Here is a 229,100-nt window from a genome sequence, read left to right on the forward strand (position 1 = left end):
GCTTCGTTGAGTTCGACCTGGCGGGTCTTCTCGTCGATGCTGAAGTGACCTTCTTTGGTCACCACGCCTTCCACTTCCTCGATGTGCTGCTCCAGGCGCGGAATCAACTTGTTGATTTCGGTGTACAGGCGCGAGCTGTCTTCGGCCTGGCCGGAGATGATCAGCGGGGTACGGGCTTCGTCGATGAGGATGGAGTCGACTTCGTCGATCACGGCAAAGTTGAGTTCGCGCTGGAATTTTTCATCCATGCTGAACGCCATGTTGTCGCGCAGGTAGTCGAAACCGAATTCGTTGTTGGTGCCGTAGGTAATGTCGCAAGCGTAGGCAGCGCGCTTCTCTTCCGGCGGCTGGAACGGCGTAACCACGCCGACGGTCAGGCCGAGGAATTCATACAGCGGGCGCATCCAGTTGGCGTCCCGGCGGGCCAGGTAGTCGTTCACCGTCACAACGTGCACGCCCTTGCCGGACAGTGCGTTGAGGTAAACGCCCAGGGTTGCCACCAGGGTCTTGCCTTCACCGGTACGCATTTCGGCAATCATGCCTTCATGCAAGGTCATGCCGCCGATCAACTGGACGTCGAAGTGGCGCATGCCCATGACACGCTTACCGGCTTCACGGGCGACCGCAAAGGCTTCGGGCAGCAGCTTGTCGAGGGTTTCACCTTTAGCTATGCGGGCCTTGAACTCTTGGGTCTTGGCGCGCAATTGCTCGTCCGAAAGGGCAACCATCTGCTCTTCGAAGGCATTGACCAGCTGCACCGTCTTGAGCATGCGTTTGACTTCGCGCTCATTCTTGCTTCCAAAAAGTTTCTTTAACAAAGGCGCAAACATATCGGCAGGTTCTTCCACACATAGGGATGGAGGGCGCACCGTGAGTGGCCCGAGCAGCCCTCACGGCCGCATGCGAACGCGCATTCTACCCGGATTCGTGGGTGAGGAAAGTGGCGTTGTTCCCCGATGCTGGCATGGTGCTGTGAGAGGGCTTGTTTAAAATAAGGGCTTTTGCCGGAACTTCAACCCATGGAGCGAAGAAGTTACCAATTGATTTCACGAACAAAACCCTACGAATGCATTGGCTGGGGGCGTTCAGGCGCGTTCTGCTAAGATGGCGCCTCTGTTACTTAAGGTGTCCAATAATGGCGTTTCGCCCCTTATCAGCCCGCGCTCCCGCCGTGTTGCTTCGCGATGCCAAGCCGCTGAAAGCCATCTTTGGCCATGCGCAACGCCTGGGCCGCCTGCAACGACTGCTCGAAACCCAGTTGCAACCGGCCGCACGCGAACATTGCCGCGTGGCGTCCTGGCGTGAAGGCAACCTGCTGCTGATTGTCACAGATGGCCACTGGGCGACACGCTTGCGCTATCAGCAAAAACGCCTGCAGCGCCAATTGATGGCCTTTGATGAATTCGCTGGCTTGACGCGCATCCAGTTCAAGGTGCAACCGCCCACCACCCAACCTGGCGTGGCGGAACACATTCATGATTTGTCGACCCATGCGGCCGAAGCCATTCAGGCAACGGCCGACGGGATCAGCAACCCAGGCTTGCGCGCGGCGCTTGAACGGCTGGCGGCCCACGCCAAAGCCAAGCCCTGAATCGCTACTTGCGTTTGCTGCCGCCCAACAACGACCCCAACAAACCACGGACCAATTGTCGCCCCATCTGATTGGCGGCTTGCTGCATTGCGGACTTCAGCGCCTTACCTGCGGTTGTGCCGAGAAACGCCCCGGCCCTGTCGGTGAAGCTAGGCTCCTCGGCGGCCGGCTTGGCCTCTTCGGTTGGCCCAAGCTCTTTGCGTGCCATCAGCACTTCATAAGCGGAGTCCCGATCAATCGGCTTGTCATACCGACCCTGCAACGGTGAACTGGCCACCAATGCAGCGCGTTCGGCTTCGCTGAGCGGCCCGATCCGCGACTGCGGCGGTGCAACCAATACACGCTGGACGACTTCCGGCGTGCCTTTTTCCTGCAGCGTGCCCACCAACGCCTCGCCCGTGCCCAACTCGGTCAATACCGAAAGGGCATCAAAGGCCGGGTTCGGCCGAAAACCGTCGGCTACGGCGCGTAGGGATTTCTGCTCTTTCGTCGTGAACGCCCGCAGGCCATGCTGGATGCGCAGGCCGAGTTGCGCCAGCACGCTGTCCGGCAGGTCGCCTGGCGACTGGGTGACAAAATACACGCCAACGCCTTTTGAACGGATCAGCCGCACCACTTGCTCCAGTCGCTCCTGCAACGCCTTGGGCGTGTCGGCGAACAGCAAGTGCGCCTCATCAAAGAACAGTGCGAGTAACGGCTTGTCGGCATCACCGCGCTCGGGCAGTTGCTCGAACAGCTCCGCCAGCAGCCACAGCAGGAAGGTCGCGTACACCTTCGGCGCTTCGTGAACCAGACGGCTCGCGTCCAGTAGATGGATGCGACCAAGCCCGTCACTGGTGGGCTGCAGGATATCTTCCAACTGCAGGGCCGGCTCGCCGAACAAAGCTTCGGCGCCCTGCTGCTCCAGCACCGCCAGGCGTCGCAACAACGCCTGGCTGGAACCGGTGGTCATCAGCGCCGCGTCTTCGCCCAACAGTTCGGGGTGGTAGCGCAGATGATTGAGGAGCGCCTTGAGGTCCTTGAGGTCCAGCAACAACAAGCCTTCGCGGTCTGCGACCTTGAACGCCGCGTAAAGCGCCGATTGCTGGCTGTCGGTGAGTTCCAACAGGCTACCGAGCAGCAATGGGCCCATTTCGCTGATCGTAGTGCGCAACGGATGACCGGATTGCCCGTGGATATCCCACAGCGTGACCGGATAAGCCTTGGCCGTGTAATTGAGGAACGGCATGCCGGCGATGCGCTCGGCCACCTTGCCCTGCGGGTTCGCCGCAGCGCCCAGGCCGCACAAGTCACCCTTGATATCCGCCGCAAACACCGCCACGCCGGCATCACTGAAGGCTTCGGCCAGGCGTTGCAGCGTGACAGTCTTGCCCGTGCCGGTGGCACCGGCGATCAACCCGTGACGGTTGGCCAGGCGCATGGCCTGGGCGATGGGCTGGCCGTCGAGGCCGGCGCCGATTAGCAGTTGCGTGGAGTCAGGCATTTCGTCACCCATGGTTAATCTTTAGTGCGGCCAGGTCGATACAAAGAAGTGTGAGACCCACAAAGTCTAAAAATAGGTCAGATAGTTCCCACAGGGACCACCGGAACCATCACAAGAAGTATCACACCTTTTTTGACGCTGCCATTTGCGCCTCCCATAAGGACGCGCTTCGGATATTAAGACCTTAGCGGACCCTACAAGCCATGAATAAAAATCTGCGCTTCAGCCACAAAATCCTGCTTGCAGCCTCCCTTATCGTCATTGCCGCATTCGCGCTGTTTACCCTCTACAACGACTACCTGCAACGCAACGCGATACGCGACGATCTCAACAACTACCTGCATGAAATGGGCGATGTTACCGCCAGCAACATTCAAACTTGGCTTACCGGGCGCATTGCCCTGGTGGAAAACGCCGCGCAAAACATCGCCATCAACCCCGAGCCTTCGGTTGTTGCCAGCCTGCTGGAACAGAAAACCCTGACGTCCTCCTTCATGGCGACCTACGTCGGTGACAGCAAAGGCGCTTTCACCATCCGCCCCGACACCAAGATGCCGGACGGTTTCGACCCGCGTGTCCGCCCTTGGTACAAGGGCGCCCAGAGCAGCAACGGTTCAACCCTGACCGAGCCCTATATCGATGCGGCCACCGGCAAGTTGATCATTTCCGTTGCCACTCCCAGCAACCAAGGCACCCAAAGCATCGGCGTGGTCGGCGGTGACCTGAGCCTGCAAACCCTGGTGGATAACATCGGCGCGCTTAATTTCGGCGGTATGGGCTATGCGTTCCTGGTCAGCGCCGACGGCAAGGTACTGGTACACCCGGACAAAAACCTGGTGATGAAGACCCTGGCCGACGTGTATCCGAAAAATACGCCGAAGATCAGCGCAGACTTCAGCGAAGTCGAGGCCAACGGCAAAGACAACATCGTGACCTTCACTCCGATCAAGGGCCTGCCCTCGGTAAACTGGTACCTCGGCATTTCAGTCGATAAAGACAAATCCTTCGCCATGCTCAGCGAATTCCGCACCTCAGCGGTCATCGCCACGCTCATTGCGGTGGTGATCATCATCGCCCTGCTCGGCATGCTGATCCGTATCCTGTTGCAACCACTGCACGTGATGACCCGCGCCATGCAGGACATCGCCGATGGCGAGGGCGACCTGACCCGCCGCCTGACCATCCAGAACCACGATGAATTCGGCACGCTGGGTAACGCCTTCAACCGCTTCGTGGAGCGTATTCATACGTCGATCCGCGAAGTGTCTTCGGCCACCGAACAGGTAAATGAAGTGGCACTGCGGGTGGTCAGCGCCTCCAACTCGTCGATGGTCAATTCCGATGAGCAGGCCAATCGCACCAACAGCGTCGCCGCCGCCATCAATGAACTGGGCGCTGCGACCCAGGAAATCGCGCGCAATGCAGCGCAGGCCTCCCATCAGGCCAGCGATGCACGGCATCTGGCTGAGGATGGCCAGCAAGTGGTGGAACGCAACATCAAGGCGATGAACCAGTTGTCGTCGATGATCAGCGCCTCCAGCAGCAACATCGAAGCGCTCAATAGCAAGACCGTGAATATCGGGCAGATCCTTGAAGTGATCACCAGTATTTCCCAGCAAACCAACCTGCTGGCATTGAACGCTGCCATCGAAGCGGCGCGTGCTGGGGAAGCCGGGCGTGGGTTTGCGGTGGTCGCGGATGAAGTGCGCAACCTGGCGCATCGCACTCAGGAATCGGCGCAACAGGTGCAGAAGATGATTGAAGAACTGCAAGTCGGCGCGCGAGACTCGGTCAGCACCATGGGTGAAAGCCAGCGCCACAGTCTTGAAAGTGTCGATATCGCCAACCTGGCCGGCGAACGCCTGAACAGCGTGACCCAACGCATCGGCGAAATTGATGGCATGAACCAGTCCGTCGCCACCGCCACAGAGGAACAGACCTCGGTAGTGGAGTCGATCAACATGGACATTACCGAGATCAACACCCTCAACCAGGAAGGTGTGGAAAACCTGCAATCCACGTTGCGTGCTTGTGCCGACCTGGAACAACAGGCTGCACGGTTGAAACAATTGGTTGGCAGTTTCCGGATCTGATCAGGCGTCCTTGATCTCGGACCTGGCCTGCTCCTGCTCCCACAGTTCGGCGGCGCCGGGAAACTCGGTGCCGTCCTCGCTGCTCAGGTCATCCGGGTCGTATCGACTCAAACAGCCCTCCCCTAATGTGGCGGGGGCTGTTGAAGTAGCTTTGTCCAGCGGATCACTCATGATTCAATCCTCGGCAGCGTACAAAGAAAAAGGGCCTGGATCGATTTAACGCCCAGGCCCTTCATTCTTCAATCACAACAGGTCGATCAGAACACGACCGTCTTGTTGCCATGCACCAGCACGCGGTCTTCCAAGTGGTAACGCAGGCCACGGGCCAGCACCATCTTCTCGACGTCACGGCCGAAACGCACCATGTCTTCAATGCTGTCGCTGTGGCTGACACGCACCACGTCCTGCTCGATGATCGGGCCGGCGTCCAGTTCTTCGGTGACGTAGTGGCAAGTAGCGCCGATCAACTTCACACCCCGCAGCGACGCCTGGTGGTACGGCTTGGCGCCGACGAACGACGGCAGGAAGCTGTGGTGAATGTTGATCACCTTGCCAGCGTATTCGCGGCAGAGTTCCGGTGGCAGGATCTGCATGTAGCGCGCCAGCACCACCACGTCGGCTTCGTGTTGCTTGACCAGACGCGAGACCTCGGCGAACGCCGGCTCTTTGTCCTGCGGATTGACCGGCACGTGGTAGTACGGGATGCCATGCCACTCGACCATGCTGCGCAGGTCATCATGGTTGGAAATCACACACGCGATCTCGCAGTCCAGCTCATCGCTGTGCCAGCGATGCAGCAAGTCGGCCAGGCAGTGGGATTCACGGCTGGCCATCAACACCACGCGTTTTTTCTGCTCGGTGTCGGTGATATGCCAGGTCATCGAAAACTCTTCGGCGATGGGCGCAAACGCGTCGCGGAAGGCATCAAGACCAAAAGGCAGCGAATCGGCACGAATCTCGTGACGCATGAAGAACCAACCGCTGAGATTGTCCGAGTGATGACTCGCCTCGGTGATCCAACCGTTGTGGGAGGCCAGAAAGTTACTGACCTTGGCAACGATGCCAACCCGGTCCGGGCAAGCAATCACCAGCCGAAAAGTGCGCATTAGGGGGAAACTCCAGAACTTCGCAAAGGCCGCCATTCTAGCGATTGCGCAGGAAAACTGCAGTATTCGTTGACGCTTATTCTGATCGCTGGCCGACGGCTTGCCCCTTAATAGCCTATGGTTTTACCACCTTTATATGAATCTACTCCCTCAACCTACGGCTGTTCCCCGTATTTCAACGAGATTATCTTAAGGCCTACGCCCTAGTAATTAACTCGAATGCATAGCAACGCTACAAACATTCAAAGTAATTCACATAAATGCGAGCTTAAATGTTTACTTGGGCAAACTGCCTGACTATTATTGGGCCACTCTCCCTGTCAATCAGCGCTCTACATAAGGTAGTCCACATGTCTCTGATCAACGAATACCGTGCCACCGAAGAAGCTATCAAAGAGCTGCAAGCCCGTTTGAAGAACCTGTCCCAAGACGACAAACTGCAAACCGAGCTGGAATTCGAAGGCAAACTGCGCGCCCTGATGGGTGAGTACTCCAAATCCCTGCGTGACATCATCGCGCTGCTGGATCCAGAATCGAAAGTTAAAGCACCGCGTGGCGCTGTGAAAACTACCGGCACCAAGCGTGCTCGCAAAGTCAAACAGTACAAAAACCCACACAACGGCGAAGTGATTGAAACCAAAGGTGGCAACCACAAAACCCTGAAAGAGTGGAAAGCCAAGTGGGGCGGTGACGTGGTTGAAGGCTGGGCTACCCTGCTGGGCTAAGCCTCGCCAGGCCTGCGCCTGATACGCGATACATTAAAAACGCCAGCTTGCTGGCGTTTTTTATTGCCTGTGTATTGTATGAGAGCCGACTACAGATTCACCTTATGGGCCAGCGCGTCGGCATATTCCTGCCACTGCTCAAGCACCTCCGCCTGAAAAGGCGTCGCACTAACGGCAAATTCCTGTTTAGCCTGCTTAAATGCTGCAAGGGTATTTGGCGCCCCCCACTCTGGGTCCGACAAACGTTGCTGACAGAAAAGCTGCCAGCGTTGTTGCTCCTCACTGTTCAAGGTATCGGGGAAGTTACGCGCTCGGTAGCGAAACAGTAATTCAGGTAAACGATGATCATCAAAAGGCCATTGCTGGCGAGCTAATTGCGCAGGCTCGGCCATCCGGACTTGTTCACATAAGCGCCGATCACGATCTCCGATAAAGCCATCGTAAAGCTGTTGCTCCGGGTCTGAACTCGGCACGAAATCTTCCTCGGCATAAATGGCCGCCAATTTATCGCGCCAAAGTTCCTGTGCGTCAGTTAGCCGCAGGGCGCGCGCCTGAAAAAGATCCATGTCCAAGTGCAGACGCTCACGATCTTCTGCCCGAAGCACATTCAAGGGAGCAACCACAGGGCAGCGATTGATGTGCACCAACTTAAGCGGCACCGGCAACTCGCCCTCGGCAAGATCGTCACGACGGGTATAGAGACGCTGACGCAAGGTATCGGCATCCAGGTCCAACAACCCTTGAGGATCGAGCCCAAGGTCGCAGACGATCAGTGCATTGCGATTGCGCGGGTGCCACGCCAATGGCAATACCACGCCCAGGTAATGACGCTCGGCGGAAAAACGCCCGGAGATATGCACCATGGGCTGCAGCAATCGCACCTGGTCCATCACCGCCTGCTTGCTGCGCAGTTGAAACAGCCATTTATACAGCTTGGGCTGTTTCTCACGAACCAATCGGGCCAGGGCAATCGTGGCTCGCACGTCAGACAGAGCATCGTGCGCCTGGCCATGATCGATACCGTTGGCTTCGGTCAGGCGCTCCAGCTTGAGCGTGACGCGCCCATCCTGTTGCGGCCATGCAATACCCTCCGGGCGCAGGGCGTAGGCGGTGCGGATCACGTCGATGAGATCCCAACGACTGTTACCGCCCTGCCACTCACGTGCGTAAGGGTCGAAAAAGTTGCGGTACAGGCTGTAGCGCGTCATTTCATCGTCAAAGCGCAAGGTGTTGTACCCGGCGCCACACGTACCCGGAGCCGCCAGCTCGGCATGCACCCGAGTCATGAAATCGGCCTCGGCCAGGCCTTTTTCCGCGAGGATTGCTGGGGTGATACCGGTAATGGCGCAAGCGACGGGATGGGGCAGGATATCGTCGCTGGGCTGGCAATAAAGATTGACCGGCTCGCCGATCTCATTGAGTTCGTGGTCCGTTCGAATGCCCGCTACCTGGAGCGGGCGATCACTGCGCGGATTGATGCCGGTGGTTTCATAGTCGTACCAGAAAATGGAGGTCACGGGCTATTCCTGTACTGAAGATCGACAAAGTCTAGGCGCTGGACGGCGTCCGCGACCAGCACCAAATCAACTGTACAAACATCCAGCAAAACCTTGAATGGTTGCTTCCATCGCCGACACTGCTAGCATCCGTGTCTCCCAGCCATTCTGCACTGCCAAGGATCGCGATGCCGTCAGCCCCATTGGACACCCGCTACCAGATCGAAACCCCGGAGGGCATCGACCTGCCGCTGCGCCCCGCTGGCCTGATGCCACGTGCGCTGGCCTTTGCCTTCGACCTGGGGTTGCGCGGGGTGGTGATGGGCGTTCTGCTGGTGCCATTGGCCTTGCTTGGCAATGTCGGCATCGGCCTGGGTTCGCTGCTGCTGTTCCTGATCAGTTGGTGGTACATGGTGCTGTTCGAGGTGCTCAACCAGGGTTGTTCGCCCGGCAAGCAAGTCATGGGTTTGCGGGTAGTCCACGATGACGGCACCCCGGTCGGCTGGTCCGCGTCACTGATCCGTAATCTGCTGCGGTTTGTCGACATGCTGCCCTTCGGTTACTTCCTGGGCGCGATCAGTTGCCTGCAGCATCCTCATTTCAAGCGCCTGGGCGACCTGGCCGCCGGTACACTGGTGATCTACCGGGAACAACCGCTGGTACGTCCAAAGATTCCTCAAGCTGCCGCCCTACGCCTGCCCTTCGCCCTGGAGCTGAGTGAACAACGGGCCATCCTTGGCTTCGCGGAACGCCAAGGTGAACTGTCCACCGAACGCGTTCACGAGTTGGCCTCAATTCTCGCCACCCCGTTGCAGGTATCCACGGCCCGCGCCGTGGAACAACTCAACGGCGTGGCCCGTGGCCTGTTGGGGCCAACATGAAGCAGAGTCTTTTCGAAAGCCGTCACCAGCCTCAATGGCAGGCGTTTGCCCAACACCTGCAACAGTTGGAACAAGGCAAGGTTAAAACCAGTGACATGGCCGATTTCCCCCATCAGTACCGACGCTTGTGCCAGCACCTGGCCCTGGCCCAGGAACGCGGCTATAGCAGCTATTTAGTAGACCCCTTGCAACAACTGGCCTTGCGCGGCCATCAACAACTCTACCGCCATCGCAGCCAATTGACGGCAAATGTGCTGAGTTTCGTACTTGCCGATTTTCCTCGGTTGGTGCGGGAACAGTGGCGTTTCGTGCTGGTAGCCAGCCTGCTGTTCTTTGGCAGCCTGGTGGGTATCGCGTTGCTGGTCTACCTGTTTCCCGACCTGATCTACAGCATCGTCAGTCCCCAGCAGGTTGCCGAGATGCAGGGCATGTATGACCCTGATGCCAGCCGCCTGGGCCGCACCGCTGAGCGTGCCTCGAGCGAAGACTGGATGATGTTCGGCTACTACGTGATGCACAACATCGGTATCGCGTTCCAGACCTTTGCTGCCGGATTACTGTTCGGGCTGGGCAGCGTGTTCTTCCTGATTTTCAACGGCCTGGTCATCGGTGCGGTCTCCGGGCATCTGACCGAAATCGGCTACGGGCAGACCTTCTGGTCATTCGTGATCGGGCATGGGGCCTTCGAGCTGACGGCCATCGCCCTCGCCGGTGCCGCGGGTTTGCAACTGGGCTGGGCGCTGATCGCTCCCGGGCAGTTGACCCGCGGCGAATCACTGCGGCTGGCGGCGCGCAAGAGCGTGCAAATGTTATGCGGCGTCATGCTCTTCCTGTTGATCGCAGCCTTCATTGAGGCGTACTGGTCATCCACCACCCTGATAGCGCCCTGGGTCAAGTACCTGGTTGGCGCGGCGCTGTGGCTGCTGGTAGTCGCTTACTTGAGCCTTGCCGGAAGGACTCGCCATGCGCCTCAGTGATGCCAGCGTGGCAATCCGCCCACGTACTGCCTGGGAGGCGATGGATCTTGGCGTATTGATGGCCCGTGAGCATCGCCTGCTGTTGATGGGCAGTTGGGCGTTGGTGACGCTGCCAGTGTTCGCCGTGCTCACGGCACTGCTGTGGAAGTACCCGTCCACCGCAATGTTCCTGTTCTGGTGGCTCAAGCCGGCCTTTGATCGCCTCCCCCTGTATATCTTGTCCAAGGCCCTGTTTGGCGAAACACCCAGCATCAAGCAGGCCGTTCGTCAGTGGCCGCGCCTGCTCAAGGGTCAACTGTTGGCCAGCCTGACCTGGCGCCGGTTCAGTCTGAGCCGCAGCTTTGCGATGCCGGTCAGCCAGCTCGAAGGCCTGGATGGGCCCGCACGCCAAAAACGACTGGGTGTACTGCAGCAACGTAATGCCGGGGCCGCACGCTGGTTGACCACCATTGGGGTGCACCTGGAGATCGGCTTGTGGTTCGGTTGCATGGCGCTCTTCTACCTATTCATTCCCCAAAACGTCGAGATGGATTGGGATTGGCAGCGCCTGGTACTGGCGACAAGCTCGGAAGGGTTATGGCTGGAACATTTGGGCAACGCCTTCTACGCCTTGATCCTGGTGTTTTGGGAACCCATCTATGTAGCCTGCGGTTTCAGCCTCTACCTCAACCGCCGCACCGTATTGGAGGCCTGGGATCTGGAGTTGGTCTTCCGCCGCCTCCGTCAACGTCTGAGCAATGTGGCGCCGCTGCTGTTGCTGATGATCGGGCTGACGCTGCTGCCATTCAGCGCGCCCGTCATGGCAGAAGCGTCCAGCCCCTCAAAACCACTGAGCACTCAGAGCGCAAGCCAATCTGTCCAGTCCCTACTGGACAAGCCTCCCTTCAAGAACCCGGAAACCGTCACGCGTTATCGCTTTGGCGAAGAAAATCCGTCGGTTAAAAGCAAAGCTCACAGCGACGGCAAGCTTCCGGACTGGCTGAAGGCGCTGTTGGATAATTTCAACAGCAATACTTTCAAGTCGATCGCGCTGGGCTTGGAGGTGCTGTTGTGGGGGCTTCTGATCGGCGCCCTGTTCCTGCTGGCGTGGCGTTATCGTGAGTGGTTGCGCACCTTTGTCAATCGGCGCAGGCCTCACACGATCAAGGTTGGCGGCCCCGTTCCCAAGCAACTGTTCGGCCTTGAACTGGACACGCAGACGTTGCCCGACGATGTGGCCAGTGCCGCCGAGCATTTGTGGGCCACCCATCCCAGGGAAGCCCTTGGCCTACTGTATCGAGGCCTGCTCAGTCGGCTGTTGCATGATTTCAATGTGCCGCTGAAAAGCGCTGATACCGAAGGCCAGGTCCTGGAGCGGGTTCAACGGTTGCAACAACCGCAGCTCCTGGCTTTCAGCGATGAGTTGACCCAACACTGGCAGAACCTTGCCTACGGTCATCACCTGCCTCCCCCCTCAGCCCAGCAAAAACTGTGCAGTGATTGGCGCACCCTGTTCAACCCGGGGAGCAACCAATGAACCGGCCGTTACTGTGGGTCGGGCTATTGTTGGCATGCGTGTTTGGAGCCGGTGCCTTCTATGCGTGGACCAAGGCAATTCCCTACGACGAGGTGGTGGATCGTGGCCCTTCTCCAGAAGCCTTGGCCAACCCCTACTTGGCAGCCGAACACTTTCTACGCCAACAAGGCGTGACCGTTGAGCACGCCAACAGCCTGGAGCGACTGACTACCCTACCGGGCAAGGGCAACAGCCTGTTGCTGCTCGGCGAGCGCAGCAACATGTCACCCCGCCAGGTAGAGCAACTGCTGAGCTGGGCCAAATCCGGCGGTCATCTGTTGCTTGTAGCCGAGGCGTTGTGGGATGAGGAAACCGGCAAAAGTGGCGACCTGCTGCTCGATCGCTTGCATATCCACCAAACCTTGAGTGACGAACCTGAGGAACCTGCGCCTTCCAGTAAAAAGCCCCTTAAAAACAAAAGCCAGGACCTCACCAAACTCTACGTCGACAATGAAACCGCCTCGGCGCACTTCAGTTTCGACACGGATTTCAATCTCACCGACCCTAGGCACCAGGCCCAATTTTCCGCCAACAGCTCAAGGTCGAGCCACCTGATGCAACTCGACCTCGGGGAAGGCAGCGTCACAGTGATCACCGACAGTGACTTGTGGAAAACCCCGAACATCGGCAAGCACGACAATGCCTGGCTACTGTGGTACCTGAATCAGGGCACGGCCGTGACCCTGTTGTTCAACAGTGACTTCGACGACCTGTTCACGTTACTGATGCGGTATTTTCCCCAGGCCCTGATCGCACTTATTTCGCTGATAGCCCTGGCACTGTGGCGGGCCGGTATGCGTCAAGGCCCGACTCGATCTCCAACCTCCAATGCTCGCCGCCAATTGCAGGAACACCTTAAAGCCAGCGCCGACTTCCTGCTGCGCCGCAGCGGCCAGGGCACGCTGCTGCATGCTTTGCAGCGCGATATCCTGCGCGCGGCCCGGCACCGTCACCCCGGTTTTGAACACCTCGACAGTGCAGCTCAGTGCCGGGTGCTTGAACACCTGACGCGCCAACCCCTTCATGTCATCAGCCAGGTCCTTGACCCACTCCCGCAGAAACGGCTTTCCAGTGCCGATTTCAGCCGGCAGGTCGCGTGCCTGCAAACCCTCAGGAATGCCCTATGAGCGAACTTCCAAGCGCCACTGCCCTGACCAGCGAAACCTTGCAACGTGCCAGCAGGCAAGCCCAGGACCTGCGTACGGAATTGCGCAAGGCGGTGATTGGCCAGGATCCGGTGATCGACGATGTCCTGACCGCGCTGATCGCCGGCGGCCATGTGCTGCTCGAAGGCGTGCCGGGGCTGGGGAAAACTCTGCTGGTGCGTGCCCTGGCACGTTGCTTTGAGGGGGATTTCGCGCGTATTCAATTCACCCCGGACCTGATGCCGAGCGATGTCACCGGCCACGCCGTGTATGACCTGCACACTGAACAGTTCAAGTTGCGCAAAGGGCCGGTGTTCACCCATTTGTTGCTGGCCGACGAAATCAACCGTGCCCCGGCCAAGACCCAGGCAGCCTTGCTCGAAGCCATGCAGGAGCGGCAAGTCACCCTCGAAGGCGAGGCGTTGCCCATCGGTCAACCGTTCATGGTGCTGGCGACCCAGAACCCTATTGAACAGGAAGGTACTTACCCGCTGCCGGAAGCGGAGCTGGATCGCTTCATGCTCAAGGTGCGCATGGATTACCCCGACGCGCAGCAAGAACTGGACATGGTGCGTGAAGTCACCCGCTCGTCTCGCGCCGACATGCTGGATGTACAACCCTTGCGTACGGTACTGCTGGCCGAAGATGTGCTGCGGCTTCAGCAGATAGCCAGTGAACTGGCACTCGACGAACAAGTGCTCGACTATGCCGTACGGCTGGCGCGCGCCACCCGTAGCTGGCCAGGGTTGGCCATCGGCGCTGGCCCACGCGCTTCCATCGACCTGGTACGTGGCGCACGTGCCCGTGCCCTGTTGCGCGGTGGTGAGTTCGTCACCCCGGACGATATCAAGGGTTGCGCGCTGGCAGTGCTGCGCCATCGGGTACGCATCGCGCCAGAGTTGGATATCGACGGGCTGGAGGTCGACCAGGTGCTCAAGCAAATGCTCGATCAGATCCCGGCGCCTCGGCAATGACTCGCCCATGAAACCGACCCGTCTGCTGTTGAACTGGCTTGGCGTATTGCTGGGCTTGGACATCCTGCTGGGGATTGTGGCAGCGTTGCAGTTCAAGGTGCCAGACACCTTGCACTCCATCGCGTGGGGCCTGCTACTGGCGCTGTTACTGCTCGCGCTGCTGGATGCGATGCGTCTGAGTAGCCGCCCTTCGCCCCGTGTGCAACGGCAAATGCCCGGAAGCCTGGCACTGGGCCGCTGGGGGGAAATACGCCTGGTTCTCGAGCATGACTTCCCGCAGACACTGAGCGTGCAGGTGTTCGATCATGTCCCTGACGGGCTGTCGGTGGAGCACATGCCCCAATCCATAGACCTGCGCCCCGGTGAACGCAGTGAGCTGGGTTATCGCCTTCGCCCTTTGAGGCGTGGTCATTTCAGTTTCAACCGCTGTGAAATTCTCCTGCCCAGCCCCATGGGCCTGTGGTCAGCACGGCGACTGATCGACGTGAGCGATACCACCCGCGTCTATCCGGACTTCGCCCGTCTCTACGGCGCCCAACTGCAGGGTGTGGATAACTGGCTGAGCCAACTGGGTGTACGCCAACGGCAGCGCCGCGGCTTGGGACTGGAGTTTCACCAGTTACGCGAGTTTCGCGAGGGTGACAGCCTGCGGCAAATGGACTGGAAAGCCACGGCCCGGCAACGCACACCCATCGCCCGTGAGTACCAGGATGAGCGTGACCAACAGATCGTGTTCATGCTCGATTGCGGCCGCCGCATGCGCAGCCAGGATGACGAACTGTCCCACTTTGACCATGCCCTGAATGCCTGCCTGCTGCTCAGCTACGTCGCGTTGCGCCAGGGGGATGCGGTTGGGCTGTGCACCTTCGCCGGTGACCAGCCACGCTACCTGGCGCCGGTCAAAGGCAGTAGCCAGTTGAACCGGTTGCTCAACGCGGTATACGACCTTGATACCACTCGCCGGGCTGCCGATTATCAGGCTGCAGCAAGCCAACTGCTGGCTCGACAGAAACGGCGCGCTTTGGTGATCGTGATATCCAACCTGCGGGATGAGGATGATGAAACACTGCTGACGGCCGTCAATCGCATCAGCCGCCATCACAGGGTGCTGGTGGCCAGTTTGCGCGAGGAAGCCCTTGATCAACTGCGCCAAGCCCCCGTACAAACCCTGCCCGAAGCCTTGGCCTACAGCGGCACCATCGACTACCTGAATACCCGCAACGAACTGCACGACCGGCTCTGCGCCCAGGGCCTGTCCCTACTGGACACTTTACCGTCTGAACTGGGACCGGCCTTGGTCACACGTTACCTGGGGTGGAAGAAAGCCGGCGTGCTCTGATAAGGGCGCGCCAACGTTATTCATCTACGCCGAAGCCTGCAACGGATCAAAGCTGAAGTAATTCAACAAGACGTTGATCAACTGCCCATATTCTTCGGGTGCGTGGAGCACCCTGAACCCGGAATCGTAGTGTTGCGGGTTGATGTCCTCATGACTCCACAGACAGGTCACCGTGAGATCGATGGGGTGGAAAGTGTCGTCAGCGCCTGGAATCTTCAAGCGCAGTTCGAAGTCCACGTCGACCATCATGGGCAATTGGCTGATTAACATCAGCCCGTCTTCCGAGACATTGCCCAAAAACCCGATGGGCTTGTCGGTGAGACGATTAAACACTTGCAGGAAATAAGGAAGCTGATGCCGCTCGATCCGTCGGTCGGTAAACATGGTGAGATCGCCATCCAGTGGCCATAACTGCGGCCGTGCCAGTGATTCGGAACGGGCGACGTCGCCCACTCTCCCTGGATCTGGGGGCGACAACAGGCAATTGCCTGCCGCTAGACAGCCACCCAGTCCGGGCCCAACATCCGTTTGCAAAGAAACTTATACAAACGAACATTCAAAGAATAGCCCAAGACTGGCGACGGGCCAGTTATTGAATGACGAATATCATCACAAGGACGCCGGACGCGGTTGCGCGACGCTTGCACCGGGGTAATGCCCCAGTTGTTGCAGGGTGTCGAGCCTCGCGCGGGCACGGTAGGCGTACTCACTCGACGGGTATTGATTGATGATGAATTGATAAGTCTGTACCGCGTCGACGAACAGTTTCTGCCGTTCCAGGCACTGGCCGCGCAACATCGAGACTTCCGGCTGTACATAACGTCGGGTGCGACTTTCACGGTCGACCTGGGACAATTCCAGGGTAACGCGCTCGCAGTCACCGACCTTGTAGGCGCGGTAGGCATTGTTCAGGTGATGGTCCATCGACCAGCGGGTGCAGCCGACAACACTGACGGCCAGGGCAGCAATGAGCAAAATTCGCATGAGGGTTCTCCTGTCTTGTGCAGTGTATCGACCCCCCGTCGAAAATCTTCAGGGATGTTCGTATTCCGCCACAACGAAAACAAGTCAATCGTCGATAAGTAGTGCAAACGAACAATGACTACAACGAAAGAGCATAGTAGCCTTCCTCAGCGCTTGAACTCAGGAGTCTGTGCATGTCCGTCCGTCGTACCAAAATCGTCGCCACCCTTGGCCCGGCCAGCAACTCGCCGGAAGTCCTCGAACAGCTGATTCTGGCTGGTTTGGACGTTGCCCGTCTGAACTTCTCCCACGGCACCCCGGACGAGCACAAGGCTCGCGCCAAGCTGGTGCGTGACCTGGCCGCCAAGCACGGCCGCTTCGTCGCACTGCTGGGTGACCTGCAAGGCCCGAAAATCCGTATCGCCAAATTCGCCAACAAGCGGATCGAGCTGAAGATCGGTGATCAATTCACCTTCTCCACCAGCCACCCGTTGACCGAAGGCAACCAGCAAGTCGTGGGTATCGACTACCCGGACCTGGTCAAGGACTGCGGCGTCGGCGACGAGCTGTTGCTGGACGATGGCCGTGTGGTCATGCGCGTCGAAACCGCGACCCCGACTGAACTGCACTGCGTCGTGCTGATCGGTGGTCCGCTGTCCGACCACAAAGGCATCAACCGTCGTGGCGGTGGCTTGACCGCACCGGCCCTGACCGAAAAAGACAAGGCCGACATCAAGCTCGCCGCCGAAATGGAAGTGGACTACCTCGCCGTGTCCTTCCCGCGCGACGCCGCCGACATGGAATACGCTCGTAAACTGCGCGACGAAGCCGGTGGTACTGCCTGGCTGGTGGCGAAGATCGAACGCGCCGAAGCCGTGGCCGATGACGAAACCCTCGACGGCCTGATCAAGGCTTCCGACGCGGTGATGGTTGCCCGTGGCGACCTGGGCGTGGAAATCGGTGACGCCGAGCTGATCGGTATCCAAAAGAAGATCATCCTGCACGCACGCCGTCACAACAAAGCGGTGATCGTGGCGACCCAGATGATGGAGTCGATGATCCAGAACCCGATGCCGACCCGCGCCGAAGTGTCCGACGTGGCCAACGCCGTGCTCGACTACACCGACGCCGTGATGCTCTCAGCCGAAAGCGCCGCTGGCCCGTACCCGCTGGAAGCCGTGCAAGCCATGGCACGTATCTGCCTCGGCGCTGAAAAGCACCCGACCAGCAAGACCTCCAGCCACCGCATCGGCAAAGAGTTCGAAAGCTGCGACCAGAGCATCGCCCTGGCGGCCATGTACACCGCGAACCACTTCCCGGGCGTGAAGGCGATCATCGCGCTGACCGAAAGTGGCTACACGCCGTTGATCATGTCGCGCATCCGTTCCTCGGTGCCGATCTACGCGTTCACCCCGCACCGCGAAGCCCAGGCGCGCACCGCGCTGTTCCGTGGTGTGTACACCGTTCCGTTCGATCCGGCTTCGCTGGCACCGAACGAAGTCAGCCAGAAAGCTATCGACGAGCTGGTCAAGCGTGGCGTCGTAGAGAAAGGCGACTGGGTCATCCTGACCAAGGGCGACAGCTACCACACCACCGGTGGCACCAATGGCATGAAGATCCTGCACGTGGGCGACCCACAGGTCTGAGTGACACGCTGAAAAACAAAAGCCCCGCCCTGTGAATGGCGGGGCTTTTTGCTTTCTCAGGACCGGTTGATAAACCCCGACAACGCCGCAATCGCTTCCGGCGACTTCAACCGCTGGACAAACAAAGCGCCCTCTTCCTCAATCACCTGGCGCAATTGCTCACGGTCAACGCTCTTCATCAATTGCTTGGTCACCTGCACAGCCCCCGGCGCCAAGGTCTCAAAGCGCTGGGCCATTTCCCGCGCCTTGGCCAACGCCGCCTCCCCGCTGCCCAGCGCCTCGGTAGCAATCCCCCAGGCTGCCGCCTGCTCGCCGGTAAAGCCTTCGCCCAGCAGCAATAATTCCGCAGCCTTCGCGTGCCCCAACAACCTCGGCAGGATCAGACTTGAACCAAACTCCGGGCACAGCCCCAGGTTGACGAATGGCATGCGCAGCCGCGCATCACGGCTGATGTAAACCAGGTCACAATGCAGCAGCAGGGTCGTGCCAATGCCCACCGCAGCGCCCGCCACGGCGGCAATCACCGGTTTTCGGCAGTTGAGCAGGCTTTTCATGAAGTAAAACGGTGGGCTGTCGAGATCACTGGGCGGCTGTTCAAGAAAATCGCCAATGTCGTTGCCGGCGGTGAAACAGTCACTGCTGCCCTGGATCAGCACGCAGCGGATGGCCTCATCCGCATCGGGCCTGCTCCAGGGCCTCGGCCAGTTGCGTGTACATGGCGCGGGTCAGGGCGTTTTTCTTGTCGGGGCGATTGAGCTGCAAGGTCAGCAACCCGCGCTCGCGGTGTTGCAGGATGGCATCGGTCATGGCGAATCTCGCGGCTGTAGAATTCAGCGCTCAACCACGGGGCAGGAACACATCGGCCAGCAGTTGATTGCGCGGCAGGCCCGCCAGGAACAGACGCTTGGAAAACGCCTCGACACTGGCCGGGTGCCCGCAGAGTAAAGCCAGAGTTTGCCGCGAAACAAGCCGCAGTTGCGCCAATGCCTGAGTCGCCTGCGCCGCCGTCCACAATTCCACCGTCACGTTGGGATGCTGTGCCGCCAGCTGCGCTAGGGGTTCAGCCAGGTAATGCCCCTGCGCATCATGGGCCAGGTGAATCACGCGAATGTCGCCCTGATGATCCTGGCGCAAGGCCTCACGCAACACCCCCCAAAGAGGGCCAAGGCCGGTGCCGGATGCCAGCAGCCACAACGGCCGGCTTTGCCAGTCAGGATCGTATTGCAGCGCACCACCGCGCAATTCGCCCAGACGCAGACGGTCGCCCAGCTGCAACTGGCGAGCAAGATCACTGAACTCGCCAGGCAGACGGCAATCGAGGTGAAATTCCAGGAATGGGTCTTCCTGAGGCAAGCTCGCCAGGGAATAGGGCCGTGCCACTTGTCCCGCCCACAACACCAGATGCTGCCCGGCCCGATAGCGCAAGCCACGCTCGGGTTGCAGACGCAAGCGCAGCACGCTCGGGCTCAACCAATCCACACCCAGCACCTGGGCCGGCAACCCGTCACGCGTCGGGTCAAAGGTTTCAACGCGCAGGTCCCCGCTGACCTGGCACTGGCAAGCCAAGCGCCAGCCGTCCTGGCGTTGCGCAGGGCTCAAGGCCTCGGGTTGTTTGTCCTCGACCTCCCCCAGGCATCGCACCAGGCACGCATGGCAACTGCCGGCGCGGCAACTGTAGGGCACGGCCACACCGGCCTGGTTCAAGGCATCCAGCAGGTTGCTGCCGTAAGATACCGACCAATGGCGTTCGCCGACGTAGAGTTCAGGCATATAAGGGCTCAATCACAAGGGGCGCGCACAGGGAATCATGCCTGCGACAGTTTGACCATAGTCGGGTGTATCGGCCACCGAGCCGGGTTATACTGCCGCGCCTTTTTAGCGTCGCGCCTGCACCATTTTGGCGTGCCTTGGAAAGGTGAGCTCAGCCGACCGATGCAACACTGAGCCCACCTTTATTGAATGTTCCCTTATAGAGGAGCGCGACTCATGACCGTGATCAAGCAAGACGACCTGATTCAGAGCGTTGCCGACGCCCTGCAATTCATTTCCTACTACCACCCCGTTGATTTCATCCAGGCCATGCACGAAGCCTACCTGCGCGAAGAATCGCCAGCGGCCCGTGACTCCATCGCCCAGATCCTGATCAACTCGCGCATGTGCGCCACCGGCCATCGCCCGATCTGCCAGGACACCGGTATCGTTACCGTGTTCGTGCGCGTGGGCATGGACGTGCGTTGGGATGGCGCCACCATGGGCCTGGACGACATGATCAACGAAGGCGTGCGTCGCGCCTACAACCTGCCGGAAAACGTCCTGCGTGCTTCTATCCTGGCCGACCCTGCAGGCGCGCGCAAAAACACCAAGGACAACACCCCGGCGGTCATCCACTACTCCATCGTCCCGGGCAACACCGTGGAAGTGGACGTGGCGGCCAAGGGCGGCGGTTCCGAGAACAAGTCGAAAATGGCCATGCTCAACCCGTCCGACTCGATCGTTGACTGGGTATTGAAGACCGTTCCGACCATGGGCGCCGGCTGGTGCCCACCGGGCATGCTCGGCATCGGCATCGGCGGCACCGCCGAGAAAGCCGCGGTAATGGCCAAGGAAGTGTTGATGGAATCCATCGACATCCACGAGCTGAAAAAGCGCGGCCCGCAGAACCGTATCGAAGAGATGCGCCTGGAGCTGTTCGAGAAGGTCAACCAACTGGGCATCGGCGCCCAGGGTCTGGGTGGCCTGACCACCGTGCTCGACGTGAAGATCATGGACTACCCGACCCACGCCGCATCCTTACCGGTGTGCATGATCCCCAACTGCGCCGCCACCCGTCACGCGCACTTCGTGCTCGACGGTTCGGGCCCGGCATCGCTGGAAGCCCCACCGCTGGACGCCTACCCGGAAATCGTCTGGGAAGCCGGCCCATCGGCCCGTCGCGTCAACCTCGACACCCTGACCCCGGAAGAAGTGCAGAGCTGGCAGCCGGGCGAAACCGTATTGCTCAACGGCAAGATGCTCACCGGTCGCGACGCCGCGCACAAGCGCATGGTCGAGATGCTGAACAAGGGCGAAACCCTGCCGGTTGATCTGAAAGGTCGCTTCATCTACTACGTCGGCCCGGTTGATCCGGTGCGCGAAGAAGTGGTTGGCCCAGCCGGCCCGACCACCGCGACGCGGATGGACAAGTTCACCCGTCAGATCCTCGAGCAAACCGGCCTGCTGGGCATGATCGGCAAATCCGAGCGCGGCCCGACTGCGATCGAAGCGATCAAGGACCACAAGGCCGTGTACCTGATGGCCGTGGGCGGCGCCGCCTACCTGGTGGCGCAAGCCATCAAGAAGTCGCGCGTGGTGGCCTTCGCCGAGCTGGGTATGGAAGCGATCTACGAGTTCGACGTGAAGGACATGCCGGTCACCGTTGCTGTCGACAGCAAAGGCGAATCCGTGCACATCACCGGTCCTGCCATCTGGCAGAAAAAGATCAGTGAAAGCCTGGCGGTAGAAGTGCAGTAAGCGCTTCCCCTGCAAACATAAAGGCGACTGTGGCCATGGCCCAGTCGCCTTTTTTATGGCTCATGGTATGGTGCACTCCCTTACCGTGCCTGCCCCTCACCGTATGATCGTGATCCCTCGCCCCCTGCGCCTGACCTTCTATTCCCTGCTGATAATCGCCGGCGCGCTACTGGCCGCAGCCTGGGCCACGCGCCATGCCGAACGCCAGGCGCTGGTGGACGACGCCGCCCGTGCCAATCAGCAGCTCGCGCTGTACGCAAACTCGCTGCATACCCTGATCGAACGCTACCGCGCCCTGCCTGCGGTGCTGGCGCTGGACTCGGAGATGATCAATGCCTTGAAGGGCCCGCTGGATACCGCGACCCAGGACCTGCTCAACCGCAAACTGGAGCGCATCAACGGCGCGGCGCAGTCGTCCACCTTGGAATTGATGGACCGCACCGGCCTGGCCGTGGCCGCCAGCAACTGGAACCTGCCGAGCAGTTATGTGGGGCACAACTACGCGTTTCGCCCCTACTTCAGCCAGACCTTGAGCCAGGGCACCGGGCGCTTCTATGCGGTGGGCGTAACGACCGGCATCCCCGGTTACTTCCTCTCCAGCGCGGTGGTCGACGAACACGAACAGTTCCTCGGTGCGATGGTTGTGAAACTGGAGTTCCCCGAACTTGAGCGCGAATGGGCCCAGGGCAATGACCTGCTGCTAGTCAGCGATGCGCGTGGCATCGTGTTCATCGCCAATCAACCCGGCTGGCGTTACCGCAACCTGCGACCGTTGACGGCCAGCGACCTGGCCGAGCTCAAGGCCACTCGCCAGTACGACAAAAAACAACTGCAGGCACTCGAAACCAGCACTCTGCAACGCTTCGACGAAAACAGCCATTTGATGCGCGTCAACGGTCCGGATGGCAGTGCCAATTACATCTGGGAATCCCTGCCGCTGAAGGCCGAAGGCTGGACCCTGCACCTGCTGCGCAAGCCGCAGGTCGCCTTTGAAGATCAGCGCAACGCCGGGTTGGCCGCCGCCGGTTCCTGGCTGGCGCTGGTGTTCCTGGTGCTGTTCCTGACCCAACGTTGGCGCCTGGCCCGCTTGCGCCAGCGCAGTCGCGAAGAGCTTGAGCAACTGGTGGAAGAACGCACCCAGGCGCTACGCACGGCCCAGGATGGCCTGGTGCAATCTGCCAAACTGGCGGCGCTGGGACAGATGTCCGCCGCCCTCGCCCACGAAATCAATCAGCCACTCACCGCCCAACGCATGCAATTGGCCACTTTGCGCCTGCTTCTGGATCACGGCCGTGTCGATGATGCTTACAAAGCACTCACGCCACTGGACGACATGCTCACGCGCATGGCCGCCCTCACCGGCCACCTCAAGACCTTCGCGCGCAAAAGCCCGAGCGGCCTGCGTGAACGCCTGGACCTGGCCACCGTGGTCGACCAGTCGCTGCACCTGCTCGATGCGCGCCTGCGCGATGAATCCATCGGCGTGGTGCTGGACCTGACCCGCCCCGCCTGGGTGCGCGGCGATGCGATCCGCCTGGAACAGGTTCTGATCAACTTGCTGCGCAACGCCCTCGATGCCATGGCCGACAAGCCGCGTAAACGCCTGGAAATCCGCCTGCATGCCGACCAACAGCTGTGGCGACTGACCGTCAGCGACAGCGGCGGCGGGATTGCCGACGAGCACCTGAACAGTGTGTTCGACCCGTTCTTCACCACCAAGCCTGTGGGCGATGGCCTCGGCTTGGGGCTGGCGGTGTCCTACGCTATCGTGCACGAATTGGGTGGGCGCCTGATCGCCGGCAATCGTGGCGACGGCGCGGTGTTCACCCTGACGCTGCCTATCGCGCTGGAGACGCCCGACCTATGTTGAACGCGGTGATTGTGGTCGATGACGAAGCAAGCATCCGCACGGCCGTCGAGCAATGGCTGAGCCTCTCGGGGTTCGAGGTGCAGCTATTCAGCCGCGCCGAGGAATGCCTGGCGCAATTGCCCAAGGATTTCCCCGGTGTGATCCTCAGCGATGTGCGCATGCCCGGACTCAGCGGCCTCGAACTGCTGGCCGAAGTGCAACGTCGCGATGCCGATTTACCGGTCATCCTGCTCACCGGCCACGGCGATGTGCCGATGGCGGTTGAGGCCATGCGCGACGGTGCCTACGACTTTTTGGAGAAACCCTTCAGCCCCGACGCCCTGCTCAACAGCCTGCGCCGAGCCTTGGACAAACGCGGGCTGATCCTGGAAAACCGACGCCTGCACCAACAGGCCGATCATCGGGCGCAGTTGGAAACGACCCTGCTGGGTGTGTCGCGAGGTTTGCAAACCTTGCGCCGCCAGGTGCTGGACCTGGCCAGCCTGCCGGTCAACGTACTGATCCGTGGCGAGACCGGCAGCGGCAAGGAAATGGTCGCCCGTTGCCTGCATGATTTTGGCCCTCGGTCGAAGAAACCCTTTGTCGCGCTCAACTGCGCCGCCATCCCCGAGCAGTTGTTTGAAGCCGAGCTGTTCGGCCACGAAAGCGGCGCGTTTACCGGCGCCCAGGGCAAGCGCATCGGCAAACTGGAATATGCCCACGGTGGCACGCTGTTCCTCGACGAAATCGAAAGCATGCCACTGGCCCAACAGGTGAAACTGCTGCGTGTGTTGCAGGAACAGAAACTGGAGCGACTGGGCTCCAACCAAAGTATCCACGTCGACCTGCGCATCATCGCCGCGACCAAGCCGGACCTTCTGGAAGAGGCCCGCGCCGGGCGCTTTCGCGAAGACCTGGCCTATCGCTTGAACGTCGCACAATTGCGCCTGCCACCCTTGCGTGAACGCCGCGAAGATATCCCGTTGCTGTTCGACCACTTTGCACAGAGTGCCGCCGAGCGCCTGGGCCGCAACGTCGAGCCCCTGAGCGGCGCGCAACTGGGGCGCCTGCTCAGCCACGACTGGCCGGGCAATGTGCGCGAACTGGCCAACGTCGCCGAACGCCAGGTACTCGGCCTTGGCGAGCCGGAACCGGAAGGCATCGAGGCCGGGCAATCCCTGGCCGCTCAGCAGGAGGCCTTCGAAGCCCACTGCCTGAAAGCCGCGCTGACCCGGCACAAGGGTGATATCAAGGCCGTGCTGGCCGAGCTGCAACTGCCACGCCGTACCTTCAATGAAAAGATGCAGCGCCACGGGCTCGCCCGCGACATGTTCCTGAAGGACGAATGAGCGGATTTCCGCTCATCACCTGAAAATCATCAGCGGCTTTCCGCTCAATAAAAACCTGCAACCCTTCTATTCCGGGCCTTCATCCATCTGGCACAGCTCCTGCTATAGCTCGAGTCAGGCTGCGCACGCGCCGCTCCATAAAAACAACTAGATGAAGGATCCTTCAATGGATAACTCCAACGCCCTGCCTCTGGGGTCGGCGGCCGCGCCGACGAAAGAGCGCACTACCTCCAGCCGCATCAAATCGATTTTCAGTGGTTCCGTCGGCAACATGGTCGAGTGGTACGACTGGTACGTCTACGCCGCGTTCTCGCTGTACTTCGCCAAAGCCTTCTTCCCGAAAGGCGACACCACCGCCCAACTGCTCAACACCGCCGCAATCTTCGCCGTGGGCTTCCTGATGCGCCCGATCGGTGGCTGGCTGATGGGCCTGTATGCCGACAAGGTCGGGCGTAAAAAGGCCTTGATGGCCTCGGTCTACCTGATGTGCTTCGGCTCGCTGCTGATTGCCCTGAGCCCAGGCTATGAAATGATTGGTATCGGTGCGCCGATCCTGCTGGTGTTCGCCCGTTTGCTGCAGGGGCTGTCGGTCGGCGGCGAATACGGCACCTCCGCCACTTACCTCAGCGAGATGGCGACCAAGGAACGCCGTGGTTTCTACTCCAGCTTCCAGTACGTAACCCTGATCTCCGGCCAGCTCATCGCCCTGGCCGTGCTGATCGTGCTGCAACAACTGCTGACCACCGAGCAACTGTACGCGTGGGGCTGGCGTATCCCGTTCGCCATCGGCGCACTGTGCGCAGTCGTCGCGCTGTACCTGCGTCGTGGCATGGAAGAAACCGAATCGTTCACCAAGAAGGAAAAAGCCAAGGAAAGCGCAATGCGCACCTTGATGCGCCATCCCAAGGAGCTACTGACCGTGGTCGGCCTGACCATGGGCGGCACCCTGGCGTTCTACACCTACACCACCTACATGCAGAAATACCTGGTGAACACGGTCGGCATGAGCATTTCCGACTCCACCACCATCTCGGCGGCGACGCTATTCCTGTTCATGTGCCTGCAACCCATCGTCGGCGGGCTGTCGGACAAAGTCGGCCGTCGGCCGATCCTGATCGCCTTCGGCATCCTTGGCACGCTGTTCACCGTGCCGATCCTCACCACCCTGCACACCATCCAGAGCTGGTGGGGCGCGTTCTTCCTGATCATGGCGGCGCTGATCATCGTCAGCGGCTACACCTCGATCAACGCCGTGGTGAAGGCCGAGCTGTTCCCTACCGAAATCCGCGCCCTCGGCGTAGGCCTGCCGTACGCCCTGACCGTCTCGATCTTCGGCGGCACCGCTGAATACATCGCGCTGTGGTTCAAGAGCATCGGCATGGAAACCGGTTACTACTGGTATGTGACCGCGTGTATCGCGGTGTCGCTGGTGGTCTATGTGACCATGAAGGACACGCGCAAGCACTCGCGCATTACCACGGACTGACGTTTCACCTGCAATGCAAAAGGGGCTGTGTCAGCAGATGACACAGCCCTTTTTTTGTTTTGAAAACCACCAACTGTGCAGTGCACTATGACCGCCTCCCAGAACTGCGCACCAGGAACCCCGGCCATGTCCGACGATATCCATTTCTACGAACCCGCCAACGGCCACGGCCTGCCTCATGACCCGTTCAATGCCATCGTCGGCCCCCGGCCCATTGGCTGGATTTCGTCCCACGACAGCCAAGGCCGCCTGAACCTGGCGCCCTACAGTTTTTTCAACGCGTTCAACTACATTCCGCCGATCATCGGGTTTTCCAGTGTCGGGCGCAAAGACAGCCTGAACAACATCGAACAGACCGGCGAGTTTGTTTGGAACCTGGCGACCCGCCCGCTGGCCGAGCAGATGAACCAGAGTTGCGCCCCGGTATCACCCGAGGTGAATGAGTTCGAATTGTCCGGCCTGACGCCGGTCGCTTCCAAGATCGTGGGCGTGCCACGGGTGGGCGAGAGCCCGGTGTCGTTCGAGTGCAAGGTGACGCAGATCATCCAGCTTCAGCGCGCCGACAAAGCATTGGTGCCTAGCTGGCTGGTGCTCGGCGAAGTGGTCGCGGTGCACATTGCCAAATGGCTGCTCAAGGACGGCATCTACGACACCGCCGCCGCCGAGCCGATTTTGCGCGGTGGCGGCCCGGCGGATTACTTCCAGTTGGGCCCTGAGGCCCTGTTCAAGATGCATCGACCCAAGGCTTAGGATTCAGCCGCCCACGCCAACTGACCTTCTTCGTCGACATCGACCAACCGCTCCAATTGCAGGGTGGCCGCATCATCGGCGTCGGAGGCGGTCTTGAACGTCTGGCCATCAAGGATCTTGTGAAAGCGCGGTGCGCCCATGCCATCCAGTGCCTTGACGGCGACGGCGGCGCTGTAGCCACCCTCCCCTGGTACTACGGCGGAAACGGCTTCGTGGTGGGCAAATTGTTTACGTGCCATGTTGCAGGTCCTGGCCAATGGAAAGTCGGCCATTCTAGACCTTCAGCCGGCGAGTTGCAGGTACTCGCCATAGGCGTGTGCAGCGGATGCGTCAGTAAAGGTCTGGAAGTCCATGCTGCGGACCACCATGTCGTTCAACAACTCGGTCAGGATCATCAGGGCTGGTGAGTTGAAGTAGGCGCTCATCGCCTCCTCACTGCTCCAGAAACCGGAGATCAACCAGACATCTGGATCGACCTGGGAATGCTGCAACGAGAATTGCAGGCAACCCTGAGCCTGACGGCCCGGTTCGATCAAACTGCTCAAGCGTGCACCGAGTTCGGTGCTGCACCCGGTGCGGGCGCGGATAAAGGCCATATGGCTCGCGGGAATGGGGGTGGACATGTTCGACTCTCCCGTTGAGAAGTGATGCTCGGCAAGCACTGTGAGGGCGTGTTGCCACAGGATCAAAGATAACGGCGCGAGTGCGGGCGCGGTTAGTCAATTCCTGTCGGCTTATTGCACAATCCTGCGAGAAGCGTAGAGAGGACGTCTGGCGCAGCTGTTTTATTCCATGGGCCAACGCCTTGTTTCAGGGAGATGACAGGTGTTGCGATTGCCTGATTCACGATGCGCCGCAGGATCAGGCAAGGATTGTGCAGAATCGACGTAACACTTTTTGAAAAGCCGCCGCTAAGCTGAACCCATCGAAGTAGCCAGTAGAGGACGCTCCATGTCGTCGCCCGAACATAAAGCCATCCCCCTCGATGCCGAGATGGAAAAGCAGCGCGCCGAACTGGCCAGCATCGTGCACCGGCATACCTGGGAGGACGGCTCCTACGGTACCGCCATCACCACCTTGTTCCTGAACCGCCACAACACGCCGCGTGACTTCATGCCGGTGTTGGTGGAGCCCGCTCTGTGCATCCTGGCCAGCGGCAGCAAGGAAGTGCGCCTGGCTGACGAGATCTTTGCCTACGACCCACTCAATTACCTGGTGTTCTCGGTGGCGATGCCGGTGGCTGGGCGGATCATCGAGGCCACCCCGGAAGACCCGAACCTGTCGGTGCGCATCAATATCGACCCGGCGCAGCTAACGGCCTTGATCGCAGAGGCAGGCCCGATGGGGGTGCCGTCGCGCCCGACCTCCCGTGGCATGTATGTCGACCGCATCGACGGCCAACTGCTCGACGCCGTGCTGCGCCTGGCGCGCCTGCTGGACTCGCCCAAAGACATCGCCATGCTGGCGCCGCTGATCAACCGCGAGATTCTTTATCGCCTGTTGCGGGGTCCCCAGGGTTATCGCCTGTATGAAATCGCCGTGGCCAACAGTCAGAGCCATCGGGTCAGCCAGGCGATCAAATGGTTGAACGGCAACTACGAGCAACCGCTGCGCATCGACGACCTGGCCAAGGAAGTGAACCTCAGCGTCTCGACCTTGCACCACCGCTTCAAGGCGATCACCGCCATGAGCCCGTTGCAGTACCAGAAGCAACTGCGCTTGCAGGAAGCGCGGCGGTTGATGATCGCCGAAGGGTTGGAAGCGTCGGCGGCCGGGTATCGCGTGGGGTATGAAAGCCCGTCGCAGTTCAGCCGCGAGTACAGTCGGTTGTTTGGGGCGCCGCCCCTCAGAGATTTGGCCCGGCTGCGCCAGAGCATTTAGTCGAGAGTGCGCGGCAGTTGCAGGGTCACCCGCAACCCACCCTCACGCAAATTCTGCAGACTCACTTCCCCGCCATGGCTATGGGCAATGTTGCGCGCAATCCCCAGCCCCAGCCCGTAGCCCTGTTGCTGCCCGGCCAGGCGGAAGTGCGGTTCGAAGACTTGCTCCAGGCGTTGCTCGGGCACACCGGGGCCTTCGTCATCCACATGCAGGATAAATTCCACGCCATCGTCTTCGATGCGCAGATGGGCGTTCTGCCCGTACTTCAATGCGTTGTCGATCAGGTTGCCGATGCAACGCTTGAGCGCCAGCGGCTTGCCCGGATACGTCGTCAACGCCCGGCCATGCTGGGTCACGCGACCATTGCCGTTCGGCGCCAGGTACGGTTCCACCAGGCAGTCGAGCACATGGTTCAGGTCGACCGGCTCGATATTTTCGTGGATATCCGTGTCTTTCACGCATTGCAGCGCGCCCTTCACCAACAACTCCAGCTCATCCAGGTCGCGGCCAAACTTGGTTTGCAGGTTCTCGTCTTCCAGCAATTCCACGCGCAGGCGCAGTCGGGTGATCGGTGTGCGCAAGTCGTGGGAAATCGCGCTGAACAACTGGCTGCGCTCGGTCAGGTAACGGCTGATGCGCTCGCGCATGGCATTGAACGCACGGCCCACTTCCACCACTTCGCTGCCGCCACCTTCGGCCACCGGCTCTACGTCGGCGCCCAGCGACATGTCCCGCGCGGCCCGTGCCAAGCGCTTGAGAGGGCGACTTTGCCAGTGCACCAGCAGGCCGATGAACAGCAACAGGAAACCGCTGGTCAGCACGATAAACCACACCTGCTGGGACGGCAGGCCTTGTTCTTCCAGACTGGTGTAGGGCTCGGGCAATAGCGAGGCGATGTACAGCCATTCACCGGGCGCGAGCTGGATCTGAGTGACCAGCACCGGCGGGTTTACCGGCTCCAGGGTCAGTGCGTAGTGGGCCCAGGAACGCGGCAGTTCATCAAGTTTGAGGCCGGCATTGAAGATACGCAGGTCCTCGGCGCTGACGAACTCCACCGAGATATGCACATCGGCGCCGAGGGTTTGTTTCAGCACTTCATCGACCGCCTCAAGCACCGCCTGCTTACGCGGGGTCTGCGGCAGGATGGCCATGTCCAAGGGGCGATCATTGAGGGTCACGACAAAACGCGTGCCGCCCATGCTGCGCAATTGATCGAGGACCAACGGACGGTAGGCCACCGGCAACGAACGGAAATAACTCACGCTGGCGGTCATCGAATGCGCCAGGCTGCGGGCGCTGGTGACCAGGCCTTCGAGCTGGGTGGCGCGCAACTGCGAGACCCAGATCACGCTGGACAGCGCCTGGGCAAACAACACTGCCAGCAGCGTCAGCAACAGCATGCGCCCCAGCAAAGAACGGGGCACCGGGAAGCGGCGGCGGCGCTCAGTCAGATGTTCAGTGGGCATTGCCGGCAACCACGCTGGCTGCCAGTTGATAACCGCTGCCGCGCACGGTACGGATCAGCCTCGGGGGTTTTTCAGTGTCGCGCAGGCGTTGGCGCAAGCGGCTGACGGCCATGTCGACGATACGGTCCAGCGGCATCAGGTCACGGCCACGGGTAGCGTTGCCGATGGTGTCGCGGTCGAGGATCTGTTGCGGGTGGTCGAGAAACAATTTGAGCAGGGCGAAATCGGCCCCGGAAAGGATCACTTCCTCGCCATCCACATGGAACAGGCGGTGGCTGATCATATCCAGGCGCCATTCATCGAACACCAACACTTCGCCACCACTGCTGCGTTCCTGGCCAAACTGGCAGCGACGCAACAGGGCTTTGATCCGCGCCTGCAACTCGCGGGGGCTGAAAGGCTTGCCGATGTAGTCGTCGGCGCCCAGCTCCAGGCCGATCACGCGGTCGGCCTCGTCGGAACTGGCGGTGAGCATGATGATCGGCACCTGCGCCTGGCGTGGGTGCTGGCGGATCCAGCGGCAAAGGCTGAAGCCGTCTTCGTCCGGCAACATCACATCGAGGATGACCAGGTCGCATGGCGCCTCGTTCATCGCCTGGCGGAACCCCGCACCATCCGGCACGCCACGCACCTGGAAACCGGCGCGACTGAGGTAGGTCTGCAGCAATTCGCGGATTTCCTGGTCGTCGTCGACGAGGAGAATCGATTTACTGATTACGCTCACGGGGTCCTCCTTGTTGTTATAAGTGTTGCAGGTCAGGCAAACGCCTGTTCCAACGCGACGCCGGCCCCGGTCAACCCGGAATACGGCGCGGTTACCAACCACACCGGAATGCCCTTGAAGTAGTCGCTCATGCAGCCCTTGTCGGCGAAACTCTTGGCAAAGCCGCTGTTGATAAAGAAGTCGGCAAACCTCGGTATCACCCCACCCACGATGTACACGCCACCGCGTCCACCGGTGGTCAGCACATTGTTGCCGGCGACGCGGCCCAGCCAGATGCTGAACTGGTCCAATACTTCCATCGCCACCGGGTCGCCGGCCAAGCCTGCGGCCGTGATGGCCTCGGGGGTTTCCAGTACCGGCGTGTGGCCGTCGACCGCGCAAATGGCACGGTACAGACGCGGCAACCCGCCACCGCTCAAGGCGGTTTCGGCGCTGACGTGGCCGATCTCAGTGTAGATGTGCTGCCACAGCTGGGTTTCACGCGGGCTGCTCAGGGGCAGGTCGACATGCCCGCCCTCCCCCGGCAACGCCGCAAAACGACCTGCGCCGAGGTCCAGCAGCGTCCCGACTCCCAGGCCTGTGCCAGGGCCAATCACTACCGCCGGGCGCAACGGCTCCGGCGTACCCTCGCAAACCACACGGAATTCGTCGGGCTTGAGGCGGGTCATGCCCAGGGCCATGGCCGAGAAGTCATTGACCAGCAGCAGTTCATCGACCTGCAACGTCTTGCAAAACGCAGTCTTGCTCAGGCGCCAGTGGTTGTTGGTGAATTTAAATTCATCGCCGCTCACCGGTCCGGCGACCGACAGGCACACCGCACCGATTTCGCCGATTTGCAGGCCTTCCTCGTTGAGGTAAACCTTGATCGCGTCTTCAGGGCTGGAGTGATCCGCCGTGGCATGCACGCGGATCGAATGCAGTTCCTGATCGCGCCACAACGCGAAACGGGCGTTGGTGCCCCCGATATCACCGACCAGCGCAAGCTTCACTTAAGCGTCTCCAAGGCAGAGGTAAAGGCGCTGGCGCCCTGCTCTGCGGAGCTTGCGGCCAAGCGCATAAATGCAAACAGCTCGCGACCGGCCCCCACGTTATTGCCCAACAGGCCCGTGGCAGGCGCGCGCGCTGCAAATTCGTCGGCGTCCACCTTAAGCTCCAAGGTGCCCTTCACGCCATCCACGCGAATGATATCGCCATCGCGTACCCGCGCCAGTGGCCCGCCGCTCTGGGCTTCGGGGTTGACGTGAATCGCGGCGGGGATCTTACCCGACGCGCCGGACATGCGCCCGTCTGTTACCAGTGCGACTTTGAAGCCACGGTCTTGCAACACGCCGAGGAACGGCGTCATCTTGTGCAATTCGGGCATGCCATTGGAGCGCGGGCCCTGGAAGCGCATGACGGCCACGAAGTCTTTTTCCAACTGGCCGGCCTTGAACGCGTCGGCCAGGTCTTGCTGGTCCTGGAACACCACCGCCGGTGCTTCAACAATCTGATGCTCCGGCGCCACGGCCGACACTTTCATCACGCCGCGACCGAGGTTGCCTTCCATCACACGCAAGCCGCCTTCCGGCGAAAACGCTCGGGCCACGGGACGCAGGATGCTTTCATCGAGGCTTTCGATCGGGCCATCGCGCCAGATCAGTTCGCCGTCGACCAGGAAGGGCTCCTGGGTGTAGCGGCTCAGGCCCTTACCGGCCACGGTGTTGACGTCTTCGTGGAGCAGGCCAGCTTCGAGCAGTTCGCGGATCAGGAACGACATGCCGCCCGCCGCCTGGAAGTGGTTGATGTCGGCCTTGCCGTTTGGATACACGTGGGACAGGGTCGGCACCACCTCGGAGAGGTCGGCCATGTCGTCCCAAGTGAGGATGATGCCCGCCGACATGGCGATGGCTGGCATGTGCAGGGTGTGGTTGGTCGAACCGCCGGTGGCGTTGAGGGCGATGATGGAGTTGACGATGGATTTCTCGTCGACGATCTCGCCGATCGGCATGAAGCTGCCGTTGGCTTTGGTCAGGCGCGTGACCTGGTGCGCGGCCTCGCGGGTCAGCGCATCGCGCAGCGGCGTGTACGGGTTGACGAACGAGGCGCCCGGCAGGTGCAGGCCCATCACTTCCATCAGCAGCTGGTTGGTGTTGGCGGTGCCGTAGAAGGTGCAGGTGCCGGGGCTGTGATAGGACTTCATCTCCGATTCCAGCAGCTCTTCGCGAGTGGCCTTACCTTCGGCATAACGCTGGCGCACGTCGGCTTTCTGCTTGTTGGAGATGCCCGACGGCATCGGGCCGCCCGGCACGAAGATCATCGGCAGGTGGCCGTAGCGCAACGCGCCCATCATCAGGCCGGGGACGATCTTGTCGCAAATGCCCAGCATCAGCGCGGCATCGAACATGTTGTGGGACAGCGCTACCGCCGTGGACATGGCAATGACTTCACGGCTGAGCAGGCTCAACTCCATGCCCGGCTCGCCCTGGGTCACGCCATCGCACATCGCGGGGGTGCCGCCGGCGAACTGGCCGACCGAGCCGACTTCGCGCAAGGCTTTCTTGATTTGTTCAGGGAAATGCTCGTACGGCTGGTGAGCCGAGAGCATGTCGTTATATGACGAAACAATTGCCACGTTGGCGGCATTCATCATGCGCAGACTATTTTTATCTTCAGTGCCGCAACCGGCCACGCCGTGGGCGAAGTTGGCGCATTGCAGCTTGCCGCGCATCGGACCGTCGGTGGCTGCACCGCGAATGAGCGCAAGGTAGGCCTCGCGGGTGGCGCGGCTACGGGCGATAAGCCGTTCGGTGACCTCAAGAACGCGGGGATGCATGTGTAGAACTCCAGGCTAACGGATGTGGCGACCTGAGTGTCTATGCTGATCAAACGCCCGCAGCGCATGGGATGGCAGGGAGTCGTTTGGATCATCGGACCAGTTGATTCAGGTCACTCGTTGTAGATTGAACAAAATATTGCCACTAAAAAGGCTTGTTTTCTATTTTTATGCGAATAATCTTGTAATTCTTACAACAAATCGACGACAGGCACTTTCCAATGACTCTTCGTATCGCAATCAATGGTTTTGGCCGTATCGGCCGTAATGTCCTGCGCGCACTGTATACCCAAGGCTACCGCCAGGATTTGCAGATCGTCGCCATCAACGATCTGGGCGACAGTTCGATCAACGCCCACCTGCTCAAATACGACACCGTGCATGGCACTTTCGACGCAGAGGTCGCCCACGATCAGGAAAGCCTGACCGTCAATGGTGACCGGATTGCCGTCAGTGCCATTCGCAACCCCGCCGACCTGCCGTGGGCTGCGCACAAGATCGACGTGGTGTTCGAATGCACCGGTCTGTTCACCGACCGTGACAAGGCTGCCGCCCATATTACCGCCGGCGCGCGCAAGGTGATCATCTCGGCACCGGCCAAGGGCGCGGACGCCACCGTGGTCTACGGTGTGAACCACGACATTCTGCGCCAATCCCACCAGATCATCTCCAACGCGTCGTGCACCACCAACTGCCTGGCGCCTGTGGCCCAGGTGCTGCACCGCGAGTTGGGCATCGAAAGTGGCCTGATGACCACGATTCACGCCTACACCAATGACCAGAACCTGACCGACGTCTACCACACCGACCCGTACCGTGCGCGTTCGGCCACCCAGAACATGATCCCGAGCAAGACCGGCGCAGCTGAAGCCGTCGGCCTGGTGCTGCCGGAACTGGCGGGCAAGTTGACCGGCATGGCGGTGCGTGTACCGGTGATCAACGTGTCGCTGGTGGACCTCACCGTGCAGTTGAAGAAAGAAGCCACTGCCGAACAGGTCAATGCGTTGCTCAAGGATGCCAGCCAGCATTCCAAGATCCTTGGTTACAACACCTTGCCGCTGGTTTCCAGCGACTTCAATCACAACCCGTTGTCGTCGATCTTCGATGCCAATCACACCAAAGTCAGTGGCAAATTGCTGAAAGTGTTGGCTTGGTATGACAACGAGTGGGGCTTCTCCAACCGTATGTTGGATAACTGCCTGGCGCTGTGTAACGCCGAATAACCCTCACGGGAAAAGGCTCACAGAAATAGCTACTTGCCATTTGCGTTGATGATAAGCATTATCATTCACTGCAAATCGGTCTGGTATCACTGTGAGCCAATCTCGCTTCAACCACGTTTTTCTCACCCAACGGGTGGTTCTGCTTCGCACCTTGCAGCGGATGGTGAATAACCACAGCACCGCCGAGGACCTGTTGCAGGAAACCTACCTGCGCGTGACTCGGGCCCTGAGCGAGCGGCCGATCGATCACCTTGAACCTTTTGTCTATCAGACGGCGCGCAACCTGGCGCTGGATCATCTGCGCGCGCGCAGGATCCAGGCCCGCACGCTGCAGGAAGATGTCCCGCTGGATGTCCTGCAAAGCGTCGCTGCCCCCATCAGCACACCCGAAGATGCCACCCAGGCCGAGCAAATGCTTGAAGCCTTGAGCGTCAGCCTGGGCCAGTTGAGCGCCCGCCAACAGCAGATCTTCATCCTCAGCCGCCTGCATGGTTGCAGCTACCAAGAGATTGCCGATCAGTTGGAAGTGTCCTTGAGCACCGTGCAAAAGGAACTCAAATTGATCATGGCCATCTGTGTAGGTGTGGCCGAACGGCTGGATCGGCCTTAAGCTTCACCCGAAAGAAGCGTCGACCCAGGCTGTAGGAAAGTTGAATAGAACGTGGCGAAGACCCGAGGAACACCGTGACGGACCCGAATAAACTGCAGCCCCATGAGCTGGCTCATGAGGTGTTGCAAGACACGGCTATGGATCAAGCCCTCGACTGGCTGATCGCCTTGCAGTGCCCGCAACCCGGGCAGCAAGCCGAATTCGAAGCCTGGCTGGCCAGCGATCCCGCCCACGTTCATGCTTTCGCCAAGGCCCAGGCCGCCTGGGGTGGCGCGCCGGTGCACAGTGCCGCCGTCGCACTGGCCGTACCGCGCAAGCCCAGCGCCTGGCGCCGCATCAAACCGCATTGGAAACCACTGGCTACCGCCGCCGTGCTGCTGATCGGCCTGTTCAGCTTCAGCAACCTGCCGGTACGCCTGCAAGCCGACCACCTCACCGTGGTGGGCGAACGCCAGCGCCTGCAACTGGACGACGGCTCCAAGGTGCTGCTGAACACCAACTCGGCGTTTTCCAGCAGCATCAAGGACCACCAGCGCATCGCCCGCCTGTACCAGGGCGAGGCGTTTTTCGAAATCGTGCCCAGCCACGGCCTGCCCCTGGAAATCGACGCCGGCCCTGTCCGTGCCAGCGTGCGCGATACGGCTTTTGCCGTGCGTTACCTGAATGGCGAAGCCCAGGTGCAAGTGCAACGCGGCGATGTCGACCTGAGCAACACCTTCGATGATGCCCGCGTGCGCCTGAGCGCCGGTGAAAGCATCCGCATCGGGCCCAAGGGCTTCGGCCAGCCGGCCAAGCTGGACGCCAACAAGGACCTGGCCTGGGTGCAAGGACGGCTGATTTTCGAAAACTGCCCGATGAGCGAAGTGCTCGCCGAGTTGCGTCGCTATTACCCGGGTTGGATCGTCAACACCAATGACCAACTGGCCAGTGTCGCCGTCACCGGCAATTATCGCCTCGACCAGCCTCTGGATGTGGTGCGATCCCTGGCCCACATCACCTCGGCCAAGCTGTCGGAATACCCGGCGCTGGTGATCTTGAACTAAATGAGAATTATTTTTACTCGATAGCTGAGGGTGGTACGTCTCGTCTTAGCCAATGCAACTGATTCCTATTTGTTTCAGTTCGCAACTATAAGATTCGTACCCCGGAGCGCTCTCGATGTCCTCTTGTTTCAACCGCCGGTCCTCTTCGCCCGTCCTGTCCTTGCTGACGGCCGCCATTCTGCTGGCCGGTGCGCCAGTGATGAGCGCCACCGCCGCCGAACCTGCTGCGCGCAGTCACGGCAACTACAACTTCAGCATCGAGCAGCAATCGCTGGTCTCGGCCCTCAACGCCTTTACCGCCGTGACCGGCTGGCAAGTCGGCCTGCCCGCTGAGTTGGGCCAGGGTGTGTCGTCCCCTGGCGTGCGCGGCCCGCTGCCGCCGGAAAAAGCCTTGGACCGGCTGTTGGTGGGGACCAACCTGAGCTATCGCAAATTGGGCAGCAACAACATCGTTCTGGAAAAACGCGCAGCGGGCAGCACCCTCAACCTGCAACAGGTGACCATCAGCGCCACCCGCAATGAGCAGGACGTGAGCAGCGTACCGAGCACCGTCAGCGTGCATGACCGCGAAGAGCTGGACCGCCAGAACGTCAATACCATCCGCGAGCTGGTGCGCTATGAGCCCGGCGTTTCGGTCGGTGGCGCCGGCACCCGTGCCGGTAACGCCGGTTTCAACATTCGCGGCATCGACGGCGACCGCATCCTCACTCAGGTCGATGGCGTGGAAGTGCCGGATAACTTCTTCAACGGCCCCTACGCCAAGACCCGTCGCAACTACGTCGACCCGGAAATCGTCAAGCGCGTCGAGATCCTGCGGGGTCCGGCCTCGGCCCTGTACGGCAGCAGCGCCATTGGCGGCGCAGTGAGTTACTTCACCCTCGACCCGGACGACATCATCAAGCCCGGCAAGGACGTCGGCGCCCGTCTCAAGACCGGCTACAGCTCCGCCGATGAAAGCTGGCTGACCTCCGGCACCTTCGCTGGTCGCGTGCAGGACTTCGACGGCTTGCTGCACCTGAGCCAACGCAACGGTCATGAAATGGAGTCCTACGACGGCAATAACGCCACCGGCCTGGCCCGCACCGGCGCCAACCCGGAGGACGCGCGCACCACCAACATCCTGGCCAAGCTGGGTTGGAATTATGGTGAAGACAATCGCCTCGGCCTGACCTACGAGAAGTACAAGGACGATCGCGACACTAACCAGAAGAACGCCATAGGCGGGCCGTTCAACACTGGCGCCCCCGTCTCCCCCAACCTGTACCGCGCACGCTCGGGCAACGACACCATCACCCGTGAGCGCTTCGGCCTGGAAAACAGCTTCGCGCTCGAATCGCCGATTGCCGACCGCATCAAGACCAGCCTCAACTATCAGATTGCCAAGACCGACCAGACCACCGCCGAGATCTACCAGGCAGGCCGTCGCGTGCTGCGGACCCGCGATACGCTCTACCAGGAAAAACAATGGGTATTCGATGCCCAACTGGACAAGGCCTTCAGCATCGGTGACACCGATCACCAAGTGACCTACGGCACCACCCTCAAGCAGCAGAAAGTCACCGGGTCCCGTGAAGGTGCCGCCACCTGCCTGGCCGTCGGCAGCGGTTGTACCGCCATCGGCGCCCCCAGCCCGTCCGCCACAGACAGCGTGAGAAAGGCCAGCGACTTCCCGGACCCGACCATCAACACCTATTCGCTGTTTGCCCAGGATCAGATCGCCTGGAACAACTGGACCTTCCTGCCCAGCGTTCGCTATGACTACACCCAGCTCAAACCCAAGCTGACCGAGGACTTCCTCAACGCCACCGACCCGAACCGGATCTACCCACACGACGACGACACCAAGACCTGGCACCGTGTTTCGCCGAAATTCGGCCTGACCTACGCGCTGACTGACCACTACACCTGGTTCGGCCAATACGCCGAAGGCTTCCGCACGCCGTCAGCCAAGGCCCTGTACGGCCGCTTTGAGAATATCCAGCAAGGGTACGTGGTCGAGCCAAACCCGAGCCTCAAGCCGGAAACCAGCAAAGGCATCGAGACCGGGATTCGCGGTAACTTCGACGCGGGTAACTTCGATGTCGCAGTGTTCTACAACAAGTACAAAGACTTCATCGACGAGGACAACACCTCTGTCGCCCCCACCGGGACGATCTTCCAGCCGTTCAACATCAAGCGCGCCACCATCAAGGGCATCGAAGCCAAGGGCCGCATGAACCTGGACGCGTTTGGCGCGCCCCAAGGCCTGTACACCCAAGGTGCGGTGGCGTACGCCTATGGCCGCAACGACGAGACCGGCGAGCCCCTCAACAGCGTCAACCCGCTCAAGGGCGTGTTCGGTCTGGGTTACGACCAGGAACAATACGGCGCGCTGGTCAGCTGGACACTGGTCAAGAAACAGAACCGCGTCGACAGCACCACCTTCTTCTCGCCAGACGGCGACAAGTCCAAGGGCCCGTTCAAGACCCCAGGCTTTGGCATCGTCGACCTGACCGGCTTCTACAAGGTCACCAACGACGTGACCCTCAACGGCGGCCTCTACAACCTCACCGACAAGAAGTACTGGAACTGGGACGACGTACGCAGCTACGACGGCGTCGGCGAAGCCGGCGTGACCTCCCCGGCCAACCTCGACCGCCTGACCCAGCCGGGTCGCAACTTTGCGATCAACGTGATCTGGGACATCTGATCCACCCCACTCACCTCGTCGAAATTTCATCGACGAGGTGAGGATTTTTTACTGTGCCGCGTCTTCTTGTTCGTCTAGTTGATAACAGCTCTCTTTAGGGCACCCAGGCGCTCCCCTTCTCAAGGACTTTTTCATGACCGCTTCTCCAACCGCAGAACGCCCAAACCTTCGCTCCCAGCGCCTGAACCAGATCACCAACGAGCCACACACCAAGCTCGACGCCCTGGTCAAAGCCCACGCGCCGTTTGAAACCCAGGCCAATTTCGCGCGTTTCGTGGTCGCGCAGTACCTGTTCCAGTCGGAACTGGTGGCGCTGTACAACGATGCCGAGCTGATCAAGATCGTGCCGGACCTGGCCGAGCGTTGCCGCGCCGAAGCCGCCAAGCTGGACCTGGGCGACCTCGACACCGAAGTGCCTGCACCGGTCGCCGGCGCCGTGAAGAACCCGAGCAAGGCCGAAGCCCTGGGCTGGCTGTTCGTGTCCGAAGGCTCCAAGCTGGGCGCTGCGTTCCTGATCAAGCGCGCCGTGGGCCTGGGCCTGAGCGAAACCTTCGGTGCCCGTCACCTGGGCGAACCGGCCGGTGGTCGTGCCGAAGGCTGGAAGCGCTTCACCCGTACGCTCGATGCCCTGGAATTCAGCGCCGAGGAAGAGGCTGCGGTGGAAAAAGGCGCAATCGACGCGTTTGTACGCTTCACCGTCTTGCTGGAACAAGCGTACGCTAGCGCCCCTGAACTGGCCTGATACCCTGTAGGAGCGGCTTCATCCGCTCCTGCTTCCTCGACTCTGTAAATCGCTCCCATGACCGGCAAAACCCAATCCACCTCGAAAATCGCCCGGATCCTCTTCGGCCTGCTGGCCTACGTCAGCCTGGGCATCGGGTTGGTGGCGATTGTCGTGCCGGGGTTGCCCACCACCGAATTCATCCTGCTCGCCGCCTGGGCCGCCACCAAAAGCTCACCGCGCCTCAGCGCCTGGCTGGAAAACCACCGGCTGTTCGGGCCCATCCTGTTCAACTGGCGCAACGGCAAGATCATCGCCCGCCGGGCCAAAGTCAGTGCCACGGTGAGCATGCTGCTGTGCGCCATCCTGATGCTGGTGATGCTCGATCATGGCTGGCCGATCTACCTCGCAATCGCCGGAATGAGCCTGGGCAACCTGTGGATATGGTCACGCCCGGAACGGCTTGCAACGCCCATATAACGGCGCGTGTAGGGTTTTTCCTACCGCTCATCGCCTCTCTCTCATGAATTGATTCATGACGCCGATGTTTCAGACATAGCGCTGAATGGACTTGGCCTGCACTGCGTGCTTTCCAACAAGTCCATTCGTGAGTGAACCTATGTTCGACACCCTCTCCATTCGCTTGAAAATCGTGCTGCTGTCGGGCCTTTGCCTGTTGGGGGTGATCGCGCTGGTCGTCGGCATCAACATCTACAACACCAACCAGAACGATCAACTGGTCAGCGACTCCAGTTCGCGCATGCTCACCGCCAGCGTTGAGCAATTGCTGCAGGCCAAGGCTGCCGAGCAAGCGGTGCAGTTGCAGAAAACCTTCGGCGATAGCCTGGTGGCCGTGACCGCACTGGCCGACCAGATCAAGGACTTGCGCAAGCTGGCCACCCAGCGCGGGCTTGAAGCTGGGGCGTTGCGCGAGGCGCTCAACCAGAGCCTGAAAACCGCCTTTGACCGTAACAATAAGGTGTTGGGCATCTGGCTTTCATTCGAACCCAATGGCCTGGACGGCAGGGACAGCGAGTTCATCGACGACAAAGCCCGCGTCTCCAACGAAAAAGGCCGCCTCTCCAGTTACTGGAGCCGCGCCGCAGGCGAAGGCCTGAACACCATCATGGTCGAGGACGACTTGACCAAGACCACCCTCAACCTCAGCGGCACGCCCTACAACATTTGGTACACCTGCCCACGCGACACGCGTAACACTTGCCTGCTGGACCCGTACGAAGACACCGTGGCCGGCAAACCCGTGTTGATGACGACCATCTCGCTGCCGCTGATCGTGGACGGCAAGGTTATCGGCGTGGTGGGCGTCGACATCGCCCTGAATGCGTTGCAAGCCACCACTGATATCGCACAGAAAGACCTGTTCAATGGCGCCGCACACCTGGAAATCCTCTCAAGCACCGGCCTGATCGCGGCCTACAGCGGTGAGCCGGCCAAGGTCGGCAAGAACCTGATCGACACGCTTGGCGCCGAAGGCAAGGAAATCGTGCAGTTGCTGGCCAGTGACAACCGCATGATCCGCGAACAGGACGGCACCATTCGTGCCGTGTACCCGGTCAAGCCGATTGCCGACGCCAAAGCCTGGGGCGTGGTGATCAAGCTGCCCAAAGACGTGATGCTCGCCGATAACGCGAAACTGCAAGGCGTACTCGACGACGCCCAGGCCGCCGGCACCCTCAAGGCGCTGCTGGTGGCCGCCGCGGCCGGCTTGCTGGGCCTGCTGCTGATCTGGCTGACCGCCACCGGCGTAACTCGCCCAATCAACAGCGTGGCCGCCATGCTCAAAGACATCGCCAGCGGCGACGGCGACCTGACTCAACGCCTGGCTTACGCCAAGAAGGACGAGTTGGGTGAACTGGTCAACTGGTTCAACCGCTTCCTCGACAAGCTGCAACCGACCATCGCCCAGATCAAGCAAAGCATCACCGAAGCCCGTGGCACCGCCGATCAGTCCTCCGCCATCGCGCGCCAGACCAGCGAAGGCATGCAGGTGCAGTTCCGCGAGATCGACCAGGTGGCCACGGCCTCCAACGAAATGAGCGCGACTGCCCACGATGTCGCCAACAGCGCCTCCAATGCCGCCAGCGCGGCACGCGGGGCCGATCAGTCGGCGCGCGAAGGCATGTCGATCATCGAGCAGAGCACTCGCGACATCACCACCCTGGCCGAAGAAGTCAGCAAGGCCGTGGGCGAAGTCGAAGCCTTGGCGGTCAACAGCGAGCAGATTGGTTCGGTGCTGGAAGTGATCCGCAGCATCGCCGAGCAGACCAATTTGCTGGCGCTGAACGCCGCCATCGAAGCGGCACGCGCTGGGGAGAGCGGCCGTGGCTTTGCGGTGGTGGCCGACGAAGTACGCAACCTGGCCAAGCGCACCCAGGACTCCGTGGAGGAAATCCGCCTGGTGATCGAACGCATCCAAAGCGGCACCCGTGGCGTGGTGGCGACCATGCATTCAAGCCAGAGCCAGGCCCAGAGCAATGCCGGGCAGATCCATCAAGCGGTGCAGGCCTTGGGTAAGATCAGCGATGCGGTGACCGTAATCAGCGACATGAACCTGCAAATCGCCAGCGCCGCCGAACAACAGAGCGCCGTGGCCGAAGAGGTCAACCGCAATGTCTCGGCGATCCGCACTGTGACCGAAACCCTCACCGGCCAGGCCACCGAGTCGGCGGCCATCAGCAGCCAACTCAATGCGTTGGCCAGCCAGCAGATGAAGCTGATGGATCAGTTCAGGGTTTAAACGCCGGTCCAGGCACTGACAAACGCCGCCACATCTTCCTTGGGCGCTGTGCGCGGTGGATTCTGCGGCGTGCCCAGGTAAAGGAAGCCAATCACTTCCTCGTCTGCCGTCAGCCCCAGGCCTTTGGCGACATGGGCCGAATAGGACAGTTCACCCGTGCGCCAAACGGCGCCAATTCCCTGGGCATACGCCGCCAGCAGGATGCCGTGGGCCGCACAGGCGGCTGCCAGCAATTGCTCGGATTTCGGCACCTTGAAGTGTTCCTGCAAACGGGCAATCACCACCACCACCAACGGCGCACGCAACGGGCCGTTCTGGGCCTTGTCGATGGCGGCTTGTGGCGCGTCGGCGTCTTGCAGGCGCGCAGCCTCGGCCAGCAGCGTGCCCATTTGCTCACGGGCGGCACCTTCAACGGTGAGGAAGCGCCAAGGGCGCAATTGACCGTGGTCGGGGGCGCGCATCGCGGCGGCGAACAGCACGTCGCGCTGCTCCTGGGTCGGTGCCGGTTCCAGCAGACGCGGCACGGAAACACGGTTGAGCAAAGCGTCGAGAGCCTGCATTGGCCACCTCCAGAGAAAAATGTGCGGCCATTCTAGCGGGAATGAATCGGATTCGACCAAACGATAATTGCTCTTATTCATTGCGCCCCGCCCTGTTAGACTTTGCGACCTTATTTTTCGCCATCGTCCGGGAAACTCGATGCTCCGTTCGCTTTTTCGCCTGTCCGCAGCCGTGCTGGCCTTTAGCCTGGCAGCCTGCGATGACGCGCCCAGGTTTACCAAGGCCGAGCCGGGTGAATCACGGGCGGGCGGTGCTGCAACGGTGAACAAGCGCGACCAGAATGCGTTTTCCCTGCCCTCGGCCAACCTGTCGCCTACCCGCCGCCTGGATTTCAGCGTGGGTAACAGCTTCTTTCGCAGCCCCTGGGTGATCGCGCCGTCCACCACCACCGCGCGTGATGGCCTGGGACCGCTGTTCAACACCAATGCCTGCCAGAACTGCCATATCAAGGATGGCCGTGGGCACCCGCCGCTGCCCGACGCACCGAATGCAGTGTCGATGCTGGTGCGCCTGTCGATTCCGGATGCGGCGCCCTATGCCAAGCTCATCGAACAGGTCGGCGTGGTGCCCGAGCCGGTCTACGGCGGGCAATTGCAGGACATGGCCGTGCCGGGCGTGCAGCCTGAAGGCAAGGTGCGGGTCGACTACACACCGGTCAACGTGACGTTCAAGGACGGCACGGTGGTCGAGCTGCGTAAGCCGGACCTGCAGATCACCCAGCTCGGCTACGGCCCGATGCATCCGGATACACGCTTCTCCGCACGCATCGCCCCGCCCATGATCGGCCTGGGCCTGCTCGAAGCCATCAGCGACGCCGATATCCTGCGCAATACCGACCCGAAGACCGCCGACAAAGAAGCCATCGTCGGCCGCGCCAATTGGGTCTGGGACGACGCCCAGCAAAAAACCGTACTCGGGCGTTTTGGCTGGAAAGCCGGGCAACCCAACCTCAATCAACAAAATGTTCACGCGTTTTCTGGTGATATGGGCCTCACCACCTCTTTGAGACCCTTCGATGACTGCACCGATGCCCAAGTCGCCTGCAAGCAGGCCCCCAACGGCAATGGCCCCGATGGCGAGCCGGAAGTCAGCGACAACATCCTGCGCCTGGTGCTGTTCTACACCCGCAACCTCGCCGTGCCGGCGCGCCGTGGCGTCAACACGCCGCAGGTGCTGGCCGGCAAGAACCTGTTCTACCAGGCCGGTTGCCAGGGTTGCCACAAACCCGCGTTCACCACGGCGGCCAATGCCGCTGAACCTGAGCTGGCCAACCAAGTGATTCGTCCGTACAGCGACCTGTTGTTGCACGACATGGGCGAAGGCCTGGCCGACAACCGCAGCGAATTCAAGGCCGGTGGCCGCGACTGGCGTACGCCGCCGTTGTGGGGCATTGGCCTGACACAAACCGTGAGTGGCCACACCCAGTTCTTGCATGACGGCCGCGCCCGCAACCTGCTGGAGGCCGTGCTGTGGCACGGCGGTGAAGCACAAGCGGCGCAGCAGCATGTGTTGTCCTTTAATGCCGAGCAGCGCGCTGCGTTGCTGGCGTTCCTGAATTCTTTATAAGCTTCGCCCCAATTACAGAAGGGAGCTCGACATGTTCCGTCCCAAGTTGTTGTTCACCAGCCTGGCCGCCCTCGCCCTCGGCGCCTGCTCGCCGCAAGACCCGCAAGCGGTGACCTCGGCGGCCATCGCCAAGCAAGTGATCCTGCCGACCTACAGCCGTTGGGTCGAAGCCGACCGCCAACTGGCCGTCAGCGCCCTGGCCTACTGCCAAGGCAAAGAGAGCCTGGACACTGCCCGTGCCGACTTCCTGCACGCGCAAAAGGCCTGGGCCGAGCTGCAACCGCTGCTGATCGGCCCGCTGGCCGAGGGCAACCGTTCGTGGCAGGTGCAGTTCTGGCCGGACAAGAAGAACCTGGTCGGCCGCCAGGTCGAGCAACTGGTCGCCAGCCAGCCGCAGATCGATGGCGCCGCCCTGGCCAAATCCAGTGTGGTGGTGCAAGGCCTGTCGGCCTATGAATACATCCTCTACGACGCCAAGACCGACATCGCCGACGACGCGCAAAAAGCCCGTTACTGCCCGCTGCTGGTGGCCATCGGCGACCGTCAGAAGGCCCTGGCCGAAGAGATCCTGGCCAGCTGGAACAGCACCGACGGCATGCTGGCACAGATGACCAAGTTTCCGAACCAGCGCTACGCCGATTCCCACGAAGCCATTGCCGATCTGCTGCGCGTCCAAGTGACCGCACTGGACACCCTGAAGAAAAAACTCGGCACGCCAATGGGCCGCCAGACCAAGGGCATCCCGCAGCCCTTCCAGGCCGATGCATGGCGCAGCCAGTCGTCCCTGCAAAGCCTCGAAGCCAGCCTCGCCGCCGCTCAGACCGTATGGGTCGGCGTCGACAACAAAGGCCTGCGTGGCCTGCTGCCGTCCGAGCAGAAGCCGTTGGCCGACAAGATCGACGCCGCCTACGCCGCGTCGCTGAAACTGTTCTCCAGCAACCAGCGCACCCTCAATGAACTGCTGGCCGACGACGCCGGGCGCCAGCAGCTCAACGATCTCTACGACAGCCTCAACGTCGTCCACCGCCTGCACGAAGGCGAGCTGGCCAAGGCGCTGGGTATCCAACTGGGCTTTAACGCCAACGACGGTGACTGATGATGCTCAGGCGACAGGCTTTGGCGGTTGGCAGCGTGCTGCTCAGTGCGCTCACGTTGGGCGGCTGGACGCTGTTCAAAGGGAAAGACAAGGGCCCGCTGCTGCTCTCGGCGCGGGATGATGCAGACGGCAGGCACTACGCCGTGGGCTATCGCCTGGACGGCAAGCAGGTGTTTGCCACCCAGGTCGGCCAGCGCTGCCACGACATCATCAACCACCCGACGCTGCCGATTGCACTGTTTGTCGCCCGTCGCCCAGGCACCGAGAGTTACCTGATCGACCTGCGCGATGGCACGCTGCTGCAAACCATCACCTCCAAGGCGAATCGCCATTTCTATGGCCACGCGGTCATTCACAAGAGTGGCGACTGGCTGTACGCCACCGAGAACGACACGACCGACCCCGGCCGTGGCCTGCTCGGTGTGTATAAGTTCGAAGGCGAGCGGCTGGTGCATACCGGCGAGATGTCCACCCACGGCATCGGCCCGCATCAGGTGTCGTGGATGCCCGACGGCGAAACCCTGGTGGTGGCCAACGGCGGCATTCGCACCGAAGCCGAAAGCCGCGTGGAAATGAACCTCAACGCCATGGAACCAAGCCTGGTGCTGATGCACCGCGACGGCAGCCTGATCAGCAAGGAAACCCTGGACCAGCAGATGAACAGCGTGCGCCATATGGGGATCGCCAGCGATGGCACCATCCTCACCGGGCAGCAGTTCATGGGCGCGTCACAGGAGCGTTCCGAGTTGCTGGCAATCAAGCGGCCGGGCCAACCCTTCGTGGCGTTCCCGGTGGCGGATGAGCAGTTGCAGGCCATGGGGCACTACACCGCCAGCGTCGCGGTGCACAGCGATTTGCGCCTGGTGGCGTTGACGGCTCCACGGGGCAACCGCTTCTTTATCTGGGACATGGACAGTGGCGAGCTGCGCCTGGATGGACCACTGCCCGACTGTGCCGGTGTCGGCGCCGTCGAGGATGGCTTTGTCGTGACCTCGGGCCAAGGTCGTTGCCGGTTCTACGATTGTCGTCAGAAACCGTTGGTGGCAAAGCCGTTGGAATTGCCCGCCGGGCTCTGGGATAACCACCTGCATCTGATCTGAGCTGGCGCACAGCAAAAAAAAGGGCCTCGCATCGCAAGGCCCTTTCGTGGGGGTTTGAATCGTTTCAACTCTGTGGCCTCATCCCTTGAGACATGCCAAACATGAACAGCAACAACTCATGATCAGGCTTGGCTGCGGTGCTCGCCTTGGCGACGCGCGGCAACAGGCATTGCGCGCCACCCTGCGTTGCACTGAGCACCTGTGTGCGAGGCTGTTCCCAGGCCGCCAGCGCCAAGGCTGCAACGCCCAACGCCCCGACCAGGAACAAACCTCGTGCTATTTCTAGCTTCATCTGGTTAAACCCTTGATAGCGCTGCCAAACGCCGTCTCGTAAAAGTAGCTGAGTTTCTTCCAGTCCGTGTCGTTCCACGACGAATGGCGGCGCAGTTGCAGCATGTCATGGGAAGCGGCCCGATAAGCGGTCAAGCGTTGGCGGCATTTCTCGAAATCCAGCAGCGCCACTTCGACGTTGGCCGAGTCGCCCTGGCCGGTCACTCTTACAAAAATGTGCTTGATGTACAGGCAGCCATGCTGCCAGCGCCCACGGTGCATACGCGCCAAGGTGCCAGCAAGCTCCTTGAGCACGCGCTCATGCACCAGCTCGCCGTACTGTTCACGACCACCGGCGGCATACCAGTTTTCGATTTCGTCGAAGCCATCGAGGGCCGCAGTCACCAACAGTGCCTGCCAGTGGTGCTCAGGGTCGCGGCGCGCCTCGCAAAAAACCATCTCGGGTACGCGTACATCCAACAGGCGCAGGCCCTTGATGGCATCCCGCTCACGCAACACAGTGGGACGGCCAAACGGGTGCAACCAACTGCGGTAGATGTGCCCGGTCTGGCGCTTGCTGTAGAGCAAGCGTCCATTGGCACTCATCACGCGTTGCACACCACTTTCACCACCACGGCGACGGTTGGGTTCTTCGACCCACTCGCCTTGCTGGCGCCAGAAATAATCAAAGCGTTCTTCGGGCGCTACATGACTGCCTGCTACGCACTCAACTGCCATCCTGTTACCTCTTGCGCAATACATACACTCGCCACATGGCGTAGAGCGGAATGAAGTCCAGGGACTCCTGAACACGGAAACCGGCTTCTTCGAATTCTGCTTCAACAGTAGCAGCCGGTAACACAAATCTGTTTTGGTAACCTTCCTGCTCACCTTTTTTGCGACGCTGCTCTTCGAGACGCTTGCGTTTCCAGGCTTTGAAATTGCCATCGACCCACAGCGAAACGATCACGCTGTCACGGGTAACGCGCTGAAACTCCCGCAATATCGCCAGTCGGTGCGCCGGATCACCAATGTGGTGCAACAGGCGCATGCAAAAAATGCTGTCGACCGAGTTATCCGGCAGATCGATATCAAACGCAGATGTCTGCAAGGGTCGTACCCGTTTCACCACATCGGCGGGCTGGGCAGCCGTTGCGACCTTCAACATCGACGCCGAGTTGTCGGCGCCAATGATGACGCGATTGGGCTTTTCGGCCAGCAGCGGCCAGAAACGCCCGGCGCCGCACGGCAAGTCGAGCACCAGGCCAGGCTCACCGGCCATCGCCAGCGCACCACGGGCCAATTGCTCGTCGCGTTTGTGGGACAACCGGCGGGCCAGATTGTCCTGATGCTTGAGCAAATACTCTTGGGCGTGTTCGTCGTCGTACTTTTCGGAAAATTCGAGTTTGGTCGGGGTAGACATCGACGGATCTCCAGTTGCTGATGCCTACAACCTTAAGCAGCAGTCTGTGATCAACAGGTCAACCCGTTGTGAAAAACTTGTCCTGTCCAATCCCCATACATTTCAAGACTTTACAGACACAAGCAATGGCATGGGGCCATCTTCGCCGAATGACGGTGATCTCTGGCAGGATAGCGGCAGAGGGTGGAGTCAGGCGTTGACCTGACTCAGTTGCACATGAAAGCGGCAGCCATTGGGCTCCATGGTGCTGAGGCTCACGGTCCAGCCCTGGTTCTCGCAGATGCGCTGGACCAGCGACAACCCCAGGCCCAGGCCTTCTCCGCGCTTCTCGCTGCCGCGTACAAACGGCTCGAACATCGCCTCACGTTTGTCTTCGGGAATACCGACCCCGCTGTCTTCCACCACAAAGCCCGTGGGTTCCAGGGTCAGGCGGATAAACCCGTGTTCGGTGTAGTGCAGGGCGTTGCGCAGCAGGTTGCCCATGACGGCGTGCAGGAAGGTGGTGTTATAGCGCGTGTCCAGGGGGTGACCGGGGTTGTAGATCAGCTCCAGGCCTTTTTGCTCGATGGGCTCGCGCCAGATACCGAGCAGATCATCGGCCACCTGCGCGAGGCTGACCTGCGGCGACATGGCCGACTCATCATGCTGGGCACGGGCCAGCATCAGGAAGGTCTGTACCAGTTCGCGCATCTCTTCGCAGGCCCGGGCGATACGCAGCACCTGGTTGCGCCCACGCTGGTCGATGGCCGGGTTTTCCAGCAGCAGCTCGCAGGAGCTGGCCAATACCATTAACGGTGTGCGCAATTCGTGGCTGACATCACTGGTGAACAACTGCTCACGGGACAGCGCCTGACGCAGGCGTCCCAGGGTGGCATCGAAGGCCACGGCCAGTTCACCCACTTCATCCGCCGCGTAATCCGGTGCCAACGGCGGAGCCAGGCCCAGCAGTTGGTCACGGTGACGCACCTGACGGGCCAGCCGCACGACCGGCGCCATCACTTTGCGCGCCAGCACCCAACCGAGGAACACCGCCAGCGCCAGGCTGAGGACGAAACCCACCAGCACCACGGCAAACAGCACGCGCTCGCGCTCTTCAAAATCGCTTTGATCCTGCAGCAACACGTAGCGCCGGCCGTCGACCACTTCGACCATGGCGTGGTACGACAGCGCTTCGCGGAACACTTCATGGAAGCCGGGCTCAAGGTGGCGCAAATCCTTGGGCAACTCAAAATCCCCAGGGCCACCGCTGAAGTAAAACAGCTGATCCGGCTCGGGCCGGTGCCGCCAGTCTTCGACCGTGTCCATCAGCAGCAAGCGCTGCAGGTCACCGCCCAGGCCCGCCGAGATCAACTTCTCTTCCACCAGGTGCACCGTCGCGACGATGCCCATGGCGAAGGCCCCCGCCACCAACGCACTCATCAACGCAAAGGCGATGATGATCCGTTGGGCAAGGCTTTGCTTAAACTCCATCACGACCCTCGGCCAGGCGATAACCGACACCGTGCACCGTTTGCAGCAACGGCTTGGCGAACGGTTTGTCGATCACTTGGCGCAATTGGTGGACGTGGCTGCGCAGGCTGTCGCTGTCCGGGCAGTCGTCGCCCCACAAGGCTTCTTCAAGGATTTCGCGGCGCAACACGTGCGGGCTCTTTTGCATCAGCACCGCCAGCAGTTTCAGGCCAACTGGGTTGAGCTTGAGCAAGCGGCCTTCGCGGGTCACTTCCAGGGTGTCGAGGTCGTAGCTCAGGTCACCCACTTGCAGGGCGCGGCGCCCGCCACCCTGGGCACGGCGCAGCACCGCTTCAATACGCGCGGCCAGTTCCGACAGGGCAAACGGTTTGAGCAGGTAATCATCGGCGCCAGACTTGAAGCCCTGCAACCGGTCATCCAATTGGTCGCGGGCGGTGAGCATGATCACCGGCGTGTCGCGGCGCGCATCTTCACGCAGGCGTTTGCACAGGGTGTAGCCATCGATGCCGGGCAGCATGATGTCGAGCACGATGAGGTCGTAATGCTCGGTGGCGGCCAGGTGCAGGCCCGACAAACCGTCCTGCGCACAGTCCACGGTATAGCCTTTTAGCCCCAGGTAATCGGCCAGGTTGGCCAGAATATCGCGGTTGTCTTCAACCAATAGAATTCGCATGGGCAGTGTCTCCGTACGCGGTAACGGCCGTGTTGGCTCGCGCAGCTTAAGGCCAACTGTGACTCAGGGATAGACCTGGAAGGCCCGTCGATTAAGGTTTTCAACCGATATTTTAGTTGAACGAGATTTTCACTATAGCTTCACAAGTTGACTACAGTGTCAGAGCGAAGATCGCCACCCATTGATATAAGGAACATAGACATGGGGTTTCTCAAAACAGCGCCTATGCGCTATTTGCTGTTGGTAACCGGTGCCTGGCTGGTTGTTTTCCTGCTCACGCGCAGCGTGTTGCTCATCACTCACCTGGATGAAGTCGGTGGCAACCTGTTGCCAGTGTTTGGCGTGGGCCTGCTCTACGACTTGGGTTTTCTGGCCTACGCGGCGCTGCCGTTGGGTCTGTACCTGCTGCTCTGCCCACCTGCGCTGTGGCGTCGTCGTGGGCACCGCTGGTTTTTGCAGGCGGTGCTGACGGTCAGCCTGTTCGCCATGTTGTTCACGTCGGTTGCCGAATGGCTGTTCTGGGATGAGTTCGGCGTGCGCTTCAACTTTATCGCCGTCGACTACCTGGTGTATTCCGATGAAGTGCTGAACAACGTGCTGGAGTCCTACCCGATCGGCAAGCTGCTGAGCCTGTTGGCGATGCTCGCGATTGTGTTGAGCCTGGCCCTGCGCAAACCGTTCAATGCCGCGATGAATGCGCCTTTGCCACCGCTGCGTGGCCGCCTGGTCAACGCCCTGGGCCTGTTGGTGGTGGCGGGCCTCAGCCTGCAACTGATCAGCCAGGACAGCCCGCGCACCCTAGGCGGTAACGCCTACAAGAACGAGCTGGCAAGCAATGGCCCGTACCAGTTTTTTGCTGCGTTCCGTAACAACGAACTGGACTACACCCAGTTCTATAAAAGCCTGCCGGCGGACGTGGTTGCCAAACAGTTGCGCGCCGAGCTCAGTGAGCCCAACGCCCGCTTCATCGACAAAGACCCGCTGGATATCCGCCGTGCTATCACCAACCCCGGCACGTTGCGCAAACCCAATATCGTGCTGGTGACCATCGAAAGCTTCAGTGCCAAGTACATGGGCAGCAACGGCGACGAGCGCAACCTGACGCCCAACCTGGATGCCCTGCGCAAACAAAGCCTGTACTTCAATAACTTCTATGCCACCGGCACTCGCACCGACCGAGGCCTGGAGGCGATCACCCTGGCGATCCCACCGACGCCGGGCCGTTCGATCGTCAAGCGCATCGGCCGCGAAAGCGGCTTCGCCAGCCTCGGCCAGCAGCTCAGCGCCATCGGCTACGACAGTGTATTCGTCTACGGCGGGCGCGGTTATTTCGACAACATGAATGCATTCTTCAGCGGCAACGGTTATCGGGTCGTCGACCAGAGCAGCGTGCCCGAGTCAGAAATATCGTTTAAAAACGCCTGGGGCATGGCCGACGAAGACCTCTATAAACAAAGCCTGAAACTGGCCGATGCGGACTACGCCAAGCAGCAACCCTTCCTGCTGCAACTGATGACCACGTCCAACCATCGCCCCTACACCTATCCCGATGGGCGCATCGATATCAAATCCGGCAACGGCCGCGACGGTGCGGTGAAATACACCGACCATGCCATCGGCGAATTCCTGGAGGCTGCACGCCAGAAGCCGTGGTTCGACAACACGATCTTCGTGTTCGTCGCCGACCACACCGCCGGCAGCGCCGGCAAGGAAGACCTGCCGATCACCAACTACCAGATTCCGCTGTTCATCTATGCCCCCAAGCTGGTCGAGGCACGGGAGACCGCGCAACTGGCCAGTCAGATCGACTTGGCGCCGACCTTGCTGGGGCTGATCAACCTGAGCTACGAATCGACGTTCTTCGGTCGCAACCTGTTGCAAGACAACCCGCTGCCACCGCGTGTTGTGGTCGGCAACTACCAGCACCTGGGACTGTTTGACGGCAAAGACCTGGCGATCCTCAGCCCACGCCAGGGCCTGCGTCGCCATGACCAGGCGCTGGGGGAAAGCCAGGAGTTGCGGGTGGGCAGCGATGACCCGCTGATCCTGCGCGCCATCACTTACTACCAGGCCGCGAGCTATGGATTCAAACAGCAATTGCTGAGCTGGAAAGCGCCGAAGGACGTGACGCCGGCAATCAGCGCCCGCTGATCGTCACCCCGAGCCCTTGCCTACGCAGGGGCAAGGGCGTAACACTTGCGCCCATTCTCCGGCGACGACGCCCTTTCATGTCCGACACCCTGCTGCTGATCGAAGATGACCGCCCTCTGGCCGCACTGACCGCCGAGTTCCTGCGCGCCGAAGGGTTTACCGTGTCGGTGGAGCATCGCGGCGATCGCGCGGCCCAGCGTATCCGTGATGAGCAGCCGGCGTTGCTGATTCTGGATGTGATGTTGCCGGGCATCGACGGTTTTACCCTGTGCAGACAGATCCGCGACCACTACCCCGGTTTGATCCTGATGATGACGGCGCTGGACGAAAACGCCGAGCAACTGACCGGCTTCAACGTTGGCGCGGATGACTATGTGGTTAAACCCGTCGACCCACTGCTGTTGCTGGCCCGGATCCGTTCGCTGCTGCGTCGCCATCCGCAAGCCCCGCGTGCTTATTACCAGTGGGGCACGTTTCGATTGGATCTCAACCACCACTTCGCCTGGCTCGATGAGGTGCCCTTGCAGTTTTCGGTAGCCGAGTTCGAGTTGCTCACGATTTTCGCCCGCCATTGCGGGGTGCTGCTGACCCGCGAAAAGCTCCTGCAAAACCTGCGTGGCCTGGAGTACGACGGGCTCAATCGTTCCGTGGACATGCGCGTGTCGCGTCTGCGCAAGAAGTTGATGAGCCTGGACTGCCCGGTGACCATCCAGACCATCACGGCCCAGGGCTACCTGTTTGTCGAAATCCCGCAAGGCGCCCAGCATGCGCTCTAACGTACGGCCATGGATGGCAATCGTGGCGGGCACCAGTTGGGGCGCATTGACGCTTTATCTGTTGTGGCTGTGCGCGAATGCCTCGGTGTTTGTCGGTGAATACAGCTTTTTGCGCTTGATGGCCGGGCCTGGCTACCTGGTGGCGGAGCAGCTCAAGCCGTTGCCGGCCGAGCAGCGTGAAGCGCGCATGGACGCGCTGCGTGCACGCTTCCAGTACCCGATCAGCCTGGTCAAGCTGGACGCGATCGAACTGCCGCCCGAAGCCCTGATCATGCTCAAACACCAACAACCGGCGCAGAGCAGCGATGAAGACATCACCTACTTTCCGCTCGACGACACCACCCTGATCCAGTTCGGCCCGATGTGGGGAACGGCTGAGGTCAAGGACCTGCTGCAATTCCCGGTCTATGGCATCACCGCGTGCGTGGCTGGCCTGCCGTTGGTGCTGTGGATGTGGCTGGGTCTGCGCGCTCGCCGCCAGCGTCGCGCCGATGTGGAAGCACTCAATGCCTGCCTGGGCACCCTGGCTCGCACGCCCAACGCCATGCTGCCGGCCATGGGCAAGGAATGGACGCCGCTGCTGCAAACCGTGCAACAACATGCGCAGGACATTACGGCCATGAGCGAGCGTCACCGGGAGGTGTCCCAGGCCGTTTCCCACGAACTGCGCACACCCTTGGCACGGATGCGTTTCGCCTTGACCTTGCTGAGCAAAAGCGACGATTCACTCACCCGTACCCGCTTGCAGGAACGCCTGCAAACCGATGTGGAAGAACTCGAAGCCCTGGTCCGCGCCAGCCTGGCCTTTGCCCGGATGGCCGGTGCGCCCACCGACCTGCAACATGAACCCATCCCTATCCGCGACTGGCTGCATCAGGAGTTTGCCTTGCTCGACGGGCACCAACGCCGCCTGAGCCTGGACACCGAGCCGGCGGACCTGCAATTGATCGGCGACCGCGCCTTATTGCACTTGATCGTACGCAACCTGTTGAGCAATGCCGTCACCTACGCCCGCGAACAGGTGTGCGTCAGCGCGGCCTGCCAGGATGAGCACCATCTTGTGCTGCACGTGGACGACGACGGCCCTGGCATCCTTGCCGAAAACCGCGAAAAGGTATTCGAACCCTTTGTACGGCTGGCCATGGGCGGCGATGAGCCCGGTGGCTTCGGCCTCGGCCTGGCGCTGGCCAGGCGTGCGACCCAATGGCATAGCGGCAAGCTGTCCGTTACGCGCAGCCCTTTGGGCGGTGCACGCCTGACCCTGATCCTGCCCCTACGCCCACGCTAACCCGCGTGTTACAGCCTGTGACAGTGAACCGCTGGCATTCTCCGTAACCTCGCCACCTGATCCAGGATTAGCCCTGTGCCCTGGGTCCTGTCCTTTGGATCAGGTTGGAGAGCCCGTTCATGCGTCCCCCCAAGAAGCATTTGCTTACGTTGATGCTATCGCTGTGTATCGCCGCCAGTTCACTGCTGGCCTGCCACTGGGGGAGGCCCATACCCCGCACAAGCGCATATGTGCCTGCCGAAGAGCCTCTCGACAGTACGACTGCATCGTGGTCCGCTGCACGTGTGCTCTTTATCGGCCAACCCACCCTGGCCCGCGGGATGACATTCAAGAAGCTGTTGCGTCGACGCGGGATTGGTTGAGTAACAGTCGTCCATAAAAAAGCCCCGCCTGCATCACTGCAGGCGGGGCTTTTCAGTTAGCCGGGTAAGGCTGGCTTACATCATGCCGCCCATGCCACCCATGCCGCCCATGTCTGGCATACCGCCGCCAGCCGAGCCTTCAGCCTTCGGCTTGTCAGCGATGGCCACTTCAGTGGTCAGCAGCAGACCAGCGATCGAAGCAGCTGCCTGCAACGCGGAACGGGTCACTTTGGTTGGGTCCAGGATACCCATCTCAACCATGTCGCCGTATTCGCTGGTGGCAGCGTTGTAACCGTAGTTACCTTTGCCGTTCTTCACTTCGTTGACCACAACACTTGGCTCATCGCCGCTGTTGGAAGCGATCTGGCGCAGTGGGGATTCAACGGCGCGACGCAGAACTGCGATACCGACGTTCTGGTCAGCATTGTCGCCTTTGAGGTCAACCAGAGCTTCCAGAGCACGGATCAGCGCAACGCCACCGCCAGGTACCACGCCTTCTTCAACGGCTGCACGGGTAGCGTGCAGGGCGTCTTCAACGCGGGCTTTCTTCTCTTTCATTTCAACTTCGGAACCCGCGCCAACCTTGATCACTGCTACGCCGCCGGACAGTTTGGCCAGGCGCTCTTGCAGTTTTTCACGGTCGTAGTCGGACGAAGTCTCGGCAACCTGGGCGCGGATCTGGGTGATGCGAGCCTGGATGTCCTGCTCTACGCCAGCACCGTCAACGATGATGGTGTTTTCTTTGGAGATGGTCACGCGCTTGGCACTGCCCAGGTTTTCCAGGGTGGCGCTTTCCAGGCTCAGGCCGATCTCTTCGGAGATAACGGTACCGCCAGTCAGAACAGCGATGTCCTGCAGCATAGCCTTGCGACGGTCGCCGAAGCCTGGCGCCTTGACGGCTGCAACCTTCACGATGCCACGCATGTTGTTCACTACCAGCGTCGCCAGGGCTTCGCCTTCAACGTCTTCGGAAACGATCAGCAGTGGGCGGCCGGCTTTGGCAACGGCTTCCAGTACTGGCAGCATTTCGCGGATGTTGGAGATCTTTTTGTCGACCAGCAGGATCAGCGGGCTTTCCAGCTCGGCAACCATGGTTTCTGGCTTGTTGACGAAGTACGGGGACAGGTAGCCACGGTCGAACTGCATGCCTTCTACAACCGACAGTTCGTTTTCCAGGCCAGTGCCTTCTTCAACAGTGATCACGCCTTCTTTGCCGACTTTTTCCATGGCTTCGGCAATGATGTCGCCGATGGAGCTGTCGGAGTTGGCGGAGATGGTGCCTACCTGAGCGATAGCCTTGGTGTCAGCGCAAGGCTTGGACAGGTTTTTCAGCTCGGCAACAACAGCGATGGTCGCCTTGTCGATGCCGCGCTTCAGGTCCATCGGGTTCATGCCGGCAGCGACGGCTTTCAGGCCTTCGTTGACGATCGACTGAGCCAGAACGGTAGCGGTGGTAGTACCGTCGCCTGCATCATCGTTGGCACGGGAGGCAACGTCTTTGACCAGCTGTGCGCCCATGTTTTCGAAACGGTCTTCCAGTTCGATTTCTTTGGCTACGGAAACGCCGTCCTTGGTGATGGTCGGAGCGCCGAAGCTCTTCTCGATGATCACGTTACGGCCTTTCGGGCCCAAGGTCGCTTTTACTGCGTCAGCCAGGATGTTGACACCGGTGAGCATTTTCTTGCGGGCGGAATCGCCGAATTTAACTTCTTTAGCAGCCATGATCGATAATCCTTAAATACTTTGGAGTAACGGGAAAATGAGCGGGAAAATTACGCTTCCAGTACGGCGAGAATCTCGTTCTCAGCCATGACCAGCAGGTCTTCGCCGTCAACTTTCACAGTGTTGCTGCCGGAGTAAGGGCCGAATACAACCTTGTCACCGACTTTAACGGCCAGAGCACGCACTTCACCGTTTTCCAGGGTTTTGCCTGGACCCGCAGCGACGATCACACCGTGGTTGGCTTTTTCAGCAGCCGAACCTGGCAGAACGATACCGCCAGCGGTTTTCTTTTCTTCTTCGCTACGACGGATTACGACGCGGTCGTGCAGAGGACGAAGCTTGCTCATTGTCGATCTCTCCTAATTGTGTTTTTCATCGGCCGGTGTCAATACCGGCGGGTTGTATTCCGGCTGAGCCGGTCGCGCCTCGCCAAGCAAGACGCGGAAGTCTGTCTGGTGTCGCCACCAGAAACCTTGCGGTGACCGTTACATAAGGGCGCATAAGCTTATTACAAGGGGCCTCGGCGTAATTTTTTTGCGTGTGCCGACGGCTCAAAGCAACACGGCACCCAGAGGTGCCGTGCCAGTGAAGCGGTTATTTACTGTCGCGGTGTTCGAACTCGCCTTCGATCACATCGCCTTCACGCCCCAGCGGCTGGCGCGGAGCCGGACCGCCACGGGGTTGCAGGTCGTCGGCGAACGCACGCTGGCGAACCGCAGCCTCTTCGGCGCGCTGGCGCATCTTGCCGGCCAGCAGTTTGCGGGTGAACGGCAGCAACATCACCAGGCCCACCACGTCGCTGATGAAACCCGGCAGGATCAACAGGCCACCGGCCAGGGCCATCATCAGGCCTTCGAGCATGGTCTGGGCGGGCAGTTCGCCGCGATTCAGGCTTTCACGGGCACGCAGCGCCGTGGCCAGGCCGGCGACGCGCAGCACCAGGACGCCGAGCATCGAGCCGAGAATGATCAGCAACAGGGCCGGGAAAAAGCCGATCGCACTGCTGACTTGAACGAATACGAACAGCTCCAACACCGGGAACAGCAGAAAGAGCAACAAAAAAGGGCGCATCAAATGGTTCCTCAACGCAAGAATGCCTTGCCAGTCCACCTTAGATGACGTCGCCGTTTCGTGAATTCAAGCGTCAGCGGCTTCTTTTTTCGGCCAGACCTGGGCGTGAGCCAATGAAACCAGGGCTTCGCGTACTTGTGTCGGCGTGTTGCAAGACTCCGCAAACGGCAACCAATATAAGGATTGGCCTATACGCAAGTGCATGCCTTCGCTGTCGATGCCGGCCAACTGGGCAGGCTCGGACGTCGGCAGGCCGGTGAGGTCGACGTAATGGGCAATGGCCTTGGTGTGATCGCTGTTCATGTGTTCGATCATGCTGCGCTCGGCCTTGCCCGCGAACGGGTTGGCCAATGTCAGTTGGTCGACCCAATGAATCGCGCCAAAGCCGCCGATGTAACGGTGACGCACCGGCTTGAGTACCCAGAAGTCAAAATCGTGGGCCTTGTGATAGTTGGCTGAATCGGGGAAATAGCGGTAGTAACGCTCGGCAGCCGCCTCGATGGCAGCGCCCTCCTCCAGTTTTTCGGCTTCGGCCAGGTAGGTCAGGCGCCCGACGGCCTGCACGTCATCCGCCTCGCGCTCACCCACCAGCAGCGAGCACTTGGGGTCTTTCTGCAGGTTGTGGGTGTGCTGGGCAATGCGGCTGATCAGGATCAGCGGGCGGCCCTGCTCATCCAGGCAATACGGCACGACCGAACCGAAGGGGAAGCCAGGCATGGCTTTGGACAGTGTGGAGAGAGCCCCACGGTATTCCTTGAGCAACAGCTCTCGGGCGTTCTTGGCAACCTGTGCGCTCAACGTATGACTCCTCGGATAATCAGTCGCCCATGGCCTATGGGGCCTATGGGAATGAATCTCAACGCAAGGTAATCATTATCGGCAAAGGTTGCCAAGCAGGTTTTGTTCGCCCGTGTTACCAGGCTACGCCGAAGCCTGCGGTGTAACGGGTCTTGCTCAAGCTGCTGTCGGAGTCGCCACTGATGATATCGCGCTCGGCCTTGAGGTTGAGCGAAGCCCACTCGGTGACTTTGTAGCGCAGGCCCATTTCTGCATCCAGCGAGTATTCGGCCGGGCCGCCGATAGGCTTGCCCACTTCGCCGTTGGTGAAGAACTCGACGGTCTTGCCCACCAGGTAGCGGTTGTAGTTCCACTTCATGGCCAGGGAATAGAAGTTGTCCTTGCCGCCGTCGGCGTATTCATAGTCGGTGCGGTTGACCAGCGAGCCCAGGGAGAACGCGCCGAGTTCATCGTCCCAGAACTGATAGCCGGGGCCGGTGCCGACGGTGCGTTGGCGGGACAGGTCTTCAACCTTGTCGCGCTTGTAGGTCAAGCGGCCCTGCCAGAACCAATGCTCGGTCAGGAAGCGGTCGAGGTCGTATTCCAGGGCCCAGTTGTCGGTGGTGGTGACATCATCCTGGAACTCACGGTTGTACTCGCCCTGTCCGGTGTGACGCCATTGGCCATGGCGGGCGGTGGTCTTGAAGTCGATGTCGTAGTCGTTGGTGTCTTTGTCGGCGCGTTTATAGTCCAGCGCCATGTCCACGTTGCCTTTCCACACCAGGTCTTCGATCACCGGCTTGGGCTTGATGATCTGTTGGATGCTTGCCAAATCGACAGTCTTGGGCGCTTCACCGTTGGCCAGCACCACCTTGCCGTCATCCGCTGCTTTCAGCGACTTGGCCTTCTCGCCGGTGTAGGCGTCCTGCTTGACCAGCAGCTCCTGGTCGCTCTCCAGGGTTTTCACCTGCTTCCAGTCCACCGGGATGGCGCCGGCGTAATCGGTCTGGATCAGCAGCTTGCCACCGTCGAAGACCTTGATCTTGCCGGTCAGGCGGTCACCGTTCTTCAACCAGACGGTATCGGCGAGCAAGGGCGTGGAGGCGCTGAAAACAGCGAGGCACAGCAGGGTTCTGGACAACATAAGCGGATCGGGAGCTCAAGGTTGGCGAAAAGGGGCGATTATCGTGTTAGATAGCTAGGACTGACTCAAGGATTTAAGTTGAGTTCAATTCTCATCAACACACTTACAGACCTTTCCTACAATTGTGCCGTCGGTATCAATGGATATGCCCACCGTGAATCAGCCCCCCGAAACGCCACAAAGCCCCGCCGAAATGCGCCGCACCGTGCTCTACCTGACCCTGGCCCAAGTGCCCGCAGGCTGCGTGGTGAGCTACGGCGAGCTGGCTCACTTGGCGGGCCTCGGCCGTGCGGCGCGTTGGGTGGGACGCACCCTCAGCCAACTCCCCGAAGACACCAAGCTGCCCTGGCACCGCGTGCTGGGTGCCGGTGGTCGGATAAGTCTGCCGGTGGGCAGTGCTTCGGGTGACGAGCAGCGGGCGCGTTTGCGCGATGAAGGTGTCAATATCCTGAACAATCGCGTTGATATTCAGCGCCATGGCTGGCGCCCGGTAGAGCACAGCGGTTAGAGTGCGCGCTTTGTTTCCGCAAATCTGAGGCAGACTCCAGCCCATGCCCCGTAAAACCTGGCGCGCCGCGCTCGCCGCCTATGCCAGCCCCTCGACGTTAGTCCTGTTGTTGCTCGGCTTTGCCGCCGGCCTGCCTTACATGTTGGTGTTCTCGACGCTTTCAGTGTGGTTGCGTGAAGCCGGTGTGGCCCGCGAGACCATCGGCTATGCGAGCCTGATCGGTTTGGCGTATGCCTTTAAATGGGTGTGGTCGCCGCTGCTCGACCAGTGGCGCCTGCCGCTGCTCGGCAAACTCGGACGCCGTCGTTCCTGGCTGGTGCTGGCCCAGTCGCTGGTGATCCTCGGATTGATCGGCATGGGTTTTTGCGACCCGCAGAAACACTTGTCCTGGCTGATCGCTATCGCTGTCATCGTCGCCTTTGCGTCCGCCACCCAGGACATCGCCGTCGACGCCTATCGACTGGAAATCGCCGACGACAGCCGCCAAGCTGCGTTGGCCGCCAGTTACATGTCCGGTTATCGCATCGCCGCCCTGCTCGCCACAGCGGGTGCACTGTTTTTTGCAGAAGGTTTCGGCTCTACCGGTTTCAACTATAAACACTCGGCTTGGACCGGCACCTATGTGCTGTTCGGCTTATTGATGATCCCGGCGCTGCTGACCACCCTGTTCATGCGCGAACCCAATGTGCCACTGCGTACCCAGTTGCAGGCCGGACGTTACAGCTTCGTGCATCAGCTGGCATCGGTGTTCGTACTGATCGTGTTGCTGGTGTCAGTGCCGGCGATGTTTACCCAGCTGTTCAACACCGATTTCGAAAGCGTGCTGTTCCACGGCATGAGCCTGTGGGACTTGCTCATGGAAGACCGCGCGTTCCTGCGCGCCATCCTCTATATCACCCTGACCTCCCTGTGCCTCTCGGCCATGGGTCGGCGTGGCCTGGCGCCGGTGCTGACGCCGGTCAACGACTTCATCCTGCGCTACCGCTGGCAGGCGTTGTTGCTGCTGGGACTGATCGCCACCTACCGCATGTCCGACACTGTAATGGGCGTGATGGCCAACGTGTTCTACATCGACCAGGGCTTTACCAAGGACCAGATCGCCGGGGTCAGCAAGATCTTCGGCCTGATCATGACCCTGGTCGGCGCCGGCATGGGCGGCCTGCTGATCGTGCGTTTCGGCATCCTGCCGATCCTGTTCATTGGCGGCGTAGCCTCGGCCGGCACCAACCTGTTGTTCGTGATGCTCGCCGACATGGGCCCGGACCTGCAGATGCTGATCTTCACCATTTCCCTGGATAACTTCAGCTCAGGGCTGGCGACCTCGGCATTCGTGGCCTACCTTTCGAGCCTGACCAACCTGAAGTTCTCCGCCACCCAATATGCGTTGCTCAGCTCGATCATGCTGCTGTTGCCGCGCCTGATCGGTGGGTATTCGGGGGTGATGGTGGAGAAGTTCGGCTATCACAACTTCTTCCTGATCACCTGCATGCTGGGTGTGCCGACGCTGGTGCTGATTGCGCTGCATTGGTTTCAGGAGAATCGGCGGGCGAAGTTGGCTCCCCAGGCAGAAGACTGACCTGTGGGAGCGGGCTTGCTCGCGAATGCGGTGTGTCAGTCGCTGGAGATGTTGACTGATCCTACGCATTCGCGAGCAAGCCCGCTCCCACAGACCCCTCTGCATTCTGATGCCTGTACTCCAGCAGCCGGCGCCCGTACAATCCAGAGTCATTTCAAGTCCAAGCAACCGACAACGGCCTACCATGCGTACCAGTCAATATTTGCTCGCCACACAGAAAGAAACGCCTTCCGACGCGGTCGTGATCAGCCATCAGCTGATGCTGCGCGCCGGCATGATCCGCAAACTGGCCTCCGGCCTGTACACCTGGCTGCCCATGGGCTTGAAGGTGATGCGCAAGGTCGAAGCCATCGTTCGTGAAGAAATGAACGCTGCCGGCTCTCTGGAAGTGTTGATGCCGAGCACCCAACCGGCTGAACTGTGGCAGGAATCCGGGCGCTGGGAAGAGTACGGCCCTGAGTTGCTGCGCTTCAAGGATCGTCATGGCCGCGATTTCTGCGCCGGCCCGACCCACGAAGAAGTGATCACCGACCTGATGCGCAACGAGCTGAGCAGCTACAAGCAGCTGCCGCTGAACCTGTATCAGATCCAGACCAAATTCCGTGACGAAATCCGCCCACGCTTCGGTTTGATGCGCGGCCGTGAATTCATCATGAAGGACGCGTATTCGTTCCACGCCGACCAGGCATCGCTGCAGGTCACCTACGACCGCATGCACCAGGCCTATTGCAACGTGTTCACGCGCCTGGGCCTGAAATTCCGCCCGGTTGAAGCGGACAACGGCTCCATCGGCGGCGCCGGCTCCCACGAATTCCACGTGCTGGCCGAGTCCGGCGAAGACGACATCGTGTTCAGCAACGGCTCCGACTACGCGGCAAACATCGAGAAAGCCGAAGCCGTGCCACGGGAAACCTCCCGCCCAGCACCGGCTGAAGAGCTGCGCCTGGTGGATACGCCAGAGACCAAGACCATCGCGGCCCTGGTGGAAAAATTCAATCTGCCGATTGAAAAAACCATCAAGACCCTGATCGTGCGCGCCGAAGAAGAAGGCAAGCTGATCGCCCTGGTGATCCGTGGCGATCACGAACTCAACGAAATCAAGGCCGCCCAGCAACCTGGCGTGGCCAGCCCGCTGGTCATGGCTACCGACGCCGAACTGCGTGACGCCATTGGCGCCGGCGCGGGTTCGCTCGGTCCGCTGAACCTGCCGCTGCCAATCATCATCGACCGTTCGGTCGAGCTGATGAGCGACTTCGGCATCGGCGCGAACATCGATGACAAGCACTACTTCGGCGTGAACTGGGAGCGTGACCTGCCGGTTCCGACCGTGGCCGACCTGCGTAACGTCGTGGCCGGTGACCCAAGCCCGGATGGCAAGGGCACCCTGGAAATCAAGCGCGGTATCGAAGTCGGGCACATCTTCCAGCTGGGTAACAAGTACAGCCAGGCGATGAACTGCAAAGTGCTGGGCGAGAACGGCAAGCCAGTGATCCTGGAAATGGGTTGCTACGGTATTGGCGTTTCCCGCGTGGTGGCCGCTGCCATCGAGCAGAACAACGACGCGAACGGCATCATCTGGAGTGACACTCTGGCGCCGTTCCAGATCGCCCTGGTACCGCTGCGTTATGAAACCGAGCAAGTACGCGAAGCCACCGACAAACTGTATGCCGAACTGACGGCCGCCGGTTTTGAAGTGCTGCTGGATGACCGGGACAAGAAAACCAGCCCAGGCATCAAGTTCGCCGACATGGAACTGATTGGCATCCCGCACCGGATCGTGGTCAGTGACCGCGGCCTGGCCGATGGCAATCTGGAATACAAGAGCCGGACCGAAGCCGAAGCCCAACCGTTGCCGGTGGCTGACGTGCTGTCTTTCCTTCAGGCGCGTATTCGTCGCTGAAAACCAGATCAAGAGAAGTCATGTTCAAGCGAAACACCAGAGCCCTGGGGGGCGCCGCCTTGTGCGGTGCCCTGCTGGTCAGCGGCTGCGCCAACCAGATGTCGCAACGCAGTGAGCACGAGGAGCGGGTCGAGCGTAAGTTGCTCGACCACAGCCTGCAGATCGATGTAGGCGAACCCAAAGTGCTGGAGCTGCCGCAACGCCGGGTCCGTATTCACGAGCAGAAGACCTTTGAGGTCACCGAGTTCGAAGTCACCCGTCGTTACGACCGCTACACGCCCTACCAGCCCTGGCGCAAACTCTATGAGATGCCGTTGGGTGCCGTAGCCCTGGTGGCCGGCGCGGGCGCCAATGTGGTGAACGTCTTCGCCCTTGGCAACCTGCCGACCAGCGTGACGCGTGACTGGCTGACTTACGGCGTGGACGGCCTCAACCCGTTCATGAACGTGCAGTCCCACGGCCGTGCGCAACAGAACCTGGCGGGGATCGATGAAGTCCAGCGCGACAAGCGTGTGGAGTATTCGAGCCTGCCCTGGAGCGAACGCCCGGTGCAAGTCACCGCCGGCAAGCAGGTCCATGAGCTGACCACTGACCGTAACGGCGTACTGCGCCTGAACCTGTTGGACAGCCCGTTTGCCGAGCAGGACCTGAACCGCGTCACGACCTTGAAGATCAGCGTGGAAGATGGCCAGGACGACGTGCATTCGGACTCCACGCTGGCGGTCAGCAGCACCTTGCGCAACAAGCTGCTGGAAGCCCACGGCCTGATCTACGACGACCTGGAAGACGACGAAGTCAGCCAGTGGGTGCACCGCGTCAAGCGCCTGTCTGAGCTGGGCCTGGAAGAAGAAGCCAGCGAGCTGGAACAAAGCCTGATCGAACTGACCCGCAATGATCCCGAGTTGCAGCAGGAATTCCTGCAAGCGCTGACCAAGGATGCGGGGCGGTTGGTGGCGGATCCCGGGGCTCGCTGAAAATGATTAGTGGCTGAACAGCTCCAGCTGTTCATTGCCACCACTCAGGTCCAGCAACCGTACCCCAATCCCCAGCAACCGCACCGGCTTCCCGCCGCGATTGAACGCCTGCGTCAGCAGCTGTTGATAACTCTCCAGATCCCGCCCTGCCCCCGCCTGCTCCAAGGTGGTCTGGGTAAAGTCATGAAACTTCACCTTAACGAACGGCTTGCCCGCGCGATAACTGCTGTCGATGCGCGCCATGCGTCCGGCCAGGGTTTCCATCAGTTCAGGGAGCTTGGCCAGGCAGCTTGAGAGGTCCGGTAAATCCACGTCGTAGGTATTTTCCACACTGATCGACTGGCGGCGACTGTCGTTCTGCACCACGCGGTCATCGATCCCACGGGCCAGGCTCCACAGCCGCTCGCCAAAACTGCCGAATTCGCGCACCAGCGCCAGCTTGTTCCACTCGCGCAACTGCAGGCAGTCTTCGATCCCCAGGCGCGCCAGCTTGTCCGCCGTGACCTTGCCTACGCCGTGCAACTTGCTCACGCGCAATTGCGAGACGAAGTCTTCGACCTGGTCGGGGGTGATCACAAAGAGTCCGTTGGGCTTCTTCCAGTCGCTGGCGATCTTGGCCAGGAACTTGTTCGGCGCCACGCCGGCGGACACGGTAATGTGCAACTGGTTGGAGACACGCCGGCGAATATCCTGGGCGATGCGCGTGGCACTGCCGCCGAAATGTGGGCTGTCGGACACGTCCAGATAGGCTTCATCCAGCGACAACGGCTCGATCAGGTCGGTGTAGTCGCGAAAGATCGTCTGGATTTCCTTCGACGCTTCTTTATAAGCATCCATACGCGGCTTGACGATGGTCAGGTCCGGGCACAGCTTCAAGGCGTGGCGTGACGACATGGCCGAGCGCACGCCATAGGCCCGCGCCTCGTAGTTGCAAGTGGCGATCACCCCCCGTCGGTCGGCCGAGCCACCTACCGCCAGCGGTTTTTGCGCCAGGCTCGGGTCATCGCGCATCTCGATGGCGGCGTAGAAGCAATCACAGTCGACGTGGATGATTTTGCGCTGCGTCATATAAACGGGGTGTGTACCTACGGGTGGCCAGTATCGCATTCACACCTGTATATAGCACCAGTAGTTTGATTCTTCCGCTTGAGCGGTAGGAAAAATCCCAGATGAATTTATTTTCTCAATCGAATTTGGCTTGCTGATAGAGCTGAAACCCTCGGCCAGACTGGGCTGGCGGGGTATCAAGAGGCCTTGTTGGAGAGCTAACCGATTGAACCACAAGCGCTTTTCTTCGATTCACGGGTTGACACACCCGCGTTCCTCTGTAGAATGCCGACACACAGACGCGGGATGGAGCAGTCTGGTAGCTCGTCGGGCTCATAACCCGAAGGTCGTCGGTTCAAATCCGGCTCCCGCAACCAAACATCAAAAAAGGCTACTCGAAAGAGTGGCCTTTTTTGTGTCTGCTCGTTTTTCCTTCCTGTACGAAAATTGTAAGACAAAAAAATCTTTACTCGTCGCGCACTTACCGTCCTTGGTCAACGTGTAACGACAAATTCACACTTATTTGACCCATGAGCCCATTAACGGTTGACACCCCGCCGTTGGGCTGTAGAATGCCGCCCACAGACGCGGGATGGAGCAGTCTGGTAGCTCGTCGGGCTCATAACCCGAAGGTCGTCGGTTCAAATCCGGCTCCCGCAACCAAACATCAAAAAAGGCTACTCGAAAGAGTGGCCTTTTTTGTATCCGGTGAAAAAGTTCTTCTGAAACAATGGCATGGCATCTTTCATGAAACCGCACGCGGTTTGTAGAGTCCATCTCATTGCAAGCTATGCTCAATGCTCAAGCGCTACCCTCTACGACCAATGGCCGCAGTCGCCGCACCCGGTGATACGCGTTAATATTTGTAATTATTTTGTCCATAGGGATTGGTAACTTGGCTGGATACCTCCATCCTGTCGCGCACAATCCACGAGGTGATTGATGCGCGCCAACTCGTCTGAACCACAAGACACTGTCACAGCAGAACAACCGATCACACCCACCCGTTTGCGTTGGCTGGATCTGGTGAGCAAGTACCGGCAACCCATCGGGCTGGCCGTCACTCTATTGTTGTTCGCCATCGCCCTGATCGCCTGCCGCCACCTGCTGCTGGAACTGGACCTCTACGCCCTCCACGATTCGATCCTGGAAGTGCCCAAGCCCGCCCTGCTCGGCGCGTTTGCGGCGGCCGTGGCCGGTTTCGTCATTCTATTGGGCTACGAATTTTCCGGTGCGCGCTACGCGGGCGTGAACCTGCCCGCCAAAACCCTGGCCTTGGGTGGCTTTACCGCGTTTGCCATCGGCAATGCGATTGGCCTGTCGATGCTCTCCGGCGGTTCGGTGCGTTACCGTTTATATGCACGCCATGGCATCGGGGCTTCGGAAGTCGCCCACATGACAGTGTTCGCCAGCCTGGCGCTCGGCACTGCACTGCCGCCGCTGGCTGCATTGGCGACATTGAGCAACCTGCCCGCCGCATCGACCTACCTGCATTTGCCACAGGCCGTACTGGGCGGTATTGCTGGCGCGGTGCTGTTGTTGTCGGCAGTGTTGTGCATCGGCATTTATCGCCGTCGCCTGCCGGAACAACCCTACCCGGATAACCTGTTGGTAAAAGCCGGTCGTCGTACCTTGCGCCTGCCGGGTCGCCGCCTGACCTTCCTGCAACTGATCATTACCGCGCTGGACGTGGCCGCTGCCGCCACTGTTCTTTATATGCTGCTGCCGGAAGCGCCACCGTTCGGTCCTTTCCTGCTTGTTTACCTGTTGGCCTTGGCTGCCGGTGTACTCAGCCATGTCCCGGGCGGCGTGGGCGTATTCGAAGCGATCCTGCTGGCGGCCTTCGCCGACAAACTGGGTGCCGCGCCATTGGCCGCCGCCCTGCTGCTGTATCGCATGATCTATGTGGTGCTGCCGCTGTTGATTGCCTGCGTGTTCCTGTTGGTCAACGAAGCGCAGCGACTGTTCCAGACCCAGCAAAGCCTGCGGGTTGCCTCTGGGCTGGCCGCGCCAGTGCTGGCCGTACTGGTTTTTTTGTCCGGCGTGGTCCTGCTGTTCTCTGGCGCCACGCCCGAAATCGACTCACGCCTGGAAAACATCGGCTTCCTGATTCCCCACCGCCTGATTGACGCCTCGCACTTTGGCGCCAGCCTGATCGGCGTGCTGTGCCTGTTGCTGGCCCAGGGCCTGCGCCGACGCTTATCGGCCGCCTGGATGCTGACCATGGTGCTGCTGTTGGTCGGCGCCCTGCTCTCGCTGCTCAAGGGTTTCGACTGGGAAGAAGCCAGCCTGATGACCATGACCGCGATCCTGCTGGCGATCTTCCGACGCTCGTTTTATCGCGCCAGCCGCCTGACCGAACTGCCCTTCTCGCCGCTGTACCTGGTGGCCAGTGTCTGCGTGCTGGGCGCTTCGATCTGGCTGTTGCTGTTCGCCTATCAAGACGTGCCTTACAGCCATCAGCTGTGGTGGCAGTTCACCCTCGACGCCAACGCCCCACGCGGCCTGCGTTCGCTGTTGGGTGCCGCTGTGGTGCTGGTGGTTGTGTCGCTGACCTGGCTGCTGCGCACCGCCCGCCCGGTGATCCACCTGCCGACACCCGACGAACTGGAGCGCGCCAGTAAGATCCTGATGGCCTCGTCCCAGCCCGACGGTGGCCTGGCGCTTACCGGTGACAAGGCGCTGCTGTTCCACCCCAATGATGAAGCGTTCCTGATGTATGCCCGTCGCGGCCGTAGCCTGGTAGCGTTGTACGACCCGATCGGCCCGACCCAGCCGCGGGCCGAGATGATCTGGCAGTTCCGTGACCTGTGCGACATCCACCACGCGCGCCCGGTGTTCTACCAGGTCCGCGCCGAGAACCTGCCGTACTACATGGACATCGGCCTCACCGCCATCAAGCTGGGCGAAGAAGCCCGTGTCGACCTGAAACGCTTTGACCTGGAAGCCAAGGGCAAAGAGATGAAGGACCTGCGCTACACCTGGAACCGTGGCTCGCGAGACGGCCTGTCCCTGGAGATCTGCGAGCCGGGCACCGCGCCGATGGACGAGCTCAAGGTGATCTCCGATGCCTGGCTGACCGGCAAAAACGTGCGGGAAAAAGGCTTTTCCCTGGGACGTTTCAGCGACGACTACCTCAAGCACTTTCGTATTGCGATCATTCGCTTCGAAGGGCGCCCGGTGGCCTTCGCCAACCTGCTCGAGACCTACAACCACGACCTGGCCAGTCTCGACCTGATGCGCGCCCACCCGGATGCGCCCAAGCTGACCATGGAGTTCATGATGGTCGGCCTGATTCAACACTATAAGAGTCACGGCTACGCCCGCTTCAGCCTCGGCATGGTGCCGTTGTCGGGCCTGCAACCGCGACGCGGCGCCCCGTTGACCCAACGCCTGGGTTCGATGGTGTTCCGTCGTGGCGAGCAACTGTATAACTTCCAAGGTTTGCGCCGCTTCAAAGACAAGTTCCAGCCTGACTGGGAACCCCGTTACATGGCCGTGCCCGCAGGACTTGATCCGCTGGTGGCACTGGCCGATACCGCCGCCCTGATCGCGGGCGGCTTGACTGGATTGGTGAAACGCTGATGATTCGACGCTCCTGGCGGTATGTATTGGCCTTTGTAGTGCTGCTCACCCTGGTCCTGGGTGGCGGCTATTGGTACTGGAACCGCCCTGCCCCGCAGCCGACCCTGGAGCAATTGCCCCAGGCCGATGGCTCGGTGATGACCCGCGTCACCCCGTACGGCACGCCGAAAGCCCGCGTGGCCGTGGCCGTGATGGCTGCCGATGTGCTGACCGACAGCCAACTGATTGCCTTGAGCCAAGGCGGCAAGGCGCAGATTGTCCAGGTGATCCTGCCCAAGGACGACTGCAAGCTGCAGGAACAAGCGCTGCAAAGCGCCCTGGGTCAGCTCAAGGGCCCCGCGACGCTGGTCAGCGGTATCGGCCCTGGTGCAAGCCTGGCATGGCGCTGGCTGGCCGCTCAGATCGACGACAAGGCCAACGCCATCTCCGTCGGTTTCGCCATGACCCAGGAAGGTTGCAAGGACCCGCTGCCGAAAACGGCCGCCCACGGCAATTGGCTGGTGGCCTGGAACGACAACCCTGAGGATGATGCTGCCAGTTTCGTACGCGACACTCCGCGTGCCACCACCAGCATCAGCGACTATGACATTCACTACCCGCAAGTGCTGAATAACGAGTTGCGCAAGCAACTGGTGGGTTCGGACAACGGCGGCCTGGCGATTCCGGTGGTTGAAGTCCCGGCCGGCCAAGCGAAAGATACCGTCACCCTGTTCCTCTCCGGTGATGGCGGCTGGCGTGACCTGGACCGTGACGTGGCCGGTGAGATGGCCAAGATCGGCTACCCGGTGGTGGGTATCGACACCCTGCGCTACTACTGGCAGCACAAGACCCCGGAACAAAGCGCCAAGGACCTCACCGAACTGATGCAGCACTACCGTCAGAAATGGGGCACCAAGCGCTTCGTATTGACCGGTTATTCGTTCGGCGCCGATGTGTTGCCGGCCATCTACAACCGTATGCCGGAAAACGAGCAGCAGCGTGTGGACGCAATCATCCTTCTGGCGTTTGCGCGCACGGGCAGCTTCGAGATTGAAGTGGAAGGCTGGTTGGGCAACGCCGGTAAAGAAGCCGCCACTGGTCCAGAAATGGCCAAGCTGCCACCTGAGAAAGTGGTGTGCATCTACGGTGCGGAAGAGGTCGACGAGAGCGGTTGCACGGATAAGACGGCCGTGGGTGAAGCGCTGAAGTTGCCAGGCGGGCATCACTTCGATGAGAACTACCCGGCGCTGGCCAAGCGGTTGGTGGATATCATCGTCAAACACCAGGCCAAAGCCGAATAGCCTCCCCCAATGTAGTTAGCGGGCTTGCCCCGCGCTGGGCTGCGCAGCGGCCCTAAAACCAAACGCCGCATTCTGCCTGACAGAATGCGGCGTTTTTATCAGGGCGGCTTCGCCACCCAACGCGGGGCAAGCCCGCTCACCACAACAAGCCCGCTCACCACAAAAAAACCGCTGAGATTTAGCGAGGTTCGATGTGGGCAATCATCAGCTGCACAGTCTCATTCCCACGAAACTCGTTCACATCCAGCTTGTACGCCAATTCCACCCAACGCACGGTCGGGTTCGGCCAGACCTCACGGTCCACCCCAAAGGCAATGCCATCGAGTTTCACTGACCCGCATTCAGTCTTGAGCACCACCTTCAGGTGCCGCTCACCCACCACACGCTGCTCCACCAACTGGAATACACCGTGAAAGACCGGCTCGGGAAAGTGCTGCCCCCACGGCCCGGCATGTCGCAACGCGCGGGCCAGTTCCAGGTGAAATTCTTCCACCGCCAGGGTGCCGTCCGACAGCAGCCGACCGGTCAGGTCTTCTTCACGCAATTGGCGACGCACTTCAGCATCAAAGGCTTCGGCAAACAGCGGGAAGTTTTCTTCGGGCAACGTCAGCCCCGCCGCCATGGCGTGGCCGCCGTACTTGGCGATCAGGTTGGGATGCTGGCTCGCAACCACCGCCAGCGCATCACGGATATGAAACCCCTGCACAGAGCGCCCTGAGCCCTTGAGCAAGCCATCACCGGCGTCGGCGAAGGCGATGGTCGGGCGAAAGTAACGTTCTTTCATACGCGACGCGAGAATCCCGATCACGCCTTGGTGCCATTCCGGGTCGAACAGGCACAAGCCGTAAGGCATCGACTCCACCGGCAAGTCCTTGAGCTGGGCCAGGGCCTCGCGCTGCATGCCTTGCTCGATGGATTTGCGGTCCTGGTTCATGCCGTCCAGTTGCGCGGCCATTTCCCGCGCCGCGGCAACGTCGGTGGTGAGCAGGCATTCGATACCCAGGCTCATGTCATCCAGGCGACCGGCAGCGTTCAGGCGTGGCCCGAGGATAAATCCTAGATCGGTGGAGGTGATACGCGTGGCATCGCGCTTGGCCACTTCCAGGATCGCCTTGATCCCCGGCCGCGCACGACCGGCGCGGATACGCTCAAGGCCTTGATGCACCAGGATGCGGTTGTTGGCGTCCAGGGGCACCACGTCGGCGACGCTGCCCAGGGCAACCAGGTCGAGCAATTCACCAATGTTGGGCTGAGGCTTATTCTCGTACCAGCCCAAGCTGCGCAGGCGCGCGCGCAGGGCCATCAGCACATAAAAGATCACGCCGACACCGGCCAGTGCTTTGCTCGGGAATTCGCAGCCAGGCTGGTTCGGGTTGACGATGGCATCCGCCGCCGGCAACTCATCGCCGGGCAAGTGGTGGTCCGTCACCAGCACCTGCAACCCCGCCGCTTTCGCCGCCGCCACGCCTTCGACGCTGGAAATGCCGTTGTCCACAGTGATCAGCAATTGCGGCTCACGCTGCAGGGCGACTGCAACGATTTCCGGGGTCAGGCCATAGCCGTACTCGAAACGATTGGGCACCAGGTAGTCAACATGGGCCGCACCGAGCAAACGCAGGCCCAGGGTGCCCACGGTGCTGGCCGTGGCGCCATCGGCGTCAAAGTCACCCACGATAAGGATGCGCTGGCGCTGCTCCAGCGCGGTCACCAGCAAGTCCACCGCCGCGTCGATTCCCTTTAGCTGCTGGTAGGGAATCAACCGCGCCAGGCTTTTATCCAGCTCAGCCTCGGACTGCACCCCGCGCGCGGCGTAGAGACGGGTCAACAGCGGTGGCAATTCACCGAGAAACGGCAGGACGGCGGGTAACGGGCGAGGATCGATACGCATGGGAAGCTGGGGAGTTCTCTATTAAAGGAATTGTTGGCTTCAAGCTTCAAGCTTCAAGCTTCAAGCTTGCAGCTAAATGCTTGCCGCTTGACGCTGCCACTCTTCAACCGCGTTCGCCGACCAACCACTGCAACTGCACTTCATGCTGGCCACGGTCGTCGGTGACGAACATCGTGCCTTCGCTGATCATCACGTCCCACTTGATGACGCGTGGCATGTCCTTGGCCAGGGTCTCGAGGACTTCCTGGGGCACGGCGGCGATGTGTACGTTTTTCAGGTTGTTCGCCACCGGCACGACCTTGCCTTCCCACACGCGCAAGCTGCCGTAGGCCAGCAGGCTGGTGCGCTCGGTGCGACGCGAGCACCAGGTGAGGCGGTCGGCATCGGGCTGGCCGACTTCGATCCAGTGCAGAACCCGATCATCCAGGCTTTTTTCCCACAGGGCTGGCTCGTCTACATCTGACAGTCCGCGCCCGAACGACAGCTGCTCGTTGTACCAGAGGGCGTAGGCCAGCAGGCGCACAGTCATGCGCTCTTCCGTTTCCGACGGATGGCGGGCGATGGTCTGTTTGACACTCTCGTACACCGAGCGATCAAGGTCGGTGAGGTTGAGTTCGAATTTGTAGGTCGTGGACGGCTGGGCCATGAACGGGCTTCTAGAGACAGGGAAAGGCGGCCAGTCTAACCGATGGCGGGGTCATTCAACGAATCGTGCGCTGCATCATCCTTATCCCTGGCCTGCCCGCCTATGTTAAAAGGCATCACATTACCGCTCTTGCGCAGACAAGGATCCTCATGCCGTTCAACGCCAAACCGCTTGCCGGACTGAAAGTCATCGAACTCGGCACCCTGATCGCCGGCCCATTTGCCTCACGTATCTGCGCGGAATTCGGCGCTGAGGTGATCAAGGTCGAATCGCCCGACGGCGGCGACCCCCTGCGCAAATGGCGCAAGCTGTACGAGGGCACGTCGCTGTGGTGGTTCGTGCAGGCGCGCAACAAGCAGTCGCTGACGCTGAACCTCAAGCACCCGGACGGCCTGGTCATCCTCAAGCAGTTGCTGGCCGACGCCGACATCCTGATCGAGAATTTCCGCCCCGGCGTGCTGGAGAAACTCGGCCTGAGCTGGGAAACCCTGCACGCCCTCAACCCCAAGCTGGTGATGGTGCGCCTCTCCGGCTTTGGCCAGACCGGGCCGATGAAAGACCAGCCAGGGTTTGGCGCCGTGGGCGAATCCATGGGCGGCCTGCGCTACATCACCGGCTTTGAAGACCGCCCGCCGGTCCGCACCGGCATTTCCATCGGTGACTCGATCGCCGCGCTGTGGGCGGTGATTGGTGCGCTGATGGCGCTGCGTCATCGCGAAGTCAACGGCGGCCTGGGACAAGTGGTGGATGTGGCGCTGTACGAAGCCATCTTCGCCATGATGGAAAGCATGATCCCGGAGTTCGACGTGTTTGGCTTCATCCGTGAACGCACCGGCAACATCATGCCCGGTATCACGCCCTCCTCGATCCACACCAGCGCCGATGGCAAGCATGTGCAGATTGGCGCCAACGGCGATGCGATTTTCAAGCGCTTCATGTCCGCCATTGGCCGTGAGGATTTGGCCAACGACCCTGCACTTGCCAGCAATGACGGGCGCGATAGCCGCCGTGATGAACTGTACGGCGTGATTGATCGCTGGGTGAATTCGCTACCGCTGGATCAGGTGGTAGAGATCCTGAATAAGGCCGAAGTACCCGCCAGCCGCATCTACAGCGCCGAGGACATGCTCGGCGACCCGCAATTCCTGGCCAGGGAGATGTTCCTCAAGGCCAAGTTGCCTGGCGGCAAGGACTTCAAGATGCCCGGCATCGTGCCCAAGCTGTCGGACACGCCGGGCAGCTGCGAGTGGGTTGGGCCGCAGTTGGGTGAACATAACAGTGTGGTGCTGGGCGGGCTGGGTTACGACGCTGCCGCGATTGCGCGTTTACGTGAGGCAGGCGCGATCTGATGGTCCGCAGGCTTGCCCAGCTTTTCCTCAGCGTCATGCTCGCCTGGGGCCCGACCGCCAGCGCCGAAGACACGCTGATCTGGTTATTGCGCGACTTGCCACCACTGACCATTTTCGAAGGCCCAAGCAAAGGCCAGGGCGCGCTGGATCAGTTGCTGCCGATACTCATCCAACGCCTGCCGGAATATCGGCACCAGGTGCTGCACGTCAATCGCGCGCGGGGCATGCAAATGCTGCGTGAGCCCACGTTCACCTGTGACCCCTCATTGCTGTGGACGGCCGAGCGGGCCAGATACGTCGTCTTTTCCAGCCAGGCATTTGTGGTCGCCAGCAATGGCGTCACGGTGCGGCGTAACCAGCAAGAAGCCATGGCGCCCTACATCACGCAAGGCCAGTTTGACCTGCAGGCGTTCCTTGATGCCCACAAAACCCGGGTGGGTGCCATCGCAGAGCGCAGCTACGGGCCTGTCATCGATGAACGGCTCAAGCACGCCGATGCGCACAAGCTCGCACTGCATTACGGTAACGACGCCCTGGGTAGCCTGTTGCAGATGCAGCGCCTGGGCAGGCTTGAGGCGGTGTTGGGTTATTGGCCGGAAATCCGCTATCACGCGATGCAACAGGGTATCGCCTCGGACGACCTGATCTTTTACCCCATCCAAGGCTCGGCACCTTACCAACACACGCACATCGGCTGTTCGGACACGCCTCAGGGACGCCAGGCCATCGAGCGGATCAACCAGGTATTGCACGAGATCCCACAGGAGCAGGTACAGCAGTCCTACGCCTCATGGCTGGACCCGGTCATGCGCGAACAGTATCTGCGCGATAACCCAAGCTTTTTCCAGGATTCGAAGGAGCCGTGACAAATCGCGGGCAAAAAGAAACCCCGAAGCGTGGGGAGACACTTCGGGGTTAAACGTGGCCTACAAAGACCAGTACAACAAGGCACAAACACCGGAGCACAATGTTTGCTCTTGCTGTTACGAAATCTGACCGGCCACGTTGTAGGAAGTTTCCACAGTTAAACAATTCTTCATGCGGCGGTGGCGCTGCGGGTCTGGGCTGCGTTGCGCAAGGCCGCGATGACCGAGGGCTCCAGGCGCCCCTCAGCGATTTTAATGTCGCGTAGCAGACAGTCCACCACATCCACCAGCACGCGCTTGTCCATCAATTGGGCGCGGTCGACTTCACGTTCGACCACGATGGCGCCAGCAGGATTCTTCACGGTTACCAGGCACTCGTCCTGCACACCAGAGGTGGTCAGCGTAACCTGATAAGGGCTCAGTGCTTCTTCGAGCAATAGGCTGATACTTTCCATCTCGATCACCACTCAATAGTTCGGGAACAATCGTTTCAACGGGAGCTGCATCTATCCTAAGTGACTGTTTGTGACGTAGGAAAGTTCGCTTTATCGTCTTTATGGGGCCGTCAGGGGGTGACGGATTCCAGCATGCGCTTGCAACATGACAGGGAAAAAACGGCGGCACATAACTGCTTACGCAATGGGCGGCTGTTTTGGGGTTGGCCGAGGGCTGAGACCCGAAGTGAATCCTATACTCGGTGAGCGCTGGTAATGCTGCTACGCAGATAAAAGCGCATGTCAAAAGGCCCTTATTGCGAAGGATGAAGACAATGTTGGAACACAACAGAGAACAGGCTGCGCTAGAGAAGATTCACGCTGATATTTCACGCATCTATGCCGAGCAACGCAAACTCAATGCCGAAGCTCACAAGATAACCCGTGAGAACTTCTGGTACCCGTTGGCTGTGGTCATGGCCATGTTCACGGTATTCGGCACGGTATTAGCCATCGTACAAAAAATAATCACATTAGTGGTTTGAGCCAACCGGGCCTGCCAGATACAAAAAAACGCCGCTGACCCAAGGAAGGGAAAGCGGCGTTTTTGTCTGCGCGGTGCGCCTTACAACGGCTTGCCCCGGTTGCCATGCTGGCTCACAAACGCCTGCACAGCCTTCAAGTCATTGGCCAGCACAGTGCAACGCTCTTCACGCTCAAACAAATCGGTCAGGTGCACTGGCAATTCCAGCGCCTTGCCCACACCCGCCTTCTCCACCGCTTCCGGGAATTTGACCGGATGGGCAGTGCCCAGGATCACCATCGGGATGTCCAGGCTGCGACGGCATTCGCGGGCGGCCTTCACACCGATGGCAGTGTGCGGGTCGAGCAACTCACCGGTCTGGGCGTAGACTTCAGCGATGGTTTCGCAGGTCTGTGCATCGTCAACGGCCAGGGAATCGAACAGCTTGCGGGTTTCGGTCCAGCGCTCTTCGTCAACGCTGAAACCGCCACCGCTTTTGAAGGTGTCCATCAAGCCAGCAATGGCTGCGCCGTTGCGACCGTGCATGTCGAACAGCAGGCGCTCGAAGTTCGACGAGACCATGATGTCCATGGACGGCGACAGCGTGGCGTGCAGGGTTTCCTTGACGTACTGGTTGCCGCTCATGAAGCGGTGCAGGATGTCGTTGCGGTTGGTGGCGACGATCAACTGGTTGATCGGCAGGCCCATGTTGCGCGCCAGGTAACCGGCGAAGATGTCGCCGAAGTTGCCGGTCGGCACCGAGAACGATACCGAACGCGCCGGGCCGCCCAACTGCAGGGACGCGTGGAAGTAGTAGACGATCTGGGCCATGATCCGCGCCCAGTTGATCGAGTTCACCGCTACGAGGCGCGTGCCCTTCAGGAAGCTCTGGTCAGCGAAGCTGTTCTTGACCATTTCCTGGCAGTCATCGAAGTTGCCTTCTATGGCGATGTTGTGGATGTTCTCACCAAAGATGGTGGTCATCTGGCGACGCTGCACTTCCGATACGCGCTTGTGCGGGTGCAGGATGAAGATGTCCACGTTTTCGCAGTGCTTGCACCCTTCGATGGCGGCCGAACCGGTGTCACCGGAGGTGGCGCCGATGATCACCACGCGCTCGCCGCGCTTCTCCAGCACGTAATCGAGCAGGCGACCCAGCAGTTGCAGGGCGAAATCCTTGAACGCCAGGGTTGGGCCGTGGAACAGTTCCAGTACCCATTCGTTACCGTTCAGTTGGCGCAGCGGTGCGATGGCGTTGTGGGAAAACACGCCATAGGTCTCTTCCAGAATCTTCTTGAAATCCGCATCCGGAATGCTGCCGGTGACGAACGGGCGCATCACGCGGAACGCCAGCTCGTGGTACGGCAGGCCGGCCCAGGAAGCGATTTCTTCCTGGGTGAAGCGTGGCAGGTTTTCCGGCACGTACAGGCCGCCGTCAGTGGCAAGGCCTGCCAGCAAAACGTCTTCGAAATTCAGGGCCGGTGCCTGGCCGCGGGTGCTGATATAACGCATAGGGGCAAACCTTCGGTTTGGGCTTCAAGCTTCAAGCTTCAAGCTGCAAGTCGAAGCGGTTCTGCTTTCACTTGCAGCTTGCAGCTTGGCGCTTGCAGCTGAATTAATTCAAATGTTCGACGCGAATCCGGACGACCGGCCCAACCACGCCCTGGAGAGCTTCCAGTGCCTGGATGGCATCATTGATGTGCTGTTCGAGCACGCGGTGAGTCAGCAGGATCATCGGCACCTGGCCGTTTTGCTCCTCGACTTCCTTCTGCATGATCGACTCGATGTTGATACCACGCTCCGACAGGATGCTCGCAACCTGGGCCAACACGCCTGGATGGTCCTGGGCCTGGATGCGCAGGTAGTAGGCACTTTCGCAGGCTTCGATCGGCAGGATCGGGTGCGCCGACAGCGAGTCCGGCTGGAAGGCCAGGTGCGGCACGCGGTTTTCCGGGTCGCTGGTCATGGCGCGGACCACGTCCACCAGGTCGGCGATCACCGACGAGGCGGTCGGCTCCATGCCGGCGCCGGCGCCGTAGAACAGGGTCGAACCCGCCGCATCACCGTTGACCATCACGGCGTTCATCACGCCATTGACGTTGGCGATCAGGCGGTCGGCCGGGATCAGCGTCGGGTGCACACGCAACTCGATACCGGCCGGTGTGCTACGCGCCACACCCAGGTGCTTGATGCGATAGCCCAAGGCTTCGGCATAGTTCACGTCGGCAGTGGTCAGCTTGGTGATGCCTTCGGTGTAGGCCTTGTCGAACTGCAGCGGAATACCAAAGGCAATGGAGGCCAGGATGGTCAGCTTGTGCGCCGCATCGATGCCTTCTACGTCGAAGGTCGGGTCGGCTTCGGCGTAACCCAGGGCTTGGGCTTCGGCCAGCACGTCTTCGAAGGTACGGCCCTTCTCGCGCATTTCGGTAAGGATGAAGTTACCGGTGCCGTTGATGATGCCGGCCACCCAGTTGATGCGGTTGGCGGACAGGCCTTCACGGATCGCCTTGATTACCGGGATGCCACCGGCCACGGCGGCTTCGAACGCGACAATCACACCCTTCTCACGCGCCTTGGCGAAGATCTCGTTGCCGTGCACGGCGATCAGCGCCTTGTTGGCAGTGACCACGTGCTTGCCGTTCTCGATGGCCTTGAGCACCAGCTCACGGGCCACGGTGTAGCCGCCGACCAGCTCGATGACGATATCGATTTCAGGGTTGGTGGCAACGGCGAAGACATCGTTGGTAATCGCAATACCGGTCGTTTCGAACTGAGGCTTTGGCGAACGCGTGGCAATTTGCGCCACTTCAATCCCGCGACCTGCACGGCGGGAAATTTCCTCAGCGTTACGCTGAAGTACGTTAAAGGTGCCGCCACCGACGGTCCCCAACCCACAGATGCCTACTTTGACCGGTTTCACTGAAGAACTCCCCATGAAACGGCCGACGCTAGGTCGGCCGTGGAAAACAGCCGCACGACTGCGGCTTGCAATTAACGACCCGCCGACGTGTCAGCGAGCCTTGATCGTCGACGTTTCGACGATACTGATTTATTTGGCACTGAGCGCCAGTTTGGCAACTTGTGGTGCCGGCTGGTAGCCCGGAATCACTTGGCCGTCAGCCAAAACGATGGCCGGTGTACCGTTCACGCCGATGGACTGCCCCAGGGCGAACTGCTTGGAAACCGGGTTGGCACATTTGGCCGCCTTGATTTCCTTGCCATCGACCATCTTGTCCATGGCGGCTTTCTTGTCGGCCGAGCACCACACCGCTTGCAGCTGCTCGTCACCCGGCGAACCCAGGCCCTGGCGCGGGAAGGCGACGTAGCGTACTTCCACACCCAGCTTGTTCAACGCCGGCACTTCGGCGTGCAGCTTGTGGCAGTACGGGCAGGTGGTGTCGGTGAACACGGTGATGTGGGTCTTGGTCTCGCCGATGGCCGGGTAAACCACGGTTTCCGCTACCGGGATGCCGTTGATCAGCTTGGACACGCCCAGGCGCTCGGCTTTCTCGGTGAGGTTGACCGGCTTGCCGTCCTTCAGCTGGAACAGGTAGCCCTGGACGATGTACTGGCCGTCGGCACTGGCGTACAGCACGCGGCTGCCCTTGAGCTTGACTTCATACAGGCCGGCCATAGGGCTGGCGCTGATGCTTTCGATCGGGGTATCGAGTTGCAGGTTGGCCAGGCTCTTGCGGATGGTCTGCTCGGCAGCGTCATCGGCGAAGGCAAAGGTGGAAACCAACGCAATGGCTGCGGCGGCAATAATCTGGGTCAAGCGCATGGGAACTCCTGAAGGCAGATGCAGGGACGGGAGCAGTAGCGCCGATGTGAAAACTCGGGCATGGGCCGTCCCCTTTGCTAACCGGCAAAGCCTACCACAGTTGGGCCGCAGGGCAGCCCGTGGCGGGATAAATTGGCGGTTTTCAGCCGCGTGGGTGATGCTTGGCGTGCATATCCTGCAAACGTGCGCGCGCGACATGGGTGTAGATCTGGGTTGTGGATAAGTCGCTGTGGCCGAGCAGCATCTGCACCACGCGCAAATCCGCACCGTGGTTGAGCAAATGCGTGGCGAAGGCATGGCGCAAGGTGTGCGGCGACAGGGTCTTGCCAATCCCGGCAACCTTCGCCTGGTGCTTGATGCGATGCCAAAACGTTTGCCGGGTCATCTGCTCGCCGCGCAGGCTGGGAAACAATACGTCGCTGGGCCGTCCGCCCAGCAGCTCACTGCGCGCATCACGCATATAGCGCTCGACCCACACAATCGCCTCCTCGCCCATGGGCACCAGCCTTTCCTTGCTGCCCTTGCCCATCACCCGCAGCACGCCCTGGCGCAGGTTGACTTGCTCCAGGGTCAGGCTGATCAACTCGGTCACCCGCAGGCCACAGGCGTATAGAACCTCCAGCATGGCGCGGTCGCGCTGGCCGATGGCTTCGCTGAGGTCGGGGGCGGCCAGTAAGGCCTCCACGTCAGTTTCTGACAGAGACTTAGGAAGAGGCCTACCTAATTGTGGCATGTCGACTTGTAGAGTCGGATCCACCGTTATCAACTTTTCACGCAACAGATAGCGATAAAAGCCACGCACTCCGGAGAGAAATCTCGCCGTGGAACGTGGCTTGTAGTTTTGCTCAAGGCGCCAGGCCAGGTGGTCGAGAATCAGCTCGCGCCCAGCATTGATCAGCTCGAGGTTTTTCTCCTGCAGCCAACCGTTGAACAGGGCCAGGTCACTGCGGTAGGCCTGGCGCGTATTGTCCGACAGGCCTTTTTCCAGCCAGAGGGCGTCGAGAAAACGGTCGATAAGCAGGTGATCAATGGCAGGCATGGGCACTCAAGCGACGCGGCACGGGGCTTTGCGGCAATTAATTAGTGAACTGTGATTAGGGTCACTAGTCTTTCATAGCCCGCTACTTCAAGGAACAGGAAGCTTTAATGAACGAACAACAGATTTTGCTGGCCTTTGGCGGCATTGGCGTGGCGGCACTCGGCTGCCAATGGCTGGCCTGGCGCCTGAAACTGCCGGCCATTCTGTTCCTGTTACTGAGCGGGATTCTGGCAGGACCGGTACTGGGCTGGCTCGACCCGCAGGAAATGTTCGGCCCTCTGCTGATGCCGCTGGTGTCGCTGGCGGTGGCGCTGATTCTGTTTGAAGGCAGCCTGACCCTGCACCTGTCGGAATGGAAGGAAATCGGCAGCGTGGTGCATCGCCTGGTCACGCTTGGCGCGCTGTCGACCTGGGCGGTGATCACCTTGGCGACCCACTGGCTGCTGGGTTTCGACTGGATGCTCGCACTGCTGTTCGGCACGCTGACCTTGGTCACAGGCCCGACCGTCATCGTTCCCATGTTGCGCGTGGTGCGCCCCAAGGCCTCCATCGCCAACATCCTGCGCTGGGAAGGCATTGTCATTGACCCTATCGGCGCCCTGCTGGCGGTCGTGGTGTACAGCTTCATCATCAGCCGTGCTTCCGGCGATGGCTTGAGCCATAGCCTGCTGACCTTCGGCGGGGTGATCGTCTGCGGTAGCCTGTTCGGGATAGCTGGCGGCTGGGTATTGGGGCAGATCATGCGGCGGCAGTGGTTGCCGGAATACCTGCATAACCTGGCGACGCTGGCCGGGGTGCTGGGGGTATTTATCGCCTCTAACGAAGTCATGCATGAATCCGGCTTGCTGGCGGTGACCCTGATGGGCATGTGGATGGCCAACATGAAGGGCGTGGATGTGCGGCACATTCTGCACTTCAAGGAGAACCTCAGCGTGTTGCTGATTTCCGGCCTGTTTATCCTGCTGGCGGCACGCCTGGATCTGAACGCCTTGATTGCGCTGGGACCGTTCGTACTGATCCTGTTGCTGATCATTCAATTCATCGCCCGCCCTTTGAATGTCGCGCTGTCGACCGTCGGCTCGAAACTGAATTGGCGGGAGCGCGCACTGCTGGCATGGATCGCCCCGCGCGGGATTGTGGCGGCTGCGGTGTCGGCAATCTTTGCGATTCGCCTGGATGAAGCCGGGCACGCCGGTGCGCTGCTGTTGGTGCCACTGACCTTTGCGGTGATCATCGGCACCGTGGTGCTGCAAAGTGCGACCGCACGACCCTTGGCCCGCCTGCTGAAAGTTGCTGAGCCCGCCCCCAGTGGCTTCCTGATCGTCGGCGCGAACGGCCCGGCACGCATGCTGGGCAAGGCATTGCAGCAACTCGGCAGCCGCGTGCTGCTGACGGACTCAAGCTGGGAGAATATCCGCGCCAGTCGGATGGAAGGGCTTCCCACCTATTTCGGCAACCCGGCCTCCCAGCATGCCGAATCGCACCTGGACCTGGTTGGGCTTGGGCATTTACTGGCGCTCTCCCCGTCCGGCGAACTGAATACCCTGGCCGCGATGCGTTTTCGTCACGACTTCGGCCACCGCCTGTTCACCCTGAGCAGCAGCCAGGAGAGCCGCCGCACCGATAAACACCGAGCCAGCCATGAACACCGTGGCCAGTTGCTGGGCAGTCAACCCTTGAGTTACACCAAGCTCGCCAGCCTATTGGGCCAAGGCGCCGAGCTGTATAGCACGCATCTCACAGAGGGCTTCGGCTGGGAGCAATACCAAACGCTCCATGGGGAACGCGCCACGCTGCTGTTTGCCCGAGATGTCAGCGGGTGGGTGCATGTGGTCACCCCGGACAGCAGTGTGAAGCCCGTAGCCGGTTGGACCTTGCTAGCCGTGATCCAACCCGAGAACCACACAACCGGCTGATCAGTCGGCAAACCCAGGCAATACCGGTACAGGGCGTTTGTCGGCGTCAATCGCGACAAAGCTGAACACGCCCTGGATCGCCTTCTCGCGACCATCGGCGCTCATGCTCTCGACGAACACTTCCACTTCAACCTTGAGGCTGGTGTTGCCGACCTTGATCACGCGGCCGATCAGCTCAACGATGGAGCCGGCCGGGATCGCGTGGTTGAAGTCGATGCGGTCGGTGGAGACTGTCACCAGCGGCAGGCGACAGAAACGGGTGGCCGTGATGAACGACACTTCATCCATCCAGGCCAGGGCGGTGCCACCGAACAAAGTGTTGTGGTGGTTGGTGGTCGGCGGGAACACGGCCTTGGTCACGTGGGTCACGGACAGGTCGGTGCGGCGCTGGATTTCTTCGAGGCGGGTGGTCATGGACAAATACCGGCAGATAGACAAATTTCAGGCACAAAAAAGCAGCCCGTAGGCTGCTTTTTTCTGCATCGGGAAGCTGGACTTAAGCCAGTTTTTCCTTGATGCGAGCTGCTTTACCGGACAGGTCGCGCAGGTAGTACAGCTTGGCTTTACGTACGTCACCGCGACGCTTGACGGCCATGCTGTCGATTTGCGGGCTGTAGGTCTGGAAAGTACGCTCTACGCCAACACCGTTGGAGATTTTACGAACAGTGAAAGCACTGTTCACACCACGGTTACGCTTGGCAATTACCACGCCTTCGAACGCTTGCAGACGCGAACGGTCGCCTTCCTTCACTTTCACCTGAACGACAATGGTGTCGCCCGGGGCAAAGGTAGGGATCTCTTTGGTCATCTGCTCTGCTTCGAGTGCAAGGATGATTTTGTTAGTCATGCTGTGCTCCTAAGGTAAGTCAATGGACCTACCATCGATACGTTGTTAACTATCGTCCCGCGCGAGGATGTATTCCTCGAGCAGCTTCTTCTCTTCTCCAGAAAGCGAGCGGCTTTCCAGAAGATCGGCGCGTCGTTCATAGGTCCGACCAAGGGACTGCTGTAAACGCCAACGCCGGATGTGTGCGTGATTGCCACTTAGCAATACGTCGGGAACACGCTGATCCGCATACACCTCCGGTCGGGTGTAGTGCGGGCAATCCAGCAAACCATCCGTGAAGGAATCTTCCTCCGCGGAGTCCGCATGCCCTAAAGCTCCAGGCAGCAGTCGTGTAACCGCATCTATCAGGACCATCGCCGGCAGCTCGCCGCCAGACAGGACATAGTCCCCAATCGACCACTCTTCATCGACATGAGCTTCAATAAACCGCTCGTCAATGCCTTCATAGCGACCGGCAATCAGGATCAGTGCTTCCTCATTCGCCAGTTCGCGGACCCCAGCCTGTTTCAGCTGACGGCCTTGAGGGGACAGGTAAATTACCTTCGCCTTCTCCCCGGCGGCAGCCTTGGCCTGAACCAACGCGTCTTCCAGGGGCTTGATCTTCATCACCATGCCCGGACCACCGCCAAATGGGCGATCGTCTACAGTGTGATGTCGATCCGTCGTGTAGTCTCGCGGGTTCCAACAGGTGAGCTGCAACAGCCCCTGTTTCACCGCCCGACTGGTGATGCCGTACTCGCTGATGGCGGAAAACATCTCGGGAAACAAACTGATCACTTCAATGCGCAAATTAGCCACGCTTAGAAGTCCGCGTCCCATTCCACCTTCATCTCGCCCGCGACCAGGTCGACGGCCAACACGCATTGCGCCGTATAGGGCAACAGGCGTTCGCGATCATCCAGGCTGCCAGCGCAAGGCCTGACCACCATTACATCATTGGCGCCGGTTTCCAGAAGATGATCGATTTTCCCGAACAATTGCCCGAGTTGATCAATAACCTTCAGACCTTCCAGTTGGTACCAGTAGTACTCGCCGTCGGTCAATTCAGGGAACAGGTCTCGCGGCACGCAGATCTCATAACCGGCCAGAAGACGAGCTTCTTCACGGTCATCAAGACCCTTGAGCTTTGCGACCAGGAACTTATCGCTCCCGCGTCCACTGACCAGCTCAACCTGCTTCACACTACCTTCGCGCTTGAGCGTCCAGGTCTTGTACTGCAACAGGTTTTCAGTCGGATCAGTAAAGGAATACACCTTCACTTCGCCGCGAACGCCATGAACAGAGTAAATCTTGCCGATAACGATCAAATCATCAGCAACAGCTGGCGTCGCGTTCATATTGCTCAGGCTGCGGCCTTAGCCGAGTCCTTCAACAGTTTTGCAACGCGCTCGGATGGCTGTGCACCCACGCTCAGCCAGTAGGCTACGCGCTCTTGGTTCACGGACAGACGAACTTCTTGACCACGAGCAACAGGGTTGAAGAAACCAACCTGTTCCTTGTGCGAACCGTCACGCGGGTTGCGGCTGTCGGTTACGGTCAAGTGGTAAAACGGGCGCTTTTTGGAGCCGCCAAGGGCAAGACGGATTGTTAGCATGTGAACATCGTTCCTGTAGTCGGTGCTGCAAATCTAAATGCACAGCGGGCATAGGTGCCCGAAAGGCCGCATATTCTAAGGAATATCCGGACTTTTGCAAATGTCTTTTTCTGGCGCCTATCAGCGTGCCACTCAGATCTGCTATAGAGCCGTCGGTTAAAACGGCGAGTCAGCGCCCGCCAACGGCGGGTTTGCTGGAGATCCCACGTCCCTGTGGGTCGGAGCAAAAGCGGGCTTTTGCTCGAATTCTTTACATTTTGGGCATACCGCCGCCGGGCAACATACCGCCCATGCCGCGCATCATCTTGGCCATTCCGCCTTTGGCGGAGAATTTCTTCATCATCTTCTGCATCTGCTTGTGCTGCTTGATCAAGCGACCGATGTCCTGCACCTGGGTGCCGGAACCCATGGCGATCCGACGTTTGCGCGAACCGCTGATCAGCTCAGGGTCGCGGCGCTCGGCCGGGGTCATGGAATTGATGATGGCTTCCATCTGCTTGAACTGCTTCTCTGCCGCACCCTGGGCATTGCCCATCTGCGCCAGGTTCACACCGCCGATGTTCGGCAGCTTGTCCATCAGGCCGCCGAGGCCGCCCATGTTCTTCATCTGTTGCAGCTGGTCGCGGAAATCTTCGAGGTCGAAGCCCTTGCCCTTCTTCAGTTTCTTGGCCAGTTTATCGGCCTTGTCCTTGTCGAGGGTGGCTTCGGCCTGTTCGATCAGGCTGAGCACGTCGCCCATGCCGAGGATGCGCGAGGCGATACGCTCAGGATGGAAGGGTTCGAGCGCTTCGCTCTTCTCGCCCATACCGATGAACTTGATCGGCTTGCCGGTGATGGCACGTACCGACAGCGCGGCACCGCCACGGGCGTCACCGTCGACCTTGGTCAGGATCACGCCGGTCAGTGGCAGTGCATCACCAAAGGCCTTGGCGGTGTTGGCCGCATCCTGACCGGTCATGGCGTCGACCACGAACAGCGTCTCGACCGGGTTGATCGCGGCATGCAGCGCCTTGATCTCGCCCATCATCTCTTCGTCGATGTGCAGGCGACCGGCGGTATCGACGATGACCACGTCGATGAATTTGAGCTTGGCTTCTTTAATAGCCGCGTTGGCGATGTCGACCGGCTTCTGGCTCAGGTCGGACGGGAAGAAGGTCACGCCCACTTCGCCCGCGAGCATTTCCAGCTGCTTGATAGCGGCCGGACGGTAGACGTCAGCCGACACCACCATCACGGACTTCTTCTTGCGCTCTTTAAGGAAGCGCGCCAGCTTGCCAGCGGTGGTGGTCTTACCCGCACCCTGCAGACCGGCCATCAGCACCACGGCCGGTGGCACGGCGCTGAGGTTCAAATCTTCGTTGGCCGCGCCCATCAGGCTTTCGAGCTCAGCCTGGACGATCTTCACGAACGCCTGGCCCGGTGTCAGGCTGCGGGACACTTCGGTGCCTACCGCGCGCTCTTTGACCGAGTTGACGAAGTCCTTCACCACCGGCAAGGCGACGTCGGCTTCCAGCAACGCCATGCGCACTTCGCGCAGGGTGTCTTTAATATTGTCCTCGGTCAGCTTGGCCTTGCCGGTGACGTGGCGCAGCGTCTGCGAGAGACGGTCAGTCAGATTTTCAAACATGCGCGATCCTTTCAGGCCCTATTCATAGACCGAGGTAATGGCGGCCCAGGCTGTGGTAAATCGCTATTAAAAACAGCGCTCGGCGAGCCTGCGGCGTGGGCAGGTCGCGGATTATAGCGAAGACTGCCGCCATGCACACCCGCTGTCTGGCTTGAGAGTCTTTCGTGTTACGCGGGGGTATGCCAAACTCAGCGCCTTTCGGGCTTGCCTAACAGGATTTATGCTCCCTTTGTCACCCAGTTTGCTACCCAGCCTCGCCGCCGCCATTTTGTATGCCGCTGCGACTCTCTACCAGGGCACTCGTCTGGCCCAAGGCGCCAAGGCGGACAAACGCCTGCTCGTCGGCTTGGGTGTGCTCGCCCTGCTGGCCCATGCTGCCAGCCTGTTTACCCATTTGATGACCCCCGTAGGCCTGGGCCTGGATTTTTTCAGTGCCGCCAGCCTGATCGCAGCCGCCGTCATCGCATTGACCCTGCTGGCCTGCTACCGGATTCCCGTCGAGAACCTGCTGGTGCTGCTATTCCCGCTGGGCATGCTGACGGTGCTAATGGCGCAATTCGCCCCGACCGGCACGGTGCAGGTGATTGATGAAGAACCGGGCATCCTGGCGCATATCCTGCTGTCGATCCTGGCCTATGGCATGTTCACCATCGCGGTGTTCCAGGCCCTGCTCCTGCTGTTGCAAGACCACCAGCTCAAGCACAAGCACCCCTCGGGGCTGATCAAGAACTTCCCGCCGCTGCAAACCATGGAAAGCCTGCTGTTCGGCTTCCTGTGGGCCGGTTGGACGCTGCTGTCGCTTTCGCTGATCTCCGGCTGGCTGTTCGTCGAAAACCTGTTCGCCCAGCACTTGGTGCACAAAACCCTGCTGGCGTGCCTGGCCTGGGTGGTGTTCAGCGTGTTGCTGTGGGGCCGCAACCGCCTCGGCTGGCGCGGGCACAAGGCGATCCGCTGGACCCTGGCCGGTTTCTGCCTGCTGATGCTGGCCTATTTCGGCAGCAAGCTGGTCCGCGAATACATCCTGCATATCTGACGGGCAGCCATCATGGACAACTTGCCCCTGGAGCCGATGCTCGCGGTAATCGCCCTGCTGGTCTTATGGGCCGCACTGTTCACCGCCATCGAAGCCGCGCAACAACACCTGCTGGCCCTGCGCCCCGGCACACGCCAGGGTGACAAGGCCGCCGCCCGCCTGAGCTTCCCGCGTAACAGCCTGATCTTGTGCAACAGCCTGTGTCGCGCCGCCGTGGTGATCCTCTGCACGCTGCTGGCTATCTACGCCTGGGCGCAGAATGGGCCTTGGCTGGGCTGGATGATTTCCTGCGCGACCCTGCTGATTCTGGCCGACTACCTACCCCGCGCCCTCGCCGTCCGCCATCCGCAGGCCGTGCTGGGCTTTGGCAATACGCTGTTGGGCGTGCCGTTGAAAATTCTTTACCCGCTGGCCTGGCTGCTCAATGGCATCAGCCTGTTGCTGCTGCGCCCGTTCGCACGTAAATCCGGCATCGTGAAAAAGAGCGACGAGCCGCTGCCCGATCATGACGACGAGCCGGAAGCCGAATCCGACGAAGGCCGCACCCCCGGTATGCCGGGCATCCACGCCCTGGACAACATCACCGTCAACGACATCCTGGTACCGCGCAGCGAAGTGGACGGTATCAACCTGGATGACTCGATCGAAGCAATCATCGAGCAACTGCGCACCTCCCAGCGCACGCGCCTGCCGGTGTTCCACAGTGACATCAACCAGGTCCAGGCGGTGCTCAATACCCGGCAGATCCAACACCTGCTGCACGACGCCAGCCTGACCAAAGAGGCCTTGCTCGCCGCCTGCCACGAACCCTACTTCGTCCCGGAAAGCACGCCCCTGCAACTGCAACTGCTGAACTTCCACAAGCAGCAGCGGCGCCTGGGCATGGTGGTGGATGAATACGGCGAAGTGCTGGGTATCGTGACCCTGGAAGATATCCTCGAAGAAATCGTCGGCGAATTCGAAAGCGAACAGAGCGCCGACAACCCGCACATCGAGCCCCAGCCGGACGGCCGCTACATCATCGATGGCGCCGCCTCGATCCGCGAGCTGAACAAAAGCCTGAACTGGCACCTGCCCAGCGACGGCCCCAAGACCCTCAATGGCCTGGTCACCGAAGCGCTGGAGACCATTCCCGATTGCGCGGTGTGCCTGAAAATCGGGCGCTACCGCCTGGAAATCCTCGAGACCGAGGACAACCGCGTGAGCAAGGTGCTGATCTGGCACACCAGCCGGATGCCGGTCGCCGTTTAACCCCCTTGTTGGATCCGCAAACCCCTTCCTATAATCGGGGCGGCTTACCAGAGCCGCGCCCGACCGCGTGCTACCCGCACCCAGCGTGTCCAGGCACCGCTTTATCGTGTCTGACCGGTGTTCGCTCCCATCCCGAGCCTTCCCGCGCACAACCCTGATCCATGGGTGTTCGACCAATAATAATCCGCGTCCAAACGCGCAATGACCATCAGGGACACCACCATGAGCACCACGTATAACGAGGCCGCGCCCGCCGCCGCCCCGACCAACTCGACCGCACGGGTCGCCACGGCGAGCATCGTCGGCACCGCCATCGAGTTCTACGACTTCTATATCTACGCCACGGCCGCTGCGCTGGTGATCGGCCCGGTGTTCTTCCCGCAGACCTCCGGCACCGCACAGATGCTGGCGTCGTTCCTGACCTTCGGTATCGCCTTTATCGCCCGCCCGCTGGGTTCGGCGCTGTTCGGCCACTTCGGTGACCGCATCGGGCGTAAATCCACACTGGTGGCGTCACTGCTGCTGATGGGCGTATGTACCACGCTGATTGGTTTGCTACCTGGCTATGACAGCATCGGGGCCTGGGCGCCGATCCTGTTGTGTGTGCTGCGCTTCGGCCAGGGCCTGGGCTTGGGCGGTGAATGGGGCGGCGCGGCGTTGCTGGCGACCGAGAATGCGCCCAAGGGCAAACGCGCCTGGTTCGGCATGTTCCCGCAGTTGGGCCCTTCGATCGGCTTCCTGGCCGCCAACGGCTTGTTCCTGATCCTGGCCATGAGCCTGAACGACGAACAATTCCGCAGCTGGGGCTGGCGCATCCCGTTCATCCTCAGCGCTGCGCTGGTGATGGTTGGCCTGTATGCACGGCTGAAGCTGCATGAGACGCCAGTGTTCGCCAACGCCGTCGCCAAGGAAGCGCCGGTCAAGGTGCCGCTGGTGGAACTGTTCAGCCAACATTGGCTGCCGGTGTTGCTGGGCGCTGCGTCGATGGTGGTGTGTTATGCGCTGTTCTACATCACCACCGCATTCTCCCTGAGTTACGGCGTTTCAACCTTGGGTTACAGCCGCGAGACCTTCCTCGGCCTGCTGTGCTTTGCGGTGCTGTTCATGGGACTAGCGACGCCATTGGCGGCCTTGGCCAGCGACCGCTACGGGCGCAAGCCGGTGCTGATTGTCGGCGCGATCCTGGCGATCCTGTCGGGCTTCACCATGGAGCCGCTGCTGACCCACGGTTCTACTTGGGCCGTGGCGCTGTTCCTGGCGCTGGAGCTGTTCCTGATGGGCGTGACCTTCGCACCGATGGGCGCCATGTTGCCGGAGCTGTTCCCGACCCGCGTGCGTTATACCGGTGCTTCGGCGGCGTATAACCTGGGCGGGATTGTGGGCGCGTCGGCCGCACCGTTCTTCGCGACCAAGCTGGTGGCGATGGGGGGGCTGAGTTATGTCGGTGGGTATGTGTCGGCGGCAGCGTTGCTCAGCTTGATTGCTGTGCTGTGCCTGAAAGAGACGCGGGATAACGATTTGAACAAGGTCGCCTGATAGACCGCTTTCGCGAGCAAGCCCGCTCCCACATTGTTCGGTGCCAGACCTGGCAACTCGGTCAAGTGTGGGAGCGGCGGTGCGACGATTCGACTTGCTCGCGAACGGCGCGACGCGGTTTACAGCTCTACAACAACAGCCTTCGAAGCACGGGTCGCTTTAGCCCGAGCCGCTTCAATCGACTCATCCCGCGCCAACGCCACACCCATCCGACGCTGGCCATTCACTTCCGGCTTACCAAACAGACGCAACGCAGTGTCCGGCTCGCTCAGCGCAGCGCCGAGGTTGGCGAACGCGGTCTGGGTCGACTGCCCTTCCACCAAAATCACCGCCGAAGCCGAAGGCCCGAACTGACGGATCAATGGGATCGGCAAGCCCAGGATGGCGCGCGCGTGCAGCGCAAACTGCGACAGGTCCTGAGAAATCAGGGTTACCAAACCGGTGTCATGCGGGCGCGGCGAGACTTCGCTGAACCACACCTGATCACCCTTGATGAACAGCTCAACGCCAAACAGACCACGACCGCCCAGGGCCTCGGTCACCGCTTTGGCGACGCGCTCGGATTCGGCCAGGGCAATCGGGCTCATGGCCTGCGGCTGCCAGGATTCCTGGTAGTCGCCCTTCTCCTGACGGTGGCCAACCGGTGCACAGAACGTGGTGCCGCCGATGTGACGCACGGTCAGCAGGGTGATTTCGTAGTCGAAATCGATAAAGCCTTCGATGATCACGCGGCCTTTACCGGCACGGCCGCCTTCTTGGGCGTAGTCCCAGGCTTTCTGCACGTCATCAGCGCTGCGCAAGAGGCTCTGGCCCTTGCCCGACGAACTCATCACCGGCTTGACCACGCACGGAAAGCCCAGGTCTTGCACGGCCTTGCTGTAGTCTTCGAACGTATCGGCGAAGTGGTACGGCGAGGTCGGCAGGTCCAGCTCTTCAGCGGCCAGGCGGCGGATGCCTTCACGGTTCATGGTCAGCGAAGTGGCGCGCGCGGTCGGGATCACGGTGAAGCCTTCGGCTTCCAGTTCTACCAGGGTGGCGGTGGCGATGGCTTCGATTTCCGGCACGATGAAGTGCGGTTTCTCGGCCTCGATCACCGCACGCAGCGCGGCGCCGTCGAGCATGTTAATCACATGGCTACGGTGCGCCACCTGCATGGCCGGCGCATTGGCGTAGCGATCCACGGCAATCACTTCAACGCCCAGGCGTTGCAGTTCGATTACCACTTCCTTGCCCAGCTCACCGCAGCCACACAGCAAAACGCGGGTCGCGGTTGGCGACAATGGAGTTCCGATTCGGGTCATCTCAGGTCCTCAGGGGAGCGGATCATTGGGAGAAAGGCGGGCATTTTACATGAACTGCAGCAATTGGCCTCAGTTGGCGACGGCGCGCTTGCGGATGCGCCAGGCCATGATCAGCCACACCACCGTGACCCCGGCGAATTTCGACACCAGCGCGGTGCCCGCTACCGCTGGAGTGAGCGCGCCGATCAAGCCGAAGAAGATGAAGGTATCGAGAGGAATACTCAGCGCCGAACTTATCCACAGGCGGTCGTGCAACGGGCGCTTGGTGATGCTGAACACCAGCCAGTCGATGCACTCGGACACCGCAAACGCCGTGGCACTGGCCAGGGCAATGGCCGGGTCGGACGTGACGTACGACAGCACCAGCGCGGCCAGCATGGCGATGATCGCGCCGTGGCCGAAGCGGGTTTGCACCATGTCGCGCAGGATAAAGACCAGGCCGCCCCAGGCGGACCAGATGACGTCCAGGTGCGGGGCGGTGGAGAAGGCGAAGTTGATCAGCACGACGCTGCTGATATAGGCGATCAGGAAGAGCATGGGTGATGGACCTGTGGGCAATGCCGCACAGGGTAATGCACCGCAACCTTTGTGGCGAGCGGGCTTGCCCCGCGCTGGGCTGCGCAGCAGCCCTACAACCTGCCACCGGGACATATCAGGCACACTGCGGTGGGCTTATTGGGGCGGCTACGCCACCCAACGCGGGGCAAGCCCGCTCGCCACAAAAAAACACTTGTCACAGAAAGCCTACAGTCAGACGCTGCTTTTTCCGGGCATCATCCACACCAACCCACTCGCCTTCGCCCGCTCATGGCACAACCCCAACACCACCCTACGCTCAGCATTGTCCATGCGGCTCCAACGCGTAATCTCATCCACGGTCCGCTGGCAGCCGGTGCAAATATCGTCATCGTCCAGCGCACAAATGCTCACGCACGGCGAGGCGACGGGGCGTTCAGTCGGGTTCATTCTTCCTGCTCGACCAGGTCACGCGCATAACGCTGCGAGTTGTGCACATAGTGCGCGGCGCTGGCTTCGAGCATGCGTTTCTGCGCGTCGGTCAATTCACGCACCACCTTGCCCGGCGAGCCCATCACCAGCGAACCATCGGGAATTTCCTTGCCTTCGCCGATCAGCGAATTGGCGCCGATGATGCAATGCTTGCCAATCTTGGCGCCATTGAGGATCACCGCGTTGATGCCGATCAGGCTGTAATCATCCACCGTGCAACCATGCAACATCGCGTTGTGGCCAATGGTCACGCCGGTGCCCAGGGTCAGCGGGTAGCCCATGTCGGTGTGCATCACGCTACCGTCCTGCACGTTGCTGTTCTTGCCAATCAGGATCAGTTCGTTGTCGCCACGCAACACCGCGTTGAACCAGACATTGGCGCCCTCCTCCAGCTTGACCTTGCCCACCAGCGTGGCATTCGGCGCCACCCAGCTATGTGGATGCGTCTCGACGCGGGCGTCGCCCAGGCGGTATTTCATGGTGTTTCCTCACGGCGTTGCCATTCAAGCGATGGCTTAGATATTGATGAAACTCTTGGGTGGTTGGTGCAGGCTGATCTGGGCGTCGTCATAGAGCAGATTGATCAACTCGACGATCATGATCGCCGTCAGCCCCCAGATCTTGTATTCGCCGAATCGATAGCTGGGCACGTACCAACTACGGCCCTGGTAATCGATCCTGTGGGTATGTTCGCGCGGGTCCTGTCGGAAGAAGTCCAAAGGCACACTGAAGACGGCAGCAATTTCGGCATCGTTGGCCAGGTATTCGACGTAATCGGGGATGACGCCGACATACGGCGTAACCCGAATGCCATGCAGGGAGATCAACGGGCTGAGCGGGCCGATGACTTCCACCAGGCCGGGCGGCAGGCCAATCTCCTCTTCAGCCTCGCGCAGCGCGGTGAAGATCAGGTCCGGGTCTTCGGGGTCACGGCGCCCGCCGGGAAAGGCCACTTCGCCACCATGGGTCGACAGGCCACTGGCGCGCAGGGTCAGGATCAGCTCAGGTTCGTCACTACGGGTAATCGGCACCAGCACCGCGGCCTCGGGGAAACGCCCGTCGGTTTCAAGCGTGTGGGGAGTGTGATTGCTTACCCGGCGAAGTAGCTCGTCCAGCATGAGTCATCTCGGTCTGTTGGCTACCTTGCATCATGCACCAAAGCTCGCGGGTGCCCAACCCCAAAACCCGCGCCGTGTCGCTAAACGACAACTTGTTGCAGCGCCCTGCCCGTCACGCCAAGATAGACGCACTTTCCAGGAACCCCAGCATGAATTTCTGCAGCCAGTGCGGTAAACCGGTTACCCAGCGCATCCCCGAAGGCGACGGCCGCCTGCGCTTTGTGTGTGATCACTGCTCGACCATCCACTACCAGAACCCCAATATCGTCGCCGGCACCGTGCCCGTGTGGGGCGATAAAGTGCTGCTGTGCCGCCGTGCCATCGAACCGCGCCTGGGCTACTGGACCCTGCCCGCCGGCTTCATGGAAAACGGCGAGACCGTGGAACAGGCCGCGATGCGCGAAACCCTGGAAGAAGCCTGCGCCCGCGTGCACAACTTGAATATCTATACGCTGATCGACGTGCCGCACATCAACCAGGTGCATATTTTCTACCGCGCCGACCTGCTCGACCTGGACTTCGCCGCCGGCCCCGAAAGCCTGGAAGTGCAGCTGTTCGACGAAGCCGACATCCCTTGGTCAGAGCTGGCGTTCCGCACGGTCGGGCGTACTTTGGAATACTTTTTCGCTGACCGCAGGCAACAGTCGTTCCCGGTGCGCAGCGAGGCCGTGCCACCCTTGGGCAAGCCCGCGCCATGACACGAGGGATACCGTCTTTGATGCGTTGGGTGCTTGCCCTGCTCTGCCTGTCGTTCACCACGCTGTCGCCAGCCTCCACGGTGCAAACCCTGGGCGGCAAGCCTGTGGAAAAAGTCCTGGTGCTCAAGTCCGCCCATCAGTTGCAGTTGATCAACGACGGCAAACCGTTCAAGACCTACCGCATTTCCCTGGGCAAGAACCCCAAGGGCCACAAGCTGATCGAGGGCGACCGCCGCACGCCAGAGGGCCTGTACTGGATCGACTGGCGCAAGACCAGCGACCGCTTCAATCTGGCCATGCACATCTCCTACCCGAACATCAGCGACGCCGCCCGCGCTCGCCGCGAAGGAGTGAAGCCCGGCAGCATGATCATGATCCACGGCACCCCCGACACCGAGGATTACCCGGAACAGTGGTTCCACACCCTGGACTGGACCGACGGCTGCATCGGCATGCGCAACGTGGACATGCGCGAAGTGTGGAACCTGGTCAAAGACGGCACCCTCATCGAGATTCGTCCGTAATCCCGTACGTTCGTAAAATAATTCGAAAAAAATTCCTGCCCTGCCCCGCGTCCGCCGGTGAATACCAGTTCACCCCCGCGGCTGCGCAGTTCTGCGCGTGATAAAGACCTCTCTAATACCACTTGATACCAGGCTCCATTTCAGGGCCCTGAAACCAATGCTTGCACCGTCTTGGCTGCATTGACATGGTATTTAAGTGGTATTAATTTCCGACCCATACCGGGCGACAACACTCCAATAACCGCATCGGAAACCTGAACGATGAATCCCATCCTGGCCCTGCGCCCCGACGACAAACAATCCACGCCGCTGTACCTGCAATTGGCGCGCAAACTGGAAGCGGCGATCCACGCCGGCCAGTGGACGTCCGAGCAGGCACTGCCGTCAGAACGCGTACTCAGCGAGCAATTGAGCATTTCGCGCGTCACCGCTCGCAAAGCGTTGGAAGTGTTGTTTGCCCAAGGACTGATCCGCCGTAACCAAGGGTCCGGCACCTATATTTCTCCACGCCTGGAACAGCCACTGTCGCGCCTGTCGGGGTTCAGCGAGATGCTGCGGCTCAAGGGTTTTGTGCCCAGCTCCCAATGGCTGGAGCGTGAGCTGACCCAGCCGACCCACGAAGAGATGATCCGCCTGGGCCTGTCGCCCGCCGACAAAGTGGCGCGCCTCAAGCGCTTGCGTAAGGCGGATGACACGGTGATGGCGATTGAAATGACCACCATGCCCGCCTCGGTGCTGCCACAGCCACAAGCCATCGGCCACTCGCTGTACGAATACCTGGAAGGTATCGGCAAACCGGTGGTGCGCGCCCTGCAGCATATCCAGGCGATCAACGCCTCGGACGAGTTCGCCAAGCTGGTCGGCATCGCCCCCGGCACCGCCATGCTGCTGATGACCCGGGTCGGCTACACCGCCGACAACACCCCGATCGAAATCACCGACACCTATTGCCGCAACGACTACTACGACTTCGTCGCAGAACTGCGTCGCCACGACTATTCCGCTGAACTGCGAATTTAGAGAACTGCCCATGTCCGAAGACAACATCCTCACGCCAAGCGGCTGGATTCGTGGCCGCCTGGTGCACGAACACGGCAAGGTGACCGCCATTGAAGGCGTGCCCTGCGACCCGACGGAAAACGACTTGCCCTACCTGCTGCCGGGGTTTATCGACCTGCACGTGCACGGCGGTGGAGGCGCGGACATCATGGAAGGCCGCGATGCCTTCGAGACCATCACCCGCACCCATGTGCGCTTTGGTACCACCTCGTTGCTGGCCACCACCATGACCGCTCCGGTGGAGGAAATCTCCCGCGTACTCGGCCAGCTCGGCACCTTCTGCGAGCAACGTCCTACCGGCAGCGCCCGTGTACTCGGTGTGCATCTGGAAGGGCCCTACATCAATCCCGGAAAACTCGGCGCCCAGCCCAACTTCGCCCACACCGCGTTGATGGCCGAAGTGGAAGCCTACCTGCGCCTGGCGCCGATCCGCGTGATCACCATCGCCCCGGAAATCGCCGGCCACGATGCCCTCATCCGCGCCCTCAGCGAACGCGGCGTGCGCATGCAGATCGGCCACACCCTGGGCAGCTACGAAGAAGGCGTCGCCGCCCTCGCCGCTGGCGCCACCAGCTTTACCCATTTGTACAACGCGATGAGCCCGTTGCATCACCGCGAACCGGGCATCGTCGGCGCCGCGTTGGCCCACGCCCAATACGCCGAATTGATCCCGGATCTGCTCCACGTGCACCCCGGCGCCATGCGCGTGGCGTTGCGCTCGATCCCGTGCCTGTACTGCGTCACCGATTCCACCGCCGCCGCCGGCATGCCCGACGGTGAATACAAGCTGGGCAGCCACACCGTGACCAAATGCCTGGGTGGCGTGCGCCTGGCCGACGGCACCCTGGCCGGCAGCACGCTGACCATGGACCAGGCGCTGCGCAACCTGGTGAAGATCGGCCTGCCCATCAGCGAAGCCTCACAACGCCTGTCGCAATTTCCTGCGGACTACCTGGGCCTGGAAGAACGCGGCCGCCTGCAACCCGGCAGCTTTGCCGACTGCGTGCGCCTGGACCGCTCCCTGACACTCACCGACGTAATAGTCGAAGGAGAAACCATTGACTTCAAAAATGCTTGAAGAGGCCCTGGCCTCCTGCGACGCCGTCGCCGCCCAACTGCAACGCCTGGACCCGGCGCTGGGAGAAATCGCTGGTCGCTTGCGTCGCCAGCCGCCGCAAGTGGCGATGACCATCGCCCGTGGCAGCTCGGACCATGCCGCCAGCTATTTCGCCTACCTGACCATGCAGCACGTCGGCATTCCGGTGGCGTCGTTGCCGATGTCAGTGGTGACCTTGTTGCAGGCGCCGATGAAAGTCAGCGGCCAAGTCGCGTTTGGGTTTTCCCAGTCGGGCCAAAGCCCGGACCTAGTCAACAGCCTGCGCTTGTTGCGCAAGCGCGGGGCCCTGAGTATTTCGCTGGTCAACGCCGAAGACTCGCCCTTGGAAGCCGCCTGCGAATTCCATGTGCCGCTGTGCGCCGGGCCGGAACACAGCGTGGCCGCGACCAAAAGTTTTATCGCCACCCTCAGCGCCAGCGCGCAGTTGATCGGCCACTGGAATCAGGAAACCGAGTTGCTGCAAGCCTGCCGCGCTCTGCCCGATGACCTGCGTGCCGCCGCCCAGCAAGATTGGACGGTTGCCATCGACGCACTGCGCGACTGCCAGCAATTGATGGTCATCGGCCGTGGCGCCGGTTTCGCCATCGCCCAGGAAGCTGCACTCAAGCTCAAGGAAACCTCGGCGATCCAGGCCGAAGCCTTCAGCAGTGCCGAAGTGCGCCACGGCCCGATGGCCCTGATTGGCGACAACTACCCCTTGCTGGTGTTCGCCCCACGCGGCGCCGAGCAGGCCGGCCTGCTGAGCCTGGCCGCCGACATGCGCCAACGCGGCGCTCGCGTATTGCTGGCTGCGCCGGACGATATCGTCGAGCGCGACCTGACCCTGAGCCGCGCCGAACACCCGACCCTGGACCCGATCCTGGCGATCCAGAGTTTCTACGTGATGGCGGCAGGTTTGGCAGAGGCCCGGGGCATGGACCCGGACCAGCCGCGTCACCTGAGCAAAGTTACCCGCACTCACTGAGTCGCGCTTTCCTGATGAGTACCGTGCCCATGTCCTACAACAATAATCAATTGACCCTCAGCGCCCCGCTAAGCGGGCCCGTGTTGACCCTGGGCAACGTTCCCGACGAAGTGTTCGCAAGCCACGCCATGGGCGATGGTATTGCCATCGACCCCTTGAACGATTGCCTGCATGCACCCTGTGACGGCGTGATCATCCATGTCGCGCGCACCGGGCACGCCCTGACGATTCGCGCCGAGAACGGTGCCGAGGTGTTGATGCATGTGGGCATCGATACGGTGGAACTGAACGGCGAAGGCTTTGCGTTGCTGGTGAAGGAAGGCGCGAAGGTGAGCAAGGGCCAGGCGTTGGTGCAGTTTGACCTGGACCGCATTGCGCGCCAGTGCAAAAGCCTGGTCAGCCTGATCATCCTGACCAATGGCGAGCGCTTTGAATTGCGTTCGGTGGCCGGGCAATCGGTCAAGGTGGGTGAGCCGTTGTTGCAGGTCGTGGCGCGTTCGACGGCAGCGGTTCAAACCGCTGTGGATAACTCGGACGCTGAAGTCAGCGCCAGCGTGCGCATCACCCATCGCGGCGGTTTGCATGCGCGCCCGGCGGCGTTGATCCGCAAGACGGCCCAGGGTTTCAGCAGCCAGGCGCAGCTGCATTTCGGTGACAAATCCGCTTCGTGTGACAGCCTGATTGGCTTGATGGGCCTGGGTATTGGCGAAGGGGATGAAGTGCGTGTGAGCTGTCGCGGCAAAGATGCCGACGCCGCGTTGCAGGCCTTGGTCGCGGCGTTGTCCGCCGCCATCAAGGAAGAACACCACGCGCCTGTTATTGCTGCACCTCGTCGGGCAAATACCGAAGCTGGCGTGTTGCATGGTGTGTGTGCTGCGCCGGGCCTGGTCTGCGGGCCGTTGTTCCGCCTGACCGGTATCGAGCTGCCGGCAGACACTGGCAACCACGCCGCCGACGAACAACTGCAACGCCTGGACACCGCCCTGGAGCAAGTACGCGGCGAAATCCGCATGACTCTGGATCAAGCGCGCCAGCGCAAGAACGTCGAAGAAGAAGACATCTTCGCCGCCCACCTCGCGCTGATGGAAGACCCTAACCTGCTGGAAGCCGCGACCGGTTCCATTGAACAAGGCAGCGCAGCCACTCACGCCTGGCGCGATGCAATCCAGGCGCAATGCGCGGTACTGCTGGCCCTAGGCAAACCGCTGTTTGCCGAACGCGCCAACGATCTGCGGGATTTGCAACAACGGGTACTGCGTGCGTTGCTGGGTGAAGCCTGGCATTTCGAATTGCCCGCCGGGTCGATTGCCAGCGCCCATGAACTGACCCCGTCTGACTTACTGCAACTGAGTGCGCAACAGGCCGTCGGCATTTGCATGGCCGAAGGCGGCGCCACCTCCCACGTGGCGATCCTGGCGCGCGGCAAAGGCTTGCCCTGCGTGGTTGCGTTGGGCGCCGAAGTCCTCGACGTGCCGCAAGGCCAACGTGTGGTGCTGGACGCCGCCAACGGCCGCCTGGAACTGGCGCCCAGCGACGCACGCCACGCCGAAGTCCACCAGATTCGCGACGCACAGAAACTGCGTCGCCAGCAGCAACAGGCCCAGGCCCAACAGCCGGCGCGCACCACTGATGGCGTGACCATCGAAGTCGCCGCCAACGTCGCCTCCAGTGCTGAAGCCCAAGTAGCCTTTGAAAACGGCGCAGATGGCGTCGGCCTGCTTCGCACTGAGTTTCTCTTCGTCGACCGCCGCACTGCACCGGATGAACAGGAACAACGCCACGCCTATCAGGCAGTGCTCGATGCGATGGGCGACAAGTCGGTGATCATCCGCACCATCGACGTGGGCGGCGACAAGCAACTCGATTACCTGCCGCTGCCAGTCGAAGCGAATCCGGTGCTGGGCCTGCGCGGCATTCGCCTGGCCCAGGTGCGCCCGGAAGTGCTCGACCAGCAACTGCGTGCGCTGCTGCAGGTCTCCCCACTGGAGCGCTGCCGCATCCTGCTGCCGATGGTCAGTGAAGTGGATGAGCTGCTGCAGATCCGCCAGCGCCTGGATGAGTTGTGCGTAGAGCTGGAACTGACCCAACGCCCCGAACTGGGCGTGATGATCGAAGTGCCCGCCGCCGCGCTGATGGCCGAGCAGTTGGCCAAGCACGCGGACTTCCTGTCCATCGGCACCAATGACCTGTCCCAATACACCCTGGCCATGGACCGCGACCACGCCGGCCTCGCCGCGCGCGTCGATGCGCTGCACCCGGCGCTGCTGCGGCTGATCGCCCAGACCTGTTCAGGCGCTGCGAAACACGGCCGTTGGGTCGGCGTATGCGGCGCCCTCGCCTCCGACCCGCTGGCCACGCCGGTACTGGTCGGCCTGGGGGTCAGCGAGCTGTCGGTGAGCCCGCCGCAGATCGGAGAGATCAAGGACCGCGTCCGCCACCTGGACGCGGCGCAATGCCGGCAACTGAGCCAAGGGCTGCTCGACCTGAGCAGCGCCAAGGCCGTTCGCCAAGCCTGTCAACACCACTGGCCGCTGAGCTGACAACAACAAGAAAAAAGGAGACTCGCCATGTACCAACATTTCATCGAAGGCCTGCAACGCCTGGGCCGTGCACTGATGCTGCCGATCGCGATCCTGCCGATCGCCGGCCTCTTGCTGCGCCTGGGTGACACCGATCTTTTGAACATCGCGGTGATGCACGACGCCGGGCAGGCGATCTTCGCCAACCTGGCGCTGATCTTTGCCATCGGCATCGCCGTGGGGTTTGCCCGCGACAACAACGGCACGGCAGGTTTGGCCGGTGCGATTGGTTACCTGGTGATGGTCTCCACGCTCAAGGTGATGGATACGAGCATCAACATGGGCATGCTTGCCGGCATCGCCAGCGGCCTGATGGCGGGCGGGCTGTATAACCGCTTCAAGGACATCAAGCTGCCGGAGTACCTGGCGTTCTTTGGTGGGCGACGGTTTGTGCCGATTGTCACCGGGTTCAGTGCGGTCGGATTGGGCGTGATCTTTGGTTTGATCTGGCCGCCGATCCAGCACGGCATCAACAGCTTTGGCGTGCTGCTGATGGAAAGCGGCAGCCTGGGTGCGTTTGTGTTTGGCGTATTCAACCGCCTGCTGATCGTCACCGGCCTGCACCACATCCTCAACAATATGGCCTGGTTTGTATTCGGCACCTTCACCGACCCGGTGACCGGCGCGGTAGTCACCGGCGACCTAACCCGTTATTTTGCCGGCGACCCGAAAGGCGGCCAGTTCATGACCGGCATGTTCCCGGTGATGCTGTTCGGCCTGCCGGCTGCGTGTTTGGCGATGTACCGCAATGCATTGCCGGAGCGCCGTAAAGTGATGGGCGGGATTTTCCTCTCCATGGCGTTGACCTCGTTTCTGACCGGGGTGACCGAGCCGATTGAGTTCGCCTTCATGTTCCTGGCGCCGTTCCTGTACCTGATCCATGCCGTGCTGACCGGCCTGTCGATGGCGGTCACCAATATGCTGAATATCCACCTCGGATTTACCTTCTCCGGTGGGTTTATAGACATGGTGCTGGGTTGGGGCAAGTCCACCAATGGCTGGCTGGTGTTCCCGGTTGGCTTGGCGTACGCGGTGGTCTATTACAGCGTGTTCAACTATTGCATTCGCCGCTTCAACCTGAAAACGCCGGGGCGTGAAGATATCCAGGTGGTGCAGGCTGAGGTGATGACGGATAACCAGCGCGCCACGGCCTACATCCAGGCCTTGGGCGGCGCAGAGAACCTGCTGAGCGTCGGCGCCTGCACCACGCGTCTGCGGTTGGACATGGTTGATCGCAACAAGGCCGTGGATGCGGAGTTGAAAGCGCTGGGCGCCATGGCGGTGGTGCGGCCGGGGAATGGCGGGAGTTTGCAGGTGGTGGTGGGGCCAATGGCCGATAGCATTGCTGATGAGATTCGCTTGGCCATGCCTTCGTTTGTTGCCAATGCGCCGGCGACGGTTGCGCCTGTGGATAAGCCGGTGGCGGTGAATGTGCAGGAAGCCGAGAAATGGCTGAATGCCTTGGGTGGCCGGGCAAATGTTCGCCAGTTGGAAGCGGTGGCGATGACGCGGTTGCGGGTGGAGTTGGGGGATGATTCGGTGTTGTCCGAGGCTGACCTGACTGCGCTGGGTTGCCAAGGCGTTAGCCAACTGGATAGCGGTGTTTGGCACTTGTTGATTGGTGACAAGGCTTCGGGGTTGGGGGAAGCGCTGGAGCGGTTGGTCGCCCGCCCGATCAACGCCTGATCACCCTGTGGCGAGGGAGCTTGCTCCCTCGCCACAGGCACACAGCAAAAACCCGGCCTAAGCCGGGTTCTTTAATCGCAATCAGCGCCTAGGCAGACGCCCCACGTTGCTCCGCTTCGTAATGGCGGGTCTGAAAAGGCATCAGCGCTTGAACCTTCAAACCCAACCCCTCACTCAGCCCCCAGGACACCGCCAGTTCATCACGGCGGCTGCGCAGTGCAACAACGCCCAAAGGCTTCACATCCTGTTTGGAAGCGGTCGCCGAAAACAGCTCAATAGCGTGCAACGCTTCTAAAATCCGACTATCCGTTACACACGAAAAGCGTGTGAAGCGCTCCAGCAGATACCCCGCACGACGAAGTTCCAATTCGCTGGAGTGAGCATCTAAAAAGTTTTTCACTTCACCGACAAGGTTCGCGTCCGAGTACCAGACAGCCTTCGCGGCACACACCAGCGCCTCATCATCGGCCTGATTCAAAGGACTTTTAACCAGCGTATCCAACGCGGACGAGAGGACGGGAGCGTTAAAAGTCTTCGCCATCTGCTGTCTCCAGATAATCGTGCAAAATAGTGTTCAGAATGGATCTGGGTGGCTCTTTGTTGCCAACATACATATCAATCGCCTGCAACGCCAGCCGACGGAGCTCAGCGGTCACGATGAAGCCCGCCCTGAGCAGTGCCTTGATATCGCTTACATCCTGATCGGTAGCTCTAGCCAATTTGGAGATAGCAATGTCGATAGGAGCTGCTATATGCAAGTGCAATGCGGATTGTGCAGGAAACTCGTCCAGGGGAAGACTTCGTTCCCAATAATCTTCGTGCAGCGGGCCAAAGCTAGTGTTGTATTGGAGGTCGTAGTTCAGTTCCATGACGCGCCCAGATCGCTCATCAAAAAACTGCTCTGGAAATTCCGCCAACAGTGTCTGAAGGCGCAGCTTATTTCGAAAACTCGCGCAATAAATCTCCGCATCAACATCCGTGGAAATACGGTGGTGCGTGTATAAATGAACAGCGCAACCGCCGAAGACAATGACCTTGACCGAGCCAGGTCCAGCCCCTTCCAGCATCAATTCCACTTCGATGGATTTGAACATTGAAACCAGGGCTTTCCCTAGTGCAGTACTGGTGTTTAGGCGCGGAGCGACGGTATCAGGCAATTCCATCATTGAATATCAGACCCGAGAGCAATATTGCTGGACGGGCCTTGAAATCAGATCCCGATCACTGAGCCGACAGCGACCGAAGAAGGCTATTGAGCCAGGTTCCGAGGGACAACCTGAAAGATCTGTCGGAAAGGTCCGAGGCACCTGTACGCAAGTAATCTCCGGCACGCCGACGATGGACTTCACCGCCAACAAAAACCCCGCTGACCAAACTGGCCCAGCGGGTTTCCTGTTTCTACAGCCTGCGAATCAAAAATCCGCCAACTGCCACACCTCATACGCCGGTGTCTCATACGGGTGACTGAGTTTGAGCGCAGCCACAACAGCCACAATCAATTCATCCGTCACCACCAGTTCCACCTTCCATTCTTCAACCACTTCAACCTGGCCCACCTGCCCGAGAAACGGCTGGCTGCCGTCCAACGCGCGGAATTGGCCCTGGCCCAGCACTTGCCAGGCGCAGTTGTCGTAGTTGCCGATACGCCCGCCGCCGGCTGCGAAGACGGCGGTTTTCACCGTCTCCACATGGCTGCCAGGCACAAAGAAGGCGAGCTTGTACACCGTCTTAGTTCACCCACACGCGAGCGTTACGGAACATGCGCATCCACGCGCCGTCTTCGTTCCACTCTTCCGGGCGCCACGAGTTCTGCACGGCGCGGAATACACGCTCCGGGTGCGGCATCATGATGGTCACGCGGCCGTCGCGGCTGGTGAGGCCGGTGATCCCGCGCGGCGAGCCGTTCGGGTTGGCCGGGTAGCTCTCGGTGACCTTGCCGTGGTTGTCGACGAAACGCATGGCCACGCAACCGGACAGATCGGCTTCCAGCAACGCTTCTTCGCTTTCGAACTCGGCATGGCCTTCACCGTGGGCGATGGCGATTGGCATGCGCGAACCGGCCATGCCTTGCAGGAAGATCGAGTTGGACTCTTGCACCTGCACCATGGCGACACGGGCTTCGAACTGCTCGGAACGGTTACGCACAAAGTGCGGCCAGAACTCGCTGCCCGGAATCAGTTCGCTGAGGTTGGACATCATCTGGCAACCGTTGCACACACCCAGGGTGAAGCTGTCGTTGCGCTCGAAGAAGCCTTGGAACGCATCGCGGGCACGGCTGTTGAACAGGGCCGACTTGGCCCAGCCTTCACCGGCACCCAGCACGTCGCCGTAGGAGAAACCGCCGCAGGCTACCAGGCCTTTGAACTCGTTGAGGTCAACGCGACCGGCGAGGATGTCGCTCATGTGCACGTCGATTGCATTGAAGCCAGCGCGGTCAAACGCGGCCGCCATTTCCACCTGGCCGTTGACGCCCTGCTCACGCAGTACGGCAACCTGTGGGCGGATGCCTTTCTTGATGTAAGGCGCGGTGATGTCCTGGTTGACGTCGAAGCTGAGCTTGGTGCTCAGGCCCGGATTGTCTTCTTCCAGGATCACGTCGAATTCCTGCTCGGCGCAGTCGGCGTTGTCACGCAGGCGTTGGATCTGGTAGCTGGTCTCAGCCCACTGGCGTTGCAGCAAGCGGCGCTGACCGGCAAACACCGTGTCACCGTTGAACGAGATGTTGATCTCGCCGTTGTTGATCGGTTGGCCGATCACAGCTACGCAGTCGTCCAGGCCAGCAGCGCTGAATTGGGCGAGTACGTCCGGGGTAGCGTCCTGGCGAACCTGGATCACCGCACCCAACTCTTCGTTGAACAGGATGCCGTTGATTTCGGATGCATCCTCGGCAACGCTGTCGAGCACGATGTTCAGGCCGCAGTGACCGGCGAAGGCCATCTCGACAACGCTGGTCAGCAAACCACCGTCAGAACGGTCGTGGTAGGACAGCAGGTGACCGTCGGCGTTGAGGCCCTGGATCACGGCGAAGAAGGCTTTCAGGTCTTCGGCGTCATCGACGTCCGGTGCCTGGCTGCCGAGCTTGCCATGGGTTTGCGCCAAGATGGACGCGCCCATGCGGTTCTGGCCACGGCCCAGGTCGATCAGGATCAGATCGGTGGTGCCTTTGTCCATGCGCAGTTGCGGGGTCAGGGTCTGGCGGATGTCGGTGACCGGTGCGAAACCGGTGACGATCAGCGACAGCGGCGAGGTGACCGTCTTGTCGACGCCGTCTTCGTTCCAACGAGTGGCCATGGACATGGAGTCCTTGCCCACCGGAATGGTGATGCCCAGCTCAGGGCACAGCTCCATACCGACTGCTTTAACAGTGTCATACAGACGTGCGTCTTCACCGGGGTGACCGGCAGCGGACATCCAGTTGGCCGACAGTTTGATGTCAGACAATTTACCGATACGCGACGCAGCGATGTTGGTGAGAGTTTCACCAATGGCCATGCGGCCCGACGCCGGAGCATCGAGCAGGGCCAGCGGTGTGCGCTCGCCCATGGCCATGGCTTCACCGGTGTAGACGTCGAAGCTGGTGGCGGTGACGGCAACGTCGGCCACTGGAACCTGCCACGGGCCGACCATTTGGTCACGGGCAACCAGGCCAGTGATGGTGCGGTCGCCGATGGTGATCAGGAAGCTTTTGCTCGCCACGGCCGGGTGGTGCAGCACGCGTTCGATGCTGTCGGCCAGTTCCAGTTGGCTTGGGTCGAAGTCATCGCCCAGCTCGGTTTCGCGCACGGCCGAACGGTGCATGCGCGGCGCTTTGCCCAGCAGCACTTCGAGCGGCATGTCCACCGGGCTGTTGCCGAAGTGGCTGTCGGTAACCGTCAGTTGTGGCTCGGCAGTGGCTTCGCCGACTACCGCAAACGGGCAGCGCTCGCGCTCGCAGATGGCCTGGAAGCGCGCGAAGTCTTCAGCGCCAACGGCCAGCACATAGCGTTCCTGCGATTCGTTGCTCCAGATTTCGTGCGGGGCCATGCCCGGCTCGTCGTTTGGAATGTTGCGCAGTTCGAAACGGCCACCACGGTCGCCATCGTTGACCAGTTCCGGGAAGGCGTTGGACAAACCACCAGCGCCGACGTCGTGGATGAAGCTGATCGGGTTCTTGTCACCCAACTGCCAGCAACGGTCGATGACTTCCTGGCAGCGACGCTCCATCTCTGGGTTTTCGCGCTGTACGGAAGCGAAGTCTAGGTCTGCCGAGCTGGTGCCGGTGGCCATGGAGGAAGCCGCGCCGCCGCCCAGGCCGATCAACATCGCCGGGCCGCCGAGCACGATCAGCTTGGAGCCGACCAGGATCTCGCCTTTCTTGACGTGTTCTTCACGGATGTTGCCCATGCCGCCGGCCAACATGATCGGCTTGTGGTAACCACGCACTTCATCGCCACGCGGGGTGGTGATGGATTGTTCGAAGGTACGGAAGTAACCGGTGAGGGCAGGACGGCCGAATTCGTTGTTGAACGCGGCGCCGCCCAGCGGGCCTTCGATCATGATGTCCAGCGCGGTGACGATGCGCTCAGGCTTGCCGTACGGCACTTCCCATGGCTGTTCGAAGCCTGGGATCTGCAGGTTGGACACGGTGAAACCGGTCAGGCCTGCCTTTGGCTTGGCGCCACGGCCGGTCGCACCTTCGTCACGGATTTCGCCGCCGGAACCGGTGGCTGCGCCTGGGAACGGGGCAATCGCGGTCGGGTGGTTGTGGGTCTCGACCTTCATCAGGATGTGCACCGGCTCCTGCACCGCGCCGTACTGGCGGGTCTCAGGGTCCGGGAAGAAACGACCGGCGACGGAGCCGACGATCACCGAGGCGTTGTCCTTATAAGCCGACAGAACGCCTTCGCTGTGCATCACGTAGGTGTTCTTGATCATGCCGAACAGGCTTTTTTCCTGGCTTTCGCCGTCGATGTCCCAACTGGCGTTGAAGATCTTGTGACGGCAGTGCTCGGAGTTGGCCTGGGCAAACATCATCAGTTCGATGTCGTGCGGGTTGCGCTTCAAGCCGTTGAAGGCGTTGACCAGGTAGTCGATCTCGTCTTCGGCCAGGGCCAGGCCCAGTTCGGTGTTGGCCTTCTCGAGGGCGGCGCGGCCACCGCCAAGCACGTCAATCGCGGTGAGCGGCTTGGGTTCGGCGTGGCTGAACAGGCCGGCAGCCTGTTCCAGCTGGCTGACGATGATCTGGGTCATGCGGTCGTGCAGGCTGCTGGCGATCAGCTCGGCTTCGGCATCGCTGAACTGGCCGGCGACGTAGAACGCGATACCACGCTCCAGGCGCTGGATTTTTTCCAGGCCGCAGTTGCGGGCGATATCGCTGGCCTTGCTCGACCAGGGCGAGATGGTGCCGAACCGCGGCAGAACCAGGAACAAGCGGCCATTAGGCTCTTGAACCGGAACGCTTGGGCCGTACTTCAGAAGGCGTGCCAGCACTTGCTGTTCGTCGGCGGTCAACACGCCGGTAACGTCGGCGAAGTGAGCAAATTCAGCGTACAGGCCTGTAACAGCTGGAACCTTTTGGCTCAGTTGCTCAAGGAGTTTGCTGTGGCGAAAGGCAGAAAGGGCAGGAGCGCCGCGCAGGATCAACATCTTCGGGACAGCCTCGGGAAGGGGGTGTGCTTTGAGGCCGTGCATTCTAGCGTAAACCGCCGCCAACGGCACCCGAAACGCTACCGGTGGCTGCTGCCGGACGTCAGTTGGCCGGATTACACCCCTTTCGAGGGGGTATACCCGGCATTCGGCGCAGTTATTTTAACCGTCACAATCGCGCGCCAAGCCCCGTTTCTGCGGGCTGCAGCACAGTTTTGCCGGTGCTAGCAGACAAGACCCGCGCTGTCGAGATATGGCGCCGTGGGCCGTTTGCGTATACTGCGCAGATGTTCTCCCCAACTGCTTTGCGCCCGCGATGCGCCAAATGGCTCATCGCCACCGGACTCTTCCTGATGCTCAGCGCCTGTGTTGATAAACCCAGCACGCTCGAGCGAATCAAGGAGGATGGCGTATTGCGGGTGGTCACCCGGAACAGTCCGGCGACCTATTTCCAGGACCGCAACGGCGAAACCGGTTTCGAATACGAACTGGTCAAGCGCTTTGCCGATGACCTGGGCGTGAAGCTTGAGATCGAGACCGCCGACAATCTCGACGACCTGTTCGGCCAACTGGGCAAACCCAATGGCCCGGTTCTCGCAGCCGCCGGCCTGGTCAGCAGCGAGCAGCGCCAGACGCAAGTGCGTTTCTCCCACCCTTATCTAGAAGTTACCCCGCAGATCATCTACCGCAACGGCCAGTCGCGGCCGACCAACGCGGCCGATCTGGTGGGCAAGAAGATCATGGTGCTCAAGGGCAGCACCCACGCCGAGCAACTGGCAGAGCTTAAAAAGCAGAACCCTGCGATTGAATACGAAGAATCCGACGCCGTTGAGGTGGTCGACCTGCTGCGCATGGTGGACGAAGGGCAAATCGACCTGACCCTGGTGGACTCCAACGAAGTGGCGATGAACCAGGTGTACTTCCCCAACGTGCGCGTGGCGTTCGACCTGGGCAACGCCAGCAACCAGAGCTGGGCCGTGGCCGCCGGTGAAGACAACAGCCTCCTCAACGAGATCAACAGTTACCTGGATAAAGTCGAGAAGAACGGCACGTTGCAGCGTCTGAAAGACCGCTACTACGGGCATGTCGATGTCCTCGGCTATGTGGGCGCCTACACCTTCGCCCAGCACCTGCAGCAGCGTTTGCCCAAATACGAAAAACACTTCCGCGCCTATGCCAAGGAAGAAAAGGTCGATTGGCGCCTGCTGGCTGCCATCGGCTATCAGGAATCGCTGTGGCAACCGGCCGTCACTTCCAAGACCGGCGTACGCGGCCTGATGATGCTGACCCAGAACACCGCCCAGGCGATGGGCGTGTCCAACCGCCTGGACCCCAAGCAAAGCATCATGGGCGGCGCCAAATACCTGGCCAAGATCAAGGATGAGCTGGACGACAGCATCGCCGAGCCGGATCGCACCTGGTTTGCCCTGGCGGCCTACAACGTCGGCACCGGTCACCTGGAAGATGCGCGCACCTTGGCCAAGCGCGAAGGTCTGAACCCGAACAAGTGGCTGGACGTGAAGAAGATGCTGCCGCGTCTGTCACAGAAGCAGTGGTACAGCAAGACGCGCTACGGTTACGCCCGTGGCGGTGAGCCGGTGCACTTCGTGGCGAACATCCGGCGTTACTACGACATTCTCACCTGGGTGACCCAGCCGCAGCTGGAAGGCAACCAGGTGGTCGAAGGCAATCTGCATGTGCCGGGTGTGGATAAGACCAAGCCGCCGGAAGACAACCCGAAACTGTAAGAACATTACCGAACCCGTTCACCACATAAAGCCCCTTCACATCTTGATCTTCAGCTGGCTTAGAGGCCGGTCAGCAGATGCACCACGCCGTCTGACAACACCATCACGCCCCCCACGCCAGCCAGATTTAACGCCGTAGCATCCACCTTAGCCGCATCCTGCAACTGCACCCTCACCCGCGTCAGCGCCACACGCTGCTGCGACTTGAGGTTATCCGCCCCACCCAACGCATTCAGCACCTCGGCCGACAGCAGGTTCTGCGTTGGCGCAACGACCGTCTCGGCAATCAAATCCGGCGTCAGGGCTTTCCAGAACGCCCGCTGTAATTTCTCGAACATACTCAGTGCTCCACGACAGGTGAGGTTTCAACGGTAGCCGCGTGATACTGGCGCAAGGCTTCACGCACCTGGGCGGCTTCTTCCAGGCCCAGGACCTGGCGGGCGATGATCTGGCAGTCGGCCAGGTCCAGCTCGCGCACGGTGGCCTTGATGGTGGGGATCAACGGCACGCTGACCGACAACTCGTCCACACCCAGCCCGATCAATACGGGTACGGCCAGCGCTTCGGACGCCAACGCGCCGCACACGCCTACCCACTTGCCATGGGCGTGGGCTGCCTTGACCGTGGTGGCAATCAGGCGCAGCACCGCCGGGTGGAAACTGTCGGCCTGGCTGGCCAGGCGCGGGTGGTCGCGGTCCATCGCCAGCGTGTACTGGGTCAGGTCGTTGGTGCCGATGGAGAAGAAATCCACATAGGGCGCGAACACATCCGCCATCAGCGCGGCGGACGGCACTTCAATCATGATGCCCAGCTTCGGCAACTCGGTGAGCCCCAGCGCCAGCGCTTCCTCTTCAAGGATTTTGCGCGCCAGGTGCAGCTCCGAGAGCAGGCTGACCATCGGCAACATGATATGCAACCGCGCAAAACCAGCGCTGGCGAGGATCGCGCGGAATTGTTCGCGCAACAGCTCCGGACGCTCCAAGCACAAACGAATGCCGCGCAGACCGAGGAAGGGGTTGGTCTCGGCGTCCATCGGCACATAGGCCAAGGGTTTGTCGCCACCGACGTCGAGGGTGCGCACCACCAGGTTACGCTCGGTGCCCAGGGCACGGGCGATCGCGCTGTAGGTCGCTGCCTGTTCGTCAGGACTTGGGGCACGGTTGCGATCCAGGTAGAGGAACTCCGAGCGCAACAGGCCGACGCCTTCTCCACCGAGGGTCAGGGATTGCTCGACTTCCTGCAACGACGCCACGTTGGCAGTGACTTCAACGTGGTGGCCGTCACGGGTCGTGGCGGGTAACGACGCCTGCGCCACATCGCGCTGATGGCGCAGCACCTGTTGTTTACGCGCAGCGTCCAGTTGCTCGATTTCGGCCAGGTTCGGCTCCAGGTGCAGCTCGCCTTTATCGGCGTCGAGCAGCACCTGCTTGCCATTGGCCACCGCCAACACCTGGGCCGGAACACCACAAATAGCCGGCAGGCCCAGGGCGCGGGCGAGGATTGCGACGTGGCTGGTCGCGCCGCCCCCGACAGTGACAAACCCCAGCACCTTGCGGGTATCCAGGCTGGCCGTCTGCGACGGCGTGAGTTGCTCGGCGATGAGGATCGCGCGCTCCGGCAAGTCCCAGGCGCTGTCCTGAAGACCCAGGATCAGTTTCAGCACACGCTGGCCGACGTCGGCCAGGTCTGCCGCACGCTCGGCGATCAGTGCGTTGCCCATGCCCTGGAAGAGCGTGACGGTCGCAAGCGTTGCACTGTTCCAGGCAAAGGCCGCGCTCTTGCCTTCCGCCAGCAGGCGGTGGGCGTGTTCCAGCAAGGTCGGGTCTTCGAGCAGTTCCTGATGGGCGCGGAAAATCTCGGCCTGGGCGCTGCCAGCTGCTTTGTCCTGCAACACCTGCAACGCTTCAGTGGCGGCGAGCAGGCCACGGTTCAAAGCAGCACGTTCGGCAGCTTCGCCCGTGCCTTGCTGCGTGATGACCAGCTCGGGCTCGGTCACTTGAACGACCTGACCAAACGCCGAGCCCGGCGATGCACACACGCCCCGCAGCAAGGTCGCCGACGACTGCGTTGCGGCTGGCTCGGCAACACTCGCTACCACCTCGCCACAGCCTTCAGCCAACAAGACCACCAGCGCCTTGATCGCCGCCTCGGCGTCCTCGCCCGCCGCGCTCACTTGCAAGGTATCGCCCTGCACGGTTTGCAACGCCATGATCGCCACCAGCGATTTGGCGTTGGCGCTCTGGGTTTGCTTGTGCAGGTAGATGCTGGCGTTGAAACCTTTCGCCGCCTGGGCGAATACCGCGGCTGGGCGCGCGTGCAGGCCGTTGGCGTTGGGCAAGGTCAGCGGCTTGGAGAACAGTGCATCGCCCTCCTCTTCGTCCGCTGCTTGCACGGCCTCAGTTGGGGATAACTGCAACAGCGGCTGGCCCGTTTCCACCAGGCCGTCCGCCAACAGGCTGAAGGGCTCGCCGCTGACCACCAGCATCAAGGTCAGCAAACTGCGTGCGTTGAGCGCCACGTAGTCGGCATCGAATTCGATCAACGGCTGCCCGGCCTCCACCCGCTGGCCTTCCTGCACCAGCCGGGTGAAGCCCTGGCCTGCCAGGTTCACGGTGTCCAGGCCGATATGCATCAGCACCTGAACGCCGTTGTCAGCGGTGACACTGACCGCATGCCCACTGTCCTGGATGTTGCTGATCACCCCCGCCAGCGGCGCGCACAGCGTCTGCGACGTGGGGTCGATGCACAGGCCATCGCCGATCAGGCGGCTGGAGAACACCGGGTCCGGCACCTTGTCCAGCGCCAGCAGCACACCCGATAAGGGCGCCAGCAATTCCAGGGGTTGAGTTGTGGTCATGACTTCACCTGCTGTTTTGTTCTGTAGATATCATTGAGCGGAGGAAGGATTACTTCCACCAGTACTCAACCTGCACACCAACGTTCGACCCATGCCGCGCCGTGCCATAGGAGCCGGTATCGGACAACGCCGACCCTGCCGCCAATTCATTCGCCGCACGCTTGGCCGCTTCGTTCCAGGTTGCATAGGTGTAGTACAAGCGCACTTCCGGCCGCGCCCAAAAATCCGGGCCTTTGGGCGACCATGTGGGAGCGAAGGTAAATTTGCTCAGCTTGCGGGTGCCGCCCGTGGCATCGACCTGGTCATGCCCAAGCTCGGTGACCAGTTTGAATTGCTCGCTGATGGCATACGCCGGGCGCACGCCGATGGACATCCAGGTCTGGTCCTGGCTGCCAGGACGGATGTCCTTCTGGTACACCGCTTCGACCTGACCACCAAAACGCGGGGTCACCTGCCAATCGAAAAACTCCACGGCGCGGTAACTTTTGCTGCTGTTGTCGAGGAAGGTATTGCCGGTGTAGCCCAGGCCCGTGCCGGGGCCTTCGCCGTACTGCAAGGCGAACTTGTTCTTGCCGCCGAGGAAAGGTTTTTGCACGTGCTGCGCGGTGATCGCCCAACCGCTGTTGGTGTCGCGCCCGCCGGCTTTTTCGATATAGCTCAAGCCCAGTTCCAGCTCGCCGCCGGGGTTGGTCTTGAAGCCCGCGACGTTGAAGTCGTGACGGGTGGCGTATTCCTTCTGGTACAGGTTGTCCTTGCGGGAAATCGCGTAGCTGTACTTGAGGTCGCCGATCAGCACGTCCTCGATACCGCCGCCCGTGGCACTCTGGTTCCAGTAGTAGAAGTCGGAGATATGGATGTCGTTTCGTTTGTAGTAACGCCGGCCGGCCCACAGCGAACCGCCATTGAGGCTGGGCAGGTTGGACCACTGCGCATACATCTGCGGCATGCGCGCCGAGCCGTTGTTCTCGCCCTGGAACTTCAGCTCGCGGTCGTACTTGTTGTAGAGCGACGCCATGGCATCGACGCTGAGTACCGAACCGTCATCGAGGGTGAGCAAGTCCTGGCGCAGTTCCAGCTCGGCGTATTGCTCGCATTCGTTACCCAGGCGGTATTTGGATTGCGCCCCCGGCAGTTGGAAACATTGCTGTGGACCGCTGCCCGTCGAGGTGCCCGCGCCGCTGCGCAGGTAACCGGCAAATTCCAGGGCTTGAGCGCCAAACGGCAGGCTCAGACAAGACGCAACGAGGCCCAGCTTTATTGTTGTTTTCATGAAGCACTCCGATATTTTTATTATGGTTTTTGAAGCGCCCCGTGCTCCCACACGGGGTTGCAGCAGGTCTCAGTCCTTGAGGTGCAGCACAAACGATTCGTAGGGGCGCAGCGTTACCGTGGCGGTGCGTTGCGGGCAGTCGGGGTAGTTGCTGATCAGCAGGCGCTGTTCGCTGGCCGGGTTGATCAGGTTGTCCGGCAGCTGGATTTCGCAGGGCGTGCCGTAGAAGTTGTTCAGCACCAGCAGGCGCTCGCCATGGCCCTCGCGCAGGTAGGCCCAGACTTGCAAATGGTCTTGCAGCAGTTGGCGGTACACGCCTTCCTGGATCAGCGGTTCGTGACGACGCAAGGCGATCAGCGCGCGGTAGTGATGCAGCACTGAATCCGGGTCATCCAATTGGCTTTCGACGTTGATCTGCGCCGCGTTGGCCGGAATACCGATCCACGGCTCACCGCTGCTGAAACCGGCGTGTTCCCCGGCACTCCACTGCATCGGCGTACGGCCGTTGTCGCGGGACTTCTGCATGATCGCCGCCATGCTCGACGCCTCGGACTCCCCCGCATCGCGCTTGAGGCGGAAGATGTTCAAGGTCTCCACATCGCGGTACTGCGAGATGCTGTCGAAGCCCGGATTGGTCATGCCCAGCTCTTCGCCCTGGTACACATACGGTGTGCCTTGGAGGAAGTGCAGCGCCGTCGCCAGCATCTTGGCCGAGACCACACGATGCTCGCCGTCATTGCCGAAACGCGAGACCACCCGTGGCTGGTCGTGGTTACACCAGAACAGCGCGTTCCAACCGCCACCGGCCTGCATGCCCATTTGCCAGTCAGAGAAGATCTGCTTGAGCTGCAGAAAGTCGAAATCGGCTTTCACCCACTTCTGCAGGTTCGGGTAATCGACTTTCAGGTGATGAAAGTTGAAGGTCATCGACAGCTCTTTTGACTCCGGCCGCGAGTAGCGGATGCAGTGTTCCAGGCTGGTGGACGACATCTCGCCGACATTGATCAGGTCATGCCCTTCGAAGACTTCACGGTGCATTTCCTGCAGGTATTGGTGCACGTTCGGGCCGTCGGTGTAGAAACGGCGGCCGTCGGTGTTGTCTTCGGGGAAGTCGGCGGGTTTGGAGATCAGGTTGATCACATCCAGGCGGAAACCGCCCACGCCCTTGTCGCGCCAGAAGCGCATCAGCTTGAACACTTCGGCGCGCACCTTGGGGTTGTCCCAATTGAGGTCGGCCTGGGTGTGGTCGAACAGGTGCAGGAAGTACTGACCGGTTTGCGCCTCGTACTCCCAGGCCGAACCGCCGAACTTGGATTCCCAGTTGTTGGGCTGGTCGCGCCAGATGTAGAAGTCGCGGTACGGGTTGTCGAGGCTGCTGCGTGCCTGTTGGAACCATTCGTGCTCGATGGAGGTGTGGTTGACCACGATATCCAGCATCAACTTGATGCCGCGCTTGCCGGCTTCGCTGATCAGCAGGTCGCAATCGGCCATGGTGCCGTAGCTGGGATCGATGGCGTAGTAGTCGCTGATGTCGTAGCCGTTGTCCCGTTGCGGCGAGCGCAGGAACGGGGTGATCCACAGGCAGTCGACGCCCAGCCATTTGAGGTAGTCGAGTTTGTCCACGATGCCCAGCAGGTCACCGGTGGCGTTACCCGCGTGGCTGTGGAAGCTTTTCGGGTAGATCTGGTAAATCACCGAGTGTTGCCAGTCTTGCATGGTGGACTCCTTCAATGTGAAAGCGCTGGTTCAGGCGACGCGATAACCAGGGCGCACGATCTTCATGCTCAACGCACAGGTCAGAACAAACGGCACCACGATTGCGATGACCATCCCGATCACAAAACTCGGGATGTACTGCGGAATGATCGAGATGAAGCCAGGCAAGCCACCGACGCCAATGGCCGAGGCCTGCACCTTGTTCAGCGAGAGGAAAATGCTGCCCAGTGCCGAGCCCAGCAGCGCGGCATAGAACGGGAACTTGAAGCGCAGGTTCACGCCGAACATCGCCGGCTCGGTGATGCCGAAGTACGCAGAAATCGCAGAAGTGGACGCCATGCTTTTGTCCCGCGCGTTGCGGGTCATGTAGAACACGCCGAGCGCTGCGCTGCCTTGGGCCAGGTTGGACATAACGATCATCGGCCAGATGAAAGTGCCGCCCTGAGTAGAAATAAGCTGCAGGTCCACGGCGAGGAACATGTGGTGCATGCCGGTGATCACCAACGGCGCATACAGCAGACCGAAAATCGCGCCGCCGACCATCGGTGCCAGGTCGAACAAGGTGACCACGCCTTCGGTGATCAGGATGCCCAGGTGACGGGTCACCGGGCCGATAATGGCCAGGGCGAGCACGCCGGTAACGACGATGGTGGTGATCGGCACGACCAGCAATTGAATCGCGTTGGGCACTCGCGCCCGCAGCCATTTCTCGATCACGCTCATCACATAGGCGGCCATCAGGATCGGCAGGATCTGCCCCTGGTAGCCCACTTTCTCAATCTTGAACCAACCGAAAATATCGAAGTACGGCAGGCTCTGGCCGTCGAGACCGGCGACCGCCTTGCCGTAGTTCCAGGCGTTGAGCAGGTCTGGATGCACCAGCATCAGGCCAAGCACGATGCCGAGGATTTCACTGCCGCCAAAGCGCTTGGCCGCCGACCAGCCCACCAGCGCTGGCAGGAACACGAACGAGGTGTTGGCCATCAGGTTGATCAGGCTCCACAGGCCATCCAGGTTCGGATAGGCCTCGAGCAGCGTCTGGCCCTCGATGAACATGCCCTTGGCGCCCATCAGGTTGTTCACGCCCATCAACAGGCCGGCAATGATCAGCGCGGGCAGGATCGGCATGAACACGTCGGAGAACACCCGCACCAGACGCTGCATGGCGTTGGTCTTGTCGGCGCCCTTCTTCTTCACGTCGGCGATGGTGGCGGCGGCGAGGCCGGTCTGCTCGCGCAGGGCGGCGTAGACCTTCTCCACTTCACCGGGGCCGATTACCACCTGGAACAGCCCGCCGGTGAAGAACGAACCCTTGACCAGATCCACCTGGTTCAGCGCACTGCCGTTGACCAGGCTCGGGTCCTTGAGCGCCAGGCGCAGGCGGGTGACGCAGTGGGCAGCTTGCTCAAGGTTGTCTGGGCCCCCGAGGTTCTCGAGAATCTCGCGGGCGATAGTCGAATAGTCGTGGCTCATGCTTGGTTTCCACTTTGATTTTTTTATTTGGGGGGCAGTCATTGGCAGCACGCCGAGGGCAAAAGTACTCGTCTGTACGAGTTAAAGCAACAACTCGTACAGACGAGTTTGAAAAAGTTTATTCCGTGTAGGACTTGGCTGACTGTAGGTCGAATGGACAAACCCCAGCCATGCCACTAAGGTTCCTGCCTGAACGCAAAGGCACAGAGCCATCCCCATGAGCAAATACAACCAGATCTACACGGATCTGCTTGCCAGCATCACCACCGAACGCCTGCAGCGCGGCACACGCCTTCCCTCCGAAACCGAACTGATGGACAGCTACCAGGCCAGCCGAGGCACCGTGCGTCGGGCCATCGAGCAGTTGCAGGAGCGTGGGTTTGCGCAAAAGATCCACGGCAAGGGCACCTTCGTGTTGTCGCCCAACCCGATCGAGTTCCAACTGGGCGGCATCGTCAGCTTCCACGAAACCCACGCCGACCTGGGTGATGACGTACGCACCGAAGTGGTCGAATTCACGCAGTTCCCGCTGGAAGGTTCGCTGCTGCAACACATCGAAGCCGAACCCGGCACCCTGATCACCCGCATCAAACGGGTACGGCGCATCGGCGGTAAACGCGTGATCCTCGACATCAACCACTTCGTCGCCGAGGTGATCCCGGGGTTGGACCGCTCGATTGCCGAACAGTCGATCTACGCATTTATCGAACAGACGTTGCAGCTGCAAATCGCCTACGCCCAACGCACCATCGAGGCTCTGCCGCGCGGCAAGGACGACCAGACACACCTCGACCTCGAAGGTCAGAGCCATGTGATCGTGGTGAGTAACCAGACATTCTTGCAGGATGGGCGGCAGTTCGAGTACACCGAGTCGCGGCATACGTTGGATAAGTTTTACTTCTCGGATATTGCGCGACGGTAAGCATCCGTCGGGAAGATCATTGCACTGCGATGCTTTTCGCCAGCCCTGCCGACCAGGCTGCGGTCATCTTCTCCCCAACCACCTCGAACTCTGGATGAGTGCTTCGGTATTCTGAAAGCTCCGTCATCGCGCGGGTCATTCCGTCCTGCACTCTGGCCAGCAGTTCGTTGCAGCGGGCTTCGGTCAAACTGCACGCACTGCGTCCGAACTGGACCAGCATCTTGCGCTTCGGCCAGGCCTTCGAACCGCCGAGCAGCAAGCCCATTATGTCATTGCTGCTGTACACGGTAGTGGTCACCAGATCGTAAGCAGGTGCCAGCCAAACGTCCGCGTCCTCTGCGCAATTCTCGTACAACAAGCCGTAGTTTTTCAGGTGTGCGTCACCGTTCTGGATGCCGGCAGAAAGCGCCACCATCAAGAAGAAGTCTTCCAGCGTTCTGGTGACACGGCTTGGCGTGACAAATGACCTGATCAGCTTCGCGCATCCCTGGTAGCTTCCGTCGTACTTCTTCGCGGTTCCCCATCCCGATAAAACGCACATATCTTCAAATCCAAGGTAGTCGTTTTCACTGATGTCGAACCGTTTCACCACCAGGAATTTCCCGTGCTGGCTGAGCTGGAATTCAGGCACCTCAAGGCCGCAATGGAATGCAGCCCGCATGCAGAAAAACTCATTGGCCGCCAACTGTGGAAAGTCAGATTCATTGAACGCCTTCACCAAGTGAGTCGCGCCCCGATGGGTGAGACGCTCAATACCGGGGGCCATGTCGTCAACATCGCGCACCAAAACCTTGGGTTGAACACCCGACACTCCCGAGTAGGCTGCGTAGGTTTTCAGAAGGTCGTCAAACAGGTCTTTCGCCCCGTCATAGACCAACAGCTCGGAGAGCTTGACCTCAGGCAATGACTCACCACCCGCGTCATGAGCAACGCTGATACGTCCCAACTGGTGTGGACCTACAATCCCCAGCAAAGCGAAGTCGTCAAAGCCGCGCACTGACTTGCTGAAGCGTCGCACCAGCTCATCCTTGAGATGCCCCTCGGGGATGTGCATCTCGAACAGAGGATGGATCCCGTACTCCCAGTTGTAACTCTCCAGGCGCACCGGCATCGTCAGAGAAACGGCATTCTCTTCGCCGACCGTTTCGTTATACGAGAAAACCGTATCGCGCCGGTTCTCCCCACCCCGCCCGAGCGTCCCAGCAGGTACGCCGCCAGCACCGATATAGAGCCGCTCACTTTGACGGGTCATGGATGTTCTCCGATTTCAGCTCATCAAGGGTCATGCGCCGACGTTTGGGAATGGCGGTCAACTCATATCCCAAGCCCTCAAGAATGGCTGCGACCTTGCGAATTCCCACTTCCGGGATGGTATTGTTCTCAATCCCGGAGATAGTGGCGCGACTCATGCCATGCCGTTGCGCGAGCTGGGTTTGTGAGAGGCCTGCGGCTTTGCGGAGGCTTTTGATCAGCAATCCTAAATCGTTCATATCAAATTGCATCCAATACAATGCAAAAATTAATAATATTGCATTAGTGCACCCTATACGATGCACTTAGGTTTGAATAGTGCTTTGTTCGCGCGTGGATCGTTGAGTCTTCACACACCAGAAACACAAACATCTCGCCAAGCAGACTGTGCAAAGACGTAGCCTGCGAAGCAGCTTGTTACCGTTGAGATACGCCGCTACTTGGCAAACAAATACAACCTTCCGTAGGATGCGTTCGTGGCTATGGAACACCTTCCTTCTAACCTCCTATGACCTAGGGGTTTCGCTCTCCACACTGCGCCTGCTTCTTGCAGGCGTTTTTACATCAGTTGTAAAACCATACTGCAACTCGTCTACGACGGCGGCCAAGGGAGAGAAACAAGCATGAATCAGGATCTTTTCCTGCGTCGCCGTAGCAAAGTTCACGTCCCGGTGGGAACTGGCGGTGCCACGCGCGCTCAGGTCGCGTCCGCTGTCCGGGAAGTCGCGGTATTCCGATGCGTACTATCAGAGCCTCTGATTGCGCAAATCGGCATGTTGTCAGCGACAGAACTCAAGCACTGGTTGCACGAAATTGTTGGAGTCCTGCGTCGGCAAACTGGAGCTCATGTCCACCACAAACCATTTTATCCTGACTTTCCAGAGCAGGTTCTGACGGCCTCAGAGGCGGAGTTGTACCTTAACGCCGTCATTCACTACTTCACGCTTCTGCGTTTACCGCCAACTGAATATTCCCGACCTGCGATGCTGGAGGGCAACTTCATATCCCGCGTTATCGAACCGGGAAGCATCGATGAATTTGAGGCGCTGCTTGAGCCACTGGTTTCATCGCGCACTTCGCTTTCCGAAGAGGAAGCCGCTGATGTCGCCTGGTTTATCCGAACGTACAAAAACGATGTGTTCCGCCTACTGCCTGAAGCCATTCCGTTCCGGGAGATCCGTGCACAGGTTGGCGGCGCACTTATCCTGCAGGTAGCAGGCGATGCACGGGTGGACACATTCCTTGAGAAAAACGTCGAAACAGCGACTGATGTGCTACGACTCGCGGTCGCCCTGAGTGGTGGAGACGTGTCATTAGCGACAGCTTCGACGCGTTTCACAGCGATGAAGCGCTCGATACGCCGTCTGCTTTTACGCCTACTCGACCAAATACCCAACGCTGTAGAAGACGTGATGCGCCATGCTGAGCGCTGGAAACGCCTGGCTGAAGTACTGCATCCGGGCGACTACGCCGATAAATACCCACGCGCGCTAGCCGCCATCACGGCAGCACGTCGCAACGAAGCGCCAGCCTCATTTGGATCACGTGTCGAAACATTGTTTGCCCAGCGTCACATCACCACGCTTACGTCCCTACTACTGAGCCGTCCTGGGGAGTTCGCACGACGGCTGGACGCGACCCTGCGGCGCGCGACGGAACCAGAGTCGGTTCTCGACGCGTTCGAGTCGGTTGCGACACAAGTTTCCTCTCCTGTGCTACTGCAGGTACTGGCCCAGGTACGTGCGCCGCGCCCCCTCCCACTGCGGGCCTTCACGCCGAAAGGTGCATTTGCCAAAGTCTATGGCATCAAGGATCGACGCGAACCTCTCGCTCCCGACGTGTTGGCGCGTGCAGCCAGAATTTGCGAGGACGCACTCGTTACGCGTTTTGCGTCGCTACCGCCACTAGGCCGCTGTTTCATCGATCCAGCATTACGCGAATACCGGGTGCCGCTGGCGCAGCGTGCCTCATCGAAGTCGCTACGTACGCTGGTGCGGGGCAGTCGGCTGCCTATGCCTGACACACGCTTCATTCGCCTGTTCCTGTGGTGGAAGAACGGCCGTGGACGCACGGACATCGACTTGTCCGCCGCATTTTTCGACGCCAACTTCGTGTTCAAAGAAACGGTCGCGTACTACAACCTGAAGGGTTTCGGCGGCTACCACAGTGGCGACATCGTCGACGCGCCCGAAGGGGCTTCGGAATTCATCGACCTCGACCTTGATGTCCTTGTCGAGAAGGGCATCCGCTATGTCGTCACGTCTGTCAACTCATTCACCGAACAGCCGTACTGCGATCTTCCAGAATGCTTCGCTGGCTGGATGGCCCGCGTCGACACGGCGTCGGGTGAAGTCTTTGAGCCGCGCTCCGTGTTCGACCGTATCGATATCGCATCCGATACAGCGATCTGTCTGCCATTCGTGATGGATGTGCAGGAACGACGCATGATTTGGGCCGACCTGGGGCTCACGTCATCTGCGCGGTGGAACAACGTCGAGAACAACCTCAGTGGGGTATCGCTGATGTTGCGAGCATTGGTACATACACCAAGGCCAGATTTGGAGACTCTGTTCAATCTACATGTTCGAGCACGGGGAGAACGAGTGGCTTCACCGCAGCAGGCACAGACGGTGTTTGCGCCTGATCAAGGTATAACACCGTTCGATACGGATTTGATTCGATCACAGTTTCTCTAATACCTACGCCAGCCTGAGCCGTTCGTTGAAAACGTAAATGTTTTGCTGTTCGGATATCGCGCTGCGGTAAGGCCAGACAGATCAACTGTGGGAACTGGCTTGCCTGCGATGCAGACGCCTGGGTATCAAGCCATACCGAGGTGATGCCATCGCCGGCAAGCCAGCTCCTACAATTAGGTCGGTGGTATTTGATTTACTTTATTCCACAATACAAAACCCCGGCACATGGCCGGGGTTTTGTGGTTCAGCATTCACCTGCTAGCGCAGGATCACTCCCACTCAATCGTCGCCGGCGGCTTGCTCGACACGTCGTAAGTAACGCGCGAGATACCTTCGATCTCATTGATGATACGACCGCTGACAGTTTCCAGCAGTTCGTACGGCAGGTGTGCCCAGCGGGCAGTCATGAAGTCGATGGTTTCTACCGCACGCAGGGCAACGACCCAGGCGTAACGGCGGCCATCGCCAACCACGCCAACCGATTTCACCGGCTGGAACACCACGAATGCCTGGCTGACTTTGTGGTACCAGTCGGCTTTGCGCAGTTCTTCGATGAAGATGTGGTCGGCGCGACGCAGCAGGTCGGCGTATTCCTTTTTCACTTCGCCGAGGATGCGCACACCCAGGCCCGGGCCTGGGAATGGGTGGCGGTAGACCATGTCGTACGGCAGGCCGAGTTCCAGGCCCAGACGGCGGACTTCGTCCTTGAACAGTTCGCGCAGCGGTTCTACCAGCTTGAGGTTCATTTCCTCAGGCAGGCCACCCACGTTGTGGTGTGACTTGATCACGTGGGCCTTGCCGCTCTTGGCGCCAGCCGACTCGATCACGTCAGGGTAGATGGTGCCCTGGGCGAGGTACTTGATGTTGTCCAGTTTGTTGGACTGGGCATCGAACACGTCGATGAAGGTGCGGCCGATGATCTTGCGCTTCTTCTCTGGATCGGACTCGCCGGCCAGGTTGTTCAAGAACTGATCTTCAGCGTTGGCGCGGATCACCTTGACGCCCATGTTCTCGGCGAACATGGCCATCACTTGCTCGCCTTCGTGCAGGCGCAGCAGGCCGTTGTCGACGAAGACGCAGGTCAGTTGGTCGCCGATGGCTTTGTGCAGCAGGGCAGCAACTACCGAAGAGTCAACGCCGCCGGACAAGCCGAGCAGTACGTTGTCGGTGCCGACCTGGGCGCGAACCTGGGCGATGGCGTCTTCAGCGATTTTCGACGGGGTCCACAGGGCTTCACACTCGCAGATGTCGAGGATGAAGCGCGACAGGATGCGGCCGCCTTGCTTGGTGTGGGTCACTTCCGGGTGGAACTGCACGCCGTAGTAACGACGCTCGTCGCTGAACATGCCGGCGATCGGGCAGCTCGGGGTGCTGGCCAGGATATGGAAGTCTTCCGGCATCTTGGTGACCTTGTCACCGTGGCTCATCCACACGTCGAGGCCGAACAGGCCGTCGGCGTCGACGTGGTCTTCGATGCCGTCCAGCAGGCGGCTCTTGCCAACCACGTCGACACGGGCATAACCGAATTCACGCAGCTCGGAACCTTCAACCTTGCCGCCCAGTTGCTCGGCCATGGTCTGCATGCCGTAGCAGATGCCGAAGACCGGGACGCCCAGGTCGAATACGGCTTGCGGGCAGCGCGGGCTGTTGGCTTCGTGCACGGACTCTGGGCCACCGGCGAGGATGACGCCTTTCGGTGCGAATTCGCGGATCGCTTCGTCGTCCATGTCGAACGGATGCAGTTCGCAGTACACGCCGATTTCACGCACGCGACGGGCGATCAGCTGGGTGTACTGGGAACCGAAATCGAGGATCAGGATACGGTGGGCGTGAATGTCGAGGGCCATGAAGTCAGTCTCGTCTAATGAATCAGAAACAACTCGGGGCTGAAGAACAGCCCCGGTTACTTAACATTTTGCTGGAAGCATCAACCTACGCGGTAGTTTGGCGCTTCCTTGGTGATCTGCACGTCGTGGACATGGGATTCAGCCATGCCGGCGCCGGTAATCCGTACGAACTCTGGCTTGGTGCGCATTTCTTCGATGTCGGCGCTGCCGGTGTAGCCCATCGAGGAACGCAGGCCGCCCATCAGTTGATGGATGATCGCGCTCAGGGTGCCTTTGTACGGCACACGGCCTTCGATGCCTTCCGGAACGAGCTTCTCGGCGCCTGCCGAGGAGTCCTGGAAGTAACGGTCGGAAGAACCTTGCGCCTGGGACATGGCGCCCAGCGAACCCATGCCGCGGTAAGCCTTGTATGAACGGCCCTGGAACAGTTCGATCTCGCCTGGCGCTTCTTCAGTACCGGCGAACATCGAGCCCATCATCACGCAGGAAGCACCGGCTACGATGGCCTTGGACAGGTCACCGGAGAAACGGATGCCACCGTCGGCGATCAACGGAACGCCCGTGCCTTCAAGGGCAGCGGCGACGTTGGCGATGGCGCTGATTTGCGGCACGCCCACACCGGCAACGATACGGGTGGTGCAGATCGAGCCCGGGCCGATACCGACCTTGACCGCATCCGCGCCCGCTTCGGCCAGGGCCTTGGCGGCAGCGCCGGTGGCGATGTTGCCGCCGATCACTTGCACGTCAGGGAAATTCTGTTTGACCCAACGCACGCGGTCGATCACGCCTTTGGAGTGACCGTGGGCGGTGTCGACCACCACCACGTCAACGCCGGCAGCGACCAGGGCCGAAACGCGGTCACCGGTGTCTTTACCGGTGCCGACCGCCGCGCCAACGCGCAGACGACCCTGGTCATCCTTGCTGGCCAGCGGGTAAGCCTTGGCTTTTTCGATGTCGTTGACGGTCATCATGCCTTTGAGGGCGAATTTGTCGTCGACGATCAGCACGCGCTCGATGCGGTGCTTGTGCAGCAGTTCGCGCACATCGTTCTTGTCGGCGCCTTCCTTGACAGTGACCAGACGCTCTTTGGGCGTCATCACTTCACGGACGGTAACTTCAAGACGGTTCTCGAAACGCACGTCACGGGAAGTGACGATGCCGACCAGGTCGCCATCGTGCAGCACCGGAACGCCGGAGATGTTGTGCAGGCGGGTCAGGTCGAACAGGTCACGCACGGTGGCGTCGGCTTCGATGGTGATCGGATCTTTCACCACACCGGCTTCGTAACGCTTGACCTTGCGCACTTCGGCAGCTTGCTGCTCGATGGTCATGTTCTTGTGGATGATGCCGATGCCGCCTTCCTGAGCCATGGCGATGGCCAGACGGGCTTCAGTGACGGTGTCCATGGCAGCGGAAACAAGGGGAATATTCAGCTCGATGCCACGGGTTAGGCGGGTCTTGAGACTGACTTCGTTAGGAAGCACCTCGGAATAACCGGGCACTAGGAGAATGTCGTCGAATGTCAGAGCTTCTTGGCTGATACGCAGCATCGCGGGGGCTCCCGAGCGGGAAAATGGAAGCGCGCCATTATATACATGCACCCTGCCGGGCTCAATGTAAAACTCTGACAAACTTGGGAATACTGATAGATGGGTTACAACTCGACTTTGACCCAACTCATCTTCTGGTCCAGCCAATCGGCGAATTCGTCGATAAAACTCTGCTTGAACCCCGCCTCCGCCCAGTTGTTGAAGATGAATCCCAGGTTGGAAAACCCGCATTCCTGTAGGAACAGGAATCCGTTGATGTCGTCTTCATGCCCACACAGCGGGCAGGTGAAGTTGTCGGTGTGGCCGGGCATCCAGTCTTCCAGGCTTTCGAACAGGGCTTCGCCGACTTCCTTGCGGCATTCCGGGCAGCCGGCTTCTTCGAGAAAGCCCTTGGCCGGTGTGTAGATGCAGCGCTTGTAGATGATTTCCAGGCCGTTGATCGGCTCGTTGAACGGCAGCGCCTCGGGGTACAACACCACGGCGCGGGCGCCGTCGGCCAGGGCATAGCCCATGCGGTTGCCGGTGCGGCCGCAAGTGGTCAGCTCTTCCTTGATGATGTTCTTGCGCACCAGCCAACGCACGATTGCCCGGGCGCGGGGTTCGTGGACGGGCAAAGTGGAGATTTTCGGGACAAGGATGCTTTGGGAGTTCATGGTTCAAAGTGCCAAATAGATTTCTGCGGCAGGCAGCTTAATCTTTGGCACCCGCAGGTCAAGTGCTCAGGTATCGCCCAATCAACGCAATACCACTGGCCAACACCAGCCAGGTCACCAATCTCACAAACGCCTCCCGCGACATGCGCAGGGTCAATCTACGAGCAAACCAGAGTCCCAGGGCCATCGCCGGCAACAGGCATACAGCCAACATCAACAACGGCCAATCCGCATACACCCCGGCAATCAAGAACAGGCTCAGGCGCACCACTGTGCTGCAACTGATCAACGCACTCTGGGTGGCGCGCGCCGCGTCCTTGGGCAGGCGGCTGTTCAGATAGATCGCATAGAGAAAGCCGCCACTGCCAAACAATGCGCCGAATAAACCACCGACGGTGCCCATGGGAACCGACCAACCCGCCGCCATCTGCGTCGGGCGCGCCTTTACCGCCAGGCTGTAGAGGGCGTAGGCACTGATGAACATGCCCATCAGCAACAGCAACAAATCCGAATGCAGGTTGAGCAAAAACACCACGCCCAATGTGCAACCAATCGCCATGCACGGCAGCAAGCGCAGCAATTCCGGCTTATTTACGTCCTGCCGCGATTGCAGCAGATTGCCAAATGCCGCGACAAAATCCAGCAGCACCAACAGTGGGATGATCTTCGACAGCGGCATGAACAGGATCAGCAGCGGCCCTGCCACCAATGCGGTGCCAAATCCCGCGATACCGAACACGATATAGGCCACGACAATGCCCAGGCCGATTACCAGCCAATCCACACCGCCAAACGACCATTGGCTCATCAGCTCAGCCGGGTTCATGGGTTATTCCTTATTCGAGATAGCCATCACTTTAGCCAGCGGCGAGGGATGCGACTAATATCTTCAAAGCCCTCCACCCATCTCGAAAAGGCATGACGTGTGATTTCCACCCGCCAACTGCGTTACTTCGTCGAAATCGCCGACAGTGGCAGCTTCAGCGCCGCCGCCGAGCGTTTGTTTGTGGCGCAGTCCGCCTTGAGCCGACAGATCAAGGAGCTGGAAACCCAGCTGCAAACGCCCCTGTTTGAGCGGACTGCACGCCAACCGCGACTCACCGCCGCGGGTGAAGCCTTCTACCCGCGAGCACGCAACCTGCTGAGTGAGCTGATCAAGGCCAGTGAAATGGCAACGCAAGTGGGCAACGGCGAACTGGGCACGCTGCGCCTGAGCCACTCAAGTACCGTGCCGATGAGCGGCCCATTGCTGCAAGGCATCAGCACCTGGCTGGAACGCTGCCCAGGGGTATCGATGGACATCGTCAAACTGTCCTCCGAAGCGCAGTTGGAAGAAATCGCCGACGGTCGCCTGGAGGTCGGGTTGTTGCGCCTGCCTGTGTTGCGCCAGCGCGAGGGCGTGCGAGTCGTACCTTTATATCGCGAGCAACTGTTGCTGGCAGTGCCGCCGAATCATCGGCTGGCACGCAACACTGCGCCCATCGAACTGGAGCAATTGAAGGACGAAGCGTTTATCTCGATCCCCCATCCCCAGCGTGGCGGCTTGAGTTATCTGTCAGCCGAGCTGTGCATGCGTGCAGGATTTTTCCCCAAGGCCGCGCGGGTGATGTCACGCAAGACCACCCAGTTGCAGTTGATCCAGGCCGGCTTTGGTATTGCCTTGTTACCAAAATCCATGCAGGACATCGCCCCTGCCACTGTGCACTTTTTGCCCCTGGCCGACCCGGACTGCCTCAGCACCGTGGCCCTGGCCTGCGCGCAGAAGCCGAGCGCGCTGGTGGAGCAATTCTGCCAAACCTTGCACGAATGCCTATAAACTGCCGCCATGATTAAAGATCCTTTTGCCCGTCTGGGCCTGGACCGCGAAGTCCTGACTGTCACGCAGCTCAACGGCCGTGCGCGGGTGTTGCTGGAAGACGTGTTCACCAATATCTGGGTCGAAGGCGAGATCTCCAACCTCGCCCGCCCGGCTTCCGGCCATGTGTATTTCACCCTCAAGGACAGCGGCGCCCAGGTGCGTTGCGCGCTGTTTCGCAACAACGCCGCGCGGGTGCGGCAGGCGCTGAAAGATGGCCTGGCGGTGAAGGTGCGCGGCAAAGTCTCTTTGTTTGAGGGCCGGGGTGATTACCAACTGATCCTCGATACCGTGGAGCCGGCCGGTGATGGGGCATTGCGCCTGGCGTTCGACGCGCTGAAGGAAAAGCTCAGCGCCGAAGGCCTGTTCAGCGCTGAACGCAAAGTGCCACTGCCAGCGCACCCTCGGCGCATCGGCATCATCAGTTCGCCGACCGGCGCGGTGATCCGCGACATCATCAGCGTGTTCCGTCGCCGTGCGCCAAACATTGAACTGACCCTGATCCCCACCGCCGTGCAAGGCCGCGAAGCCATCCCACAGATTGTGCGCGCACTGAAACTGGCGGATGCACGCGGCTTCGATGCGCTGATCCTGGCCCGTGGCGGCGGTTCGCTGGAGGACCTCTGGTGCTTCAACGAAGAAGCCGTGGCCCGTGCGGTGGACGCCTGCGTCACGCCAATCGTCAGCGCCGTCGGGCATGAGACCGATGTGTCCATCAGCGACTTCGTGGCCGACGTGCGCGCCCCTACGCCCTCCGCCGCAGCCGAATTGCTCGCGCCGGACGCCAGTCATCTGGTGCGTCAGGTTGAAAACCTGCATCGCCGCCTGGTGATGCTGATGCGCAATCGCCTGAGCCATGACCGCCTGCGCTTGGAAGGCATGGCGCGACGCCTGCGTCACCCTGGCGAACGTCTGCGCCAGCAGGCCCAGCGCCTGGATGACCTGGACATGCGCCTGCGCCGCGCCTTCGAGCGTAGCCTCAATACCCGCCGCGAGCGCCTGATCCGCCTGGAAACCCGCCTCGCCGGCCAACACCCCGGTCGCCAACTGGCCCTCTTGCGCCAACGCTTGGACAGCCTCGCTGAACGGCTGCCCCGCGCCATGCGCGAAGGCCTCAAGGCGCGGCGCCTGCAACTGCAAAGCCAGATGCAGACGCTGCACGTGGTCAGCCCATTGGCGACCCTGGGCCGTGGCTACAGCATCTTGCTGGACGAGCACGGCCAGGCCATTCGCAACGCCGCGCAGACCCACACCGGCCAGCGCCTCACCGCGCGTCTCGGTGAGGGCCAATTGCAAGTGCGGGTGGAAGACAACCACCTGACACCCGTCACCCTTTCGTTATTGGATTGATTGATGCCACGTCTCTTTAGTGTGTTGATGCTGCTGTGCCTTGCCTTTAATGCCCATGCCGATAGCTACATCACCCGCACCTTGAACAAGCCGGTGCCGGGCGGCGTTGCCGTGGTCGAACTGGGCCCTTCCGCCGCCGCGCCCAAGGCCACGTACCTGGGCAAGCCAGTGCTGGTGGTGAAGGAAGCGGACAACTGGCTGGCGATTGTTGGCATCCCGTTGACGGTCAAGCCCGGCAACGAACGCATAAGCAGCGGCGGGCGCAACCTGCCGTTTATCGTTGGCTACAAGAAGTACCCGGAACAGCGCATCACCCTGAAAAACAAAAGCCAGGTAAACCCCGATCCGGCACAGCTGAAACGCATCGAGGCGGAGCTGGCGGTGCAGATCAAGGCTTACCGCAGTTTCAGCCCGAACCTGCCGAGCAACCTGGTGTTGGACAAACCGGTAAACGGGCCGCTGTCGAGCAAGTTCGGCGTACGACGTTTCTTCAACGGTGAAGAGCGCAATCCCCACTCGGGCCTGGACTTTGCCGTGCCGGCCGGTACGCCGATCAAGACGCCGGCCAACGGCAAAGTGATTCTGGTGGGCAACTACTTCTTCAACGGCAATACCGTGTTCGTCGACCACGGCCAGGGCTTTATCAGCATGTTCTGCCACATGTCGAAGATCGATGTGAAAGTCGGTGACCAGCTCACGCGTGGCGCGGTGGTGGGTAAAGTCGGAGCCACGGGCCGCGCGACCGGGCCGCACATGCACTGGAACGTCAGCCTGAACGACGCACGGGTCGATCCGGCGATCTTTATCGGTGCATTCCAACCCTGAAACGCTCGATTGCGCGCCTGATAATGGGTGCGCAATTAAAGCAAGCCCTCTACACATATTTAGGCACAAAATCTCGTTTCCTACACAGATAGCAGAACTTCTCTCAATTTTTAGCGACTGCTTGCCATCTTTCACCCCGACGGTTAGGGTTGGGCTTATGAAAACCTCTCACACCCTCATTCAGCTCCGCCAGCACCGCAGCCTGTGCCTTGTCAGCGCACGACTGCCAGGCTGAATCGATCTGCCTCGTCTTTACGTTTTATCCCCAAAAACAGTTCTACGGCAGGCCGCCTTTTCTCGGCCCCTACAACAAAGGATTTCCCGATGAGCATGCTCAAAGACCCGTCTTCGAAGTACCGCGCGTTCCCGACCATCGACATCCCGGACCGCACCTGGCCGTCGAAGACCATCACCGAAGCGCCGATCTGGTGCAGCTCGGACCTGCGTGATGGCAACCAGTCGCTGATCGAGCCGATGGACGCGGTGAAAAAGCTGCGTTTCTGGAAGACCCTGGTTGCCGTCGGCGTGAAGGAAATCGAAGCATCGTTCCCTGCCGCCTCGCAAACCGACTTCGACTTCGTACGTACCCTGATCGAAGACAACCATATCCCCGAGGACACCACCATCCAGGTGCTGACCCAGGGCCGTGAAGACTTGATCGCACGCACCTTCGAATCCCTGCGCGGCGCCAAGAAGGCCATCGTGCACCTGTACAACGCCACCTCGCCGTCCTTCCGCCGCATCGTGTTCAACCAGGACAAGGACGGCATCAAGGCCATCGCAGTCAACGCGGCCAAGCTGTTCGTCAAGTACGCCGCCCAGCAGCCGGAAACCCAGTGGACCTTCGAATACTCCCCGGAGACCTTCAGCGCCACTGAGCTGGAGTTCGCCAAGGAAGTGTGTGACGCGGTGATCGAGGTGTGGAACCCGACGCCTGAGCACAAGATGATCCTCAACCTGCCGGCCACCGTGGAATGCGCCACGCCGAACATCTATGCCGACCAGATCGAGTGGTTCGGTCGCCATATCAACCGTCGTGACAGCGTGATCATCAGCCTGCACACCCACAACGACCGTGGCACTGGCGTAGCCGCCACCGAGCTGGGCCTGATGGCCGGTGCCGACCGTGTCGAAGGCTGCCTGTTCGGCAACGGCGAGCGTACCGGTAACGTCGACCTGGTCACCGTGGCACTGAACATGTACACCCAGGGCCTCGACCCGCAGCTGGACTTCTCCGACATCGACGGCGTGCGCAAGGTCGTCGAGGAGTGCAACCAGATCCAGGTTCACCCGCGTCACCCGTACGTTGGCGACCTGGTGCACACCGCGTTCTCTGGCTCCCACCAAGACGCCATCCGCAAGGGCTTCAGCCAGCAGAAAGACGACGCACTGTGGGAAGTACCGTACTTGCCGATTGACCCGGCCGACATCGGCCGCAGCTACGAGGCGGTGATTCGCGTGAACAGCCAGTCGGGCAAAGGCGGCATCGCCTACCTGCTGGAGCAGGAATACGACATCAGCTTGCCGCGTCGCATGCAGATCGAGTTCAGCCAGGTAGTACAGGCCGAAACCGACCGCGTGGGCCTGGAAATGACCGCGCCGCAGATCTACGCCTTGCTGCAGCGTGAATACCTGCAAGCCAACACCCCGTACGCGCTGGTCAGCCATCGCCTGCAGGAAGAAAACGGCAACAGCTTTGTCGAGGTGGAAGTCTCCGGCAAGGGCCAGGGCGAAACCAATCTGCACTGGAAAGGCAAAGGCAACGGTGCGCTGGAAGCGCTGGTGGCTGGCCTGCCGATCGGTGTGGAGATCATGGACTACAACGAACATGCGATTGGTGCAGGCACCAACGCCAAGGCAGCGGCCTACATCGAGCTGCGTGTGAACGGTGAGCGTCCGGTGCATGGCGTGGGTATTGATGAAAACATCACCACGGCCAGCTTCAAGGCGCTGTTCAGTGCACTGAACCGGTCGTTGAGCCAGCAGGAAGCCAAAGCGGCGTAACTGGCTGCTGAAATGCGAAAGGCCCCTGGATGAGAGTCCAGGGGCCTTTTTCGTTACCGGGTTTAAGTGAACTCAAATGTATCGGCGTCCAGGTTCGCGGGAAACCGCATGCGATATGCCGCCAACTCCGCCGCATCCAGGCTCACCTGAAATACGCCGTCCGCCTCCCCTGCACTGAGCAAGGTCTCACCCTGGAAATCCAGCACCTGGCTGTCACCGGTATAGGCAAAGCCCTTCCCATCCGTGCCCACCCGATTCACTGCCGCCACATAGCACAGGTTTTCAATAGCCCGCGCCGGCAGCAACCGGTTCCAGTGTGAACGCCGCGCACCCGGCCAGTTGGCGGTGTACAGCAGCAGGTCGGTGTCCTGGGCGTCGCGGCTCCACACCGGGAAACGCAGGTCGTAGCAAATCAACGGGCGAATACGCCAACCCTTCAATTCGAACTGCACCTGGCGTTCGCCCGGCGTGTAGTGATTGTGTTCACCGGCCATGCGGAACAGATGGCGCTTGTCGTAGTGCAACACCTCGCCATCCGGCCGCGCCCACAGCAGGCGGTTGCGGTGACTGCCGTCGGCGGCCTGGATGATCACACTGCCGGTGATCACCGCGTTGTACTTCGCCGCCTGGGCCTGGAGCCAATGATGGGTCGGGCCGTTTTCAGGCTCTGCAAGGGCTTGCGACTCCATCGAGAAGCCGGTGGTGAACATCTCCGGCAACACAATCAAATCGGCGCCTTTGGCTTGCTCCAACAGCAGTTCGAAATGTTCGAGGTTGGCCTGGCGGTCATGCCAGGCCAGGCTGGTCTGGACCAGGGCGATATTCAGGTTCGGCAGTGCACTCAGATCACGCATAGTTTTTCCGCCGCTTGGCGCAGCGTTTCCTCGCGTTTGGCAAAGCACAGGCGCACCAGGCGCTGGCCTTGGGGTGGGGTCTGGTAGAACACCGAGACCGGGATGGTGGCCACGCCGTGTTCGCGGGTCATCCAAAGAGACATGGCGACGTCATCCAGGTCCGGGCGGATCTGTGAGTAATCCACCAGTTGGAAGTAGGTACCGGTCACTCGGGTAAAGCTGAAACGGGACGGCGCCAGCAGATCGCAGAACAGGTCACGCTTGGCCTGGTAGAAGGCCGGCAGCTCGTCGACATGCTCCGGGTGTTCAGCCATGAAGTCGGCCAGCGCGTATTGCAGTGGGGTCACGCCGCAGAAATTGACGTATTGGTGCACCTTGCGCAGTTCGGCGGTGAGGGCTGGCGGTGCGACGACATAACCGGTTTTCCAGCCAGTGACGTGGTAGGTCTTGCCGAAAGAGCTGACCACGAACGCGCGCTGATACAGCTCTTCATGGGCCAACACGCTGACATGGGCCACGCCGTCAAAGACCAAATGTTCGTAGACTTCATCGCTGACCAGGTAGATATCGCGATCACGGATCAGTTCGGCCAATTGGTCCAGCTCGGCGCGGCTGATCAAGGCACCTGTCGGGTTGTGCGGGGTATTGAGAATGATCATGCGCGTGCGCGGTGACAGTGCCGCCTTGATCCTCTCGAAGTCGAGGGCAAAGCCATTCTGGCTCAGTTGCACATGCACACAGCGGCCACCAGCCAACTCCACCGAAGGCTCATAGCTGTCGTAGCTGGGGTCGAACACGATGACTTCATCGCCAGTACGAATCACCGCCTGGATTGCGCAGAAGATCGCCTCGGTGGCGCCAGGGGTGATGGTCACTTCACTGTCGGCATTAACCGTGGCGCCATAACTGCGGGCGATCTTGGCGGCCACTTGCTGACGCAGCACCGGCAGGCCGGTCATAGGCGCATATTGGTTATGCCCGAGGGCGATATGCTTGCCCACCGCATCGAGCAAAGCCTGGGGGCCATTGAAGTCCGGGAAGCCCTGGGACAGGTTGAGCGCGCCGGTTTCAGCAGCGAGTTGCGACATGGTGGTGAAAATGGTCGTGCCGACATTCGGCAGCTTACTGGTGATCATCGAAAGGCCCCTGCAGGTGAGCCCCAAGTTTTAAGCTGCCAACTGCACCGGGTCAAGGCACAAACCACCGCGCACAAAAAAGGGCTCCAAAGGAGCCCTCTCTCACAACTCGAAGCTGCCGTTATTTCTTGTCACGGCGCTTCTTGTCTGCCTTCTTGTGGTGAGTCATCAAACGACGCTTCTTGTTCACCTGACGGTCAGTCAGTGTGTTCTTGTTGCCTTCGTATGGGTTCTCGCCACCCTTGAACTCGATACGGATCGGCGTACCGACCAGTTTCAAGACACGGCGGTAGGTGTTTTCCAGGTAACGCACATAGGACTTCGGCACCTTCTCGATCTGGTTACCGTGGATCACGATAATCGGCGGGTTGGCACCACCCAAGTGGGCGTAACGCAGTTTGATCCGGCGGTTGTTGACCATCGGCGGCGCGTGCTCGCCAACCGCGTCTTCCAGGATCTGGGTCAGGCGGTTGGTCGGCCAGCGGGTGACCGCGGACTTGAACGAGTTCTGTACGGACGCGTAGAGGTTGCCCACGCCGGTGCCGTGCAGTGCCGAGATAAAGTGGATATCGGCGAACTCGACGAAGAACAGGCGACGTTGCAGCTCGATCTTGACGAAATCGCGCTCGCTTGGCGTCATGCCGTCCCACTTGTTGATCGCGATCACCAGTGCCCGACCGGCCTCCAGGGCAAAGCCCAGCAGGTTGAGGTCGTGGTCCACCACGCCTTCGCGGGCGTCCATCACGAAGATCACCACGTTGGCGTCTTTGATCGCCTGCAGGGTTTTCACCACCGAGAACTTTTCAACTTCCTCGTGGATCTTGCCGCGCTTGCGCACACCAGCGGTGTCGATCAGCGTGTACTTTTCCTCGTTGCGTTCGAACGGGATGTAGATGCTGTCGCGGGTGGTGCCGGGTTGGTCGTACACGATAACCCGGTCTTCACCGAGCATACGGTTGACCAGCGTCGACTTGCCGACGTTAGGGCGGCCGATGATGGCGATCTTGATACCGTCTTTTTCGCTCGGGCCAGGAATGCGCTTGGCTTCCTCACCTTCGGCAACGATTTCCTCTTCGCCCTCTTCTTCCTCGACATCATCCTTAGGGAAATCGCGCAGGGCAATTTCCAGCATCTGGGTGATACCGCGACCGTGGGCACCGGCGACCGGAATCGCATCGCCCAGGCCCATCGGGCTGAATTCGGCACGGGCCGCTTCAGGATCGATGTTGTCGATCTTGTTCGCGACCAGATAGGAACGCTTGTTGCGCTTGCGCAGGTGCTCGCCAATCATTTGGTCAGCAGCGGTGTAGCCCGCACGGGCGTCCACCAGGAACAACACGACATCGGCTTCTTCAATGGCCAGCAGCGACTGCTCGGCCATCTTTTCGTCCATGCCATGCTCGTCACCGGAGATACCACCGGTGTCGACAATAATGTAGGAGCGCCCTTGCCACTTTGCCTCACCGTATTGGCGATCACGGGTCAGACCGGACAAGTCGCCGACGATGGCGTCGCGAGTCCTGGTCAGGCGGTTGAACAAGGTGGACTTGCCGACGTTAGGTCGGCCCACCAGGGCGATTACGGGAACCATGCGGCTCTCCACTTCGTTATTTCAGAAAATACAAAAGCCGCTGCAGGGCAGCGGCTGGTGCTCGGGGCAGCATAATCAAATGCCGCATGCCCCGCCGAAGCGGGGCCGCCTGGGTGTTACCCCAAGCATAGTTCTTACTTGATGGTCAGGGCTTCCAGCTTGCCGCTGTTGCCAAACACATAAAGCATGTTACCCACGACCAGCGGACGCGCACGCAGGCCGTCGCTGTCGATACGCTCGCGACCTACGAAGCGACCGTCCACTTGGCTCAGCAGGTGCAGGTAGCCTTCGAAGTCACCGACTGCGACGTAGCTGGAGAACACTTCCGGTGCCGACAGTTGACGGCGAGCCAGGGAGTCGTTGCTCCACAGCGCGGTAGTAGAGCGTTCGTCGACACTTTCAACGGTGCCGGACGCCAGGCTTACATAGACGCTGCCAAACCCTTGGGCGACACCGGCGTAGCTGGAAGCATCACGCTGCCAGTTCACACGGCCGCTCTGCAGGTCCAGTGCCGCAACACGGCCCTGGTACGTAGCGACGTAGAGGGTTTCACCGGACAGCAGCAGGCCGCCGTCGATGTCCACTACACGGTCCAGCTCGGAACGACCTTGCGGGATGGCCACACGGGTTTCCCAGGCCGGCACGCCGTTCTGGGTATCCAGGGCGACCACTTTACCGGTCGACAGACCTGCAACGGCCAGATTGTTGGTCACAATCGGACCACTGGTACCGCGCAAGGTCAGCACCGCTGGAGTGCTGTCGTACAACCAACGCTGTTCGCCGGTGCTGGCGTCGAGGCCGATTACACGATCGTCCTGGGTTTGCACCACGACGATATCGCCGTTGGTAGCAGGCGGTGCGAGGACTTCACTGGTCACGCGAGCGCGCCATTTCTCTTCACCGGTGCTGGAGTCCAGGGCCACGACTTCGCCTTTCAGCGTGCCGAGCATCACCATGCCGTAACCCACGCCGACGGCGCCAGAGACTGGCAATTCGAGGTCTTTCTTCCACTTCACGTCACCGTTCATGCGATCCATGGAGATCACAACGCCGGTCACGTCAGCGGCCACAATGTTGTCACCGTCGATTGCCGGAACCAACATGTTGTAGGTTTCGCCCTGACCGTCACCGATGGAGCGGCTCCACTGCTTTTGCAGGATCACTTCTTCCTTGAAGCTGGTCAGCTCGGCCGGAGGCAGTTCTTTTTTACTGTTGCTGCTGCAACCCGCGGCCAGAACGGCCAGAGCCAGCAATGCTGCATGTTTCCAACGGATCACGTCACGCATCCCCTTTGGCCAAGTCGTCCAGCTTGATTTGTAAGCCACCGACCGCTGCTTCATCAGACAGCGCCGCCTTGGCTTTTTGGTACGCAGCATTGGCTTCGTCGGTACGACCCAATTGGACCAACAGGTCGCCCTTGAGCTCTTCGCGAGTGGCTACAAATGCCTTGTCAGCATCGCCGTCGAGCAGTTTGAGTGCTTCGTCGGCCTTGTTCTGTGCCGCCAGTACCTGAGCCAGGCGCTGACGTGCGATTTCACCCAGGGTCGGGTTGGTCGGCTTGTCGGCGATAGCCTTCAGCTCTGCAGCGGCGTCGTCCAGCTTGCCGGTGTCGACCGCGACTTTCGCGACGAACAGGCTGCCGTATTGGGCGTAGGTGCTACCGCCGAATTCGTTCTTCAGCTTACCGGCCAGGTCTGCAACCTGCGCAGGATCGGGCTTACCGTCCGGCGTCAGGGTGGTTTCCAGCAATTGCTGATAGAGGATCGAGGCGCCTTGGGACTGGTTGGCCTGATACTTGGTCCAGGCTTGCCAGCCGAACACCACCACTAAAGCCAGCAGACCGCCAGTAACCAGGGGCTTGCCGTTACGCTGCCACCAGTCCTTGAACTCGGCCAGTTGATCATCATCAGAACTCGACACCCCAATACTCCTTAATCGCTAAATTCGGCTGTTCGACAGCTTCAACCCTGCACAACGCAGGTGGCCAAGTGCGCAGCGAGCGCATCAAAGGCAATGTTCTGTTGCTCGCCCTGGCCACGCAGGGGTTTGAAACCTATCACTTGCTGGGCCAGTTCGTCTTCGCCGAGGATCAGCGCATACAGCGCACCGCTCTTGTCGGCCTTCTTGAATTGGCTCTTGAAGCTGCCGGCACCGGCATTGACCTGCAGGCGCAGGTTTGGCAGTTGGTCGCGGACCTTTTCGCTCAGGGCCAGGGCAGCCAGTTCGGCGGCCTCGCCAAAGGCGCAGAGGTACACGTCCACCTGACGGGCGATCTCTTCCGGGACCTGCTCCAGGGTTTCCAGCAGCAGGATCAGCCGCTCGATGCCCATGGCGAAGCCCACGCCCGTGGTCGGCTTGCCGCCCATCTGCTCGACCAGGCCGTCGTAACGGCCACCGGCACACACGGTGCCCTGGGCGCCGAGTTTGTCGGTGACCCATTCGAATACGGTCTTGCTGTAGTAGTCGAGGCCGCGTACCAGCTTGGTGTTGATCACGAACGGAATACCGGCCGCTTCCAGACGAGCCTTGAGGCCCTCGAAGTGGATACGGGACTCATCGTCCAGGTAATCAGCCATTTTCGGCGCGTTGATCAGCACGGCCTGGGTGTCGGCGTTCTTGGTATCGAGGACGCGCAACGGGTTGGTCTTCAGACGGCGCTGGCTGTCTTCGTCCAACTTGTCCAGGTGGGCGGACAGGTACTCAACCAGGGCCACTTTGTAGCGACCACGGGATTCGCTGGTGCCCAGGCTGTTGAGTTCAAGCTTGACCGCGTCGCGGATGCCCAACAGGCCCCACAGGCGCCAGGTCAGCACGATCAGCTCGGCGTCGATGTCCGGGCCGTCGATGTTGAACACTTCCAGGCCGATCTGGTGAAACTGGCGATAACGGCCTTTCTGTGGACGTTCGTGACGGAACATCGGGCCGATGTACCACAACTTCTGCGGCTGGCCGGCACCGGTGAGGCCATGCTCAAGCACAGCGCGAACGCAGGCGGCAGTGCCTTCCGGACGCAGGGTCAGGGAGTCGCCGTTGCGGTCTTCAAAGGTGTACATCTCTTTTTCGACGATGTCGGTCACTTCACCGATGGAGCGTTTGAACAGCTCGGTGAACTCGACGATCGGCATGCGGATCTGCTTGTAACCGTAGTTATCCAGCAGGCGCGCGACAGTGCCCTCGAAATAGCGCCACAGCGGCGTCTGTTCCGGCAGGATGTCGTTCATGCCACGAATGGCTTGCAGAGACTTGCTCACATCAAATCCTTAAATTCGTTCAATCAGCCGCGCGCGATCAGCGCTGCGTCAGCCGCGACCTTTTCGGCCGCTTTCTCGCGGATCAGCTTTTCCAGCTCATCCACCAGATTGTCATTCGTCAACTTCTGCGACGGCTTGCCGTCGATGTAGATCAGGTTCGGCGTACCACCGGTCAGGCCCACATGGGCCTCTTTGGCCTCACCCGGCCCGTTGACCACACAGCCGATCACCGCAACATCCAGCGGCACCAGCAGGTCTTCAAGGCGCAATTCCAGATCGTTCATGGTTTTCACCACGTCGAAGTTCTGCCGCGAGCAGCTCGGGCAGGCAATGAAATTGATGCCACGGGAACGCAAACGCAGGGATTTGAGAATGTCGTAACCGACTTTCACTTCCTCTACAGGGTCTGCTGCCAGCGAGATGCGGATGGTATCGCCAATCCCTTCGGCGAGCAGCATACCGAGACCCACCGCAGATTTCACTGTGCCTGAGCGTAAACCGCCTGCTTCAGTGATACCCAGGTGCAGCGGCTGCACGATTTCCTTGGCCAACAGGCGGTAGGCTTCTACTGCCATGAACACGTCGGAGGCCTTTACGCTGACCTTGAAGTCCTGGAAATTCAGGCGTTCAAGGTGTTCAACATGGCGCAGCGCCGATTCAACCAGCGCCGCCGGAGTCGGTTCGCCGTATTTCTTTTGCAGGTCTTTTTCCAGGGAACCGGCGTTGACGCCGATACGGATTGGAATACCACGGTCGCGGGCAGCATCAACCACTGCACGCACACGGTCTTCACGACCGATGTTGCCCGGGTTGATACGCAGGCAGTCCACACCCAGTTCGGCCACGCGCAAAGCGATCTTGTAGTCGAAGTGAATGTCGGCAACCAATGGCACCTTGACCAGTTGCTTGATGCGGCCAAAAGCTTCGGCAGCGTCCATGTCTGGCACGGAGACGCGCACGATGTCCACGCCCGCAGCTTCCAGACGATTGATCTGGGCAACGGTGGCGGCCACGTCATTGGTGTCGCTGTTGGTCATGCTTTGTACCGCGATGGGGGCGTCGCCACCCACCGGCACCGAGCCGACCCAGATCTTGCGCGATACGCGACGTTTGATTGGAGATTCGCCGTGCATGACTATTGTCCCAACTTCAGGCGAGCGGTCTCGCCACTGGTGAACGGCGCCACGTCCACAGGCTGGCCGTTGTAGGCCACTTGCGCGCCACGGGCAAAGCCCAGACGCAGCGTCAAAGGAGGCTTGCCGCCCTGATCGAGCGTATCTCCCTTACGCTTCAGACCGCTGAACAGCACTTTGCCGTTGCCATCGGTGACTTGCGTCCAGCAGTCAGCGACGAAGGTAATCTGTACACGCCCATCACCGGCGATCAACGCTGGGGTGGTGGGCGGGGAAATCGCAGGGGCTGTCGGCGTAGTTGTCGGCGTCTGCACGGGTGCGGCCGGGGTATGGGCCTGAGCAACCGGGGCAGCCGGAGTGTGGGCCGGCGCAGTTGGCGTCGCAGGTGCCGGTACAGCAGCGGTCGCGGCTGGCGCGGTTTCCGGTGCTGGCTGCTCGGTGGCAACCGGCGCTTCAGGTGCAGCCTGGCTTTCGGCAACCGCCTGGTCTTCAGGCTCATCCAGCGGATGAATCTGAGTGGTGCCGTCGGCGCTTTCGACTTCGACGTGCTCCATGGCATTGCTGGTCAGGTCCTTGGTGCGCTGGGAGGTCTGGTCTTGCCACCAGACGAAACCGCCACCAATGACCGCGATCAGCAGCAACAGGCTGACAATGCGCAAAATCGTGTGGGAAACCCGCACTGGCTCTTCGATACGCCCCAGGCCGTGGACATTGCTGCCCTGGGAGTCGGTGCCGGTGAATTGGTCGAACTCCTGGACCAGTATGGCCTGGTCGATCCCCAGCAATTTAGCGTAGGCGCGGATATAGCCGCGGGCAAAGGTGTGCCCAGGCAGCTTATCGAACGCGCCAGCTTCCAGGTTGCCCAGGGACGTCGTGGTCAAATTGAGCTTGAGGGCCACTTCCGCCAGCGACCAACCATTGCTTTCGCGGGCCTGACGCAAGGTGTCGCCTGGGTTTACGCGATTAGCTGCTACAACTTCCGGGTGCGCCGCTTTCATCATTGCTCCGACAGGTATTGCTGATATTCCGGCGTACCGGGATAGAGTCGTTCGAGTTGCTGGCCAAAACGTGCGGCCGTGTCGCGTTCTTCATGAACCGTCGCCAGGCGCACACCGAGCAATAGACTACGTGCATTTTGCCCGCTGAGCAGGCTAAAACGCTCGTAATAGTCACGTGCCGGCACATAATGCCTGTCATCAAAGGATAACTCAGCCATTTCGAGCAACGCCCGAGGCTGGCGACCGTTCAAATGCAGGGCTTTTTCCAGTTGCTGGCGGGCGCTGTCGCGCTGACCGAGGCGCATCGAGGTCACCCCAAGGTTCTCGAACACCCGCGAACGCTCAGGATAGAGGGTATCGGCGCTGGCTTGCTGGAAATAAAGGGCGGCCTGGTCATATCGTTTCCGCTCGAACAGAAAGCTGCCGTAATTGTTCAGCAGTCGCGGGTCGGCAGGACGGGAGGCCAAGGCCTTGCGGAAATACTGTTCGGCCAGTTCAGGCTCGGCCTGGGCCTGGAACACCAGGGCCAGTGCGCCATTGGCGTCGGCATCGTCGCTGTCCAGCTCCAGGGCCTTCTTCAACGGCACCTTGGCTTGCTCGCTCATGCCTTGTTGCAGGTAACCCAAGCCCAGTTGCACATAGGCAACCCGCGCCTCGTCACGGCCTTTACCAGTTTGCAAAGGGCTCTCATGGCCCGATGAAACACAACCGGCCGCAAGACCGGTAACAAGCAAAAGCAGCGCAAGGCGCAAGGGCATAGAGATCCTCTCTCAGATTCGATTCACAGCAATCAGCGGCAGATCGTCGGCGGCGTTCAACTCACGCCCGGCGATATACCGTTCGCTGCGGCGGGTACGGTCCATCACCTGCCCGACCAATTGGCCACAGGCGGCATCAATGTCTTCACCACGGGTGGTGCGGACGGTGACGTTGTAGCCGGCCTGGTGCAGTTGATCCTGGAAACGGCGGATAGCGTTGTTGCTCGGCCGCTCGTAGCCAGAATGTGGAAACGGGTTAAACGGAATCAGGTTGATCTTGCACGGGGTGTTCTTGAGCAACTCGATCATCTCGATCGCGTGTTCGACCTTGTCGTTGATGTCCTTGAGCATGGTGTACTCAATGGTCAACACGCGTTTTTCGCCCAAGGTCGCCATGTAACGCTGGCAAGATTCGAGCAGCATCTTAAGCGGATACTTCTTGTTGATTGGCACCAATTGGTTACGCAATGCGTCATTCGGTGCATGCAGCGACAACGCCAGGGAGACGTCGATGTGCTTGGCCAGCTCATCGATCATCGGCACCACGCCGGAGGTCGATAGGGTTACACGGCGCTTGGAGATGCCGTAGCCCAGGTCGTCCATCATCAGGTGCATGGCCGCAATGACGTTGTCGAAGTTCAGCAGCGGCTCACCCATGCCCATCATCACCACGTTGGTGATGGCACGGTCGACGGTCGCCGGGACGCTGCCAAAGGATTTGTTGGCAATCCACACCTGGCCGATCACTTCGGCGGCGGTGAGGTTGCTATTGAAGCCTTGCTTGCCGGTGGAGCAGAAACTGCAGTCCAGGGCACAGCCTGCCTGGGACGAAACGCACAAGGTGCCGCGCTTGCCCTGGGGAATGTACACGGTCTCGACGCAGCTGCCGGACGCCACGCGCACCACCCATTTACGGGTGCCATCGGTGGAGATGTCCTCGCTGACGACTTCGGGACCACGCACTTCAGCAATGGCCTTGAGCTTGTCGCGCAGGGCCTTGCTGACGTTCGTCATGGCATCGAAATCATCGACGCCAAAATGGTGAATCCATTTCATTACCTGACCGGCACGGAAACGCTTCTCCCCGATTGAGTCGAAGAATTTCTCCATTTCCGGCTGAGTCAGACCCAGCAGGTTGGTTTTAACAGTCGATGTAGTCATGGATTCACCCTCACTCTTTAAGCCGATGCTTAGCGAGCGGTTACTTCAGTAGCAGCGAAAAAGTACGAGATTTCGCGAGCAGCGGCAGCTTCGGAGTCCGAGCCGTGTACAGCGTTGGCGTCGATGGATTCAGCGAAGTCAGCACGGATAGTGCCAGCAGCCGCTTCTTTAGGGTTGGTAGCGCCCATCAGCTCACGGTTCAGAGCGATAGCGTTTTCGCCTTCCAGAACCTGAACAACAACAGGACCGGAGATCATGAAGGCAACCAGGTCGCCGAAGAAACCACGAGCGCTGTGCTCAGCGTAGAAGCCTTCAGCTTCAGCCTTGGACAGTTGCTTGAGTTTCGAAGCTACAACCTTCAGGCCGGCTTTTTCGAAACGAGTGGTGATCTCGCCGATGACGTTTTTTGCAACAGCGTCAGGCTTGATGATGGAGAAAGTACGTTGAACAGCCATGGTGTAACTCCAGAAACGGTAATTTACGAAAAATTAAACCCGCGAATTATACGCGGGTTATTGGGTATTGCCTAACTGCGTAAAGGGAGGCGTCAGTCCTGTTCTTCTTTCCAGGCAGTCTGGATAGCTTCCAGAACCTTCTCACCGCCGCGATCACGCTCATCTTCGAACCCTGGCAACGCCATGACCATGTCACGCAAAGCTACAAAGTTCAGGGAGTAAGGATCCAGATCCGGGTTGGCATCCGCCAACAGGATAGCGATCTCTTGCACATCAACCCATTTAAGACTCATGACACTTCCTTGAATCAATGCGGCGCTTCGGCGGCGTGGTTGAGGGAATATTTCGGAATTTCGACAGTGATGTCTTCCGTGCCGACCTTTGCCTGACAGCTTAGACGCGAAGTCGCCTCCAGGCCCCATGCGCGGTCGAGAAAGTCCTCTTCCAGCTCATCAGCCTCTTCAAGGCTGTTGAAGCCCTCTCGGATGACGCAGTGGCACGTGGTGCAAGCGCACACACCGCCGCAGGCGCTTTCGATCTCGATGTGGTTGTCATGGGCAACTTCGAGGATGGACTTGCCGGTCTCAGCCTCCACGACCATACCGTCCGGGCAATGCTCGGCGTGTGGCAGAAAAATGACCTGCGGCATTAATTATTCCTCGATTTCATTCAGGTTGCGTCCCGCCAGGGCGGCTTTGACCGTCTGGTCCATACGACGGGCGGCAAAAGCATCGGTCACTTGCGACAGACGCTTGGTCTGTTGCTCAATGGCATAACCATCGTCGCCTTTCATCAGTTCGGCCAGTTCCTGCATCTGCAGGTCGATGACCATGCGCTCTTCGGCATCCAACAGGCGCTCGCCGTCAGCATCCAGGGCGCCCTGCACCGCTTCGAGCAGGCGCTGGGCGTCGACTTGCTGCTCACGCAATACACGTGCGACCTTGTCGTCACCGGCATACTGGAACGAGTCTTTGAGCATTTTGGCGATTTCACCGTCGGTGAGACCGTAGGACGGCTTGACCTGGATGCTCGCCTCAACGCCTGAACCCAGCTCACGCGCGGCCACATTCAACAGGCCGTCGGCGTCGACCTGGAAGGTCACGCGGATCTTCGCCGCACCCGCGACCATCGCCGGGATACCGCGCAGTTCAAAACGCGCCAGGGAGCGGCAGTCGCTGATCAGCTCGCGCTCGCCTTGCAGCACGTGGATCATCATGGCCGTCTGGCCATCTTTGTACGTAGTGAAGTCCTGGGCGCGGGCGACGGGGATGGTGGTGTTGCGTGGAATCACCTTCTCCATCAAGCCGCCCATGGTTTCCAGTCCCAAGGACAGCGGAATCACGTCGAGCAGCAGCAATTCGCCGCCATCGCGCTTGTTGCCGGCCAGGGTATCGGCCTGGATCGCAGCGCCAATGGCGACCACTTGATCCGGGTCGATTTCAGTCAGCGGCTGGCGACCGAACGCTTCAGCAACGGCTTCACGCACGCGCGGCACACGGGTGGAGCCACCGACCATGACCACGGCGCCGACGTCTTCCAGCTCGATACCGGAGTCACGCACGGCACGGCGGCAAGCTTTCAGGCTGCGGGCAACCATCGGTTCGATCAACGCATCAAAGGCTTCGCGCGTCAGTTGGGCCGACCAGGTGCCGTAGGAAACTTCAACGGTTGCAGCCTCAGTCAGCGCTTCTTTGGCGGCGCAGGCGGTTTGCAGCAGATTGCGCTGCGCGCCGGGGTCCAGGTCGGCGGACAGACCGGCACTGGTGATGATCCAGCCAGCGATAGCGTGGTCGAAGTCATCGCCGCCCAGGGCGCTGTCGCCGCCGGTGGCCAACACTTCAAACACACCGCCGGTCAGGCGAAGGATCGAAATATCAAAGGTGCCGCCGCCGAGGTCGTAAATAGCGACCAGACCTTCTGCGTGCTGGTCGAGGCCATAAGCCACGGCCGCCGCAGTCGGTTCGTTGAGCAGGCGCAGCACGTTCAGGCCGGCGAGTTTCGCCGCATCCTTGGTGGCTTGGCGCTGCGCGTCATCGAAATAAGCCGGAACGGTGATCACCGCACCAACCAGTTCGCCACCCAGGGTTTTTTCCGCGCGCTGACGCAGTACCTTGAGGATATCGGCCGACACTTCCACCGGGCTTTTCGGGCCCTGGATGGTGTCGATGAACGGCATGTGGGATTCACCGCCGACAAAGCGATACGGCAGCTGGTCGCCCAATTGCTTGACGTCGGACAGACCACGACCCATCAAGCGCTTGACCGACAGCACGGTATTCAGAGGATCAGTCGACGCCGCCAGCTTGGCCGACTCACCGACTTCAGTGCGATCGGCGTGGTAGCGCACGGCAGACGGCAGGATCACCTGGCCGTCAGCGTCGGGCAACGGCTCGGACAGGCCGCTGCGCAAGGCAGCAACCAGGGAATTGGTGGTGCCCAGGTCAATCCCGACCGCCAGGCGACGCTGGTGCGGTTGAGGGCTTTGGCCGGGTTCGGCGATTTGCAGTAGGGCCATGGTAATCAGGTCTTATCTGTCTATCAGGCGTGCATCACGGGCAGCACACGGGGTTAATCGTCGAGGCGCTCTTCTAGCTGGCGCACTTCGTAGGTGAGCTTGTCGAGGAACTGCATGCGCCGCATCAGGCGTTCGGCCTGTTCACGTTGCGCGGCATCATCCCAACAGGCTGCGAAGCTTTCGTTGAGCTCATCCTGGGCCGTTTTCAGACGACGCTTGAAGACCGCGACGCCGGCAAGATCGGCTTCGTCCTGCAACTCTTCGAGCTCTTCGCGCCACTGCATCTGCTGCATCAGGAAGTCGGGATCGTGAACGGTGACTTCCAGCGGCAACTCTCCACCGTTCATCGCGAGCAGATAACGCGCGCGCTTGGGCGGATTTTTCAGGGTCTGATAGGCCTCGTTGAGGCTGGCCGACTTCTCCAGAGCAACGCGCTGCTCACGCTCGGAGGCGTCAGCAAAACGGTCTGGATGCACCCCACGCGCCAATTCTCGGTAGCGCGTGGCAAGCTGCTCAAGGTCCAGGCGAAAACTCGGCTGCAGCTCGAATAAAGCGAAATGACAAGGAGTACCCACGAATAGCCTCAGATGTTGAAGCTTTCGCCGCAGCCACATTCACCGCGCACGTTGGGGTTGTTGAACTTGAAGCCTTCGTTCAACCCTTCCTTGACGAAATCGAGTTCGGTGCCGTCCAGGTAGGTCAGGCTTTTAGGGTCGATGATCACTTTCTCGCCGTGACTTTCGAACACCTGGTCTTCCGCCACCACCTCGTCGACAAACTCCAGCACGTAGGCAAGGCCGGAGCAGCCTGTGGTGCGAACACCCAAGCGAATCCCCTCACCTTTACCGCGCCCATTCAGGGAGCGGCGAATGTGCTGTGCAGCCGCTTCTGTCATGCTGATAGCCATCGTTGACTCCTTACTCGTCGCCAAATGCTTAGATCAAGCCTTTCTTCTGCTTGTAGTCGCGAACGGCCGCCTTGATAGCGTCTTCTGCGAGTACCGAGCAGTGGATTTTCACTGGCGGCAGGGCCAGTTCTTCGGCCAGCTGGGTGTTGCTGATGGTGACAGCCTCATCCAGGGTCTTGCCTTTCATCCATTCGGTCGCCAGAGAGCTGGAGGCGATGGCCGAACCGCAGCCGTAGGTCTTGAACTTGGCGTCTTCGATAACGCCAGCGTCGTTGACCTTGATCTGCAGGCGCATCACATCGCCGCAGGCCGGGGCGCCGACCATGCCGGTGCCGACATCTGGGTCTTCCGCGTCCATCTTGCCGACGTTACGCGGGTTTTCGTAGTGGTCGATGACCTTTTCGCTGTAAGCCATGGTACTGAATCCTCACTCATCAGGGCCGCTCTGGAACCCTGTAGAAACGCCTGCGTTTTCCGCCACGTTGCTACAGAGCTGGGGTGGCGGCTTCTATAGTTAGTGTGCCGCCCACTCGATCTTGGAAATATCGACGCCGTCTTTGTACATGTCCCACAGCGGCGACAGAACGCGCAGCTTGTTGACGGCTTCGCAGACTTTCTGCGCGGCGTAATCGACTTGTTCTTCGGTGGTGAAGCGGCCGAACGTAAAGCGGATCGAGCTGTGTGCCAGTTCGTCGTTGCGGCCCAGGGCGCGCAGTACGTACGAAGGCTCAAGGGACGCCGAGGTGCAGGCCGAACCGGACGAAACCGCCAGGTCCTTGAGCGCCATGATCAGCGACTCGCCTTCAACGTAGTTGAAGCTCAAATTCAGGTTGTGCGGTACACGGGCGGTCATGCTGCCGTTGATGTACAGCTCTTCAAGGCCTTCGACCTGCTTGTAGAAGCGGTCGCTCAGGGCTTTGATGCGGATGTTTTCGGCAGCCATGTCTTCCTTGGCTACGCGGAAGGCTTCGCCCATGCCGACGATCTGGTGGGTCGCCAGGGTGCCCGAACGCATGCCTCGCTCGTGACCGCCGCCGTGCATGGTGGCTTCGATGCGCACGCGAGGCTTGCGGCTCACGTACAGGGCGCCGATGCCTTTAGGGCCGTAGGTCTTGTGGGCAGAGAACGACATCAGGTCGACTTTCAGCTTCGACAGGTCAATGTCGACCTTGCCGGTGGACTGAGCAGCGTCGACGTGCAGCAGGATGCCCTTCGAGCGAGTCAGCTCGCCGATGGCCGCGATGTCGTTGATGGTGCCGATTTCGTTGTTCACGTGGATCACGGAAACCAGGATGGTGTCTTCACGCAGGGCCGCTTCGATCATGGCCGGGGTGACGATACCGTCGGTGGTTGGCTCGAGGTAGGTGACCTCGAAACCTTCACGTTCCAGTTGGCGCATGGTGTCGAGGACAGCCTTGTGCTCAATCTTGGTGGTGATCAGGTGTTTGCCCTTGGTCGCGTAGAAATGCGCCGCGCCCTTGATAGCCAGGTTGTCAGACTCGGTAGCACCGGAGGTCCAGACGATTTCACGCGGGTCTGCGCCAACCAGGTCAGCAACCTGGCGACGAGCGTTCTCGACCGCTTCCTCGGCTTTCCAGCCAAATACGTGGGAACGGGAGGCCGGGTTACCGAAGTTTCCGTCAACCAGCAGGCATTCGCTCATCTTTTGCGCGACACGCGGATCAACCGGGGTGGTCGCTGAGTAATCAAGGTAAATCGGCAATTTCATGGACTTTCTCCTAAATCAGGCTGGCTGGCGTGCCGTTAGCTCTTCGGCTGTCACTCGACGGCGGACGCTTCGATCTTGTCCAGACGCGGCGCCTTGGTGTTGCAACGGCGCTGGTCCTGACGCTGGGCTACTTCTTGCACCTCACGGCGAGTCACAAGATCAGCCAAGCTGATACCACTCAAAAACTCATGGATCTGCAGGCTCAAGTCACACCACAGGTGGTGTGTGAGGCAGGTGTCGCCGGCGTGGCAGTCACCCAGGCCCTGGCATTTGGTAGCGTCGACGGATTCGTTGACCGCGTCGATCACCTGAGCCACTTGGATACCCTGCATATCGCGGGACAACTGATAGCCGCCGCCTGGGCCGCGAACACTGGAAACCAGGTTGCTACGGCGCAATTTGGCGAACAGTTGCTCGAGATAGGACAGGGAAATGCCTTGGCGCTCGGAGATATCGGCCAGGGACACCGGCCCAGTTTGCGCATGCAAAGCCAGGTCGAGCATGGCAGTCACCGCGTATCGGCCTTTTGTAGTCAGTCTCATGGACAAGTACCAAGGTGTTTCAGAATGGGGGCAAGTATGCGATTCCCGAGTATTTAAGTCAACTATAAGACCTAGTACTTTAGTCAGGATTACCCGTAAAAAGGGCGCGCGAATCATAGCAGGATGGGGCGGGATCGACCAGCGCAACCGGGGCTGCGCCGATCAACAGCAAACACTTAGCCCGCCTTGGTGGAGGCTTCGTCCTTGATCTCGGCGAAGTCTTCTTCGCGCAACTCAGGCAGATCTTTGGCGCAATACGGGCTACCCAGGTCTTTCAACGCACCGCACATACCATCCAGCTTACCGTCGACCGCTTGCAGGTGATCAAGCAACTGGCCAATGGCGCGCGCCACAGGGTCGGGCATGTCTTCGCTGACGCCATAGGCATCGAAGCCAATCTTCTCAGCCATGGCCTTGCGCTTGGCTTCCTGCTCGTCGCCAACTTCCGGCTTGACGATGATCCGCCCAGGAATACCCACAACGGTTGCACCCGGCGGCACAGCTTTGGTTACTACCGCATTGGAGCCGACCTTGGCGCCCGCGCCGACGGTGAACGGGCCCAAGCACCTTGGCACCCGCCCCTACCACCACGCCATCACCCAAGGTTGGGTGGCGCTTGCCCTTGTTCCAACTGGTGCCGCCAAGCGTCACGCCCTGGTAAAGGGTTACGTCATCGCCGATCTCGGCAGTCTCGCCAATCACGATGCCCATGCCATGGTCGATGAAGAAGCGACGGCCGACCTTGGCGCCTGGATGAATCTCGATCCCAGTCAGCCAGCGACCGAAGTTCGACACTAACCGCGCCAGCCATTTCCAGCCCATGCCCCACAAGGCGCCGGACAGGCGATGGATCCAGATGGCGTGCATGCCTGGGTAGCAGGTCAGCACTTCAAAGGCATTGCGCGCCGCCGGGTCACGGTGGAAAACACTCTGGATATCTTCTCGCAAACGCTCGAACATTTTTAATCCTTCCGCTTAAGAAGCTCGCCACGGGCCGCTTTCTGGGTTTCCGTGAGGATGCCACGCAATATATTCATTTCCGCCCGGCTGACCGAGCTGCGCCCGTAAAGACGACGCAGGCGTGCCATCAAGTGCCGTGGCTTTTCCGGATCGAGGAACTCAATGGCCACCAGGGTTTGCTCCAGGTGTTCATAGAACCGCTCCAGCTCGTCCATGGTGGCCAACTCGCCACTTTTGGTCGACGCGACCTCTTCCTTCTCTACCTTACTCGGCTGACCCGCAGCGGCCAGCCAAGCCATGCGCACTTCGTAAGTCAACACCTGCACCGCCGCCCCGAGGTTCAGCGAGCTGAACTCAGGGTCTGATGGGATATGCACGTGGTAATGACATCGCTGCAGCTCTTCATTGGTCAGGCCGGAGTCTTCACGGCCAAAGACCAAGGCGATTTCAGCGCCGCCGGCAGCCTCCTCGACCACTTTGGTGCCGCACTCACGCGGATCCAGCAAGGGCCAGGGGATACGACGGTCGCGGGCACTGGTGCCGAGCACCAGGTTGCAGCCGACCAAGGCATCTTCCAAAGTGGCGACGACCTGGGCTTTTTCAAGGAGGTCATTGGCGCCGGATGCGCGGGCATCGGCCTCGTGGTGCGGGAACACGCGCGGGTCAACCAGCACCAGGCGCGTCAGCCCCATGTTTTTCATGGCTCGCGCCACCCCGCCGATGTTGCCGGGATGACTGGTATTGACCAAGACGACACGAATGTTTTGCAGCAAGGGAGGCGCTCTCGGACACGGGAAAGGGGAGCAAATCTTACAGAACAGCCTAAGGTTATGCCATGAAAGCTAACGTCGTCCTTCACCTGAAGAAAGTTTCTGCTAGAATGCTCGGCTTTCTTTAACAACCTTAGGTGACACATCCATGCAGCCCATGCTGAATATCGCGCTGCGCGCCGCCCGCAGCGCCAGTGAATTGATCTTCCGCTCCATCGAGCGCCTGGATACCATCAAGGTCGACGAAAAAGACGCCAAGGATTATGTATCCGAGGTGGATCGCGCCGCCGAACAGAAAATCATCGACGCGCTGCGCAAGGCCTACCCTACTCACGGCATCCTCGGCGAAGAAACCGGCCTGCACAAAGGCAGCGGTGAAGGCGAAGACTACCTGTGGATCATCGACCCACTGGATGGCACCACCAACTTCCTGCGCGGCATCCCGCACTTTGCCGTGAGCATTGCGTGCAAATACCGTGGTCGCCTGGAACACGCCGTGGTTCTGGACCCAGTTCGCCAGGAAGAATTCACCGCCAGCCGTGGCCGTGGCGCCCAGTTGAATGGACGTCGCCTGCGCGTCAGCGGTCGCACCAGCCTGGACGGCGCCCTGCTGGGCACCGGCTTCCCATTCCGTGATGACCAGATGGACAACCTGGAAAACTACCTGGGCATGTTCCGCGCTCTGGTTGGCCAGACTGCTGGCATCCGTCGCGCGGGCGCAGCGAGCCTGGACCTGGCTTACGTTGCCGCTGGTCGCTTCGATGCGTTCTGGGAGTCGGGTCTGTCCGAGTGGGACATGGCTGCGGGCGCCCTGCTGATCCAGGAAGCGGGCGGCTTGGTGAGCGACTTCACCGGTGGTCACGATTTCCTTGAGAAAGGCCACGTGGTTGCCGGCAACACCAAATGCTTCAAGGCAGTCCTGACGGCGATCCAGCCACACCTGCCGGCTTCGCTGAAGCGCTAAGCGAGCGAGCACAAAAAAGCACCCCAAGGGGTGCTTTTTTTATGCCTGTAGAACCGGTTACTGCTGATTCTGACCCAGGATCAGACGACCTTCTTTGTCGACTGGAATCTGGCTGCCTGGGTCGCGCTCCATACGCACCGAACCTTCCTTGCCATCCAGGTTGTAACGCACGTCATACCCGACCACTTTGTCACTGATGTCGTTAACGGTGTTACAACGGGTTTGCGTGGTGGTGTAGGTATCACGGTTCTGCATGCCTTCCTGAACCTTGTTACCGGCGTAACCGCCACCCACCGCGCCGGCTACAGTCGCCAGCTTCTTGCCATTACCACCACCGATCTGGTTGCCCAGCAAGCCACCCGCCAGGGCGCCTACGACCGTACCGGCGATTTGATGCTGATCCTGCACCGGACGCTGCCGGGTCACGGTGACGTCCTTGCAGACCTCACGGGGAGTTTTAATCTGGGTTTTAACCGGCTGCACCGCCAGCACTTGCGCATACTCAGGGCCGCTTTTTACCAGGCTGTAGGTGGCAACAGCACCCCCGGCAGTCACACCGACAGCACCCAATACCGCACCAACCAGCAACGACTTGTTCACGTGAACCTCCTGACCATCACAAGCGGACCAAACGTCCGCGCTATACCCAGCCTTGGAGCAAAAAAAAAGGCGCGAGTTCAATACTCACGCCTTTCTTGTCACAGCCGATCAACAAACGCCCATCAAGGACGGTCGTCAACCTCCTTGCCAGTGCTGGCCGGAGGAATCAGGTCTTCGCTGTTCAGGTTCAGCCAGATCAACACCACGTTGGCGATGTAGATCGACGAGTAGGTGCCCGCCAGAACGCCGATGAACAGCGCCAGGGAGAAGCCCCACAGGTTGTCGCCACCGAAGATCATCAACGCAGCGATCGCCAGCAAGGTGGAGATCGACGTCGCCATGGTCCGCAGCAGGGTCTGTGTGGTCGAGACGTTGATGTTCTCGATCAGCGACGCCTTGCGCAGTACACGGAAGTTCTCACGAACCCGGTCAAATACCACGATGGTGTCGTTGAGGGAGTAACCAATGATCGCCAGCACGGCCGCCAGTACGGTCAGGTCGAACGTGATCTGGAAGTACGCCAGGATACCCACGGTCACGATCACGTCGTGAATCAGCGACACAATGGCGCCGACACCGAACTTCCACTGAAAGCGGAAGGCCAGGTAGATCATGATGCCGACCAGAGCCATCAGCATGCCGAGGCCGCCCTGGTCGCGCAGCTCTTCACCGACCTGCGGACCCACGAATTCAACACGCTTAACCGACGCCGGGTTGTCGCCGCCGACCTTCTGCAAGGCCTCGGCTACCTGGTGACCCAGTTGCGGGTCTTCGCCAGGCATACGCACCAGCAGGTCGGTGGTCGCACCAAAACTCTGCACGATGGCTTCGTGATAGCCGGCCTTGACCAGCTCGTTGCGCACCAGGGTCACATCGGCCGGCTTCTCGTAGGTCAGCTCGATGAGCGTACCGCCGGTGAAGTCCAGACCGTAGTTCAGGCCCTTATGGAACCAGCTGAACAACGCCAGAACGGTAAGGAGCACGGTGACGCCGAACGCAACGTTGCGAACGCCCATGAAGTTGATTGTACGTAACATGGCAGCCCCTTAAATCCACAACTTCTTGAAGTCACGCCCGCCAAAGATCAGGTTGACCATTGCGCGGGTCACCATGATGGCCGTGAACATCGAGGTAAAGATACCGAGGGACATGGTCACCGCAAAACCTTTGACCGGGCCGGTGCCCATGGCAAAGAGAATCCCGCCGACCAACAGTGTGGTCAGGTTGGAGTCGAGAATCGCGGTAAATGCCCGGCCGAAGCCTTCGTTGATTGCACGCTGTACGGTCATGCCCGCCGCGATCTCTTCACGGATCCGCGAGAAGATCAGTACGTTGGCGTCTACCGCCATACCCATGGTGAGTACGATACCGGCGATACCTGGCAGGGTCAGCGTAGCGCCCAGCAGCGACATCAGAGCCAGCAGCATCACCATGTTGCCCGCCAGGGCCACGGTGGCGATGATGCCGAAGAAGCGGTAGATGGCGATGATGAACAGGGACACGAACAGCATGCCCCACAAGGCCGCGTCGATACCCTTGGTGATGTTGTCGGCACCCAGGCTCGGACCGATGGTACGTTCTTCAGCGAAGTACATCGGGGCAGCCAGGCCACCGGCACGCAGCAGCAGCGCCAGTTCCGAGGATTCGCCCTGGCCGTTCAGGCCGGTGATACGGAATTGAGCACCCAGAGGCGACTGGATGGTCGCCAGGCTGATGATCTTCTTCTCTTCCTTGAAGGTCTGTACCGGCACGTCTTTCTCGACGCCGTTGACCATCTGCTTGGTGTAGGTGGTCACCGGGCGTTGCTCGATGAAGATCACCGCCATGCTGCGACCGACGTTGCTGCGCGTAGCGCGGCTCATCAGTTCGCCACCATGGCCATCCAGACGGATGTTCACTTCAGGGGTACCGTGCTCGCCAAAACCAGCCTTGGCGTCGGTCACCTGGTCACCGGTGATGATCAAGCCACGCTCGATCAACGCAGGGGGACGGTTACCTTCGCGGAACTCGAACTCTTCGGCAGTGGCGCGGGTAGCACCCGGCTCAGCCGCCAGACGGAATTCCAGGTTGGCGGTTTTACCCAGGATACGCTTGGCTTCAGCGGTGTCCTGTACGCCCGGCAGCTCAACCACGATGCGGTTGGCACCCTGGCGTTGAACGATCGGCTCGGCCACGCCCAGTTCGTTGACGCGGTTACGGACCGTGGTCAAGTTCTGCTTGATGGAGTATTCGCGGATTTCCGCCAGCTTCGCCGGGGTCATCGCCAGACGCAGTACAGGTTGACCGTTGAGGTCGGCCGGTACGATGTCGAAATCGTTGAAGTTCTTGCGGATCAGCGCACGGGCCTGTTCGCGGGATGCTTCGTCAGAGAAGCCCAGCTGGATGGCACCGTTGAGCTGCGGCAGGCTGCGATAACGCAGGCGCTCTTTACGCAGCAGGCTCTTCACGTCACCTTCGTAGACCTTCAGGCGCGCGTCGAGGGCCTTGTCCATGTCGACTTCCAGCAGGAAGTGCACACCACCGGACAAGTCCAGACCCAGCTTCATTGGGTGCGCGCCGATCTTGCGCAGCCAGGTAGGCGTGGTCTGTGCCAGGTTGAGCGCGACCACATAGTCGTCACCCATGGCCTTGCGCACCACATCTTTGGCCGGCAATTGGTCTTCTGCCTTGGTCAGGCGCAGCAAACCGCCCTTCGCATCAGCCGCCAAGGTTGCCGCCTTGACCTGGATACCCGCGTCAACGAGCGCTTTGCTCGCGCGTTCCAGATCGGCCTGATTGACCTGCAGCGAAGTGCTGGCGCCAGTGATCTGGATCGCCGGGTCATCAGGATAGAGATTGGGAGCGGAATAAATAAAACCGATCGCCAGCACCGCCAGGATCAGTACGTATTTCCACAGAGGGTATTTGTTCAGCATCACGCCGCCCGCTTATAACGCGGGGCGCCTTGCGCGCCCCGTCGATTGGTAAAGGTTGTTACTCAGATCGCTTTGAGCGTGCCTTTTGGCAGCGTGGCGGCGATGGCGCCCTTCTGGAACTTCATTTCTACGGTGTCGGAAACTTCCAGAACCACGAAAGCATCGGAAACCTTGGTGATCTTGCCAGCGATGCCGCCGGTGGTCACAACTTCATCACCTTTCTGCAGGCTGCCCAGCAGGTTTTTCTGCTCTTTGGCGCGCTTGGCCTGTGGACGCCAGATCATCAGGTAGAAGATGACCAGGAAGCCGACCAGGAAAATCCACTCGAAACCACCGCCCATAGGGCCGGCAGCAGCAGGCGCAGCGGCATCAGCCATGGCGTTAGAGATAAAAAAGCTCATTTAGCACTCCAGTTGCAAATAGTGAATCTTAGGGTCGGAAAACTCAGTCCAAGGGCGGCACAGGAAGCCCGCGCTTGGCATAGAAGGCATCGACGAAGGCGGCCAATGTACCCTGTTGAATAGCCTCGCGCAAACCAGCCATCAGGACTTGGTAGTGACGCAAATTGTGGATGGTATTCAACATGCTACCCAGCATTTCCCCACACTTGTCCAGATGGTGCAGATAAGCACGGGAGAAGTTCTGGCAGGTGTAGCAATCACAGGTGGGATCCAGCGGCGAATCATCATGGCGATGGAACGCGTTACGGATCTTCAGCACGCCTGTATCGATGAACAGATGCCCATTGCGGGCATTACGGGTTGGCATCACGCAATCGAACATGTCCACACCGCGGCGCACACCCTCTACGAGATCTTCCGGTTTGCCAACGCCCATAAGGTAACGAGGTTTGTCAGCCGGCATCAGGCCCGGCAGGTAATCCAGCACCTTGATCATTTCGTGCTTGGGCTCGCCCACCGACAAACCGCCGATGGCCAGGCCGTCAAAGCCGATTTTGTGCAAGCCTTCCAGCGAGCGTTTGCGCAGGCTTTCGTGCATGCCGCCCTGGACGATACCGAACAGCGCAGCGGTGTTGTCACCGTGGGCATTCTTCGAACGCTGAGCCCAACGCAGGGACAACTCCATCGAAATCCGCGCGACATCTTCGTCAGCCGGGTACGGCGTGCACTCGTCGAAAATCATCACGATGTCGGAACCCAGGTCGCGCTGCACCTGCATCGACTCTTCCGGGCCCATGAACACCTTGGAACCATCCACCGGCGAGGCGAAGGTCACGCCCTCTTCCTTGATCTTGCGCATGGCGCCCAGGCTGAACACCTGGAAACCACCCGAGTCGGTCAGGATCGGGCCTTGCCACTTCATGAAGTCATGCAGGTCGCCGTGCTTCTTGATCACTTCCGTGCCCGGGCGCAGCCACAGGTGGAAGGTGTTACCGAGGATGATCTCGGCGCCGGTGGCAACGATGTCGCGCGGCAGCATGCCCTTAACGGTGCCGTAGGTGCCGACCGGCATGAAAGCCGGGGTCTCGACGGTGCCGCGCGGAAAGGTCAGGCGACCGCGTCGGGCCTTGCCGTCAGTGGCAAGCAGTTCAAACGACATACGACTCATAAGGTTCCCTCTGGGCCGCGTGGCGCCGGGTTACGGGTGATAAACATCGCATCACCGTAGCTGAAAAAACGGTACTCGTTGGCGATGGCGGCTTGATAAGCGGCCATGGTTTCCGGATAACCGGCAAATGCCGACACCAGCATCAACAGCGTGGATTCGGGCAAATGGAAGTTGGTCACCAGGCAATCGACCACATGGAAGGGCCGGCCTGGGAAGATAAAGATATCGGTGTCGCCGCTGAACGGTTTGAGCACGCCATCACGGGCCGCGCTTTCCAACGAACGCACGCTGGTGGTTCCCACGGCGACGACTCGCCCGCCACGCGCCTTGCACGCCGCGACAGCGTCCACGACGTCCTGGCTGACTTCCAACCACTCGCTGTGCATATGGTGGTCTTCGATGTTATCCACACGTACCGGCTGAAACGTGCCGGCCCCCACGTGCAGGGTCACATAGGCGGTCTCGACGCCCTTGGCGGCAATCGCATCCAGCAGCGGCTGATCGAAGTGCAGGCCCGCAGTCGGCGCGGCAACGGCGCCGAGGCGCTGGGAGTACACCGTCTGATAGCGTTCGCGATCCGAGTCTTCGTCGGGGCGGTCTATATAGGGCGGCAGCGGCATATGGCCGACGCGCTCCAGCAGCGGCAGTACTTCTTCGGCAAACTTGAGTTCGAACAGCGCATCATGACGCGCCACCATCTCGGCTTCGCCACCGCCATCGATGAGGATGCTTGAACCCGGTTTCGGCGACTTGCTGGAGCGCACGTGAGCCAGTACGCGATGACTGTCCAGCACCCGTTCCACCAGAATTTCCAGCTTGCCACCGGAAGCTTTCTGGCCAAACAGCCGCGCCGGAATCACCCGGGTATTGTTGAACACCATCAGATCGCCTGGGCGCAAATGCTCAAGCAAATCAGTGAATTGACGGTGTGCGAGGGCGCCACTCACCCCGTCCAGGGTCAGCAGTCGACTGGCGCGACGCTCGGCCAAAGGATGGCGAGCGATCAGCGAATCAGGGAGTTCAAAAGTAAAGTCAGCAACGCGCATGATGGAGTTCGTCTAGCAGGGCCGGGAAGTCTAGCGGAAATAGTGAAAATTGACCATGAAAGGTGATTGACCAACGGTAATCTCATCTCTATACTTCGCCGCCATTGAGCCCTGATGGCGGAATTGGTAGACGCGGCGGATTCAAAATCCGTTTTCGAAAGGAGTGGGAGTTCGAGTCTCCCTCGGGGCACCATCTTAAAAAAAGACCTTGAAATTCAAGGTCTTTTTTTTCGTCTGTAGAAAAGTGCATCACCTGCAAAGTTGTTCTTTTGTGAGCGGTGCACCATTCCAACCGCCTCTCCAGGCGCGCTCTGACACGCCCTGTCAGTGCGATGCGCGGGCTACCATTCATCGCGTGCCCGTGTGCCTCTAGCAGCTACTGGAGAGCGCTCAGCGTATTTGGGCGCCAGCGCTGCCGCCCCTTATGAAAAACCCTTACTAATGCAGAGCTTAAAACGCCTATGGAAGCGGTCACTCCGGGCTTTTCAGGCCTTTTCGACCGCCCAAAACAAAACCCCATCTGCTTTCGCAAATGGGGTTTCGGAATTTAATCTTGACGATGACCTACTCTCACATGGGGAAACCCCACACTACCATCGGCGATGCATCGTTTCACTGCTGAGTTCGGGATGGGATCAGGTGGTTCCAATGCTCTATGGTCGTCAAGAAATTCGGGTACTGAGTCGTGGCATAGGCCTCGCTTCAGCAAATTGGGTATGTGACAGCTTTCGGTGTTTTGTGAGATTCGAACTTTCGGTTCTATCGTCTTCACACACCGCAATCTGATGCTCTTTCGAGTAGTCAAATTGCTTGGGTGTTATATGGTCAAGCCTCACGGGCAATTAGTATTGGTTAGCTCAACGCCTCACAGCGCTTACACACCCAACCTATCAACGTCGTAGTCTTCGACGGCCCTTCAGGGAACTCAAGGTTCCAGTGAGATCTCATCTTGAGGCTAGTTTCCCGCTTAGATGCTTTCAGCGGTTATCTATTCCGAACATAGCTACCCGGCAATGCCACTGGCGTGACAACCGGAACACCAGAGGTTCGTCCACTCCGGTCCTCTCGTACTAGGAGCAGCCCCTCTCAAATCTCAAACGTCCACGGCAGATAGGGACCGAACTGTCTCACGACGTTCTAAACCCAGCTCGCGTACCACTTTAAATGGCGAACAGCCATACCCTTGGGACCGGCTTCAGCCCCAGGATGTGATGAGCCGACATCGAGGTGCCAAACACCGCCGTCGATATGAACTCTTGGGCGGTATCAGCCTGTTATCCCCGGAGTACCTTTTATCCGTTGAGCGATGGCCCTTCCATACAGAACCACCGGATCACTAAGACCTACTTTCGTACCTGCTCGACGTGTCTGTCTCGCAGTCAAGCGCGCTTTTGCCTTTATACTCTACGACCGATTTCCGACCGGTCTGAGCGCACCTTCGTACTCCTCCGTTACTCTTTAGGAGGAGACCGCCCCAGTCAAACTACCCACCATACACTGTCCTCGATCCGGATAACGGACCTGAGTTAGAACCTCAAAGTTGCCAGGGTGGTATTTCAAGGTTGGCTCCACGCAGACTGGCGTCCACGCTTCAAAGCCTCCCACCTATCCTACACAAGCAAATTCAAAGTCCAGTGCAAAGCTATAGTAAAGGTTCACGGGGTCTTTCCGTCTAGCCGCGGATACACTGCATCTTCACAGCGATTTCAATTTCACTGAGTCTCGGGTGGAGACAGCGCCGCCATCGTTACGCCATTCGTGCAGGTCGGAACTTACCCGACAAGGAATTTCGCTACCTTAGGACCGTTATAGTTACGGCCGCCGTTTACCGGGGCTTCGATCAAGAGCTTCGCGTTAGCTAACCCCATCAATTAACCTTCCGGCACCGGGCAGGCGTCACACCCTATACGTCCACTTTCGTGTTTGCAGAGTGCTGTGTTTTTAATAAACAGTCGCAGCGGCCTGGTATCTTCGACCGGCATGAGCTTACGGAGCAAGTCCTTCACCCTCACCGGCGCACCTTCTCCCGAAGTTACGGTGCCATTTTGCCTAGTTCCTTCACCCGAGTTCTCTCAAGCGCCTTGGTATTCTCTACCCAACCACCTGTGTCGGTTTGGGGTACGGTTCCTGGTTACCTGAAGCTTAGAAGCTTTTCTTGGAAGCATGGCATCAACCACTTCGCTAACTAAAAGTTAGCTCGTCATCAGCTCTCGGCCTTAGAATCCCGGATTTACCTAAGATTCCAGCCTACCACCTTAAACTTGGACAACCAACGCCAAGCTGGCCTAGCCTTCTCCGTCCCTCCATCGCAATAACCAGAAGTACAGGAATATTAACCTGTTTTCCATCGACTACGCTTTTCAGCCTCGCCTTAGGGACCGACTAACCCTGCGTCGATTAACGTTGCGCAGGAAACCTTGGTCTTTCGGCGTGGGTGTTTTTCACACCCATTGTCGTTACTCATGTCAGCATTCGCACTTCTGATACCTCCAGCAAGCTTCTCAACTCACCTTCACAGGCTTACAGAACGCTCCTCTACCGCATCACTTACGTGATACCCGTAGCTTCGGTGTATGGTTTGAGCCCCGTTACATCTTCCGCGCAGGCCGACTCGACTAGTGAGCTATTACGCTTTCTTTAAAGGGTGGCTGCTTCTAAGCCAACCTCCTAGCTGTCTAAGCCTTCCCACATCGTTTCCCACTTAACCATAACTTTGGGACCTTAGCTGACGGTCTGGGTTGTTTCCCTTTTCACGACGGACGTTAGCACCCGCCGTGTGTCTCCCATGCTCGGCACTTGTAGGTATTCGGAGTTTGCATCGGTTTGGTAAGTCGGGATGACCCCCTAGCCGAAACAGTGCTCTACCCCCTACAGTGATACATGAGGCGCTACCTAAATAGCTTTCGAGGAGAACCAGCTATCTCCGAGCTTGATTAGCCTTTCACTCCGATCCACAGGTCATCCGCTAACTTTTCAACGGTAGTCGGTTCGGTCCTCCAGTTAGTGTTACCCAACCTTCAACCTGCCCATGGATAGATCGCCCGGTTTCGGGTCTATTCCCAGCGACTAGACGCCCTATTAAGACTCGCTTTCGCTACGCCTCCCCTATTCGGTTAAGCTCGCCACTGAAAATAAGTCGCTGACCCATTATACAAAAGGTACGCAGTCACCCAACAAAGTGGGCTCCCACTGCTTGTACGCATACGGTTTCAGGATCTATTTCACTCCCCTCTCCGGGGTTCTTTTCGCCTTTCCCTCACGGTACTAGTTCACTATCGGTCAGTCAGTAGTATTTAGCCTTGGAGGATGGTCCCCCCATATTCAGACAAAGTTTCTCGTGCTCCGTCCTACTCGATTTCATGACTAAGAGATTTTCGCGTACAGGGCTATCACCCACTATGGCCGCACTTTCCAGAGCGTTCCGCTAATCTCAAAGCCACTTAAGGGCTAGTCCCCGTTCGCTCGCCACTACTAAGGGAATCTCGGTTGATTTCTTTTCCTCAGGGTACTTAGATGTTTCAGTTCCCCTGGTTCGCCTCTTACGCCTATGTATTCAGCGTAAGATAACCATCTTATGATGGCTGGGTTCCCCCATTCAGACATCTCCGGATCAAAGTCTGTTTGCCGACTCCCCGAAGCTTTTCGCAGGCTACCACGTCTTTCATCGCCTCTGACTGCCAAGGCATCCACCGTATGCGCTTCTTCACTTGACCATATAACCCCAAGCAATCTGGTTATACTGTGAAGACAACATTCGCCGAAAATTCGATAATACTCAAAACTGAGTAACTCACAAATTTTACCTTAGCCTGATCCGTTACCAGTGAAAGTAACGTTCAGTCTATCTTTCTATCACATACCCAAATTTTTAAAGAACGATCTAATCAAAGACTAGAAATCAACATTCACCATCATCTTGATGGAATGCTCATTTCTAAGCTTTCAACTTCTAGAAGCAGTAGTGGTGGAGCCAAACGGGATCGAACCGTTGACCTCCTGCGTGCAAGGCAGGCGCTCTCCCAGCTGAGCTATGGCCCCGTATTTCTACAGGCGTTTCCCACACAAAATTGGTGGGTCTGGGCAGATTCGAACTGCCGACCTCACCCTTATCAGGGGTGCGCTCTAACCAACTGAGCTACAGACCCAATTTCGGGCTGCTTCTTATCGTCTTCTTCAATGAATCAAGCAATTCGTGTGGGAACTTATGGAGCAGCTGATGTCGTCGATTAAGGAGGTGATCCAGCCGCAGGTTCCCCTACGGCTACCTTGTTACGACTTCACCCCAGTCATGAATCACACCGTGGTAACCGTCCTCCCGAAGGTTAGACTAGCTACTTCTGGTGCAACCCACTCCCATGGTGTGACGGGCGGTGTGTACAAGGCCCGGGAACGTATTCACCGCGACATTCTGATTCGCGATTACTAGCGATTCCGACTTCACGCAGTCGAGTTGCAGACTGCGATCCGGACTACGATCGGTTTTATGGGATTAGCTCCACCTCGCGGCTTGGCAACCCTCTGTACCGACCATTGTAGCACGTGTGTAGCCCAGGCCGTAAGGGCCATGATGACTTGACGTCATCCCCACCTTCCTCCGGTTTGTCACCGGCAGTCTCCTTAGAGTGCCCACCATTACGTGCTGGTAACTAAGGACAAGGGTTGCGCTCGTTACGGGACTTAACCCAACATCTCACGACACGAGCTGACGACAGCCATGCAGCACCTGTCTCAATGTTCCCGAAGGCACCAATCTATCTCTAGAAAGTTCATTGGATGTCAAGGCCTGGTAAGGTTCTTCGCGTTGCTTCGAATTAAACCACATGCTCCACCGCTTGTGCGGGCCCCCGTCAATTCATTTGAGTTTTAACCTTGCGGCCGTACTCCCCAGGCGGTCAACTTAATGCGTTAGCTGCGCCACTAAAAGCTCAAGGCTTCCAACGGCTAGTTGACATCGTTTACGGCGTGGACTACCAGGGTATCTAATCCTGTTTGCTCCCCACGCTTTCGCACCTCAGTGTCAGTATTAGTCCAGGTGGTCGCCTTCGCCACTGGTGTTCCTTCCTATATCTACGCATTTCACCGCTACACAGGAAATTCCACCACCCTCTACCATACTCTAGTCAGTCAGTTTTGAATGCAGTTCCCAGGTTGAGCCCGGGGATTTCACATCCAACTTAACAAACCACCTACGCGCGCTTTACGCCCAGTAATTCCGATTAACGCTTGCACCCTCTGTATTACCGCGGCTGCTGGCACAGAGTTAGCCGGTGCTTATTCTGTCGGTAACGTCAAAATTGCAGAGTATTAATCTACAACCCTTCCTCCCAACTTAAAGTGCTTTACAATCCGAAGACCTTCTTCACACACGCGGCATGGCTGGATCAGGCTTTCGCCCATTGTCCAATATTCCCCACTGCTGCCTCCCGTAGGAGTCTGGACCGTGTCTCAGTTCCAGTGTGACTGATCATCCTCTCAGACCAGTTACGGATCGTCGCCTTGGTGAGCCATTACCTCACCAACTAGCTAATCCGACCTAGGCTCATCTGATAGCGCAAGGCCCGAAGGTCCCCTGCTTTCTCCCGTAGGACGTATGCGGTATTAGCGTCCGTTTCCGAACGTTATCCCCCACTACCAGGCAGATTCCTAGGCATTACTCACCCGTCCGCCGCTCTCAAGAGAAGCAAGCTTCTCTCTACCGCTCGACTTGCATGTGTTAGGCCTGCCGCCAGCGTTCAATCTGAGCCATGATCAAACTCTTCAGTTCAAACATCTTTGGGTTTTTAAGAAACCCTAAACTTGGCTCAGCAATCGTTGGTTACATCTTTGATTTCTCGCGGAGTAACTTGTGATGCTGATAATCTTGTTGACTATCAGTCTGACTCCACAAGCACCCACACGAATTGCTTGATTCAGTTGTTAAAGAGCGGTTGGTTAAGATCTTTCGTCTCAACCGAGGCGCGCATTCTACAGCAGCCTCATTTGCTGTCAAGTGATTATTTTCAGAAACTTTCGAAGATTTCTTCAACAACTTCAACCACTTGCGCTTCCGATCTCTCGTCAGCGGGAGGCGAATAATACAGCTTTAAAATTCGTGGTCAACCCCTGCGTAGAAATTCTTTTCCTAACCGAAGCACCGGCCCGGGCGGCACCGTCAGAAGTTGTACTTGAAACTCGTCATGAAATTGCGCGGCGCGCCATAAACACTCCAACTGTCCGCATACGCATAGTAGCTACGATCAAATACGTTATTCACATTCAGCGTGGCACTCAGGTTCTTGCTGATGTCGTACCGCGCCATCACATTGGTCAGCGCATAACTCCCCTGCTCGAACGTGTGCAGGTCCATCCCCGTCTTGCTCTGCCAGTTCACGCCGCCGCCCACGGTGACCTTGTCGAACACTCCCGGCAGCCGGTAAGTGGTGAACGTCTTGAGACTATGCCGCGGGCTGGTCGTGACAATGCGCTGATCGTCCTGATTGGTGCTCACGCTGTACGCATACCCCGCCGACGCCTGCCAGCCTTCGTTCAACTCACCGTTAAGCTCCAACTCGACGCCTTTGGTGGTAGTGCCCTGTTCCAGGCCGTAGATATCCGGCGCACGCACGTATACCGCCAGGTTGTCCTGGTCGATCTTGAACAGCGCCAGGCTGGCATTGAGTTTGTCATCGTTGAAACTGCCTTTTACCCCGACCTCGTAGCCGGTGCCTTCCTGCGGGTCGAGGGCTTTGTTGTTTTCGTCGTGAACGCCATAGGGCCTGCGGGTTGAAGATTTTGGTGTAGCTGGCATACACCGCCCAAGTGTCGCTCAGGTCATAGACGATGCCGGCGTACGGCAGGAAGACACCGTTGCGGGTTTCCTTGCTTTCGGTGTTCTGGGTCGGATCAGCGTACACGCTGACTTCGTTGTTGCGCTTCCAGTCGGTAACGCGACCGCCGAGGATGAAGGCAGTATTGTCGGTGACATGAAAGCGCGAGGTCAGGTAGGCGGCGTATTGGTTTTCTTCAATATGCGTCTTACCAACGGGCGTGGTATCCGGGCGGTTGGCGCCGCTGCCGTTCCAGCTGAAAATGTTAGGCACAGTACCGTCGTAGCCGGTCCAGGAACCAAACCAACCGCCGTGGCTTGGGGTATTTTCGTTATAGCGCGACATCATGACGCCAGCGATCAACTCATGCTCGCGCCCAAACAGGCTGAAAGGGCCGGTAAGGTAAGCATCAAGGTTGTTCTGCCGCGGCGTGCCGGACCAGCGGTTGGGATATAGATAGGCGCCCTGCCCGGTGACCTGGTCGATATCACCATTCATATAGTTGATCAGTTCGTCGAATTCATTCTGGGTGTGACTGACTTCCACCTTGCCACTCCAGCCGTTATCGAACTGGTGCTCTATAGAAGTGAAGACGTTGGTCTGCTTGCGGTCGTTGTAAGCCCAGTCCGGTGCGCTGTTGGCCGAACGGCTGAAGTTTGTGCGATTGCCATTGCTGTAGAACATCTGGAAGCCGGTGCGCAGCGGGTCGTTGACCTGATTGTTGATATAACTGAAACCCACCGTGAGCATGGTGGCGTCGCTCAGGTCAAACTCGGAAATGCCATACACCAGTTGCGAGTCGGTGTTGACGCGGTCGACCCAGGAGTTCTGCTTCTTATAGTCCACCACCAGGCGCCCGCGAAGATTGCCGCTGTCGTTCAGGGGCCCGGACACATCAAAACCGGTGCCATACCGGTCCCAACTGCCCGCCTCGCCAGTGATGCTGGCCTGGGTTTCGGCGGTCGGGCGCTTGCGGATCAGGTTAATAGTCGCTGAGGGCGTACCCGAACCGCTGATCAGGCCGGTGGCGCCGCGCACTACTTCAACACGATCGTACATCGCAGTGTTCTGCGTGGTGTTGTCCAACCGCGCCGAGGTGGGGACGCCATCGATTTCGAAGTTGTTGATCTGAAAACCACGGGACCAGTAAGTATCGTTCTCCGCGCCCACGCCGACGCGCAGCACAGTGATGCCCGGCGTGGCTTCCAGCACCTCGGTAAGGTTGGTGAGTTTCTGGTCATCAAGGCGCTGGCGGGTGATCACCGTGAGCGATTGCGGGGTTTCTTTCTGCGTGAGGTTCAACCGCGTCGAACTGCTGGACGAGTACGTGGTGTACAAACCGGTGCCTTCGGTCGTCGAACCCGGTGCCATGCCGGAGATCGACACCGTACCCAGTTGCAACGCGCCGCCTGCACCCGGCTGTAGTTGATAGCGCCGCTCGCCGGTCTGCACTACCGCGAGGTCACTCCCCACCAATAGCGTTTGCAGCGCCTGGTCAATCGTGTAACTGCCGCGCAGCGTCGGACCGGTCTTGCCGGCGGTGAGCGCGGCATTGCCCGCCAGGTAGATGCCGGCTTGGGCGGCGAGCTGGTTGAGTTGGTCGGCCAAGGCACCGGCGGGCAGATCGTAGGTCTGCACGCTCGACTGCTCAGCGGCTGCCACGAGTGGCGCCATGCCCAGGCTGGCGGGGATGACCAAGGCAATCGCGATAGCCAGCGCTAGAGGTTGGGACGAGTTACGCAGGAATAAGGACATAAAACAGTTCCGGTCGAAGGAGGCGTCAAGCCGTTGTCCTTCTCTAATTCGTATGAGCAATCAAAACCGGAAGCACAAGATGCAAAAAATGTCAGCGCGCAACCACCGTGGTCCACCAGGCGAAGCGCCGCTCGATGCGCACGGGCAAGACCTGCTCAAGCATTGCCAGTACCTGATCGGTGTCTTGCAGTGGATAAGTGCCCATCACCCGAAGATTGGCGACCTGGGGGTCGATGCCCAGATGGCCATGTCGGTAGCTGGCGAGTTCACCAATGAAGTCCCCCAGCCGCATATCGTTCGCCATCAGCACGCCTTTTGACCAAGCCTCGCGCCCAGGTAGAGCACGTTGCGTTGCGGCCAGACGCTGTCGATCAAATAGGACGCCCTGCCCCGCCGATAGGATGCGGCGTTGATCAGTATCCCCACACGCAGCCTCTACGCTGCCCTCAAACACATTGAGCAACGTGTGCCCGTCCTGTTCACGCACACTGAAGCGCGTCCCCAAAGGACGCAAACGGCCTTGGGGTGTTTGCACCACGAACGGTCGCCCGTCCTTGCCGGTGTTGATCAGGATTTCGCCGCTATAGAGTTTCAACTCGCGCTGGCTGGCGCTGAAATTCACATCCAACGCCGTACCGCTGTTAAGCCAGATGCGCGTCCCGTCGGCCAACAGCTGCTCGCCCGACACCGTGGTGCTCGTATGGAAATCCGTGTTCCAGCCCCCCGACAACCAGCGCTGTTGCCAACCGGCCCACCCCAACAGCGTGCCGCCCATGACCACCGACAACCCGCGCAACACCTGGCGCCGCGAACGTTGCGAATGTCGCAGACTCTCCAGCGTCTTATTGGCTCCAACGGCATCGTCCTGCAACGGCGCAAAGCGTTGTCCTACACGTGCGACATAACTCCAGGCCAGCCGGTTGACCTCACTGTGGGCATGCCATTGGCGCCAGGCCTCATGCAATGGCAGGGCATTGGGCTCGGCACTCAGGCGGGCAAACCAGTCGGCGGCTTGCTGCAAGCTGGCGTGATCCAGGCCACCGGGATTGGTGCTCATGCCAAGGCACCGTCCAGCTCAGCCTCCAGCACCATGCACTGGAACATGGCCTGGCCAATATATTTGGTGACAGAGCGCTCGCTCACGCCAATACGCAGCGCAATCTCGCGATAGCTCAAGCCCTCGATCTGAGCCAGGCAGAATGCCTCGGACACCTTGACCGGCAAGCGATCAAGCATCGCCTGCAAATGCACCAGGGCCTCCAGCACCAATGCGCGATGCTCCTCCGAAGGCGCACAGTCTTCAGGCCGGCTCGCCAACACCTCAAGCCAGGCCTGCTCCACCTGCTTGCGTCGGAAGAAATCCACACACACATTGCGCGACAAAGTGCTGAGATACGCACGCGCGTGTCCTTCGCTGCCGAATTCACGCGGATGGCTCAACAGCCTGACGAAGACATCGTGAGCCAGCTCGGCGGCATCACTGACATTGCCGAGTTTTCGGGCCAGCCAGCGTTGAATCCAACCGTGATGGGCCGAATACAGGCTGCCAACACTGAAAGGTGCGGCGACGCGCTCGGGAAGCGGGGGCATACAAAGCCCTACGAATAAGAATTGTTCCCAATGGTAATGAGAAAAACTGGCCACTACAACGAGCAAAAGCGTCCCCACTGCTGCAGCAGGCAAGTAGCCGCAGGTCTTTTTTTTCCGCCACAGAACAGGGATCATCGCCCTCCCCTACTATTCCCCAAAGACGCCGAGGAACCGAAACCATGGAATTGACGCTGGAAGCGGTTGCGCTCTTTGCACTGAAGCTGGTGCACGAGACGGACGGCGGCAGCCCGGTTTTACGGGATGATCCGGTGATGGAGGGGTATGACCGCGAGGTGTTTGGGTTGTTGGTGCGGCAGGGGGATTTGGGTGGGATTCAATCCAAACTGGTGGAATGTACGGATCAAGCCCTCAATGCATTGAATGGCGCCGACACGGTAATGGGTCGCGAATTGCAAAGGTTGGCGACTAACGTGCAAAACGTAAATCATCTCGATGAATTGCACCCACCGTTAACCACCCTCAAGGACTACTTGAAAGACATCCAGTGAGTCGGTGATCAGCATTCCGGCGAGAAACACCATTAACACCGCCACACCCGCATCCAACCAGCGCCATACCACCGGTGCTCGAAACAATCCCGTCAAGCGCTGACAGCCCAGCGCCAACAACACAAACCAGAGTAGCGACGCGGTCATCGCCCCCATCGCAAAGAGTACTTGGTGACTTGCCGGTTTGGCGGCGCCGATGGAGCCTATCAGTACGACGGTATCGAGCCATGCATAGGGGTTGGCAAACCCCAGCACCACTGCCGTGCGTAACAGCCCTCGTTGCGAATTCCCACCTTGGCTATCCGGCATCGACTGATCACGCAGGCACGCCAACAGGCGTTGGCCACCGAACCACAGCAGATAGGCCGCGCCTGAAAGCAGCAAGAGCGCTACCAGCCTTGGTCGGCTTTCCAACAGCGCGCCTAAACCCGTGATGCCCATCGCGATCAGGAGGATATCGGCAACTACACATACAGCAACCACGCCCCAGATAGGACCGCGGCTGACACCTTGACGGATGACCAAGGTGTCTTTGGGCCCCGGGGCGGCGAACAGACCAATACCTAGCAGCAAGCCTTCAAGGTAGAGCGCACTGAAGTAAGGAGCCATGAAATGTCCGTGCCCTCGGGCAGATTTAGACGAGCTGAATAGGCTGATTGCCAAACCCCGTATGACGGGCGTTTACAACGCTATTCAAGTCAATTGACTGTCGGCGGAAAAAACTGGTTAGCACTTGTCCTGGGCTCGGGTTGGCAAAGTAGATCAACGAGCTTCTGGCTACCGGTCTTTGGGGCGCGAGCACCGCGTGGTAAGCCGCTGGAATTGCATAGCCGGAAAGGTCGGTAAGCAATGAGCCAGCCAGAACCGCAATTTCGTTCTCCAGCAGGCGTACCGGCTCTAATGCACCACCCTTTACCAAGACCAACCCCTCGCGAGTGGGTTTAATGAACGACAGAATGTGACCGTCTTCATGAGGATCCTGGGCGAATCGACGCTCAATGTCTGCAGCCTGGGCACCGTATACACACAACTGTACGTAGGACGCCGACCGAAACGGAGCAAGCGGGCTCACTCCAAACTCGCCACAGATACCGTCCATCAACTCTTGAGCCAACTCGCTGATCTGTTGCTCAAAGATATCCACAGCCGCGAAAAAGCCGCTCCGGGTGAATTCAAAACCTATCCGCTTCGATGCATGCGCAGGCCAGTAGCAGAAGCGCTCACAGAGGTCGGGATGGTCCTCGATATTTGAATATTCGGCACCGAACGGGAAAAAGCCGTCAGTGTCCTGGCTGAATGAAAAGGATGCCTTGGTATTGGGCGAAATCGCTGAGTAGCCATCAACGATTTGTTTGTAGCTCTGCAACATGGCTTCAGGTATTTGCAAGATGCCAAAACCTGATCGAACAATGGAATCACAGCACGCTTTTATCTGAGTCATCGCTATATCCATAAATAGATGTAAAGGAATGCAACACACACTAGGTTCGCAAGCATGTGAGAAACCGCGACACTGGATATAGCCAACCAAAAAGAGACCTTTCCATGTCCTTCACAACGTCGCCAGCAGGGTTCAAGTGTGCATTGCTCATTACACGCAGCGGCGAGCAGGTTGTCCTTTTTGGCGAACACGTTGGCGATCCTCACCAAGGACAGGGAACCAACCATCGACTATGAGTATCAAGACCCGCGACACCCTCCGCGCCCTCCTCGTAAGGCGCAGCCGGGAACTGGGCAAGTCCATGACCACCTTGGCCAAGGAAGCCGGTATTTCCCGGACCTATCTCTACGGGCTGGCGGGCGGTGCTTCCAAAGATCCCTCGGTACGCACACTGATTAAACTGGCGAAGGTGCTACAGGTTTCACCGTTGCTGCTGTTCCGTTACTTCGCGGACCTGGCAGGCGCACCGGTCGATCCACATTCAATGGCAACCACCAACCGCGCGGTAGGGCCTGCAGGATCGAAGTGACATAGCCGTGTTCAACGCAGACGTCACCACCCCCGACCAAACTGTCGTGCTGCCCGGCGAAACGTTTCATAAAACCTGGGAGATTCAGAACATCGGTGCGCAGCCCTGGCGCGGCCGAAAGCTGGTTCGCGTTGACGGCGAATACGTCATCGCTCGGCGCTCCGCCATGGGCACGCCACTGGAAGTGGTGATGGACACACACCTGCGCAGCCTTAACAACGAAATCCCCATCGCACAGACACTGCCCGGCCAACCTGTGCATATTACCGTAGAGTTCGCTGCGCCCAAGGAAACCTGCACAGTCACGTCCATCTGGCGAATAGAAGATGAACACGGACAGCCCTGTTACGGGCCAGCCTTCATCCTGCATGTTATCGTCAACGTCATGGCGCGCTGAAGCTAGCGCCGCCCTTCCACCGCCATCCGCACCGCCAACCCCATCAACACCGACCCCATCAACCAACGCTGCACCACCTGCCACCCCGGCCGGGTGACAAAAAACACCGCGATGGAGCCCGCCATGGTGGCAATCACCGCATTGACGCTCACGCTGATAAAAATCTGCGTAAAACCCAGCACCAGCGATTGCGCCAGCACACTGCTATGACCGTTCGGGTCGATGAATTGGGGCAGCAACGACAAGTACATCACCGCCACCTTGGGGTTCAGCAGGTTGGTGACCAGGCCCATGGTGAACAGCTTGCGCGGACTGTCCTTGGGCAAGTCCCGCACCTGGAACGGTGAGCGTCCCCCCGGACGGATCGCCTGCCAAGCCATATACGCCAGGTACATCGCCCCGCCGAAGCGCAACGCGTCGTAGGCAAACGGCACCGCCATCACCAAAGCGGTGATCCCCAATGCCGCGCACAACATATAAACCAGAAAACCCAACGCCACGCCGCCCAGTGAAATCAATCCGGCCGTGCGCCCCTGGCAGATCGAGCGGGAAATGAGGTAGATCATATTCGGGCCGGGCGTGAGCACCATGCCGAGTGAGATGAACGCATAGGCCAGCCAGTTGGACAGTTCAGGCATGATGGGGCTCCGCTTTTTGAAACATCTGGCCAAGGTTGTAAGGTTGGCCGCCATGGTAGGGCGTTCAAAATGCCCGCGTTAGATACAGATCCGCGAGCAAAACGGCATACACCCAAGAGGCAGGCCCATGATCGACTTCAACAACAAAGGTTTCTTCAAACTCAAGCAAAACAACGAATACGCCGAGCGCGTCGCCGACCTGCTGCTGGACGGCGAAGAAGTGGTGGATGCGTACAAGGCCATGCGTGATGGGGTGGTGTTTACCACCAAGCGGATTATCGCGGTGAATGTGCAGGGGATTACCGGTAGCAAGAAGGATTTCACGTCGCTGCCGTACAAGAACATCGTCGCGTATTCGGTGGAGACGTCCGGGACGTTTGATCTGGATTCGGAGTTGGAGATTTACTTTTCGTCGTTGGGGAAGGTGAAATTCGAGTTTACGGGGAAGACCTCGATCGTCGAAATCTCACGGTTGATTTCCAAGCACCTGTTGGGCTGATCGGTGAAAAAAAGACTATGAATATTTCCAGAACTACAACATCACTTCATAAGGCCCCAGTACCTTACTCGTCTGCACCAACCCCTGCCGCATCAACATCTCTAGATAATTCCCCGCCTCCATCGGAGGTCGCCTCAACGCCCGCCTTTGTTTCTGCGCCGCACCCAACACCGCCGCCTGATCCAGATCCCAAAGATCCGAAATAAAGTCATCCGGATGCATCGGCTCAATGTCATAAGCTGCCAGGATGTGCGGTGGAAAGTCTTTCAAGTTGAAGGTTACGATCACCTCAGCCTTGCTTCGTATCGCAGCGGCCAGCACGTGACGATCGTCAGGGTCAGGCAAATCCAAAATCGAACACAAGTCCTCGTACCCCGTAACCAAAGCGTCAGGTATGGCCTTGTCCATCAACTCAGACGTGCAATTCACTTGCTCAGCCGTGAGGTCGGGCCGGTTTTTGAGTACGTTGCGCTTCCACTCCTCATGGATCTGGCTAGTCCATCTCGCTCGATACAACCCTGACAAGCCAAGCCACATCAGCAAATCCCTAAGCGCCGCCGGGTAGAGAACACAAGCATCATATACAGCGGTAAAAGGCGAACACCTCATCCGTCATACCCCATTCCCAACTCCTGGGCCTGTTTAGCAAGCGCCTCCATTGCTCTCTGGCTTTCCTCAGCTCGCCTCTGCTTGAACGCCATCAAATCCGAAAACCGGATTCGCCGATGTCGACCGGTTTTTGTAAAGGGAATGGCACCTTCCTCCAGCATCTTGACCAAGTGCGGCCGTGAAACGTTAAGCAGGTCGGCGGCCTCCTGCGAGGTGAGTTCAGCATGCACAGGGACTACCTTGACGGCATTGCCGATAGCCAACTCGCCCAGGATATCCACCAACAAGCGCAGTGCTGAGGTTGGGAGTACGAGGGTGTGGGGCTTGTCTTCTTTGTCGAAGATATCGATTCGCTGGGTTTCGAATTTGGTCGACAACAGAGACGCCAATTCGCGCTGACCTTGTACGGCCGCTTCGACTTCCTTTTCCAGCGGAAGGATCGTTTTGGGAAGGTGGTTGGTGATCATGATGCAACTCCGGCGACACATAACTCAGTTACGACCAAAGCTAAACGAAACAAACGAAAATCGCAATATTCGAAAAATAGCTACCGACCGAAGCCCTTGTCCACTTTTCGCACACCAATCACCGATTTATGCCGACATAAGGTGTCTAGAGAACCAGGGGCGATTCATCTCAGAGCTTGCGAATGAGGGTTGGTCGTCCCCCTCGCCCCTTACCCCTCCTTCACCTCACTCCCCGCCCCCCCAACCAACACCCGATTCTCCGGATCCGTAATATCAAACACCTGCAGCGCACACGCCGCACGGTTGAGCCGGAACTGGAACTCCACCAAATACACCTTGGCCTTTTCCGGGCTGAACGTGTTCATCACCGGCCCGCAGCTGTAGTAAACCCCATTGCCCTGGCTTCTCGCCGAGCTGGACACGGTGAGTTTCTTGCCAGGGTCCGCCTGAATCTCCAATTGTGGAAACCGCTTGAACCCCGCACTCGCCACCGTCTGGTTGACCTTGGCAATCCAGTTGAAGACTTTCCCTTCACCGGTATCCATCACAGTGCCGAGGGTTTCCAGGCGTTGGTCGGGGTCGCCTTCGCGGCGGATGGCGAATTCGACGGGGTTGGTGCCGCCGGTGGCCTTCATGATGACCTTGGCGTGCTCCGCATCCACGGCCACGGTTTTCTGGCGCAGTTGAATGCCGTCCTTGAACAGGCTGGGCGACGAGTCGCGTTGATTGGATTGGCAGGCGCCCAGGGCCAAGGCGATGGAGAGCAGCGCGATTCGCTTCACGGGGGATGTCCTTATCGGGGTGAGAGTGAGTAATGACTGGACCCGCGTTTAAACAGAATGTTCCTCCACCTATGCCGATTCGTTAAACACCAACTGCGCGCGCAACCCACCTTGCTCCCGGTTATGCAGCGCCAACCGACAGCCGATCTTACCCACGATCATTTCGACAATCGCCAAGCCCAGCCCCGCGCCATTGGCATTGCCTCGACTGTAGAAGCGTTCGAACAGGCGCCCCATTTCTGCCTCGTCAATGCCCGGCCCCTGGTCTTCCACACTGAGGCCGTTGGCGCCAATCACCACTTTCACTTCGCTGCCCGCCGGGGAGAAGTTGAGGGCATTGGTCACCAGGTTTTGCAGCGCAATGGCCAAGGCCACCGGTTCGGTCTCGACCCAACATTCTTGATTGCCTTCGAGTACCAGTTCCACGCCTTTTTCCATGGCCAGCGGGGTCAATTCCGCCAGTTCTTCGCGCACCAGCTCGGTGAGTTGCACAGGGATGCACTTAGGGTTGTTCAGTTGCGGTTCGATACGGGCCATGGTCAGCAACTGACTGCCGATGCGCGTGGCGCGGTCGACGCCGTTGACCAAAAAGTCCAAGGCCTCGCGGCGTTGCTCGGGTGTCTCGGCGCTTTGGGCGTTCTGTGCATGGATGCGCAAAATCGCCAAGGGCGTGCGCAATTCATGGGCGGCGTCCGCGATGAAGCGGCGTTCACGCCCGAGTAAATCATCTACTTGGACCAGCAATCGGTTCAACGCGGTCTGCATCGGCTCCAGGTCGTTGGGCAAAGGTTTGAGGTGCAGCGGCTGCAGAGTGTCGGTGTTACGCCCGCGAATCGACAGGGCCATGGCGCGCAAGGGCTTGAGGCCCCAGCCGATGACCAGCCAGATCAACAGTGTCAGCAGCGGCACGCCAATCAACGTGGGCCAGAGGGTGTGACGCATGATGCGCTGGATCACGTCCTGGCGAATGTCATCGCGCTCGCCCACCCAAATCAGCACGCCTTGCTGCGGATCGGCGAGAAGGAAAGCGCACCAGTCGTGGCCATTGTCCATCAGGTCATGGGAGCCGAGCGTCGCAGGCGGCACACTGAGGATTGGTGCTTCAGCGGAGCGCACCAACAGTTGGCCGTCCGTACGCCATATCTGGAAAGTCAGGCGTGTTTCATAAGGATGGGCAACGCCCTCCTCTCCCACACGGCTCATGGCCTGGTCAAACGCCTCATGCAGCCGGTCCCAATCGGCGTCGCCGGGGTCGCGTTGGCGCAGTACACCTTGCAGCAGGCGGGCGCTTTGGGCGAGTTGGGCGTCGTAGACTTCTTCGATTTCGTGGTGGCTGTCGCGTAATACCAGCCAACTGATCAGGGCATCGCCCAACAGGATCAGCACCAGCACCGGAATAAGGATGCGCCCACGCACCGAGCTCATGGCGTGAGCACCAGCACATAGCCAACACCACGCACGGTGCGGATCAGCTCGGTGGATAACTTTTTGCGCAGGTTGTGGATCAGCACTTCCAAGGTGTTGCTCTCGACCCGGTCCTGCCAGCCGTACAGCGCACGGGACAAGCGCTCGCGGGTCACGACTTTGCCGGGGCGCACCATCAGTTGATGCAACAGTTGGTACTCCATCGGCGTCACGATGATTTCCCCATCCTGAAAACGCACTTGCTGGGTCGCCGGGTCGAGGCTGATGCCGGCGTGCTCCAGCATCGGTTGCGCGCGGCCCTGGCTGCGGCGCAACAGCGCACGCACGCGAGCCTTGAGTTCCTCGACGTCGAAAGGTTTGACCAGATAGTCGTCAGCACCCGCGTCCAGGCCAGCGATGCGTTCCGCGGTGCCGTCGCGGGCGGTGAGGATCAGCACCGGCAGGTCATGCTGCTCGGCGCGCAGTTGCTGCAACAGGTCGAGACCATCAAGACGTGGCAGACCCAGATCAAGCAGCAGCAAATCGAAGGCTTCCGTACGCAACGCATGCAAGGCAGCGACGCCGTCGTGCAGCCAATCGAGGGTATAGCCTTCGGCCGCCAAGGCCACGCGAATCCCTTGGCCGAGGGCGCGGTCATCTTCGACAAGGAGTAGGCGCATCACGAAATCTCTGTGGGAAACGGCGGCATCATGCCGGGTTATGGCCAGGAAAATTCCTACAAAGATGTTACGGCTCGTTGCCAACTAAGGTTGCACTAAGGTTGGTTTTGCACTGTGAAACCTCCCACATCTGCTGAGAGCTTTTCCATGCGCAAAATTCTCCTGTTGTCCCTGATTCTCGCCAGCCCACTGGCCATTGCCGGCCCGCAGTGCACCACCGCCGAGCGCTCGCAATGGCAAGACGAAAAAGCCTTCCAGGACAAGCTCAAGGCCGAAGGCTATACCATCAGCAAGTTCAAGGTCACCGACGGCAACTGCTACGAGATCTACGGCTTCGACAAGGACAAGCGCAAGGTCGAGATCTACCACGACCCCGTCACCGGCAAAGCCGTAAAGACTGAGATCAAAGGCTGATGCCAGGCGAATCCCTGCGCCTGTGGGACCCGTTGGTGAGGCTGTTTCATCTGTCTATCGCCGGGGTCTTTGTCGCCAATTACTTCTTTAACGAAGCAGGCGACGACTGGCATGTCTGGCTGGGCTATTACGCCATGGCCTGGCTGCTGGTGCGTTTGGTGTGGGGATTTGTCGGACCACGCAGTGCGCGTTGGGCGGATTTCTGGCCGACTCCCAAACGCCTGAATGCCCACGTGCGCTCACTGCTCAATGGCCGGCCGCAGCATCGCCTGGGCCACTCGCCGATCGGCGCGCTGGTGATGCTGTTGATGTTGCTGGCACTGGTCACCATCGGATTCAGCGGTTTCCTGATGCAGGAAGTCGACGCCCTGTGGGGCGCCGACTGGCCGCTGCAAATCCATGAAACCGCCGCCAATGCGCTGCTGGGCCTGGTGTGTCTCCACGTACTGGCCGCGCTGTTTGAAAGTGTCCAGGTGCGCGACAACCTGCCGTTATCCATGCTCACCGGTCGCAGGAAGCGCCTGCCGGATGAACGTGCGCCGTAATCCTTTTATCCACAGGTCTCCTATGCGCTCCGCCTTATTGATTTGCAGCCTGTTGGCGGTGTTTTTTGCCGCCTGGCAAAGCCATCCGCCCCATGTGTTGGCGCCATTTGCCCAGGCGAACCCGAATACCGCGAAAGTGGCGGCGGCCCCGCACTACACCAGCCGGTTTGTGTCCACCCAACTCACGGATTTTGTGCACTCTTCGTCCGTCACCGCCCTGCCCGGCGGCGACTTGATGGCGGTGTGGTTTGCCGGTTCGCGCGAAGGCGCCGCCGATGTGCAGGTGCGCACCGCACGCTTCGATGCCAGCAGCGGCGAATGGGGCGCCGAGCAAGTACTGGCGACGAGGGAAAGCACTCGCGACGGCACCCAGCGTTATATCCGCAAGCTCGGCAACCCGGTGATTGCGCTGGCGCCGGATAAACGCCTGTGGATGTTTTACGTGTCGGTGTCCGTCGGTGGCTGGGCGGCCAGTGCGATCAATGTGATGGTGTCGGATGACCTTGGCGCCACCTGGTCAGCACCGAGGCAATTGGTGACCTCGCCGTTTTTCAATATCAGCACCCTGGTACGCGCCGCGCCGGTGTTTCATGCCGACGGCTCCATCGGCCTGCCGGTGTATCACGAATTCATGGGCAAGTTTGCCGAGTACCTGTACTTGAGCGCCGACGGGGCGGTGATCGATAAATTCCGCATCAGCCGCGGCAAGCATTCCCTGCAACCGACCATCGTGCCGCTGGACGGCCAACGCGCCGTGGCGATGTTGCGTTACGCGGGCGACACCCATCACCGCGTATTGGCCAGCCGCACCGTTGATGCCGGCAAAACCTGGAGCGAACCGTACCCACTGGAGCCGGCCAACCCCAATTCGTCGTTGGCCGCCGTGGGCACGCAAGATGACGGATTGCTGGTGGCACTCAACGACCTGCAAGACGGCCGCTTCAAACTCAGCCTTTACGGCACCGACGCCCAGCTCAGCCAGTGGCGCACCGTGGTGCAGTTGGACCAATCGCCGGACCCGCTGGGCCAGCCCTTCTCCCCCGAGGCCTACAAGGCAATCATCGGTGAAGGTTTCCGCGCCTCCAGCGGCGCGAAACGCCTGCCCCTGGAACAACGCTTTCTCAGCAGCCTGGACTACCGCGTGTGCAAACCCGTCGGCTGCGATTTCGAATACGAATACCCGTATTTCAGCCGTAGCCCAGACGGTACGTACCACTTGGTTTACTCGTGGAATAACACCTTTATCAAACATGTCAGCTTCAACGAAGCCTGGCTGGCGGAGCGTCTGTGATGGTTTCGGTGTGGCAGGCCCATTTGAGTTTTGTATTGCTGGGGTTTGTGGCGTTGTGCGCGCTGCGCTTTACCGCTCCGTGGCGGCCGTGGTTGCTGCCGGTGCTGGTGGCCGTGAGTTTCATCCCGATCAACCAACTGCCGCTGGCGGCGTATGTGCGCAGCTTTACCGATGACCTGGCGATCAGCACCTTGGTGTTTTTGGCGTGGGTGGGGTTGTGCCGACTGGGCTTGGTGCAGGCACTCAATCGCCGCCATCAGGTGCAGATGCTGGTAGTGTTCGGGCTGCTGAGCCTGGCGCTGTACCCGGCCACGTTGGGGCTGACGTATTTCGACCCGTATCGCTGGGGGTTCAACCCTCGTCCGATGATTGTGCTGGTGGCGGTTGCGGCGCTGGTGATGCTGTGGCTGCGTAATGCGCTGGCGGTATGGATGTTGGCGCTGGGCACGCTGGCGTTCGCGCTGCGGCTCAAGGCGTCGGAAAACTATTGGGACTATCTGGTGGATCCGCTGCTGACGGTTTACTGCCTGATCGCCACCGTGGGGTTGCTGGCCAGCGCGGTCTTTTTGAAATGGCAGAGAGGTCAACGATGAGTGCGTTGCAATCACGCCGCCTGCGCTACGGCGTGGGCGCGATCGGGTTGGTGTTTGTGTTGCTGGCGGCGTTGCGCCTGGTATTTGTAGTGGGCTTTTCCGGCCTGGCATTCAACACCCCGCAACTCTTGGAAACCCTGGGCATCGGCCTGCGCTTCGACCTGCGCCTGGCGGTGTTGATCCTGCTGCCGCTGGCGCTCCTGGCCTGGCTGCCACGCTGGAACCTCATGACCCAACCCGCTCTGCGCTGGCTGGCTCGCGGGTATCTGGTGGTCGCACTGGCCCTGGTGGGCCTCGTCTACATCATCGACTTCGGCCATTACGCCTACCTCGGCGTACGCATCAACGCGACGGTGCTGCGTTACCTGCAAGACGCACAGATATCTCAACAGATGGTGTGGGAAACCTACCCGGTGCTGTGGATTACCGCTTGCTGGCTGGCGGCAGTGGCGCTGTGGGTGTGGGCGCTGGTGTGCCTGGAGCGCCTGACCCTGGATCGCCCCAACACCGTCATCGGAAAATGGACCCTGGCATCGGTCTCGGTGATCGGTATTGTCGCGGTGCTGCTGGCCCTGCTCGGCCGCGTCGCCAACTTGAACCTGGAAAACCCGGTGCCCCTGCGCTGGAGCGATGCGTTCTTCTCCGGCAATAGCCAGGTGGCCGCCGTGGGCCTGAACCCGATGCTGTTCCTGTACGACACGCTCAAGGTCGGCCAGTCGCAATTCGATGAAACCCAAGTGCGCGAGCATTACCCGCAAATCGCCCGCTACCTGGGAGTTGATCAGCCCGACGCGCAGCAACTGAACTTTATCCGTGAACAAGGCGTGCAACCCTACCGACTGACCGGTGAGCGGCCGCCCAACGTGGTTTTCGTGATGCTCGAATCCCTCGGCACCAGCGCCGTCGGTGCCTACGGCAACCCGCTGAACCCCACGCCAAACCTGGACAAACTCGCCAGCCAGAGCTGGTTCTTCAAACACTTCTACGTACCCGTCACCGGCACCGCCAAGACCGTGTGGGCGAGCATCAGCGGCGTGCCGGACGTGACACGCCAGGAAACCGCCACGCGCAACCCGCTGATCACCCGGCAGCACACGCTGATCAACGCGTTCGAGGGTTACCAGAAGTTCTACATGATCGGCGGCAACGCCGGCTGGGCGAACATCAATGCACTGATCCGCCAGAGCATCGACGGTGTGCAGTTGTATGACGAAAGCCACTGGCGTTCACCACGGGTGGACGTGTGGGGCATTTCCGACCTGGACCTGTTCAAGGAAGGCGACCACTTGCTGCGCGCCGTGCCCAAGGACCAGCCGTTCTTCGCCTACCTGCAAACCTCCGGCAACCATCGCCCGTTCACCATTCCCAAGCAGAACGATGGTTTCCAGATAAAGGACGTGACCCTGGAACAGGTCCAGGCCGCCGGTTCGCGCAGCGTCGAGCAGTACAACGCGGTACGCCTGTTGGACTACAACATCGGTCGCCTGATGGACATCGCCAAGGCCGGCGGCTGGTATGACAACAGCATCTTTGTGTTCTTTGGTGACCACAACACGCGCATCAGCCAGATCCCGCACATGGCGCCGGCGTTCGAGCAACTGGGTTTGGAGAGTAACAACGTACCGCTGCTGATCCACGCCCCCGGCCTGGAACCTCGGGTGATTGAAGAAGCTGTGGGCCTGGCCGACCTGCTGCCCACCGTGGCGGGCATGGCCGGTATGCCGTTTCGCAACGGCGCGATGGGACGCGACATCCAGCAGCCCGCGCCTGAGGGCGAACGCGTGGTACCGCTGGTGTTGCGCGAAGGGACTTTCCCGATCATTGGCGGCGTGACGAAGGACTTCCTGTTGCAGATGCAGCACGACGGTAGTTCACCGACATTGCATGACCTGGCGTCGCAAACCCCGCGAGACGACGTGGCCGAACAACACCCTGAAGAGTTTCAGCGCTTGCAGGGGCTGACCCGAGGGCTGCATGAGAGTGCGCGGATGATGCTGTTCAGAAACGTGCGCGAGTGATCATTTGGGTTGAAAGGTTTCCAGATAGGCCAGGATGTTTTCGATTTTCTCCTGATCACTGATGCCCCAGAAGATCATCCGCGTGCCACTCACCACCTTCTTCGGTGCCTCGATGTAGGCGGCAAGTTTGTCCCGGGTCCAGACCACGCCGGAGTTTTTCATCGCGTCGGAGTACTGATAGTCCGTGGTGGTCCCGGCGGGCCTTCCGATGATGCCGTTGAGCTCCGGCCCGAACCCACCTCGCGCACCTTCGCCGATGCTGTGGCAACCGCCGCAGGTCTTGGTGAAGAGCTTGCCGCCCGCCTCGACGTCGCCGGCGGCGAAGGCGGGGCTTGTGGTGAGGATCAGGGCGAGGGTCATCAAAGCACGGTACTTCATGGGGACTCCATTTCTAGATCAGTTCTGGAACCAAAGGGTCGCGGATAAACATATCAATCCTTGAGCACGTAGAAGCGAGCCCTGCACTTTACCGGATAGCACCTCTGAAACGACCATCCATCGCCCCATAGATATCCAATCGAACCTATATAGACGTGTTCTACTCCACCTTAATGAACCCTGATGGTGGAGTAAGGATCATGGCTCAGCCATCGATTTTAGTGTTGGAAGACGACGAGATCATTCGATCGTTAATGGTGGATGTACTGGAGGATTTCGGCGCGCTGGTGACGTCGTTTCCTTCGGCGGATGAAGGGATGATTTACCTGGAACGGGGCGATGACCCGGTGGACTTGATTGTCAGTGATATCCAGATGCCGGGGTTGCTCAATGGTTATGACTTGAGCCGGGTAGTGGCCCATCGTTGGCCAACCGTGCCGGTGCTGCTCACCTCCGGTAACACCAAACTGGCGGCTCAGTTGGGAGGCTCCGTACGGTTTTTACCCAAACCGTGGAGTGCCGAGATTTTGCTGGAGTGTGTGCAAACGGCGCTGACCCAACAGGGGTCGTCCATGCATTGATAGCGTCACGACATCATTTATACCGAACTTCAGGGCAAACGCTGCGGTCATTAATGAGCAAGGAGCGACTTTTCTGATCCGCTGGTCAGCCTTTTCGCCTTGTGCGTACAGAATAAGGCTTTGAGGTGTGTAGAATCGTCGCCCATTTCCACGCGTCATTCATGGCCGAGAGGCCCACAGTTCGAGCTCATTGAATGCATTCACAGGCCCATGACGTTGGTGCGCCCTCATTGCTGGAAGCGTTGCGCACAGGCACGGCCCTGTTGCATGTGGCGCTGGAAAAGCGCCTGCCGTTTTTCACCGAACGCCTGGATGCAGGCTGGTATCGGCGCCTGCTCCAGGCGTATTACGGTTTTTATGGTCCAGTCGAGTCAGCACTGTACGACAGTGGCTTGATTCCTGACGGCTACGACTGCGCGTTGCGTGTGAAAACGCCGACGCTGGTCAGTGATCTCAATGCCTTGGGCCTGGATGACCGAGCTGTCGACACCCTGCCCCGTTGCCTTGAACTCCCCACGTTCGACACCCCCGCTGCCTGCCTGGGCGCCTTGTATGTACTCGAAGGCGCGACCCTGGGCGGCCAAGTACTGCGCCGGGAAATGGACCAGCGCCTGAACGTGAATGCCGACAACGGCGGTGCGTTTCTCAATATCTACGGGGTAGAGACCGGCCGACGCTGGAAAGACTTTCTTGATTACCTGGGCAACCAGCCACTCGACGCGCCAGCCAAACGGCGCGCAGTGGACGCTGCCCGATCAACATTCAGCTGCTTTGAGCAATGGCTCGACAGCCAGGAGGTACTGCTATGAAACCCGAAGATTTTGAAGAGCTGCTTGCCAACTGTGCCGACGAGCCCATCCGTTTCCCCGGCGCCATCCAGCCCCACGGCGTGCTGCTGACGTTGTCGGAGCCGGACCTGAACATCATCCAGGTCAGCGCTAACGTCGCCACTTTGTTCGGCCATACCGCCGAGGCATTGCTGGGCCAGCCACTGCACACGCTGGTAGGTGCAGAGCACGCCAAGGCGGTTGCCGACATGGCGCAAAACAATACGTTTTTTGATGCGCCACCCTTGCACGTCACGTTTAACGGCGCGGAATTCGAAGGCCTGTTGCATCGCCATCAACAGGTGCTGGTACTGGAGTTCGAGCCGCTACTCAAAGACTTCCGCCCACGGGCGCTGAATGGTCGCACCAGTGACCTGGGCAAAATGCTGCAGCGCTTGCAGTCGGCGAAAACCCTGCAAGCACTGTACGAAATCAGCGTGAATGAAATCCAGGCCATGACCGGGTACGACCGGGTACTCATCTACCGCTTCGAAGACGAAGGCCATGGCCAAGTGATCGCCGAAGCGTCGGCACCGTCTATGGAACTGTTCAACGGGTTGTTCTTCCCCGCGTCCGACATCCCGGAGCAAGCCCGTGAGCTGTATCGCACCAATTGGCTACGCATCATCCCGAACGCGGCCTACGAGCCTGTGCCTCTGCTGCCCAAGCTGCGCCCGGACACCGGCCAGCCGTTGGACTTGAGCTTCGCCACCCTGCGCAGCGTGTCGCCGATTCATTGCCAGTACATGCAGAACATGGGTGTGTTGTCGTCCATGAGTATCTCGCTGATGAAGGGCGACAAACTGTGGGGCCTGATCAGCTGCGGCAACCGTGAGCCGTTGCTGGTGCCCAATGACCTGCGCACAGCCTGCCAAACCATCGGCCAGGTGCTGTCGCTGCAGATCAGCGCCATGGAAGCCCTGGACCTGAGCCGTCAGCGTGAAGAGAAAGTCGAGGCCCTGGCCTTGCTCGACCAGGCGATGAAGCGCTCGGAAGAAAACGTGTTCGACGGGCTGGCACAGCAAGGTCAGTTACTGATGGACCTGACCCTGTCCGGCGGTGTGGCGATCATCGAAGACAAGCAACTGCACCGCTACGGTAACTGCCCGGAGCCGGCGCAGATCCGTGCCTTGCACAAGTGGCTGCAAGAAGGTGGCGAGCCGGTGTTCTCCAGCCATAACCTGTCGTCGGTGTACCCGCCGGCCGTCGAGTTCCAACAGGTAGCCAGTGGCGTGCTGGCGATGAGTCTGCCCAAGCCTGTGGATAACGGCGTGCTGTGGTTCCGCCCGGAAGTGAAAGAGAACATCAACTGGAGCGGCGACCCGAAAAAACCGCTGGACCTGGAAAACTCCGACGCCGGCCTGCGCCTTCGCCCACGCACCTCGTTTGAAATCTGGAAAGTGGAAATGGCCGGCATCTCCACCAAGTGGAGCCATGGCGATCATTTTGCCGCCAACGATCTGCGCCGCTCGGCCCTGGAAAACGACCTGGCTCGCCAGGTGCTGCGCGAGCAACAAGCGGTGCGCGCCCGCGATGAGCTGGTGGCGGTGGTGTCCCACGACCTGCGCAACCCGATGACGGTGATCTCCATGCTGTGCGGCATGATGCAGAAGGCCTTCAGCTCCGATGGCCCACACACTTCGCGGCGGATTTCCTCGGCCATCGACACCATGCAACAGGCCGCCGGGCGCATGAACGTGCTGCTGGAAGACTTGCTCGACACCTCGAAAATCGAGGCCGGGCGCTATGTGGTGCGGCCGGTGATACTGGATGTGAGCCAGATTTTCGATGAGGCCTACTCGTTGCTGGCGCCCCTGGCGATGGAGAAAGGCATTGATCTGTCGTTCAACACCGAGCCGGGCCTGCAGATCAATGCCGACCCGGAGCGCCTGTTCCAGGTGCTGTCGAACCTGATTGGCAACGCCATCAAGTTCACTCCGCGCCAGGGCAACATCGGGATCAGCGCCATGAGCAATGGCGAAGAAATCGTGTTCTCGGTGCGCGATTCCGGCGAAGGTATTGCGCCGGAACAGCTGCCCCATGTGTTCGACCGCTACTGGACACAGGCGGAAAATAACCCGACCGGCAGCGGGCTAGGGCTGTACATCACGCAAGGCATCGTCCAGGCCCATGGCGGCAAGATTGTTGCCGAAAGTGAAGTGGGCCGTGGCAGCGAGTTTCGATTTACGGTGCCGAAGGTGATTGACGACTCGCATACCTGACGGACCTTGGGCTAAACAGGTAACACCACCACCACCTCCAACCCTCCACCCTGGCGCTCGGCCAGGGTCAAGGTGCCGCCATGTTCCAGCACAATCGCCCGAGCGGTAGAGAGCCCCAAGCCAACACCGCCCGTGCTTTTGTTGCGTGACCCTTCAAGGCGATAGAACGGCAGGAACACCTGCTCACGATGCTCAACGGGAATGCCTGGCCCGCGATCCAGTACTCGAACCACCACCTCTCCATTCTTCTGCTGCAACTCGATCTGCGGCGCGGTGCCGTAGTGAATCGCGTTGTCCATCAGGTTAGTCATCACGCGTTTGAGGCCCAGCGGACGGCCGAAATACACCAGGCGCGGCGGGCCGCAAAAGGTCAGTTCGATGGCTTGGTCACGGTAGTCGTCGATCAGGGTTTGCAGTAACTCCGCCAGGTCCAGTTGGGTGGCTTGTTCCAGCCGGGCGTCATCGCGGAAAAACTCCAGAGCGGTGTTGATCATGGCCTGCATTTCGTCCACGTCGCGAAACAGCTTTTGCTGTTGATCGGCGTCCTCGATGAACTCACCGCGCAGACGCAGCCGGGTCAGCGGCGCACGCAAGTCGTGGGAAATGGCGGCGAGCATTTGGGTGCGGTCCTGGATGAAATGCCGTAGTTGCGCTTGCATGCTGTTGAAGGCGAGGATCGCCTGGCGGATTTCGTGCGGGCCGACCGGCTCGATGGGCGGCGCCCGAAAGTCGGCACCAAAGCGCCGCGCGCCCTGAGTGAAGTGCTGCAGAGGTCGGGCCAGGCGACGGGTCGCGACCAGGGTGACCAGCGCGGTCGAGATCAGCACCAGCAGCACCACGATCAGGCTACGTGCACCATCGTCCAGCCCCCAACTGCGCGATGGCGCGCTGAACATCAGCCAGGATTGGTCGGCCAGTCGCACCAGCAGCGCATAGCGGCCGTTGCCGCCAGGCCAGTCAGACGGTTCATACGCCTCCATCGGACGAGGTGGCCCTTGAAGCAGGTGCTTGAACACCTGCTCGCCCGAGCGAAAATCAGGGTCGGCCAGAACGGGTAACCCCAAGGCCTGGCGCTGGGCGGCCCACGTCACCGTGAACCCTTCGTCACCGACTGCTTGGGCCAAATGTGAACGTTGCGACGGTTCGGAGGCCTCGACCACGCGCACCACCACGGCGATCCTTTCCAACAACCCGATTTCGGTCAGTGGGGGTCGGGCCCATACCCCTGCCAGTTGCACGAACAAAGCGTTGAACGCCAGCGCAGTCAACATCGCAATCAGGATGGTCAGCGCGATCCAGCGCGCCACGGTGTCGCGCGGACGCAGCTTCATGAACGGGTCACGCTGGCGGTGAATTGGTAGCCACCGTTGCGCACCGTGCGAATCATCGCCGGGCGCTTGGTATCGAATTCCAGCTTGCGACGCAGGCGGCTCACTTGCACGTCGATGCTGCGGTCGAATGCATCATGGCTGTGGCCGCGCGCCAGGTTCAGCAGTTGTTCGCGACTGAGCACCCGTTGCGGGTGTTCGACAAACACCAGCAGCAGGTCAAACTCGCCGGACGACAATGGGATCATCACTTGGTCGGGCGAACGCAGTTCGCGGCGCGTGAGGTCCAGTTGCCAGCCGGCAAAACGGATCAGCGGGCGCGCGGCATCGCCCAAGGGCGGCCGGCTCTCCCCCGCCCGGCGCAACACCGCACGCACTCGGGCCAGCAATTCTCGCGCGTCGAAAGGCTTGCTCAGGTAATCATCGGCGCCCATTTCCAGGCCCACAACACGGTCACTGAGTTCGCCCATGGCGGTGAGCATGATCACCGGCGTGGCGTATTGCTGCCGCAGGCGCTGGCACAACAGCAAGCCGTTGTCGCCGGGGAGCATCAGGTCGAGGATGATCAGGTCGGCGGGCTGGCGCTCCATGGCCGCCCACAGTTCGATGCCACTGGCCACGGTCTCGACCGTATAGCCGTGTTGCAGGAAAAATTTCTTCAGCAGGGCGAGGACTTCAAGGTCATCGTCCACGATCAACAGGTTGCTCACCGACGGTCTTCACTGGGCTGGGACAAGGTGTCATCTAAAACCATTCGGCGCGGCCCGTCATATATTTCAACCCTGCAATAAAGCGTCAACGACGCAATAAACCAGACATCTTTGCGCAAGCCCGCAATGCCAGCATCGGCCTCCCTTTTGCGGAGACTGTGCCCATGCGCTCGCCGACGTACCCCCAGCATCTGGCCCGCCAGGCCGTGCTGTTGTTGACTGTGTCTTACCTGACGGGCTGTGCGAGCCCGCCTCCCGTAACGCCCACCACGCAATGTGCACAGGTGAACTACCCGGTGTATGACCCGGCCGAACCGGTCAACCGTGGGGTGTTTGCCTTCAACCGTGCGGTGGACGACTACGCCCTGGCTCCCGTGGCTCGCGGCTACCGTTACCTGCCGGATTTTTTCCAGCAAGGTGTGCATAACTTCGCGAGCAACTTCAGCGAGCCGAAGGTGTTTATCAACGACCTGCTGCAAGGCAACCCGCGACGTTCGGTCAATACCCTGGGGCGTTTCGCAGTGAACACGACGGTGGGCGTGGTGGGGTTGTTCGACGTGTCAGACCGCCTGGGCATCCCGCGCCACACAGCAGACTTCGGCCAGACATTCGGCGTGTGGGGCATGGGCAGCGGCCCCATTGTCGAATTGCCCTTGCTGGGCACCAGCAACAGCCGGGACGCAGCGGGCAAGGTCTTGAGCTTCCTGGTCTCGCCGCTGGGCGACAGCGATACGGTACAGACCCTGGGCACCCTCAGCCTGGTCGGCGGTACGGTCGCTACACGGGCATCGCTCTTGCCGCTTACCGACAGCCTGCAGAAGCTGCCGGATTACTACAGCGCGTTGCGTAATGTGGTAGCGGAAAATCGGGCGGCGTTTGTGCGGGAGGGCAAGCAAGGCGCTACATCTCCCGGTCTAGACAGTTGCGCGAATGGCGTCTCTGACGACTTTTGAAAAACGGCGCCAACGTCAGTCATATCTTGCAGCAGCGCGTTTATAGCCGGTCTTTCTCACCCTCTATAGGTTTGGTCTCACTTCGCTCTGAAAGGCGAAGTAATCCTCTACTCCTATAGAAGGAAACATCCATGCTTAGCGCAATCAATCACTCACTGGGCAACTTTCAATACCCCCCACTGCAGCAGGATGATGCAGAGCCCCAGCGCAGGAAGCGCAGCATTGACGAAACACAACTGAACGCCGCTGACCCTGATCGCACCACGAACAGTGACCGACGCAGAAACGGCTGTGGGATGGACAGTCTGGGTCGCGGCCCGAGTGCTGTAACCGCCTCATGCGAAGGGCAGTGCACGGCCCTTCGTACTCTCCCTTAACAAAACCATGACATTTACTGGATTAATCTTGCCGGTTCAATCCAGCCTGGAAACCTTGCCTGCATGCCGCTCACCGACACACTGCCCGCAGTACTGGCCGGCCCACTGTTGCGACGCCTCGAACCTCGGCGCCTGGTGCTGTGGCTGGTGGGGAGCCGAGCACTCGAATTGACGTTGAAGCTGCATCTGCCTGCCCGAACCCTCGAGGTCCCCCTGGACAACTGCCAGGTCGTACGCGTGGGGCGCCATGCCTTTATCCACCTGATCGATGTGACACTGGACAACGCACTGCCTCTGGACGAGGCGATCAGCTACGACCTGTTGTTCGACAACACCGGAATCGCCGACTGGGCACCGCACCTGCTGTACGCCAACGCCCAATTCCCAAGTTTCGTTTTACACAGCCGCATCCATCAATTGGTCCATGGCTCATGCCGCAAACCCCACCACAGCGCCGATGAGGGCCTGCTGTGTGTAGACCGCCTGTTGGCCGACGCCCAACGCCCGAGCGACCGCCCGGCCCTGCTGATGATGAGTGGCGACCAGGTCTACGCCGATGATGTCGCCGGGCCGATGTTGCGGGCGATTCACGCATTGATCGCACGCCTGGGCCTGTTCGACGAATACCTGGAAGGCGCCGTAATCGATGACAGCGCCAGCCTCTATGAACATCACGCCAGTTACTACCATCGCGCCGACTTGCTGCCGGCGCTGGACAGCAACGAAACCCTGCGCGAACGCTTCTTTGGCGGTGTGAAAAAACCGATCTTCACCAGCAGCACCGCCGACAACCACCTAGTGACCTTTGCCGAAGTCATCGCGATGTACTTGCTGGTGTGGTCGCCAACGCCCTGGACGCTGATCACGCCTCAACCGCCGCATCTGAATACAGAACGTCAGCAGCGTTACGCCCGCGAACAAATACAAATAGATCGATTCCGCGACGGCCTGCCAGGCGTCGCGCGGGTCTTTGCCCACCTGTCCACCTTGATGATCTTTGATGATCACGACATCACCGATGACTGGAACCTCAGCGCCCAATGGGAAGAGACCGCCTACGGCCATCCCTTTTCCAAGCGCATCATTGGCAATGCTTTGCTGGCTTACCTGCTATGCCAAGGCTGGGGCAACCAGCCGGATGCGTTTGGTGAACTGATCGACCAAACCCAAGCGCTCACTGCTCAGCCCCAAGCCAACCATCTCGACGCCACGGCGCAGGATGAACTGCTCGAAACACTGCTGAAATTTCAACGCTGGCACTACGTACTGCCTACCACCCCTGCCCTGGTGGTGCTCGACACCCGCACCCGTCGTTGGCGCAGCGAGTTCACCCTCAAGCAACCGTCCGGCCTGCTGGACTGGGAAGCCTTGAGCGAACTTCAACAGGAACTGCTGGACCACCCCTCGGCCATCATCGTCTCACCCGCGCCGATCTTTGGCGTCAAGCTGATCGAGACGGTACAGAAAGTCTTCAGCTGGTGCGGCCACCCCTTGCTGGTGGATGCGGAAAACTGGATGGCCCATCGCGGCGCTGCACAGGTGATCCTCAATATCTTCCGCCACTCACGCACGCCAGGTAACTACGTGATCCTCTCCGGTGACGTGCACTACTCGTTCGTCTACGAAGTGCTGATCCGCCATCGCAACGCCCGCCCCAGGCTCTGGCAGATCACCAGCAGCGGTATCAAGAACGAATTCCCACCACGACTACTGGAGTGGTTCGACCGCCTCAACCGCTGGCTCTACTCGCCCCGTTCGCCCCTCAACTGGTTCACGCGCCGCCGCACCATGCAGGTGGTGCCACATATTCCTGAGCATGCCGAAGCCGGTGAGCGGTTATGGAATTCAGCGGGGATCGGCCAGGTGTTTTTCAATGAGCAAGGTCAGCCTGAAGCGATTTACCAGCACAACGCGGATGGGAAGGTGCGGACGAGGATGGTGGCGCCAAACTAATAGCCTATAGCCATCAATCGTAAGCCGTACATCTGCCCTATTCAAAGCCTCCAGCCCCCGTTGTACAGTAGCCCCAGCCAAGGAGTATCGGCGACAACCATGGCAGGCTTCAGATGCCTGCCTATGCAAGGGAATGCGCAGATGGACGATACCTCCGACAATAACCCGTTGAAGCAGGACTTCTCTCACTTCAACGCCGACATGCTGCACACCGTCCTGGAGCTGGTCAGCGACGGGATCTGGGATTGGAACGCCAATACCGGGTTCGTCTACCGCAACCCCGGCTGGTACGAAATGCTTGGCTATCATCGCCATGCACTGGAGAACAGCGTGTTCACCTGGGAGAACGTGATCCACCCGGATGACTCCCCCGACGTGATGAAGGTGTTCGACGACTACATCCACCGTCGCGCCCCCCATTACCAAGCCGAGTACCGTTGCCGTAAAAAAGATGGCAGCTACCTGTGGATCGAAGACCGCGGCTACGTGATCGCGCGCAATACGGATGGCTCGGTCGCGCGCATGGTCGGTGCCCATCGCGATATTCATCTGCGCAAATGCTCTGTCGAGCAGTTGGAACGGCGCAATCAATCCCTTGAAGCGCTGGTGGCCGAACGCACGCGCGAGCTGTCGCGGGTCAATCAGCAGTTGCAGCTACAGTTGGATGAAAACCGCTCCCTCGCCGAAAGGGATGCCCTGACCCTGGTCGCCAATCGCTACCGCCTGGAAAAAGTGTTGCTGGAAGAGTGCGACCGCGCCCAGCGCTTTCGCCTGCCACTGGTGCTGATTGCGATGGATATCGACGACTTCAAGTCGATCAATGACCGATACGGCCACGGTGTGGGCGATCAGACGCTGGTGCAGGTGGTTGAATGCCTGCAAAGCTGTATCCGCCCAAGTGACTTGCTGGCCCGATGGGGCGGCGATGAATTTGTGCTGGTCTTGCCCAAAACCTCGCTGGAGATCGCCAAGACAATGGCGGCGAGTATCCGTTTGAAGTTGAAGAACAGCCCGCACCGGGACGACTTCAAGGTCACCCTGAGCCTGGGCGTGGCCGAGCGTCAAACGGAGGAGCCCCCCGCCGCCTTGATTGCGCGCGCCGATCAGGCGTTGTATCGCGCCAAAGCGGCGGGGAAGGATGGGGTGTCCGAATGACACCCCGGCGTGTCAGCGAACCGGCGGAGCGTACTGGATGCCGCCGTTGTTCCACAGCGCATTAAGCCCGCGCTTGATCTTCAGCACGCTGCCCTGGCCGATGTTGCGCTCGAACACTTCGCCATAGTTGCCCACTTGCTTGACGATCTGCACCACCCAATCCTTGCGCAGTTTCAGGTCCTTGCCGTATTCGCCGTCCGCCCCCAGCAACCGCGCGACATCAGGGTTCTTGGTGGTCTTGGCCTGTTCTTCGACGTTCTGCGAGGTGATGCCCATTTCCTCGGCATTGAGCATCGCGAACAGGGTCCATTTGACGATGCTGAACCACTCGTCATCCCCCTTGCGCACCAACGGCCCCAGCGGCTCCTTGGAAATCACTTCCGGCAACACCACGAATTCGTCAGGGTGGGCCATCTTGATGCGCTGGGCGTACAGGCCCGACTGGTCGGTGGTCAGCACGTCGCAACGCCCGGCCTCCAGGCCCTTGGCGCTTTCGTCGGCGGTGTCGAAGGTGATCGGCGTGTACTTCATGCCATGGGTGCGGAAGTAATCGGACACGTTGAGTTCGGTGGTGGTGCCGGCCTGGATGCACACGGTGGCGCCGTCCAGTTGCTTGGCTGCGGTGACGCCCAATTTGTTATTTACCAGGAAGCCGATGCCGTCGTAGTAGGTCACGCCGGTGAACACCAGGCCCATGCCCGAGTCGCGGGAACTGGTCCAGGTGGTGTTGCGTGAGATCAGGTCGATTTCACCGGATTGCAGCGCGGTGAAGCGCTCCTTGGCGGTCAACTGGGTGAATTTCACTTTCGACGCGTCGCCGAAAACAGCCGCCGCTACCGCGTGGCACACGTCCACATCGATACCGGTCATCTTGCCCTTGCTGTCCGGTACGCCGAAGCCCGGCAGCCCGTCACTGACACCGCACTGGATAAAGCCTTTTTTCTGGATAGCGTCCAGGGTCGTGCCCGCCTGGGCGGTACTCGCCAAGCCCAGCACGGCGGTGGCACCGATGGCGGCCAAAGTAGTTTTGAATGGGTTCATGCAAGGCGCTCCCTGTCATTCCTTATTATTCGGCGCTCCACAGCCCGCGCCGGTTTATAGTGCTGCCGGGCAGTATCAACGGCTTTGCGCCACTGCCACAAACGACCTTTAGGCAAAGGCTCCTTCCGATTTGGAATGAAGTGCATGATTTCAAAACGTTTGACCCCCTCGATGACGGCCCTGCAATGCTTCGAGGCCGCCGCCCGCCATTTGAGTTTCACTCGCGCCGCCGAAGAGCTGCACCTGACCCAGAGTGCGGTGAGCAAGCAGGTGGCGCAGTTGGAAGAGATGCTCTGCCACAACCTATTCGAACGGGTGCGTCAGCGCCTGTACCTGTCGCCGGCGGGCTCGTTGTACCTGGCCGAGGTGCACAAGATCCTCACCCAGGTGGACATCTCCAGCCGCTACATCCTCACCTACGGCGGCGAGACTGAAGTGCTGCGCATCGCCACCCAGCCAACCTTCGGTGACCGCTGGCTGGTGCCCAAGCTCAAGGACTTTGCGGCGAAACATCCGAATATTCATCTGGACGTGCGCAACGAGCTGGAGCCTTTCGACGTGTTGCAGGCCAAGGCCGACATCGCATTTTTCTTCGGTCAGGGCTCCTGGCCGGGGGCGACCTGCCTCGAGCTGTTTCGTGAGACGGTGGTGCCGGTGTGTGCACCAGGTTTTGTCGCCGAAGGCAGCGATGCCTCGTCACACCACACCTTGTTGCAATGCACCTCGCGCCCGGAAGCCTGGCACGAATGGTTCCTGGAACAGGGCCTGCACTCACAGAATAGCTACCATGGGCCGCGTTTCGACACGTTCTACATGTGCATCCGGGCGGCACAATCAGGCTATGGCGTGGCGCTGGTGCCGCAGTATCTGGTGGCGGACGAATTGGCCCAGGGCAGCCTGATGATTCCCTGGAACTATGCAATGCCCAGCAGCGGCGCGCACTTCATCGCCCATGCCGAACATGCCGGCGAGATCCCCAAGGTGAAAGCCTTCCTCAACTGGATGGTGGAGTACGTCGGCGCACATCCCGACTTTCAGTCATGACCCGGCGACTTTATTTCGTTTGCGGCAAGGGCGGGCGCCCGGCTTAGATAAAAACAAGCCCGTCACTGCCGAGTCCCCGATTCATGAGCCGCGAAACCATCAGCCAGTCGATTTCCATCGTTCACCCCATCAGCCTCAGTCACGGCAAAAACGCTGAGGTCTGGGACACCTCGGGCAAACGCTATATCGATTTTGTCGGCGGCATTGGTGTGCTCAACCTCGGTCATTGCCACCCCGGCGTGGTCGAAGCCATTCGTGACCAGGCGACTCAGTTGACCCATTACGCGTTCAACGCAGCACCTCACGCGCCCTACATCGAGCTGATGAACCGTCTTACTGCGTTTATCCCGGTGGACTACCCCGTCAGCGGCATGCTCACCAACAGCGGCGCGGAGGCGGCGGAAAACGCGCTGAAGATCGTGCGCGGCGCCACCGGTCGCAGCGCAGTGATCGCATTTGATGGTGCCTTTCACGGCCGCACCCTGGCCACGCTCAACTTGAATGGCAAGGTCGCGCCCTACAAACAAAAGGTCGGGGTACTACCCGGCCCTGTGTATCACCTGCCCTACCCTAGCGCCGATAACGGCGTGACCTGCGCCGAAGCGCTGAAGGCCATGGACCGCCTGTTCAGCGTGGAAATCGACGTCAACGACGTGGCCTGTTTCATCATCGAGCCGGTGCAGGGCGAAGGCGGGTTCCTGGCGCTGGACATTGAATTCGCCCAGGCGCTGCGGCGCTTTTGCGACGAAAACAACATTCTGCTGATTGCCGATGAAATCCAATCGGGCTTTGGCCGTACCGGCGAGCGTTTTGCTTTCTCGCGCCTGGGGATCGAGCCGGACTTGATCCTGCTGGGTAAAAGCATCGCCGGCGGTGTACCGCTGGGCGCCGTCGTAGGGCGCAAGGCGTTGATGGACAACCTGCCCAAAGGTGGCCTGGGCGGCACGTACTCCGGCAATCCCATCGCCTGTGCAGCAGCGCTGGCAACGCTGGATGCAATGACCGATGAACACCTGAAAACCTGGGGCTCACAGCAAGAAGAAGCCATCGTCAGCCGTTATGAGACCTGGCGTGCACAAGGCCTGACACCCTACCTCGGCCGCCTGACCGGCATTGGTTCCATGCGCGGCATCGAACTGGCCAACACCGACGGCACACCCGCGCCGAAACAGCTGGCCCAACTACTCGGCCTGGCGCGGGACGCCGGTTTGTTGCTGATGCCCAGCGGCAAGTCGCGGCACATCATCCGCCTGCTGGCACCGCTGACCATCGAGCCTGCGGTGCTGGAGGAAGGCCTGGAAATTCTCGAGGCCTGCCTCAAACAGTTGGACTAGTAACGCGCATCGACAGGTTTACCGCCGTTCGGCCAATCCTTGACCTTGTCCGGGAAGTCCGGGCGCGGTTGGCCGGAGAAATACGCCGCCACATCCACCGCTTCCTGGTCCGACAAGCCGCCCTGCCCCAACGGGAATTTCTCGTGGAAGCCAATCGGCATGTTGCGTTTGACGAACGCCGCGGCCGTGTAGGTGCGCGCCATGCCGGCACCGATGTTGAACGATTGATCGCCCCACAGCGGCGGATAGATCAGTTCGCCATCGGCCCGTGCCAGGCCCTGGCCGTTGTCGCCATGGCACACAGCGCATTGCTTGGCGTAGACCTGTTTGCCATTGGCCAGGTCCGGTTTGATCGCCGGGTCGACCTTGCCCACGCCGCGCCCGGCCACGTTGTCTTCGGGGCGGGTGTTGTTTTTCATCCAGTCGAAGTAGGCGACCATCGCTTGCATGTCCGCCGATTGCGGCGGCAGGGGTTTGCCATTCATCGAGCGACGGAAGCAGCCATTGATGCGCTCTTCCAGGGTCACCACCTTGCCCGCGCGCGGCGCATAGCTGGGGAAAAACGCCGAGACGCCGACAAACGGCGAGCCATCCGCCACCGTGCCGGCATTGAGATGGCAACTGGTGCAATTGAGCGAGTTACCGACGTTGTTAGGCAGCAACTCCTTGGTTTGCAGGTGCAGGCGCATACCTCGAACCACCTGGTCGGCGTTGGGCGCCGCGAGCAACTCGGCCAGGCGCGGGGTTTCGAAGGCCGACGAATCGGTGGTAGCTGGGTTGAGTTGATCGCGCAGTTTCTTCACCTGGGCAGCGCTGATAGGCGTGCCTTCGTTACCCCAGCGGGTGCGCACGAAACTGAGGATCTCGGCGATTTCCTGATCCTTCAAACGGGCGAAACCCGGCATGGTGTAGACCCGTGGATGCGTTGCCGTTTGTGCGGTTTCCCAGCCCGTCAGGGTGATGTGCAACAGTGACGTCGGGTTGCTGGACGCAATGCTCGGGTTGCCGGCCAGGGGTGGGAACAGACCTTTCACACCCGCACCGTCGCTGCGATGACAGTCGCTGCAGAACTGCAGGTACCCCAGGCCGCCACGGCTGGTGAACAGATCTGCCGGTGGCGTGGCAGGCGCCAGGGCCACGGACGGCATGGGCAGGTCGTCCTTGCCGGGCGGCAGCGACTTCAGATAGCTAGCGATGGCGGTCAGGTCATCATCGCTAAAGTGTTGGGTGCTGTGGTGAATCACATCGGCCATGTTGCCGGCGACCGTGGCAAAGCGGTTCTGCCCGGTCTTGAGCAGTTGCACGGTGTCTTCCACCGTCCACAGGTTGCGCAGGCTCAGGGCACGCCAATGCTCGACGGTTTCACCGGCCAGGTAGTGCTGGCCGCTGGAGCCTTCGTCGCTCATGGCTTTTTCCTGGAACGCGATGCCCCGTGGCGTGTGGCAGGAGCCACAGTGGCCCAGGCCCTGGACCAGGTAGGCGCCACGGTTGAGTGGTTCGTCGCGTGCCGGATCCGGCTTGAAAAGCCGTTTATCGACGAAGGCGAAATTCCACAGGGCCAGGCCCCAGCGCTGGTTGAACGGAAAACCCATGTCCGCCTCAAGATTGGCCTGCTGCACCGGCTCGACGCCTTGCATCAGGTAGGCAAACAGGGCACGCATGTCCGTTTCGCTCATCTTGGCGTAGGACGGATACGGCATCGCCGGGTACAGGTTCATCCCCGTCGGCGTCACGCCTTCGCGCATGACGCGGTCAAACTGCTCGAAAGTGTAGGCGCCAATGCCAGTCTCGCGGTCCGGCGTGATGTTGCTCGAAAAGATCGTGCCCATTGGCGTGCTCAGTTCCAGGCCGCCGGCCATCACCTTGCCTTGCTTGGCGGTGTGGCAGGCGATGCAGTCGCCCAGTTGCGCAACGTATTTGCCCTGTTCGATCAGCGAAGCGTCGGGAACGTTGGCGTGCAGGGGAAGAGACAAGCAGAGCGTCGCCCCCAGCAAGGCCAGGCGGGAAAGGGAAAGCGCCATCGCATTAGTCCTTTAATAACCTGGCGTGGGGCGGTCCCCTCAGCGCAGGTCAGTGGTCGTTTTTATGGGTTCATCAGGCCTCTGTGTTGTAACGGTTTTGGGGGCGGGGAGTGTTGATGTGGATCAGGGGCAAATAGCTGGCACGTCATTCGCTCGACCGTTGATAAGATACCCCTTGAAGACCTGTACGTATTTCTGTACGTTCCAGCCATCGAACGAGGACACCGTCATGGAAACTATCAACTACACCAATGCCCGCGCTCATCTGGCCGAAACAATGGACCGGGTTAACGAAGATCACATTCCACTGCTACTGACCCGGCAAAAGGGTGAGCCGGTGGTGATGATTTCACTGTCAGAATTCAATGCCCTTGAAGAGACTGCCTATCTGCTGCGCTCGCCTAAAAATGCCGAACGCCTCATCAACTCAGTCAACAGCCTGAGAGCCGGTAAAGCGAAGCCAAGGCGGTTAATTGAAGAATGAAAATACTCTTTACCCCTGAGGGCTGGGACGACTATCTGTGGTTTCAACAGAACGACAAAGCAGGGCTCAAGCGTATAAACCTGCTGATCAAAGCCATCCAGCGGGATCCATTCGAGGGCGTTGGCAAGCCTGAGCCGCTCAAACACAACCTGAGTGGTTTCTGGTCTCGACGGATCACTGCAGAGCATCGTCTGGTTTATGGTATTGAAGACGACGAAGTGCAGATACTGATGTGCCGTTATCACTACTGACAGTATTTACCAGCAGTCACCTGATACCTTCCGAAATCTAGCCAACGCATCTCTGCACGGACGCACACCATGCTCGACATCCTCCAAGGCACGCCCATTTGGGTCTACGCCATTTACCTGTGGATTTGCTACTACGGCATCAAGGCCTGCCTGGGCGGACGCGAGAATCGTCGCTCGCTGGTGATCCTGCCGGTGGTGCTGGTGGTGTGGTCGTTGATGTCACTGGCGCCTTCAATCCTGTCGAGCGGCGCCTGGGTTGCCGGCGCGGTGCTGGGCAGCCTGATGGGGATGGTGTTGTTCAACGCTGAAGGGGCGCAACTGGATGCCAATGGCGAGACCCTGGTATTGCCGGGCACCTGGAAAACCCTGCTGATCTCGCAACTGTTCTTCGCGGTGAAGTACTACTTCGGTTACCAGCAAGCCGTGCATCCGCTGCTGCTGAGCACGCCGTCGATGCTGATGGCAGTGGGAGGCGTGTCGGGGTTTACCGTAGGTCTGTTTTGCGGACGGGCCGTACGGTTGCAGCGGGCGCTGACGGCGTTGCGTCGGGATAAGGGCATTGTGCTGCCTTGACCTGACCTCCCTGCCCCCTGAAAATGCCCGACGCTTTTTTGTCCTCGTTTACTGAAGTAGTGAAATTTCAATGTCCGATTCTTACACCGAACAATCCGCCCCCGAAGAATCCGTAGTCGCCTTGCACGCCAAAGCTGAATACGAAAACGCCATCAATCTTTCACAGCACCTGCCTGCGGCCAAGATCATCAGCGAGATGGTGCTGGACGCGTTCCACACGTCCAAGGAAAGCGACCAGATCCGCGAACTGCGCGTGGCCATCCGTCAGGCCCACGATGCTTTCGACGACGACAAGGCCTACGACCTCATGGGCCAGCTCAAACAACTCAAGGACGCCGAGGCCGCCGATAACGCTGCCCTGGAAGACCTGAGCAGCCAATTTTCGATCAGCCGTATCCTGTCCAGCTTCAAGGACGATCCCGAGTTCCAGGCGTTGGTCTATGGCCTGGCATTGAAGGTGCTGAACCAGAGCCACCAGGCCATCAGCAACCCGAGCGCCGGCAAGAGCAAAACCTCACGGCCCAAGAAAGAAGCCGAAGTGTTTGTGATCAGCAAGGATGGCATCAGCGTCACCTTGCCGCTGCGCACGCCGCGCTCCAAGCCGAACGTCGACCGTGAAGTGTTCGAGTTCCTGGGCTTTGCATTCGTGGGTGAAGGCAGCGAAGCGGAGCTGGAAAGTGAAACCTTCGTCGACAACAGCGGCACCGAGCAACCGGTCACCCGCAAGAGCATCGTGACCGCCTTGCAGCAACAAAGCGCCTTCGACGGCTACGCCATCAGCGCCCAGTCATGACGTAGTGCAACGAGGCGTCCGCGTAATGCGGTGCGCCTCGTCCCCCCTCATGCCTGCTTGTTCCATAAGACCGTCGAGGTTTTCATCACTCCAACGGCGACGGCGAACAGCAATAAGATAAAACCTGCCAACAACCATGGCGACGGCAAGGACGGCCGGGAGACCAGCATGAACGCCAGCGACGGCGCGATCATGACGCCGATATTCACGCCCGCCGAGTAGTAGCCAAGGTTGCGGTCCACCGTGCCACGGCTGGAGATGCTGCTGATGTAGTGGGTAATGCCGGGGAACACGATCATCTCGCCAAGGCTCCACAACACCGTGGCCACCATCAACAGTGCCGCCACCTGTCCGAATCCCATCAAAAAGAAGCCAACGCCCGCCAGCAGGAACCCTGCAACTAGCGAGCGGCTACTGGACACGTGTGCCATACGCAGGTTGATCGGCACTTCGAACATAATCACTAACAGTGCATTGATGAAGAAGATGACGCCCACGTAATACGTAGGCAGCGAGGTGTAATGGATGATGAAGGCCGACAGAAACGTGGGGGGCAAGGCGTAAGCCACATGCACCGGCAGTGCCGCCAGCAATATCACCAGCAGCCGCGAGCGTTCATGGGCCGCCACCTCGGGCAACCCCTCGCCTTTGCCGGCGACAGGCAAGCCCGACGTCGTGGGTGTTGCTCGCCCGAACATCAGGCACGCACCGAAGGCCAACAGCGACAGGGCCGCGTTGATGTAGAACACCGCATCCGCATTGCGCAGGAACACCAGGCTTCCCAGCAAGGGCCCGATGGCCATCCCGATATTGATTGCGAGGCGGTTACAGGAAAACGCCACTTTGCGAGCATCCAGCGAGCTGTGAGCAACCGTCTCGGAGTACGTCGCGGGCGTGAACGCTTCGTAACAGGCGCCCCAGAGAAAAGACAGCAGCAAGAGTGCAAGGGTGTTGTCCACCGAAGGGATGATCAGCAGCAGCAACGCATTGAACAGCAGTGAAGCCAGGATCACCCGATGCGCCGAGAAACGCTTGATGACCGCGCCGATAACCAGGTCGGTGCATAACGCTCCGGCACCGTACAATCCCACCAATAGCCCGGCAGTGCCCGACGATACGGCGTGTTGCTGGATCAGGTACGCCGCATAGAAGGGAAACGCGAGGGTCCCCATACGGAACACCAAGGTGATCATGAACAGTGACTGCAGCCGAGCATTCAGGCTGCGCAAGGCTCGGTAAGTGCCCATCATCGGGACACCCTGCAACCGGTTTCGCAACGTTTCATGGAAACACTCCCTCGCCATGACGATGCCGGCTCATCCGGCATCGGACTCAATAGCGGGGAAACGTAATGCACCTCTGCCCGGCCAACAAGCTGCCCATATGGACAGGTAGACAGCAGCGCCGGACCCGTTCGGGGCTTATGATGGCGAACGTATGTAACCCAGTTCCAAGGCCCTGCGAACCGCTGACTTGCCGTTGGTGACGTCCAACTTGGCGAAGATGTTGGTCATGTGGAATTTGACCGTATGGGACGTCATGCTGGTCAGGAGCGCCACCTCGTTGTAGGTCTTGCCCAGGCTCGACCAGGACAAGACTTCAGTCTCGCGGGGCGTCAGCACGTTAGGCCGCTCGACGGGCGGGCGGTTTTCCAGGGCCTCGTCATAGACCGACACCAACAACATCTGCAGCTCACTCAGGTTCGCCAGCACTGTCTCGCGAAACTGCTGGCCTTCACCGAAGCTGCAAAGGTTAAGCACCGAGTAGAACCCCTGATTGCCATGCACGATAAAACTGGCGCCTTCGCCCACCGGTTTGCACGGGCCCGGCACAGGCACCGCGTCGGCGGCAGGTTTGAGCAGGTTTTCGTCACTCCAGAAAAACGGTTTGATGCGTTTGCGGGTGAGGGAGACCAGCCGGTCGCGCCGATAAAAATCATCGGCGGTGTCGGACTGCTCCAAGGCTTCGGGGTAGTTGGAAATGATCTCGGCTTCATCCAGCGTAGGCCCGCACTGGTAGACCTCGAAATGTCCCAGCCCGCGCCGGCTCAGTTCGACGTCGAGTAATTGCCGCACGGATTCGGGCGCATCGTTGGGTTGGACATTGCGTCGCATAGGTATCGTCCTTGATCGTTGACTACGGAATGAGCCCGGCGACCTGAGCTGAAGGCTTCTATCCCGAAGCGCTTGAGACAACGTCGACTCATTGCGTAAAAAATACGCCGTAAAGGACGAGAATGAAACAGGTCCCAGGGGCTTAAATACTCACGATCTGCTGCGCGAACACCTCGCGAAAACGCTGCATTTCCTGCTGGTTACCCACCGTCACCCGCACCCACTGCGGCCAGCCTTTAAACACTCGTCCGATCAGCACACCCTGCGCCGCCAGCTTTTCGATCACCTGCTCCGCCGGCTGCTTCACGTCGATCATGAAGCAATTGGCCTGGGAAGCCGTGCAGGTGAAACCACGCCCCTTCAACCAGGCTACGGTTTCATCACGCAGTTGATTGTTGAGCGCCTTGCGTTGTGGCAACAGCTTTACGTCCTCCAGGCTGGCCAGGCCGCCGAGCAAGGTGGTGCCAGCCGGCACGTTGTCGCCGCCAAACACGGCCAATCGCTCCAGCAACGCTGGATGCCCGATGGCCAAGCCCAGGCGGGCGCCGGCCATGCCGTAGATTTTCGAGAAGGTGCGCAGCACCAGCAGGTCGTCGTGGTCCTTGACCCAACTGACCACGCTGGGTACGTCGGCGAAGTCGATGTAAGCCTCGTCCACCACCAGCACACTGCCTTGGGGTTTGTTCGCCAACGCGTGGCGGATGGCCTCGGTCGGTGTAATGGTGCCAGTGGGATTGTTGGGGTTGCACAGGTAGAGCATGCCGGCCTGCGGATCGGCTGCGAGCATGGCCGGAATGTCGTGAGCATGCTCGGCATCCAGGCTGACTTCCTTCACCGGCGCCTTGTTCGACTCGGCGGCCTGGCGCGGCACTTCATAAGACGGTGTGGCCATCACCAGGCCGCGGGTTTCGGTGGTGAATGCGAGTACGGCATAACGCAACGCGGCCATGGAGCCTGCAAACACTGCCACCTGTTCTTCGGCAATACCCTGCTGTTGGGCAAATAACCCGGCCAGCGCGTACATGTGGTTGTAGGGATAACGCCCGGACGTCGCGATACCTCGCTGCATCGCCTCACGCGCAGCGCCTGAGGGGCCGTAGGGGCTTTCGTTGTAGTTGAGGCGTACCTTGTCAGACTTTGCTGGCGGCGGCGCTGCCATCGCCCAATCCAGCCGCCCCAGCAATGGCAGGGCAGCACTTATAGCGAGAAGGGACCGACGACTAACGCTGACCATGTGGCAACTCCTTGTTGGCGAGGGATGGATTCGCACAGCTCGTACTCAAGGGTATGACGATAAAAATACCCAGGGATTTAAACCACCGCCCAAGAAAAAGCCCCGCGCTTCTCTCGAAGGCGGGGCTTTTTCACTGCGGGACCACTCAGTGAGCGTAGGTCAGCAACAGCTCTTTCGGCACTTGGAAATCCAGGGACATCATCACGCTGAGCGCGGTGATGGTGAAGATCGAGAACACGAACAGCTTGCGTGCCCAGACGGTGTCATCCACCGCCTTGTAGCCGGTCCAGGCCATGTACAACCAGTACATGCCCATGGCGGCGGCGACGGCAAGGTAGCTCATGCCGGCGTAGCCACTGAAGGTCAACATCAAGGTCGCCACGAGGAAGGCCAGGATGTACAGCAGGATGTGTTTCTTGGCCACCTGGATGCCACGTTTAACCGGAAGAACCGGAATCGACGCGGCCAGGTAGTCATTGAAGCGGAAAATCGCGATGGCGTAGGAATGCGGCATCTGCCACAGGCTGAACATCACCAGTAGCGTCAGCGCGGCCATGTCGAAGCTATTGGTTACAGCCACATAACCAATCACCGGCGGCATCGCCCCCGACAGACTGCCCACCAGCGTGCCGTGGACCGACTTGCGCTTGAGGTAGAGGCTGTAGAGACCGACGTAGATGACAAAACCGATCACGGCAAACAGCGCCGCCAGCGGGTTGGCCACCTTGTACAACAACGCCACACCGGCAACACCCAGGACGGTCGCGTAGATCAGTGCCAGTTTCAGGGAGATAAGGCCCTGCACCAGCACGCGATTCTTGGTGCGTTCCATCTTGATATCGATGTCACGGTCGATGCAGTTGTTGAACACGCATCCGGAAGCTACCACCAGGGAAGTGCCGATCATTGCAGCCAGGAAGATGGCCAGATCGACATGTCCCTTGGAGGCCAGGAAGAAACCGCCCGCCACAGAAAGCACGTTACCGAAAATGATCCCCGGTTTGGTGATTTGGATAAAGTGCTTAAGCGACATCGGGTCTTACCTCACTTCGCCATCATGAACGTATGGATGCTGAACATGATCCATATCGACAGGCCAACCAGCAGCAGGATTACCAACCCTGCGAACACGAACGCAATCACGTTATCGCGTTGCTCTTTGGAACGGTCCAGGTGCAGGAAGTACACCAGGTGAACCAGAACCTGAATCACCGCGAATGCCAGAACGATCATCAAAGTGATCGACTTAGGCAGGGTCGGGTACATCACCAGACCGAACGGGATGAGCGTCAGGATTACCGACAGGATGAAGCCGATGGCGTACGACTTTACGCTGCCGTGGCTCGCATCATGGCTGTCATGGTCATGGGAGTGTGCATTAGCCATTACAGAGTCCCCATCAGGTAAACAACGGTGAAGACGCAGATCCAGACCACGTCCAGGAAGTGCCAGAACAGGCTCAGGCAGCTCAGGCGAGTCTTGTTGGTGTTGGTCAGGCCGTGTTTATTGACCTGATACATCATCACCGCCATCCACAGCAGGCCAGCCGTTACGTGCAGACCGTGGGTACCTACCAGCGTGAAGAACGCGGACAGGAAGCCGGAACGGTGCGGGCCGTAGCCTTCGGAGATCAGCAGGTGGAACTCGTTGATCTCCATGCCGATGAAGCCCAGGCCGAACAGGAAGGTCAGTGCCAACCAGCTCAGTACGCCTTTCTTGTTGCCCTTGTAGAAGGCCAACATGGCGAAGCCGTAGGTGATCGAACTGAACAACAGCAAGGCGGTTTCGCCGAGCACGTAAGGCAGTTCGAAGATGTCGTGGCCCGACGGGCCACCCGCTACGTTGTTTACCAGTACCGCGTACACCGCGAAGATCGACGCAAACAAGATGCAGTCGGTCATCAGGTAGAGCCAGAAACCGAAAACGGTCATCGGCCCCGAGTCGTGGTGATGGTCATCGTGCCCATGGTCATCGACATGGGCGTGTCCAGCATTGGTCACTAAGTTCGACATGGTTTAAGCCTGTTCCAACGAGGTTTCTACACGGTTGGCCGGGATCTTCTTCTCGGCTACCAGGCGAGCGTGCTGCTCGGCTTCGATGCGTTCGATCGTCTCGACCGGCACCATGTAGCCTTGATCGTCACGCGCGGCGTGAACGATGAAGTAACCGATAGTGCCAACCAGGCCCACGATTGCCAGCCACCAGATGTGCCAGATCATCGCGAAACCGAACACGGTCAACAGGGCACCCATCACCACGCCAGTGGCGGTGTTGTTTGGCATGTGGATCGGCTCGTAGTGCTTAGGACGCTGGTACGCAGTACCGTCTTCCTTGGCTTCGGTGAACGCATCAATGGTGTTCGCAGTCGGGATCACGGCGAAGTTGTAGAACGGTGGTGGCGACGAAGTCGACCATTCCAGGGTGTGGCCATTCCATGGGTCACCGGAGTCGCAAGCGTTCTGCTTACGGTCACGGATGCTCACGTACAGTTGGATCAGCTGGCAGGCGATACCTACAGCGATCATGATTGCACCGAACATGGCAACGTACAGGTACGGCACCCACTCAGGATTGGTGGTGGCGTTCAGACGACGGGTCATGCCCATGAAGCCCAGTGCATAGAGCGGCATGAACGCGACGAAGAAGCCCGAGATCCAGAACCAGAATGCAGCCTTGCCCCAACCTTCGTGCAGCTTGAAGCCGAACGCTTTCGGGAAGTAGAAGCTGAAACCAGCGATGTAACCGAATACCGCACCACCGATGATCACGTTGTGGAAGTGAGCGATCACGAACAGGCTGTTGTGCAGGACGAAGTCAGCACCCGGGATGGCCAGCAGTACGCCGGTCATGCCGCCGATGGCGAAGGTCACCATGAAGCCCAGGGTCCACAGGACCTGGCTGGTCATGCGCAGACGACCGTGGTAGATGGTGAACAGCCAGTTGAATAGCTTCACCCCCGTCGGGATGGAAATCAGCATCGTCGCCAGGCCGAAGAAGGCGTTGACGCTGGCCCCCGAACCCATGGTGAAGAAGTGGTGCAGCCACACCATGAAGCCCAGTACAGAGATTGCGCCCGATGCGTAAACCATCGAGTGGTGACCGAACAGGCGCTTGCCGGTAAAGGTCGAGATCACTTCGGAGAAGATACCGAACGCTGGCAGGATCAGGATGTACACCTCAGGGTGACCCCATGCCCAGAACAGGTTCACGTACATCATTGGATTGCCACCAAGTTCATTGGTGAAAATGTGGAAATCCAAGTAACGGTCAAGCGACAGCAGCGCCATGGTAGCGGCCAGGATCGGGAACGAAGCCACGATCAGGACGTTGGCCCAGGTGCAGGTCCAGGTGAAGATCGGCATGTCCATCAGTTTCATGCCAGGGGCGCGCATTTTCAGGACGGTGGCCAGGAAGTTGACCCCCGTCAATGTCGTCCCGAGTCCTGATAACTGTAGCGCCCAGATGTAGTAGTCCACACCTACGCCAGGGCTGTATTGCAGGCCCGACAATGGCGGATACGCAACCCAACCGGTCTTGGCGAATTCGCCGACGCCCAGGGACAGGTTGATCAGCACAACGCCGGAGACCAGCAGCCAGAAGCTCAGGGAGTTCAGGAACGGATAGGCAACGTCACGGGCACCGATCTGCAGCGGCAAGGCCAGGTTCATCAGGCCGGTGAAGAATGGCATCGCCATGAAGATGATCATGATCACACCGTGGGCGGTGAAGATCTGGTCATAGTGTTCAGGCGGCAGGTAGCCAGGCGAACCCTCGGTGGCCATGGCCAACTGGGTACGCATCATGATGGCGTCGGCAAAACCACGCAGCAGCATGACCATGGCAACGATGACGTACATGACACCGATTTTCTTGTGGTCGACAGACGTCAACCACTCGGTCCACAGGTAGGTCCACTTCTTGTAATACGTAATTGCTGCAAACAGTGCCAGACCACCCAGCGCGATCATGGCGATGGTCACCATTACGATCGGCTCGTGGAACGGGACCGCATCCCAACTTAATTTACCAAACATCGTTTACTCCTCTGCCCCAGCAGTTGAATGCGAGCCCGTGTCAGAACCTTCAACCGCGGCCACTTCTTTCTTCTCGTGCTTGACCGGCTTGCCTGGCTTCATACCTTCGTACTTGTCGACGATTTTCTGAAACAGGTCCGGCTCATACGCGGAGTACAGAGCGACTGGGTTGTTCTGGCTTGGTTTGGTCAGGGCGTCGTATTCAGCTTGATCAAGCTGTTTAGGTGCGGCCTTGACTTCGGCTACCCAGGCGTTGAAACCTTCCTGGCTCGTCGAGATCGCTTTGAATTTCATGCCGGTGAAGCCAGCGCCGCTGTAGTTTGCGGAGATGCCTTCCATTTCAGCTTTTTCGTTGGCGATCAGGTGCAGGCGAGTCTGCATGCCTGCCATCGCGTAGATCTGACCGCCCAGGGCTGGGATGAAGAACGAGTTCATCACGGCGTCGGAGGTGATCCGGAAGTTCAGCGGAGTGTTCTCCGGGAACTGGATTTCGTTGACCGTGGCGATACCCAGGTCCGGGTAGATGAACAGCCACTTCCAGTCCAGCGCGACCACTTCGATGTTGATCGGCTTGACGTCGGACTCCAGCGGACGGTACGGGTCCAGCTCGTGGGTCGACTTATAGGTGATGTAACCCAGGGCGATGATGATGAGGATCGGCACCAGCCACACTGCGATTTCAATCTTGGTGGAGTGCGACCACTTCGGCGCGTAGGTCGCGCTGGTGTTCGACGCGCGGTATTTCCAGGCGAAGGCGAAGGTCATGATGATCACAGGCACCACAACCAACAACATCAGCAGGGTGGCGGTGATGATCAGGTTTCGTTGATCCAGACCGATCTGTCCTTTTGGGTCCATCAAGGTCCACTTGCAGCCTCCCAGCATTAACATCATGCCAAGCAGCGGCAAAAAGCCTAGTAATCGGGGGTACCTGTTTTTACTCATCTCACGACCTCTAAAGCAGCTTGCGCAATGCAGTTGGGTTTTGATCGCCAACACTTCACCCTGCCAAGGGTTGGCATTTCTCTTCGATTGAATAAGAGCCTGCCCATCGCGCCATAAGGAGGCGTTTCACGGACCTGCGGTGAGTTCTTATTCGATTTCGTGGTTAAAGGCCTTGTTACAGACCAATTCCATTTGGTGCGGATAGTTGAAAGGCTGTCGGAACCTTGGGGTCGCACAGAGCCGTCCATCTGCCCCTCGACCGCTCCAGTGCTCAAATAGTGAACAGCACCGGACATTCAGTGCGGGCGATTGTAGTTAGCTAGCGATGTATAAACCATGTCTTATAAAGAAATAATTTTTATCGATTACAGCAATAATCCTTCACCAATATTGCAAAGGTTCGCGATCTTATCGCGTTCGATTCTCAACAAAAACCACAAAAATTGCCGTGTTATAGGGCAAGCCGCCACAGTCCTTACGCGCTGTAAGGGCATGCCAAACCGATGCAAGCCCCCATAAAACAAGGCATTCGGACATCACCCAATTGCTGGCGCGGCGCGAGGTCCGTGGCCTCGTCAGAACCACGAACTGACAGCACATCTTGGCCGTTTTATGCAAATTTAAGCGGCCGTTCGGCGGGGCAGAAACGTCCTGCGGCAGCTTCCGTGTGACAACATGTCGCACACTGCACACACCCAAAGTTGTCCGACGTCACGTTCTATTCACAAATCCCTACACACAAAAACGCCCCGGCCTTCCCTCAAGAAGGACCGGGGCGTTTCAGGGATAGGCTCAGGCTTTGCGCTGGCGATTCCGGTAAATGCCCAACGGCACCAGGATCACCGTCAGCACGAACGCGACCAGCGCCCACTGCGCCAGGGACAGGCCCAGCACGGGCGGATACGGGGTGCTGCAGAAGCCGTCGACCTGGAAGCCCAGGGGAAACACCTTGGCCAGTGGCAGGTCATCGACGATCGGTTGCAGCACATCGATGCCGCAGCTGACTTGGGGGAAGAACTGGGTGTACACGTGGTGACCGGCTGCGGCCACACCGCCGAGGGCGCTGAGGATCACCAGCCCTTCGAAAAACGTGAGCGCCCCTTTGGTGCGCATGGCTGCGCCGATGAACGCGAAGATCGCGATCAACAGCAACGCGTAGCGTTGCAGGATGCACAGCGGGCATGGCGCCTCGCCCAGTACCACCTGCATATACAGCGCACCGCCGATCAGCGCCAGGCAGATGATGCCCAGCAACACCAGAAAGCGCCGCTCCCTGCCTAAACGCAATTCGTCACTCATCACCGTTTCCCTTTGTTTGGTTGTGCCAATGGCCGCAAGTTTACACACAGGGAGTGGTTTAAACAGAGGGGGGTTAACGGGGGATTAATCTTGGGAAATGCAAAACAAAATGTGGGAGCGGGCTTGCCCGCGAAAGCGTTGTGTCAGTCACTCTTGCATCGACTGACATACTGCATTCGCGAGCAAGCCCGTCCCCACATTTTTGACCGTGTTATTCCAGCGCCGCAGCCGGGCCGAAGAACTCGTAGCGACTTTGCTTCTCTGGCACGCCCAAGGCCTTGAGGTGGCGCTTGATCGCGCCCATGAAGCCTTTAGGGCCAAGGAAGTAGGCATCGATGTCGCGCTGCTCGGGCAACCACGCCGCAAGCTGTTCCTGGCTGAGCAAACCCACCTTGTCCGCCGCCGGGCTCACGCCATCATCTTCGGAGTAGCAGTAGAAGCGCTTGAGCTGCGGATGCTGTGCTGCCAGCGCATCAACCCAATCACGGAACGCATGCACCCCGCCATTGCGCGCGCAGTGAATGAAGTGCACCGGGCGCTGGGTAGCCAGGGCGGCTTCGAGCATCGGCAAGGTTGGCGTAATGCCGACCCCGCCACTGATCAGCACCAGCGGTTTGTCGCTGGCCGCCAGGATGAACTCACCCGAAGGCGTGAACAGATCGATGGTCGCGCCGACATGCAGTTGGTCGTGCAGGTAGTTGGACACCCTCCCGCCCGCTTCGCGCTTGACGCTGATGCGGTACAGGCCCGAATCGGTCAGGGCCGACAGCGAATAGTTGCGGCGCACTTCCTCGCCATCGAGCACCAATTTCATGCCGATGTATTGGCCTGGCGCGGCGGCGAGAATCGGGCCGTTATCTACCGGGGCAAAGTAGAAGGAGATGATTTCGTCACTCTCCACCACGCGCTTGACCACGATGAACGGCCGCGCGCCGCGCCAGCCACCGGGCGCCTGGGCTTTCTCGTCATAGATCGCTGCCTCGGCGCCGATCAGGATATCCGCCAATTGGCCGTAGGCCGCGCCCCAGGCACTCATCACTTCAGGGGTCGCAATCTCGCTACCCAGCACCTCGGAAATCGCGCGCAGGAGGCAGGCGCCGACGATCGGGTAATGCTCCGGCAGGATCTGCAAGGCCACGTGTTTGTTGATGATCTTGGCCACCAGGTCACCCAGTTGGTCCAACTGGTCGATATGCCGCGCATACATCAACACGCCATTGGCCAAGGCGCGGGGTTGGTCGCCGCTGGCCTGGTGGGCCTGGTTGAACAGCGGGCGAACTTGCGGGTACTCGGAAAGCATCATGCGGTAGAAATGGGTGATCAGCGCTTCGCCGCCGCTTTCCAGCAGGGGCACGGTGGATTTGACGATGGCACGGTCTTGGGCACTAAGCATGGGAGCCTCCTGGGCTTCTTTACTGATTGCCTCTACCTACTCAGTATTCATGCCAACTAATAAACCTATATATTTCAATGACTTATTTAATGTGTAGTCAGTATGACTTCCTACAACGTATAGTCATAAGGACTACAAGGAGTCATTATGACTGCGCAATCGCTGCTCACCACCCTGCTGCCCCTGGTCGCTGACCTGTCCCGCGAACTGCCCGAAGGCGAGCGTTACCGTCGCCTGTTACAAGCCATGCGCGCCCTGCTGCCCTGTGACGCCGCCGCGCTGTTGCGCCTGGACGGCGAATGGCTGGTGCCGTTGGCCGTCGACGGTTTGAGTGCCGACACCCTGGGTCGGCGCTTCAAGGTCAGCGAACACCCACGTTTCGCCGTGTTGCTGAGCAGCCCCGGCCCTACGCGATTTGACAGTGACAGCGAACTGCCCGACCCCTATGACGGATTGGTCGATGGCCTGCACGGGCACCTGGAAGTCCACGATTGCATGGGCTGCCCGCTGTTCGTCGACGATCAGCCCTGGGGCCTACTGACCCTGGACGCCCTCGACACCGAGCGCTTCGAGCGCGTGGAACTGGATGCCCTGCAAGCCTTCGCCAGCCTCGCCGCGGCTACCGTCAACGTGGCCGAACGCATTGAACGCCTGACCCTGCGCGCCGAAATCTACCGCGAGGCCAGCGGCCAGCAGCACAAGGAGATGATCGGCCAGAGCAAACCCCACAAGCGCCTGGTGGAAGAGATCAAGCTGGTGGGCGGCAGTGACCTCACCGTGCTGATCACCGGCGAAACCGGGGTGGGCAAGGAATTGGTGGCCCAGGCCATCCACGCCGCTTCGACGCGCGCAGATAAACCGCTGATCAGCCTCAACTGCGCCGCCCTGCCGGAAACCCTGGTGGAGAGCGAGCTGTTCGGTCATGTGCGCGGCGCCTTCACTGGCGCCTTGAACGAACGCCGTGGCAAGTTCGAACTGGCCAACGGCGGCACGCTGTTCCTCGATGAAGTGGGCGAACTGTCACTGACCGTGCAAGCAAAACTGCTGCGGGTGCTGCAAAGCGGTCAGTTACAACGCCTGGGCTCGGACAAGGAACACCAGGTGGATGTGCGCCTGATCGCCGCCACCAACCGCGACCTCGCTGACGAAGTACGCAATGGCCGCTACCGCGCCGACTTCTATCACCGCCTCAGCGTCTACCCGCTGCAAGTGCCGGCGCTGCGCGAACGCGGGCGCGATGTGTTGCTGCTGGCCGGTTTCTTCCTGGAACAGAACCGCTCACGCATGGGCCTGGGCAGCCTGCGCCTGACCAGCGACGCCCAGGCGGCGCTGCTGGCCTATAACTGGCCGGGGAATGTACGAGAGCTGGAGCATTTGATCGGACGCAGCGCGCTGAAAGCCTTGGGAAACTGTCGCGAGCGTCCGAAGATTCTCAGCTTGAATGCCCAGGACCTGGACCTGCCCGACGTCAGCGCACCCGTGATCGAAGCACACACCGAGGTGATACCCGTTGTGACAGGCGACCTGCGCCAAGCCACCGAGCACTACCAACGCCAGGTCATCAGCGCCTGCCTGGAGCGCCACCAGCACAACTGGGCCAGCGCCGCCCGCGAACTCGGCCTGGACCGCGCCAACCTCGGACGGATGGCCAAGCGCCTAGGGCTGAAGTAAGGCTTTCTCGGTGGGGACAGGGACTGGCTTGGGCTTACGAAACACCAACACATTACCCAGCATCACCAGCACCAACCCCGCCAACGCCGGCGCGGTCCACTGGTAGCCCTCGGCAAACGCCGAGACATTCAACGCCACCACCGGGAACAGCACGGTGCAATACGCCGCGCGCTCCGGCCCCATGCGGCCAACCAGGGTCAGATACGCGGTAAAACCGATCACCGAACCTGGGATCACCAGGTACCACAATGCGCCGACATACCGCGCACTCCAGTCCATCTCAAACGGAATCCCGCGCACCATGCAATAGGTCGCCAGCATCAACGAACCATACAACATGCCCCAGGCATTGGTCGTCAGCGGTCTCAGACCGGCCTTCTGTTGCAGACTCGAGAGCATATTTCCCGCTGAGAAACACATGGTCCCCAACAGTGCCAATCCCAAGCCAAGCAAGGTCTGCGGGCTGGCGGTATGCCCCACCAGTTCCGGCCAGAACAGCAGACCCAAGCCCATCAAGCCCAACCCGCCGCCCATCAACACGTTACGCGCCACCCGCTGGCCGAAAAACACCCGTGCGTTCAGCGCATTCCACAGCGTGGCCGTAGAAAACACCACCGCCACCAACCCGCTGGGAATCCATTGACTGGCCGTCAGGAAGCACATGAAGTTCACGCAAAACAGACACAGCCCCTGGGCCAGGCAGATCAAATGCCCGCGCCGGTTCATCACCTGCAACTTACGGCTCAGCAACAACAGCGCAAACAACACCAGCGCCGCCAGGCCGAAGCGATAGACGATGGACACCGGAATCGCCACCACGCCCAACTGCCATTTAAGGGCGATCCAGGTGGTGCCCCAGATCAGCACGGTGAGTAAATACAGGGAAAGGTTCATAGCGGGCTCCATCGATTGAGCCACAGTGTGGCCCGCGATCCATGCCGCGCTCTTGCACAATCTTGCGCTTTTGTCGGGCGATGGGCGCACAGCACGCGCCGCGCGGAGTAGGATGCAAGGCGTCGGAGAGTACGAACCATGCCTGATCTGGAATCCCTGCAAGTCTTTCAAGCCCTTAACCGCTCGCCCAATGCACGCCTCGAAGCGTGCGCCGAGCTCGGTGACGGCTTGTCTGCAGCCTTGTGGAGCAACCATCACGATGCCCAGGATTACCAGGCGCCCAGCCATCACACCTTGTCCTGCTACATCGGCGGCGGCACCGGCACCTTTCGGCGCGACCGGCCCGGCACCAAGGGCGGGCCCGACAAGCTGTGCATCCTGCCCGCCGAGCATCAGTCGGCCTGGGTGATCAACGGCGAAATCCGCCTGGCCCACGTGTACTTCAGCCCGGAGCAATTCGCCCTCGGCTGCGTCACCCTGCTCGACCGCGAACCGCGCACCCTGCAACTGCGCGAAAGCACCTTCCTGGAAGACGCCAGCCAGGCCCGGCGCTTTCACCAGTTGATCGCGCTGAACTGGCACGAACCCGCCGAGCGCCTGCTGACCAGCAGCCTGGCCCACGAAATGCTCAGCCACACCCTGCTCAGCCAGGTCGGCGCCCGCGAGGGGCTGCGGTTGAAAGGCGGGCTGGCGGCGCATCAGCGACGGCTGTTGGTGGAGTACATCGACCAGCATCTGGAAGACCCGATCAGCCTGGGCCAGTTGGCCGGGATGTGCGCGCTGTCGGAATACCATTTCGCGCGGATGTTCCGCCAAAGCTTCGGCCTGCCGCCCCATCAGTACGTGTTGGCCCGCCGACTGACCCGCGCCCAGGCCCTATTGCGCAGGGGCGCCCTGCCCTTGAGTGAAATCGCCTTGATGTGCGGTTTCTCCAGCGCCAGCCACTTCACCCATCGCTTCCGCCAAGCCATGGGCGCCACGCCCGGCGAGTACCGACAGGCGTTCTGCGCCTAGGTCATCAACCCCAACGTCTTGGCCTTGGCCACCGCTTGCGTGCGCCGCTCCACGCCGAGCTTGCTGTGGATACGCCGCGCGTGGGTCTTGACCGTATGCAGGGAGATGAACAGCCGGTCGGCGATTTCCAGGTTGGAATAGCCCAGGGCGATCAACTGCAGCACTTCCAGTTCACGCTGGCTGAGTGGGCTCTCTACCGCTCCCGACGCTGGCGTTTGCGGCTCCATGCCCAGCTCGCTCAATAACCCCGGCGAGCGCAAGCGCAGCTCGCGAACCGCCTGCTGCACCTGGCAGCGTGCCGCCAGCGCCAGCCCGGTTTGCAGCGAGCGGCGCGCCAGCGCGGAATCACCGATTTGCCAGGCCACTTCGCCCAGCACCAAGTGCAACTCGGTTTCCAGGCAGAGCATGCCGCGCTGGCGGGTGGTGTCCAGCAAGGCCGTGAGCCGCGCCACTGGCTGATCGGCGCAACCCAGTTTCACTTCCGCCAGCACCAGCAGGTACTCCAGACGTGGCACCAACTCCAAGGTGGCGGGGGGCGCCTGCCGGGCCTGAGGCCCACGGAAGTGGCGAAGCACACGGCGCACCGCCTCCACCGTCAGTTCGGCACGCCCCTGCTGCAACCAGAAATGCCCGCTGACCAGCAGCAACACCGCGCGGTACACCGTGTCGGGCACCTGACGCTGTTGCATCAGCCGCTCGGCATCGCGCAGCTGCACAAAGGCCTGGGCGTAATCGCCACGGTTGGCGGCCAGCAGGGCCAGGCCGAGAAATCCGTAAAGTACGCGTTTGTCCTGGCTGTGCAGGCACATCTTCAAGCCCGCCTCGAAACACTCGGCCGCCAGGCTGTCCTGCCCTTGCCGCAACGCCAAGTGCCCACGCCGCAGGGCAATGCGCCCGACCAAGGGCCCGGCCTTGAGGCGCTGCTTGAGCAACATCGCCTGCATATTTTCCAGCAGGCTTTGCGCCCGATAAGGGGCGCCACGCTGCTCCAGCAGTTGCGCGTGGTCCAACTCCAACAAGGCTTCGAGCAGCAACGAGCCGTGGGAACGTGCCAAGCACAAGGCTTCGCGACTCAGGGCTTGGGCAACGTCCAGTTCACCGCGCAGCAAGGCTTGCTGGGTCAGGCCCGAAAGGCACATCAACCGCGACGTCCAAGCGCTGTCGGGCAAGGCTTGCAGCGCTTCCAGAAAATGCTCGCGAGAGCGCTCGGCATCACCGCCCAGATGCAGCAACCAGCCCCACTGCGCCTGCCAGCGCGCCAGCAGGTAGCGCTGTTGCGCCGCCGTCGGTTGCGGCGCGAAGCGTGCCAGTTGATGGATGCATTGCGCGGCTTGCTCGAAGCGCCCGGCGAACAGCAACGCCGCCGTCAGCAACCCGACCAATTGCGCCGAGCCGAGCATCAGCTCATCACCCTGCTGTTCATGCAGGCGCAACAGCAGCATCGCGTTCTGCTGGCGGAACAAGTCTTCAAAACTGAAGTGCTGCAACAGGCTCACCGCCACTTCGTATTCTTCGGCGAGCAAGGCTTGTTCAAACGCGGCCTGCCAGTCCTGTTCGGCGGTGAACCATTGGCAGGCGCGGCGATGCCATGAACGCTTGGCTGGCCAGGGCTCGTCACGCAGCAAATCGGCGAGGGGTGGAAAGACCTGCAGCCACTCGGTGTCTTCCCAAGGCTGGATAAACGCGCCGAGGGCTTGCAGATCGTGCAAGTACTGATCGCCGTCGCCAAAGCCGAACAGGTGCTCGCACAACCCTGCGTTGAAACGCGGCAGATGCGCCAGCACGCGCCAGGCTTCGGCCAGCTCGGCTGGCAAGGTGCTGAACAGCTCGTGTTGCAGGTAATCGAGCAAGGTCTTTTCCGGGTGGCCGTCCCCCAGCAAGGCGATGCGCGTACCGGCACACCAGCCGGCACTGAACTGCAACACGCTGTCGACGGACTGCCCCGGCGCATGAATGAGCAATTGCTGGACCTCGGCAGGGCTGAACGCCAAGTCTGCGCCAAACTCCAGCAGCTCATCGTCCAGCAGCAACCTCGGCCAATTGCACAGCGGGCGACGCCGCGCGCCCAGCCACCAGGTCAGGGCCGGGCTGCTGGCAGTGAGCAGGCGATCCAGCAAGGCGTCGGTGTCCGGCGCGGGCAAGCGGCAGAAGTCATCGAGGAACACCCACGCCGGGGCCTGCCAACGCGCAAGGTCCGACAGCAGGGTCGCCTCATCGGTGAACGGCAAACCCAGGTTCTGCGCCAAGCGCTGGCAAAGATCGAGGGGGCTCAGGGCAACACCATTGAGCGGCAACCAGTACACCGGGCAATCCTTGGGTGCCTGCAACGCGCACTCGGCGAGCAGCGCGCTCTTGCCACTGCCGCCGGGCGCGCACAGCAACTTGACCCTGACCCGCGCCACCAGCAAAGGCTCGGCCAAGCGTGGGCGCAACAAATGATGGGCGGACAGCCGAGGCATGAATCCAGGACGGTCCAGGCAGCGTGTCATGGCGGTCATTGCTGCATCCTGCTTTTTTATTGTTATGCAACGTGGCGCCTACCCTAGTCCTGTGGTCGGCGGTTGTTGAAGAAGTATTCAGCGGGGTGATTGGCGGGCATAAAAAAGCCGGGAGCCTAAAGGGTCCCGGCCAGATCAAAGGGTGATCAGCGAACCCCTTCGGCCCTCAACGCTGCCGGGGTGTAATCGGCCGCCTTGGCCGCGAAACCGAACATAAAGCTGCTCTTCTCCTCGTTTTTCATGCCCAACGCGATGTAGCGCCCGGCGATGATGTCGTAGAGGGTTTCCACGGTGTAGGCCGGGGTCTGGTGGTCGTAATAGAACTGCGCATGACCTTCGGCGACACGCCACAGTTGGCCACGGCCGTCGTAGTGATCCACCAGCGCCACCTGCCAGCTGTCTTCATCGATGTACATGTGGCGCTTGGCGTAGATGTGCCGCTCACTCGGCTTGACCGTGCCGACCACTTCCCACACGCGGTGCAGCTCATAGCGGGTCAGGTCCTGGTTGATGTGGCCAGCCTTGATGATGTCGTCGTACTTGAGGGTCGGCTGGTCAAGCTTGTAGCTGTTGTAGGGGATGTACATCTCTTTCTTGCCCACCAGCTTCCAGTCGTAGCGGTCCGGGGCGCCGGAGAACATGTCGAAGTTGTCCGAGGTGCGCAGGCCGTCGGAGGCGGTGCCCGGCCCGTCATACGCCACTTGCGGCGCGCGGCGCACGCGACGCTGGCCGGCGTTGTAGATCCACGCCAGGCGCGGCTCCTTCACTTGGTCGAGGGTTTCATGCACCAGCAGCACATTGCCCGCCAGGCGCGCCGGGGCCGTCACCGACTGCTTGAAGAAGGTCAGCACGTTGGCCGCCTTGGCCGGGTCCATGTCCGGGATCAATTGCGGCACCGCCACTTCCTCTTCGAAGCGGATCGGCGTGTAGCTGCCGTTGGTCTGCGGCGTGGCCTGGGTGATGATGCGGCGCAAATTGCCGCCGTGGTAGCGGGTGATGTGGTTCCACAGCACTTCCACGCCATTCTTCGGAATCGGGAACGCGTAATAGCGATTACCGGTGAAACCTTCCAGGCCATTGCCGTCATTGATCGGCTTGACGTTCAGCGCGCTGCGCTTGATCGATTCGTAGATCTCCGGTGGCAGGTTGACCGTACGGTGGGTTGGGTACACCGGGATCTTGTAGGTCTCGGGGTAGCGTTTGAACATCGCCACCTGGCCGTCGGAGAGTTTGCCCTTGTATTTGTCGACGGTGGCCGCGGTGATCACGAACAGCGGTTTTTCACTGGCGAACGGGTCGGCCAGGAAGCCCTTGCTGTCCACGGCGCCGGCGTTTTTCGGGATGCCACCGGTCCAGGCCGGGATCGAGCCGTCGGCGTTGCCGGCTTTTTCGGCGCCCACCGGGGTCAAGGTGGTGCCGAGCTTGGCCGCCTCTTCCGGCGACACCGCTGCCATCACGTGGGTGGCCAACAGGCTGAGGGCCAACACTGCAATTGTCTTACGCATGGATGCTTGTCCTTCTTTAAGCCAGGTCAGAAGTTCGCGCCGAAGCTGAGGGCGAGGAAGTCGCGGTCGGTCAGGGTGTTGTAGTCGCCGCCGAAAAAGTCGGTGTAGCTCAGGCTGGCGGTGTAGGTGCTGCGGTAGTCCGCGTCCACGCCGATGCTGATGGCCTTGGCGCCTTTGTTGAACAGGCCGTTGGGCCCGTAGCCGGCCACGTCATGGGACCAGGACAGGTTGGGCTTGAGGTTCACCCCGAAAATCGCGTTGTTGTAGTCAAGGATCGCCCGCGCGCGGTAACCCCAGGAATTGGCGGTGACGAAACCATCGGTGTCACCTTGGAAACCATAGGCACCGTAGACCGAGTCGCGGCCGTAGCGCAGTTTGGATTTGTCTTCCAGCCCACCGACATGCACGTACGCAGCCTCGCCTACCAGCGTCAGGCGTTCGGCGCCCAGCACCTGATCGAAGAACTGGGTCATGGTGCTTTGGATCTGGGTGATTTCCTTGCGGCGGTAGCCTTTGTTGTCGTCGCCGAAGTTGCTGCGGATTGGCGAGGCCAGTTGGCCGGAGGTCGGGTTGACCAGCGCCAGGGTCAGGTCGGTGGTGTTGAGTTGCACCGGGGCATTGGGGCGGTAGCTGATCTCGCCGGTCCACGCCGTGCCGGTGGGCAAGGTGGTGGAGAAGCTCGCACCGAACAGGCGGATGTCTTCCGGGTAGTCGAGGTAATACTGGCCACGACCGAGCATCGTGCTGGTGACCAGCCCATCACCGGTGCCAGGTCGCAGGAAGTTGGCAAGGTTACGGATGGAATCCATCGTCGTTGCGTTGGAGTTGTTGGTGATCGTGCCCACCGTCGGCGTGCGGCTGTGGTAGTTCATGAAGTACAGGCCGTACTCGGTATCATCCCCGAGCCAGCGCAACGCGGTACCGAATTGGCCGGAATCGCGTGCATCACGGTCACGCGCGCGCTGCACAATCACGCCTTCGGGAGTCACTTCGAAGCCTTGGCCAAACCGTGCCGCCACTGGCTGCAACGGCGCAATCGCCGGGCTACCCACCGTGTAGTTGCCATTACAGCCATGCGCCGCTACATCCCCACCAAAAAATGTGCCGCAGTTATCCAGTACGGTATTTTCCCAGTTCAGTTGGTAAAAACCTTCCACTGTCAGTTGGTTGGTCAAGCTCTGGGAGGCGAACAGCATGTTCACCGGAATCAGCCCTTCCTTGATCTCCGCACCGGGGCGGCGGAAGGCTGAGACGTCGATGGGGTTGATGCTGTTGATGGAGTTACCGATAAAGGTACTTTCGCCCCAGCTGACCACTTGCTTGCCGAGGCGCACGTTGCCCGGTTGGTCGCCAATGGAATAGTTGTGATAGACGAAGGCATCGAGCAATTCGTAGCCGGAGGAACGTGCGCCCTCATCGCGGTGGTGATTGCTGATCTGTTTGAATTCGCGATCTTCATCCTGCAACTCGAAGTCGTACCAGTACTTGCCACGCACGAACACGCCGCTGTCGCCGTACTTGAGTTCCAGGTCGTGAATACCTTTGAAGATCTTGGAGAAGGTCTCGCCCTTCTTGAAATTCAAGCGCCCGTCATCCCCGGTAGACGCCTGGCCAGTGCCGCCATTGACGGTGCCCACCAGCTTTTTATCGGCGTCGCGCATGCCCCAGCTCGCGCCCACCGACAGCGAGGAATCGAATTGCCCTTCGATCTCGCCAATGTTGAATGAAACAGCCTGTGCCTGGGCACAGCACCCCAACGCAACCGCAGCGGCCAGCGCCTGTGGCCTGAAGATGGCGCGCATTGTTGTTCTTGTCATGCGTCTTCCCCGGTGAGTGACAGAAGGCCCCACCCTACTGCCGCCCATCAGGAGCGATAAGCGCACCAAGGAGGGATTCGTGTTGTCGCTCGAAAGGATGACAGGGCGCTCTGGCCTGGGCTTCGGGCACAGGCATGCATTGGGTGGATGGTGGGTTATCAGGGGAATGTATGGAGGACCGCGCAACTGTTGCTGATTGCGCAACAGTCCTTGTCACGAATCGGCATTACTCATTTTGTTACAAACGGCTATTCTTACCGGGCTTTCAGGGCAAACGGCCCGCTTCCACAACCGGAAGAAAAGCCAGATTCAAATGGATTGATGCCTTTTTTCAGTCTGTTACCGGTGTTCACTGACGTTGATTTGTCGCTCCTTGATCCAACGTCTTACTTCGGCCGCTGCCTATGCAGCGGCCTTTTTTATGCCTGGAATAAAACGGGGCGCCCTCAGCGCCCCGTAGCATTCAAGCTTTTTCAAGCAACGATCACAGGCTGAATTTCTGCAAATTGGCCATCATCTCCTTCAACGCCTCGATGTTGTCCTTGGGGTGAGCCGCTCCTTCGAAGTCGCAAATCTGCTGCCAATGCGCCGCCACGTCATCGGGCGAGAAGCCCGCTTGCGGATCAAAGCCCACGCCCAGGCTGCGCTCCCAGCGGGTTTTGCCGATCCAGCCGCCGCCCACCTCAAACAACCCCGAGGTTTCCTGGCAGGCTTCGCTGCCCAGGTACACCACCAATGGGCTGACCAACTCCGGCTTGAGGCGCTCGAACACCTGCGGCGGGATCAAGCCTTCGGTCATGCGCGTACCACCGGTTGGGGCGATGGCGTTGACCAGGATGTTGTTCTTGCGACCTTCCAGCGCCAGGGTGCGCGTCAGTCCATACAGGCCCAGCTTGGCCATGCCGTAGTTGGACTGGCCGAAGTTACCGTAGATGCCCGAGGTGGACGCGGTGAAGATCACCCGCCCGTAACCTTGCTCGCGCAGATGGGGCCAGGCGGCGCGGGTGACTTTGTAGGCGCCCTCGACATGCACCCGGTAAACCAGGTCCCAGTCGCTGTCGTCCATTTTATGGAAGGTCTTGTCGCGCAGGATGCCGGCGTTGTTGACCACCACGTCGATACGGCCAAAGGCGTCGAGGGCGTTCTGCACGATCTTGTCACCGTCGGTGACAGAGTCATGGTTGGCTTCGGCGATACCACCGGCTTCGCGGATCTGCGCCACCACACGGTCGGCAGCCGAAGCATTGGCGCCTTCGCCCTGGGTGGAACCGCCCAGATCGTTGACCAGCACCTTGGCGCCATGTTTGGCGAACAGCAGCGCATGCGCCCGGCCCAACCCGCCGCCGGCACCGGTGACGATCACGACCTTATCCTGGAACTGCACTGACTGACTCATACCGAACTCCAAAGGCGACAATGGGAATGGGTCGAGTGTCAGGCACGGGGGCTTTGGTCACAATAAAGCCGGCCAGGGCTGAATGGTGCTCGATAAGGCTGGGGGATAATCGTCAGCTCAGGAATAGGCCAATCGGGGTGCCGGTTGCCCAATCCGATCACGGAACGCCAGGTAGTGCTTGAGCACCTGAACCGGCGCCTCGATCTGCGGGTAGTGGCCGATATTGGCCAGCAGCACCGTGTCGGCGTGGGGCACCAACTCGCGGTAACGCTCTACCATATGAGCGCCGGAGATCGGGTCGATCTCGCCATCGATCACCCGCAGTGGCACTTCATCCTGTTGCATCGCCGCCACCCAACGCTCACGCATACGCCTGCGTTGAGGGATGTAGGCAATGAGTTTGTGCAGGATGCGCGTGCCTTCATGGCAGTCGATCAAACTCCAGAAATCATCCAGGGCGCTTTCGCTGGGGCGAGTGTTGGGGCCGAAGATCTGGCTGAAACTGTTCGCCAGGGCATTGCGCCCAAAGGCACGGCCGATCATCCAGCCCAGCGGGCTGAGCAAGAGTTTTTGCACCAATGCCGGGCGATGGGTTTCGGGAAACAAGCCGCCGTTGAGAAACACGCAGCTGGCCATCTGAAAGCGACTCTCGTAGTGCCGGGCCAGCAGTTCCTGGGCGACGCTGTCACCGTAGTCGTGGGCCAGCACATGCACCGGCTGCTCCACGCGCAGATGTTCCAGCAGGGCTTGTTGCAAATCCGCTTGTTCCAGCAGGCAATAACCGTGGTCGAGTGGCTTGGCCGAGTCACCAAAACCGAGCATGTCGCAGGCAATCACCAGGTTGCGTTGGGCCAGGGGCTGCCACAGGTAGTGCCAGTCCCAGCTGGCGGTGGGAAAGCCATGGATCAGCAGCAACGGTTCGCCCTGCCCCGCCACCCAATAACGGATGGTGCGGCCGTGGAAGTCGAACGTCTGGCTGCGTTTGCGCCAGGCTCTCAGCGGGATCTCGGCGAGTGGCATCAGCTTCTATACCCAGGGTCTTGAGTGTCCAGCTTGCGCAGCAACGCCGGCCAGGCCAGCGCGCCCCCCATACCTTGTGCGCTCTTTGTGACAGCCGCCACCATTGCCTTGGCGCCAGCGAGAATCTGTGGGCCGATGCCGATCAATTCAGCACCACCGTTTTGCGCCAGCACCTGGATGTCGCAGGCGCGCTGGAACGTGAACATCATCAGGAAGGTGTCGGCGATGGTGCTGCCGCAGGTCAGCAGGCCATGGTTGTGCAGCATGAGGAAATTGTTGTCGCCCAGATCGGCCTGCAGGCGGGCCTTCTCTTCGTGATTCAGCGCCACACCTTCGTAGGCGTGATAGGCCAGGCTCGACAGCACGAATATCGATTGCTGGCTGATCGGCAACACGCCTTGCTTCTGCGCCGCCACCGCAACACCGGCAGCGGTGTGGGTGTGCAGCACGCAGGTTACGTCGTGGCGCACTTCGTGGATGGCGCTGTGGATGGTGTAGCCCGCCGGATTGATCTCGTAGGGGCTGTCCATCAGCTTGTTGCCGGCCTGGTCGACCTTGACCAGGCTCGACGCAGTGATCTCGTGGAACATGAGGCCATAGGGGTTGATCAGGAAATCATCAGTGCCCGGCACCTTGGCCGAGATGTGGGTGAAGATCAGGTCATCCCAACCATGCATCGCCACCAGGCGGTAGCAGGCAGCCAGGTCGACACGGGTCTGCCATTCGGCAGCGCTGACCTGATCTTTGACATTCTGTGGCGATAGAACGGGGGCTAGGCTCACGGCAACGACCTCCTTGGCGCACTTTCTTGTTGTTTTTTTGAGTGATGGGCCAGTCTAGTCAGACGCCGTGGCCGCCGTAGTTGCCTTGGCAGCCAGCTTGATGACCGTACGAGTCAGCGTTGAGAATAGTTGAAATCCATCCAAGCGACGTCAGAGAAGTGCCGCCAATAAAGGCGCGGCGAACAGGTTGAGCAGTCCCGTCAACACCATCACCAAGCCCGCGACGGAGCCCTCTTCACCGCCCACTTCGTGTGCTCGGCTCACGCCCGCACCGTGGGCACCCACCCCAAACAACGCGCCGCGCGCCAAGGGGGTGCGCAATGGCAACCACTTGAGCAGCACACCGCCGAGCATGGCGCCGAACACACCGGTGAACATCACGAACACGGCCGTCAGTTCCGGCACGCCACCCAAGTCGGACGACACGGGCATGGCGAACGGCGTGGTGATGGAGCGCGGCACCAGGGACATCGTCACCGAGGTGTCCAGCGCCAACGCCTTGGCCAAGCCGAATGAGGTGGCGATGGAGGCCACGCTGCCGGCGATCATGCCCAGCAACAAGGCCGACCAGTAACGCGCCAGCAACGTGCGCTGCTGCCAGATCGGCACCGCGAAGGCCACGGTCACCGGGCCCAGCACCAGCATCAACCAATGGGTGTCAGCGGAGTATTCCGCGTAGGCGGTGTTCATCGGCACCGCCACGGCCAGCAAGAGTACCGGCACCAGGATCAGCGGCGACAACAGGTAACGTCCGGTGCGACGGTAGATCCACCGGCTGAAGACATACGCGCCCAAGGTCAAGGCGAGCCAGAACACCGGCATCAGCTCAAGCTTCATGGCGCAGCCTCCAGCGGCACACCAGTTCGACGGTGAACGCGGTCACCAACATCACCGCAAGCGTGCTGAAGCCAATCACCAGCAGGATACGCCAGCCGTCATTGCGCAACAGGCCGCCGTAGTCCAGCAGGCTCATCAGCGCAGGAATGAAGAACAGCAACATTTCAGCCATCAATACTCCGGCGCCCAATTGCAGGGCCGCCGGCTTGACCAGGCCGCTGGCGAAGGTTGCCAGCAGCAGGCCCAGCCCCACCACGCCGCCAGGGATCGGCCACGCCAGCCACACGGCCAATTGGCAACCGAGCAGGTAAATGGCCAACAGCACGACCAATTCAATCAACAGACGGGTGAAACGTTTCATGGGCTTTGGTTCCTCGCAGGCCTCCATTTTAGAGACGCGCACCCCATCCCCACAGCGAATTGTTAGACTGCCGACTATTCCAAATGGGAATCCTGATCATGGAATTCAAACAGCTGCGCAGCTTTGTCGAAGTGATCCACCGAGGCGGTTTTACCCAAGCGGGGAAAACCCTGCACATCAGTCAATCCGCCGTCAGTAAACAGGTGGCGCAACTGGAACAAAGCCTGGGCACACCGCTGTTGGAGCGCACCGGTTCACACATTCGCCTGACCGCTGCCGGCGAAGTGGTGCTGCAACGGGCTGAAGCCATGCTGCGCTTGCAGACGGAATTGCTGAGTGAGCTGGATGACATGCAGCAACTGGCCCGCGGCGAGTTGCGCCTGGGCCTGCCGCTATTGGCGGGGGATACGTTGTTTGCGGGACTGTTTGCCGAGTACCGCAGGCGCTACCCGAAGGTCACCATCCAACTGCTGGAAGGCGGCAGCCGCACGATCGAACAGGCCATTCTCAATGGTGAACTGGATGTGGGTGGCTGCCTGAATTCCAGTGATCCGGCCTTCGCCCGGCAAGCCTTCTGCGATGAGCCGCTCGACGCCCTGCTGCCGATGGATCACCCGCTGGCGCAGAACGCCCAGGTGCGCCTGGAGGAACTGGCGGACACGCCGTTCCTGATGTACCAGCGCAGCTTTGTGCTCAATGATCGGTTGATCCAGGCTTGCCAGCAGGTGGGTTTCACTCCGAGGGAAATCGGCCGTAGCGGCCAGGCGGATTTCCTCGCCGCCCTGGTCGCGGCGGGCCAGGGCGTGGTGCTGTTGCCCAGTGTGGTTGCCCGTGGGCTGGTGCGACCGGGCGTGGTGCGCCTGACGCTCAAGGCGCCCGACGACCTGCGCTGGGACATTGCGTTTACCTGGCGTGCGGGCGCCTATCTATCGAAAGCCGCCCAGGCCTGGCTGGCGTTATTGCGGGAATTTCCGGTCAGCCGCGCAGTGCAGTAACCAACTCAGCCAGCCACGGTTCAGCGTCGGCTTCCGGGGTGACGCTTTCGCTGGCGTCCAGGCGCAGCATCGGCAGCACTTCGCGCACACCCAACTCTCCAAACAGCTCGCGCATTTGCTCGCCACCGCCGCAGAAGGTATCGCCATAGCTGGCGTCGCCCAGGCCGATCACCGCACCGGGCAGGCCACGCCAGGCGGCAGGTAGTTGATCGCGAATCATCGAATACAGGGGCTGCAGGTTGTCGGGCAACTCGCCCATGCCGGTGGTGGACGTCACCGCCAGGAAAGCTTGCGGCGCGAAAGCTTGCACATCCGCCAACGTGGCGCGGGGGTTGTGCCAGGCCTCGAAGCCGGCGGCCTTGAGAATATCGGCAGCGTGGCGGGCGACTTCTTCAGCGGTGCCGTAGACCGAGCCGGAAAGGATGGCGACTTTCATCAATCTGATCCTGTAGTTGAGTGAAAGCCTGGGATATTAACAGCTGGGGCAATTATTTCGGCGCAGCCCGTGCAACATTCGACAGTTGCCATAAACTCCAGACTCGAAAACAAGCCATGGACCGCTCAATGATTAACGCCAAGCTGATGCAACTGGTCGTCAACGCTTCCAACGACGGCATCGTCGTCGCCGAGCGCGAAGGCAAGGACAAGCCGCTGATCTACGTCAACCCGGCATTCGAACGCCTGACCGGCTACACCCTGGATGAAATCCTCTATCAGGATTGCCGTTTCCTGCAATCGGGCGACCGTGACCAGCCTGCGCTGATGGCGATTCGGGAAGCGATGGAAAATGGCGGGGCCTGCCGGGAAATCCTGCGCAATTACCGCAAGGACGGCAGCCACTTCTGGAACGAGCTGTCGCTATCGTCGGTGTACAACGAAGCGGACAAGCAGACTTACTTCGTCGGTGTGCAAAAGGACGTCACACTGCAAGTCAAAGCCCAGCAGCGCGTCACCCAGCTGGAGACCGAACTGGCGCAGCTCAAGGCTGAACTGGCGGTGCTCAAGGCGACGAGCGGATCTAACAAAATTTAGGTAAGGAGGTCATTAGGGGGGATAATGGCATTTTAGTACCCTCTAATGAGCACGAGCGATGCAACGTGACGCGCTTCTGACCCAGGATGAACTGGACTTCATTCAGAACATGCAACACAACCCGCAACTGAACCTGCGGGATGCCTCGTCGAGCCTGACCGTCAACGGCGGTGCGCAGATTCGCGACTTGCTGACCCGGCTCGCCGCCCATGACCATGTCACCCTCCAGGCGCAATTTGACAACCAGCAACTGACCTTCCCGCTGCACTTGGTGGAAGATGAGTTCCATGCGGTTCACCTGCGCCTGGGCGTACCGAGTATTTTCGAGGACGGGCCGATGATCCGCCCCTGGCGCCTGGCGCTGGAAACCCCGGTGGCACTGGAAAATATCAAGGGCACCCCGGGTGCATTGTGGGTGCACGAGGTGTCGTTCAAGGGTGTGCTGGTGGAGATTCGGGGCCGGGTCAAGCCGCCGAAAACCTTTTCACTGTGGTTCAGTCCTTCAGGTTACGAGCGCATTGCGTTGCGCGGAACCTTCGAACGGGAAACCGCGCGCGGGCTGTTCGCCTATCGGCTGAGCCAGGGCGACGTCGACGAAACCGAGCGCCTGCGCCAGTTCATCCTGCACCAGCAGCGCCTGGTCCATCCTGAAGTCCACGCCTGAGATCAGGTATCCAGGCCACCGCCCAGAAACTGCTGCAAGCGGCGCTGCATCAACCGGCCTTCATTACCCAGGCAGCCGATGGATGAACCGGCGAGGCTTTCCTGCGCCAAGTCCGCTGCATCACCGGCCAACAACAACGGGCAATCCAGGGTCAGCGCCAGACGCTTGAGCCGCAACGGCAGCTCGCTGCTGGGGGCGCGATTGGAAAACAGCACCAAGGCTCGGGGTTGGGTCTTTTCACAGATCAGCGTCAACTCATCGAATGGCTGTCCCACGCCCAAGACCTTGACCGCTTGTTTTTCCCCAGACATCAACAAACCCGCGACCAGCAACTCCAGCTCGCGGCACTCCCCGGCTACGGCGGCCAGCAACACTCGAGGCATCGGCGCGGCGGCGGCCATCTGCAAACGTTGCGCCGTACGCGAGCGCAGGAAATTATCGAAGAACAGCCACTCGCTGGCCTGGCCGAAGCGGCCTTGGTGACGCAACAATGCCTGCCAGAGCGGCATGAGAATGTCCTGGAACACCACGGCGAGGGGATAGGCGGAAAAGATCTGGCCGTACAAACGGTCCAATTGGCGGTCATCGAATGCGCTGATTGCCTGGCGCAATTGCCCGCGCCATTGCTCCCATTCCACTTCCGCGCCGAGGGCGGCATCCGGTTCGCTGAGCAACGCGTCGCGCGCCAGGATCCGCCCCACTTTGCTCACCGCCACGCCGCGTTCAATCCAGTCGAGAATCCGGTGCACAGTGTCGATGTCTGTGCGCGAGTACAACCGATGCCCACTTTCGGTGCGGGTGGGTTGGATCAGGCCATAGCGCCGTTCCCAGGCACGCAAGGTCACCGGGTTGACGCCGGTCAGCCGAGCGACTTCGCGGATAGGGAAAAGATCGTCGCAAGCGCTTCCGTTGTCGGAAATCGTTTCGCGTTGAGGAGCAATAGTTTCGGGCATCAGAGGTCAAAAACATCCGTGTCGATTTGGATCCCATTTAACGCTTTTTCAGCGGATCGACACAAGCTGAACGACGAACCGACCAAAGTATCTGGTGTATTTCGCTAAAACAGGAATAATCCTTGCCTGTTCTTTCTACGTCGCTGCAACACCCCGCAGCCTCGTTTGTGTGCCGCCTACCCGGCCCAGCGCACTCGCTTATTTGGAGATGCACAATGTCTACCTCTCCCGTCACCCTGATGGTTGCGCGCCGCGTGGCCAAGGGTCGCTACGAAGAACTGATGGCCTGGCTGCGCGAAGGCGAGCAATTGGCCACGGACTTTCCCGGCTACCTGGGTTCAGGTGTCCTCGCGCCGCCGCCCAACGATGATGAATTCCAGATCATTTTCCGCTTCGCCGATGAAAAGACCCTGCATGCCTGGGAATTTTCGGCCTCCCGCAGTACCTGGTTAAGCCGTGGCAGCGAGCTGTTTGCCAACCCGTCCGAGCACCGCGTACGCGGTATCGATGGCTGGTTCGGCGCAGTCGGCGCCCGCCCACCACGCTGGAAGCAGGCGGTGGCGATCTGGTTGGCGTTTTTCCCGGTGTCGCTGCTGTTCAACTTT

The 229,100-nt window shown here is 60.1% G+C and carries 205 protein-coding genes, 5 tRNA genes, 3 rRNA genes and 4 pseudogenes (2 of these 217 cut by a window edge); 89 read left to right on the plus strand and 128 right to left on the minus strand.

What is annotated here, in order from left to right; genetic code table 11:
- Positions 1–830, minus strand: the 5' end (the start) of a protein-coding gene (gene secA, locus AYR47_RS00585; protein WP_033898506.1) for a preprotein translocase subunit SecA. The gene continues 1,906 nt to the left of window position 1, outside the view; only the first 830 of its 2,736 coding nucleotides appear in the window; it begins with the start codon at positions 828–830; its stop codon lies beyond the left edge, outside the window.
- 305 nt (positions 831–1,135) lie between these two features.
- Between secA and AYR47_RS00590 the strand changes: the two genes are divergently transcribed.
- Entirely contained in the window at positions 1,136–1,591 is a 456-nt protein-coding gene (locus AYR47_RS00590; protein ID WP_033898507.1) for a DUF721 domain-containing protein, read from the plus strand.
- A gap of 4 nt (positions 1,592–1,595) precedes the next feature.
- On the opposite strand, the gene AYR47_RS00595 is transcribed toward AYR47_RS00590, so the two are convergent.
- The gene (locus tag AYR47_RS00595) at positions 1,596–3,074 is read right to left on the minus strand and encodes a helicase HerA-like domain-containing protein (protein WP_033898647.1); all 1,479 of its coding nucleotides are present in this window, start codon (positions 3,072–3,074) and stop codon (positions 1,596–1,598) included.
- Positions 3,075–3,421: 347 nt separating this feature from the next.
- Here AYR47_RS00595 and AYR47_RS33265 point away from each other — a divergent pair.
- Both AYR47_RS33265 and AYR47_RS33270 read left to right on the plus strand, forming a co-directional pair.
- A pseudogene (locus AYR47_RS33265) lies at positions 3,422–4,261 on the plus strand (HAMP domain-containing protein); the annotation flags it as partial.
- Between the two features lie 141 nt (positions 4,262–4,402).
- Entirely contained in the window at positions 4,403–5,167 is a 765-nt protein-coding gene (locus AYR47_RS33270; RefSeq protein WP_420492085.1) for a methyl-accepting chemotaxis protein, read from the plus strand.
- Positions 5,168–5,424: 257 nt separating this feature from the next.
- On the opposite strand, the gene purU is transcribed toward AYR47_RS33270, so the two are convergent.
- Positions 5,425–6,273: a formyltetrahydrofolate deformylase gene (purU, locus tag AYR47_RS00605; protein WP_010208067.1), complete on the minus strand. Its 849-nt coding sequence runs from the start codon at positions 6,271–6,273 to the stop codon at positions 5,425–5,427.
- Positions 6,274–6,623: 350 nt separating this feature from the next.
- Between purU and mvaT the strand changes: the two genes are divergently transcribed.
- The gene (gene mvaT, locus AYR47_RS00610) at positions 6,624–6,998 is read left to right on the plus strand and encodes a histone-like nucleoid-structuring protein MvaT (RefSeq protein WP_016970296.1); all 375 of its coding nucleotides are present in this window, start codon (positions 6,624–6,626) and stop codon (positions 6,996–6,998) included.
- Between the two features lie 89 nt (positions 6,999–7,087).
- Here the strand turns inward: mvaT and sbcB are convergent, their stop codons facing one another.
- Positions 7,088–8,515 (minus strand): exodeoxyribonuclease I, encoded by a 1,428-nt coding sequence (gene sbcB / locus AYR47_RS00615; protein WP_033898512.1) that lies wholly within the window; start codon positions 8,513–8,515, stop codon positions 7,088–7,090.
- A gap of 167 nt (positions 8,516–8,682) precedes the next feature.
- Here sbcB and AYR47_RS00620 point away from each other — a divergent pair, with 167 nt between their 5' ends.
- The 6 genes from AYR47_RS00620 to AYR47_RS00645 are packed head-to-tail and all read left to right on the plus strand — an operon-like array spanning position 8,683 to position 15,365.
- Positions 8,683–9,375, plus strand: coding sequence for an RDD family protein (locus AYR47_RS00620; protein ID WP_033898513.1), 693 nt, complete (start codon positions 8,683–8,685; stop codon positions 9,373–9,375).
- A complete protein-coding gene (locus tag AYR47_RS00625) occupies positions 9,372–10,352 on the plus strand; it encodes a stage II sporulation protein M (protein ID WP_033898515.1) in 981 nt (326 codons plus the stop codon). The genes AYR47_RS00620 and AYR47_RS00625 overlap by 4 nt, the downstream gene beginning before the upstream one ends.
- Complete coding sequence (locus AYR47_RS00630; RefSeq protein WP_061433918.1) at positions 10,339–11,868, plus strand: DUF4129 domain-containing protein; 1,530 nt, start codon at positions 10,339–10,341, stop codon at positions 11,866–11,868. The genes AYR47_RS00625 and AYR47_RS00630 overlap by 14 nt, the downstream gene beginning before the upstream one ends.
- Positions 11,865–13,034, plus strand: a complete 1,170-nt coding sequence (locus tag AYR47_RS00635) for a DUF4350 domain-containing protein (protein WP_033898519.1) — start codon at positions 11,865–11,867, stop codon at positions 13,032–13,034. Before AYR47_RS00630 ends, AYR47_RS00635 begins: the two co-directional genes overlap by 4 nt.
- Entirely contained in the window at positions 13,031–14,026 is a 996-nt protein-coding gene (locus tag AYR47_RS00640; protein ID WP_061433919.1) for an AAA family ATPase, read from the plus strand. Before AYR47_RS00635 ends, AYR47_RS00640 begins: the two co-directional genes overlap by 4 nt.
- A gap of 7 nt (positions 14,027–14,033) precedes the next feature.
- Positions 14,034–15,365: a DUF58 domain-containing protein gene (locus tag AYR47_RS00645; protein WP_061433921.1), complete on the plus strand. Its 1,332-nt coding sequence runs from the start codon at positions 14,034–14,036 to the stop codon at positions 15,363–15,365.
- A 24-nt stretch (positions 15,366–15,389) separates the two neighbouring features.
- Here the strand turns inward: AYR47_RS00645 and AYR47_RS00650 are convergent, their stop codons facing one another.
- Both AYR47_RS00650 and AYR47_RS00655 read right to left on the minus strand, forming a co-directional pair.
- Positions 15,390–15,749: a PilZ domain-containing protein gene (locus tag AYR47_RS00650; RefSeq protein ID WP_033898648.1), complete on the minus strand. Its 360-nt coding sequence runs from the start codon at positions 15,747–15,749 to the stop codon at positions 15,390–15,392.
- Between the two features lie 225 nt (positions 15,750–15,974).
- Positions 15,975–16,349, minus strand: coding sequence for a hypothetical protein (locus AYR47_RS00655; RefSeq protein WP_025854787.1), 375 nt, complete (start codon positions 16,347–16,349; stop codon positions 15,975–15,977).
- A 173-nt stretch (positions 16,350–16,522) separates the two neighbouring features.
- On the opposite strand from AYR47_RS00655, the gene pyk reads away from it, so the two are divergent.
- Positions 16,523–17,974, plus strand: coding sequence for a pyruvate kinase (gene pyk / locus AYR47_RS00660; protein ID WP_010208055.1), 1,452 nt, complete (start codon positions 16,523–16,525; stop codon positions 17,972–17,974).
- A 56-nt stretch (positions 17,975–18,030) separates the two neighbouring features.
- Here the strand turns inward: pyk and AYR47_RS00665 are convergent.
- Both AYR47_RS00665 and AYR47_RS00670 read right to left on the minus strand, forming a co-directional pair.
- A pseudogene (locus AYR47_RS00665) lies at positions 18,031–18,781 on the minus strand (enoyl-CoA hydratase-related protein).
- 30 nt (positions 18,782–18,811) lie between these two features.
- Positions 18,812–19,744: an iron-sulfur-binding ferredoxin reductase gene (locus tag AYR47_RS00670; protein ID WP_061433923.1), complete on the minus strand. Its 933-nt coding sequence runs from the start codon at positions 19,742–19,744 to the stop codon at positions 18,812–18,814.
- A 216-nt stretch (positions 19,745–19,960) separates the two neighbouring features.
- Between AYR47_RS00670 and AYR47_RS00675 the strand changes: the two genes are divergently transcribed.
- From AYR47_RS00675 to AYR47_RS00695, 5 genes are all read left to right on the plus strand, one after another.
- Positions 19,961–21,484 carry a fumarate hydratase gene (locus tag AYR47_RS00675; RefSeq protein WP_016971118.1) on the plus strand — a complete coding sequence of 508 codons (1,524 nt, stop codon included), beginning with the start codon at positions 19,961–19,963 and terminating at the stop codon, positions 21,482–21,484.
- 103 nt (positions 21,485–21,587) lie between these two features.
- Positions 21,588–23,354 (plus strand): ATP-binding protein, encoded by a 1,767-nt coding sequence (locus tag AYR47_RS00680; protein WP_033898529.1) that lies wholly within the window; start codon positions 21,588–21,590, stop codon positions 23,352–23,354.
- Entirely contained in the window at positions 23,348–24,682 is a 1,335-nt protein-coding gene (locus AYR47_RS00685) for a sigma-54-dependent transcriptional regulator (RefSeq protein WP_033898530.1), read from the plus strand. Before AYR47_RS00680 ends, AYR47_RS00685 begins: the two co-directional genes overlap by 7 nt.
- Before the next feature lie 166 nt (positions 24,683–24,848).
- Positions 24,849–26,168, plus strand: coding sequence for an MFS transporter (locus AYR47_RS00690; RefSeq protein WP_033898531.1), 1,320 nt, complete (start codon positions 24,849–24,851; stop codon positions 26,166–26,168).
- Positions 26,169–26,294: 126 nt separating this feature from the next.
- Entirely contained in the window at positions 26,295–26,918 is a 624-nt protein-coding gene (locus tag AYR47_RS00695) for a flavin reductase family protein (protein ID WP_033898532.1), read from the plus strand.
- On the opposite strand, the gene AYR47_RS00700 is transcribed toward AYR47_RS00695, so the two are convergent.
- Complete coding sequence (locus AYR47_RS00700) at positions 26,915–27,157, minus strand: hypothetical protein (RefSeq protein ID WP_033898533.1); 243 nt, start codon at positions 27,155–27,157, stop codon at positions 26,915–26,917. The two genes, AYR47_RS00695 and AYR47_RS00700, sit on opposite strands and share 4 nt — an antisense overlap.
- A 42-nt stretch (positions 27,158–27,199) precedes the next feature.
- Complete coding sequence (locus tag AYR47_RS00705) at positions 27,200–27,541, minus strand: antibiotic biosynthesis monooxygenase family protein (protein ID WP_028617774.1); 342 nt, start codon at positions 27,539–27,541, stop codon at positions 27,200–27,202.
- A 328-nt stretch (positions 27,542–27,869) separates the two neighbouring features.
- On the opposite strand from AYR47_RS00705, the gene AYR47_RS00710 reads away from it, so the two are divergent.
- Positions 27,870–28,799, plus strand: a complete 930-nt coding sequence (locus AYR47_RS00710; protein WP_016975491.1) for an AraC family transcriptional regulator — start codon at positions 27,870–27,872, stop codon at positions 28,797–28,799.
- On the opposite strand, the gene AYR47_RS00715 is transcribed toward AYR47_RS00710, so the two are convergent.
- Genes AYR47_RS00715 through edd form a run of 4 tightly spaced genes read right to left on the minus strand, consistent with a single transcriptional unit; the run spans position 28,796 to position 33,801 of the window.
- Positions 28,796–30,223 (minus strand): ATP-binding protein, encoded by a 1,428-nt coding sequence (locus AYR47_RS00715; RefSeq protein WP_161630237.1) that lies wholly within the window; start codon positions 30,221–30,223, stop codon positions 28,796–28,798. The genes AYR47_RS00710 and AYR47_RS00715 overlap by 4 nt on opposite strands.
- A 31-nt stretch (positions 30,224–30,254) precedes the next feature.
- A complete protein-coding gene (locus tag AYR47_RS00720) occupies positions 30,255–30,989 on the minus strand; it encodes a response regulator (protein ID WP_016975493.1) in 735 nt (244 codons plus the stop codon).
- A gap of 32 nt (positions 30,990–31,021) precedes the next feature.
- Complete coding sequence (locus AYR47_RS00725) at positions 31,022–31,978, minus strand: glucokinase (protein ID WP_033898534.1); 957 nt, start codon at positions 31,976–31,978, stop codon at positions 31,022–31,024.
- Positions 31,975–33,801 carry a phosphogluconate dehydratase gene (gene edd / locus AYR47_RS00730; RefSeq protein WP_028617778.1) on the minus strand — a complete coding sequence of 609 codons (1,827 nt, stop codon included), beginning with the start codon at positions 33,799–33,801 and terminating at the stop codon, positions 31,975–31,977. The genes AYR47_RS00725 and edd overlap by 4 nt, the downstream gene beginning before the upstream one ends.
- Before the next feature lie 221 nt (positions 33,802–34,022).
- Between edd and gap the strand changes: the two genes are divergently transcribed.
- The 7 genes from gap to AYR47_RS00765 all read left to right on the plus strand — a co-directional run bounded on the left by gap (position 34,023) and on the right by AYR47_RS00765 (position 42,845).
- Complete coding sequence (gap, locus tag AYR47_RS00735) at positions 34,023–35,024, plus strand: type I glyceraldehyde-3-phosphate dehydrogenase (protein ID WP_038845935.1); 1,002 nt, start codon at positions 34,023–34,025, stop codon at positions 35,022–35,024.
- A gap of 91 nt (positions 35,025–35,115) precedes the next feature.
- The gene (locus tag AYR47_RS00740; RefSeq protein WP_033898538.1) at positions 35,116–35,634 is read left to right on the plus strand and encodes an RNA polymerase sigma factor; all 519 of its coding nucleotides are present in this window, start codon (positions 35,116–35,118) and stop codon (positions 35,632–35,634) included.
- 74 nt (positions 35,635–35,708) lie between these two features.
- On the plus strand, positions 35,709–36,677 hold the full coding sequence (locus AYR47_RS00745; protein ID WP_061433925.1) for a FecR family protein: 969 nt from the start codon (positions 35,709–35,711) through the stop codon (positions 36,675–36,677).
- Positions 36,678–36,792: 115 nt separating this feature from the next.
- Positions 36,793–39,366, plus strand: a complete 2,574-nt coding sequence (locus AYR47_RS00750) for a TonB-dependent receptor (protein ID WP_033898541.1) — start codon at positions 36,793–36,795, stop codon at positions 39,364–39,366.
- Positions 39,367–39,499: 133 nt separating this feature from the next.
- Entirely contained in the window at positions 39,500–40,108 is a 609-nt protein-coding gene (locus tag AYR47_RS00755; protein ID WP_033898543.1) for a biliverdin-producing heme oxygenase, read from the plus strand.
- A gap of 57 nt (positions 40,109–40,165) precedes the next feature.
- Positions 40,166–40,567 (plus strand): YbaN family protein, encoded by a 402-nt coding sequence (locus AYR47_RS00760; protein WP_033898545.1) that lies wholly within the window; start codon positions 40,166–40,168, stop codon positions 40,565–40,567.
- A gap of 139 nt (positions 40,568–40,706) precedes the next feature.
- Positions 40,707–42,845, plus strand: coding sequence for a methyl-accepting chemotaxis protein (locus AYR47_RS00765; RefSeq protein ID WP_061433927.1), 2,139 nt, complete (start codon positions 40,707–40,709; stop codon positions 42,843–42,845).
- On the opposite strand, the gene AYR47_RS00770 is transcribed toward AYR47_RS00765, so the two are convergent.
- On the minus strand, positions 42,842–43,405 hold the full coding sequence (locus tag AYR47_RS00770) for an NAD(P)H nitroreductase (RefSeq protein WP_016975503.1): 564 nt from the start codon (positions 43,403–43,405) through the stop codon (positions 42,842–42,844). The genes AYR47_RS00765 and AYR47_RS00770 overlap by 4 nt on opposite strands.
- A 139-nt stretch (positions 43,406–43,544) precedes the next feature.
- Here AYR47_RS00770 and AYR47_RS00775 point away from each other — a divergent pair, with 139 nt between their 5' ends.
- From AYR47_RS00775 to AYR47_RS00785, 3 genes are read left to right on the plus strand one after another with little or no spacing between them, the layout of a single operon-like run.
- On the plus strand, positions 43,545–44,972 hold the full coding sequence (locus tag AYR47_RS00775; RefSeq protein WP_061433929.1) for a di-heme oxidoreductase family protein: 1,428 nt from the start codon (positions 43,545–43,547) through the stop codon (positions 44,970–44,972).
- Positions 44,973–45,003: 31 nt separating this feature from the next.
- Positions 45,004–46,068, plus strand: coding sequence for an imelysin family protein (locus AYR47_RS00780; RefSeq protein WP_061433931.1), 1,065 nt, complete (start codon positions 45,004–45,006; stop codon positions 46,066–46,068).
- A 2-nt stretch (positions 46,069–46,070) separates the two neighbouring features.
- On the plus strand, positions 46,071–47,168 hold the full coding sequence (locus tag AYR47_RS00785; protein ID WP_061433933.1) for a DUF1513 domain-containing protein: 1,098 nt from the start codon (positions 46,071–46,073) through the stop codon (positions 47,166–47,168).
- 64 nt (positions 47,169–47,232) lie between these two features.
- Here AYR47_RS00785 and AYR47_RS00790 read toward each other — a convergent pair whose 3' ends face one another.
- The 5 genes from AYR47_RS00790 to colR form a co-directional block, all read right to left on the minus strand.
- Complete coding sequence (locus AYR47_RS00790; protein WP_028617789.1) at positions 47,233–47,460, minus strand: hypothetical protein; 228 nt, start codon at positions 47,458–47,460, stop codon at positions 47,233–47,235.
- Positions 47,457–48,176 (minus strand): lipopolysaccharide kinase InaA family protein, encoded by a 720-nt coding sequence (locus AYR47_RS00795; RefSeq protein WP_033898549.1) that lies wholly within the window; start codon positions 48,174–48,176, stop codon positions 47,457–47,459. The genes AYR47_RS00790 and AYR47_RS00795 overlap by 4 nt, the downstream gene beginning before the upstream one ends.
- Positions 48,177–48,180: 4 nt before the next feature.
- Positions 48,181–48,861 carry a class I SAM-dependent methyltransferase gene (locus AYR47_RS00800; protein ID WP_061433935.1) on the minus strand — a complete coding sequence of 227 codons (681 nt, stop codon included), beginning with the start codon at positions 48,859–48,861 and terminating at the stop codon, positions 48,181–48,183.
- A gap of 189 nt (positions 48,862–49,050) precedes the next feature.
- Entirely contained in the window at positions 49,051–50,331 is a 1,281-nt protein-coding gene (locus AYR47_RS00805) for a sensor histidine kinase (RefSeq protein ID WP_033898552.1), read from the minus strand.
- Positions 50,321–51,004 (minus strand): two-component system response regulator ColR, encoded by a 684-nt coding sequence (gene colR / locus AYR47_RS00810; protein WP_003175870.1) that lies wholly within the window; start codon positions 51,002–51,004, stop codon positions 50,321–50,323. The genes AYR47_RS00805 and colR overlap by 11 nt, the downstream gene beginning before the upstream one ends.
- A gap of 201 nt (positions 51,005–51,205) precedes the next feature.
- On the opposite strand from colR, the gene AYR47_RS00815 reads away from it, so the two are divergent.
- The 3 genes from AYR47_RS00815 to AYR47_RS00825 all read left to right on the plus strand — a co-directional run bounded on the left by AYR47_RS00815 (position 51,206) and on the right by AYR47_RS00825 (position 55,219).
- Positions 51,206–53,155 carry an LTA synthase family protein gene (locus AYR47_RS00815; protein ID WP_033898554.1) on the plus strand — a complete coding sequence of 650 codons (1,950 nt, stop codon included), beginning with the start codon at positions 51,206–51,208 and terminating at the stop codon, positions 53,153–53,155.
- A gap of 77 nt (positions 53,156–53,232) precedes the next feature.
- Entirely contained in the window at positions 53,233–53,931 is a 699-nt protein-coding gene (locus AYR47_RS00820; RefSeq protein WP_061433938.1) for a response regulator transcription factor, read from the plus strand.
- A complete protein-coding gene (locus AYR47_RS00825) occupies positions 53,921–55,219 on the plus strand; it encodes a sensor histidine kinase (protein ID WP_061433940.1) in 1,299 nt (432 codons plus the stop codon). The genes AYR47_RS00820 and AYR47_RS00825 overlap by 11 nt, the downstream gene beginning before the upstream one ends.
- 437 nt (positions 55,220–55,656) lie before the next feature.
- On the opposite strand, the gene groL is transcribed toward AYR47_RS00825, so the two are convergent.
- The 5 genes from groL to AYR47_RS00850 form a co-directional block, all read right to left on the minus strand.
- Positions 55,657–57,303: a chaperonin GroEL gene (groL, locus tag AYR47_RS00830; protein WP_016975515.1), complete on the minus strand. Its 1,647-nt coding sequence runs from the start codon at positions 57,301–57,303 to the stop codon at positions 55,657–55,659.
- A gap of 50 nt (positions 57,304–57,353) precedes the next feature.
- Positions 57,354–57,650 (minus strand): co-chaperone GroES, encoded by a 297-nt coding sequence (locus AYR47_RS00835; protein ID WP_016975516.1) that lies wholly within the window; start codon positions 57,648–57,650, stop codon positions 57,354–57,356.
- Positions 57,651–57,897: 247 nt separating this feature from the next.
- Positions 57,898–58,374, minus strand: coding sequence for an FxsA family protein (locus AYR47_RS00840; RefSeq protein WP_038848696.1), 477 nt, complete (start codon positions 58,372–58,374; stop codon positions 57,898–57,900).
- 66 nt (positions 58,375–58,440) lie between these two features.
- Complete coding sequence (locus AYR47_RS00845) at positions 58,441–59,172, minus strand: HugZ family pyridoxamine 5'-phosphate oxidase (protein WP_061433942.1); 732 nt, start codon at positions 59,170–59,172, stop codon at positions 58,441–58,443.
- 115 nt (positions 59,173–59,287) lie between these two features.
- The gene (locus AYR47_RS00850; protein WP_033898563.1) at positions 59,288–60,295 is read right to left on the minus strand and encodes a DUF481 domain-containing protein; all 1,008 of its coding nucleotides are present in this window, start codon (positions 60,293–60,295) and stop codon (positions 59,288–59,290) included.
- Between the two features lie 145 nt (positions 60,296–60,440).
- Here AYR47_RS00850 and AYR47_RS00855 point away from each other — a divergent pair, with 145 nt between their 5' ends.
- The 4 genes from AYR47_RS00855 to AYR47_RS00870 all read left to right on the plus strand — a co-directional run bounded on the left by AYR47_RS00855 (position 60,441) and on the right by AYR47_RS00870 (position 65,253).
- Positions 60,441–60,803 carry an MGMT family protein gene (locus AYR47_RS00855; protein ID WP_061433944.1) on the plus strand — a complete coding sequence of 121 codons (363 nt, stop codon included), beginning with the start codon at positions 60,441–60,443 and terminating at the stop codon, positions 60,801–60,803.
- A gap of 43 nt (positions 60,804–60,846) precedes the next feature.
- Positions 60,847–62,379: an AmpG family muropeptide MFS transporter gene (locus AYR47_RS00860; RefSeq protein WP_061433946.1), complete on the plus strand. Its 1,533-nt coding sequence runs from the start codon at positions 60,847–60,849 to the stop codon at positions 62,377–62,379.
- Positions 62,380–62,563: 184 nt separating this feature from the next.
- Positions 62,564–64,279: a proline--tRNA ligase gene (locus AYR47_RS00865; RefSeq protein WP_061433948.1), complete on the plus strand. Its 1,716-nt coding sequence runs from the start codon at positions 62,564–62,566 to the stop codon at positions 64,277–64,279.
- A gap of 20 nt (positions 64,280–64,299) precedes the next feature.
- Positions 64,300–65,253, plus strand: a complete 954-nt coding sequence (locus AYR47_RS00870; protein ID WP_061433949.1) for a hypothetical protein — start codon at positions 64,300–64,302, stop codon at positions 65,251–65,253.
- Positions 65,254–65,259: 6 nt separating this feature from the next.
- On the opposite strand, the gene dinB is transcribed toward AYR47_RS00870, so the two are convergent.
- The gene (dinB, locus tag AYR47_RS00875; RefSeq protein WP_033898570.1) at positions 65,260–66,321 is read right to left on the minus strand and encodes a DNA polymerase IV; all 1,062 of its coding nucleotides are present in this window, start codon (positions 66,319–66,321) and stop codon (positions 65,260–65,262) included.
- Positions 66,322–66,600: 279 nt separating this feature from the next.
- Here dinB and AYR47_RS00880 point away from each other — a divergent pair.
- From AYR47_RS00880 to AYR47_RS00895, 4 genes are all read left to right on the plus strand, one after another.
- Positions 66,601–66,677: transfer RNA gene (locus tag AYR47_RS00880), tRNA-Met, on the plus strand.
- Positions 66,678–66,886: 209 nt separating this feature from the next.
- Positions 66,887–66,963, plus strand: a tRNA-Met gene (locus AYR47_RS00885).
- Positions 66,964–67,242: 279 nt separating this feature from the next.
- Entirely contained in the window at positions 67,243–69,885 is a 2,643-nt protein-coding gene (gene mprF / locus AYR47_RS00890; RefSeq protein ID WP_016977730.1) for a bifunctional lysylphosphatidylglycerol flippase/synthetase MprF, read from the plus strand.
- Entirely contained in the window at positions 69,885–71,165 is a 1,281-nt protein-coding gene (locus AYR47_RS00895) for a virulence factor family protein (RefSeq protein WP_061433951.1), read from the plus strand. The genes mprF and AYR47_RS00895 overlap by 1 nt, the downstream gene beginning before the upstream one ends.
- A gap of 178 nt (positions 71,166–71,343) precedes the next feature.
- Here the strand turns inward: AYR47_RS00895 and recJ are convergent, their stop codons facing one another.
- Together recJ and AYR47_RS00905 are read right to left on the minus strand one after the other, a co-directional pair.
- Positions 71,344–73,053 (minus strand): single-stranded-DNA-specific exonuclease RecJ, encoded by a 1,710-nt coding sequence (recJ, locus tag AYR47_RS00900; RefSeq protein ID WP_061433953.1) that lies wholly within the window; start codon positions 73,051–73,053, stop codon positions 71,344–71,346.
- Positions 73,054–73,156: 103 nt separating this feature from the next.
- Complete coding sequence (locus AYR47_RS00905) at positions 73,157–73,699, minus strand: YaeQ family protein (protein WP_016977727.1); 543 nt, start codon at positions 73,697–73,699, stop codon at positions 73,157–73,159.
- Between the two features lie 149 nt (positions 73,700–73,848).
- On the opposite strand from AYR47_RS00905, the gene AYR47_RS00910 reads away from it, so the two are divergent.
- Together AYR47_RS00910 and AYR47_RS00915 are read left to right on the plus strand one after the other, a co-directional pair.
- On the plus strand, positions 73,849–75,048 hold the full coding sequence (locus AYR47_RS00910) for a CaiB/BaiF CoA transferase family protein (protein ID WP_061433955.1): 1,200 nt from the start codon (positions 73,849–73,851) through the stop codon (positions 75,046–75,048).
- The gene (locus AYR47_RS00915; protein WP_061433957.1) at positions 75,048–75,914 is read left to right on the plus strand and encodes a TIGR02285 family protein; all 867 of its coding nucleotides are present in this window, start codon (positions 75,048–75,050) and stop codon (positions 75,912–75,914) included. Before AYR47_RS00910 ends, AYR47_RS00915 begins: the two co-directional genes overlap by 1 nt.
- A gap of 170 nt (positions 75,915–76,084) precedes the next feature.
- On the opposite strand, the gene AYR47_RS00920 is transcribed toward AYR47_RS00915, so the two are convergent.
- Positions 76,085–76,369 carry a DUF3509 domain-containing protein gene (locus AYR47_RS00920; protein ID WP_033898579.1) on the minus strand — a complete coding sequence of 95 codons (285 nt, stop codon included), beginning with the start codon at positions 76,367–76,369 and terminating at the stop codon, positions 76,085–76,087.
- 314 nt (positions 76,370–76,683) lie between these two features.
- On the opposite strand from AYR47_RS00920, the gene AYR47_RS00925 reads away from it, so the two are divergent.
- Complete coding sequence (locus AYR47_RS00925) at positions 76,684–76,893, plus strand: hypothetical protein (protein WP_033898580.1); 210 nt, start codon at positions 76,684–76,686, stop codon at positions 76,891–76,893.
- An 80-nt stretch (positions 76,894–76,973) separates the two neighbouring features.
- On the opposite strand, the gene thrC is transcribed toward AYR47_RS00925, so the two are convergent.
- The 4 genes from thrC to xerD all read right to left on the minus strand — a co-directional run bounded on the left by thrC (position 76,974) and on the right by xerD (position 81,691).
- Positions 76,974–78,383 carry a threonine synthase gene (gene thrC, locus AYR47_RS00930; RefSeq protein WP_033898581.1) on the minus strand — a complete coding sequence of 470 codons (1,410 nt, stop codon included), beginning with the start codon at positions 78,381–78,383 and terminating at the stop codon, positions 76,974–76,976.
- Positions 78,384–78,486: 103 nt separating this feature from the next.
- Positions 78,487–79,791, minus strand: coding sequence for a homoserine dehydrogenase (locus tag AYR47_RS00935; protein WP_033898582.1), 1,305 nt, complete (start codon positions 79,789–79,791; stop codon positions 78,487–78,489).
- A gap of 129 nt (positions 79,792–79,920) precedes the next feature.
- Positions 79,921–80,652 (minus strand): thioredoxin fold domain-containing protein, encoded by a 732-nt coding sequence (locus AYR47_RS00940; RefSeq protein ID WP_010207987.1) that lies wholly within the window; start codon positions 80,650–80,652, stop codon positions 79,921–79,923.
- A gap of 142 nt (positions 80,653–80,794) precedes the next feature.
- Positions 80,795–81,691 carry a site-specific tyrosine recombinase XerD gene (xerD, locus tag AYR47_RS00945; RefSeq protein WP_033898583.1) on the minus strand — a complete coding sequence of 299 codons (897 nt, stop codon included), beginning with the start codon at positions 81,689–81,691 and terminating at the stop codon, positions 80,795–80,797.
- Positions 81,692–81,798: 107 nt separating this feature from the next.
- On the opposite strand from xerD, the gene AYR47_RS00950 reads away from it, so the two are divergent.
- The gene (locus AYR47_RS00950; protein WP_061433959.1) at positions 81,799–83,607 is read left to right on the plus strand and encodes a cation:proton antiporter; all 1,809 of its coding nucleotides are present in this window, start codon (positions 81,799–81,801) and stop codon (positions 83,605–83,607) included.
- Here the strand turns inward: AYR47_RS00950 and AYR47_RS00955 are convergent, their stop codons facing one another.
- From AYR47_RS00955 to ffh, 6 genes are all read right to left on the minus strand, one after another.
- Positions 83,608–84,021, minus strand: a complete 414-nt coding sequence (locus AYR47_RS00955; protein WP_016977715.1) for an acyl-CoA thioesterase — start codon at positions 84,019–84,021, stop codon at positions 83,608–83,610.
- An 82-nt stretch (positions 84,022–84,103) separates the two neighbouring features.
- Positions 84,104–84,454: a 50S ribosomal protein L19 gene (gene rplS, locus AYR47_RS00960; protein WP_003175895.1), complete on the minus strand. Its 351-nt coding sequence runs from the start codon at positions 84,452–84,454 to the stop codon at positions 84,104–84,106.
- A 45-nt stretch (positions 84,455–84,499) separates the two neighbouring features.
- Positions 84,500–85,273 carry a tRNA (guanosine(37)-N1)-methyltransferase TrmD gene (gene trmD, locus AYR47_RS00965; RefSeq protein ID WP_016977714.1) on the minus strand — a complete coding sequence of 258 codons (774 nt, stop codon included), beginning with the start codon at positions 85,271–85,273 and terminating at the stop codon, positions 84,500–84,502.
- Positions 85,255–85,791, minus strand: coding sequence for a ribosome maturation factor RimM (rimM, locus tag AYR47_RS00970; RefSeq protein WP_061433961.1), 537 nt, complete (start codon positions 85,789–85,791; stop codon positions 85,255–85,257). Before rimM ends, trmD begins: the two co-directional genes overlap by 19 nt.
- 5 nt (positions 85,792–85,796) lie before the next feature.
- A complete protein-coding gene (gene rpsP / locus AYR47_RS00975; RefSeq protein WP_003175899.1) occupies positions 85,797–86,048 on the minus strand; it encodes a 30S ribosomal protein S16 in 252 nt (83 codons plus the stop codon).
- Between the two features lie 250 nt (positions 86,049–86,298).
- Positions 86,299–87,675: a signal recognition particle protein gene (gene ffh / locus AYR47_RS00980; RefSeq protein ID WP_003193965.1), complete on the minus strand. Its 1,377-nt coding sequence runs from the start codon at positions 87,673–87,675 to the stop codon at positions 86,299–86,301.
- 220 nt (positions 87,676–87,895) lie between these two features.
- Between ffh and AYR47_RS00985 the strand changes: the two genes are divergently transcribed.
- From AYR47_RS00985 to AYR47_RS00995, 3 genes are all read left to right on the plus strand, one after another.
- The gene (locus AYR47_RS00985; RefSeq protein ID WP_016977712.1) at positions 87,896–88,708 is read left to right on the plus strand and encodes a cytochrome C assembly family protein; all 813 of its coding nucleotides are present in this window, start codon (positions 87,896–87,898) and stop codon (positions 88,706–88,708) included.
- 12 nt (positions 88,709–88,720) lie between these two features.
- Positions 88,721–89,959 (plus strand): transporter associated domain-containing protein, encoded by a 1,239-nt coding sequence (locus AYR47_RS00990; RefSeq protein ID WP_061433963.1) that lies wholly within the window; start codon positions 88,721–88,723, stop codon positions 89,957–89,959.
- 222 nt (positions 89,960–90,181) lie between these two features.
- The gene (locus AYR47_RS00995) at positions 90,182–91,495 is read left to right on the plus strand and encodes an MFS transporter (RefSeq protein WP_061433966.1); all 1,314 of its coding nucleotides are present in this window, start codon (positions 90,182–90,184) and stop codon (positions 91,493–91,495) included.
- Positions 91,496–91,614: 119 nt separating this feature from the next.
- Here the strand turns inward: AYR47_RS00995 and purT are convergent, their stop codons facing one another.
- The 5 genes from purT to AYR47_RS01020 form a co-directional block, all read right to left on the minus strand.
- Positions 91,615–92,796: a formate-dependent phosphoribosylglycinamide formyltransferase gene (purT, locus tag AYR47_RS01000; protein ID WP_017139720.1), complete on the minus strand. Its 1,182-nt coding sequence runs from the start codon at positions 92,794–92,796 to the stop codon at positions 91,615–91,617.
- Positions 92,797–92,865: 69 nt separating this feature from the next.
- Positions 92,866–93,333, minus strand: coding sequence for a VUT family protein (locus tag AYR47_RS01005; protein ID WP_015885703.1), 468 nt, complete (start codon positions 93,331–93,333; stop codon positions 92,866–92,868).
- Positions 93,334–93,546: 213 nt separating this feature from the next.
- The gene (locus AYR47_RS01010) at positions 93,547–93,762 is read right to left on the minus strand and encodes a DUF1289 domain-containing protein (RefSeq protein WP_033898591.1); all 216 of its coding nucleotides are present in this window, start codon (positions 93,760–93,762) and stop codon (positions 93,547–93,549) included.
- Positions 93,759–94,283: a gamma carbonic anhydrase family protein gene (locus tag AYR47_RS01015; protein ID WP_028617818.1), complete on the minus strand. Its 525-nt coding sequence runs from the start codon at positions 94,281–94,283 to the stop codon at positions 93,759–93,761. The genes AYR47_RS01010 and AYR47_RS01015 overlap by 4 nt, the downstream gene beginning before the upstream one ends.
- Positions 94,284–94,319: 36 nt before the next feature.
- Positions 94,320–94,922: a CoA pyrophosphatase gene (locus AYR47_RS01020; protein WP_033898592.1), complete on the minus strand. Its 603-nt coding sequence runs from the start codon at positions 94,920–94,922 to the stop codon at positions 94,320–94,322.
- A gap of 149 nt (positions 94,923–95,071) precedes the next feature.
- Between AYR47_RS01020 and AYR47_RS01025 the strand changes: the two genes are divergently transcribed.
- The 7 genes from AYR47_RS01025 (at position 95,072) to nagE (ending at position 103,549) form a co-directional block, all read left to right on the plus strand.
- The gene (locus AYR47_RS01025; protein ID WP_061433968.1) at positions 95,072–95,620 is read left to right on the plus strand and encodes an NUDIX hydrolase; all 549 of its coding nucleotides are present in this window, start codon (positions 95,072–95,074) and stop codon (positions 95,618–95,620) included.
- Between the two features lie 20 nt (positions 95,621–95,640).
- Positions 95,641–96,144, plus strand: coding sequence for a L,D-transpeptidase family protein (locus AYR47_RS01030; RefSeq protein ID WP_028617820.1), 504 nt, complete (start codon positions 95,641–95,643; stop codon positions 96,142–96,144).
- Between the two features lie 261 nt (positions 96,145–96,405).
- The gene (locus AYR47_RS01035; protein WP_016977704.1) at positions 96,406–97,164 is read left to right on the plus strand and encodes a GntR family transcriptional regulator; all 759 of its coding nucleotides are present in this window, start codon (positions 96,406–96,408) and stop codon (positions 97,162–97,164) included.
- Between the two features lie 10 nt (positions 97,165–97,174).
- Positions 97,175–98,281, plus strand: a complete 1,107-nt coding sequence (gene nagA, locus AYR47_RS01040) for an N-acetylglucosamine-6-phosphate deacetylase (protein ID WP_061433970.1) — start codon at positions 97,175–97,177, stop codon at positions 98,279–98,281.
- Positions 98,274–99,284 carry an SIS domain-containing protein gene (locus AYR47_RS01045; protein WP_061433971.1) on the plus strand — a complete coding sequence of 337 codons (1,011 nt, stop codon included), beginning with the start codon at positions 98,274–98,276 and terminating at the stop codon, positions 99,282–99,284. The genes nagA and AYR47_RS01045 overlap by 8 nt, the downstream gene beginning before the upstream one ends.
- Positions 99,285–99,313: 29 nt before the next feature.
- Entirely contained in the window at positions 99,314–101,824 is a 2,511-nt protein-coding gene (gene ptsP, locus AYR47_RS01050; protein ID WP_061433972.1) for a phosphoenolpyruvate--protein phosphotransferase, read from the plus strand.
- A 27-nt stretch (positions 101,825–101,851) separates the two neighbouring features.
- Positions 101,852–103,549 (plus strand): N-acetylglucosamine-specific PTS transporter subunit IIBC, encoded by a 1,698-nt coding sequence (gene nagE, locus AYR47_RS01055; protein ID WP_061433973.1) that lies wholly within the window; start codon positions 101,852–101,854, stop codon positions 103,547–103,549.
- 88 nt (positions 103,550–103,637) lie between these two features.
- On the opposite strand, the gene AYR47_RS01060 is transcribed toward nagE, so the two are convergent.
- The 4 genes from AYR47_RS01060 to purL form a co-directional block, all read right to left on the minus strand.
- Entirely contained in the window at positions 103,638–104,090 is a 453-nt protein-coding gene (locus AYR47_RS01060) for a hypothetical protein (protein ID WP_061433974.1), read from the minus strand.
- Positions 104,074–104,712 carry a DUF6036 family nucleotidyltransferase gene (locus AYR47_RS01065; RefSeq protein WP_208603923.1) on the minus strand — a complete coding sequence of 213 codons (639 nt, stop codon included), beginning with the start codon at positions 104,710–104,712 and terminating at the stop codon, positions 104,074–104,076. Before AYR47_RS01065 ends, AYR47_RS01060 begins: the two co-directional genes overlap by 17 nt.
- Before the next feature lie 249 nt (positions 104,713–104,961).
- Positions 104,962–105,273, minus strand: a complete 312-nt coding sequence (locus tag AYR47_RS01070) for an NGG1p interacting factor 3 protein, NIF3 (protein WP_033898600.1) — start codon at positions 105,271–105,273, stop codon at positions 104,962–104,964.
- 4 nt (positions 105,274–105,277) lie between these two features.
- Positions 105,278–109,174, minus strand: coding sequence for a phosphoribosylformylglycinamidine synthase (gene purL / locus AYR47_RS01075; RefSeq protein ID WP_061433977.1), 3,897 nt, complete (start codon positions 109,172–109,174; stop codon positions 105,278–105,280).
- A 287-nt stretch (positions 109,175–109,461) separates the two neighbouring features.
- Here purL and mltF point away from each other — a divergent pair, with 287 nt between their 5' ends.
- On the plus strand, positions 109,462–110,922 hold the full coding sequence (gene mltF / locus AYR47_RS01080; RefSeq protein ID WP_033898602.1) for a membrane-bound lytic murein transglycosylase MltF: 1,461 nt from the start codon (positions 109,462–109,464) through the stop codon (positions 110,920–110,922).
- Positions 110,923–110,981: 59 nt separating this feature from the next.
- Here the strand turns inward: mltF and AYR47_RS01085 are convergent, their stop codons facing one another.
- From AYR47_RS01085 to treP, 5 genes are all read right to left on the minus strand, one after another.
- Positions 110,982–111,260 carry a PTS transporter subunit EIIB gene (locus AYR47_RS01085; RefSeq protein WP_033898603.1) on the minus strand — a complete coding sequence of 93 codons (279 nt, stop codon included), beginning with the start codon at positions 111,258–111,260 and terminating at the stop codon, positions 110,982–110,984.
- A gap of 2 nt (positions 111,261–111,262) precedes the next feature.
- Positions 111,263–113,779 carry a phosphoenolpyruvate--protein phosphotransferase gene (gene ptsP / locus AYR47_RS01090; RefSeq protein WP_061433978.1) on the minus strand — a complete coding sequence of 839 codons (2,517 nt, stop codon included), beginning with the start codon at positions 113,777–113,779 and terminating at the stop codon, positions 111,263–111,265.
- 49 nt (positions 113,780–113,828) lie between these two features.
- Positions 113,829–115,049, minus strand: a complete 1,221-nt coding sequence (locus AYR47_RS01095) for a maltoporin (protein WP_033898606.1) — start codon at positions 115,047–115,049, stop codon at positions 113,829–113,831.
- A gap of 69 nt (positions 115,050–115,118) precedes the next feature.
- Positions 115,119–116,765 (minus strand): alpha,alpha-phosphotrehalase, encoded by a 1,647-nt coding sequence (gene treC, locus AYR47_RS01100; RefSeq protein WP_061433979.1) that lies wholly within the window; start codon positions 116,763–116,765, stop codon positions 115,119–115,121.
- 30 nt (positions 116,766–116,795) lie between these two features.
- Entirely contained in the window at positions 116,796–118,238 is a 1,443-nt protein-coding gene (gene treP / locus AYR47_RS01105; protein ID WP_033898609.1) for a PTS system trehalose-specific EIIBC component, read from the minus strand.
- Positions 118,239–118,455: 217 nt separating this feature from the next.
- Here treP and treR point away from each other — a divergent pair, with 217 nt between their 5' ends.
- Positions 118,456–119,160 (plus strand): trehalose operon repressor, encoded by a 705-nt coding sequence (treR, locus tag AYR47_RS01110; protein WP_033898611.1) that lies wholly within the window; start codon positions 118,456–118,458, stop codon positions 119,158–119,160.
- A gap of 16 nt (positions 119,161–119,176) precedes the next feature.
- Here the strand turns inward: treR and AYR47_RS01115 are convergent, their stop codons facing one another.
- Positions 119,177–120,412: a type II toxin-antitoxin system HipA family toxin gene (locus AYR47_RS01115; protein WP_061433980.1), complete on the minus strand. Its 1,236-nt coding sequence runs from the start codon at positions 120,410–120,412 to the stop codon at positions 119,177–119,179.
- Complete coding sequence (locus tag AYR47_RS01120; RefSeq protein WP_061433982.1) at positions 120,396–120,650, minus strand: helix-turn-helix domain-containing protein; 255 nt, start codon at positions 120,648–120,650, stop codon at positions 120,396–120,398. The genes AYR47_RS01115 and AYR47_RS01120 overlap by 17 nt, the downstream gene beginning before the upstream one ends.
- 384 nt (positions 120,651–121,034) lie before the next feature.
- Between AYR47_RS01120 and AYR47_RS01125 the strand changes: the two genes are divergently transcribed.
- The gene (locus AYR47_RS01125; RefSeq protein ID WP_061433984.1) at positions 121,035–123,107 is read left to right on the plus strand and encodes a TerD family protein; all 2,073 of its coding nucleotides are present in this window, start codon (positions 121,035–121,037) and stop codon (positions 123,105–123,107) included.
- A gap of 269 nt (positions 123,108–123,376) precedes the next feature.
- Here AYR47_RS01125 and guaA read toward each other — a convergent pair whose 3' ends face one another.
- The 4 genes from guaA to AYR47_RS01145 form a co-directional block, all read right to left on the minus strand.
- Positions 123,377–124,954, minus strand: coding sequence for a glutamine-hydrolyzing GMP synthase (guaA, locus tag AYR47_RS01130; protein WP_016977685.1), 1,578 nt, complete (start codon positions 124,952–124,954; stop codon positions 123,377–123,379).
- An 80-nt stretch (positions 124,955–125,034) separates the two neighbouring features.
- On the minus strand, positions 125,035–126,504 hold the full coding sequence (guaB, locus tag AYR47_RS01135) for an IMP dehydrogenase (RefSeq protein ID WP_016977684.1): 1,470 nt from the start codon (positions 126,502–126,504) through the stop codon (positions 125,035–125,037).
- Between the two features lie 104 nt (positions 126,505–126,608).
- Positions 126,609–127,157 (minus strand): hypothetical protein, encoded by a 549-nt coding sequence (locus AYR47_RS01140; protein ID WP_021492272.1) that lies wholly within the window; start codon positions 127,155–127,157, stop codon positions 126,609–126,611.
- Between the two features lie 58 nt (positions 127,158–127,215).
- Complete coding sequence (locus AYR47_RS01145; RefSeq protein ID WP_061433986.1) at positions 127,216–127,983, minus strand: sulfite exporter TauE/SafE family protein; 768 nt, start codon at positions 127,981–127,983, stop codon at positions 127,216–127,218.
- A gap of 99 nt (positions 127,984–128,082) precedes the next feature.
- Here AYR47_RS01145 and AYR47_RS01150 point away from each other — a divergent pair, with 99 nt between their 5' ends.
- From AYR47_RS01150 to leuA, 4 genes are all read left to right on the plus strand, one after another.
- Positions 128,083–128,973, plus strand: coding sequence for a LysR family transcriptional regulator (locus AYR47_RS01150; protein ID WP_061433988.1), 891 nt, complete (start codon positions 128,083–128,085; stop codon positions 128,971–128,973).
- Positions 128,974–128,982: 9 nt separating this feature from the next.
- Positions 128,983–130,362: an exodeoxyribonuclease VII large subunit gene (gene xseA / locus AYR47_RS01155; protein ID WP_061433990.1), complete on the plus strand. Its 1,380-nt coding sequence runs from the start codon at positions 128,983–128,985 to the stop codon at positions 130,360–130,362.
- Between the two features lie 3 nt (positions 130,363–130,365).
- Positions 130,366–131,187 (plus strand): M23 family metallopeptidase, encoded by an 822-nt coding sequence (locus AYR47_RS01160; protein WP_061433992.1) that lies wholly within the window; start codon positions 130,366–130,368, stop codon positions 131,185–131,187.
- Between the two features lie 324 nt (positions 131,188–131,511).
- On the plus strand, positions 131,512–133,191 hold the full coding sequence (gene leuA / locus AYR47_RS01165) for a 2-isopropylmalate synthase (protein ID WP_016977678.1): 1,680 nt from the start codon (positions 131,512–131,514) through the stop codon (positions 133,189–133,191).
- Between the two features lie 62 nt (positions 133,192–133,253).
- On the opposite strand, the gene AYR47_RS01170 is transcribed toward leuA, so the two are convergent.
- The 21 genes and pseudogenes from AYR47_RS01170 to trmJ all read right to left on the minus strand — a co-directional run bounded on the left by AYR47_RS01170 (position 133,254) and on the right by trmJ (position 151,954).
- On the minus strand, positions 133,254–134,045 hold the full coding sequence (locus AYR47_RS01170; RefSeq protein ID WP_033898620.1) for an amidohydrolase: 792 nt from the start codon (positions 134,043–134,045) through the stop codon (positions 133,254–133,256).
- Positions 134,033–135,181 carry a pyridoxal phosphate-dependent aminotransferase gene (locus tag AYR47_RS01175; protein WP_033898621.1) on the minus strand — a complete coding sequence of 383 codons (1,149 nt, stop codon included), beginning with the start codon at positions 135,179–135,181 and terminating at the stop codon, positions 134,033–134,035. Before AYR47_RS01175 ends, AYR47_RS01170 begins: the two co-directional genes overlap by 13 nt.
- Positions 135,182–135,302: 121 nt before the next feature.
- Positions 135,303–136,772 (minus strand): ribosome biogenesis GTPase Der, encoded by a 1,470-nt coding sequence (gene der, locus AYR47_RS01180; RefSeq protein WP_016977675.1) that lies wholly within the window; start codon positions 136,770–136,772, stop codon positions 135,303–135,305.
- Between the two features lie 134 nt (positions 136,773–136,906).
- On the minus strand, positions 136,907–138,058 hold the full coding sequence (bamB, locus tag AYR47_RS01185) for an outer membrane protein assembly factor BamB (protein WP_061433993.1): 1,152 nt from the start codon (positions 138,056–138,058) through the stop codon (positions 136,907–136,909).
- Positions 138,051–138,692: a YfgM family protein gene (locus tag AYR47_RS01190; RefSeq protein ID WP_016977673.1), complete on the minus strand. Its 642-nt coding sequence runs from the start codon at positions 138,690–138,692 to the stop codon at positions 138,051–138,053. Before AYR47_RS01190 ends, bamB begins: the two co-directional genes overlap by 8 nt.
- Before the next feature lie 41 nt (positions 138,693–138,733).
- Positions 138,734–140,023 carry a histidine--tRNA ligase gene (gene hisS, locus AYR47_RS01195; RefSeq protein WP_061433994.1) on the minus strand — a complete coding sequence of 430 codons (1,290 nt, stop codon included), beginning with the start codon at positions 140,021–140,023 and terminating at the stop codon, positions 138,734–138,736.
- Positions 140,024–140,046: 23 nt separating this feature from the next.
- A complete protein-coding gene (gene ispG, locus AYR47_RS01200; RefSeq protein ID WP_003175952.1) occupies positions 140,047–141,156 on the minus strand; it encodes a flavodoxin-dependent (E)-4-hydroxy-3-methylbut-2-enyl-diphosphate synthase in 1,110 nt (369 codons plus the stop codon).
- Between the two features lie 2 nt (positions 141,157–141,158).
- Complete coding sequence (locus AYR47_RS01205; protein WP_061433995.1) at positions 141,159–142,154, minus strand: RodZ domain-containing protein; 996 nt, start codon at positions 142,152–142,154, stop codon at positions 141,159–141,161.
- Positions 142,154–142,912 (minus strand): type IV pilus biogenesis/stability protein PilW, encoded by a 759-nt coding sequence (gene pilW, locus AYR47_RS01210; protein ID WP_061433996.1) that lies wholly within the window; start codon positions 142,910–142,912, stop codon positions 142,154–142,156. Before pilW ends, AYR47_RS01205 begins: the two co-directional genes overlap by 1 nt.
- Before the next feature lie 12 nt (positions 142,913–142,924).
- On the minus strand, positions 142,925–144,073 hold the full coding sequence (gene rlmN / locus AYR47_RS01215) for a 23S rRNA (adenine(2503)-C(2))-methyltransferase RlmN (RefSeq protein WP_033898629.1): 1,149 nt from the start codon (positions 144,071–144,073) through the stop codon (positions 142,925–142,927).
- A 29-nt stretch (positions 144,074–144,102) separates the two neighbouring features.
- On the minus strand, positions 144,103–144,528 hold the full coding sequence (gene ndk / locus AYR47_RS01220) for a nucleoside-diphosphate kinase (protein WP_003175956.1): 426 nt from the start codon (positions 144,526–144,528) through the stop codon (positions 144,103–144,105).
- Positions 144,529–144,620: 92 nt separating this feature from the next.
- Positions 144,621–144,821 (minus strand): Fe-S cluster assembly protein IscX, encoded by a 201-nt coding sequence (iscX, locus tag AYR47_RS01225; protein ID WP_016977667.1) that lies wholly within the window; start codon positions 144,819–144,821, stop codon positions 144,621–144,623.
- Between the two features lie 14 nt (positions 144,822–144,835).
- A complete protein-coding gene (gene fdx, locus AYR47_RS01230; protein WP_015885743.1) occupies positions 144,836–145,177 on the minus strand; it encodes an ISC system 2Fe-2S type ferredoxin in 342 nt (113 codons plus the stop codon).
- A gap of 3 nt (positions 145,178–145,180) precedes the next feature.
- A complete protein-coding gene (hscA, locus tag AYR47_RS01235; protein ID WP_033898631.1) occupies positions 145,181–147,043 on the minus strand; it encodes a Fe-S protein assembly chaperone HscA in 1,863 nt (620 codons plus the stop codon).
- A gap of 53 nt (positions 147,044–147,096) precedes the next feature.
- On the minus strand, positions 147,097–147,618 hold the full coding sequence (gene hscB, locus AYR47_RS01240) for a co-chaperone HscB (protein ID WP_033898633.1): 522 nt from the start codon (positions 147,616–147,618) through the stop codon (positions 147,097–147,099).
- An 8-nt stretch (positions 147,619–147,626) separates the two neighbouring features.
- The gene (gene iscA / locus AYR47_RS01245; RefSeq protein ID WP_003175963.1) at positions 147,627–147,950 is read right to left on the minus strand and encodes an iron-sulfur cluster assembly protein IscA; all 324 of its coding nucleotides are present in this window, start codon (positions 147,948–147,950) and stop codon (positions 147,627–147,629) included.
- A gap of 28 nt (positions 147,951–147,978) precedes the next feature.
- Positions 147,979–148,365, minus strand: coding sequence for a Fe-S cluster assembly scaffold IscU (gene iscU, locus AYR47_RS01250; protein ID WP_028617851.1), 387 nt, complete (start codon positions 148,363–148,365; stop codon positions 147,979–147,981).
- A 99-nt stretch (positions 148,366–148,464) separates the two neighbouring features.
- Positions 148,465–149,679 (minus strand): IscS subfamily cysteine desulfurase, encoded by a 1,215-nt coding sequence (locus AYR47_RS01255; RefSeq protein WP_016971998.1) that lies wholly within the window; start codon positions 149,677–149,679, stop codon positions 148,465–148,467.
- Positions 149,680–149,729: 50 nt separating this feature from the next.
- A complete protein-coding gene (gene iscR, locus AYR47_RS01260) occupies positions 149,730–150,221 on the minus strand; it encodes a Fe-S cluster assembly transcriptional regulator IscR (RefSeq protein ID WP_003194020.1) in 492 nt (163 codons plus the stop codon).
- A 176-nt stretch (positions 150,222–150,397) separates the two neighbouring features.
- A pseudogene (gene cysE, locus AYR47_RS01265) lies at positions 150,398–151,181 on the minus strand (serine O-acetyltransferase).
- A 2-nt stretch (positions 151,182–151,183) separates the two neighbouring features.
- Positions 151,184–151,954 carry a tRNA (cytosine(32)/uridine(32)-2'-O)-methyltransferase TrmJ gene (trmJ, locus tag AYR47_RS01270; protein WP_016977661.1) on the minus strand — a complete coding sequence of 257 codons (771 nt, stop codon included), beginning with the start codon at positions 151,952–151,954 and terminating at the stop codon, positions 151,184–151,186.
- Between the two features lie 145 nt (positions 151,955–152,099).
- On the opposite strand from trmJ, the gene suhB reads away from it, so the two are divergent.
- A complete protein-coding gene (gene suhB, locus AYR47_RS01275; RefSeq protein WP_003175971.1) occupies positions 152,100–152,915 on the plus strand; it encodes a type III secretion system regulator SuhB in 816 nt (271 codons plus the stop codon).
- Between the two features lie 57 nt (positions 152,916–152,972).
- On the opposite strand, the gene AYR47_RS01280 is transcribed toward suhB, so the two are convergent.
- The 6 genes from AYR47_RS01280 to queA all read right to left on the minus strand — a co-directional run bounded on the left by AYR47_RS01280 (position 152,973) and on the right by queA (position 159,045).
- A complete protein-coding gene (locus AYR47_RS01280; RefSeq protein ID WP_010207894.1) occupies positions 152,973–153,515 on the minus strand; it encodes a glycine zipper 2TM domain-containing protein in 543 nt (180 codons plus the stop codon).
- A gap of 122 nt (positions 153,516–153,637) precedes the next feature.
- Entirely contained in the window at positions 153,638–154,552 is a 915-nt protein-coding gene (gene secF, locus AYR47_RS01285; protein WP_028617853.1) for a protein translocase subunit SecF, read from the minus strand.
- Positions 154,553–154,561: 9 nt separating this feature from the next.
- Entirely contained in the window at positions 154,562–156,430 is a 1,869-nt protein-coding gene (secD, locus tag AYR47_RS01290) for a protein translocase subunit SecD (protein WP_033898641.1), read from the minus strand.
- Between the two features lie 62 nt (positions 156,431–156,492).
- Positions 156,493–156,831 carry a preprotein translocase subunit YajC gene (yajC, locus tag AYR47_RS01295; RefSeq protein ID WP_003175975.1) on the minus strand — a complete coding sequence of 113 codons (339 nt, stop codon included), beginning with the start codon at positions 156,829–156,831 and terminating at the stop codon, positions 156,493–156,495.
- 43 nt (positions 156,832–156,874) lie between these two features.
- Positions 156,875–157,990 carry a tRNA guanosine(34) transglycosylase Tgt gene (gene tgt, locus AYR47_RS01300; RefSeq protein ID WP_167351273.1) on the minus strand — a complete coding sequence of 372 codons (1,116 nt, stop codon included), beginning with the start codon at positions 157,988–157,990 and terminating at the stop codon, positions 156,875–156,877.
- A gap of 5 nt (positions 157,991–157,995) precedes the next feature.
- Entirely contained in the window at positions 157,996–159,045 is a 1,050-nt protein-coding gene (gene queA / locus AYR47_RS01305; protein WP_033898643.1) for a tRNA preQ1(34) S-adenosylmethionine ribosyltransferase-isomerase QueA, read from the minus strand.
- 108 nt (positions 159,046–159,153) lie between these two features.
- Between queA and AYR47_RS01310 the strand changes: the two genes are divergently transcribed.
- Positions 159,154–159,238, plus strand: a tRNA-Leu gene (locus AYR47_RS01310).
- A 358-nt stretch (positions 159,239–159,596) separates the two neighbouring features.
- Here AYR47_RS01310 and rrf read toward each other — a convergent pair.
- The 8 genes and pseudogenes from rrf to AYR47_RS01350 all read right to left on the minus strand — a co-directional run bounded on the left by rrf (position 159,597) and on the right by AYR47_RS01350 (position 169,196).
- Positions 159,597–159,712: ribosomal RNA gene (rrf, locus tag AYR47_RS01315) — 5S ribosomal RNA — on the minus strand.
- A 154-nt stretch (positions 159,713–159,866) separates the two neighbouring features.
- Positions 159,867–162,758, minus strand: a 23S ribosomal RNA gene (locus tag AYR47_RS01320).
- 249 nt (positions 162,759–163,007) lie between these two features.
- Positions 163,008–163,083 (minus strand) — tRNA-Ala (locus AYR47_RS01325).
- A gap of 30 nt (positions 163,084–163,113) precedes the next feature.
- Positions 163,114–163,190 (minus strand) — tRNA-Ile (locus AYR47_RS01330).
- 82 nt (positions 163,191–163,272) lie between these two features.
- Positions 163,273–164,809, minus strand: a 16S ribosomal RNA gene (locus tag AYR47_RS01335).
- Together the 16S, 23S and 5S rRNA genes with 2 tRNA genes alongside form the textbook arrangement of a ribosomal RNA operon.
- Before the next feature lie 387 nt (positions 164,810–165,196).
- Positions 165,197–167,606, minus strand: a pseudogene (locus AYR47_RS01340) (TonB-dependent siderophore receptor).
- 91 nt (positions 167,607–167,697) lie between these two features.
- Entirely contained in the window at positions 167,698–168,663 is a 966-nt protein-coding gene (locus AYR47_RS01345; protein ID WP_082781455.1) for a FecR domain-containing protein, read from the minus strand.
- A complete protein-coding gene (locus tag AYR47_RS01350; RefSeq protein ID WP_061433999.1) occupies positions 168,660–169,196 on the minus strand; it encodes a sigma-70 family RNA polymerase sigma factor in 537 nt (178 codons plus the stop codon). The genes AYR47_RS01345 and AYR47_RS01350 overlap by 4 nt, the downstream gene beginning before the upstream one ends.
- Before the next feature lie 179 nt (positions 169,197–169,375).
- On the opposite strand from AYR47_RS01350, the gene AYR47_RS01355 reads away from it, so the two are divergent.
- Complete coding sequence (locus AYR47_RS01355) at positions 169,376–169,705, plus strand: hypothetical protein (RefSeq protein WP_033896249.1); 330 nt, start codon at positions 169,376–169,378, stop codon at positions 169,703–169,705.
- Here AYR47_RS01355 and AYR47_RS01360 read toward each other — a convergent pair.
- Both AYR47_RS01360 and AYR47_RS01365 read right to left on the minus strand, forming a co-directional pair.
- The gene (locus tag AYR47_RS01360) at positions 169,667–170,314 is read right to left on the minus strand and encodes a LysE/ArgO family amino acid transporter (RefSeq protein WP_051421931.1); all 648 of its coding nucleotides are present in this window, start codon (positions 170,312–170,314) and stop codon (positions 169,667–169,669) included. The genes AYR47_RS01355 and AYR47_RS01360 overlap by 39 nt on opposite strands.
- A gap of 25 nt (positions 170,315–170,339) precedes the next feature.
- Entirely contained in the window at positions 170,340–171,146 is an 807-nt protein-coding gene (locus tag AYR47_RS01365) for a 2OG-Fe(II) oxygenase family protein (RefSeq protein ID WP_061434000.1), read from the minus strand.
- A 232-nt stretch (positions 171,147–171,378) separates the two neighbouring features.
- Here AYR47_RS01365 and AYR47_RS32865 point away from each other — a divergent pair, with 232 nt between their 5' ends.
- On the plus strand, positions 171,379–171,675 hold the full coding sequence (locus AYR47_RS32865; protein WP_237142526.1) for a helix-turn-helix domain-containing protein: 297 nt from the start codon (positions 171,379–171,381) through the stop codon (positions 171,673–171,675).
- A gap of 7 nt (positions 171,676–171,682) precedes the next feature.
- Positions 171,683–172,072: an NBR1-Ig-like domain-containing protein gene (locus tag AYR47_RS32870; RefSeq protein WP_237142527.1), complete on the plus strand. Its 390-nt coding sequence runs from the start codon at positions 171,683–171,685 to the stop codon at positions 172,070–172,072.
- Positions 172,073–172,074: 2 nt separating this feature from the next.
- On the opposite strand, the gene AYR47_RS01375 is transcribed toward AYR47_RS32870, so the two are convergent.
- Positions 172,075–172,710, minus strand: a complete 636-nt coding sequence (locus AYR47_RS01375; RefSeq protein ID WP_033896246.1) for a LysE family translocator — start codon at positions 172,708–172,710, stop codon at positions 172,075–172,077.
- 127 nt (positions 172,711–172,837) lie between these two features.
- Here AYR47_RS01375 and AYR47_RS01380 point away from each other — a divergent pair, with 127 nt between their 5' ends.
- Positions 172,838–173,209: a PH domain-containing protein gene (locus AYR47_RS01380; protein ID WP_016979611.1), complete on the plus strand. Its 372-nt coding sequence runs from the start codon at positions 172,838–172,840 to the stop codon at positions 173,207–173,209.
- A gap of 33 nt (positions 173,210–173,242) precedes the next feature.
- Here AYR47_RS01380 and AYR47_RS01385 read toward each other — a convergent pair whose 3' ends face one another.
- From AYR47_RS01385 to AYR47_RS01405, 5 genes are all read right to left on the minus strand, one after another.
- On the minus strand, positions 173,243–173,818 hold the full coding sequence (locus tag AYR47_RS01385) for a PIN domain-containing protein (RefSeq protein WP_061434001.1): 576 nt from the start codon (positions 173,816–173,818) through the stop codon (positions 173,243–173,245).
- On the minus strand, positions 173,815–174,285 hold the full coding sequence (locus AYR47_RS01390) for a helix-turn-helix domain-containing protein (protein WP_033896244.1): 471 nt from the start codon (positions 174,283–174,285) through the stop codon (positions 173,815–173,817). The genes AYR47_RS01385 and AYR47_RS01390 overlap by 4 nt, the downstream gene beginning before the upstream one ends.
- 209 nt (positions 174,286–174,494) lie before the next feature.
- Positions 174,495–175,067 carry a hypothetical protein gene (locus AYR47_RS01395; RefSeq protein WP_061434002.1) on the minus strand — a complete coding sequence of 191 codons (573 nt, stop codon included), beginning with the start codon at positions 175,065–175,067 and terminating at the stop codon, positions 174,495–174,497.
- Positions 175,068–175,136: 69 nt separating this feature from the next.
- Positions 175,137–176,492 carry a sensor histidine kinase gene (locus AYR47_RS01400; protein ID WP_061434003.1) on the minus strand — a complete coding sequence of 452 codons (1,356 nt, stop codon included), beginning with the start codon at positions 176,490–176,492 and terminating at the stop codon, positions 175,137–175,139.
- Complete coding sequence (locus AYR47_RS01405) at positions 176,489–177,151, minus strand: response regulator (RefSeq protein WP_033896241.1); 663 nt, start codon at positions 177,149–177,151, stop codon at positions 176,489–176,491. Before AYR47_RS01405 ends, AYR47_RS01400 begins: the two co-directional genes overlap by 4 nt.
- A 147-nt stretch (positions 177,152–177,298) precedes the next feature.
- Here AYR47_RS01405 and AYR47_RS01410 point away from each other — a divergent pair, with 147 nt between their 5' ends.
- Genes AYR47_RS01410 through AYR47_RS01430 form a run of 5 tightly spaced genes read left to right on the plus strand, consistent with a single transcriptional unit; the run spans position 177,299 to position 182,012 of the window.
- Positions 177,299–177,565, plus strand: coding sequence for a PepSY domain-containing protein (locus tag AYR47_RS01410; RefSeq protein WP_033896240.1), 267 nt, complete (start codon positions 177,299–177,301; stop codon positions 177,563–177,565).
- Complete coding sequence (locus tag AYR47_RS01415) at positions 177,565–178,110, plus strand: cytochrome b/b6 domain-containing protein (RefSeq protein ID WP_061434005.1); 546 nt, start codon at positions 177,565–177,567, stop codon at positions 178,108–178,110. Before AYR47_RS01410 ends, AYR47_RS01415 begins: the two co-directional genes overlap by 1 nt.
- Positions 178,111–178,132: 22 nt before the next feature.
- On the plus strand, positions 178,133–179,401 hold the full coding sequence (locus AYR47_RS01420; RefSeq protein WP_033896238.1) for a sialidase family protein: 1,269 nt from the start codon (positions 178,133–178,135) through the stop codon (positions 179,399–179,401).
- Positions 179,401–179,994 (plus strand): hypothetical protein, encoded by a 594-nt coding sequence (locus tag AYR47_RS01425; protein WP_061434006.1) that lies wholly within the window; start codon positions 179,401–179,403, stop codon positions 179,992–179,994. Before AYR47_RS01420 ends, AYR47_RS01425 begins: the two co-directional genes overlap by 1 nt.
- Positions 179,991–182,012: an LTA synthase family protein gene (locus AYR47_RS01430; RefSeq protein WP_061434007.1), complete on the plus strand. Its 2,022-nt coding sequence runs from the start codon at positions 179,991–179,993 to the stop codon at positions 182,010–182,012. Before AYR47_RS01425 ends, AYR47_RS01430 begins: the two co-directional genes overlap by 4 nt.
- On the opposite strand, the gene AYR47_RS01435 is transcribed toward AYR47_RS01430, so the two are convergent.
- On the minus strand, positions 182,013–182,390 hold the full coding sequence (locus AYR47_RS01435) for a c-type cytochrome (RefSeq protein ID WP_061434008.1): 378 nt from the start codon (positions 182,388–182,390) through the stop codon (positions 182,013–182,015).
- Between the two features lie 200 nt (positions 182,391–182,590).
- On the opposite strand from AYR47_RS01435, the gene AYR47_RS01440 reads away from it, so the two are divergent.
- The 3 genes from AYR47_RS01440 to AYR47_RS01450 all read left to right on the plus strand — a co-directional run bounded on the left by AYR47_RS01440 (position 182,591) and on the right by AYR47_RS01450 (position 186,020).
- Positions 182,591–182,971: a response regulator gene (locus AYR47_RS01440; RefSeq protein WP_016979625.1), complete on the plus strand. Its 381-nt coding sequence runs from the start codon at positions 182,591–182,593 to the stop codon at positions 182,969–182,971.
- 194 nt (positions 182,972–183,165) lie between these two features.
- Positions 183,166–183,780: a biliverdin-producing heme oxygenase gene (locus AYR47_RS01445; protein WP_061434009.1), complete on the plus strand. Its 615-nt coding sequence runs from the start codon at positions 183,166–183,168 to the stop codon at positions 183,778–183,780.
- Positions 183,777–186,020 (plus strand): ATP-binding protein, encoded by a 2,244-nt coding sequence (locus AYR47_RS01450; RefSeq protein WP_061434010.1) that lies wholly within the window; start codon positions 183,777–183,779, stop codon positions 186,018–186,020. Before AYR47_RS01445 ends, AYR47_RS01450 begins: the two co-directional genes overlap by 4 nt.
- An 11-nt stretch (positions 186,021–186,031) precedes the next feature.
- Here AYR47_RS01450 and AYR47_RS01455 read toward each other — a convergent pair whose 3' ends face one another.
- Positions 186,032–187,351 (minus strand): sensor histidine kinase, encoded by a 1,320-nt coding sequence (locus tag AYR47_RS01455; RefSeq protein ID WP_061434012.1) that lies wholly within the window; start codon positions 187,349–187,351, stop codon positions 186,032–186,034.
- Positions 187,348–188,058, minus strand: a complete 711-nt coding sequence (locus tag AYR47_RS01460) for a response regulator (RefSeq protein ID WP_033896231.1) — start codon at positions 188,056–188,058, stop codon at positions 187,348–187,350. Before AYR47_RS01460 ends, AYR47_RS01455 begins: the two co-directional genes overlap by 4 nt.
- Positions 188,059–188,222: 164 nt before the next feature.
- Here AYR47_RS01460 and AYR47_RS01465 point away from each other — a divergent pair, with 164 nt between their 5' ends.
- The 3 genes from AYR47_RS01465 to AYR47_RS01475 all read left to right on the plus strand — a co-directional run bounded on the left by AYR47_RS01465 (position 188,223) and on the right by AYR47_RS01475 (position 192,496).
- Positions 188,223–189,011, plus strand: a complete 789-nt coding sequence (locus AYR47_RS01465) for an MlaA family lipoprotein (protein ID WP_061434014.1) — start codon at positions 188,223–188,225, stop codon at positions 189,009–189,011.
- A gap of 440 nt (positions 189,012–189,451) precedes the next feature.
- Positions 189,452–191,341 (plus strand): hypothetical protein, encoded by a 1,890-nt coding sequence (locus tag AYR47_RS01470; protein ID WP_061434016.1) that lies wholly within the window; start codon positions 189,452–189,454, stop codon positions 191,339–191,341.
- Between the two features lie 141 nt (positions 191,342–191,482).
- Entirely contained in the window at positions 191,483–192,496 is a 1,014-nt protein-coding gene (locus AYR47_RS01475; protein WP_061434018.1) for a sensor domain-containing diguanylate cyclase, read from the plus strand.
- 12 nt (positions 192,497–192,508) lie between these two features.
- Here AYR47_RS01475 and AYR47_RS01480 read toward each other — a convergent pair whose 3' ends face one another.
- On the minus strand, positions 192,509–193,537 hold the full coding sequence (locus AYR47_RS01480) for an amino acid ABC transporter substrate-binding protein (protein WP_033896227.1): 1,029 nt from the start codon (positions 193,535–193,537) through the stop codon (positions 192,509–192,511).
- 144 nt (positions 193,538–193,681) lie between these two features.
- Between AYR47_RS01480 and AYR47_RS01485 the strand changes: the two genes are divergently transcribed.
- A complete protein-coding gene (locus tag AYR47_RS01485; RefSeq protein WP_061434020.1) occupies positions 193,682–194,581 on the plus strand; it encodes a LysR substrate-binding domain-containing protein in 900 nt (299 codons plus the stop codon).
- A gap of 83 nt (positions 194,582–194,664) precedes the next feature.
- Complete coding sequence (locus AYR47_RS01490) at positions 194,665–195,915, plus strand: 2-aminoadipate transaminase (protein WP_061434022.1); 1,251 nt, start codon at positions 194,665–194,667, stop codon at positions 195,913–195,915.
- Here the strand turns inward: AYR47_RS01490 and AYR47_RS01495 are convergent.
- Positions 195,912–197,936 carry a c-type cytochrome gene (locus tag AYR47_RS01495; RefSeq protein ID WP_061434024.1) on the minus strand — a complete coding sequence of 675 codons (2,025 nt, stop codon included), beginning with the start codon at positions 197,934–197,936 and terminating at the stop codon, positions 195,912–195,914. The two genes, AYR47_RS01490 and AYR47_RS01495, sit on opposite strands and share 4 nt — an antisense overlap.
- Positions 197,937–198,165: 229 nt before the next feature.
- Here AYR47_RS01495 and AYR47_RS01500 point away from each other — a divergent pair, with 229 nt between their 5' ends.
- From AYR47_RS01500 to AYR47_RS01515, 4 genes are all read left to right on the plus strand, one after another.
- A complete protein-coding gene (locus tag AYR47_RS01500) occupies positions 198,166–198,420 on the plus strand; it encodes a type II toxin-antitoxin system prevent-host-death family antitoxin (RefSeq protein WP_033896223.1) in 255 nt (84 codons plus the stop codon).
- A complete protein-coding gene (locus AYR47_RS01505) occupies positions 198,417–198,671 on the plus strand; it encodes a Txe/YoeB family addiction module toxin (RefSeq protein ID WP_033896222.1) in 255 nt (84 codons plus the stop codon). Before AYR47_RS01500 ends, AYR47_RS01505 begins: the two co-directional genes overlap by 4 nt.
- A 69-nt stretch (positions 198,672–198,740) precedes the next feature.
- Entirely contained in the window at positions 198,741–199,244 is a 504-nt protein-coding gene (locus tag AYR47_RS01510; protein WP_061434026.1) for a DUF6622 family protein, read from the plus strand.
- A gap of 70 nt (positions 199,245–199,314) precedes the next feature.
- Complete coding sequence (locus tag AYR47_RS01515) at positions 199,315–200,037, plus strand: hypothetical protein (RefSeq protein ID WP_033896220.1); 723 nt, start codon at positions 199,315–199,317, stop codon at positions 200,035–200,037.
- A gap of 47 nt (positions 200,038–200,084) precedes the next feature.
- Here AYR47_RS01515 and AYR47_RS01520 read toward each other — a convergent pair whose 3' ends face one another.
- From AYR47_RS01520 to hmpA, 10 genes are all read right to left on the minus strand, one after another.
- Positions 200,085–201,284: an MFS transporter gene (locus AYR47_RS01520; RefSeq protein WP_208603924.1), complete on the minus strand. Its 1,200-nt coding sequence runs from the start codon at positions 201,282–201,284 to the stop codon at positions 200,085–200,087.
- 174 nt (positions 201,285–201,458) lie between these two features.
- Positions 201,459–202,151, minus strand: coding sequence for a helix-turn-helix transcriptional regulator (locus AYR47_RS01525; protein ID WP_061434030.1), 693 nt, complete (start codon positions 202,149–202,151; stop codon positions 201,459–201,461).
- A 142-nt stretch (positions 202,152–202,293) separates the two neighbouring features.
- Positions 202,294–203,385 (minus strand): pyoverdine biosynthesis transaminase PtaA, encoded by a 1,092-nt coding sequence (ptaA, locus tag AYR47_RS01530; RefSeq protein WP_061434032.1) that lies wholly within the window; start codon positions 203,383–203,385, stop codon positions 202,294–202,296.
- Between the two features lie 145 nt (positions 203,386–203,530).
- The gene (cyoE, locus tag AYR47_RS01535) at positions 203,531–204,418 is read right to left on the minus strand and encodes a heme o synthase (protein WP_003194050.1); all 888 of its coding nucleotides are present in this window, start codon (positions 204,416–204,418) and stop codon (positions 203,531–203,533) included.
- 11 nt (positions 204,419–204,429) lie between these two features.
- On the minus strand, positions 204,430–204,771 hold the full coding sequence (gene cyoD, locus AYR47_RS01540; RefSeq protein ID WP_010206434.1) for a cytochrome o ubiquinol oxidase subunit IV: 342 nt from the start codon (positions 204,769–204,771) through the stop codon (positions 204,430–204,432).
- The gene (locus tag AYR47_RS01545) at positions 204,771–205,397 is read right to left on the minus strand and encodes a cytochrome o ubiquinol oxidase subunit III (RefSeq protein ID WP_010206435.1); all 627 of its coding nucleotides are present in this window, start codon (positions 205,395–205,397) and stop codon (positions 204,771–204,773) included. Before AYR47_RS01545 ends, cyoD begins: the two co-directional genes overlap by 1 nt.
- A 3-nt stretch (positions 205,398–205,400) precedes the next feature.
- On the minus strand, positions 205,401–207,419 hold the full coding sequence (gene cyoB, locus AYR47_RS01550; protein ID WP_033896216.1) for a cytochrome o ubiquinol oxidase subunit I: 2,019 nt from the start codon (positions 207,417–207,419) through the stop codon (positions 205,401–205,403).
- 3 nt (positions 207,420–207,422) lie between these two features.
- Positions 207,423–208,364: a ubiquinol oxidase subunit II gene (cyoA, locus tag AYR47_RS01555; RefSeq protein ID WP_028617882.1), complete on the minus strand. Its 942-nt coding sequence runs from the start codon at positions 208,362–208,364 to the stop codon at positions 207,423–207,425.
- Between the two features lie 792 nt (positions 208,365–209,156).
- Positions 209,157–209,663 carry a disulfide bond formation protein B gene (locus AYR47_RS01560; RefSeq protein WP_010206438.1) on the minus strand — a complete coding sequence of 169 codons (507 nt, stop codon included), beginning with the start codon at positions 209,661–209,663 and terminating at the stop codon, positions 209,157–209,159.
- A gap of 211 nt (positions 209,664–209,874) precedes the next feature.
- Entirely contained in the window at positions 209,875–211,056 is a 1,182-nt protein-coding gene (gene hmpA / locus AYR47_RS01565; protein WP_033896214.1) for an NO-inducible flavohemoprotein, read from the minus strand.
- Between the two features lie 147 nt (positions 211,057–211,203).
- Here hmpA and norR point away from each other — a divergent pair, with 147 nt between their 5' ends.
- The gene (gene norR / locus AYR47_RS01570) at positions 211,204–212,727 is read left to right on the plus strand and encodes a nitric oxide reductase transcriptional regulator NorR (protein ID WP_033896213.1); all 1,524 of its coding nucleotides are present in this window, start codon (positions 211,204–211,206) and stop codon (positions 212,725–212,727) included.
- Here norR and AYR47_RS01575 read toward each other — a convergent pair.
- Positions 212,713–213,621: a DMT family transporter gene (locus AYR47_RS01575; RefSeq protein WP_033896212.1), complete on the minus strand. Its 909-nt coding sequence runs from the start codon at positions 213,619–213,621 to the stop codon at positions 212,713–212,715. The two genes, norR and AYR47_RS01575, sit on opposite strands and share 15 nt — an antisense overlap.
- 138 nt (positions 213,622–213,759) lie before the next feature.
- Here AYR47_RS01575 and AYR47_RS01580 point away from each other — a divergent pair, with 138 nt between their 5' ends.
- Complete coding sequence (locus tag AYR47_RS01580; protein WP_061434033.1) at positions 213,760–214,635, plus strand: helix-turn-helix domain-containing protein; 876 nt, start codon at positions 213,760–213,762, stop codon at positions 214,633–214,635.
- Here AYR47_RS01580 and AYR47_RS01585 read toward each other — a convergent pair.
- The 3 genes from AYR47_RS01585 to AYR47_RS01595 all read right to left on the minus strand — a co-directional run bounded on the left by AYR47_RS01585 (position 214,632) and on the right by AYR47_RS01595 (position 220,455).
- Positions 214,632–217,133, minus strand: coding sequence for a LuxR C-terminal-related transcriptional regulator (locus tag AYR47_RS01585; RefSeq protein WP_061434035.1), 2,502 nt, complete (start codon positions 217,131–217,133; stop codon positions 214,632–214,634). The genes AYR47_RS01580 and AYR47_RS01585 overlap by 4 nt on opposite strands.
- 146 nt (positions 217,134–217,279) lie before the next feature.
- A complete protein-coding gene (locus tag AYR47_RS01590; protein ID WP_061434037.1) occupies positions 217,280–218,638 on the minus strand; it encodes a DUF1329 domain-containing protein in 1,359 nt (452 codons plus the stop codon).
- Between the two features lie 26 nt (positions 218,639–218,664).
- Positions 218,665–220,455, minus strand: coding sequence for a DUF1302 domain-containing protein (locus AYR47_RS01595; RefSeq protein WP_082461359.1), 1,791 nt, complete (start codon positions 220,453–220,455; stop codon positions 218,665–218,667).
- Between the two features lie 189 nt (positions 220,456–220,644).
- Here AYR47_RS01595 and AYR47_RS32450 point away from each other — a divergent pair, with 189 nt between their 5' ends.
- On the plus strand, positions 220,645–220,950 hold the full coding sequence (locus AYR47_RS32450) for a hypothetical protein (RefSeq protein WP_156487768.1): 306 nt from the start codon (positions 220,645–220,647) through the stop codon (positions 220,948–220,950).
- Here the strand turns inward: AYR47_RS32450 and AYR47_RS01600 are convergent.
- The 5 genes from AYR47_RS01600 to AYR47_RS01620 all read right to left on the minus strand — a co-directional run bounded on the left by AYR47_RS01600 (position 220,940) and on the right by AYR47_RS01620 (position 224,851).
- A complete protein-coding gene (locus AYR47_RS01600) occupies positions 220,940–221,851 on the minus strand; it encodes an SDR family oxidoreductase (protein ID WP_033896207.1) in 912 nt (303 codons plus the stop codon). The two genes, AYR47_RS32450 and AYR47_RS01600, sit on opposite strands and share 11 nt — an antisense overlap.
- Before the next feature lie 117 nt (positions 221,852–221,968).
- Positions 221,969–222,871 carry an alpha/beta fold hydrolase gene (locus AYR47_RS01605; RefSeq protein ID WP_033896206.1) on the minus strand — a complete coding sequence of 301 codons (903 nt, stop codon included), beginning with the start codon at positions 222,869–222,871 and terminating at the stop codon, positions 221,969–221,971.
- On the minus strand, positions 222,871–223,653 hold the full coding sequence (locus tag AYR47_RS01610) for a class II aldolase/adducin family protein (RefSeq protein WP_033896205.1): 783 nt from the start codon (positions 223,651–223,653) through the stop codon (positions 222,871–222,873). Before AYR47_RS01610 ends, AYR47_RS01605 begins: the two co-directional genes overlap by 1 nt.
- 150 nt (positions 223,654–223,803) lie before the next feature.
- Positions 223,804–224,490 (minus strand): LrgB family protein, encoded by a 687-nt coding sequence (locus tag AYR47_RS01615; protein WP_033896204.1) that lies wholly within the window; start codon positions 224,488–224,490, stop codon positions 223,804–223,806.
- Complete coding sequence (locus AYR47_RS01620; RefSeq protein ID WP_033896203.1) at positions 224,480–224,851, minus strand: CidA/LrgA family protein; 372 nt, start codon at positions 224,849–224,851, stop codon at positions 224,480–224,482. Before AYR47_RS01620 ends, AYR47_RS01615 begins: the two co-directional genes overlap by 11 nt.
- A gap of 98 nt (positions 224,852–224,949) precedes the next feature.
- Here AYR47_RS01620 and AYR47_RS01625 point away from each other — a divergent pair, with 98 nt between their 5' ends.
- On the plus strand, positions 224,950–225,846 hold the full coding sequence (locus AYR47_RS01625) for a LysR family transcriptional regulator (RefSeq protein ID WP_033896202.1): 897 nt from the start codon (positions 224,950–224,952) through the stop codon (positions 225,844–225,846).
- Here the strand turns inward: AYR47_RS01625 and AYR47_RS01630 are convergent.
- Positions 225,827–226,282, minus strand: coding sequence for a flavodoxin (locus tag AYR47_RS01630; protein ID WP_033896201.1), 456 nt, complete (start codon positions 226,280–226,282; stop codon positions 225,827–225,829). The genes AYR47_RS01625 and AYR47_RS01630 overlap by 20 nt on opposite strands.
- Positions 226,283–226,410: 128 nt before the next feature.
- Here AYR47_RS01630 and AYR47_RS01635 point away from each other — a divergent pair, with 128 nt between their 5' ends.
- Both AYR47_RS01635 and AYR47_RS01640 read left to right on the plus strand, forming a co-directional pair.
- Positions 226,411–226,878 carry a PAS domain-containing protein gene (locus AYR47_RS01635; RefSeq protein WP_033896200.1) on the plus strand — a complete coding sequence of 156 codons (468 nt, stop codon included), beginning with the start codon at positions 226,411–226,413 and terminating at the stop codon, positions 226,876–226,878.
- A gap of 58 nt (positions 226,879–226,936) precedes the next feature.
- Positions 226,937–227,542 (plus strand): hypothetical protein, encoded by a 606-nt coding sequence (locus AYR47_RS01640; protein WP_061434039.1) that lies wholly within the window; start codon positions 226,937–226,939, stop codon positions 227,540–227,542.
- 2 nt (positions 227,543–227,544) lie between these two features.
- Here AYR47_RS01640 and AYR47_RS01645 read toward each other — a convergent pair whose 3' ends face one another.
- Positions 227,545–228,495: a MerR family transcriptional regulator gene (locus AYR47_RS01645; RefSeq protein WP_033896198.1), complete on the minus strand. Its 951-nt coding sequence runs from the start codon at positions 228,493–228,495 to the stop codon at positions 227,545–227,547.
- Positions 228,496–228,710: 215 nt separating this feature from the next.
- Here AYR47_RS01645 and AYR47_RS01650 point away from each other — a divergent pair, with 215 nt between their 5' ends.
- Positions 228,711–229,100, plus strand: partial view of an antibiotic biosynthesis monooxygenase gene (locus AYR47_RS01650; RefSeq protein WP_033896197.1) — the 5' portion only. 171 nt of this gene lie beyond the right edge of the window; 390 of the gene's 561 nt are visible here — the first part of the coding sequence; its start codon is at positions 228,711–228,713; its stop codon lies beyond the right edge, outside the window.

The sequence above is a fragment of the Pseudomonas azotoformans genome (assembly GCF_001579805.1).
GTDB classification, from domain to species: Bacteria; Pseudomonadota; Gammaproteobacteria; order Pseudomonadales; family Pseudomonadaceae; genus Aquipseudomonas; species Aquipseudomonas azotoformans_A.

What these genes read in the sequence shown, in the direction of transcription:
- AYR47_RS00895 (WP_061433951.1), top strand. Translation starts at nt 69,885, where the DNA reads ATGATTCGACGCTCCTGGCGGTATGTATTGGCCTTTGTAGTGCTGCTC.
- iscX (WP_016977667.1), bottom strand. Translation starts at nt 144,821, where the DNA reads ATGAGTCTTAAATGGGTTGATGTGCAAGAGATCGCTATCCTGTTGGCG.
- AYR47_RS00995 (WP_061433966.1), top strand. Translation starts at nt 90,182, where the DNA reads ATGAGCACCACGTATAACGAGGCCGCGCCCGCCGCCGCCCCGACCAAC.
- AYR47_RS01095 (WP_033898606.1), bottom strand. Translation starts at nt 115,049, where the DNA reads ATGAAAACAACAATAAAGCTGGGCCTCGTTGCGTCTTGTCTGAGCCTG.
- AYR47_RS00785 (WP_061433933.1), top strand. Translation starts at nt 46,071, where the DNA reads ATGCTCAGGCGACAGGCTTTGGCGGTTGGCAGCGTGCTGCTCAGTGCG.
- AYR47_RS01170 (WP_033898620.1), bottom strand. Translation starts at nt 134,045, where the DNA reads ATGCGTGATCTGAGTGCACTGCCGAACCTGAATATCGCCCTGGTCCAG.
- AYR47_RS01410 (WP_033896240.1), top strand. Translation starts at nt 177,299, where the DNA reads ATGCGCAAAATTCTCCTGTTGTCCCTGATTCTCGCCAGCCCACTGGCC.
- AYR47_RS01020 (WP_033898592.1), bottom strand. Translation starts at nt 94,922, where the DNA reads ATGCTGGACGAGCTACTTCGCCGGGTAAGCAATCACACTCCCCACACG.
- AYR47_RS01495 (WP_061434024.1), bottom strand. Translation starts at nt 197,936, where the DNA reads ATGGCGCTTTCCCTTTCCCGCCTGGCCTTGCTGGGGGCGACGCTCTGC.
- AYR47_RS01595 (WP_082461359.1), bottom strand. Translation starts at nt 220,455, where the DNA reads ATGACAAGAACAACAATGCGCGCCATCTTCAGGCCACAGGCGCTGGCC.
- AYR47_RS00910 (WP_061433955.1), top strand. Translation starts at nt 73,849, where the DNA reads ATGCCGTTCAACGCCAAACCGCTTGCCGGACTGAAAGTCATCGAACTC.
- rplS (WP_003175895.1), bottom strand. Translation starts at nt 84,454, where the DNA reads ATGACTAACAAAATCATCCTTGCACTCGAAGCAGAGCAGATGACCAAA.
- AYR47_RS01005 (WP_015885703.1), bottom strand. Translation starts at nt 93,333, where the DNA reads ATGCTCTTCCTGATCGCCTATATCAGCAGCGTCGTGCTGATCAACTTC.
- AYR47_RS01510 (WP_061434026.1), top strand. Translation starts at nt 198,741, where the DNA reads ATGCTCGACATCCTCCAAGGCACGCCCATTTGGGTCTACGCCATTTAC.
- AYR47_RS01435 (WP_061434008.1), bottom strand. Translation starts at nt 182,390, where the DNA reads ATGAAGTACCGTGCTTTGATGACCCTCGCCCTGATCCTCACCACAAGC.
- AYR47_RS01515 (WP_033896220.1), top strand. Translation starts at nt 199,315, where the DNA reads ATGTCCGATTCTTACACCGAACAATCCGCCCCCGAAGAATCCGTAGTC.
- queA (WP_033898643.1), bottom strand. Translation starts at nt 159,045, where the DNA reads ATGCGCGTTGCTGACTTTACTTTTGAACTCCCTGATTCGCTGATCGCT.
- xerD (WP_033898583.1), bottom strand. Translation starts at nt 81,691, where the DNA reads ATGCCTGCCATTGATCACCTGCTTATCGACCGTTTTCTCGACGCCCTC.
- AYR47_RS00925 (WP_033898580.1), top strand. Translation starts at nt 76,684, where the DNA reads ATGTTGGAACACAACAGAGAACAGGCTGCGCTAGAGAAGATTCACGCT.
- AYR47_RS01120 (WP_061433982.1), bottom strand. Translation starts at nt 120,650, where the DNA reads ATGAACGATTTAGGATTGCTGATCAAAAGCCTCCGCAAAGCCGCAGGC.
- cyoE (WP_003194050.1), bottom strand. Translation starts at nt 204,418, where the DNA reads ATGTCGCTTAAGCACTTTATCCAAATCACCAAACCGGGGATCATTTTC.
- AYR47_RS00855 (WP_061433944.1), top strand. Translation starts at nt 60,441, where the DNA reads ATGCCCACCGTGAATCAGCCCCCCGAAACGCCACAAAGCCCCGCCGAA.
- AYR47_RS32865 (WP_237142526.1), top strand. Translation starts at nt 171,379, where the DNA reads ATGAGTATCAAGACCCGCGACACCCTCCGCGCCCTCCTCGTAAGGCGC.
- AYR47_RS01405 (WP_033896241.1), bottom strand. Translation starts at nt 177,151, where the DNA reads ATGCGCCTACTCCTTGTCGAAGATGACCGCGCCCTCGGCCAAGGGATT.
- AYR47_RS00625 (WP_033898515.1), top strand. Translation starts at nt 9,372, where the DNA reads ATGAAGCAGAGTCTTTTCGAAAGCCGTCACCAGCCTCAATGGCAGGCG.
- AYR47_RS00595 (WP_033898647.1), bottom strand. Translation starts at nt 3,074, where the DNA reads ATGCCTGACTCCACGCAACTGCTAATCGGCGCCGGCCTCGACGGCCAG.
- AYR47_RS00635 (WP_033898519.1), top strand. Translation starts at nt 11,865, where the DNA reads ATGAACCGGCCGTTACTGTGGGTCGGGCTATTGTTGGCATGCGTGTTT.
- AYR47_RS01465 (WP_061434014.1), top strand. Translation starts at nt 188,223, where the DNA reads ATGCGCTCGCCGACGTACCCCCAGCATCTGGCCCGCCAGGCCGTGCTG.
- AYR47_RS01560 (WP_010206438.1), bottom strand. Translation starts at nt 209,663, where the DNA reads ATGAGTGACGAATTGCGTTTAGGCAGGGAGCGGCGCTTTCTGGTGTTG.
- AYR47_RS00760 (WP_033898545.1), top strand. Translation starts at nt 40,166, where the DNA reads ATGACCGGCAAAACCCAATCCACCTCGAAAATCGCCCGGATCCTCTTC.
- xseA (WP_061433990.1), top strand. Translation starts at nt 128,983, where the DNA reads ATGATTAAAGATCCTTTTGCCCGTCTGGGCCTGGACCGCGAAGTCCTG.
- AYR47_RS00865 (WP_061433948.1), top strand. Translation starts at nt 62,564, where the DNA reads ATGCGTACCAGTCAATATTTGCTCGCCACACAGAAAGAAACGCCTTCC.
- guaA (WP_016977685.1), bottom strand. Translation starts at nt 124,954, where the DNA reads ATGGCCCTCGACATTCACGCCCACCGTATCCTGATCCTCGATTTCGGT.
- bamB (WP_061433993.1), bottom strand. Translation starts at nt 138,058, where the DNA reads ATGCGTGACGTGATCCGTTGGAAACATGCAGCATTGCTGGCTCTGGCC.
- AYR47_RS01085 (WP_033898603.1), bottom strand. Translation starts at nt 111,260, where the DNA reads ATGTTCGAGAAATTACAGCGGGCGTTCTGGAAAGCCCTGACGCCGGAT.
- AYR47_RS00985 (WP_016977712.1), top strand. Translation starts at nt 87,896, where the DNA reads ATGCTCCCTTTGTCACCCAGTTTGCTACCCAGCCTCGCCGCCGCCATT.
- yajC (WP_003175975.1), bottom strand. Translation starts at nt 156,831, where the DNA reads ATGAGCTTTTTTATCTCTAACGCCATGGCTGATGCCGCTGCGCCTGCT.
- AYR47_RS00650 (WP_033898648.1), bottom strand. Translation starts at nt 15,749, where the DNA reads ATGTTTACCGACCGACGGATCGAGCGGCATCAGCTTCCTTATTTCCTG.
- AYR47_RS01355 (WP_033896249.1), top strand. Translation starts at nt 169,376, where the DNA reads ATGGAATTGACGCTGGAAGCGGTTGCGCTCTTTGCACTGAAGCTGGTG.
- AYR47_RS01010 (WP_033898591.1), bottom strand. Translation starts at nt 93,762, where the DNA reads ATGAACCCGACTGAACGCCCCGTCGCCTCGCCGTGCGTGAGCATTTGT.
- nagE (WP_061433973.1), top strand. Translation starts at nt 101,852, where the DNA reads ATGTACCAACATTTCATCGAAGGCCTGCAACGCCTGGGCCGTGCACTG.
- AYR47_RS01585 (WP_061434035.1), bottom strand. Translation starts at nt 217,133, where the DNA reads ATGACCGCCATGACACGCTGCCTGGACCGTCCTGGATTCATGCCTCGG.
- ptsP (WP_061433972.1), top strand. Translation starts at nt 99,314, where the DNA reads ATGTCCTACAACAATAATCAATTGACCCTCAGCGCCCCGCTAAGCGGG.
- AYR47_RS00675 (WP_016971118.1), top strand. Translation starts at nt 19,961, where the DNA reads ATGACCGTGATCAAGCAAGACGACCTGATTCAGAGCGTTGCCGACGCC.
- purL (WP_061433977.1), bottom strand. Translation starts at nt 109,174, where the DNA reads ATGTTGATCCTGCGCGGCGCTCCTGCCCTTTCTGCCTTTCGCCACAGC.
- AYR47_RS01115 (WP_061433980.1), bottom strand. Translation starts at nt 120,412, where the DNA reads ATGACCCGTCAAAGTGAGCGGCTCTATATCGGTGCTGGCGGCGTACCT.
- AYR47_RS00780 (WP_061433931.1), top strand. Translation starts at nt 45,004, where the DNA reads ATGTTCCGTCCCAAGTTGTTGTTCACCAGCCTGGCCGCCCTCGCCCTC.
- pyk (WP_010208055.1), top strand. Translation starts at nt 16,523, where the DNA reads ATGTCCGTCCGTCGTACCAAAATCGTCGCCACCCTTGGCCCGGCCAGC.
- AYR47_RS01525 (WP_061434030.1), bottom strand. Translation starts at nt 202,151, where the DNA reads ATGCGACGCAATGTCCAACCCAACGATGCGCCCGAATCCGTGCGGCAA.
- iscR (WP_003194020.1), bottom strand. Translation starts at nt 150,221, where the DNA reads ATGAGACTGACTACAAAAGGCCGATACGCGGTGACTGCCATGCTCGAC.
- AYR47_RS00620 (WP_033898513.1), top strand. Translation starts at nt 8,683, where the DNA reads ATGCCGTCAGCCCCATTGGACACCCGCTACCAGATCGAAACCCCGGAG.
- AYR47_RS00630 (WP_061433918.1), top strand. Translation starts at nt 10,339, where the DNA reads ATGCGCCTCAGTGATGCCAGCGTGGCAATCCGCCCACGTACTGCCTGG.
- trmD (WP_016977714.1), bottom strand. Translation starts at nt 85,273, where the DNA reads ATGGGACGCGGACTTCTAAGCGTGGCTAATTTGCGCATTGAAGTGATC.
- AYR47_RS00850 (WP_033898563.1), bottom strand. Translation starts at nt 60,295, where the DNA reads ATGTTGTCCAGAACCCTGCTGTGCCTCGCTGTTTTCAGCGCCTCCACG.
- AYR47_RS01545 (WP_010206435.1), bottom strand. Translation starts at nt 205,397, where the DNA reads ATGTCGAACTTAGTGACCAATGCTGGACACGCCCATGTCGATGACCAT.
- AYR47_RS01125 (WP_061433984.1), top strand. Translation starts at nt 121,035, where the DNA reads ATGAATCAGGATCTTTTCCTGCGTCGCCGTAGCAAAGTTCACGTCCCG.
- AYR47_RS01430 (WP_061434007.1), top strand. Translation starts at nt 179,991, where the DNA reads ATGAGTGCGTTGCAATCACGCCGCCTGCGCTACGGCGTGGGCGCGATC.
- AYR47_RS01145 (WP_061433986.1), bottom strand. Translation starts at nt 127,983, where the DNA reads ATGAACCCGGCTGAGCTGATGAGCCAATGGTCGTTTGGCGGTGTGGAT.
- AYR47_RS01025 (WP_061433968.1), top strand. Translation starts at nt 95,072, where the DNA reads ATGAATTTCTGCAGCCAGTGCGGTAAACCGGTTACCCAGCGCATCCCC.
- AYR47_RS01360 (WP_051421931.1), bottom strand. Translation starts at nt 170,314, where the DNA reads ATGGCTCCTTACTTCAGTGCGCTCTACCTTGAAGGCTTGCTGCTAGGT.
- AYR47_RS01400 (WP_061434003.1), bottom strand. Translation starts at nt 176,492, where the DNA reads ATGAGCTCGGTGCGTGGGCGCATCCTTATTCCGGTGCTGGTGCTGATC.
- cyoA (WP_028617882.1), bottom strand. Translation starts at nt 208,364, where the DNA reads ATGAGTAAAAACAGGTACCCCCGATTACTAGGCTTTTTGCCGCTGCTT.
- AYR47_RS01500 (WP_033896223.1), top strand. Translation starts at nt 198,166, where the DNA reads ATGGAAACTATCAACTACACCAATGCCCGCGCTCATCTGGCCGAAACA.
- AYR47_RS01065 (WP_208603923.1), bottom strand. Translation starts at nt 104,712, where the DNA reads ATGGAATTGCCTGATACCGTCGCTCCGCGCCTAAACACCAGTACTGCA.
- AYR47_RS00915 (WP_061433957.1), top strand. Translation starts at nt 75,048, where the DNA reads ATGGTCCGCAGGCTTGCCCAGCTTTTCCTCAGCGTCATGCTCGCCTGG.
- treR (WP_033898611.1), top strand. Translation starts at nt 118,456, where the DNA reads ATGAGCAAATACAACCAGATCTACACGGATCTGCTTGCCAGCATCACC.
- ispG (WP_003175952.1), bottom strand. Translation starts at nt 141,156, where the DNA reads ATGCACGGCGAATCTCCAATCAAACGTCGCGTATCGCGCAAGATCTGG.
- AYR47_RS00590 (WP_033898507.1), top strand. Translation starts at nt 1,136, where the DNA reads ATGGCGTTTCGCCCCTTATCAGCCCGCGCTCCCGCCGTGTTGCTTCGC.
- AYR47_RS01205 (WP_061433995.1), bottom strand. Translation starts at nt 142,154, where the DNA reads ATGAAAGCGGCGCACCCGGAAGTTGTAGCAGCTAATCGCGTAAACCCA.
- rlmN (WP_033898629.1), bottom strand. Translation starts at nt 144,073, where the DNA reads ATGACTACATCGACTGTTAAAACCAACCTGCTGGGTCTGACTCAGCCG.
- AYR47_RS00705 (WP_028617774.1), bottom strand. Translation starts at nt 27,541, where the DNA reads ATGTCCACCCCCATTCCCGCGAGCCATATGGCCTTTATCCGCGCCCGC.
- AYR47_RS01425 (WP_061434006.1), top strand. Translation starts at nt 179,401, where the DNA reads ATGGTTTCGGTGTGGCAGGCCCATTTGAGTTTTGTATTGCTGGGGTTT.
- AYR47_RS01385 (WP_061434001.1), bottom strand. Translation starts at nt 173,818, where the DNA reads ATGAGGTGTTCGCCTTTTACCGCTGTATATGATGCTTGTGTTCTCTAC.
- leuA (WP_016977678.1), top strand. Translation starts at nt 131,512, where the DNA reads ATGAGCATGCTCAAAGACCCGTCTTCGAAGTACCGCGCGTTCCCGACC.
- AYR47_RS33270 (WP_420492085.1), top strand. Translation starts at nt 4,403, where the DNA reads ATGGTCAATTCCGATGAGCAGGCCAATCGCACCAACAGCGTCGCCGCC.
- AYR47_RS00905 (WP_016977727.1), bottom strand. Translation starts at nt 73,699, where the DNA reads ATGGCCCAGCCGTCCACGACCTACAAATTCGAACTCAACCTCACCGAC.
- AYR47_RS00680 (WP_033898529.1), top strand. Translation starts at nt 21,588, where the DNA reads ATGATCGTGATCCCTCGCCCCCTGCGCCTGACCTTCTATTCCCTGCTG.
- rimM (WP_061433961.1), bottom strand. Translation starts at nt 85,791, where the DNA reads ATGAACGCGACGCCAGCTGTTGCTGATGATTTGATCGTTATCGGCAAG.
- AYR47_RS00775 (WP_061433929.1), top strand. Translation starts at nt 43,545, where the DNA reads ATGCTCCGTTCGCTTTTTCGCCTGTCCGCAGCCGTGCTGGCCTTTAGC.
- fdx (WP_015885743.1), bottom strand. Translation starts at nt 145,177, where the DNA reads ATGCCGCAGGTCATTTTTCTGCCACACGCCGAGCATTGCCCGGACGGT.
- AYR47_RS00710 (WP_016975491.1), top strand. Translation starts at nt 27,870, where the DNA reads ATGTCGTCGCCCGAACATAAAGCCATCCCCCTCGATGCCGAGATGGAA.
- AYR47_RS01520 (WP_208603924.1), bottom strand. Translation starts at nt 201,284, where the DNA reads ATGGGCACTTACCGAGCCTTGCGCAGCCTGAATGCTCGGCTGCAGTCA.
- AYR47_RS01505 (WP_033896222.1), top strand. Translation starts at nt 198,417, where the DNA reads ATGAAAATACTCTTTACCCCTGAGGGCTGGGACGACTATCTGTGGTTT.
- thrC (WP_033898581.1), bottom strand. Translation starts at nt 78,383, where the DNA reads ATGCGTTATATCAGCACCCGCGGCCAGGCACCGGCCCTGAATTTCGAA.
- AYR47_RS00955 (WP_016977715.1), bottom strand. Translation starts at nt 84,021, where the DNA reads ATGACCACCCGCCTCGAAGAAATCCAGCGCCGCACCGACCTGTCCGTG.
- AYR47_RS01490 (WP_061434022.1), top strand. Translation starts at nt 194,665, where the DNA reads ATGAGCCGCGAAACCATCAGCCAGTCGATTTCCATCGTTCACCCCATC.
- ptsP (WP_061433978.1), bottom strand. Translation starts at nt 113,779, where the DNA reads ATGACCACAACTCAACCCCTGGAATTGCTGGCGCCCTTATCGGGTGTG.
- AYR47_RS00640 (WP_061433919.1), top strand. Translation starts at nt 13,031, where the DNA reads ATGAGCGAACTTCCAAGCGCCACTGCCCTGACCAGCGAAACCTTGCAA.
- AYR47_RS00700 (WP_033898533.1), bottom strand. Translation starts at nt 27,157, where the DNA reads ATGGCACGTAAACAATTTGCCCACCACGAAGCCGTTTCCGCCGTAGTA.
- iscU (WP_028617851.1), bottom strand. Translation starts at nt 148,365, where the DNA reads ATGGCTTACAGCGAAAAGGTCATCGACCACTACGAAAACCCGCGTAAC.
- AYR47_RS00940 (WP_010207987.1), bottom strand. Translation starts at nt 80,652, where the DNA reads ATGCGCTTGACCCAGATTATTGCCGCCGCAGCCATTGCGTTGGTTTCC.
- AYR47_RS00920 (WP_033898579.1), bottom strand. Translation starts at nt 76,369, where the DNA reads ATGGAAAGTATCAGCCTATTGCTCGAAGAAGCACTGAGCCCTTATCAG.
- AYR47_RS00795 (WP_033898549.1), bottom strand. Translation starts at nt 48,176, where the DNA reads ATGGCAGTTGAGTGCGTAGCAGGCAGTCATGTAGCGCCCGAAGAACGC.
- AYR47_RS00645 (WP_061433921.1), top strand. Translation starts at nt 14,034, where the DNA reads ATGAAACCGACCCGTCTGCTGTTGAACTGGCTTGGCGTATTGCTGGGC.
- AYR47_RS00950 (WP_061433959.1), top strand. Translation starts at nt 81,799, where the DNA reads ATGAACGAACAACAGATTTTGCTGGCCTTTGGCGGCATTGGCGTGGCG.
- mvaT (WP_016970296.1), top strand. Translation starts at nt 6,624, where the DNA reads ATGTCTCTGATCAACGAATACCGTGCCACCGAAGAAGCTATCAAAGAG.
- AYR47_RS01635 (WP_033896200.1), top strand. Translation starts at nt 226,411, where the DNA reads ATGATTAACGCCAAGCTGATGCAACTGGTCGTCAACGCTTCCAACGAC.
- iscA (WP_003175963.1), bottom strand. Translation starts at nt 147,950, where the DNA reads ATGGCTATCAGCATGACAGAAGCGGCTGCACAGCACATTCGCCGCTCC.
- AYR47_RS01615 (WP_033896204.1), bottom strand. Translation starts at nt 224,490, where the DNA reads ATGAAGCTTGAGCTGATGCCGGTGTTCTGGCTCGCCTTGACCTTGGGC.
- secD (WP_033898641.1), bottom strand. Translation starts at nt 156,430, where the DNA reads ATGCTGAACAAATACCCTCTGTGGAAATACGTACTGATCCTGGCGGTG.
- AYR47_RS01380 (WP_016979611.1), top strand. Translation starts at nt 172,838, where the DNA reads ATGATCGACTTCAACAACAAAGGTTTCTTCAAACTCAAGCAAAACAAC.
- AYR47_RS01590 (WP_061434037.1), bottom strand. Translation starts at nt 218,638, where the DNA reads ATGCGTAAGACAATTGCAGTGTTGGCCCTCAGCCTGTTGGCCACCCAC.
- AYR47_RS01450 (WP_061434010.1), top strand. Translation starts at nt 183,777, where the DNA reads ATGAAACCCGAAGATTTTGAAGAGCTGCTTGCCAACTGTGCCGACGAG.
- AYR47_RS01640 (WP_061434039.1), top strand. Translation starts at nt 226,937, where the DNA reads ATGCAACGTGACGCGCTTCTGACCCAGGATGAACTGGACTTCATTCAG.
- ndk (WP_003175956.1), bottom strand. Translation starts at nt 144,528, where the DNA reads ATGGCTGTTCAACGTACTTTCTCCATCATCAAGCCTGACGCTGTTGCA.
- AYR47_RS01445 (WP_061434009.1), top strand. Translation starts at nt 183,166, where the DNA reads ATGCATTCACAGGCCCATGACGTTGGTGCGCCCTCATTGCTGGAAGCG.
- AYR47_RS00835 (WP_016975516.1), bottom strand. Translation starts at nt 57,650, where the DNA reads ATGAGCAAGCTTCGTCCTCTGCACGACCGCGTCGTAATCCGTCGTAGC.
- edd (WP_028617778.1), bottom strand. Translation starts at nt 33,801, where the DNA reads ATGCATCCCCGCGTTCTTGAGGTCACCGAACGGCTTATCGCCCGTAGC.
- recJ (WP_061433953.1), bottom strand. Translation starts at nt 73,053, where the DNA reads ATGCGTATCGATCCTCGCCCGTTACCCGCCGTCCTGCCGTTTCTCGGT.
- AYR47_RS01045 (WP_061433971.1), top strand. Translation starts at nt 98,274, where the DNA reads ATGCTTGAAGAGGCCCTGGCCTCCTGCGACGCCGTCGCCGCCCAACTG.
- AYR47_RS01455 (WP_061434012.1), bottom strand. Translation starts at nt 187,351, where the DNA reads ATGAAGCTGCGTCCGCGCGACACCGTGGCGCGCTGGATCGCGCTGACC.
- norR (WP_033896213.1), top strand. Translation starts at nt 211,204, where the DNA reads ATGACTGCGCAATCGCTGCTCACCACCCTGCTGCCCCTGGTCGCTGAC.
- AYR47_RS01620 (WP_033896203.1), bottom strand. Translation starts at nt 224,851, where the DNA reads ATGAAACGTTTCACCCGTCTGTTGATTGAATTGGTCGTGCTGTTGGCC.
- AYR47_RS01175 (WP_033898621.1), bottom strand. Translation starts at nt 135,181, where the DNA reads ATGATCACCAGTAAGCTGCCGAATGTCGGCACGACCATTTTCACCACC.
- AYR47_RS01415 (WP_061434005.1), top strand. Translation starts at nt 177,565, where the DNA reads ATGCCAGGCGAATCCCTGCGCCTGTGGGACCCGTTGGTGAGGCTGTTT.
- der (WP_016977675.1), bottom strand. Translation starts at nt 136,772, where the DNA reads ATGGTTCCCGTAATCGCCCTGGTGGGCCGACCTAACGTCGGCAAGTCC.
- AYR47_RS00755 (WP_033898543.1), top strand. Translation starts at nt 39,500, where the DNA reads ATGACCGCTTCTCCAACCGCAGAACGCCCAAACCTTCGCTCCCAGCGC.
- gap (WP_038845935.1), top strand. Translation starts at nt 34,023, where the DNA reads ATGACTCTTCGTATCGCAATCAATGGTTTTGGCCGTATCGGCCGTAAT.
- AYR47_RS01440 (WP_016979625.1), top strand. Translation starts at nt 182,591, where the DNA reads ATGGCTCAGCCATCGATTTTAGTGTTGGAAGACGACGAGATCATTCGA.
- groL (WP_016975515.1), bottom strand. Translation starts at nt 57,303, where the DNA reads ATGGCTGCTAAAGAAGTTAAATTCGGCGATTCCGCCCGCAAGAAAATG.
- tgt (WP_167351273.1), bottom strand. Translation starts at nt 157,990, where the DNA reads ATGTCGTTTGAACTGCTTGCCACTGACGGCAAGGCCCGACGCGGTCGC.
- AYR47_RS00765 (WP_061433927.1), top strand. Translation starts at nt 40,707, where the DNA reads ATGTTCGACACCCTCTCCATTCGCTTGAAAATCGTGCTGCTGTCGGGC.
- AYR47_RS01390 (WP_033896244.1), bottom strand. Translation starts at nt 174,285, where the DNA reads ATGATCACCAACCACCTTCCCAAAACGATCCTTCCGCTGGAAAAGGAA.
- AYR47_RS01625 (WP_033896202.1), top strand. Translation starts at nt 224,950, where the DNA reads ATGGAATTCAAACAGCTGCGCAGCTTTGTCGAAGTGATCCACCGAGGC.
- suhB (WP_003175971.1), top strand. Translation starts at nt 152,100, where the DNA reads ATGCAGCCCATGCTGAATATCGCGCTGCGCGCCGCCCGCAGCGCCAGT.
- AYR47_RS00655 (WP_025854787.1), bottom strand. Translation starts at nt 16,349, where the DNA reads ATGCGAATTTTGCTCATTGCTGCCCTGGCCGTCAGTGTTGTCGGCTGC.
- secF (WP_028617853.1), bottom strand. Translation starts at nt 154,552, where the DNA reads ATGTTACGTACAATCAACTTCATGGGCGTTCGCAACGTTGCGTTCGGC.
- AYR47_RS01645 (WP_033896198.1), bottom strand. Translation starts at nt 228,495, where the DNA reads ATGCCCGAAACTATTGCTCCTCAACGCGAAACGATTTCCGACAACGGA.
- AYR47_RS00750 (WP_033898541.1), top strand. Translation starts at nt 36,793, where the DNA reads ATGTCCTCTTGTTTCAACCGCCGGTCCTCTTCGCCCGTCCTGTCCTTG.
- AYR47_RS00800 (WP_061433935.1), bottom strand. Translation starts at nt 48,861, where the DNA reads ATGTCTACCCCGACCAAACTCGAATTTTCCGAAAAGTACGACGACGAA.
- AYR47_RS01140 (WP_021492272.1), bottom strand. Translation starts at nt 127,157, where the DNA reads ATGAACTCCCAAAGCATCCTTGTCCCGAAAATCTCCACTTTGCCCGTC.
- AYR47_RS00990 (WP_061433963.1), top strand. Translation starts at nt 88,721, where the DNA reads ATGGACAACTTGCCCCTGGAGCCGATGCTCGCGGTAATCGCCCTGCTG.
- mprF (WP_016977730.1), top strand. Translation starts at nt 67,243, where the DNA reads ATGCGCGCCAACTCGTCTGAACCACAAGACACTGTCACAGCAGAACAA.
- AYR47_RS01485 (WP_061434020.1), top strand. Translation starts at nt 193,682, where the DNA reads ATGATTTCAAAACGTTTGACCCCCTCGATGACGGCCCTGCAATGCTTC.
- purU (WP_010208067.1), bottom strand. Translation starts at nt 6,273, where the DNA reads ATGCGCACTTTTCGGCTGGTGATTGCTTGCCCGGACCGGGTTGGCATC.
- AYR47_RS00685 (WP_033898530.1), top strand. Translation starts at nt 23,348, where the DNA reads ATGTTGAACGCGGTGATTGTGGTCGATGACGAAGCAAGCATCCGCACG.
- colR (WP_003175870.1), bottom strand. Translation starts at nt 51,004, where the DNA reads ATGCGAATTCTATTGGTTGAAGACAACCGCGATATTCTGGCCAACCTG.
- guaB (WP_016977684.1), bottom strand. Translation starts at nt 126,504, where the DNA reads ATGCTGCGTATCAGCCAAGAAGCTCTGACATTCGACGACATTCTCCTA.
- AYR47_RS00870 (WP_061433949.1), top strand. Translation starts at nt 64,300, where the DNA reads ATGTTCAAGCGAAACACCAGAGCCCTGGGGGGCGCCGCCTTGTGCGGT.
- purT (WP_017139720.1), bottom strand. Translation starts at nt 92,796, where the DNA reads ATGACCCGAATCGGAACTCCATTGTCGCCAACCGCGACCCGCGTTTTG.
- AYR47_RS01365 (WP_061434000.1), bottom strand. Translation starts at nt 171,146, where the DNA reads ATGACTCAGATAAAAGCGTGCTGTGATTCCATTGTTCGATCAGGTTTT.
- AYR47_RS01600 (WP_033896207.1), bottom strand. Translation starts at nt 221,851, where the DNA reads ATGAGTCAGTCAGTGCAGTTCCAGGATAAGGTCGTGATCGTCACCGGT.
- cyoB (WP_033896216.1), bottom strand. Translation starts at nt 207,419, where the DNA reads ATGTTTGGTAAATTAAGTTGGGATGCGGTCCCGTTCCACGAGCCGATC.
- AYR47_RS01255 (WP_016971998.1), bottom strand. Translation starts at nt 149,679, where the DNA reads ATGAAATTGCCGATTTACCTTGATTACTCAGCGACCACCCCGGTTGAT.
- AYR47_RS00790 (WP_028617789.1), bottom strand. Translation starts at nt 47,460, where the DNA reads ATGAAGCTAGAAATAGCACGAGGTTTGTTCCTGGTCGGGGCGTTGGGC.
- rpsP (WP_003175899.1), bottom strand. Translation starts at nt 86,048, where the DNA reads ATGCTAACAATCCGTCTTGCCCTTGGCGGCTCCAAAAAGCGCCCGTTT.
- AYR47_RS00815 (WP_033898554.1), top strand. Translation starts at nt 51,206, where the DNA reads ATGGGGTTTCTCAAAACAGCGCCTATGCGCTATTTGCTGTTGGTAACC.
- ptaA (WP_061434032.1), bottom strand. Translation starts at nt 203,385, where the DNA reads ATGGTCAGCGTTAGTCGTCGGTCCCTTCTCGCTATAAGTGCTGCCCTG.
- AYR47_RS00670 (WP_061433923.1), bottom strand. Translation starts at nt 19,744, where the DNA reads ATGCCTGAACTCTACGTCGGCGAACGCCATTGGTCGGTATCTTACGGC.
- AYR47_RS00690 (WP_033898531.1), top strand. Translation starts at nt 24,849, where the DNA reads ATGGATAACTCCAACGCCCTGCCTCTGGGGTCGGCGGCCGCGCCGACG.
- hmpA (WP_033896214.1), bottom strand. Translation starts at nt 211,056, where the DNA reads ATGCTTAGTGCCCAAGACCGTGCCATCGTCAAATCCACCGTGCCCCTG.
- AYR47_RS01345 (WP_082781455.1), bottom strand. Translation starts at nt 168,663, where the DNA reads ATGAGCACCAATCCCGGTGGCCTGGATCACGCCAGCTTGCAGCAAGCC.
- AYR47_RS01160 (WP_061433992.1), top strand. Translation starts at nt 130,366, where the DNA reads ATGCCACGTCTCTTTAGTGTGTTGATGCTGCTGTGCCTTGCCTTTAAT.
- AYR47_RS01035 (WP_016977704.1), top strand. Translation starts at nt 96,406, where the DNA reads ATGAATCCCATCCTGGCCCTGCGCCCCGACGACAAACAATCCACGCCG.
- AYR47_RS01470 (WP_061434016.1), top strand. Translation starts at nt 189,452, where the DNA reads ATGCCGCTCACCGACACACTGCCCGCAGTACTGGCCGGCCCACTGTTG.
- cyoD (WP_010206434.1), bottom strand. Translation starts at nt 204,771, where the DNA reads ATGGCTAATGCACACTCCCATGACCATGACAGCCATGATGCGAGCCAC.
- AYR47_RS00840 (WP_038848696.1), bottom strand. Translation starts at nt 58,374, where the DNA reads ATGCGCCCTTTTTTGTTGCTCTTTCTGCTGTTCCCGGTGTTGGAGCTG.
- AYR47_RS01630 (WP_033896201.1), bottom strand. Translation starts at nt 226,282, where the DNA reads ATGAAAGTCGCCATCCTTTCCGGCTCGGTCTACGGCACCGCTGAAGAA.
- AYR47_RS01480 (WP_033896227.1), bottom strand. Translation starts at nt 193,537, where the DNA reads ATGAACCCATTCAAAACTACTTTGGCCGCCATCGGTGCCACCGCCGTG.
- AYR47_RS01375 (WP_033896246.1), bottom strand. Translation starts at nt 172,710, where the DNA reads ATGCCTGAACTGTCCAACTGGCTGGCCTATGCGTTCATCTCACTCGGC.
- AYR47_RS01580 (WP_061434033.1), top strand. Translation starts at nt 213,760, where the DNA reads ATGCCTGATCTGGAATCCCTGCAAGTCTTTCAAGCCCTTAACCGCTCG.
- AYR47_RS00820 (WP_061433938.1), top strand. Translation starts at nt 53,233, where the DNA reads ATGTCCGACACCCTGCTGCTGATCGAAGATGACCGCCCTCTGGCCGCA.
- AYR47_RS01420 (WP_033896238.1), top strand. Translation starts at nt 178,133, where the DNA reads ATGCGCTCCGCCTTATTGATTTGCAGCCTGTTGGCGGTGTTTTTTGCC.
- AYR47_RS01605 (WP_033896206.1), bottom strand. Translation starts at nt 222,871, where the DNA reads ATGCCACTCGCCGAGATCCCGCTGAGAGCCTGGCGCAAACGCAGCCAG.
- treC (WP_061433979.1), bottom strand. Translation starts at nt 116,765, where the DNA reads ATGCAAGACTGGCAACACTCGGTGATTTACCAGATCTACCCGAAAAGC.
- AYR47_RS00825 (WP_061433940.1), top strand. Translation starts at nt 53,921, where the DNA reads ATGCGCTCTAACGTACGGCCATGGATGGCAATCGTGGCGGGCACCAGT.
- AYR47_RS01575 (WP_033896212.1), bottom strand. Translation starts at nt 213,621, where the DNA reads ATGAACCTTTCCCTGTATTTACTCACCGTGCTGATCTGGGGCACCACC.
- AYR47_RS01015 (WP_028617818.1), bottom strand. Translation starts at nt 94,283, where the DNA reads ATGAAATACCGCCTGGGCGACGCCCGCGTCGAGACGCATCCACATAGC.
- mltF (WP_033898602.1), top strand. Translation starts at nt 109,462, where the DNA reads ATGTTCTCCCCAACTGCTTTGCGCCCGCGATGCGCCAAATGGCTCATC.
- ffh (WP_003193965.1), bottom strand. Translation starts at nt 87,675, where the DNA reads ATGTTTGAAAATCTGACTGACCGTCTCTCGCAGACGCTGCGCCACGTC.
- AYR47_RS01030 (WP_028617820.1), top strand. Translation starts at nt 95,641, where the DNA reads ATGCGTTGGGTGCTTGCCCTGCTCTGCCTGTCGTTCACCACGCTGTCG.
- hscA (WP_033898631.1), bottom strand. Translation starts at nt 147,043, where the DNA reads ATGGCCCTACTGCAAATCGCCGAACCCGGCCAAAGCCCTCAACCGCAC.
- nagA (WP_061433970.1), top strand. Translation starts at nt 97,175, where the DNA reads ATGTCCGAAGACAACATCCTCACGCCAAGCGGCTGGATTCGTGGCCGC.
- AYR47_RS01060 (WP_061433974.1), bottom strand. Translation starts at nt 104,090, where the DNA reads ATGGCGAAGACTTTTAACGCTCCCGTCCTCTCGTCCGCGTTGGATACG.
- AYR47_RS01475 (WP_061434018.1), top strand. Translation starts at nt 191,483, where the DNA reads ATGGACGATACCTCCGACAATAACCCGTTGAAGCAGGACTTCTCTCAC.
- AYR47_RS00695 (WP_033898532.1), top strand. Translation starts at nt 26,295, where the DNA reads ATGTCCGACGATATCCATTTCTACGAACCCGCCAACGGCCACGGCCTG.
- AYR47_RS00860 (WP_061433946.1), top strand. Translation starts at nt 60,847, where the DNA reads ATGCCCCGTAAAACCTGGCGCGCCGCGCTCGCCGCCTATGCCAGCCCC.
- pilW (WP_061433996.1), bottom strand. Translation starts at nt 142,912, where the DNA reads ATGCCCTTGCGCCTTGCGCTGCTTTTGCTTGTTACCGGTCTTGCGGCC.
- treP (WP_033898609.1), bottom strand. Translation starts at nt 118,238, where the DNA reads ATGAGCCACGACTATTCGACTATCGCCCGCGAGATTCTCGAGAACCTC.
- AYR47_RS01350 (WP_061433999.1), bottom strand. Translation starts at nt 169,196, where the DNA reads ATGCCCCCGCTTCCCGAGCGCGTCGCCGCACCTTTCAGTGTTGGCAGC.
- dinB (WP_033898570.1), bottom strand. Translation starts at nt 66,321, where the DNA reads ATGACGCAGCGCAAAATCATCCACGTCGACTGTGATTGCTTCTACGCC.
- AYR47_RS00805 (WP_033898552.1), bottom strand. Translation starts at nt 50,331, where the DNA reads ATGGAGTTTAAGCAAAGCCTTGCCCAACGGATCATCATCGCCTTTGCG.
- AYR47_RS00770 (WP_016975503.1), bottom strand. Translation starts at nt 43,405, where the DNA reads ATGCAGGCTCTCGACGCTTTGCTCAACCGTGTTTCCGTGCCGCGTCTG.